217 protein-coding genes, 1 tRNA gene and 13 pseudogenes (1 of these 231 cut by a window edge) are annotated in these 223,629 nt (G+C 70.3%); 114 read left to right on the top strand and 117 right to left on the bottom strand.

Annotated elements, in window-relative coordinates; translation table 11 throughout:
- From V2W30_RS01735 to V2W30_RS01710, 6 genes and pseudogenes are all read left to right on the top strand, one after another.
- Positions 1-21 carry the 3' end of a hypothetical protein gene (locus tag V2W30_RS01735; RefSeq protein WP_338693023.1) on the top strand. Its footprint begins 639 nt before the window's first position, so the window shows 21 of its 660 coding nt (coding positions 640-660); its start codon lies beyond the left edge, outside the window; it ends in the stop codon at positions 19-21.
- A gap of 151 nt (positions 22-172) precedes the next feature.
- Positions 173-727 (top strand): annotated as a pseudogene (locus tag V2W30_RS01730) (hypothetical protein); the annotation flags it as partial.
- Between the two features lie 383 nt (positions 728-1,110).
- Positions 1,111-1,323, top strand: coding sequence for a hypothetical protein (locus tag V2W30_RS01725; RefSeq protein ID WP_338693021.1), 213 nt, complete (start codon positions 1,111-1,113; stop codon positions 1,321-1,323).
- A 124-nt stretch (positions 1,324-1,447) separates the two neighbouring features.
- Complete coding sequence (locus tag V2W30_RS01720; protein ID WP_338693019.1) at positions 1,448-1,573, top strand: hypothetical protein; 126 nt, start codon at positions 1,448-1,450, stop codon at positions 1,571-1,573.
- A gap of 130 nt (positions 1,574-1,703) precedes the next feature.
- Complete coding sequence (locus tag V2W30_RS01715) at positions 1,704-1,913, top strand: hypothetical protein (protein WP_338693017.1); 210 nt, start codon at positions 1,704-1,706, stop codon at positions 1,911-1,913.
- 291 nt (positions 1,914-2,204) lie between these two features.
- A complete protein-coding gene (locus tag V2W30_RS01710) occupies positions 2,205-2,408 on the top strand; it encodes a hypothetical protein (RefSeq protein WP_338693015.1) in 204 nt (67 codons plus the stop codon).
- 98 nt (positions 2,409-2,506) lie between these two features.
- Here V2W30_RS01710 and V2W30_RS01705 read toward each other — a convergent pair whose 3' ends face one another.
- The 6 genes from V2W30_RS01705 to V2W30_RS01680 all read right to left on the bottom strand — a co-directional run bounded on the left by V2W30_RS01705 (position 2,507) and on the right by V2W30_RS01680 (position 6,920).
- Complete coding sequence (locus V2W30_RS01705) at positions 2,507-2,710, bottom strand: hypothetical protein (RefSeq protein ID WP_338693013.1); 204 nt, start codon at positions 2,708-2,710, stop codon at positions 2,507-2,509.
- Between the two features lie 638 nt (positions 2,711-3,348).
- Entirely contained in the window at positions 3,349-4,029 is a 681-nt protein-coding gene (locus V2W30_RS01700; protein WP_338693011.1) for a pentapeptide repeat-containing protein, read from the bottom strand.
- Positions 4,026-4,574 carry an RNA polymerase sigma factor gene (locus V2W30_RS01695; protein ID WP_425244466.1) on the bottom strand — a complete coding sequence of 183 codons (549 nt, stop codon included), beginning with the start codon at positions 4,572-4,574 and terminating at the stop codon, positions 4,026-4,028. The genes V2W30_RS01700 and V2W30_RS01695 overlap by 4 nt, the downstream gene beginning before the upstream one ends.
- On the bottom strand, positions 4,567-4,773 hold the full coding sequence (locus tag V2W30_RS01690) for a hypothetical protein (RefSeq protein WP_338693010.1): 207 nt from the start codon (positions 4,771-4,773) through the stop codon (positions 4,567-4,569). The genes V2W30_RS01695 and V2W30_RS01690 overlap by 8 nt, the downstream gene beginning before the upstream one ends.
- Positions 4,774-4,981: 208 nt before the next feature.
- A complete protein-coding gene (locus tag V2W30_RS01685) occupies positions 4,982-6,145 on the bottom strand; it encodes an XRE family transcriptional regulator (protein ID WP_338693009.1) in 1,164 nt (387 codons plus the stop codon).
- Positions 6,135-6,920 carry a hypothetical protein gene (locus V2W30_RS01680; protein WP_338693008.1) on the bottom strand — a complete coding sequence of 262 codons (786 nt, stop codon included), beginning with the start codon at positions 6,918-6,920 and terminating at the stop codon, positions 6,135-6,137. Before V2W30_RS01680 ends, V2W30_RS01685 begins: the two co-directional genes overlap by 11 nt.
- Before the next feature lie 620 nt (positions 6,921-7,540).
- Here V2W30_RS01680 and V2W30_RS01675 point away from each other — a divergent pair.
- Entirely contained in the window at positions 7,541-8,050 is a 510-nt protein-coding gene (locus tag V2W30_RS01675; protein WP_338693006.1) for a hypothetical protein, read from the top strand.
- Positions 8,051-8,060: 10 nt separating this feature from the next.
- Here the strand turns inward: V2W30_RS01675 and V2W30_RS01670 are convergent.
- The 7 genes from V2W30_RS01670 to V2W30_RS01640 form a co-directional block, all read right to left on the bottom strand.
- Positions 8,061-8,908 (bottom strand): IS5 family transposase gene (locus tag V2W30_RS01670; RefSeq protein WP_338693004.1). Its coding sequence is split into 2 segments (ribosomal slippage): positions 8,061-8,557 and positions 8,557-8,908, totalling 849 coding nucleotides; the frame shifts between segments, so codons are not numbered across the junction.
- Positions 8,909-8,945: 37 nt separating this feature from the next.
- Positions 8,946-9,902 (bottom strand): IS481 family transposase, encoded by a 957-nt coding sequence (locus V2W30_RS01665; RefSeq protein WP_338692774.1) that lies wholly within the window; start codon positions 9,900-9,902, stop codon positions 8,946-8,948.
- Positions 9,903-10,003: 101 nt separating this feature from the next.
- Positions 10,004-11,479 (bottom strand): APC family permease, encoded by a 1,476-nt coding sequence (locus tag V2W30_RS01660; RefSeq protein ID WP_338693002.1) that lies wholly within the window; start codon positions 11,477-11,479, stop codon positions 10,004-10,006.
- 125 nt (positions 11,480-11,604) lie between these two features.
- Positions 11,605-12,960 (bottom strand): aspartate aminotransferase family protein, encoded by a 1,356-nt coding sequence (locus V2W30_RS01655; RefSeq protein ID WP_338693000.1) that lies wholly within the window; start codon positions 12,958-12,960, stop codon positions 11,605-11,607.
- 22 nt (positions 12,961-12,982) lie between these two features.
- A complete protein-coding gene (locus V2W30_RS01650) occupies positions 12,983-14,311 on the bottom strand; it encodes an ArgE/DapE family deacylase (protein WP_338692998.1) in 1,329 nt (442 codons plus the stop codon).
- Positions 14,308-15,783: an aldehyde dehydrogenase gene (locus tag V2W30_RS01645; RefSeq protein WP_338692996.1), complete on the bottom strand. Its 1,476-nt coding sequence runs from the start codon at positions 15,781-15,783 to the stop codon at positions 14,308-14,310. Before V2W30_RS01645 ends, V2W30_RS01650 begins: the two co-directional genes overlap by 4 nt.
- The gene (locus tag V2W30_RS01640; RefSeq protein ID WP_338692994.1) at positions 15,780-17,219 is read right to left on the bottom strand and encodes a cytosine permease; all 1,440 of its coding nucleotides are present in this window, start codon (positions 17,217-17,219) and stop codon (positions 15,780-15,782) included. Before V2W30_RS01640 ends, V2W30_RS01645 begins: the two co-directional genes overlap by 4 nt.
- Positions 17,220-17,350: 131 nt before the next feature.
- Here V2W30_RS01640 and V2W30_RS01635 point away from each other — a divergent pair, with 131 nt between their 5' ends.
- Positions 17,351-17,962 (top strand): TetR/AcrR family transcriptional regulator, encoded by a 612-nt coding sequence (locus V2W30_RS01635; RefSeq protein WP_338692993.1) that lies wholly within the window; start codon positions 17,351-17,353, stop codon positions 17,960-17,962.
- A gap of 6 nt (positions 17,963-17,968) precedes the next feature.
- On the opposite strand, the gene V2W30_RS01630 is transcribed toward V2W30_RS01635, so the two are convergent.
- The 5 genes from V2W30_RS01630 to V2W30_RS01610 all read right to left on the bottom strand — a co-directional run bounded on the left by V2W30_RS01630 (position 17,969) and on the right by V2W30_RS01610 (position 22,634).
- Complete coding sequence (locus V2W30_RS01630) at positions 17,969-18,895, bottom strand: LysR family transcriptional regulator (protein ID WP_338692991.1); 927 nt, start codon at positions 18,893-18,895, stop codon at positions 17,969-17,971.
- A 206-nt stretch (positions 18,896-19,101) separates the two neighbouring features.
- On the bottom strand, positions 19,102-20,244 hold the full coding sequence (locus V2W30_RS01625; protein ID WP_338692989.1) for a M20 family metallopeptidase: 1,143 nt from the start codon (positions 20,242-20,244) through the stop codon (positions 19,102-19,104).
- Entirely contained in the window at positions 20,241-20,918 is a 678-nt protein-coding gene (locus V2W30_RS01620) for a DUF1028 domain-containing protein (protein WP_338692985.1), read from the bottom strand. The genes V2W30_RS01625 and V2W30_RS01620 overlap by 4 nt, the downstream gene beginning before the upstream one ends.
- Entirely contained in the window at positions 20,915-21,361 is a 447-nt protein-coding gene (locus tag V2W30_RS01615; protein WP_338692983.1) for a RidA family protein, read from the bottom strand. Before V2W30_RS01615 ends, V2W30_RS01620 begins: the two co-directional genes overlap by 4 nt.
- A gap of 10 nt (positions 21,362-21,371) precedes the next feature.
- Positions 21,372-22,634, bottom strand: coding sequence for an NAD(P)/FAD-dependent oxidoreductase (locus tag V2W30_RS01610; protein ID WP_338692981.1), 1,263 nt, complete (start codon positions 22,632-22,634; stop codon positions 21,372-21,374).
- A 237-nt stretch (positions 22,635-22,871) separates the two neighbouring features.
- Between V2W30_RS01610 and V2W30_RS01605 the strand changes: the two genes are divergently transcribed.
- From V2W30_RS01605 to V2W30_RS01595, 3 genes are all read left to right on the top strand, one after another.
- Entirely contained in the window at positions 22,872-23,120 is a 249-nt protein-coding gene (locus V2W30_RS01605; RefSeq protein ID WP_338692979.1) for an SCO4226 family nickel-binding protein, read from the top strand.
- Between the two features lie 29 nt (positions 23,121-23,149).
- Positions 23,150-23,923 carry a class I SAM-dependent methyltransferase gene (locus V2W30_RS01600; RefSeq protein WP_338703438.1) on the top strand — a complete coding sequence of 258 codons (774 nt, stop codon included), beginning with the start codon at positions 23,150-23,152 and terminating at the stop codon, positions 23,921-23,923.
- Between the two features lie 122 nt (positions 23,924-24,045).
- Entirely contained in the window at positions 24,046-24,552 is a 507-nt protein-coding gene (locus V2W30_RS01595; protein WP_338692977.1) for a MarR family winged helix-turn-helix transcriptional regulator, read from the top strand.
- A 17-nt stretch (positions 24,553-24,569) separates the two neighbouring features.
- Here V2W30_RS01595 and V2W30_RS01590 read toward each other — a convergent pair whose 3' ends face one another.
- Positions 24,570-25,049: a MarR family winged helix-turn-helix transcriptional regulator gene (locus V2W30_RS01590; RefSeq protein WP_338692975.1), complete on the bottom strand. Its 480-nt coding sequence runs from the start codon at positions 25,047-25,049 to the stop codon at positions 24,570-24,572.
- A 391-nt stretch (positions 25,050-25,440) separates the two neighbouring features.
- Between V2W30_RS01590 and V2W30_RS01585 the strand changes: the two genes are divergently transcribed.
- The 5 genes from V2W30_RS01585 to V2W30_RS01565 all read left to right on the top strand — a co-directional run bounded on the left by V2W30_RS01585 (position 25,441) and on the right by V2W30_RS01565 (position 31,732).
- Entirely contained in the window at positions 25,441-26,613 is a 1,173-nt protein-coding gene (locus V2W30_RS01585) for a PP2C family protein-serine/threonine phosphatase (RefSeq protein ID WP_338692973.1), read from the top strand.
- Between the two features lie 323 nt (positions 26,614-26,936).
- Complete coding sequence (locus tag V2W30_RS01580) at positions 26,937-28,577, top strand: PP2C family protein-serine/threonine phosphatase (RefSeq protein WP_338692971.1); 1,641 nt, start codon at positions 26,937-26,939, stop codon at positions 28,575-28,577.
- Positions 28,574-29,680: a cobalamin B12-binding domain-containing protein gene (locus V2W30_RS01575; protein ID WP_338692969.1), complete on the top strand. Its 1,107-nt coding sequence runs from the start codon at positions 28,574-28,576 to the stop codon at positions 29,678-29,680. The genes V2W30_RS01580 and V2W30_RS01575 overlap by 4 nt, the downstream gene beginning before the upstream one ends.
- Positions 29,677-30,105 carry an STAS domain-containing protein gene (locus V2W30_RS01570; protein WP_338692967.1) on the top strand — a complete coding sequence of 143 codons (429 nt, stop codon included), beginning with the start codon at positions 29,677-29,679 and terminating at the stop codon, positions 30,103-30,105. The genes V2W30_RS01575 and V2W30_RS01570 overlap by 4 nt, the downstream gene beginning before the upstream one ends.
- 346 nt (positions 30,106-30,451) lie before the next feature.
- Positions 30,452-31,732 carry an acyl-CoA dehydrogenase family protein gene (locus tag V2W30_RS01565; RefSeq protein ID WP_338692965.1) on the top strand — a complete coding sequence of 427 codons (1,281 nt, stop codon included), beginning with the start codon at positions 30,452-30,454 and terminating at the stop codon, positions 31,730-31,732.
- Here V2W30_RS01565 and V2W30_RS01560 read toward each other — a convergent pair.
- From V2W30_RS01560 to V2W30_RS01540, 5 genes are read right to left on the bottom strand one after another with little or no spacing between them, the layout of a single operon-like run.
- Positions 31,689-32,258: a GAF domain-containing protein gene (locus V2W30_RS01560; protein WP_338692963.1), complete on the bottom strand. Its 570-nt coding sequence runs from the start codon at positions 32,256-32,258 to the stop codon at positions 31,689-31,691. The genes V2W30_RS01565 and V2W30_RS01560 overlap by 44 nt on opposite strands.
- Positions 32,248-32,871 carry a GTP-binding protein gene (locus V2W30_RS01555; RefSeq protein ID WP_338692961.1) on the bottom strand — a complete coding sequence of 208 codons (624 nt, stop codon included), beginning with the start codon at positions 32,869-32,871 and terminating at the stop codon, positions 32,248-32,250. The genes V2W30_RS01560 and V2W30_RS01555 overlap by 11 nt, the downstream gene beginning before the upstream one ends.
- Entirely contained in the window at positions 32,861-33,256 is a 396-nt protein-coding gene (locus V2W30_RS01550; protein ID WP_338692959.1) for a DUF742 domain-containing protein, read from the bottom strand. The genes V2W30_RS01555 and V2W30_RS01550 overlap by 11 nt, the downstream gene beginning before the upstream one ends.
- A 5-nt stretch (positions 33,257-33,261) precedes the next feature.
- The gene (locus V2W30_RS01545) at positions 33,262-33,675 is read right to left on the bottom strand and encodes a roadblock/LC7 domain-containing protein (RefSeq protein ID WP_338692957.1); all 414 of its coding nucleotides are present in this window, start codon (positions 33,673-33,675) and stop codon (positions 33,262-33,264) included.
- 33 nt (positions 33,676-33,708) lie between these two features.
- Positions 33,709-35,433 (bottom strand): ATP-binding protein, encoded by a 1,725-nt coding sequence (locus tag V2W30_RS01540; RefSeq protein WP_338692956.1) that lies wholly within the window; start codon positions 35,431-35,433, stop codon positions 33,709-33,711.
- A 428-nt stretch (positions 35,434-35,861) separates the two neighbouring features.
- Here V2W30_RS01540 and V2W30_RS01535 point away from each other — a divergent pair, with 428 nt between their 5' ends.
- Complete coding sequence (locus V2W30_RS01535) at positions 35,862-36,986, top strand: aldo/keto reductase (protein ID WP_338692954.1); 1,125 nt, start codon at positions 35,862-35,864, stop codon at positions 36,984-36,986.
- Here V2W30_RS01535 and V2W30_RS01530 read toward each other — a convergent pair.
- From V2W30_RS01530 to V2W30_RS01495, 8 genes are all read right to left on the bottom strand, one after another.
- Positions 36,884-38,431 (bottom strand): hypothetical protein, encoded by a 1,548-nt coding sequence (locus V2W30_RS01530; RefSeq protein ID WP_338692952.1) that lies wholly within the window; start codon positions 38,429-38,431, stop codon positions 36,884-36,886. The genes V2W30_RS01535 and V2W30_RS01530 overlap by 103 nt on opposite strands.
- Positions 38,432-38,696: 265 nt before the next feature.
- On the bottom strand, positions 38,697-39,380 hold the full coding sequence (locus tag V2W30_RS01525; protein WP_338692950.1) for a phosphatidylserine decarboxylase: 684 nt from the start codon (positions 39,378-39,380) through the stop codon (positions 38,697-38,699).
- Positions 39,381-39,557: 177 nt separating this feature from the next.
- Complete coding sequence (locus tag V2W30_RS01520) at positions 39,558-40,424, bottom strand: MurR/RpiR family transcriptional regulator (RefSeq protein WP_338692948.1); 867 nt, start codon at positions 40,422-40,424, stop codon at positions 39,558-39,560.
- Between the two features lie 101 nt (positions 40,425-40,525).
- Entirely contained in the window at positions 40,526-41,887 is a 1,362-nt protein-coding gene (locus V2W30_RS01515; RefSeq protein ID WP_338692946.1) for a cyanophycinase, read from the bottom strand.
- Between the two features lie 117 nt (positions 41,888-42,004).
- Positions 42,005-43,234: a M20/M25/M40 family metallo-hydrolase gene (locus V2W30_RS01510; RefSeq protein WP_338692944.1), complete on the bottom strand. Its 1,230-nt coding sequence runs from the start codon at positions 43,232-43,234 to the stop codon at positions 42,005-42,007.
- Positions 43,231-43,983 carry an amino acid ABC transporter ATP-binding protein gene (locus V2W30_RS01505; RefSeq protein ID WP_338703437.1) on the bottom strand — a complete coding sequence of 251 codons (753 nt, stop codon included), beginning with the start codon at positions 43,981-43,983 and terminating at the stop codon, positions 43,231-43,233. The genes V2W30_RS01510 and V2W30_RS01505 overlap by 4 nt, the downstream gene beginning before the upstream one ends.
- Positions 43,984-44,033: 50 nt before the next feature.
- A complete protein-coding gene (locus tag V2W30_RS01500; RefSeq protein WP_338692942.1) occupies positions 44,034-45,008 on the bottom strand; it encodes an amino acid ABC transporter permease in 975 nt (324 codons plus the stop codon).
- A 2-nt stretch (positions 45,009-45,010) separates the two neighbouring features.
- On the bottom strand, positions 45,011-45,925 hold the full coding sequence (locus tag V2W30_RS01495) for an ABC transporter substrate-binding protein (RefSeq protein ID WP_338692940.1): 915 nt from the start codon (positions 45,923-45,925) through the stop codon (positions 45,011-45,013).
- A gap of 354 nt (positions 45,926-46,279) precedes the next feature.
- On the opposite strand from V2W30_RS01495, the gene V2W30_RS01490 reads away from it, so the two are divergent.
- The gene (locus V2W30_RS01490; protein ID WP_338692938.1) at positions 46,280-47,344 is read left to right on the top strand and encodes a hypothetical protein; all 1,065 of its coding nucleotides are present in this window, start codon (positions 46,280-46,282) and stop codon (positions 47,342-47,344) included.
- Between the two features lie 59 nt (positions 47,345-47,403).
- Here V2W30_RS01490 and V2W30_RS01485 read toward each other — a convergent pair whose 3' ends face one another.
- Positions 47,404-48,573, bottom strand: coding sequence for a DUF3370 family protein (locus tag V2W30_RS01485; RefSeq protein WP_338692936.1), 1,170 nt, complete (start codon positions 48,571-48,573; stop codon positions 47,404-47,406).
- Positions 48,574-48,982: 409 nt separating this feature from the next.
- Between V2W30_RS01485 and V2W30_RS01480 the strand changes: the two genes are divergently transcribed.
- The 16 genes and pseudogenes from V2W30_RS01480 (at position 48,983) to V2W30_RS01405 (ending at position 64,780) form a co-directional block, all read left to right on the top strand.
- On the top strand, positions 48,983-50,296 hold the full coding sequence (locus V2W30_RS01480) for a sugar ABC transporter substrate-binding protein (protein WP_338692934.1): 1,314 nt from the start codon (positions 48,983-48,985) through the stop codon (positions 50,294-50,296).
- An 86-nt stretch (positions 50,297-50,382) separates the two neighbouring features.
- Positions 50,383-51,261 carry a sugar ABC transporter permease gene (locus tag V2W30_RS01475; RefSeq protein ID WP_338692933.1) on the top strand — a complete coding sequence of 293 codons (879 nt, stop codon included), beginning with the start codon at positions 50,383-50,385 and terminating at the stop codon, positions 51,259-51,261.
- A complete protein-coding gene (locus V2W30_RS01470) occupies positions 51,258-52,172 on the top strand; it encodes a carbohydrate ABC transporter permease (RefSeq protein WP_338692932.1) in 915 nt (304 codons plus the stop codon). The genes V2W30_RS01475 and V2W30_RS01470 overlap by 4 nt, the downstream gene beginning before the upstream one ends.
- The gene (locus V2W30_RS01465) at positions 52,169-52,945 is read left to right on the top strand and encodes a GntR family transcriptional regulator (protein ID WP_338692931.1); all 777 of its coding nucleotides are present in this window, start codon (positions 52,169-52,171) and stop codon (positions 52,943-52,945) included. The genes V2W30_RS01470 and V2W30_RS01465 overlap by 4 nt, the downstream gene beginning before the upstream one ends.
- Positions 52,942-53,451, top strand: a pseudogene (locus V2W30_RS01460) (ROK family protein); the annotation flags it as partial. The gene V2W30_RS01465 and the pseudogene V2W30_RS01460, both read left to right, overlap by 4 nt.
- A gap of 52 nt (positions 53,452-53,503) precedes the next feature.
- Positions 53,504-53,914 carry an ROK family protein gene (locus tag V2W30_RS01455; protein ID WP_338703436.1) on the top strand — a complete coding sequence of 137 codons (411 nt, stop codon included), beginning with the start codon at positions 53,504-53,506 and terminating at the stop codon, positions 53,912-53,914.
- Between the two features lie 121 nt (positions 53,915-54,035).
- A complete protein-coding gene (locus tag V2W30_RS01450) occupies positions 54,036-55,628 on the top strand; it encodes a DUF4127 family protein (protein WP_338692930.1) in 1,593 nt (530 codons plus the stop codon).
- Entirely contained in the window at positions 55,625-57,391 is a 1,767-nt protein-coding gene (locus V2W30_RS01445) for an FAD-dependent oxidoreductase (protein ID WP_338692928.1), read from the top strand. Before V2W30_RS01450 ends, V2W30_RS01445 begins: the two co-directional genes overlap by 4 nt.
- Entirely contained in the window at positions 57,388-58,233 is an 846-nt protein-coding gene (locus tag V2W30_RS01440) for an N-acetylmannosamine-6-phosphate 2-epimerase (protein ID WP_338692926.1), read from the top strand. The genes V2W30_RS01445 and V2W30_RS01440 overlap by 4 nt, the downstream gene beginning before the upstream one ends.
- Positions 58,139-60,805, top strand: coding sequence for a hypothetical protein (locus V2W30_RS01435; RefSeq protein WP_338692924.1), 2,667 nt, complete (start codon positions 58,139-58,141; stop codon positions 60,803-60,805). The genes V2W30_RS01440 and V2W30_RS01435 overlap by 95 nt, the downstream gene beginning before the upstream one ends.
- 124 nt (positions 60,806-60,929) lie before the next feature.
- The gene (locus V2W30_RS01430) at positions 60,930-61,124 is read left to right on the top strand and encodes a hypothetical protein (protein WP_338692922.1); all 195 of its coding nucleotides are present in this window, start codon (positions 60,930-60,932) and stop codon (positions 61,122-61,124) included.
- Entirely contained in the window at positions 61,091-61,612 is a 522-nt protein-coding gene (locus V2W30_RS01425; RefSeq protein WP_338692920.1) for a hypothetical protein, read from the top strand. The genes V2W30_RS01430 and V2W30_RS01425 overlap by 34 nt, the downstream gene beginning before the upstream one ends.
- A gap of 151 nt (positions 61,613-61,763) precedes the next feature.
- Complete coding sequence (locus V2W30_RS01420) at positions 61,764-62,654, top strand: alpha/beta fold hydrolase (RefSeq protein ID WP_425244465.1); 891 nt, start codon at positions 61,764-61,766, stop codon at positions 62,652-62,654.
- Between the two features lie 333 nt (positions 62,655-62,987).
- Positions 62,988-63,977, top strand: a complete 990-nt coding sequence (locus V2W30_RS01415) for a sigma-70 family RNA polymerase sigma factor (RefSeq protein WP_338692916.1) — start codon at positions 62,988-62,990, stop codon at positions 63,975-63,977.
- 76 nt (positions 63,978-64,053) lie between these two features.
- Entirely contained in the window at positions 64,054-64,248 is a 195-nt protein-coding gene (locus V2W30_RS01410; RefSeq protein WP_338692915.1) for a hypothetical protein, read from the top strand.
- Positions 64,249-64,342: 94 nt separating this feature from the next.
- Positions 64,343-64,780, top strand: a complete 438-nt coding sequence (locus tag V2W30_RS01405; RefSeq protein ID WP_338692914.1) for a nuclear transport factor 2 family protein — start codon at positions 64,343-64,345, stop codon at positions 64,778-64,780.
- 72 nt (positions 64,781-64,852) lie between these two features.
- Here the strand turns inward: V2W30_RS01405 and V2W30_RS01400 are convergent, their stop codons facing one another.
- Positions 64,853-65,791, bottom strand: a complete 939-nt coding sequence (locus V2W30_RS01400) for an alpha/beta hydrolase (RefSeq protein ID WP_338692913.1) — start codon at positions 65,789-65,791, stop codon at positions 64,853-64,855.
- A 208-nt stretch (positions 65,792-65,999) separates the two neighbouring features.
- On the opposite strand from V2W30_RS01400, the gene V2W30_RS01395 reads away from it, so the two are divergent.
- Entirely contained in the window at positions 66,000-66,548 is a 549-nt protein-coding gene (locus V2W30_RS01395) for a CGNR zinc finger domain-containing protein (protein ID WP_338692912.1), read from the top strand.
- 47 nt (positions 66,549-66,595) lie between these two features.
- Here the strand turns inward: V2W30_RS01395 and V2W30_RS01390 are convergent, their stop codons facing one another.
- Complete coding sequence (locus V2W30_RS01390; RefSeq protein WP_338692910.1) at positions 66,596-67,441, bottom strand: prephenate dehydratase; 846 nt, start codon at positions 67,439-67,441, stop codon at positions 66,596-66,598.
- Between the two features lie 145 nt (positions 67,442-67,586).
- Entirely contained in the window at positions 67,587-68,069 is a 483-nt protein-coding gene (locus V2W30_RS01385; protein ID WP_338692908.1) for an SsgA family sporulation/cell division regulator, read from the bottom strand.
- 323 nt (positions 68,070-68,392) lie between these two features.
- Between V2W30_RS01385 and V2W30_RS01380 the strand changes: the two genes are divergently transcribed.
- Positions 68,393-69,196, top strand: coding sequence for an alpha/beta hydrolase (locus tag V2W30_RS01380; protein ID WP_338692907.1), 804 nt, complete (start codon positions 68,393-68,395; stop codon positions 69,194-69,196).
- 11 nt (positions 69,197-69,207) lie between these two features.
- Here the strand turns inward: V2W30_RS01380 and V2W30_RS01375 are convergent, their stop codons facing one another.
- Together V2W30_RS01375 and V2W30_RS01370 are read right to left on the bottom strand one after the other, a co-directional pair.
- Positions 69,208-71,934 (bottom strand): ATP-binding protein, encoded by a 2,727-nt coding sequence (locus V2W30_RS01375; RefSeq protein ID WP_425244655.1) that lies wholly within the window; start codon positions 71,932-71,934, stop codon positions 69,208-69,210.
- 377 nt (positions 71,935-72,311) lie between these two features.
- Positions 72,312-72,800, bottom strand: coding sequence for a TetR/AcrR family transcriptional regulator (locus tag V2W30_RS01370; RefSeq protein WP_338703435.1), 489 nt, complete (start codon positions 72,798-72,800; stop codon positions 72,312-72,314).
- 324 nt (positions 72,801-73,124) lie between these two features.
- Here V2W30_RS01370 and V2W30_RS01365 point away from each other — a divergent pair, with 324 nt between their 5' ends.
- On the top strand, positions 73,125-74,636 hold the full coding sequence (locus V2W30_RS01365) for an MDR family MFS transporter (RefSeq protein WP_338703434.1): 1,512 nt from the start codon (positions 73,125-73,127) through the stop codon (positions 74,634-74,636).
- Between the two features lie 143 nt (positions 74,637-74,779).
- Positions 74,780-75,640, top strand: a complete 861-nt coding sequence (locus V2W30_RS01360) for a Bax inhibitor-1/YccA family membrane protein (RefSeq protein ID WP_338692902.1) — start codon at positions 74,780-74,782, stop codon at positions 75,638-75,640.
- Positions 75,641-75,733: 93 nt separating this feature from the next.
- Here the strand turns inward: V2W30_RS01360 and V2W30_RS01355 are convergent, their stop codons facing one another.
- The 4 genes from V2W30_RS01355 to V2W30_RS01340 all read right to left on the bottom strand — a co-directional run bounded on the left by V2W30_RS01355 (position 75,734) and on the right by V2W30_RS01340 (position 79,796).
- A complete protein-coding gene (locus tag V2W30_RS01355; protein WP_338692901.1) occupies positions 75,734-76,612 on the bottom strand; it encodes a helix-turn-helix domain-containing protein in 879 nt (292 codons plus the stop codon).
- Between the two features lie 214 nt (positions 76,613-76,826).
- Positions 76,827-77,687, bottom strand: a complete 861-nt coding sequence (locus V2W30_RS01350) for an alpha/beta hydrolase (protein ID WP_338692900.1) — start codon at positions 77,685-77,687, stop codon at positions 76,827-76,829.
- A gap of 216 nt (positions 77,688-77,903) precedes the next feature.
- Positions 77,904-78,662, bottom strand: coding sequence for a creatininase family protein (locus tag V2W30_RS01345; RefSeq protein WP_338692898.1), 759 nt, complete (start codon positions 78,660-78,662; stop codon positions 77,904-77,906).
- 66 nt (positions 78,663-78,728) lie between these two features.
- Positions 78,729-79,796: an alpha/beta hydrolase gene (locus tag V2W30_RS01340; RefSeq protein WP_338692897.1), complete on the bottom strand. Its 1,068-nt coding sequence runs from the start codon at positions 79,794-79,796 to the stop codon at positions 78,729-78,731.
- Positions 79,797-80,094: 298 nt separating this feature from the next.
- Here V2W30_RS01340 and V2W30_RS01335 point away from each other — a divergent pair, with 298 nt between their 5' ends.
- Entirely contained in the window at positions 80,095-81,537 is a 1,443-nt protein-coding gene (locus V2W30_RS01335) for an aldehyde dehydrogenase (protein WP_338692895.1), read from the top strand.
- A gap of 178 nt (positions 81,538-81,715) precedes the next feature.
- Here the strand turns inward: V2W30_RS01335 and V2W30_RS01330 are convergent, their stop codons facing one another.
- On the bottom strand, positions 81,716-82,573 hold the full coding sequence (locus V2W30_RS01330) for an oxidoreductase (RefSeq protein WP_338692893.1): 858 nt from the start codon (positions 82,571-82,573) through the stop codon (positions 81,716-81,718).
- Between the two features lie 98 nt (positions 82,574-82,671).
- Complete coding sequence (locus V2W30_RS01325; RefSeq protein ID WP_338692892.1) at positions 82,672-83,511, bottom strand: oxidoreductase; 840 nt, start codon at positions 83,509-83,511, stop codon at positions 82,672-82,674.
- 305 nt (positions 83,512-83,816) lie between these two features.
- Between V2W30_RS01325 and V2W30_RS01320 the strand changes: the two genes are divergently transcribed.
- Both V2W30_RS01320 and V2W30_RS01315 read left to right on the top strand, forming a co-directional pair.
- Positions 83,817-85,283 carry a catalase gene (locus V2W30_RS01320; protein ID WP_338692890.1) on the top strand — a complete coding sequence of 489 codons (1,467 nt, stop codon included), beginning with the start codon at positions 83,817-83,819 and terminating at the stop codon, positions 85,281-85,283.
- A 248-nt stretch (positions 85,284-85,531) separates the two neighbouring features.
- A complete protein-coding gene (locus V2W30_RS01315; RefSeq protein ID WP_338692889.1) occupies positions 85,532-85,963 on the top strand; it encodes an Ohr family peroxiredoxin in 432 nt (143 codons plus the stop codon).
- A gap of 367 nt (positions 85,964-86,330) precedes the next feature.
- Here V2W30_RS01315 and V2W30_RS01310 read toward each other — a convergent pair whose 3' ends face one another.
- Positions 86,331-86,885 carry a hypothetical protein gene (locus V2W30_RS01310; RefSeq protein WP_338692888.1) on the bottom strand — a complete coding sequence of 185 codons (555 nt, stop codon included), beginning with the start codon at positions 86,883-86,885 and terminating at the stop codon, positions 86,331-86,333.
- Between the two features lie 851 nt (positions 86,886-87,736).
- Here V2W30_RS01310 and V2W30_RS01305 point away from each other — a divergent pair.
- The 4 genes from V2W30_RS01305 to V2W30_RS01290 all read left to right on the top strand — a co-directional run bounded on the left by V2W30_RS01305 (position 87,737) and on the right by V2W30_RS01290 (position 91,663).
- Entirely contained in the window at positions 87,737-88,405 is a 669-nt protein-coding gene (locus V2W30_RS01305) for a molybdopterin-dependent oxidoreductase (protein ID WP_425244654.1), read from the top strand.
- Positions 88,353-89,117: a cytochrome b/b6 domain-containing protein gene (locus tag V2W30_RS01300; RefSeq protein ID WP_425244464.1), complete on the top strand. Its 765-nt coding sequence runs from the start codon at positions 88,353-88,355 to the stop codon at positions 89,115-89,117. Before V2W30_RS01305 ends, V2W30_RS01300 begins: the two co-directional genes overlap by 53 nt.
- A 247-nt stretch (positions 89,118-89,364) precedes the next feature.
- Positions 89,365-90,984 (top strand): tannase/feruloyl esterase family alpha/beta hydrolase, encoded by a 1,620-nt coding sequence (locus tag V2W30_RS01295; RefSeq protein WP_338692884.1) that lies wholly within the window; start codon positions 89,365-89,367, stop codon positions 90,982-90,984.
- 76 nt (positions 90,985-91,060) lie between these two features.
- The gene (locus V2W30_RS01290) at positions 91,061-91,663 is read left to right on the top strand and encodes a DUF308 domain-containing protein (protein ID WP_338692882.1); all 603 of its coding nucleotides are present in this window, start codon (positions 91,061-91,063) and stop codon (positions 91,661-91,663) included.
- Positions 91,664-92,008: 345 nt separating this feature from the next.
- Here the strand turns inward: V2W30_RS01290 and V2W30_RS01285 are convergent, their stop codons facing one another.
- Entirely contained in the window at positions 92,009-92,869 is an 861-nt protein-coding gene (locus V2W30_RS01285) for a Bax inhibitor-1/YccA family protein (RefSeq protein ID WP_338692881.1), read from the bottom strand.
- Between the two features lie 361 nt (positions 92,870-93,230).
- Here V2W30_RS01285 and V2W30_RS01280 point away from each other — a divergent pair, with 361 nt between their 5' ends.
- The 5 genes and pseudogenes from V2W30_RS01280 to V2W30_RS01260 all read left to right on the top strand — a co-directional run bounded on the left by V2W30_RS01280 (position 93,231) and on the right by V2W30_RS01260 (position 98,974).
- Positions 93,231-93,659: a hypothetical protein gene (locus tag V2W30_RS01280; protein ID WP_338692880.1), complete on the top strand. Its 429-nt coding sequence runs from the start codon at positions 93,231-93,233 to the stop codon at positions 93,657-93,659.
- A 123-nt stretch (positions 93,660-93,782) separates the two neighbouring features.
- Entirely contained in the window at positions 93,783-94,601 is an 819-nt protein-coding gene (locus V2W30_RS01275) for an SDR family NAD(P)-dependent oxidoreductase (protein WP_338692878.1), read from the top strand.
- Positions 94,602-94,911: 310 nt separating this feature from the next.
- Positions 94,912-96,645: pseudogene (poxB, locus tag V2W30_RS01270) on the top strand (ubiquinone-dependent pyruvate dehydrogenase).
- Between the two features lie 148 nt (positions 96,646-96,793).
- Positions 96,794-98,407 carry an MDR family MFS transporter gene (locus V2W30_RS01265; protein WP_425244463.1) on the top strand — a complete coding sequence of 538 codons (1,614 nt, stop codon included), beginning with the start codon at positions 96,794-96,796 and terminating at the stop codon, positions 98,405-98,407.
- Between the two features lie 198 nt (positions 98,408-98,605).
- Positions 98,606-98,974, top strand: a complete 369-nt coding sequence (locus V2W30_RS01260) for a response regulator transcription factor (protein WP_338692877.1) — start codon at positions 98,606-98,608, stop codon at positions 98,972-98,974.
- Between the two features lie 45 nt (positions 98,975-99,019).
- Here the strand turns inward: V2W30_RS01260 and V2W30_RS01255 are convergent, their stop codons facing one another.
- Positions 99,020-99,679 (bottom strand): response regulator transcription factor, encoded by a 660-nt coding sequence (locus tag V2W30_RS01255; RefSeq protein ID WP_338692875.1) that lies wholly within the window; start codon positions 99,677-99,679, stop codon positions 99,020-99,022.
- A gap of 547 nt (positions 99,680-100,226) precedes the next feature.
- Here V2W30_RS01255 and V2W30_RS01250 point away from each other — a divergent pair.
- From V2W30_RS01250 to V2W30_RS01240, 3 genes are all read left to right on the top strand, one after another.
- Positions 100,227-100,841, top strand: a complete 615-nt coding sequence (locus V2W30_RS01250; protein ID WP_338692873.1) for a hypothetical protein — start codon at positions 100,227-100,229, stop codon at positions 100,839-100,841.
- A 79-nt stretch (positions 100,842-100,920) separates the two neighbouring features.
- Positions 100,921-101,325 carry an SsgA family sporulation/cell division regulator gene (locus V2W30_RS01245; RefSeq protein WP_338692871.1) on the top strand — a complete coding sequence of 135 codons (405 nt, stop codon included), beginning with the start codon at positions 100,921-100,923 and terminating at the stop codon, positions 101,323-101,325.
- An 83-nt stretch (positions 101,326-101,408) separates the two neighbouring features.
- Positions 101,409-101,681, top strand: coding sequence for a WhiB family transcriptional regulator (locus V2W30_RS01240; RefSeq protein ID WP_338692869.1), 273 nt, complete (start codon positions 101,409-101,411; stop codon positions 101,679-101,681).
- Positions 101,682-101,699: 18 nt separating this feature from the next.
- Here V2W30_RS01240 and V2W30_RS01235 read toward each other — a convergent pair whose 3' ends face one another.
- Complete coding sequence (locus V2W30_RS01235) at positions 101,700-103,109, bottom strand: CHASE3 domain-containing protein (protein WP_338692867.1); 1,410 nt, start codon at positions 103,107-103,109, stop codon at positions 101,700-101,702.
- A 297-nt stretch (positions 103,110-103,406) separates the two neighbouring features.
- Here V2W30_RS01235 and V2W30_RS01230 point away from each other — a divergent pair, with 297 nt between their 5' ends.
- The 5 genes from V2W30_RS01230 to V2W30_RS01210 all read left to right on the top strand — a co-directional run bounded on the left by V2W30_RS01230 (position 103,407) and on the right by V2W30_RS01210 (position 106,996).
- On the top strand, positions 103,407-103,892 hold the full coding sequence (locus tag V2W30_RS01230) for an SsgA family sporulation/cell division regulator (RefSeq protein WP_338692866.1): 486 nt from the start codon (positions 103,407-103,409) through the stop codon (positions 103,890-103,892).
- Positions 103,852-104,829, top strand: a complete 978-nt coding sequence (locus V2W30_RS01225) for an NB-ARC domain-containing protein (protein ID WP_338692865.1) — start codon at positions 103,852-103,854, stop codon at positions 104,827-104,829. Before V2W30_RS01230 ends, V2W30_RS01225 begins: the two co-directional genes overlap by 41 nt.
- Positions 104,830-105,081: 252 nt before the next feature.
- The gene (locus V2W30_RS01220) at positions 105,082-105,282 is read left to right on the top strand and encodes a hypothetical protein (protein ID WP_338692863.1); all 201 of its coding nucleotides are present in this window, start codon (positions 105,082-105,084) and stop codon (positions 105,280-105,282) included.
- Between the two features lie 62 nt (positions 105,283-105,344).
- Positions 105,345-106,271, top strand: a complete 927-nt coding sequence (locus V2W30_RS01215; RefSeq protein WP_338692861.1) for an alpha/beta hydrolase — start codon at positions 105,345-105,347, stop codon at positions 106,269-106,271.
- A 71-nt stretch (positions 106,272-106,342) separates the two neighbouring features.
- Complete coding sequence (locus V2W30_RS01210; protein ID WP_338692859.1) at positions 106,343-106,996, top strand: TetR/AcrR family transcriptional regulator; 654 nt, start codon at positions 106,343-106,345, stop codon at positions 106,994-106,996.
- Here V2W30_RS01210 and V2W30_RS01205 read toward each other — a convergent pair.
- Positions 106,977-107,777 carry an SDR family NAD(P)-dependent oxidoreductase gene (locus V2W30_RS01205; protein ID WP_338692857.1) on the bottom strand — a complete coding sequence of 267 codons (801 nt, stop codon included), beginning with the start codon at positions 107,775-107,777 and terminating at the stop codon, positions 106,977-106,979. The genes V2W30_RS01210 and V2W30_RS01205 overlap by 20 nt on opposite strands.
- Before the next feature lie 415 nt (positions 107,778-108,192).
- Between V2W30_RS01205 and V2W30_RS01200 the strand changes: the two genes are divergently transcribed.
- The 3 genes from V2W30_RS01200 to V2W30_RS01190 all read left to right on the top strand — a co-directional run bounded on the left by V2W30_RS01200 (position 108,193) and on the right by V2W30_RS01190 (position 109,833).
- Complete coding sequence (locus V2W30_RS01200) at positions 108,193-108,804, top strand: class I SAM-dependent methyltransferase (RefSeq protein ID WP_338692856.1); 612 nt, start codon at positions 108,193-108,195, stop codon at positions 108,802-108,804.
- 151 nt (positions 108,805-108,955) lie between these two features.
- On the top strand, positions 108,956-109,597 hold the full coding sequence (locus V2W30_RS01195) for a LysE family translocator (RefSeq protein ID WP_338692855.1): 642 nt from the start codon (positions 108,956-108,958) through the stop codon (positions 109,595-109,597).
- A 14-nt stretch (positions 109,598-109,611) separates the two neighbouring features.
- Complete coding sequence (locus V2W30_RS01190; RefSeq protein WP_338692853.1) at positions 109,612-109,833, top strand: hypothetical protein; 222 nt, start codon at positions 109,612-109,614, stop codon at positions 109,831-109,833.
- Positions 109,834-110,405: 572 nt separating this feature from the next.
- On the opposite strand, the gene V2W30_RS01185 is transcribed toward V2W30_RS01190, so the two are convergent.
- Positions 110,406-110,479, bottom strand: a tRNA-Met gene (locus tag V2W30_RS01185).
- Between the two features lie 164 nt (positions 110,480-110,643).
- Here V2W30_RS01185 and V2W30_RS01180 point away from each other — a divergent pair.
- Positions 110,644-111,531, top strand: a complete 888-nt coding sequence (locus tag V2W30_RS01180) for an SDR family NAD(P)-dependent oxidoreductase (RefSeq protein WP_338692852.1) — start codon at positions 110,644-110,646, stop codon at positions 111,529-111,531.
- 119 nt (positions 111,532-111,650) lie between these two features.
- Positions 111,651-112,580 carry an SDR family NAD(P)-dependent oxidoreductase gene (locus V2W30_RS01175; RefSeq protein WP_338692851.1) on the top strand — a complete coding sequence of 310 codons (930 nt, stop codon included), beginning with the start codon at positions 111,651-111,653 and terminating at the stop codon, positions 112,578-112,580.
- 231 nt (positions 112,581-112,811) lie between these two features.
- On the opposite strand, the gene V2W30_RS01170 is transcribed toward V2W30_RS01175, so the two are convergent.
- Positions 112,812-113,198: a VOC family protein gene (locus tag V2W30_RS01170; RefSeq protein WP_338703430.1), complete on the bottom strand. Its 387-nt coding sequence runs from the start codon at positions 113,196-113,198 to the stop codon at positions 112,812-112,814.
- A gap of 227 nt (positions 113,199-113,425) precedes the next feature.
- Between V2W30_RS01170 and V2W30_RS01165 the strand changes: the two genes are divergently transcribed.
- Positions 113,426-114,322, top strand: coding sequence for a LysR family transcriptional regulator (locus V2W30_RS01165; RefSeq protein WP_338692850.1), 897 nt, complete (start codon positions 113,426-113,428; stop codon positions 114,320-114,322).
- Between the two features lie 420 nt (positions 114,323-114,742).
- Complete coding sequence (locus V2W30_RS01160) at positions 114,743-115,696, top strand: nitroreductase/quinone reductase family protein (RefSeq protein ID WP_338692848.1); 954 nt, start codon at positions 114,743-114,745, stop codon at positions 115,694-115,696.
- Between the two features lie 53 nt (positions 115,697-115,749).
- Here V2W30_RS01160 and V2W30_RS01155 read toward each other — a convergent pair whose 3' ends face one another.
- On the bottom strand, positions 115,750-116,625 hold the full coding sequence (locus V2W30_RS01155) for an NAD(P)H-binding protein (protein WP_338692846.1): 876 nt from the start codon (positions 116,623-116,625) through the stop codon (positions 115,750-115,752).
- Between the two features lie 165 nt (positions 116,626-116,790).
- Between V2W30_RS01155 and V2W30_RS01150 the strand changes: the two genes are divergently transcribed.
- Entirely contained in the window at positions 116,791-117,498 is a 708-nt protein-coding gene (locus V2W30_RS01150; protein ID WP_338692844.1) for a TetR/AcrR family transcriptional regulator, read from the top strand.
- A 151-nt stretch (positions 117,499-117,649) separates the two neighbouring features.
- On the opposite strand, the gene V2W30_RS01145 is transcribed toward V2W30_RS01150, so the two are convergent.
- The 7 genes and pseudogenes from V2W30_RS01145 to V2W30_RS01115 form a co-directional block, all read right to left on the bottom strand.
- Entirely contained in the window at positions 117,650-119,563 is a 1,914-nt protein-coding gene (locus V2W30_RS01145) for a PAS domain S-box protein (protein ID WP_338692843.1), read from the bottom strand.
- A gap of 252 nt (positions 119,564-119,815) precedes the next feature.
- Entirely contained in the window at positions 119,816-120,622 is an 807-nt protein-coding gene (gene ppk2 / locus V2W30_RS01140; RefSeq protein ID WP_338692842.1) for a polyphosphate kinase 2, read from the bottom strand.
- Positions 120,623-120,832: 210 nt separating this feature from the next.
- Positions 120,833-122,929, bottom strand: coding sequence for an ATP-binding protein (locus V2W30_RS01135; RefSeq protein ID WP_338692840.1), 2,097 nt, complete (start codon positions 122,927-122,929; stop codon positions 120,833-120,835).
- 237 nt (positions 122,930-123,166) lie between these two features.
- Positions 123,167-123,523, bottom strand: coding sequence for an STAS domain-containing protein (locus V2W30_RS01130; RefSeq protein ID WP_338692838.1), 357 nt, complete (start codon positions 123,521-123,523; stop codon positions 123,167-123,169).
- Between the two features lie 652 nt (positions 123,524-124,175).
- The gene (locus V2W30_RS01125) at positions 124,176-125,078 is read right to left on the bottom strand and encodes a serine hydrolase (RefSeq protein ID WP_338692836.1); all 903 of its coding nucleotides are present in this window, start codon (positions 125,076-125,078) and stop codon (positions 124,176-124,178) included.
- The gene (locus tag V2W30_RS01120) at positions 125,075-125,791 is read right to left on the bottom strand and encodes a LysR family substrate-binding domain-containing protein (protein ID WP_338692834.1); all 717 of its coding nucleotides are present in this window, start codon (positions 125,789-125,791) and stop codon (positions 125,075-125,077) included. The genes V2W30_RS01125 and V2W30_RS01120 overlap by 4 nt, the downstream gene beginning before the upstream one ends.
- 125 nt (positions 125,792-125,916) lie before the next feature.
- A pseudogene (locus tag V2W30_RS01115) lies at positions 125,917-126,045 on the bottom strand (helix-turn-helix domain-containing protein); the annotation flags it as partial.
- An 86-nt stretch (positions 126,046-126,131) separates the two neighbouring features.
- Between V2W30_RS01115 and V2W30_RS01110 the strand changes: the two are divergent.
- From V2W30_RS01110 to V2W30_RS01090, 5 genes are all read left to right on the top strand, one after another.
- The gene (locus V2W30_RS01110) at positions 126,132-127,709 is read left to right on the top strand and encodes a penicillin-binding transpeptidase domain-containing protein (protein WP_338692832.1); all 1,578 of its coding nucleotides are present in this window, start codon (positions 126,132-126,134) and stop codon (positions 127,707-127,709) included.
- A gap of 520 nt (positions 127,710-128,229) precedes the next feature.
- Positions 128,230-128,436 (top strand): DUF2180 family protein, encoded by a 207-nt coding sequence (locus tag V2W30_RS01105; protein WP_338692830.1) that lies wholly within the window; start codon positions 128,230-128,232, stop codon positions 128,434-128,436.
- Positions 128,437-129,120: 684 nt separating this feature from the next.
- Complete coding sequence (locus tag V2W30_RS01100) at positions 129,121-129,477, top strand: PRC-barrel domain-containing protein (protein ID WP_338692828.1); 357 nt, start codon at positions 129,121-129,123, stop codon at positions 129,475-129,477.
- A gap of 61 nt (positions 129,478-129,538) precedes the next feature.
- Positions 129,539-129,889, top strand: a complete 351-nt coding sequence (locus tag V2W30_RS01095; protein ID WP_338692826.1) for an ANTAR domain-containing protein — start codon at positions 129,539-129,541, stop codon at positions 129,887-129,889.
- Positions 129,890-130,003: 114 nt separating this feature from the next.
- The gene (locus V2W30_RS01090; RefSeq protein ID WP_338692552.1) at positions 130,004-130,405 is read left to right on the top strand and encodes a hypothetical protein; all 402 of its coding nucleotides are present in this window, start codon (positions 130,004-130,006) and stop codon (positions 130,403-130,405) included.
- Positions 130,406-130,422: 17 nt separating this feature from the next.
- Here V2W30_RS01090 and V2W30_RS01085 read toward each other — a convergent pair whose 3' ends face one another.
- Both V2W30_RS01085 and V2W30_RS01080 read right to left on the bottom strand, forming a co-directional pair.
- Positions 130,423-131,544 (bottom strand): IS630 family transposase, encoded by a 1,122-nt coding sequence (locus V2W30_RS01085; protein WP_338692551.1) that lies wholly within the window; start codon positions 131,542-131,544, stop codon positions 130,423-130,425.
- An 83-nt stretch (positions 131,545-131,627) separates the two neighbouring features.
- Positions 131,628-132,584, bottom strand: a complete 957-nt coding sequence (locus V2W30_RS01080) for an IS481 family transposase (RefSeq protein WP_338692824.1) — start codon at positions 132,582-132,584, stop codon at positions 131,628-131,630.
- A gap of 691 nt (positions 132,585-133,275) precedes the next feature.
- On the opposite strand from V2W30_RS01080, the gene V2W30_RS01075 reads away from it, so the two are divergent.
- Entirely contained in the window at positions 133,276-133,761 is a 486-nt protein-coding gene (locus V2W30_RS01075) for a hypothetical protein (protein WP_338692822.1), read from the top strand.
- Here V2W30_RS01075 and V2W30_RS01070 read toward each other — a convergent pair.
- Positions 133,754-134,733, bottom strand: a pseudogene (locus V2W30_RS01070) (IS110 family transposase). The gene V2W30_RS01075 and the pseudogene V2W30_RS01070 sit on opposite strands and share 8 nt — an antisense overlap.
- Before the next feature lie 472 nt (positions 134,734-135,205).
- Here V2W30_RS01070 and V2W30_RS01065 point away from each other — a divergent pair.
- Together V2W30_RS01065 and V2W30_RS41455 are read left to right on the top strand one after the other, a co-directional pair.
- Positions 135,206-135,691: an Asp23/Gls24 family envelope stress response protein gene (locus tag V2W30_RS01065; RefSeq protein ID WP_338692820.1), complete on the top strand. Its 486-nt coding sequence runs from the start codon at positions 135,206-135,208 to the stop codon at positions 135,689-135,691.
- A 65-nt stretch (positions 135,692-135,756) separates the two neighbouring features.
- Positions 135,757-137,351: pseudogene (locus V2W30_RS41455) on the top strand (ISL3 family transposase).
- Here V2W30_RS41455 and V2W30_RS01050 read toward each other — a convergent pair.
- Complete coding sequence (locus V2W30_RS01050; protein ID WP_338692818.1) at positions 137,342-137,710, bottom strand: hypothetical protein; 369 nt, start codon at positions 137,708-137,710, stop codon at positions 137,342-137,344. The pseudogene V2W30_RS41455 and the gene V2W30_RS01050 overlap by 10 nt on opposite strands.
- 75 nt (positions 137,711-137,785) lie before the next feature.
- Positions 137,786-138,064, bottom strand: coding sequence for a hypothetical protein (locus V2W30_RS01045; protein ID WP_338692816.1), 279 nt, complete (start codon positions 138,062-138,064; stop codon positions 137,786-137,788).
- 119 nt (positions 138,065-138,183) lie between these two features.
- On the opposite strand from V2W30_RS01045, the pseudogene V2W30_RS01040 reads away from it, so the two are divergent.
- Positions 138,184-139,121: pseudogene (locus V2W30_RS01040) on the top strand (IS5 family transposase); the annotation flags it as partial.
- Positions 139,122-139,140: 19 nt separating this feature from the next.
- Here V2W30_RS01040 and V2W30_RS01035 read toward each other — a convergent pair.
- Positions 139,141-139,638, bottom strand: a complete 498-nt coding sequence (locus V2W30_RS01035; protein ID WP_338692814.1) for a hypothetical protein — start codon at positions 139,636-139,638, stop codon at positions 139,141-139,143.
- A gap of 240 nt (positions 139,639-139,878) precedes the next feature.
- Positions 139,879-140,307 carry a Dabb family protein gene (locus tag V2W30_RS01030; RefSeq protein WP_338692812.1) on the bottom strand — a complete coding sequence of 143 codons (429 nt, stop codon included), beginning with the start codon at positions 140,305-140,307 and terminating at the stop codon, positions 139,879-139,881.
- Positions 140,308-140,440: 133 nt separating this feature from the next.
- On the opposite strand from V2W30_RS01030, the gene V2W30_RS01025 reads away from it, so the two are divergent.
- Positions 140,441-141,112 carry a TetR/AcrR family transcriptional regulator gene (locus V2W30_RS01025; protein ID WP_338692810.1) on the top strand — a complete coding sequence of 224 codons (672 nt, stop codon included), beginning with the start codon at positions 140,441-140,443 and terminating at the stop codon, positions 141,110-141,112.
- Positions 141,113-141,351: 239 nt separating this feature from the next.
- On the opposite strand, the gene V2W30_RS01020 is transcribed toward V2W30_RS01025, so the two are convergent.
- The 3 genes from V2W30_RS01020 to V2W30_RS01010 form a co-directional block, all read right to left on the bottom strand.
- The gene (locus V2W30_RS01020; protein ID WP_338692808.1) at positions 141,352-141,861 is read right to left on the bottom strand and encodes a hypothetical protein; all 510 of its coding nucleotides are present in this window, start codon (positions 141,859-141,861) and stop codon (positions 141,352-141,354) included.
- Between the two features lie 223 nt (positions 141,862-142,084).
- Complete coding sequence (locus tag V2W30_RS01015; protein ID WP_338692806.1) at positions 142,085-142,441, bottom strand: metalloregulator ArsR/SmtB family transcription factor; 357 nt, start codon at positions 142,439-142,441, stop codon at positions 142,085-142,087.
- 10 nt (positions 142,442-142,451) lie between these two features.
- Positions 142,452-142,886 carry an SRPBCC domain-containing protein gene (locus V2W30_RS01010; RefSeq protein ID WP_338692804.1) on the bottom strand — a complete coding sequence of 145 codons (435 nt, stop codon included), beginning with the start codon at positions 142,884-142,886 and terminating at the stop codon, positions 142,452-142,454.
- A gap of 429 nt (positions 142,887-143,315) precedes the next feature.
- On the opposite strand from V2W30_RS01010, the pseudogene V2W30_RS41450 reads away from it, so the two are divergent.
- Both V2W30_RS41450 and V2W30_RS01005 read left to right on the top strand, forming a co-directional pair.
- Positions 143,316-143,729: pseudogene (locus V2W30_RS41450) on the top strand (hypothetical protein); the annotation flags it as partial.
- Entirely contained in the window at positions 143,726-144,682 is a 957-nt protein-coding gene (locus V2W30_RS01005) for an ankyrin repeat domain-containing protein (RefSeq protein ID WP_338692802.1), read from the top strand. The pseudogene V2W30_RS41450 and the gene V2W30_RS01005, both read left to right, overlap by 4 nt.
- Positions 144,683-144,771: 89 nt before the next feature.
- On the opposite strand, the gene V2W30_RS01000 is transcribed toward V2W30_RS01005, so the two are convergent.
- The 3 genes from V2W30_RS01000 to V2W30_RS00990 form a co-directional block, all read right to left on the bottom strand.
- Positions 144,772-145,116, bottom strand: coding sequence for a hypothetical protein (locus tag V2W30_RS01000; RefSeq protein ID WP_338692800.1), 345 nt, complete (start codon positions 145,114-145,116; stop codon positions 144,772-144,774).
- Positions 145,117-145,340: 224 nt separating this feature from the next.
- Positions 145,341-145,907, bottom strand: a complete 567-nt coding sequence (locus V2W30_RS00995; RefSeq protein WP_338692798.1) for a dihydrofolate reductase family protein — start codon at positions 145,905-145,907, stop codon at positions 145,341-145,343.
- 191 nt (positions 145,908-146,098) lie between these two features.
- On the bottom strand, positions 146,099-146,557 hold the full coding sequence (locus V2W30_RS00990) for a helix-turn-helix domain-containing protein (protein WP_338692796.1): 459 nt from the start codon (positions 146,555-146,557) through the stop codon (positions 146,099-146,101).
- Positions 146,558-146,644: 87 nt separating this feature from the next.
- Here V2W30_RS00990 and V2W30_RS00985 point away from each other — a divergent pair, with 87 nt between their 5' ends.
- Positions 146,645-147,877: an MFS transporter gene (locus tag V2W30_RS00985; protein WP_338692795.1), complete on the top strand. Its 1,233-nt coding sequence runs from the start codon at positions 146,645-146,647 to the stop codon at positions 147,875-147,877.
- 198 nt (positions 147,878-148,075) lie between these two features.
- Here the strand turns inward: V2W30_RS00985 and V2W30_RS00980 are convergent.
- The 3 genes and pseudogenes from V2W30_RS00980 to V2W30_RS00970 all read right to left on the bottom strand — a co-directional run.
- Positions 148,076-148,345, bottom strand: a pseudogene (locus tag V2W30_RS00980) (TetR/AcrR family transcriptional regulator); the annotation flags it as partial.
- Between the two features lie 294 nt (positions 148,346-148,639).
- Positions 148,640-150,193, bottom strand: a complete 1,554-nt coding sequence (locus tag V2W30_RS00975; protein WP_338692794.1) for a sodium:solute symporter family transporter — start codon at positions 150,191-150,193, stop codon at positions 148,640-148,642.
- Positions 150,190-150,411 (bottom strand): hypothetical protein, encoded by a 222-nt coding sequence (locus V2W30_RS00970; protein ID WP_338692792.1) that lies wholly within the window; start codon positions 150,409-150,411, stop codon positions 150,190-150,192. The genes V2W30_RS00975 and V2W30_RS00970 overlap by 4 nt, the downstream gene beginning before the upstream one ends.
- A gap of 488 nt (positions 150,412-150,899) precedes the next feature.
- Between V2W30_RS00970 and V2W30_RS00965 the strand changes: the two genes are divergently transcribed.
- On the top strand, positions 150,900-152,177 hold the full coding sequence (locus V2W30_RS00965; RefSeq protein WP_338692790.1) for a helix-turn-helix domain-containing protein: 1,278 nt from the start codon (positions 150,900-150,902) through the stop codon (positions 152,175-152,177).
- 91 nt (positions 152,178-152,268) lie between these two features.
- Here V2W30_RS00965 and V2W30_RS00960 read toward each other — a convergent pair whose 3' ends face one another.
- The 8 genes and pseudogenes from V2W30_RS00960 to V2W30_RS00925 form a co-directional block, all read right to left on the bottom strand.
- A complete protein-coding gene (locus V2W30_RS00960; RefSeq protein WP_338692789.1) occupies positions 152,269-152,952 on the bottom strand; it encodes a lipase in 684 nt (227 codons plus the stop codon).
- A gap of 324 nt (positions 152,953-153,276) precedes the next feature.
- Complete coding sequence (locus V2W30_RS00955; RefSeq protein ID WP_338692787.1) at positions 153,277-154,533, bottom strand: ABC transporter substrate-binding protein; 1,257 nt, start codon at positions 154,531-154,533, stop codon at positions 153,277-153,279.
- Positions 154,530-155,750 carry a branched-chain amino acid ABC transporter permease gene (locus V2W30_RS00950; RefSeq protein WP_425244462.1) on the bottom strand — a complete coding sequence of 407 codons (1,221 nt, stop codon included), beginning with the start codon at positions 155,748-155,750 and terminating at the stop codon, positions 154,530-154,532. Before V2W30_RS00950 ends, V2W30_RS00955 begins: the two co-directional genes overlap by 4 nt.
- Positions 155,743-156,630 carry a branched-chain amino acid ABC transporter permease gene (locus tag V2W30_RS00945; protein WP_338692785.1) on the bottom strand — a complete coding sequence of 296 codons (888 nt, stop codon included), beginning with the start codon at positions 156,628-156,630 and terminating at the stop codon, positions 155,743-155,745. Before V2W30_RS00945 ends, V2W30_RS00950 begins: the two co-directional genes overlap by 8 nt.
- A complete protein-coding gene (locus tag V2W30_RS00940; protein ID WP_338692784.1) occupies positions 156,627-157,523 on the bottom strand; it encodes an ABC transporter ATP-binding protein in 897 nt (298 codons plus the stop codon). Before V2W30_RS00940 ends, V2W30_RS00945 begins: the two co-directional genes overlap by 4 nt.
- Positions 157,520-158,407 carry an ABC transporter ATP-binding protein gene (locus tag V2W30_RS00935; protein ID WP_338692782.1) on the bottom strand — a complete coding sequence of 296 codons (888 nt, stop codon included), beginning with the start codon at positions 158,405-158,407 and terminating at the stop codon, positions 157,520-157,522. The genes V2W30_RS00940 and V2W30_RS00935 overlap by 4 nt, the downstream gene beginning before the upstream one ends.
- Before the next feature lie 649 nt (positions 158,408-159,056).
- Positions 159,057-159,755 carry an esterase/lipase family protein gene (locus V2W30_RS00930; protein ID WP_338692780.1) on the bottom strand — a complete coding sequence of 233 codons (699 nt, stop codon included), beginning with the start codon at positions 159,753-159,755 and terminating at the stop codon, positions 159,057-159,059.
- A 433-nt stretch (positions 159,756-160,188) separates the two neighbouring features.
- A pseudogene (locus V2W30_RS00925) lies at positions 160,189-160,359 on the bottom strand (IS5/IS1182 family transposase); the annotation flags it as partial.
- Positions 160,360-160,829: 470 nt separating this feature from the next.
- Between V2W30_RS00925 and V2W30_RS00920 the strand changes: the two are divergent.
- The 3 genes and pseudogenes from V2W30_RS00920 to V2W30_RS00910 form a co-directional block, all read left to right on the top strand.
- Positions 160,830-161,549 (top strand): helix-turn-helix transcriptional regulator, encoded by a 720-nt coding sequence (locus tag V2W30_RS00920; RefSeq protein WP_338692778.1) that lies wholly within the window; start codon positions 160,830-160,832, stop codon positions 161,547-161,549.
- Between the two features lie 94 nt (positions 161,550-161,643).
- The gene (locus V2W30_RS00915; RefSeq protein ID WP_338692776.1) at positions 161,644-162,198 is read left to right on the top strand and encodes a dihydrofolate reductase family protein; all 555 of its coding nucleotides are present in this window, start codon (positions 161,644-161,646) and stop codon (positions 162,196-162,198) included.
- A 99-nt stretch (positions 162,199-162,297) separates the two neighbouring features.
- Positions 162,298-162,462, top strand: a pseudogene (locus V2W30_RS00910) (NmrA family transcriptional regulator); the annotation flags it as partial.
- Here the strand turns inward: V2W30_RS00910 and V2W30_RS00905 are convergent.
- From V2W30_RS00905 to V2W30_RS00895, 3 genes are all read right to left on the bottom strand, one after another.
- Positions 162,461-163,417, bottom strand: a complete 957-nt coding sequence (locus V2W30_RS00905; RefSeq protein WP_338692774.1) for an IS481 family transposase — start codon at positions 163,415-163,417, stop codon at positions 162,461-162,463. The pseudogene V2W30_RS00910 and the gene V2W30_RS00905 sit on opposite strands and share 2 nt — an antisense overlap.
- 60 nt (positions 163,418-163,477) lie before the next feature.
- The gene (locus tag V2W30_RS00900) at positions 163,478-164,482 is read right to left on the bottom strand and encodes an MFS transporter (RefSeq protein WP_338692772.1); all 1,005 of its coding nucleotides are present in this window, start codon (positions 164,480-164,482) and stop codon (positions 163,478-163,480) included.
- A gap of 98 nt (positions 164,483-164,580) precedes the next feature.
- Complete coding sequence (locus tag V2W30_RS00895) at positions 164,581-164,730, bottom strand: hypothetical protein (RefSeq protein ID WP_338692770.1); 150 nt, start codon at positions 164,728-164,730, stop codon at positions 164,581-164,583.
- A 201-nt stretch (positions 164,731-164,931) separates the two neighbouring features.
- Between V2W30_RS00895 and V2W30_RS00890 the strand changes: the two genes are divergently transcribed.
- From V2W30_RS00890 to V2W30_RS41445, 6 genes and pseudogenes are all read left to right on the top strand, one after another.
- Positions 164,932-165,255, top strand: coding sequence for a rhodanese-like domain-containing protein (locus V2W30_RS00890; RefSeq protein ID WP_338692768.1), 324 nt, complete (start codon positions 164,932-164,934; stop codon positions 165,253-165,255).
- 153 nt (positions 165,256-165,408) lie between these two features.
- Positions 165,409-166,797 carry an MBL fold metallo-hydrolase gene (locus tag V2W30_RS00885; RefSeq protein WP_338692766.1) on the top strand — a complete coding sequence of 463 codons (1,389 nt, stop codon included), beginning with the start codon at positions 165,409-165,411 and terminating at the stop codon, positions 166,795-166,797.
- A gap of 244 nt (positions 166,798-167,041) precedes the next feature.
- Positions 167,042-167,623, top strand: a complete 582-nt coding sequence (locus V2W30_RS00880) for a rhodanese-like domain-containing protein (RefSeq protein WP_338692764.1) — start codon at positions 167,042-167,044, stop codon at positions 167,621-167,623.
- Complete coding sequence (locus V2W30_RS00875) at positions 167,620-168,513, top strand: sulfite exporter TauE/SafE family protein (protein WP_338692762.1); 894 nt, start codon at positions 167,620-167,622, stop codon at positions 168,511-168,513. Before V2W30_RS00880 ends, V2W30_RS00875 begins: the two co-directional genes overlap by 4 nt.
- A gap of 76 nt (positions 168,514-168,589) precedes the next feature.
- Complete coding sequence (locus V2W30_RS00870) at positions 168,590-168,832, top strand: metal-sensitive transcriptional regulator (protein ID WP_425244653.1); 243 nt, start codon at positions 168,590-168,592, stop codon at positions 168,830-168,832.
- A gap of 217 nt (positions 168,833-169,049) precedes the next feature.
- Positions 169,050-169,217, top strand: a pseudogene (locus V2W30_RS41445) (AbfB domain-containing protein); the annotation flags it as partial.
- A gap of 9 nt (positions 169,218-169,226) precedes the next feature.
- Here the strand turns inward: V2W30_RS41445 and iolD are convergent.
- The 6 genes from iolD to V2W30_RS00840 all read right to left on the bottom strand — a co-directional run bounded on the left by iolD (position 169,227) and on the right by V2W30_RS00840 (position 175,460).
- Positions 169,227-171,170 carry a 3D-(3,5/4)-trihydroxycyclohexane-1,2-dione acylhydrolase (decyclizing) gene (gene iolD / locus V2W30_RS00865; protein WP_338692758.1) on the bottom strand — a complete coding sequence of 648 codons (1,944 nt, stop codon included), beginning with the start codon at positions 171,168-171,170 and terminating at the stop codon, positions 169,227-169,229.
- Complete coding sequence (iolB, locus tag V2W30_RS00860) at positions 171,167-172,084, bottom strand: 5-deoxy-glucuronate isomerase (RefSeq protein WP_338692756.1); 918 nt, start codon at positions 172,082-172,084, stop codon at positions 171,167-171,169. The genes iolD and iolB overlap by 4 nt, the downstream gene beginning before the upstream one ends.
- Positions 172,081-172,962, bottom strand: coding sequence for a Cgl0159 family (beta/alpha)8-fold protein (locus V2W30_RS00855; protein WP_338692754.1), 882 nt, complete (start codon positions 172,960-172,962; stop codon positions 172,081-172,083). Before V2W30_RS00855 ends, iolB begins: the two co-directional genes overlap by 4 nt.
- Positions 172,959-173,933, bottom strand: a complete 975-nt coding sequence (gene iolC / locus V2W30_RS00850) for a 5-dehydro-2-deoxygluconokinase (RefSeq protein ID WP_338692752.1) — start codon at positions 173,931-173,933, stop codon at positions 172,959-172,961. Before iolC ends, V2W30_RS00855 begins: the two co-directional genes overlap by 4 nt.
- 3 nt (positions 173,934-173,936) lie before the next feature.
- Positions 173,937-174,824: a TIM barrel protein gene (locus V2W30_RS00845; protein ID WP_338692750.1), complete on the bottom strand. Its 888-nt coding sequence runs from the start codon at positions 174,822-174,824 to the stop codon at positions 173,937-173,939.
- A 219-nt stretch (positions 174,825-175,043) separates the two neighbouring features.
- Positions 175,044-175,460: an MgtC/SapB family protein gene (locus V2W30_RS00840; RefSeq protein ID WP_338703426.1), complete on the bottom strand. Its 417-nt coding sequence runs from the start codon at positions 175,458-175,460 to the stop codon at positions 175,044-175,046.
- Between the two features lie 59 nt (positions 175,461-175,519).
- Between V2W30_RS00840 and V2W30_RS00835 the strand changes: the two genes are divergently transcribed.
- Entirely contained in the window at positions 175,520-176,071 is a 552-nt protein-coding gene (locus tag V2W30_RS00835) for a hypothetical protein (RefSeq protein ID WP_338692749.1), read from the top strand.
- A gap of 32 nt (positions 176,072-176,103) precedes the next feature.
- Here V2W30_RS00835 and V2W30_RS00830 read toward each other — a convergent pair whose 3' ends face one another.
- Entirely contained in the window at positions 176,104-176,847 is a 744-nt protein-coding gene (locus V2W30_RS00830) for a GntR family transcriptional regulator (protein WP_338692748.1), read from the bottom strand.
- Between the two features lie 126 nt (positions 176,848-176,973).
- Between V2W30_RS00830 and V2W30_RS00825 the strand changes: the two genes are divergently transcribed.
- A complete protein-coding gene (locus V2W30_RS00825) occupies positions 176,974-177,975 on the top strand; it encodes a Gfo/Idh/MocA family protein (RefSeq protein WP_338692747.1) in 1,002 nt (333 codons plus the stop codon).
- A gap of 410 nt (positions 177,976-178,385) precedes the next feature.
- Here the strand turns inward: V2W30_RS00825 and V2W30_RS00820 are convergent, their stop codons facing one another.
- The 4 genes from V2W30_RS00820 to V2W30_RS00805 form a co-directional block, all read right to left on the bottom strand.
- A complete protein-coding gene (locus V2W30_RS00820; RefSeq protein ID WP_338692746.1) occupies positions 178,386-179,120 on the bottom strand; it encodes a D-Ala-D-Ala carboxypeptidase family metallohydrolase in 735 nt (244 codons plus the stop codon).
- A gap of 376 nt (positions 179,121-179,496) precedes the next feature.
- Positions 179,497-180,921 (bottom strand): pyridoxal phosphate-dependent decarboxylase family protein, encoded by a 1,425-nt coding sequence (locus V2W30_RS00815; RefSeq protein WP_338692744.1) that lies wholly within the window; start codon positions 180,919-180,921, stop codon positions 179,497-179,499.
- Between the two features lie 191 nt (positions 180,922-181,112).
- Positions 181,113-181,976 carry a hypothetical protein gene (locus tag V2W30_RS00810; RefSeq protein WP_338692743.1) on the bottom strand — a complete coding sequence of 288 codons (864 nt, stop codon included), beginning with the start codon at positions 181,974-181,976 and terminating at the stop codon, positions 181,113-181,115.
- 171 nt (positions 181,977-182,147) lie between these two features.
- Complete coding sequence (locus V2W30_RS00805; protein ID WP_338692741.1) at positions 182,148-183,026, bottom strand: NAD(P)-dependent oxidoreductase; 879 nt, start codon at positions 183,024-183,026, stop codon at positions 182,148-182,150.
- 139 nt (positions 183,027-183,165) lie between these two features.
- On the opposite strand from V2W30_RS00805, the gene V2W30_RS00800 reads away from it, so the two are divergent.
- Entirely contained in the window at positions 183,166-183,525 is a 360-nt protein-coding gene (locus tag V2W30_RS00800; protein ID WP_338692740.1) for a helix-turn-helix domain-containing protein, read from the top strand.
- A 232-nt stretch (positions 183,526-183,757) separates the two neighbouring features.
- Here the strand turns inward: V2W30_RS00800 and V2W30_RS00795 are convergent, their stop codons facing one another.
- The 3 genes from V2W30_RS00795 to V2W30_RS00785 all read right to left on the bottom strand — a co-directional run bounded on the left by V2W30_RS00795 (position 183,758) and on the right by V2W30_RS00785 (position 185,625).
- Positions 183,758-184,153: an SRPBCC domain-containing protein gene (locus V2W30_RS00795; protein ID WP_338692738.1), complete on the bottom strand. Its 396-nt coding sequence runs from the start codon at positions 184,151-184,153 to the stop codon at positions 183,758-183,760.
- 5 nt (positions 184,154-184,158) lie between these two features.
- Complete coding sequence (locus tag V2W30_RS00790) at positions 184,159-184,761, bottom strand: CGNR zinc finger domain-containing protein (RefSeq protein ID WP_338692737.1); 603 nt, start codon at positions 184,759-184,761, stop codon at positions 184,159-184,161.
- 99 nt (positions 184,762-184,860) lie between these two features.
- The gene (locus V2W30_RS00785; RefSeq protein ID WP_338692736.1) at positions 184,861-185,625 is read right to left on the bottom strand and encodes an AraC family transcriptional regulator; all 765 of its coding nucleotides are present in this window, start codon (positions 185,623-185,625) and stop codon (positions 184,861-184,863) included.
- Between the two features lie 99 nt (positions 185,626-185,724).
- Between V2W30_RS00785 and V2W30_RS00780 the strand changes: the two genes are divergently transcribed.
- From V2W30_RS00780 to V2W30_RS00770, 3 genes are all read left to right on the top strand, one after another.
- Positions 185,725-186,549: a phytanoyl-CoA dioxygenase family protein gene (locus tag V2W30_RS00780; protein WP_338692734.1), complete on the top strand. Its 825-nt coding sequence runs from the start codon at positions 185,725-185,727 to the stop codon at positions 186,547-186,549.
- A gap of 563 nt (positions 186,550-187,112) precedes the next feature.
- Positions 187,113-187,481, top strand: coding sequence for a hypothetical protein (locus V2W30_RS00775; RefSeq protein ID WP_338692732.1), 369 nt, complete (start codon positions 187,113-187,115; stop codon positions 187,479-187,481).
- Between the two features lie 334 nt (positions 187,482-187,815).
- Positions 187,816-189,159 (top strand): serine/threonine-protein kinase, encoded by a 1,344-nt coding sequence (locus tag V2W30_RS00770; RefSeq protein WP_338692730.1) that lies wholly within the window; start codon positions 187,816-187,818, stop codon positions 189,157-189,159.
- Positions 189,160-189,178: 19 nt separating this feature from the next.
- Here the strand turns inward: V2W30_RS00770 and V2W30_RS00765 are convergent, their stop codons facing one another.
- On the bottom strand, positions 189,179-191,158 hold the full coding sequence (locus tag V2W30_RS00765) for a hypothetical protein (RefSeq protein ID WP_338692728.1): 1,980 nt from the start codon (positions 191,156-191,158) through the stop codon (positions 189,179-189,181).
- A gap of 113 nt (positions 191,159-191,271) precedes the next feature.
- A complete protein-coding gene (locus V2W30_RS00760) occupies positions 191,272-193,089 on the bottom strand; it encodes a hypothetical protein (protein WP_338692726.1) in 1,818 nt (605 codons plus the stop codon).
- Between the two features lie 171 nt (positions 193,090-193,260).
- Here V2W30_RS00760 and V2W30_RS00755 point away from each other — a divergent pair, with 171 nt between their 5' ends.
- The 5 genes from V2W30_RS00755 to V2W30_RS00735 all read left to right on the top strand — a co-directional run bounded on the left by V2W30_RS00755 (position 193,261) and on the right by V2W30_RS00735 (position 197,884).
- Positions 193,261-194,499, top strand: coding sequence for an ROK family transcriptional regulator (locus tag V2W30_RS00755; protein ID WP_338692724.1), 1,239 nt, complete (start codon positions 193,261-193,263; stop codon positions 194,497-194,499).
- 66 nt (positions 194,500-194,565) lie between these two features.
- On the top strand, positions 194,566-195,504 hold the full coding sequence (locus V2W30_RS00750) for a GNAT family N-acetyltransferase (RefSeq protein WP_338703425.1): 939 nt from the start codon (positions 194,566-194,568) through the stop codon (positions 195,502-195,504).
- A gap of 81 nt (positions 195,505-195,585) precedes the next feature.
- Positions 195,586-196,017 carry a hypothetical protein gene (locus V2W30_RS00745; protein ID WP_338692722.1) on the top strand — a complete coding sequence of 144 codons (432 nt, stop codon included), beginning with the start codon at positions 195,586-195,588 and terminating at the stop codon, positions 196,015-196,017.
- A 45-nt stretch (positions 196,018-196,062) separates the two neighbouring features.
- Positions 196,063-196,830 carry a transposase gene (locus tag V2W30_RS00740; RefSeq protein ID WP_338692720.1) on the top strand — a complete coding sequence of 256 codons (768 nt, stop codon included), beginning with the start codon at positions 196,063-196,065 and terminating at the stop codon, positions 196,828-196,830.
- A gap of 118 nt (positions 196,831-196,948) precedes the next feature.
- On the top strand, positions 196,949-197,884 hold the full coding sequence (locus V2W30_RS00735) for a transposase family protein (protein ID WP_338692718.1): 936 nt from the start codon (positions 196,949-196,951) through the stop codon (positions 197,882-197,884).
- A 122-nt stretch (positions 197,885-198,006) separates the two neighbouring features.
- Here V2W30_RS00735 and V2W30_RS00730 read toward each other — a convergent pair whose 3' ends face one another.
- From V2W30_RS00730 to V2W30_RS00720, 3 genes are all read right to left on the bottom strand, one after another.
- Positions 198,007-198,606, bottom strand: a complete 600-nt coding sequence (locus V2W30_RS00730) for an SMI1/KNR4 family protein (RefSeq protein WP_338692716.1) — start codon at positions 198,604-198,606, stop codon at positions 198,007-198,009.
- 64 nt (positions 198,607-198,670) lie between these two features.
- Positions 198,671-199,466 (bottom strand): IS5 family transposase gene (locus tag V2W30_RS00725; RefSeq protein ID WP_425244652.1). Its coding sequence is split into 2 segments (ribosomal slippage): positions 198,671-199,132 and positions 199,134-199,466, totalling 795 coding nucleotides; the frame shifts between segments, so codons are not numbered across the junction.
- A 60-nt stretch (positions 199,467-199,526) separates the two neighbouring features.
- Positions 199,527-200,344, bottom strand: a protein-coding gene (locus V2W30_RS00720) for an IS5 family transposase (protein WP_338692714.1) whose coding sequence is annotated in 2 segments (ribosomal slippage) — positions 199,527-200,002 and positions 200,002-200,344 — 819 coding nt in all. Because the reading frame shifts where the segments join, the coding sequence is not laid out codon by codon here.
- 85 nt (positions 200,345-200,429) lie between these two features.
- Here V2W30_RS00720 and V2W30_RS00715 point away from each other — a divergent pair.
- Together V2W30_RS00715 and V2W30_RS00710 are read left to right on the top strand one after the other, a co-directional pair.
- Positions 200,430-200,810 (top strand): hypothetical protein, encoded by a 381-nt coding sequence (locus V2W30_RS00715; protein ID WP_338692712.1) that lies wholly within the window; start codon positions 200,430-200,432, stop codon positions 200,808-200,810.
- 106 nt (positions 200,811-200,916) lie between these two features.
- Positions 200,917-201,734, top strand: a protein-coding gene (locus V2W30_RS00710; protein ID WP_338692710.1) for an IS5 family transposase whose coding sequence is annotated in 2 segments (ribosomal slippage) — positions 200,917-201,259 and positions 201,259-201,734 — 819 coding nt in all. Because the reading frame shifts where the segments join, the coding sequence is not laid out codon by codon here.
- Positions 201,735-202,358: 624 nt separating this feature from the next.
- On the opposite strand, the gene V2W30_RS00705 is transcribed toward V2W30_RS00710, so the two are convergent.
- Positions 202,359-202,964 carry a hypothetical protein gene (locus tag V2W30_RS00705; RefSeq protein WP_338692709.1) on the bottom strand — a complete coding sequence of 202 codons (606 nt, stop codon included), beginning with the start codon at positions 202,962-202,964 and terminating at the stop codon, positions 202,359-202,361.
- A gap of 1,622 nt (positions 202,965-204,586) precedes the next feature.
- Between V2W30_RS00705 and V2W30_RS00700 the strand changes: the two genes are divergently transcribed.
- A complete protein-coding gene (locus tag V2W30_RS00700) occupies positions 204,587-205,618 on the top strand; it encodes a C40 family peptidase (RefSeq protein WP_338692707.1) in 1,032 nt (343 codons plus the stop codon).
- A gap of 410 nt (positions 205,619-206,028) precedes the next feature.
- On the opposite strand, the gene V2W30_RS00695 is transcribed toward V2W30_RS00700, so the two are convergent.
- Positions 206,029-207,093 carry a CU044_5270 family protein gene (locus V2W30_RS00695; RefSeq protein ID WP_338692705.1) on the bottom strand — a complete coding sequence of 355 codons (1,065 nt, stop codon included), beginning with the start codon at positions 207,091-207,093 and terminating at the stop codon, positions 206,029-206,031.
- A complete protein-coding gene (locus V2W30_RS00690; RefSeq protein WP_338692703.1) occupies positions 207,090-207,725 on the bottom strand; it encodes an RNA polymerase sigma factor in 636 nt (211 codons plus the stop codon). Before V2W30_RS00690 ends, V2W30_RS00695 begins: the two co-directional genes overlap by 4 nt.
- Positions 207,726-207,930: 205 nt before the next feature.
- Here V2W30_RS00690 and V2W30_RS00685 point away from each other — a divergent pair.
- A pseudogene (locus tag V2W30_RS00685) lies at positions 207,931-208,156 on the top strand (IS630 family transposase); the annotation flags it as partial.
- A gap of 10 nt (positions 208,157-208,166) precedes the next feature.
- Here the strand turns inward: V2W30_RS00685 and V2W30_RS00680 are convergent.
- Entirely contained in the window at positions 208,167-208,679 is a 513-nt protein-coding gene (locus V2W30_RS00680; RefSeq protein WP_338692701.1) for a DinB family protein, read from the bottom strand.
- Positions 208,680-208,841: 162 nt separating this feature from the next.
- Positions 208,842-209,618 carry an alpha/beta hydrolase gene (locus tag V2W30_RS00675; RefSeq protein WP_338692699.1) on the bottom strand — a complete coding sequence of 259 codons (777 nt, stop codon included), beginning with the start codon at positions 209,616-209,618 and terminating at the stop codon, positions 208,842-208,844.
- Positions 209,619-209,875: 257 nt separating this feature from the next.
- Between V2W30_RS00675 and V2W30_RS00670 the strand changes: the two genes are divergently transcribed.
- Positions 209,876-210,247, top strand: a complete 372-nt coding sequence (locus tag V2W30_RS00670; protein WP_338692697.1) for a hypothetical protein — start codon at positions 209,876-209,878, stop codon at positions 210,245-210,247.
- 182 nt (positions 210,248-210,429) lie between these two features.
- Here V2W30_RS00670 and V2W30_RS00665 read toward each other — a convergent pair whose 3' ends face one another.
- From V2W30_RS00665 to V2W30_RS00655, 3 genes are all read right to left on the bottom strand, one after another.
- Positions 210,430-211,029 (bottom strand): SMI1/KNR4 family protein, encoded by a 600-nt coding sequence (locus tag V2W30_RS00665; RefSeq protein ID WP_338692695.1) that lies wholly within the window; start codon positions 211,027-211,029, stop codon positions 210,430-210,432.
- Positions 211,030-211,102: 73 nt separating this feature from the next.
- Positions 211,103-211,914, bottom strand: a protein-coding gene (locus V2W30_RS00660) for an IS5 family transposase (protein ID WP_425244651.1) whose coding sequence is annotated in 2 segments (ribosomal slippage) — positions 211,103-211,569 and positions 211,569-211,914 — 813 coding nt in all. Because the reading frame shifts where the segments join, the coding sequence is not laid out codon by codon here.
- Positions 211,915-212,344: 430 nt separating this feature from the next.
- Positions 212,345-212,734 carry a hypothetical protein gene (locus V2W30_RS00655; RefSeq protein ID WP_338692693.1) on the bottom strand — a complete coding sequence of 130 codons (390 nt, stop codon included), beginning with the start codon at positions 212,732-212,734 and terminating at the stop codon, positions 212,345-212,347.
- Positions 212,735-212,778: 44 nt separating this feature from the next.
- Here V2W30_RS00655 and V2W30_RS00650 point away from each other — a divergent pair, with 44 nt between their 5' ends.
- From V2W30_RS00650 to V2W30_RS00640, 3 genes are all read left to right on the top strand, one after another.
- Complete coding sequence (locus tag V2W30_RS00650; RefSeq protein WP_338692691.1) at positions 212,779-213,984, top strand: cupin domain-containing protein; 1,206 nt, start codon at positions 212,779-212,781, stop codon at positions 213,982-213,984.
- A gap of 10 nt (positions 213,985-213,994) precedes the next feature.
- Positions 213,995-214,897, top strand: a complete 903-nt coding sequence (locus tag V2W30_RS00645; protein ID WP_338692689.1) for a sucrase ferredoxin — start codon at positions 213,995-213,997, stop codon at positions 214,895-214,897.
- Positions 214,898-215,194: 297 nt separating this feature from the next.
- Complete coding sequence (locus tag V2W30_RS00640; RefSeq protein ID WP_338692687.1) at positions 215,195-215,560, top strand: helix-turn-helix domain-containing protein; 366 nt, start codon at positions 215,195-215,197, stop codon at positions 215,558-215,560.
- Between the two features lie 135 nt (positions 215,561-215,695).
- Here the strand turns inward: V2W30_RS00640 and V2W30_RS00635 are convergent, their stop codons facing one another.
- The gene (locus V2W30_RS00635; protein WP_338692685.1) at positions 215,696-216,370 is read right to left on the bottom strand and encodes a hypothetical protein; all 675 of its coding nucleotides are present in this window, start codon (positions 216,368-216,370) and stop codon (positions 215,696-215,698) included.
- Positions 216,371-216,729: 359 nt separating this feature from the next.
- On the opposite strand from V2W30_RS00635, the gene V2W30_RS00630 reads away from it, so the two are divergent.
- Positions 216,730-217,335, top strand: a complete 606-nt coding sequence (locus V2W30_RS00630; RefSeq protein WP_338692683.1) for a dihydrofolate reductase family protein — start codon at positions 216,730-216,732, stop codon at positions 217,333-217,335.
- A gap of 170 nt (positions 217,336-217,505) precedes the next feature.
- The gene (locus V2W30_RS00625; RefSeq protein ID WP_338692681.1) at positions 217,506-218,129 is read left to right on the top strand and encodes a hypothetical protein; all 624 of its coding nucleotides are present in this window, start codon (positions 217,506-217,508) and stop codon (positions 218,127-218,129) included.
- Between the two features lie 79 nt (positions 218,130-218,208).
- Here V2W30_RS00625 and V2W30_RS00620 read toward each other — a convergent pair whose 3' ends face one another.
- Complete coding sequence (locus V2W30_RS00620; protein WP_338692679.1) at positions 218,209-218,478, bottom strand: GlsB/YeaQ/YmgE family stress response membrane protein; 270 nt, start codon at positions 218,476-218,478, stop codon at positions 218,209-218,211.
- A 309-nt stretch (positions 218,479-218,787) separates the two neighbouring features.
- Here V2W30_RS00620 and V2W30_RS00615 point away from each other — a divergent pair, with 309 nt between their 5' ends.
- The 3 genes from V2W30_RS00615 to V2W30_RS00605 all read left to right on the top strand — a co-directional run bounded on the left by V2W30_RS00615 (position 218,788) and on the right by V2W30_RS00605 (position 221,670).
- Entirely contained in the window at positions 218,788-219,486 is a 699-nt protein-coding gene (locus tag V2W30_RS00615; protein WP_338703422.1) for a L,D-transpeptidase, read from the top strand.
- Positions 219,487-219,688: 202 nt separating this feature from the next.
- Complete coding sequence (locus tag V2W30_RS00610) at positions 219,689-220,390, top strand: YciI family protein (RefSeq protein ID WP_338692678.1); 702 nt, start codon at positions 219,689-219,691, stop codon at positions 220,388-220,390.
- Complete coding sequence (locus tag V2W30_RS00605) at positions 220,387-221,670, top strand: RNA polymerase sigma factor (protein ID WP_338692676.1); 1,284 nt, start codon at positions 220,387-220,389, stop codon at positions 221,668-221,670. Before V2W30_RS00610 ends, V2W30_RS00605 begins: the two co-directional genes overlap by 4 nt.
- Positions 221,671-222,104: 434 nt before the next feature.
- Here V2W30_RS00605 and V2W30_RS00600 read toward each other — a convergent pair whose 3' ends face one another.
- Positions 222,105-222,284 carry a hypothetical protein gene (locus tag V2W30_RS00600; protein WP_338692674.1) on the bottom strand — a complete coding sequence of 60 codons (180 nt, stop codon included), beginning with the start codon at positions 222,282-222,284 and terminating at the stop codon, positions 222,105-222,107.
- Between the two features lie 121 nt (positions 222,285-222,405).
- Between V2W30_RS00600 and V2W30_RS00595 the strand changes: the two genes are divergently transcribed.
- Positions 222,406-223,119, top strand: coding sequence for a hypothetical protein (locus V2W30_RS00595; RefSeq protein ID WP_338692672.1), 714 nt, complete (start codon positions 222,406-222,408; stop codon positions 223,117-223,119).
- A 62-nt stretch (positions 223,120-223,181) separates the two neighbouring features.
- Here the strand turns inward: V2W30_RS00595 and V2W30_RS00590 are convergent, their stop codons facing one another.
- Positions 223,182-223,403: a hypothetical protein gene (locus V2W30_RS00590; RefSeq protein ID WP_338692670.1), complete on the bottom strand. Its 222-nt coding sequence runs from the start codon at positions 223,401-223,403 to the stop codon at positions 223,182-223,184.
- Positions 223,404-223,629: the final 226 nt, after the last annotated feature.

Raw genomic sequence — 223,629 nt, 5'->3', positions numbered from 1 at the left:
AACCGCTCGGCCGGGGACTGACCGACACCGCACTAGTGGACACCCTTGTTGAACGTCTGTCCCGCGGACCTGTTCTCGGAGGCGATCACGGTGCGGTTGGCGGGCTACATCAGCGTGTCGACGGGCGGGCAGCTCGACGAGTTCGGCCTGGAGGACCAGGAGCAGATCGTGCGCCGCTGGGGCGCGCACGAACGGGCACCGGCTCGTGAAGGTGTTCGTCGAGAAGGCCATGCCCGGCACCGTCGGCGGCGACGAGCGCCCGGAGTTGGGCGCCGCGCTCTCCTGGATCGAGGACAAGAAGGTCCACGGCATCGTCGCGCCGAACCTCGACCGGCTCGCCCGCGAGCTCGTCGTGCAGGAGGCGACGCTCACGCAGAGTCGTAGGCCTTACCGCGGCACCACTGGCCTACTCGTACCTCTCCCTGTCCTCGACATCGACATCTTCTTCGGTGAGGAGAAGATCCGGCACCTGGGGAAGGCCGAGGGCGAAATCGCCGACTTCGAGAAGCAGACGAAGCAGCGCAAGAAGTTCTACGCGGGCGTCGAGTTAGGCACGGGCGTCTCGAACAAGATGGACGACATCATCGACAAGGAGAAGTACAAGTTCGCCGCCGAGATCTATCGCCTTCGCGAAGTCCTTGAGAGAGGCATCAGAGCAGGTCAGGCGTGCTCAGTAACAGCATCTGCCGCACGGCGGCGCTTGGTTCTCATCGAGGGCGACACGTAAAAGGCGATGTCGCCTACGTGGGATGCATCACAGCCCAAACTGCCCGGCAGTGGATCAACATCCCCGCTTGCGTCGCCTGGCCGTTGCGCTGACCTGCTAGAACCCCGTCCAAGTGGTCATGGGGCGGAGCACAACAACCACGTTACATAGCCCGCGGAAAAGTGTTCCCCCCGCTCGGGCTTGATCGGCCGTCAGGCAGGCGACCACGGGCCTGAGTGCCCGCTGGTTGTCAACACCTGTCTGTAGCGTTGTGGGCACCGAAACCCCTTCGGCATGACGAAGGGAGACCTCGTTGCGGCACTTGCTTCCTACGGCCGGCTGCGAGGAGGTCTCCCTCTCGTTACGTCGAGGTGGTCCGTCCTGCCGTGAGGAGAACTGACCGCGTGACGTCCATCGACGGTACCCCAGCCGGTACCCCTGACCCCAGCTCGAACCGACTCGCTTGGGCCACCCTCGCGACGGTGCTCGTCTCCATCGTCGCGGTGGTCATCCTGTCGCTGACGCACAACACCGAGGCAGCCGCCACCGTCGGCAGCATCGGCACGGCGATCGCCGTGGGCGGCGGTGTGCAGTTCACCACGCGCCGCCGGCAGTAGAGCGTTGTTGCACGGGGTTCCCAGGCGCTCGTGACGCCCTGCGGGGTTCAACCCGCAGGGCGTTCGGGAACCGATCGGTTGTTGGACACCACGCCGTTCACGTCCCCTTTCGCATTCTTCAGCCATGACCGCGTCGAGCGACGGCGCGCACAATCCCCACGCGAGCGGCAAGTTCGGAGACCGGGGCAAGCGCGGCAAGTGCTTCGCGAAGCGGATGCTCGTGGCCGACGACGTCTTCGACGAAGCCTGAGGCGACGCTCCATGCCGAGTTCGAGGGGCAGACGCATGAGCGCAACGAGATCGGCAGTCTCGTTAAGAGCGGCAAGTCTTCGCGAAGCCCCTGTTCGAGGTGCCGACCAGGCGCGCCGACATCGCTGAACATGCAGTGCATCCGCTACTGGAACTTCGGCTTCATGAAGAAGGTCGAGGAGCTCATCCTGCCGACGGACGGCAAGTTCCATGGCGACAAGAACAATGACGTCCGAGAGTCGGTCAATCTGAACGTCGCCGAGCTGGTGACATATATCACGACGTGGGTGGCGCGCCCCTGGCCGACTCGGCGGCTCAGCTTGCGAGCCGCACGGCACTGAGCTGCGAGAACGCCAGCGGAGGGATCGTGGGCCGGAGCTCAACAACCACGCTACACAACCATCGAAAAAGCGTTCCCCTGCTGGGTCTTGACGGCCCATCTGGAGAGTCCTGGGGGTACCGCCAGCCCCGGTGGTTGTCAGCGTGCTGAGTAGGGTTGTTCCTCGCCGAAACCCCTTCGGCACGACGAAGGGAGACCTCGTCGCGGCTCTTGCTTCCTACGGCCGACCGCGGGGAGGTCTCCCTCTCGTTACGTCGAGGTGGTCCGTCCTGCTCTGAGGAGAACTGACCGCGTGACGTCCGTCGACCGTACCCCAACCGCACCCCCCGAACCCAGCTCTGATCGGCTGGCCTGGGCCATTGTCGCGACCGCGTTCGTTTCCGTCGTGGCCTTGGTCGTACTGGCCCTGACGCACAACTCTGAGGCCGCCCTCGTCGTGGGGACCATCGGAGGTGGCGTCACCACGATGCAGATCAACGCACGCAACCGGCGCTGAACATGGCGGGTGCTCGGCCGCCTGGCCCATCACGGACACCTCGGTGTCCGACCGTGGGATGAGCGCGGCCGAGCCGGCGAGGCGGACCCCAGGGCAGCTCACCCGTCGGGTGTCGCCGCGTACCCGTACTGCCAGATGCTCACCCCCGGTTCACCGGGAATCGGATGCGGCGTGCTCGGTCCCGTGATGTTGTGGCAGGCCGTCAACTCGTGCGCCACGGCCAGCACGTCCTTCGGGGAGGCACCCTCGATCGTGATGCGCACCAGGCCGGGCAGTTTCAGGTAGGCAGGGCGGTCGTCCATGCCGAGGGCGACGTCGCATGCCGCGCCTACGGTACGACTCGCGTGGAGCCGTCACTCCTTCGAGGAGGAGCTGTCCGCTCAGACGGGCGGGAAGCCCATCGACGTGCGCAGCAGGCGCGCGGTCTCCCCGGCGGTCGCCCGGGTCTCCTCCTCTGCGGCCCCGGCCGCCAGCTCCTCCAAGAGGAGGGCGGCCGCCTGCAGGACACCGAGCTGGACCGGGACGGTCTGCAGCGCGGCGAGCGCGACCGCAGCTTGGCCGGCCGCGCAGCGATCTCTCCGTCCCGTACGCGCTGGTCGTGCACCACGACCCCATCACCGACCTCCGGCTGTCCGCGACGGACCTGGGCGTCTATCTGCGCTGTCGGTGGCCGCTGGACGTCTGCGCCCCGTACGGCAGCCTGGACTGGCTGATCAACGAGCTGAAGATGCCGGAGGACGAGACCCGCGAGCGACGCGAGCTCCGGCGTCCACGAGGCTGTCAAGGCGACCATCGACGACCTCACCCCGGCCGAGCGGTGCGCCGTCGCCCGGTTCGCCCGGGCTTGCCGACCGCCGCACAGAGCAGGCGCAGGCCACGGTCGTGGAGGAACAGAAGTGCTACCTCTCCGGTGAGTAGCCCCGGCGCTCGCGGCGTGTGACTACAAAGGCTGCAGCTCCGGCAGGGGTGTCAGATCCCGGGCGTAGTCGGCTCGGACCATGAAAATCCCAAAATCGACTTCTTCAGACCAGATACGGATCGACTGGTAGAAGGGTGGAGGCCAGTCGGTGTCCAGCGACCACCGCACGCCGACCAGGTTTGTGCCAGCAAGGTTCGCCTCAAGCAAGTTCGTGCCGATCAGCGACGCCCCCGTGAGATCGGCCTCGTACAGGTCCGCACGGCGGAGGTCGGCACGCCGCAAGGTAGCGTGCATCAGCCGGGTACGGGAGAGATCGGCCCGTGCCAGGACGGCGTCGGTCAGACGCGTGCCGATGAGCGTGGCCCGGGAGAGATCCGCGTGGGCAAGTACTGCCTGGGTCAGGTCGGCTCCGCCCAGGGATGCCCGGTGGAGGTTGGCGCCCGTGAGGTCGGCCCCTGCGAGGTGGTAACCGGTGAGAAGGGCGTGAGACAGGTCGGCGCTGCGGAGATCAGCGCCGGTGGCGTCAGGATGCCGCTCCTCCCACGTCATGAGCGAGTCCGGACCGACATCGATGGGCGCTGCGTCGTAGACGGCCTGGAGGCCGACCTCCAGGTCGAGTTCAGCTTCCACGGCAGCCAGCAGCGCCTGGTTCGTGGTGTTGAGCAGGTCGTCGAGGGCGGCGTCGTCGTCGAAGTGGTTCATCGTCCGCCTCCGTCAGTCGAGGACAGCAGGATCGTTTTAAGGCGAGCACGGCCGCGGCTCAGGTTCTGTCGCACAGCCTCCGGGGTCATGCCGAGAGCGACGGAGATCTCGGTGGTGGAGAACTCGTCCAGGTGCCAGGCCAGGACTTGGCGCTGCAGCGGGGGCAGGCTGGCTAGAGCCGCGCACACCCTGGCCTCTTGCTCTTTGAGTTCCACCTGCTGCAGCGGGCACGGTCCGCCCGGCAGTTCAGGAATCTCCTGGACTGGTTCCTCACGGTGGCTGTGGCGACGCCAGTAGAGGCGCAGGGACACCTGACGCAGCCATGCAGCCGGGTGCTCGATCGTCTCCCACTTCACAAAGGCCTCGGTGAAGGCTGCCTGGGACGCCTCTGTCGCCTCATGGATGCTGGCTCCTTGTCGCATCAGGTGCCGCACCAGCTTGGCCATGTGCTGGCTGTAAAACTGAGCGAACTCCAGTTGAGTGGCGCGGTGGGGCGCTGAGTCGGAGGGGCGCGTGGGCGCGATCCGAGTTCCGTGGTCAGACATCGTCGTTCCTGTCCGCCGGACCGATTTCGAAGCGCAACTCCTCGCCGTGGCGAAGTTCGGTAACCACACTGCCCGGGGGCAGAGCCCGGACTCGTTCGCTTGTGCCCCGCTGGCGTAACTCGACCAACTGCACCTGGGCGCGGCTGCGGATCCACAGGTAGAGCAGCCGGGTACTCAACAGGACCGCGAAGCTGGCCACTCCAAGGACTGTCTCCGGCAAGTCATCCCCCTAGGACTCGGTCGCCGTGGCACGAGGCTGCACCGCGGTCGTTAGGGAGTGCATCCAGTGCGACCAAACGTGACATCGAAGCGTGAGTGATCCGCGCCTCACTCCCCACCGAGAATCCGGGGCCGCACCCCGAGTTCATGGAGATGGTGCACGCCCGGTTCGCCGCTCTGAGAGCGAGCTAGACCAGGCGTAGCACCGGCCGGCTGTCCGGCAGGCCGAGCAACGTGATGACGCGTTCCTGTGACCAGGCCAGTTCGCGGGCCAACGTTCGGACGCTCAGACCCGTCTCACGCTCCGCCAGGTCAAAAGCCTGCGTCAGCATGCTGGGCTGTTCCCCGGGGAAGCCGGAAACCGCTTCGGGAGCGAACCCGGACTGCCCCTCGAGACCGCGCAGTCGCTGATAGGTCCTGCTCGCCGTGGCATCGGAAAACAGGCCCAGTTCCCGACACCGGTAGACCAGGGAGTGCACGGACACCCCCCAGGACCTTCGCAGTTCGGCCAGCCGTCCCAGGTCCATCCGCCGCGGCAGCAGCGGCAGGATGCTCTCACGCGGGGTGAGGAACTCGGCGGCAAACGCATCCGCCTCCCGTTCCTGCCTGCTGTCCCCCGTGGCGTCCCCGTGCAATACCAGGTGGCCCAACTCGTGCGCCGCCGTGAAGCGGTGCCGGTACACGTCGTCGGCCCGGTTGTGCGTGAGCACGATCAGCGGTCGGGCGGAGCGTGAGGAGAAGGCGTCGACCGTGGCCGCGGCCGGGTCAGCCGAGAGGGGCAGGACCACCACGATGCCGCGGGCTTCCATCCGCCGCACCAGATGGCTGACGGGCCCGTCCCCCAGATCCCAGGCGCGTCGCAGAGCTTGAGCCGCCGACATCGGTTCCGACGGCAGGGCCGTTCCCGGGTGCACCTCGCCACCGGCGAATCCGGGAAGGTCGACCAGCGGCAACTGCACCCGCCGTTCCAGAGCGTGCGTCAACTCCCAGACCTGTTCGGCAAAAGCCAGGGCCCGTTCCCGGTGCGCCTTGGGCGTACTGCGCAGACTGCGGAAGTGGGCCATCGAGGCATCGAGGCGAGCACTGGGGCGGCCCGCGATGAAGAACTCCGCCGGAACGTCGAGCACCTTGGCGAGCAGCGTGACCACGTACGGGCGCGGGCGGGACACTCCCGTCTCGTACTGGCCGACTGCCGCTGGCGTCACGCCCACATGCTCGGCCACGTCCTTCTTCGTCAGCCCAGCCAGGCGCCGAGCCTGGGTGAGCCGCAGCGGGTCGAAGGCCGCCGACACAGCACTGGCCGCGGCTTCACGGTCTTCCAGTCCCGGAAGGACAGGGTGATCAGTTGTCATTGCTCTCGCTTGCCTGACGATCGATAGGGGTGATCTCGACGACTGGAGCATCATTGTGCTGGTCGCCCGCAGCGTCCCTGCGCGGCGCCAGCACGACCGAGGGCTCCGCTTCCTCGTCCCAGCGACGACCGTCCTGACGAGGAACGGAAAGCAGCGGTCCGGCGGGTGCCCTGTCCGGCAGCGGCAGCGGCTCGGGGTCGATCGTCCACTCCAGGGTTCCCGTCTCGTCCGCCAGCGCGGCCACGCCCCAGTACGGCTTGAGCAGGCCGGCCGCGTTGCAGGCGAACGGTACGAGAACCAGACGGGTGTCCGCAGGCAGCGCGGCGAGGCGCGGCCGCAACTCGACGGCGCCGGGGTCGAAGGCGTACTGGCCGAACAGATCGGCCTGCTCCGAAGGCGGGGCGAAGGCGAACAGCTCCCGGATGACGGACCACACGTTCTGGATCCGTGCGCTCCGCACCTGGCTGTCCCTCTTGGAGAAGCAGAAGGGATAGAGCAGCCCGTTACCGACCCGGACCAGGTCGAACTGAAAGCCGTTGGGCTTCACCAGCTCAGCCCCCGGAACATCGCTGAGCGCCTCGCTGACCCGCTCGAACGCCCCGCGGTACCGGGCGACCCCGTGGACCTGTGTGGAGGACACCCTGGCGTCCTGCTGCGAGGCGCGGGCGTTGTCCTGCATCTCGTTCAGGGCCCTGCCGATCTTCACGCGGACCGTCAGGGCGATGTCCTCGCCACCGAACAACTCGCTGGCCCAAGCAGACACATCAGCGTTCATCGCCGACCCTTCAGGTCACAGCTTCACCAGGAAGCGCAATACCGATGCCAGTACTTTATTTGATCACAAGTAACTTGCGCAGGCGCTTTCGTGAAGAACCGTCACGCCCGCCACCCGGGCGTGCAGACCTGTGGTCGGGCGGCGTGGTACCCGGGGGCTTCGCCGCCCCCGGGACCCCGCTGCCCCCGTCACTCCCCGAATCCGCATCGTCGTGGCGCAGATCCCTGCGCGCCGTGAAGCACCGGGGCGTGGTGGGGGCTGCCCGTCGGCGGGCGGTGGCTGGGGAGACCGTTCTCGGGGCGCGGTGCGGCCGATACGGTGAGGTGGACACGGCACACGCGATGCCGGGCATCGGGTGAGGTGCCCGAAGGGTGCCTGATGCGCGGCAAGTTGTTCCGGCTGTTGGTAGTGATCGCCATCGGCGTGATGATCGGCGTGGCCAACCCGCCCAAGTAGCGGACTGTCGTAGCCGTACGAGCAGACCCCCGGCACAGGCCGCGCGGGTAAAGCCCGCGCCAGTCCGCCGTCGCTACCAGGCCCAGGACTAGGGCGTTTCTTTCGGATCATCCGAAAATGCCTTTGTGGTCGTTTGAGCAGGCCTTACCCTTGCCGCCGTGCCAATGACTGATGGCGACATGGCTGTCGCGCTCAAGCCCGCCGGGTTTCGCTTCGTTCAACGGGTCTACGGGGAGATCCGAACGCCTGAGCTGCCGCCCGGCTACAGCCCGGCGAGCGCACGCCCCGAGCACGGACGGTTCGACTCTCGCCCGGATGAGGTGGCGGATGTGGACGAGCCTGGCCTGGCGGACAAGGTCAATGCGAGCTGGTATCGCATGGCGGTGGACCATGGCTTGTTCAGCGAGGAACGAGAGTTCTTGCTCGCAGTCGACTTCGCGCTTCCTGAGGACGAGGACGTCGAGGGGGAGTATCGAGGCTGGGCTCGCGTCCGTCTTCTCGACGAATGGGACGTGGTGCGCAGTGAGGTCGCTCAGTTCCGCAGTTCGATGGGAGATCTGCTGACGGAGCGGTTCGTCCCGGAGTTCACGGTCGTCTCGCTCGACGGCCAGGTGTTGATGAACACCACTGTCTGGGGCAAGGGCACCGTAAGCACAATCGCCATCCGGCCGTGATGCTCCGGCGTTATCGTGCCGACCAGATAAAGATGCCTGCGATGTGGAGTCCGGCGAGGTAGATGGTGGCGTTCTTGTCATAGCGGGTGGCAAGCCCGCGCCATTGCTTGAGCCTGTTAATGCACCGCTCGACCGTGTTCCGCTGCTTGTAGGCCTCGCGGTCGAAGGCCGGCGGTCGGCCGCCCCAGCTGCCGCGCCGCTTGCGATTCGCGGCCTGGTCGGAGGGCTGGGGGATCACCGCCCGGATCCCGCGCTCGCGCAGACGGGTCCGGATCGCGCGGGACGAGTACGCCTTATCGGCCAGGACCATATCCGGTGTTGTCCGGGGTCGACCGATCGGCCGCGGCACTCGCAATCGGGCCATAACCGCGGGAAATGCGGGCGCGTCCCCGGCCTGCCCGGGCGTGAGGACGAACGCCAGCGGCCTGCATCGGCTGTCCGCGGCGAGGTGGATCTTCGTGGTCAGCCCGCCGCGGGACCGTCCGAGGGCATGATGGTCCGGCTCGCCGGCCGTAGCAGCCCCTTTTGACGGGCCCCGGCGGCGTGCTGATGAGCCCGGACGATCGTGGAGTCGACCGCGACGACCCAGTCGAGGTCGCCCTCGGCGTCGGCTTGGGCGAGCAGGGCGGTGAATACCTTCTCCCAGGTGCCGTCGGCGACCCATCTCCGCAGCCGGTTGTGGGCACCCTTCCACGAGCCGAAGCGATCGGGCAGGTCCATCCACGGAGTGCCAGTGCGGTACTTGAACTCAATCGCGTCGAACACCTGTCGATGATCACGCCATCGCCCACCCCGCTGAGGTGTCCGGTCCGGCAGCAACGGCTCGATCCTCGCCCACTGAGCGTCAGCCAACGGCACACATCAACCAACGATTAGATGATCCGAAAGAAACGCCCTAGCTGTATTGACCCGCAGGGTTGTTGACGCGGGTGATGGGTGGCTGGCCGCCGAGTGCGGTGTGGCTGCGGTGGTGGTTGTAGGTGTGCAGGAAGTCTGCCAGGGCCGCGGTGCGTTCGTCGTTGGTGGTGTAGAGCCGCTGGTAGGCCCATTCCTCGAGCAGGGTGCGGTTGAAGCGTTCGACCTTGCCGTTGGTCTGGGGCCGGTAGGCGCGGGTGAGCTTGCCACTCGCGCCGAGTTCGGCCAGGACGTTCTTCCAGGCCAGGCCCTTGCGGTAGGCCCAGGCGTTGTCCGTCAGCACGCGTTCGATGCGGGTGATGCCCATCTCGGCGAAGAACGCGGCCGCGCGGGTGAGGAAGGCCGCGCAGGTCGCGGCCTTCTCGTCCGGGTGGATCTCGCTGTAGGCGAGGCGGGAGTGGTCGTCGACGGCCGAGTGGATGTAGTCGTAACCCATGTTGTTGCGGGTGACGCGGCCGGCCTGGCGGCCCAGGGCCTTGTGGCCGCCGCCGTCGGGAATCCGGCCGAGTTTCTTCACGTCGATGTGGATCAGTTCGCCGGGCCGGTCGCGTTCGTAACGGCGGATCACGGTGCCGGTCGGCCGGTCGATCCAGGACAGCCGGTTCAGCCGGTGGCGGGTCAGAACGCGGTGCACGGTCGAGGCGGGCAGTCCCAGGATCGGGCCGATCCGGGCCGGCCCGAGCTTGCGGTCGGTCCGCAGCCGGCAGACGTCGGCCTCGATGCTCGCCGGGGTCCGATGCGGTGTCGTCAAAGGCCTGCTGGAGCGGTCGGCCAGGCCCGCCCCGCCCTCGGCTCGCCACCGCCGGAGCCATTTATGGGCGGTCGCCCGCGAGATGCCCATCTCGGCGGCGACATGGGCGACGGGACGGCCGGACGCGACACGTTCGACCAGCAGGCGCCTGCCGTGCACGGTCAGCCGGGCATTACGGTGGGACACGAAGACCTCCGTGTGGTGCAGTCCTAGACAGCTCCACCACATCGGAGGTCTTCGCCATGATCAAGCCCGACGACTGTCAACAACGCTCGTGATCAATACACCTAGCGGGCGCGTTCGCGGCGGGCGACCGCCAGGCCCGCGGCGCCGACGAGCAGCAGCACGACGACCGTGCCCAGCGTGAACGCCTCGAACGCGGCACGGGAGACCCCCCACACCTCGTGGAAGTCGTAGTCGAGGCCGACCACGCTCTCCAGGACGCCGGGGAAGAGCGCCGACCAGGAGCCGATCAGGATCCAGGCGTAGACCAGGCCCGCGCAGATCAGGAACCCCGGGTTGCCGAACGGGACCCGGAAGGGACGTACGGCGTCGGGGCGGCGGAGCCGGAGCAGCACCAGGGCCGGGACGACCACCAGGTACGACAGCAGCAGCGTGGTGACGGCCACGGTGAGCACGACCGCGAAGACGGCGGCGGCGTCGCCGTCGGCGAGTCGCATGGCGGCCAGCATGAACACGGTGGCGACGGCCCCCGAGAGCAGGTTCGTGCGCACGGGCGTGCCGAGCCGGGGATGGAAGACGCCGAGGGAACGGGAGAAGAAGCCCCCGTCGGCCGCGGCCATCGCCTGCATGCGGTCGCTGACGATCATCCAGGCGCTGCCCTGGGTGAGGAGCGCGAAGACGAACATGACCGCGGTGAGGGTGAGCAGCGGTCCTGCCGCGCCGCCGTACACGGAGAAGACGAGCCGGGCGCCCTCCATGAACCCGCCGATGCCGGTGACCTTCCCGGCGGGCGCGACGGCCAGGAGCGCGAGGACGGGCAGCAGGTAGCAGCAGGCGGCGACGGCCGCGGAACGCCCCAGCGCCGCGGGCACATCGCGCTGCGGGTTGTGCATCTCCTCACCGGCCGCGTTCGGCGCCTCGAAGCCGACGTACGCGAACAGCAGGATGGGGACGAGGCCGAGGAAGCCGGCCGTGGTCGGGGTGAACCGGGCGTCGGTGAGCCCCTGGAACCCGTGCTCGACGCCGTAGAGCACGGCGGTGGCGGTGAACAGCACCAGGCAGAGGACCTTCACCAGGGCGCCCGCGGTGGTGATCCACTTGCCGCGCCGCAGGGAGACGACGGCGGTGAGGATGGCGGCCCAGACGAAGAGCAGCTTGAACGTGTAGTCGGCGAACGTCCCTGAGCCCAGGTGGAAGACGAATCCGTCCCATGTCTCCGCGGCGAGGAAGACCAGCGAACCGCCCAGCCAGATCGGGTTGGTCACCCAGTAGAAGAGCGTGGTCAGAACGGCCGCGGGCCGGCCGAGCGCGAGTTTGACCCACACATAGGGGCCGCCCTCCTGCGGGAACGCGGCGCCGGTCTCGGCGAACAGCAGGGCGTAGGGGATGAGGAAGAACAGCGCGATGACCGCGGTCCAGGTGGCGGCCTCGCCGCCGCCGGTGGCGATCTGGCCGACGGTGTCGAAGGAGATCACCGCCGCGATGGCCATCGCGGTGATGTCGAACCGCTTGAGGCTGCGTTGCAGACCGGCGGTGGGTGGCGACGTGGGAGGGGCGGAGGAGGTCATGTCGGAGGACACGGGCAGTTCCTAGGACGGGAGGCGGGGACTGCGGGGGAGCGCGTGCGGGCGCGGTGACGGGTGGGGGCCGTGTCGGGGGAGCGGCCGGGGAGACCGACGGGGGTCGGCCTCCCCGGCGGAGGGCGTCAGGCGGAACGGATCTCGCCGGTGGGCGTGGTGCGTTCCAGGACACTGTGCAGGGCGGAGGCCGCTTCCTTCGCCTCGGCCTCGGTCATGATCAGGGGCGGGGAGAGGACCAGGCTGTGGGCGGAGTCGCGGACGATGACGCCGGTCTCGCGGCGGATGACATCGTGCGGCATCCGGTCCGGGTCCAGGGGCAGCGGGGCGCGGGTGGCGCGGTCGGCGACCAGTTCGACGGCGAGCATCATGCCGACCGAGCGGATCTCACCGACGATCGGCAGGTCACCCAGCCGGCTCTGGAGCTCCGCGTGCAGGAACGCGCCGAGACCGGTGGCGCGGGCGAGCAGCCCCTCCTTCTCGATGAGATCGAGGTTGGCGAGGGCGACGGCCGTGGCGACCGGGTGGCCGTTGTACGTGTAGCCCATGGGGAAGCCGTGGTCGCGCAGGAGCACCTCGGTGACGTGGTCCGCGACCATCAGGGCGCCGAGCGGTACGTACCCGGAGGTGATGCCCTTGGCGGTGACGATGATGTCGGGGGTGACACCGAAGTACTGCGCGGCGAACCACTCGCCCACGCGTCCGTACGCGGTGACGACCTCGTCGAAGATCAGCAGGATGCCGTGCCGGTCGAGGACCTCGCGCACCCGGGGCCAGTAGTCGGCCGGCGGGACGAGCATGCCGCCGACGCCCATGATGGGCTCGCCGATCATCGCCGCGATGTTGCCGGCGCCGATCTCGGCGATGCGCTCCTCCAGCTCCCGGATCAGGAAGTCGGTGGGGTCCTCTCCCGCGTACAGCTCGGTCCGGTACGGCCACGGCGGGGTGAGGTGCGAGACGTGCGGCATCATCGGGGCGAAGCCCTCGTGGTACACCGGGAATCCGGTGGCCGAGCCGCCCCCGTAACCGATGCCGTGATACGCCTTGTCGCGGGCCAGGATCCAGGTGCGGTCGGTGTCGCCGCGCCGGTGGTGGTAGTAGCGGGCCATCTTGATCGCGGCCTCGTTGCCCTCCGAGCCGCCGGACGTGAAGTACACGTGGTTCAGCGGGTCCGGGGCCAGCGAGGCGAGGCGCGTGGCGAGCTCGATCGCCCGGTCGTTGGAGAACTCCCAGAAGCTGGTGAAGTACTCCAGCTTCTTCATCTGCTCGTGGGCGACGTCGGCCAACTCGGTCCGGCCGTGGCCCACTTGGGCGAGCCAGAGGCCGCCGGTGGCGTCGAGGTAGCTCCGGCCCTCGGAGTCGCTCAGCCGACAGCCGGACCCGGCCGTCATGATCACCCGCTCCTCGGTGGTGCCGGGGAGATAGGGGTGGATGATGTGGGCGCGGTCGGCCGCCAGGAGGCTCTGGTGGTCCTGGTCGTTCATGGGGGATGTCCTTCCGTACGGGTCAGGCTGCGGGTGCCGTGAGGTCGAGTGCGGCCAGCGCCAGGGCCTTCGCCGTGGCCAGCAGGTCGTCGACCTCGATGTACTCGTCGATGGTGTGGAGGGTCGGGGAGCCGTCGGGCCTGGTCGCGGTCGGGCCGAGGCAGACGGCGGGGGTGTCGGCGAGCCGGGTGAGGGTGGCCGCGTCGGTCCAGGACGGCTCGCCGAGGACGCGCGGCGCCCGGCCGAGGGCGACGGCCGCGCTCTCAAGTGCCGTCACGACGGGGTGGGTTCGGTGCACTTCGGCGGGTGGCAGTTCGGTGTCCCAGGTGAAGCGGGGCGGGTGCGCCGCGAGCCAGCCGTCGGCGGCGCAGGCGTCCTGCACGGCCGCCTCGATCTCGGCCCGCACCGAGCTCGCCCAGCCGCCGCCGTCGGCCTGCACCGGGAGATAGGTGATGTCCAGGCACACCTCGCACGACGCCGGATACGTCACCCACCACTCGCCGCCCTTGATGGTGGTGGGCACGATCGACGGCGGCGGGAGCAGGGGATGGGTGTGCGCCGGATCGTCGGCCCAGCGCTCGCGCAGCGCCTGGAGCGCGGCGAGCGCGGGCAGGGTCTTCTCGATGGCGTTGACCGCGCCGCCCGAGCGCCAGTCGCCGGGCGGGTGCTCGGCGTGCCCGGGACGCCCCTCGACGCTCAACGTGCCGCCCAGGATGCCGCGTTGGGCGGTGACGACGTTCAGGTCGGTGGGCTCGGGGACGATCGCCGCGTCCGCCTTCACCCCGTACGCGAGGGAGGCGAGGGTGCCGGCGCCGTTCCACTCCTCGTCGGTGACGGTGTTGACCAGCAGGTCGCCGGGGAGCCGGATGCCGAGGGCCGCGAGGGTCTCGGCGGCGATCACCATGGCGGCGATGCCGCCCTTCATGTCACAGGTGCCGCGGCCGTACAGGCGCCCGTCGCGGACCTCGGCGCGGAACGGGTCGCTGCTCCACGCCTGGCGGGGTTCCGCCGAGACGACGTCGATGTGGCCGTTGAAGAGGAGGGAGCGGCCGCCGCCCGTGCCGGGGAACCGGGCGATGAGCTGAGGGCGCCCGTCGAAGCCGAGGCCCGGCGGGGTCTGCGGGGAGTGCGGCAGGTCGGACGGTCGCGGGGTGACGACGTCGACCGTGGCGCCCGCCGCGCGCAGCCGGGCGGCGAGGTGGTCCTGGAGGTCGTGCTCGGCGCGGTGCCGCTCGTCGGCGGAGCCCCGCACGGTGGTGTCGAAGGCGACGAGTTCGGCCGTGAGCGCCACCAGATCGTCGCGGCGGCGGTCGAGTTCGGCCAGGAGCCGCTGAGTGTCGTGCCCGCTCATCCGTAGCTCACCCACGTCGTCTTCAGGCCCGTGTACTTGTCGAAGGAGTGCAGCGAGAGGTCGCGGCCGTAGCCGGACTGCTTGAACCCGCCGAAGGGGGTCGCCGGGGACAGCGCGTCGACGGTGTTGACCGAGACCGTGCCCGCGCGGAGGGCTTCGGCGGTGCGGTGGGCGCGGGCCAGGTCGCGGGTCCAGACGGAGGCCGCGAGCCCGTACGGGGAGTCGTCGGCCAGCCGGACCGCCTCGGCCTCGGTGTCGAAGGCGTGCACGGTGAGGACCGGTCCGAAGAGTTCCTCGCGGGCCAGCGGGGCGTCGGGGGCGAGTCCGGTGACGATCGTCGGGTGGACGTAGGCGCCGTGGCGGTCCGGGCGCGTGCCGCCGCACACCACGGTGCCGCCGGACTCGGCGACTGCCTTGAGCACCCGGACGGCCTGCGCCTCGTCGACGAGCGGGCCCAATGTCGTGGCGGGGTCGAGGGGGTCGCCGGGCGCGAACGACGCGGTGTGTTCGGCGACGCGCGCCGTGAACTCCTCGGCCACCGAACGCTCCACGAGCAGCCGGGTGTTGGCGGAGCAGACCTGCCCGGAGTTGTAGGCGAACCCCGCGGCGGCGCGGGCGGCCGCCGTCTCCAGGTCGGCATCGGCGAACACGAGGTTCGGGCTCTTGCCGCCGGCCTCCGGCCACACCTGCTTGAGGTTCGACTCGGCGGCGTAGGCGAGGAAGCGGCGGGCCGTCGCCGTGGAGCCGGTGAAGGCGAGGGTGTCCACGTCGTGGTGGCGGCCGAGCGCCTGGCCCGCGCGCTCGCCGAGGCCGGGCACGACGTTGAGCACGCCGGCCGGGAGCCCCGCCTCCGCCGCCAGCTCCGCCAGCCGCAGCGCGGACAGCGGGGACTGCTCGGCGGGCTTGAGGACGACGCTGTTGCCCGCCGCGAGTGCGGGAGCCAGCTTCCAGCTCGCCATGTCCAGCGGGAAGTTCCACGGGACGACCGCGCCGACGACGCCGAGCGGCACGCGTCGTACGAGAGCCAGGTTGCCGGGCGGCGCCGGTGCCACCTCGTCGTAGAGCTTGTCGGCGGCCTCGGCGTACCAGGCGAAGACTCCGGCCGCGCCGGGTACGTCGGTGCCGTAGGACTCGGCGATCGGCTTGCCCATGTCGAGCGTGTCCAGGAGGGCCAGTTCGCGGCCGTTCTCCTCGATCAGCGCGGCGAGCCGCAGCAGTACGCGCTTGCGGACCGCGGCGTCCGCCCGTGACCAGTCACCGGCCTCGAAGCTGCGGCGCGCCGCGCGCACGGCGTCGTCGACGTCCGGGGTGTCGCAGGAGGCGACCTCCGCGACGGTGCGTCCGGTGGCCGGGTCGACGGTGGCGAAGGTCTCGCCGGAGCGCGCGTCACGCCAGTCGCCGTCGATGAACGCCCGGGTGCGCGGCGTGAGGTGACGGGCGAGCGTCGCCCAGTCCTGGTGCGTGTGGGTCATGCTGCGGGCACTCCTGTGATCGGTGCGGGCGCGGGGGTGTCGCGGTGCGTGCTGCGGGCCGCGAGCAGCCAGTAGAGGGGGACGGTGACGACCAGGCCCGCGATCCAGCCGAGGTCGGTGTCACCGAGGGCGTGGGCCAGCGGGCCCGTGTAGAGGGACTGCGCCATGAACGGGATCTCGGCGAGGATGCCGATCGCGTAGACGGCGAGGGCCGTGACGTTCCAGCGGCCGTAGACGCCGCCGTCGCGGGCGAAGAAGGACGGTACGTCGTACGCGCCGTGCCGGATCAGATAGAAGTCGACCAGGTTGATCGCCGTCCAGGGGATCAGGACGTACTGCAGGACGTAGATCAGGTTCAGGTAGTTCGTCATGAAGCTGTCGGCGAGTGCCAGGGCGAGCGCGACCGAGAGGGCGGTCAGGGCCGCACCGATCACCGCGCGCCCGGTGGCGCGGGGCAGCCAGCGGTGCGCGAAGGTCTGCACCGCGGTGACGGCGCAGAGCACCGCCCCGTACAGGTTCATGGAATTGGTCAGCATGGTGACCAACGCGAAGCTCCACAGCGTGAGTTGACCGAGCGTGGAGCCCAGGAGGTGGTGGAGGGCGGCGATCGGGTCGCCGTCGCCCGCGATGCCGATCGCCGCGCCGACCACCATCGGCAGCACGCTGCCGAGGACGCAGCCCGCGTACGTGCACCACAGGGTGGAGCGGACGCCGGCCCGATGGGCGGGCATGTAGCGGGAGTAGTCGGAGACGTAGGGCGCGTAGGCGATCTGCCAGAGCGCGCCGACGGACACCATCCCGAGGAACCCGGCGACGCTGAAGCCGCCGGAGGTCAGGAAGTCCGAGGGCAGGCCGCCCGCGAACAGGTAGACGGCGCCGACGACCTGGATCGCGCCGAACGCCCAGGTGGTCCAGGCGCCGATGCGGTGCATCAGGCGGTAGCCGACGACCGCGACCGCGAGGCTGACCACCGCGCACAGCAGCACGCCGGTGCCCTCGCCGAGCGGGGTGACCTGCCCGAGCGACTGCGCCCCCACGACCAGGTTCGACGCGAAGAAGCCCTGGTACATGACGATCACGACGAGCACCACGGCGAGAGCGCCGACGCTGCCGAACTGGCCGCGGCTCTGGATCATCTGGGGCACCCCGAGCTGCGGCCCCTGCGCCGAGTGCAGCGCCATGAGGAAGCCGCCGCCGAGATGCCCGACGAGCAGGGCGGCCAGGCTCCAGTAGAAGGAGAGCCCGAAGGCGGTGGGCGCCAGGGCGCCGGTGACGACGGTGAGCGGGCCCAGGTTGGCGCTGAACCAGATGGTGAACAGGTCGCGGGTGCGGCCGTGGCGCTCGTCCTCGGGAACCACGTCGATGGTGCGGCGTTCGATGCGCTCGGGGCCCGGGGTGAGGTCATCGCCGGGCGGTCGAGCTGGCTGACTGTCCATGTCGTCTCCGTGAGGCGATCCGGTGGAACCAGTTCTTTGAGCCTGGATTCAAACAATGCGTGAGGAACACGTCAATGGGTTGGCCAGGATCTGCTTGCTTTATCTGAACGGCGTAACAGAGAATTAACCGCATGGGAAAACCGGGGAGACCGAAGAACCAGACCGCACGGCGCGAGGCGCTCGTGGACGCGGCGGGGCGGGCCATCACGGAGCGGGGCCTGGAAGGCCTGCGCATCAAGGACATCGCCGCGGAGGCCGGCATGTCCGCCGGGTCGGTCCTCTACTACTACCCGGAGCTGGACGACCTGGTCCTCGAGGTGCACCGGGGCGCCGTCGCACGCTTCCTGACGGCCCGGCACGCGGTCACCGACGATGTGGCCGACCCGGTGGCGCGGCTGCGCGCGCTGATCGCCTCGGGACTGCCGTCCGCTCCTGACGACGCCACGCACGGACTGCTGTACGAACTGCACGGCCGCGCCGACCGCAGCGCCGGGCACGCCGAACTGATGGCGTCACTGTTCGCCAGCGAGGTCGGCCTGTACACCACCGTGCTCGAAGTCGGCGCCGCGACCGGCGCGTTCACCCTGACGGCATCCGTGCACGATCTGGCCAGCAACCTGGTCGCTCTGGAGGACGGCTACGGCCTGCACATCGTCAGCCGCAACGCCGCCCTGACCCGGACCGAGGCCCAGCGCCTCATCCGCGGCCACGCGCGGGCGGTGACGGGATGCGCCGAGCTGTAGCGGCTCTCAGGCCCGGTCCGGGCGGGGCGCGATGTCGCGCAGGACGTCCATCACGGCGCGGGCGCGCGCGGTCTGCGTCACGTCGGCCACCGAGGCGATCTTGACCTCCAGCGGGGGGCCGCCGTCGCGGAGCGCGAGTTCGGCGACCTCGCCGCCGCCGTACGTCTGGCTGGTCGCCGGACGCTGGTTGAGGACGGAGTAGCCGAGCCCCCGGGCGACCAGCGAGCGCACGGTCTCGTAGCTCCGGGTGCGGTAGCGGACGTCGGGGGCGGTGCCGGTGGCGGCGACCAGCGCGTGGAAGTAGTCGCGGCTGTGCGGGAGATCGAGCAGTACGAGGGGGTCCGCGGACAGCTCGGCGAGCGCGACACTGCCCTGCCCGGCCAGCGGATGACCGGCGGCGACGATGACGTACGCCGGCGCGCGGGCGATCGTCTCGCCGCGCAGCTCGGGCTCGGACGACAGGCCGAGTCCGTAGGTGAGGGCGAAGTCCACCCGCCCCGCGGCCAGGGCGTGCACGAGCTGGTCCGTCTCCGCCTCCACCACGTCGATCTCGATGCCCGGATGGCGCCGGGTGCACTCGCTGAACAGCGGCGGCAGGTAGTACGGGGCGAGCGTCACGAAGCAGCCCACGGTCACAGGACCGGAGAGCTGTTCGCCGTCCCCGCGGGCCTCCCGCTCCACCTCACGGGCCCGCGCGAGGAGTTCGCGCGCCTGCGCCCGCAGCCGTTCCCCCGCGGGGGTCAGGGTCAGCCCCTTCCCCCGGCGCCGGATGAACAGCTGGACCCGTAGCTCACGCTCCAGGTTGTAGACGGCCGTGGACACGGCGGACTGCGCGATGTGGAGTTCCGCCGACGCCTCCGTCATGGAGCCGCGCTCGGCGGCGACCAGGAAATAGCGCAGCTGGACAAGGGTGAAACCCAGCGGAGACGTCATGCGAGACCTTCGTGCCCGGTGATCCGTGTCCGCCCGACCTTACGTGTCGGCGAACAGCGCCGCCGTGAGGGTGTGCGCGACCGACAGCCCGCTCTGCCGGGTCCGTGGAGGGAGGGCCGCCGCGGACCCCGCCGCGGACGTGCCGGGGGTCGCCGCCAGGACCGCACCGCGCAGCGGTCCCGCGCCCCACGTCCCGTCTGGCCTCGTCAGCGGTGGGCATCGTCGCCTCCGCTCCGGTCCACGCCCGTCCACGCGAGCGCCGTGGCCCCGTCGAGCAGCGCGCGCTCGGCCGTCCCGCCCACGCAGTACGCGGCGAACTCCCGCTGGTGGTTGGTGGCGGGCAGGGAACCGATGCCGATGTAGGGGTGGATGGCGGGCACCACCTGGGAGACGTTGCCCATGTCGGTGGAGGCGCGGTTCATCCGGGCGGCCTGCCCCGGCGGCGCGAACTCCCGTCCGAGGGACAGGGCGTTGGCGCGGTAGTGGCCGAGCGCCGTCTCGTCGTTGCGGAACTCCGCGTACGGCCGGCTCTCCGGCTCGATGCGCAGGTCGCAGCCGGTGGCGAGGGCGCCCGCCTCGAAGGCGCGCACGACGCGCGGTTCCAGTTCGGCGAGTTCCGCGAGGGTCTCGGCCCGCACGTACCAGCGTCCGGTCGACCGCTCCGGGACGGCGTTCGGCGCGTCGCCCGCGTGGGTCACGATGCCGTGCACGCGCGCGGAGGAGGGCAGGTGCTGGCGCAGCAGACCGATGGCGACCTGTGCGACGGTGAACGCGTCGGCCGCGTTGACACCGGCCTCCGGATAGGCGGCGGCGTGCGCCGACCTGCCCGTGTACGAGACCTTGGAGTGACTGACCGCGAACGGGCGGGCCTCGGCGACGTCGACCGGCGCCGGATGCACCATCATCGCGAGATCGACCCCGGCGAAGGCCCCCCGCTCCAGCATCTCGATCTTCCCGCCGCCGCCCTCCTCGGCCGGGGTGCCGTAGACCTCCACGGTGAGCCCGGCGTCGTCGGCCACGGCGGCCAGGCCGAGAGCGGCACCGACCGAGCTCGCGGCGATGAGATTGTGCCCGCACGCGTGGCCCAGGCCGGGCAGCGCGTCGTACTCCGCGCACAGCGCGATCCGCACGGGCCCGCTGCCGAACCGGGCGACGAAGGCGGTGTCCAGGCCCAGGTAGGCGGAGGTGACGTCGAATCCGGCCCGGTCGAGCAGGTCGGGCACGGCGGCCGCAGCCCGGTGCTCCTCCCAGGCGGTCTCCGGATCGGCGTGCAGTCGCCGCGACAGCCCGACGAGTTCCTCGGCATGCCGGTCGACCGCGTTGCGGGCGGCTTGCTTCAGCGCGCTCATCGCGGATCTCCCGGCACGCCGTACGAGGGGGAGTCCGCGGGGTCGAGTCCGCGCCGTACGTAGTCGTCGCGCTGCGGCAGCCATACGTCGAGGAGGTCGCCGAGCCGGTCGACCGGGTCGTCGGCCCAGTCCACCCGCAGGTCGCTCACCCGCCAGCCCACGTCCGCGACGACCGCCAGCCCGGCCGAGCGCACCGGCCCCTCCTCGCCGCCCGCCGCGACGGCCGCCTTCAAGGCGGTCAGCAGCCGCTCCTCCAACTCCCCGGTGGCGGCGGTGTACGCGTCCACGAGCACACCGGGGATGTGCGGTCCCGACAGCATGTTCCCGGCCGCGACCGCACCGTCCGCGGTCGCCGACGCGTGCGTGCCCAGAGTCTGCGCGCCACTGAAGGCGAACCCGGGACCGGAGCGGCCCAGGACCGTCAACTGCCGGTAGGCGATGGACTGTTCGCTGCGTGCCGCGCCGGTGACGTCGGCCAGGGCGCGCGCCGCGTCACCGTGCCCGGCGAGCGCGTCGAGCAGGTCGGTGCCGAGCGTGGGGTCGGTGATGTTCTGCGAGGTGGCCGCGCCGACGCCGGGCCGCAGATGAACGACCCGCGCGGCGACGGCGGGACTGGACGAGACGGCCGCGACGCCGAACCGCTCACCGTCGCGGACCACCAGGGAGAACGTCACGCGCGCTCCTCCCTCGGGATCACCGCGACCGCGTCGATCTCGCACAGCCACTCCGGACGCGCGAGGGCCGACACCACCAGGCCGGTGGAGATGGGGTGGACGCCCTTGGTCCAGCGGCCCACCGTGCGGTAGACCGCCTCGCGGTAGCGCGGGTCGATCAGATAGATGGTCAGTTTGACCAGATGCTCCATGCGGCTGCCCGCCTCTTCGAGCAGCACCTTGATGTTCGCCATGGCCCGCTCGGCCTGCGCCTCGGCGTCGCCGACGCCCACCGACTCGCTGGTGTCGAGGTCCTGGCCGATCTGGCCGCGGACGTACACGGTGTCGCCCGCCACGACGGCCTGGCAGAGGTCGTTGTCGAGGCGCTGCTCGGGATAGGTGTCACGCGTGTTGAACGGGCGGATCCGGGTGTGGCCGCCGGCCACGATCGGGGCGTTCGCCATGGTCTGCTCCTCAGTCCTGGTTCGGGGCAAGGGGGTGGTTGAGGTATCCGAGCCGGGTCGTGATGTGGTCCGCGACGTACCGGGCGTCGTGCCAGACGCCCCAGATGAAGCTCGATCCGCGCCGGGACAGCCACGGCAGGCCGAGGAAGTAGACGCCCGGTTCGCGGGAGATGCCGCGCCGGTGGTCGGGGCGGCCGTGCTCGTCGAAGGCGTCCACGTCGAGCCATCCGTAGTCGGCGGCGAAGCCCGTCGCCCAGACGATGGAGGTGATGTCGGCCCCGGCGAGGTCGAGGGCGAGGCGGGGCTCGCTCACGCAGCGCGGGTCGGGGCCCAGGACGTGGGCCTGCGGCTCCTCGGGAAGATCGAGACCGTTGCGCTCGACGTAGGCGTCGGCGGCGCGCAGCAGGCCGAGATACTTCTCGTCGCCGAGCGCGATGTTGGCGGCGAGGTCCGGTGCGAAGCGCAGCACTCCGTCCTCGTACGACGTGGTCATGCCGACGAGTTCGACACCGGTCGCGGCCAGCGAGCGGAAGTCGACGGTGTGTCCGCCGCGCGCGCCGGAGACCGCGATGGTGACGTGTTCGGCGCCCTGCGGCGGCGTCTGCGCGTCCCACAGCCCGAGCACACCGAGCCACCAGCAGAAGTCCCGGCCGCGGTACTGGCGCGGCGGCCGGTCGTGCGGTCCGACCGAGAGCACGACCCGACGCCCGGACCGCCGCAGCTCGTCGGCTATCTGCACACCCGACGACCCGGCCCCGACCACCAGCACAGCCCCTTCGGGGAGTTGTCGGGGATTGCGGTACCCGCTGGAGTGGAGCTGTACGGGGCCGGCGTCCCGCGGCACGACGGGCGGGATCACGGGCCGCTGGAACGGGCCGGTCGCGGCCACGACGAAGCGGGCGTCCACGGACCCCTGCGACGTCTCGACGCGGAATCCGGGACGGCCGGTGTGCCGCCGTACCGAGGTCACCTCGACACCGCAGCGGACCGGGGCGCCTATCTTCTCGGCGTAGGCGACGAAGTAGTCGGCGACCTGTTCCTTCGAGGCGAAGCCGTCGGGGGCGACGGCCGTGAACTCCATCCCCGGGAACCGGTCGTGCCAGGCGGGCCCGTTCGCGACCAGGGAGTCCCACCGCTCCGAACGCCATCGTTCGGCGACGCGGTCCCGCTCCAGGACGAGGTGCGGGACGCCGTGGGCTCCCAGGTGCTCGCTCATCGCCACGCCGGCCTGGCCCGCGCCGACGATCACCACTTCGGTCTCTTCACTGGACATATGAGCCTCCCCTCAGGCGGTGCGCCGTCCCGCTGCGCGTCGACCTGGCCACCGCTGACGCCATCCTGGAGCGGCCCGTACATCCTGTCGAACAGATGTTTTCGTTAGGGGCTATCGCATTTTCAGATCCACTCCTGTAGCTGTGACGGCGGCCCAGGAGGAGGATGGGAAGGAGGAGTCGGCTGGTGGGAACACCGGTTCCCGGCGCCGGGTCCGCGTGGAAGGAGGTGCGACGCCATGTCGCAGTTCATGGACGTCCACCACGGAATGAAGGGCCTCACGGCCGACGACCTGATGAAGGCGCATCAGGCGGATCTCGCGATCGAGAAGGAGGAAGGCGTCCACTTCGAGAGGGCCTGGGCGGACCCGAAGTCGGGCACCGTCTACTGCCTGTCCGAAGCACCCTCGGCGGAAGCGGTCCAGCGCATCCACGAGCGGGCCGGCCACAAGGCCGACGAAATCCACCCCGTCCCCCTGACGGCGTGAACGACGCCGACCGCCGCTGGACGCGCTCGATGCCGGAGGCCTACGAGCGGTATCTGGTGCCGGTGTTCTTCCGCCCCTTCGCCGCCGATCTCGCCGCCAGAGCGGCAGCGCTGCGGCCCCGTACCGTCCTGGAACTCGCCGCCGGAACCGGGGCCCTGACCTCCGCCCTGCTCGCCGAGACGGACACCGTCTCGATCGTGGCGACCGACCTCAACGCCGCGATGGTCGCCTGCGGGTCGGCCAGGGAACCACGCGCGCACTGGCAGCAGGCCGATGCCCAGGACCTGCCCTTCGAGGACGCCGCCTTCGACCTCGTCCTGTGCCAGTTCGGCGTGATGTTCTTCCCCGACAGACCCGCCGCCTACGCACAGGTGCGCCGGGTCCTCGCCCCGCACGGACGCTTCCTGTTCAGCAGTTGGGGGCCCCTCGCCTCGCACGGATTCGGCGCGGAGTTCCAGGCGGCCCTGGAGCACGCCCTCCCCGAAGGAGCACCGTCCTTCCTGCCGGAGGTGCCGCACGGGTACAGCGACCCGGCCGTCGTCGAGGCGGACCTCGCCGCCGCGGGCCTCGCCCTCGACCGGGCCGAGCAGGTGACCCTGGAGGGGGTCGCGGAATCGGCCGCGTCCGTCGCCACCGGGTTCCTCACCGGCACACCCGTGACCGCGGCGGTCGCGGCCCGGGACGACGCCGGGGAGGTGCGCGACGCCGTCATCCAGGAGATGACGAACCGTCTCGGCACAGGACCCGTGCGGGCGCCGATGACGGCGACGGTCTACACGGCGCGACCCGTGGCCGATGAGTGAGGGTGGTGCGACCAACCGCGCACGACGGGTCCCGGGGCCTGTTCGTGGCACGGCTCGCCTGTAGGCTCGGTGCGGTCGACGTCGTTCTGCTGTGCCTCGCTTGCTGACGGGAGGGTGCTGGGATGCCCAGAGGTCTGCCCTTCCGCACCCCTGAGCACGTCGCCCAGGTGGCGGGCCATGTGTCGGAGCTGCTCGACGTGTTGTGGTGCCGCGGCCAGGAAGCGACGCTGTCGGGCCCCCTGCCGCCGTCGCAGTTCAGGGCGCTGGCGGTCATCGAGGAACAGCGCAGGGTGAATCAGCGGACCTTGGGCGAGGCGCTCGGGTCCCGGCCGTCCTCGGTGAGTCGCCTGTGCGACCGTCTCGAAGCCGCGGGCCTGGTGGAGCGCCTGGCCAGCCCCACGAGCCGGCGCGAGGTCGACCTGCGGCTGAGCCGACGCGGTGAGGCCGTCCTCGACGACTTCCGAGCGTCCCGCGCACGCGAGATCGTGACGGTGCTGCGGACCATGTCCCCGGATCAACTGCGCACGCTGGCCGAGGGGTTGGAGCAGTTCGAGCACGCGGCCGCGGCGCACATCGGGCTGAGCGAGGAGCAGATCGAGTCGGTGGGTCCCGCGGAGGCCACCGCCTGACCGGGGTGTGACGACGTTCAGGGACACCCGTCGTCGTCGTGGTGCCGGCAGGGCCCGCTCGCCTCGCCGAAGGCCCGCAACCCCGTCAGCAGATCCTGGCGCGCGGCGTCCGGCATGCGGCTCAGGACCGCGCCGAAGAGTTCGTCGCGCCGGACACCGACGGTGTCGAGCACGTCGTGCCCCTGCGTGGTCAGGGTCAGCCCTATCTCGCGCCGGCCGGCGGGAGCCGGACCGCGGCGCAGCAGGCCCGCCGCTTCGAGGCGGTCGCAGAGCCGGCTGGCGGCGGGCGGTGCGGCGCCGACCGCCTCGGCCAGGGCACGCAGGTTGATGTGCGGCTCGGCCCGTGCGGCGAGCAGGGCCTGGAGCTGAAGTTCGGACACCTTCGGCGACGTGGACCGGGCGGCGCGGGCCCACAGCGCTGCCATGGTCTCGACCGCTTCGGCGGCCTCCGCCGTCCATCCGGTGCCGGGGTCGTCCGACGGAGCTGCGCAGTTCATGCGGCCGTCACCTTCCATGAACAGTGCTGCGTCTCTCGCGGGCCGGGACTGCGGCACCCCTGTGCCGTGTGCCCGTTGTGTCGAAGGTAACCCCGGGTCCGACGGGGAGTGCGGTCGCGCCGCAGATCGGTCCGGGCTTGCTCGCGGGCCGAGCCCTGGCATGGGTGACCACGGGATAGAATCGTGCTTTAGGTTGCCTCATGGCAACAGTTTTGGTGCTGTGACGTTCCCGCTCGGCTCGTAGGCGCGAGACAGGGATCGTGGTCGAGGTCAGTCCCGCGAGGAACCCGCACCGCCAGGAGCGTTCTCCCGGGCAGGTGTGTGATGCGGCGGCGCCAGAGCCCGTTCTCTGTCCCGCCCGGCAGCCGGCCGTTCATCGAAGAAGGCTGCTGTGTCGAATTTCCTGGCTGCGGAACGCGCTGTCCGCACCGCCGCTCCCTTCGATCTCCTGGAGGCCGTGCGGGCGGCGCTGACCGAGCACTACGGGGCGCTGGACGTCGAACTGCTGATGGTCGACTACGGCCTCACGGTCCTGCAGCCGGTGACGGAGCTGCCGTACACCGCCGAGCCCGTGTCCGTCCACGCCAGTCCCGCGGGCCGCGCTCTGGCCAGCCAGGATCCGCACAGCCGTGCGGTGGCGGACGAGGGGGCCGTCGATCTGTTCCTGCCGGTGACCGTGCGCGGCGACCGGCTCGGCATCCTTCGCGTGCGCATCCCGGAGGAGAGATCCACGCCGCGGCAGGTGGAGGAGCTCGCCGCGCTCGCGGAGATCCTCGGTCACGAGATCGTCGTGGCGGACCGCGACACGGACGTGTACCTCCAGGCCCGACGGGCCGGCCGTCTCACCCTGGCCGCCGAGATGCAGTGGCAGCTGCTTCCCGGGCGGGCCTACACCCGTACCGAATACGCGATCGGGGCGCAGCTGGAGCCCGCGTACGCGATCCACGGCGACAACTTCGACTGGGCCGCGACCAGCGAGACGCTCACGCTCACCGTCACGAACGGCATGGGCGAGGGGATCGCGGCGTCGCTGCTGACCAACCTGGCCGTCAACGCCCTGCGGAACGCCCGGCGGGCCGGCATCGACATCGCCGACCAGGCGGCCCTGGCCGACCAGGCGCTGTACGCGCAGCACCGGGGAGACGCGTACGTCTCCACCCTGCTGCTCTCCTTCGAGCTGGCGACGGGGCGCGTGCGGGTGGTGGACGCGGGTTCGCCCCAGCTGTGGCGTCAGCGGGGCAAGGTGGTGGAGCAGATTCCCTTCGAGGCCCAGCTGCCCCTCGGAATGTTCGAGGAGACGGACTACGTCGCGCAGGAGTTCGATGTGGAGCCGGGTGACCGGTTGTTGTTCGTCAGTGACGGCGTGTACGACGCGCTCTCCGAGTCGGGGGAGGCGTACGGCGAGCGCGCACTCGCGCGCGCGGTGCAGGCCGCGCGCCTGCTGCCCGCCTCCGCGGTGCCGCGTGCGATCCTTCAGGAGCTGGCGAGCTACCTGAAGGCCGACGCGGCCGACGACGCCCTCGTGGTGTGCCTGGACTGGTTCGGCCGGCAGGACGCCTCCTGAGCTCGGACGGGCCGTCCCCCTTGTGAGTGATCCCATCCCCCTGCGGGTGATTCAGGGGCCCTTTCGGGTGTCGATGTACCGACAGGGGGGACTCGTCACCCGGTGCAGCCATGCCCGGCGTGATCGCCGGTGAGCTGGGTGGTTGCCGGGACGGTTCCCGGCGTGCAACTGTTGCCCTATGGAAACTATTTTGATCCGCGTCGTCCTCGGAGCAGGACAAATCCGTTGAGCCCGGCGCGGGTTGTGGTCCCGAGTCTCCCAGCGAAGGGTGGTGGGGGCCCGCATATCGCGGGTCCCGCGTGATGGTCTCCTCCACGGAGCCGATGAGTACCCAAGACGCGGCAACGGCCGTCGCGCCGGACGCGTCCTACCCGATGGTCCGGGTGGACCCGCAGGGGCGCGTCCTTTCCTGCAACGAACAGGCGTCGACGCTCCTCGCCGGCGCGCGGACCGGTGCACTGCTCGCCGACACCGTGCCCGCCTGGCTGGCCGACGCGCACGCGGACGTGGTCCGCGACAAGAACGCCGCGGCGCCACCGATGGCGGCGCGCGGCCACGTCGGTGAGCGCACCGTGGCCGCCTTCCCCAGCCGGGCCCTGGACGGCACGGTGTCCTGGTGGCTGGTCGACGACAGTGATCTCCAGGCCACCCGCGCCCAGTTGCAGAGCGAGCGGGATCGCTCGCGTGTCCTCCAGGAGGTGTCCGGCGAACTCCTCGCGTCACTCAACGTGGACCGGTGCATGGAGGTGACCGCTTCGATGGCGGCCGAGCATCTGGCCGACGCCGCCGTCATCGTCGGCGTCGGCAGCGGCCGGACCCATCCGGTGACCTGGGCCTGCACCGGCGGTCCCGTGCGGCAGGCCCGCATCGCCGTGAACACCGAGGAACTGCCCGGACTGCCCGAGGCGTTGCTCGGATTCCCTCCCGTCCCCTCGCGTTGGATCGACCCGGCGCTGACACCGGCGTGGGCCATTCCGGAGGACTTCGCCCGCGACGCCTCCGAGATCGGCTCCGTCGTGGTGGTCCCGCTTCCCGGCCACGGCCTGCCCGCGGGCGCCATCGTGATGATGCGGCGCAGCCGGGAAGCCGCGTTCACGGAAGCCGAAGAGGCCTTCGCCCGGCTGTTCGCCGCCCGAGCGGGCGCGGCACTGTCGGCCGCCCGGATATTCGCCGAGCAGACGCACATCACGGGCGTCCTGATGAAGGAACTGCTGCCGCCGACACTGAAGCGGATCCAGGGAATCGACTTCTCCGGCCGCTACCGGCCCTCGGCCGCCCATGAACGGGTGGGCGGCGACTTCTACGACGTCTACCCCGCCGACGGCGAGGACGGCGAGACCTTCGCCGTCCTCGGCGACGTGTGCGGAAAGGGCCTGGAGGCCGCGGTCCTGACGGGAAAGATCCGCAACACCGTGCAGGCGCTGCTGCCGTTCGCCTCCGACCACGCGCGCGTCGTGACCCTGCTCAACAGCGCGCTGCTGACCTCGCACCACACCCGCTTCGCGACGATGGTGCTCGCCTCCGCGGTACGCGAACAGGGCCGGGTGCGCCTGCGGGTCACCAGCGCCGGCCACCCGCCGCCGCTCATCGTCCGTACCGACGGCCGCGTCGAGGAGGCCAAGACCCGCGGCACGCTCATCGGCGCGCTGCCCGAGGTGAACGCGACCACGGCGACGGTCCTCCTGGAACCCGGTGAGACCTGCCTGATGTACTCCGACGGCATCACCGAGGCGCACGGCGGCCCGCTGGGTGACCGCATGTTCGACGAGTCCCGGTTGCGTGCCGCCCTGTCCGAGTGCGCCGGACTGCCCGCCGAGGCGGTCACGGAGCGCGTGCACATGGTGGCGTCCCAGTGGGTGGGGGACGGCCCGCACGACGACATGGCGCTGCTCGCCATCAGCGCACCACGTTCCACGCATCTCACCGCGGTGGACGGACATACTCGGGGCAGGTTCACGGCATGACGACAGACGGGACGCGCACCCAGGACGAGACGCTGAACTTCGGCGTCCTGCGCGAGCAGTTGTGGAGAGCGGCGCTCGACTGCGACGACACGCACGCCACGGCACTGGTGCGGTTCGCCGTGGAAGAGGGCGAACCCGGGCAGGTGCAGGAGCGGGCCGAGCGGGTGCTGCTCGAACTGATCGCTCCGGTCCAGGCACGCGTCGGGGACCAGTGGGCGGCGAACGCGATCTCCGTGGCGCAGGAGCACGCGGCGACCGCGATCAACGAGCGCTGCGTCTCCGCCGTCGCCGACATCGCCGCCCGCGCCCGGTCCGGCCCGTCCCGCGGCCGGCTGACGGTGGCCTGCGTGGACGGGGAGTGGCACGCCCTGCCGGCTCGGCTGCTCGCCGAGACCCTGCGGCTGCGCGGCTGGAGCGTCGCCTACCTCGGAGCGCAGGTCCCCACCGAGCACCTCGTCGCGCACCTGCACCAGCGTGCCGCCGACGCCGTCCTGCTCTCCTCCTCCGTCCCGGCGCATCTGCCCACGGCGCACACCGCGATCAGCGCCTGCCAGGCCGCCGGGATCCCGGTCATGGCCGGTGGCGCCGCCTTCGGCCCGCAGGGCCGCTACGCCCGCAGGATGCAGGCCACCTGGGCACCCGACGCCCGCGCCGCGCACGAGCTGCTCGTCGAGGGGCTGCGACGCCCCTCCGTCGAGGCGGCCCGGCTGCCCGACCTCGACCTGCCGCACCTCAGCGACCAGGAGTACACCGTCGTCCGGCAGACGAAGCGGCAACTGATCAAGCAGACCCTCGTGGACGTCGAGATCGCGTTCCCACCGCTGCGCAGCTACAGCGAGTTCCAGCTGGAGCGCACGATCGAGGACATCGACCACATCGTCACGTACCTCGCCACCGCGTTGTACGTCGACGACGCCGACCTGTTCACCACGTTCCTCGTGTGGGCCGCCGGCATTCTCAGCAGCCGCGGTGTCCCCGTGGCGAGCCTGCTGCCCGTGCTGGACTCCCTGCGGCAGCAGCTGAAGGACTTCCCGCGCGCCACCGGTATCCTCGCCGAGGCCCGCAAAGCCCTCACCGTTCCCCGACCCGGACAGCCCGCATGAGTGTCTACGCCGCCCTGAACATCACCACCGCCGGAGCGAGCGACGGTGTGCTGACCGTCCGCATCGCCGGGGCCCTCGACTACGACACCAGCACCCACCTGACCGACTACGTCGGGCGAGCCCTGGACGAGCATCACGAGGTGCGTGTGCTCCGCCTGGACTGCGCCGGCCTGGAGTGCATCGACTCCATGGGGCTGTCCGTCCTCCTCGGACTGCGCCGTCGGCTGGACCTGGCCGGGGGCGGCCTGCGCCTGGTCGGGCGCCCGCTGCGTCTGGACCGCATGCTCACCGTCACCGGGACGTTCGAGCACCTGGTCGGCGACGCGGAGTCGAGCGTGCCCGAGGAGGCTTCCGCCGGTGACGCCGAGGCCTCTCATGACGGCAACGCCCACGCCGTGACGGACGGGTCTTCGCAGCCCAGGTAGGGCCTCCGCGCGCGAATGCGGTAGCGCACCCGCGGCCCGCTCCCCGGATACGCGACGGCTCTCGCGGTCGCCGAACGGGTCCTCGCGCCGGGACGGCCGGCCCTCCGCCTCTCGAGTCCGGACCACCGGTCCGGGGCGGTCCCCGCGGGCGAGTGACCCTCGAATGAGCCCGATGTGAGGGTGCGGGCCGCGCTGATGATCATCCACTGTGGTCAGGTCCCGGGTGCCGCGTGAACTGGTGGTGGCCGGGTGGCCTGTGCTCTTGTTCCGGGCAGTGCCGCCTGGATCCGGATGCACCCCGCCCCGCCGGCCGCGGGCCGGGGTGCCGTCATGCGGAGGATTGTTGATGGAGGGGTACGGCTATTTCACCGACGCCCGGCTCGAAGAGCTGCGCCGGGAGGTGCGCGCGTTCGCCGAGGCGGAGGTGGCTCCTCAGGTCGCGGGGATGGAGGCCTCGCGGGCGGTCGAGGAGAAGCTCGCCAGGGAGATCGCCCGGCGCGGCTGGATCGGCGTCACCATCGGGCGTGAGTTCGGCGGGATGGGTCTGGGCCACCGGGCGAAGACGATCATCGTGGAGGAACTGGCACGGGTCAGCGGAGCGATGGGCGCGATGGCACAGGCGTCCCAGCTCGGCGTGGCGAAGATCCTGCACTTCGGCGACGACGAGCAGAAGCGGCACTGGCTTCCGGCCGTCGCGGCCGGGGACTGCCTGCCCACGATCGCGGTGACCGAGCCCCAGTCCGGCGGCCATGTCCTCGGCATGGAGTCGACGGCCCGGCGCGAGGGCGACAGCTACGTCCTCAACGGCAGCAAGGTCTTCGTCGGCAACAGCCACGTCGGCGACGTCCACGGTGTGGTCGTCCGGACGGGGGAGGGTTCGCGAGGTCTGTCGGCGTTCCTGGTGGAGGCGGACCGGCCCGGCTTCTCGCTCGCCCCGCACACCCCGGCGATGGGACTGCACGGCTTCTCCTTCGGGGAGCTGAGGTTCGACGAGTGCCGGATACCGGTCGCGAACCGGCTCGGCAAGGAGGGGCAGGGGCTCGAAGTCGCTTACTCCTCCAGTGTGTTGTACGGACGGGCCAACCTGACGGCGGTGTCGCTCGGCATCCACCAGGCGGTCGTCGAGGAGACCTGTGCGTACGCCGCCGCCCAGACCCGGTACGGCAAACCGCTCGCCGAACAGCCTGTCGTGGCGCAGAAGTTGGGGCAGATGCAGTCCCGCCTCATGACCGCCCGCACCCTCGCCTACCACGCCGTGCACCTGCTCGACCTCGGCCTGCCCTGCGACGCCGAACTGATGAACGCCAAGGTCGTCAACGTCGAGTCGGCGATGGACTCGGCGCGCACCGCGATGGAGGTGCACGCGGCCACCGGTCTGTCGGCCGAGCGCGGCCTGGAGCGGATGTACCGCGACGCCGCCCACATCTACGCACCGGCCGGCACCTCGGACGTGCAGTGGCACCGGCTCGCGCAGATCGCCGTGGGCTCGGCGCGCGGCGAGCAGTGGTCCGTCCGGCTGGCCGCCGCACTGCGTCAGACGGCGGCCGTCACGGTCATGTCGGGAGCCACGAGGTCCCGGGCGGCTACGGGAGGGGCTCGCCCGCTCGCTGGTAGATCTGGTTCATGACCTGATCGCGGAACTGCTTGATCATCTCCAGGGCGTCGCGGGAGGTGTCGAGGGTCCGCGGGTCGGGCCCGACCGCGCAGACGGTGCCGAGCACCGTACCCGTGTGGTGGTCGATGAGCGGGGCGCCGTAGTAGACACGGATGCCGAGCTCGTCGACCACCGGGTTCGAGGAGAACCGGGGCGCGGAGTACACGTCGTGCAGCACGAGGGGCTTGCGCCGCTCCAGGACGGCGGGGCAGTAGCCGTGCTCGCGCGACATGGTGCGCCCGACGGGGGCGGCGGCCTCGGCCTGCGGGTCGTTCGGCGCGTCGGGGGTGTGCAGACCGACGAAGTACTGCTGGTCGGTGATCAGGTTCACCATGGCGTACGGGGTTCCCGCGGCCTGGGCGAGACGGCGGGCCGCCTCGTCGAACTGCGCGTCGGTGCCGTGCAGATCGAGACCCAGCTCGGCCAACCGCTGCTCGCGGCGCGCGAGTTCGGTGTCCTGGGCGGGCAGGTGGAACCCGGAGGCGGAGTCAAAGGGCATGAGTGTGAGCGGTCCGTTCGGAGTCGGTGGTCCGGGTCAGCGCCAGGTGCAGGGCGTGCTCGGTCAGCGTGATCAGGGTGCGCCGGGCGGACGCCGTGTCGCGGGCGTCGAACTGCACGACGGGGATGTGCGGGTGCAGCCGGGCCGCGCCCCGGATCTCGTCGTCGGTGTAGCGGTGGGTGCGGTCGAACCGGTTGACCGCGACGATGTACGGCAGCCCGCGGTCGTCGCAGTACTCGACGGCCGGGAAGCAGGCGTCGAGGCGACGTGTGTCGGCGAGGACGACGGCGCCGATCGCGCCGAGCGCCAGGTTGTCCCACATGAACCAGAACCGGTCCTGGCCGGGTGTGCCGAACAGCAGCAGTTGCAGATGCCGGCCGGGCAGGGTGATCCGGCCGAAGTCCATGGCGACCGTGGTCGTCGTCTTGTCCTCGGTGCCGGTGAGCACGTCCACGGGACGGCTCGCTTCGGTGAGCGCCGCCTCCGTGGTGAGCGGCTCGATCTCACTGGCGGCCGCGACCATGGTCGTCTTGCCGACACCGAAACCGCCCGCGATGAGGATCTTCAGCGGCTCGGGCTCGTGGTCCGCCCCGGGGGCGGGGTCACAGGGCACGGAGTCCTTCAAGGACGGCCTCCAGGGTGTGCGGGTTGCTCGCCTGCCCGGCCTTCGCCGGTGGTACGGGGACCAGGGCACGGGAGTCGATGAGGTCGGAAAGGATCACTTGCAGGACCGGCACCGGAAGACGCAGCCGGGCGGCGAGTTCGGCCACCGACAGCGCCTGCGGACGGCACAGCCGCAGGACTTCGGCGCCCTCAGGTCCCGGCTCCGCCGGTGTCCCGGCCAGCCGGGCGCGGGCGGCGGTGCGCAGCAGCACGGCCAGGTCCAGGGGGCGGGCGGCCCGGGTGCGGCCGCCGGTGACCGCGTACATGCGCAAGGTGGCGGCCTCCTGGGAGACCCAGGGCTGCGCGTCGGAGGGACGAGGATCGTGAGGGTGCATGGACGTCACAGGGCGGGCGTCCGGGCCGGGGTCCCGAGGTGGCCGTGGACGCTGCGCACCAGGAGACCGATCTCGTAGCCGATGATCCCGGGGTCGGCGTTCTTCGTGGTCAGCACGCCGAGTACGCCGTTCTCCCCGGCCTTGGCGACGAACAGGAGACCGCCCGCGCACTGCACGACGATCTGCTCGACGTCACCCACGCCGGCCTGGACGCTCGCGGCGAGGCCGCCGCCCATCGAGCACAGACCGGTGACGATGGCGCTGAGCCGCTCGGCGGGGACGCCGTCCAGGGCGTGCCGATGGCGCAGGACGCCGTCGCTGGTGGCCAGGATCGCGCCGGTGGTGCCGGGCACCCGGGCGGCGAAGTCGGCGAGGAGCCAGTCGAGGTCCTGGGTCTGGGCGGGGGCGGGGTGGGACATCAGGACTCCTGGGAGGTGGGGGACGCGGGGGCGTCAGGGGCGGCCGGCGGCAGTGCGTGTCCGCCGGTGACCGGGGCGGGCTCGGTGGCCTGCTGGTAGCCCTGGCTGTAGCGCTGCCACAGATCGGTGACGGGACCGGCGGCAGGCGCCTCGCCATCGGTCGGTGCGGACTGCGGCTGCTCCGGGGCCGGGGCGCGCAGCTCGGGGGCCAAGTAGCTGCCGTGGGCGGCGCGTTGGGCGAGCGGGGGCGCTCGTCCGAGGCGGCGGCGGGGGCGTCGCGGCGGGCGTGGGGAAGGGTGCGGCCGGAGCGGGCTGCTGGACGGCGTGGGCGGGCGCCGGTTGGGGGCGGCCGGTGCGCTGCGGGAGCTCCTGGCGGGGGCGCGGGACCGGTGCGCGCACGGCGGCCGGGGCCTGCGCGTGCGACGGGGCGGCGGCCGGGGCCGGGCCCCAGCCGGTCGTCACGGCGGAGGAGCGCACCGGATCCGACGCCGCCGGGGCCACGGCGGCCACCGCGGGCGCCGGCCGGGACGCGACGGCCGGTGCCGGTGCCGGTGCCGGTGCTTGTGCTTGTGTCGGTTCCGGCGCGGTCTGCTCCCGGTGGAGGATCGCGTGCGGGAAGAGCACGACGGCCTGCGTGCCGCCGTACACGTTCGACTGCAACCGCACGCTCAGCCCACGGCGACGGGCGATGCGGGCGGCGACCAGCAGTCCCGTCCGTCCGTCGCGCAACTGCTGGTTGACGTCGACGTGTTCGGGTTCGGCCAGCAGCCGGTTGAGCTGCGCGGCCTGGTCGCCGGTGAGCCCGAGGCCGCGGTCGTCGATCTCGACGACGATCCCGGCCGCCACGGCCTGCGGCCGGATGGAGACCTGGGTGCTCGGCGGGGAGAAGCGGGTGGCGTTCTCGGCGAGCTCGGCGACGAGGTGGATCGCCTCGGCCGCGGCATGACCGACCACCAGGTAGCCGGCGGGCGGGCGGATGACGCGCACGCGGGCGAAATGCTCGGTCTCGGCGACGGCCTGGCGCAGCAACGTGGCCAGCGGCACGGGGGAGTTGATGTGACGCGGGACGGCGCCGCCGAGGATGGCGATGTTCTCCACCGCCCGGTGCACGCGGGTGATGAGGTGGTCGATCTGGAAGAGCGCGTCGAGGAGTTCGGGGTCCTCCACCTCGCGCTCCACGCCGTCGAGGCGCTCCAGGCTGCGGGTGACCAGGGCCTGGAGTTTGCGGGCGATGCTGACGAACGCGTCGACCTGCTGCCGGGTGCCCGCGGCGATCACGGCCGCGTGCCCGGCGTACAGGGTCTGCTGCACGGCGCGGCCCAGCTGCTCAAGGGGTTCGGGGCCGGTCGGAACGACGGCCGGGGGAGCGGCCTGCGTGACCTGCTCGTCGCGGCGGACCCGCTCGGCCAGGGCGGCTATCTCGCCTATGCCCTCCTCCAGGCGTGCGGCCAACTGCCGTATGACGGCGTCCTGTTGGCCCTTCTCCCGGCTCTGCCGCGCGAGGGCCTCGGCCGCGGCGCGCCGGGCGCCGACCCAGCCGCCGGTCAGGGCCGCGGTGCAGCCGACGGCCGCGCAGATGCCCGCGCCGAGCACGCCCGCGGGCGACCAGCCGGCCAGGGCGACACCGTAGCCGGAGGCCGCGACCACCGTGGCCGTGGCCGCCGGAACCAGACCGACGCGCGCCCCGGGGCCGGTCGGCTCGGGCCGGTGGGTGCCCGGCGGCGGAGCGGCGGGCGGGCCGGGGTCGTGATCACGCATGGTGGGGGTCCTCGCAGACGTCGGACACGAGAAGGCGGGGCGGCATCGGCGGTGAGGCGCGCGGTCCGTACGGCCGCACGGCTCCCACATGTGCCTGCCGTGCACCGGGAACAGCAGCAACCTTGCTGGGTGCCGGGTCGATGATCCAACCTGAGCGGGGCCCGTTTCGGGCTCATTCGCCGAGCGCCGGAACTGGCTCCAACTGAGCCCCGGCAGGCCCGTGTTGAGCGGGACCTGGGATGTTTCGCGCGGCGCGGGGGAGATGAGCCGGATCTGAGCCGCGTCGCGGGATGCGGCACGCCGGACGGCGGGTCACTGTGGAGGACCCCCGCTCCTGCCGCCCGCCCCCTGATCAACGGGCCGACGGGCCGACACCGCAAGGACGGTGCCGCACCAGTCCGACCGAAAGAGAGACCCGGGTGACCTCCATGCTGTCCGCACGCCTCCTCTACGAGGGCCGTGGCGTGCACCCCGTCGGACTGTCCTGCTGGCCGCCGTCGTTCGCGCCGCACGCGGCCGCAGCAGGCGAGGAGGGAGCCTCGGCGGAAGGCGTCCAAGCGGCCGGGGCCCATGGACATGCGGGCGGGGCGCATGGGCATGGGGGCGACGACGCGGGGCGGTGGCTGGACGCCGTGCGCAGCGCCCTCAAGCACGGCACGAACCTCATCGCGGTCGCCGACATCTGCGGGCTCGGCCGCACCGAGCGGCTCCTGAGCAGCCTGTGGAGCGAGGTGCCGCGGGAGACCGTCCGGATCGCGTGCGCGGCCGGCCACTTCCGCGGCACGGCCCCGCACCCGTACGCCGCTCCGCACCTGCACCACCAGTTCAAGCAGACCCTGGACAACCTCGCCACGGACTATCTGGATCTCTACGTCCTCGACCGCCCGGACTTCGGCCCCGACGGGCGTCATCTGGCCGACGCCGTACGCCCGTTGAGTGCCTGGCGCGACAGCGGTGTCGTCCGCTCCGTGGGCCTGCGGGTCCCGGGCGCGACCGCCTCCGCCGACACCCGGCGCGCTTTCGGCCGGGCCGTGCGGGCCCTGGCCCCCGATGTCCTCGTGGTCACGTACAACGCCCTGACCGGGCCGGTCCGCATCGACGGCGCCGACGTCTTCGACTACGCCGCCGAACGGGGCCTGAGGGTGCTGATCACCTCGCCGCTGGCCCACGGCCTGCTCGCGGCGCCGCCCTCCGCCCCGCCCTCCCCCGCTTGCGCCGGGCACCCCTGGTTCCACCCCGGCGTCCGGCGCATCGTGCGCGACGGATTGCGGCCGCTGCGCGAGCGCTTCGGTGACGAGGCGCTGCCCGGCCTCGCCCTGCGGCACTGCCTCGACCGCGCCCCGCACGCCGTCGTACTGCCCGGCTTCAGCCACCCCGACCAGATCGCGCTCCACCACACCGGCCTCGACGTGCCGTTCGGCGCACACGACCAGGAGCTCGTCGACGACACCTACGCCCGGCTGCGCTCCCGCCTGTCCCGCACCATGGGCTCCTCGGCGTCCGTGGCGTCCGACGGATCGGGAGCGAGGGAGCCGACGAATTCCAGTGCCTGATGAACGGCCGCCACCGAGAGACGGTGACTGCGCGGACGCAGCAGCCCGGACAGACCGTAGGCCGCCAGATCACGGCACCGGCCGGTGAGCCAGGCCCAGTCCAGTTCGAGATAGTCCGCCAGCGCCGTCAGCCGCTCCCGCGCGGAGCCGGCCGAACTGAGGGCGGCGTCGCGGGCCCGTTGCAGAACGTCGGCGTAGGCGTGGAGGTCGCCGCGCGTCTCCAGGGTGTCGGTGTGCCACAGGTCGTCCTCGCCCTGCCAGTCGGCGACGACGACCCGCTCCCCGGGCTGGAGGGCGAACGCGCTCGTACCGGCATAGCCGGGATCGGCGCACACCCAGGTCGGCACGGAGTGGGCCTCGGTGAGGGCGACCATGAGGAGCATGAGGATGCGCTCGTGCGGCTCCGCCTCCTTCACGGCCGTCTCGGAGAGCCCCACCACCCGCTGAGGTCCCGTCGGCCCTGCCTGGAAGCGCTCGCTCAGCGCGGCGAAGTACTCGGGCCAGCACGCGAAGAACAGCCAGCCCGCCGCGTGTTCGGCCCCGCCCACCGGCGTCCAGAACAGCGGCGCCCGTGCCGCCGGACGCAATTGCCCGAGGATGTGGCGGCCGCAGTGGTGCATGCCGAGCCACGCGGCGCCGACCCGGCTCAGCGCGGGCGCGGCGCTGCGGCCGAGCGCGGACCGCGGCAGCAGCGGGAACGCGCCGAAGGTCTCCTGCTCGTTCGCTATCAGATGGTCGTCGTCCTGGAGACTTCCGTCGAGATTGCACAGGGCCCACAACAGGGCGAACGTCAACGGGTCCAGCCGGTACGCGGACGGGACCGGCAGCCGGTCCACGGTCACGTCCAACTGCCTCCGCGCCTCCGCCGCGTCCAGGGCGTACACGCCGTCCTCGGGGGGACCGGGCACGGCGAGTACGAGCGCGCGCCGCCGGGGGTGGATGAAGGCGCGCAGGTGCGGCAGATCGTCGCGGCCGACGAGCAACGCGTCGCGCTGGCACACCGCGTCGTAGAACTGCACGCTCACCGCGGCGCTGTCGAACAGGTGCCGTCCGCCGAAGTGCCATACGCCGCCGCGGCCCGCGATCGGACCGGCGGGCCACAGGGTGGCACCGGTGAACGCCTCGTTCACCGCACGGGCGCTCTCGCGTCCCGCGTCCGCCGAGAAACGGGGGAGCACCACCCGGTGCGGAGCGGGCTGCATCAGGGTGGCGACGGGCTCGCCCAGCCAGTACTCCAGGACCACCGCGTTGTCCCCGCGCGGCACCACCTCACCGGCGAGCCAGCGCTTCAACGACGCCTTCGAGGACGTCACCGTGGCGAGGCTCGGGCGCCCCAGTTCCTGAGCGGCCCGCTCCGCGGCCATCCCGTACGCCACGTCGAACGCCGCGAACGACTCGTGCCCCTGATCCTCCAGTAACGCCCGGAGCAGAGTTCGTTCGGCCACAGATCCCTCCCCTTGTCAGGCGTGTTCGCGCGCGTCGCCGTCGGCCTTGGCCCAGGGCCCGCACCCCGCGATCGGCGGGAGACAGGACGGCTCGCTGGAGACCGACGAAGATCACTCGGAAGGGATTATGCCTAAGGGTGTGCGATGTCAGGACAGCCGTCCAGGAAACCTCCGCGCCCTCGCCGGACGGAACCGCGACGTCACGCGGTCGGGCCGAGGATGCCAGTAGTCGAAAGTTCACCTGACGGAAACAGGGGAACTCCGCTCAAGGGGTCTCGGTCGACGAGGGCCTGGTGGAGCCGGTCGCGCCCTGCGAGCGGTCGAGGCGTGTCACGCCCGCGACGGTCTTCTGTCCCACCTCGACGTCGGCCTCGACACCCTCGGGGAGGTAGAGGTCGACGCGCGAGCCGAACCGGATCAGACCGATGCGCTCACCCTGCTCGACCTTCGCGCCCTGGGAGAGGTAGGGCACGATGCGGCGGGCGACCGTACCCGCGATCTGGATCATCTCGATGTCGCCGAGCTCGGTGTCGAAGTGCCACACCACGCGCTCGTTGTCCTCGCTCTCCTTGTTGAACGCGGGGACGAAGCCGCCCGGGACATGCTCGACCGAGGTCACCGTGCCGTCCAGCGGCTCACGATTGACATGGACGTTCAGCGCGCTCATGAAGATGGCGACGCGGGTGCGACCGTCCTTCCAGGGCATGACGCTCTGGACGACGCCGTCGGCGGGGGAGATGACACCGCCCCGAACGATCTCGCGCTCGGGGTCGCGGAAGAACCACAGCATGCCGGCCGCGAGAGCGGTGACCGGCACGGCCGCGACCCTGGCCGCCTTCGAACGGCGGGAGCCGGCCAGGCTGACGGCCGCCGCGGCGACGGTCGGCGCGAGCCAGGGCGAGGATCCACGGGCGAGACGGGCGGAAGAGGACGGGGGCGACAAGGGCATGGGCACTCCAGACAACAGTTCTATGAACGCCTTCCATGCTGTCAGGCACGACCGGCCCGGCGGTGCCACCACAGAGGGAGAAGGCGGCGAGCGTGACGGATGATCCACAGGCTCCGGGTCATCCGAGAAGCTGATGAGGGCGTACACCAGCCGCGGTACGGCTGACGTGACGGTCCCTCACACCAGACCGGTGGCCCGCGCCAGGCGTTCGCCCTCGCGCAGGCGCGCGTGCGCGGCCTCGCCGAGCGCTTCCACGAGACCTGCGACGACGGTCTCGATGACGGCCATCGTCGGGACGAGACTGTCGTAGGGCGAGGGGGCCGCCACCTGGGTGGCGAAGACGACCTCGGCGTGGGCGGAGGCGGGGGAGAGCCACGTGTCCGTGAACAGCACGGTACGGCCGCCGCGTTCGTGGAGGAGCTCCGCGAGCCCCTTCTTGTCGGGCTCGTAGCGGCGGTAGTCGAAGACGACGAGGACGTCGCGCCGCCCCCAGCCGGTCAGCGCGGCGGTCCGCTCCACCGGACGCTCGGGCAGGACGGTGACTCCGTCCCTCAACTGCATGAGATGGAGCGCCAGATACTGGGCGAGATGGTGGGTGAACCGGCCGCCGGTGAGGGTGACCCTGCGCTTCGGGTCGCCGAGGAGTTCGACGGCCCGGTCGAGGTCGTGCGGGGGAAGCTCGTCGAAGGTCTGGGTGAGTGCCGTGGTGAAGACCCGACGCCCCTGGCTGAGGAGGCTCTCGTCGGCGGTCGCCCGGCCGCCCGCCCGGTCCGTCGACTCGTACAGGGACAGCGGAGAGGCGCTGCGCGCCTCCAGTTCGGCGCGCAGCCCGGCCTGGAAGTCCGGGAAGCCGCGGTAGCCGAAGCGGCCCACGAACCGCAGGACCGTGGGCGCGCTCACGTTGGCGCGCTCGGCCAGCGCGGCGACCGTCTCGAAACCGGCGGCGGGATAGTCGGCCAGGAGCACCCTGCCGACCCGGCGCTCCGCCGGGCTGAGATCACCCAACTGCTGGCGGATGCGGTCGGCGAGGGTGCCCTGGGCCATGGAGCTGGTCCTTTACGAGGAGAGAGGTGGAGCGGGACGACGGCATGCCGACCTTAGCGCCGGCGGCCGGCGCCGTCAGTCGGTGCCGGCGGTCGGTACCGTCAGCCGGCGTCGATGTCGAGGCGCAGGCCCAGGAGGGTCTCCGCCGTCGTCCCGTCGGCGGACAGGGCGCGGAAGCGGCGCGGCTCGGAGAGCGTCACGGTGAAGCGCGGACCGCTCTCGTACGTCGTCGCGGTCGCCGTGCGCTGGGTCGACGCCGCCAGGGCGCGCGCGGTGCCGCGCAGGCTGTAGGGCGTCCCCCGAGAGTTGTGGGGGGAGTAGAAGACGTCGGTGTTGGCGGGCACCGGCACCGTCGGCGAGGGAGCCAGTGGTTCCTTGCCCGGTGTCGTCACCTCTCCCGTGCGCGGGGTGTAGGTGTCGCCGGTGGTCAGGTAGTCGTAGCGGGCGCCGTGCAGGTGCCAGCCGGCCGGGCCCACCCCCGCGTGCGCGCCGGACAGGCGCAGCAGGCCGACGCCCTGGGTGCCGAGGACCGTGAGGTGTTCCCGGCGGCTGCCGGGGGCGTCGACGATCAGCGCGGTGTTCTCGTCCAGCGCGTACACGGTGTGGTGGCCCGTGTCGGCCGCCAGCCGCAGCGAGCGTCCCTCGCGTCCGTTGGTGCCCGTGTGGGTGTCGAGCAGACCGGAGCGCAGAAAGCCGAAGCCGCCCCCTGGCAGATAGCCGAGGACGGACGGATCCTCGAAGTAGCCGGGCCTGCTGCCGTCGCGCAGCGCGGGGTAGGAGTCGCCGCCGGTCAGCATGTCGGGGCCGGACGCGATCTGCGCGCCCGCGCTGGAACCGGCGACCACGGCACCGGCGGCCAGCTTGGCGCGGATCGCGGCGAGCACCTTGGAGTCGGTGTGCCGTTCGCCGTGCAGAAGGCTGGTCACGTACCGGTACTGGTCCCCGCCGCCGAAGAAGAAGCCGGACATGGAGTTGATCCGCGCGACGACCTCGTCGGAGTCGGCGTTGGCGAGATGGTCCAGGTCGACGGGGATCCACTCGGCGTCGTCGGCGCCGTACCGGCGGAACAGGTCGGCGTAATAGGCGCCGTTGCACTCGGAGTTGCTGCAACGCTCGGGGTCGTCGGCGTCCGGGTCCTGGGCGGCCGGGATCGACGCGGCGGTGAGGATGCCGATGCGGGCCCGGCCCGGACCACCGGCCCGGCGCACGATCTCCCCGTACACCTGGGCGTTGTCGTCCTTGAGCCCGCCGCCGACCAGGACGAGCGAGCCGCGGTCGCGGTGTGCGGACGGGGTGTCGGCCGGGGCCGGGGACGCCGCGAGGACGGCGAGAGCGGCCGCGAGACAGGCCGCGCCGAGCGCGCGGCGATGCGTCGGGAACGCAGACGTGCGGAACGTGCGTCGATGCGTCGGAGAGGCATGCGCGCCGATCGCGCCTCGGTGCGTCGGAGACGTACGCGTCATCGGGTTCGGCCTTTCGGGTCGGGAGTCAGGTATGAGGTCGGGGCGCGACCCGAGGTGTGCCGGGTCGTCGTGTGCGGCGGCCCTCGGGTCGCGCCCCGCACCGCAGGTGACGGTGTGTCAGAACGCGAGGTGGTCGCCGCGGGCATCCCCGAGTTCGGCGATGAGCGCGGCCAGCAGGGCGATGCGCCCCGGGACCGAGGAGAGGTCCAGCCATTCGTCGGGGCCGTGGTCACCGCCGCCGATCGGGCCGAGCCCGTCGAGCACCGGGGTGCCGGTTCCGGCGATGAGGTTGGCGTCGCCGACGCCGCCGGTGGCCGCCGCGCCGCCGCGGACGCCGAGCGCGGCACCGATGCGCAGGGCCGTCTCCGCCAGCCGGCGGTTCGCGGGCGTCTCCTCCATCGGGGGGCACAGATCGGTGACCTCGACCCGCGCGTGCGTACCGGGAACCGTCGTGCGGCGGGCCGCGGCTTCGACCGCCGCGCAGCACGACCGGAGATGACGGGCGGTCGTCGCACGGATCTCGACGTGCAGCTCGGCGTCTGCGGGCACGATGTTCGGGCGTGAACCGGCGTGCACCACACCGACGTTGACGCTCGCCCCGGGCAGCGTCCCGTTCAGTTCCTGGAGCGCCACGACGAGGTGGGCGGCGGCCAGGGCGGCATGGGCGCCGCGCTCGGGTTCGATGCCGGCGTGGGCCGCCTTGCCGGTCACCGAGATCCGCAGGTCGGCGACGCCCTTGCGGGCCACCACCAGATCTCCGTTCTCCCGTGCGCACTCCAGGGCGAGGGCGTGGTCCGCCTCGCGGGCCGCCGCCTCGGTCACGGCCCGGCTGACCGGGGAGCCGATCTCCTCGTCGGGGGTGGCGAGGAAGACCAGTTCGGCGTACCGGTCGAAGCCGAGTTCGTCGAGCGCGGCGACGGCGTGCAGACCGGCGAGGAGACCGCCCTTGTCGTCGCTGACACCGGGACCGTGGGCCAGGCCGTCGGCGGTGGTGAACGGGCGGGCCAGGGCCGTGCCGTCGTCGAACACCGTGTCCATGTGGGCGGCCAGCAGGACGCACCGCCCGCCGTCGGCCCGCGCCAGGGCGCCGCGACGGCGCGCCAGGACGACGTCACCCGCCGGCTGCCCGGTGGGCAGCCGCAGACCCGACCGGCGTTCCACGGTGAAGCCGAGACCGTGCAGCCGTGCCGCCACCTCGTCCGCCACGCGGTTGACGCCGGCCGCGCTGTAGGAACCGGAGTCGATGGACACGAGCCGTTCCAGCTCCGCGAGATAGCGGGGGAGTGCGGCTCGGGTGAGAGCGAGAAGACGGTCCGTCGTGGCGCGGCCCGTGACGGGGGCGCTCACAGGACCTTCGACAGGAACGCGCGCGTGCGGTCCTGCCGCGGGTCGGTGAGGACGTCCTGCGGGGCACCCGCCTCGACCACGACTCCCTCGTCCATGAAGACGGCGGTGTCCGCGACCTCGCGGGCGAAGCCGATCTCGTGGGTGACCACGACCATCGTCATGCCGTCGTCGGCGAGCGAGCGCATCACGTCGAGCACGTCCCCGACCAGCTCCGGGTCGAGCGCGGACGTCGGCTCGTCGAACAGCATCAGACGCGGCTTCATGGCGAGCGCCCGCGCGATCGCGACGCGCTGCTGCTGCCCGCCGGACAACTGCGCGGGATGGTGCCCGGCCCGGTCGGCGAGCCCCACCCGGTCGAGCAGTTCCCTCGCCTCCTCGCTCACCTCCGCCCGGCGGCGCCGGGCCACGCGCAGCGGCGCCTCGATGACGTTCTCCAGCGCGGTGAGGTGCGGGAAGAGGTTGAAGCGCTGGAAGACCATGCCGATGGAGCGGCGGTGCTCGGCGACCTCCCGCTCCCGCAGCTCGTACAGGCGGCCGCCGTGCTCGCGGTAGCCGACGGGGACACCGTCGACGGTGAGCCTGCCGCCGTCGATCTTCTCCAGGTGGTTGATGCAGCGCAGGAACGTCGACTTGCCCGAACCGGACGGGCCCAGCAGACAACAGACCTGACCGGTACGGACCGTCAGATCGATCCCTTTGAGCACGTCGAGGCGGCCGAAGCTCTTGCGTACGCCCTCCGCGCGCACCATCACGTCACTGCGGGGCGGCGCGGGCACCGGCGGGGAGTGGGGGGCGGTCGTCATGCGGGGTCCTTCGTGAGGGGGGCCGGGTCCTCGGCGCCGGTGGGACGGGGTGCGCGGCCGCTGAGGAGACGGGCGAACGGCGAGACGCGGCCGGTGGAGTGCCCGCGCCCGAAGCGTCGTTCCAGCCAGGCCTGCGGCAGGCTCAGCAGACTGACCAGCGCGAGGTACCAGATGCTGGCCACGACGAGCATCGGGATGACCTGGTAGTTCTGGGCGTACACGTCCTGGATGTTGGACATCAGGTCGTGCGCGGCGATGACCGAGACGAGCGCGGTCATCTTGAGCATGTTGATGGTCTCGTTGCCCATCGGCGGAATGATGACGCGCATGGCCTGCGGCAGCACGATCCGGCGCATCGTCAGCACGGGCCGCATGCCCAGGGAATGGGCGGCCTCCGTCTGGCCCGGGTCGACGGACTGGATGCCGGCGCGCACGATCTCGCTCGTGTACGCCGCCTCGTTGAGGCCGAGGGCCAGCAGCGCGGCGACGGCCGGGGTGAGCAGGGAGTTGGTGTCCGCGCTGAAGAAGGTGACCTCGGTGAACGGGATACCGATGAGCACCTTCTTGTACAGGGCTGCCGCGTAGCCCCAGAAGATGATCTGTACGAGCAGGGGCGTGCCCCGGAACACCCAGACGAACAGGGACGACAGCCCGTACAGGACGGGGTTCGTCGACAGCCTCATCACGGCCAGCAGGGTGCCGAGCACGAGGCCGAGCGCCATGGCCGCCGCGGTCAGCCACAGCGTGGTGAACAGTCCGTCGAAGATGAGGCCGGCGAACAGGTACCGGCCGATGACGTCCCAGTGCAGGTTGGCGTTGCCGGCCAGCGAGCCGATGAGTCCGGCGACCGCCGCGAGCGCGGCGACGGCGGCGACCCAGCGGCCCCAGCGTCGCACGGGGACGATCCGCAGCTCGTCGGGCGGAGGAGTGTCGGAACGGGTGGTTCCGGCGGGAACGGAGGCGGTGGTCATGCTCAGTCCACCGCCGCGTTCTTCGTGGCGGCCTTCAGCGCGATGGACGCGACGCCGTACTTGCCGTAGATCTTCGCCACCGTCCCGTCGTCGATGAGGGACTGCAACGCCTTCTGGACGGCATCGGTGAGGGCGGGCAGCTTCTTCGTCACGGCGATGCCGTTCGGGGAGGCGTTGTAGCCGCCGGGCGCCTTCGGGTCCTCGACCAGATCGAACGCCTTGCCGCCGTCGGCCGTCTTCGCGGTCCAGCCGGCGGCCGGCTTGGTCAGGACGTCGGCGACCACCTTCCCCGAGCGCAGGGCCAGTTGGGCGTCGGAGTCCTTGGGGAAGGTCTGGATGCGGATCTTGCCGCCCCCGCTCTTCGCGCACTCCTTCTGGTGTGCGGTGAGCAGCTTGAGCTGGTTCGTCGCCGCCTGCACGGCGACCGGGCGGCCGCACAGGTCGTCGAGGTCGGTGATCTTCTGGGGGTTGCCCTCGGCGACGAGGACGCCGGACCCGGACTGCGAGTAGTCGACGAAGTCGACGACCTGCTGGCGCTCCTTGTTGTCGGTGATCGCCGACATGGCCGCATCGAACTTGCCCGCCTGGATCGCGGGCACGATGCCGTCGAACTTCTGCGGGGTGAAGGCGAACTTCACCCCGAGCCGGGCGCCGAGCGCCTGCCCCAGGTCGTAGTCGAGCCCGGTCAGTTGCGACTCGCCTTCCTTGACGAACATCTCGAACGGCGCGTAGGGCACGTCCGTCGCCACGCGCACGGTGCCGGCCTTCTTGATGGCCTCCGGAAGCGAGTCGTGCAGACGGGCGTCCCGCTTCACGGTGACACCGGCGATCTTGGCGGAGGCCGGCGCCTCGGCGGCGACGGAATCTGAGTCGCTGTCACACGCGGAGACGGTGCCCACGAGCAGTGCCGCTGACACGGCGGCGAGAGCGAGACGGCGAGACGCGGAGGGTGGGTTCACAGGGCAGTCCTTCGGCAGGGCAGCAGTGGTGAGGTGTTCGAGCTGCGAAATTACATCTGTACCTGTGCTGTGGATAGATGTATCGCTCGTTACGTTCACGTAACGAGACTCCGAGGTGGCCGAATGAGGACCCAATTTCCGCAATGTCTAGGCGAAGACGCCCTCACGCCCGTAGCTGGCGACCGACAGGTCATGCGATCTCTCGCGTTACATATGGCGCTGCATCAAGGCTGGCTGTATGTTCCGGAATCGCCTCGCGGCGTGACCGACGTACCGGCGTCGAGCCGCGAGACCGCAACGGAAGGAGACCTCGTGCGACCTCTGTCCGTCACCCCCCGCGGCCGTCTGGCGCGTCGGGCCCTGATCACCGTCACTCTTGCTCTGACCTGCGCCGGACTCCTCGCGACGCCCGCCGACGCGCGGGCCTCGCGTGTACGCCTGGGCAGTTCGGCCGACGTCGGCCGTGCCTCGTGGGGCGGTCCGGCCTACACCATGAACGGCGACGGCGCGGTCGTCCCCGCGTCGATGCGGCGGGCGGTCGACGCCATCCGCGGCGGCAGCGGCAGCATCGATGTCGTCGTCCTCGCCGGATCGGCCCCCAGCTCGGGCAGCGCCACTCCCGAATGCGATGTGGTCATGGGGGTGGGAGGCGTCAACTCCTGTACGACCTGGACCCTCACCAGAGCGTCGGACGGCAATGACCCGCAGGTGAACCAGGACATCCGCAATGCCGAGTTCGTGTACTTCGCGGGTGGCGACCAGTGCCGCTACACCGCGTGGAAGGGCACCGGGCTCCAGGCGTCCGTCCAGTCCGTCGTCGCCAAAGGAGGAGGTGTCGGCGGTGGCAGCGCCGGCACGCACATCAACAGCTCCGTCGTGTACGACGCCTGCGTGGGCAGCGTCACCAGCGGGGAGGCGCTGGCCGATCCCTACGACTCGTACGTCACCCTCACCACCGGAATGTTCTCCTGGCCCCACTACGGCGACACGGTCAACGACTCCCACTTCGTGGCCCGCGACCGGATGGGACGCCTGATGGCGTTCACCGCCCGCGCGGTGCAGGACGGCCTGACCACGCAGGGTCGGGCCTGGGGCGTCGGGATCGACGAAGGAGGCGGTTCCCTGTACGTCGACGCGCAGGGAAGGGGCACCCTCTTCGGGGCCGACGCCTATGTCGTTCTGGCCGACCACCGGCCCGAGAAGGCGGTCGCCGGGCAGCCGTTGACCTATCAGAGGTTCAAGATCTGGCATCTGAGGCCGGGGGCGACGTTCGACTTCGCGCAGCGGCCGGACTGCGGCTACTACCTGCGCAGCGTCGTCGCCGGGCGGGCGGACACGGGGCTCTACGACGGAACCCCGGCCGCGCCCTGCGCGTGAACCCGCGCCCGGGGTGGCACGCCGGCCCGCCGCCGCGTCACCCCGGGCGCAGGCCCGTTCTAGATGCTCTCCAGCAGGAGTTGGGAACCGGCGCTGATCAGCCCCGGCACGAGGAAGCGCAGCCGGACCCGGCGCAGGGTCTGCGGCTCGACCGTCAGCGTGGCGAGGGTGTCGCGCGGCACCGTGGGCCGGACGTAGACGGTCCTGATGGTCTCCGGCGCGTCGTCGACGGACAGGCCCAGGGCGCCGTTCCAGGTGTTTCCGGGTACGTCCACGGGGCCGGTGATGTTGGACCCGAAGGTGAGCCGCACGGTGCGCGGCAGGGTGCTCCGGTTGCGCAGCTTCAGCCCGATGTCGTACCACGAGCCGTAGTTGCCCCAGCTGCGCTGGGAGGAGTCGGCCAGGGCCGCGGTGGCCGGAGCCGTCTGGTCGAGGGATGCGACCTGTCGTCCCGTCACGTTCACGGCGAGCCCCAGGTGGGCGCCCGGGGCGGGGACGTCGACCAGCGAGGTGCCGGCGTTCCAGTAGGAGGACGCGTAGACGCCGGACATGCGGCCGTAGGTGGTCGGCGTCTGCGGCTTGGTGTTGCCGGGCGCGCCGGCCGCGTCGTCCAGGGCGTAACGGATCGCCGTGTCGGTGCTGCCGTCCAGGGTGACCACGGTGTACGTGTGCACCCCCGAGCTCGCGGTGACCTCGAACAGCCCGTCCATGATGCTGCCGTTCATGGGCACGCATGCCGCCTCGACGAAGGCGCCCGGAGCAAGGTCCCCGGGGGCGAGCCACTGGCGTGTGTCGCCGCTGAGCCAGTCGTGCGAGGTGGCGTAGCAGGGGCCGGTGCCGGCTCGGCTCGCCGGGTCCTGGACCAGCGGCTTGTCCTTGTTGGTCCAGATCGCTCCGCGTGCGCCGACCCGGGCGACGGCTGTCCCGGAATTGGCGATCAGCACGTGCAGGTACGCGTTCTGGCCCGTGCTGTTCTGGTGGTACAGGTACAGCGGAAAAGTGCCGGACAGGGCGTGGTCGCTGCCGCCCCGGGTGGTCGTGGTGCGGGCGTGCTGGGTGAGCCAGCCGGGGCCCGTGATGGTCTCCGGGTTGTTGGAGACCACGATCTCCGGACCCGTGTACGCGCCCGGCAGCGGGTGCAGCAGCTCGCGCACGACGATCGGGCCCGGAGCCGTCGGGGTGCCGAGCGTCCAGGCGTCCTCCGCGAATCGGGCAGTGGTCCGAGCCACCGGAACTCTCTGAAGTGACTGGTCCGTACGTATTTCAGGCAGGTGGGTGGCTGCGGAAGCGGTTGACGTGCCGACCGCCACTCCGGCCGCTGCGAGGGGAAGCGCCTTGAGGAGCGTGCGGCGGGCGGGCGAAGTCGCCATGGGGGAGGGGTCCTTCCGTAGAGGTGACAGGCGGTATCAACGCATGCGGAGGCGCTTGCCACAAGAGGTACGGCGCGGATTCCCGCTGTCGGCGACATGGGATGGCCGGCGGCGGCAGAGGAGAACAGGAGGTTGAGGGGTTGACGAACGGACAGTCCGTCAGCACACTCAACTCGGCAAGTGGTACGGACCACTTTCTCTCTCTAGTGCTGCACAACCCTGGATCTCCCTGGGCGTTGAACCCGCCCAGACTCTCCCTAGGAGCCCCATGCCCTCCTTCAGAGGTCTTCGCCTCGTCGCGGCCGTCGCTGTCGTCGGTTCGCTCACCACCGCCTGCGGCCTCGGTGGCTCGTCCGATGAGACCGGCGGCTCGTCCGCCTCCGGCAAGGGGCCCCTCAAGGGCACCGTGACCTTCGAGACCCTTCAGTTGAAGCCGACCTTCACGAAGTACGTCGAGGGCGTCATCGGCGACTTCGAGAAGAAGAACCCGGGCGTCAAGGTCAAATGGATCGACATCCCCTTCCAGGGAGCGCAGGAGAAGCTGACCGCGGACGCGGGCGCGGGCACCCTGCCGGACGTCGTCAACCTCAACCCGCAGTTCGCCCAACCCCTGGAGAACAAGGGCCTGTTCGTCGACATGGACAGCGCGGCCGCGAAGATCAAGGGCGACTACGTCCCCGGAGCCTGGAAGGCGTTCACCGTCCCGGGCCGCCCCGGCTCGTACGGCATTCCCTGGTACCTCACCTCCGAGGTCACCATGTACAACAAGGGCCTGTTCAAGAAGGCCGGGCTGGACACGGCCAAGCCGCCGACCACCTTCGACGACCTGCTCGCCGACGGGAAGGCGCTCTCCGAGGCGGGCAAGGGCTCCTTCTACGGCATCCACCCCGCCCTGGAGAACCGCTTCATCACCGACCTGGCGAAGCAGGGCGTGCCGCTCCTTGACGCCGACGGCAAGAAGTGGACCTTCAACACGCCGGAAGCGGCCGCCTACTTGGCGAAGCTCGTCAAGGCATACAAGGGCGGTGTCTACCCCAAGGACTCGCTGACACAGGACCACAGCAAGGAGACAGAGGCCTACCAGGCGGGCAACATCGGCCTGTTCCCCTCCGGCCCCAACTTCCTGACGATCATCAAGCAGAACGCGCCCAAGATCGCCGAGGCGACCGGGGTCGGCCCGCAGATCACCGGCCCCGAGGGCATCACCAACATGTCGGTGATGGGCCTGCTGGTCCCCAAGGCGAGCAAGAACCAGCGCGCCGCCCTCGCCTTCGCGAGCTACATGGCCAACAGCAAGAACCAGCTCGCCTTCAGCAAGATCGTCACCGTTCTGCCCAGCGTCAGCAAGGCCCTCGAGAACCCCTACTTCACCGCCGAGGGTGACGGATCCGTCGACGCCCAGGCCCGCAGGATCTCCGCGGAACAGATCGCCAAGGCGCAGAGCCTGGTCCCGGTCCAGTACGACGACCGCGTCAAGCAGGCCGTCCTCGCCAAGATTCAACTCGCCCTCCAGGGCAAGCTCGGCCCCAAGAAGGCACTCGACGAGGCGGTCGCGGCCGCCGACGCCGTCACCGCCCACTGACCGGCGACGCACCGTCGCCTCCCGGTGGCCGGCGCGACACCCCCGCGCGCCGGCCACCCCTTCGCACCACACCCGAGGAGGAACCTGTGACCGGCCGACGCTGGTACGTCCCCTGGCTGTTCCTGGCCCCGGCGCTCGCCGTCGCGATCACCTTCTTCATCGTCCCGTTCGGCAACACCGCCGTGCTCTCCCTCACCGACGCGAGCACACTCGGTGGCGGCCACTTCACCGGCCTCGACAACTTCCGAAGGCTGGCGCACGACGACCAGTTCTGGCTGTCGCTGCGCAACACCGCGCTCTATCTCGTCATCGTCGTCCCGCTCGTGGTCACCCTGCCGCTGCTCGTCGCGCTGCTCGTGCAGCGGCGCATCGCCGGCATCGGCTTCTTCCGCGCCGTCTACTACTCGCCCGTGGTCGCCTCCATGGTCGTCGCCGGACTCATCTGGTCCTGGCTGCTGTCCAGCGACGGCATGGTCAACTCCCTGCTCCGGGGACTGCACGTCGTCACGGAGCCGATCCCCTTCCTCACCGACGCGCATTGGCTGCTGGCCGGCGCGATGGCCATGACCGTGTGGAAGGGACTGGGCTACTACATGGTCATCTACCTCGCCGCCCTGGCCAATGTGCCGAGGTCCTTGCTGGAAGCGGCCGAGGTCGACGGCGCCGGCGCCGTTCGCAGGTTCTGGCACGTCACCGTTCCTCTGCTGCGGCCCACCATGATTCTCGTCGCCACACTCGCCGCCATCGCCTGCGCCAAGGTGTTCGCCGAGGTCTACACCCTCAGCGGCGGCAGCGCCGGGCCCGGCGGAGAGGCCCGCACCCTCGTCTACACGATCCGCGAGACCGGCCTGGGCCTCGGCGGCGAGGCGGGCTACGCGTCGGCGATGAGCCTCGCCCTGTTCGTCGCCACGCTCGGCCTGTCGGTCCTGGTCACACGGCTCAACTCCCGGGAGGAGCAGGCATGAACGCCACCACCGCCGCACCCGCGCGCCCCGCCGAAACCGGCGCGCCGACCGCACCGCGGCCGGTTCCGGCCCGCCCCCGCCGTTCGCGGCGCGCCCTTGCCGCTCTCGTCGTGCGCTACGTCCTGCTCGTCGCCGTCCTGCTCGTCACGGTCGGCCCCTTCCTGTGGCAGCTGTCCACCTCCCTCAAGGGAACGGGCGAGAGGGTCTTCGGCTACCCGCCGCAACTGCTGCCCCGCCACCCCACGTTGAGCCACTACGCCGACGTCGTCGACACGATCCCCGTCTTCAGGTACGGGCTCAACTCCCTGCTCGTCGCCACCGGCAGCGCCCTGTCCAACTGCCTGCTCGGCTCACTCGCGGGCTACGCGCTGGCGCGCATGAAGTTCCGCGGGCGCGCCCTCGCCGTCGGCATCTTCCTCGCCACCATGATCATCCCCTTCGAGTCCATCATGGTCTCGGAATTCCTGATGATGCGCTCCCTGCACCTCAACAACACCCTGCTCGGTGTCGCGCTGCCCACCGCCGTGACCGGTCTGTCCGTCCTGCTCTTCCGCAACGCGTTCCGCAGCCTGCCGCGCGAGGTGGAGGAGGCCGCTGTCCTCGACGGCGCGGGCGAGTGGCAGCGCTTCGTCCGGATCGCCCTGCCCTCCGTGCGCGGCACGGTGTCCGTCGTCGCCATCTTCAGTTTCGTCTTCTCCTGGGACGACTTCCTGTGGCCACTGATCGTGCTCTCCGATCCCGCCCACTGCACACTGACCGTCGGGATCCAGTACCTGTCGGGCACGTTCACCAATGATCAGCGCGTCATCGCGGCTGGCACCATGATTGCCGTGGTGCCGTTGCTGGTTCTCTTCTTCTGCCTGCAACGGTTCTTCTTCCGGGGCGTAGGCGAAGGGGCGGTCAAGGGATGACGACGACTCAGGAAGACGGCGCGGGCGCGCGTCCGGACGCCAAGGACGACACGCCAGGGGCGCAGGAGCGCAAGCACGAGACGCTCTACGCCGACCTGCTCGCGCTGATCGACGAGGGGCTCGACCCCCACAGCCCGCTGCCCAGCGAGCGCGAACTGATGCAACGGCACAGCGTCAGCCGCATGACCGTGCGCCGGGCCATGGAACGCCTGGTCCAGGAAGGGCGCGTCTACCGCGTCCAGGGAGCCGGCACGTTCGTCGCCGACCCCTCCACCATCAGCAAATCCCTGCGCCTGACCTCCTTCTCCGAGGACATCCGCGGGCGCCGCATGGTCCCCGGCAGCCGGCTCCTGCTGCTGGAGCGGACCCCGGCCGACCTCGCCTGCGCACGTGACCTGTTCGTCGCGCCCGGCACCCCCGTCGTCCACGTGGAACGGCTCCGCCTGGCCGACGACGAGCCCATGTGCCTGGAGAACGCCTGGCTGCCCGAGGAGGTCGTCCCCGGCCTCGCCGACAGCGGCGAACTCCATTCGCTGTACGACTGGCTCGACCGGTCGGGGGCCGCGCCCGAGCAGGCCGACCAGACCATCCGGGCGACCGTCGTCGACCCCCGGCAGGCCGAACTGCTCGGCGTTCCACCGCAGTTCCCGGCGCTCCAGGTGGAGCGCGTGACCCGCGACGTACGCGGCCGCGCCGTCGAGCGCGCCGTCAGCCTCTACCGCGCCGACCGCTACGACTACCGACTGACCATCACCAGGGAGCCACGACCGTGACCACCGTCCCTTCCACGCAACAGGAGGGCCCGGCGCTTCTCGGGGTGGACATAGGCGGCACGAAGTCGGCGGCCGTGCTCTTCGACGCGTCGTACCGGCCGCTCGCCCGGGCCACCGCCCCCACACCGGCCGGCGACGGCGCCGACGCCGTCCTCGACAACGCCCTCGCCCTGGCCGAGCGGATGATGGAGGCGGCCCGCGAACGCGCCCTGACGGTCGAGCACGTGGGGATCGGCACCGCCGGAGTGGTCGCCCCCGACGGCCGGCACATCGCGTCCGCCACCGACGCGCTGCCCGGCTGGAGCGGCACCCCCGTCGCCGACCTCGCGGAGCAGCGCCTGCGGCGACCCGTCCGCGTCCTGGGCGACGTCCAGGCCTTCCTGGTCGGCGAGTCGGCCGCCGGAGCGGCACGGGACGCGCGCCACGCGGTCGGGGTCATGGCCGGCACCGGCATCGGCGGCGCCGTCGCCGTGGGCGGGCACGTCCTCGTCGGACGTCGCGGCGCCGCCGGAAGCATCGGGCACATCCCCGTGGCCGCAGCCAGGGGACTGACCTGCCCTGCGGGGCACAGGGACACGTCGAGGCCGCGGCGTCGGGACCCGCGCTGGCCGCACGGTTCCCGGCCCGCGATCTGCGGGCCGTCGCCGCCGCCGCGCACACCGGCGACGGGCGGGCGCGCGCCCTGCTCGCCGAGGAGGCGCCGCCCTCGGCGAGGCACTGGCCGGAGTCGTCTCCGCCCTCGACCCCGACGTCGTGGTCGTCGCCGGCGGTGTCCTGGACTCCGGACCCTGGTATCTGGATGCGCTGCGCGCGGAACTGTCAGCGCACACCCTGCCGCTGCTGCGTGAGGTCCCGGTTCGCCCCGCGGTGCTCGGCGCCGACGCGGTCGCACTCGGCGTCGCGGTCCACGCCCTGCGGCGGCCTGTTCCGCCCCCCGTTCCCGGAGACGTCACGCCTGCTCACGCGTAGCCGGGGCCGGACAACCGCCCTGCGTGAGGCCCTCGGTCGCGTACTCCGTGGCACCCCCTTGTCCGACGCCACCGGCCCGAGCCGCCGGCATCGCCCGAACCCCCTCAGAGGAACCTCGTACATGAGCAGGAAACCCACGCGCTCCACGCCGGTGATCGCGCTGCTGCCCCTCGACGAACGGCCCGCCTGCGCCGCGCTGCCGGTCCAGGTCGCGGCCGTCGCCGGGGTCGACGTACGGACCCCGCCCCCGGCCTCGATGCCCGCGCTGCGCACAGCCGGGGACGCCGACGGCCTCGGCGACTGGCTGGAACGGGCCTCGTCCGACGCCGACGCCGCCGTGGTCAGTCTGGAGACGCTCGGACACGGCGGGCTGATCGCCTCCCGTACCGACGGGATCGACGCCGCCCGCGCGCTGCACCGCTGGAGCCCGGTGCGCCGCATCGCCGCGCACGGGGTGCCCGTGCACGCCGTCACGCTGGTCACCCGCACCCCGGACTCCGCCGACGCCATGGAGGAGCCGGACTACTGGGATCCGCACGGCCCTGGTCTGCACCGGCTCTCCGCCGCCCTGCACCGCGCACAGGAAAGCGCCCAGACGTGTCCGGTCGAGCGGGCCGACGCCCGCGCCGGCGTGCCCGACGCGGTCCGCGCGGACTTCCTCGGACGCCGGCTGCGCAACCACACGCTCAACCTCGCCGCTCTCGGCCTCGCCGCGGAAGGCGTCCTCGACACCCTCGTGATCGGCGCCGACGACACCGCCCCGTGGGGACTGGCCACCGCCGAACTGACCGAACTGCGCCGCTGGAGCGAGCGGTTGGAGATGGCCGGCCGGGTCTCGGTGCGCCCCGGCGCAGACGAGGCCACCACCACGCTCGTCGCCCGCACGCTGGGCCGGCTGCTCGGCGGCGGCCCGGTCTCCGTGCGCGTGGAAGCCGTCGACCCCGAGGGCCTCGCCCGCGTCGCACCGTACGAGAACCTGCCCCTGGGCGTCACCGTCGACGGGCAGATCGCCGCCTGCGGCGCCCGCGTCACGGACAGCACCGGTGCCGACCTACGGCTGCTGGTGCACACTCCGGACGGTGCGGGCGACTGGGCCGTGGCGCCACCCGCGCACCGCGCCCCGGACGCCGTCGCCCGCGCCCGCACGGTCGCCGAGCGGGCCGTGGAGCTCCTCGACACCGGGCACGCCGTCGCCGTCGCCGACTGCGCGCAGCCCAACGGCGCCGACCCGCTTCTGGCCGAGGCACTCGTCGACGTGGGTGCCGCCCACCGGCTGACCGCCTACGCGGGCTGGAACACCGCGGGCAACACCGTCGGGACGGCGCTCGCCCATGGGACGACGGCGGTCATGGCCCGCCGGGCCGGCACGTTCGACGAAGCCGCGCACCGGGCGCTCCTCGCGCACCGGTTCACCGAGGACTGGGGATACATGACGCGGGTGCGCGCATCGGCCCGCGCCTGCCTGAACAGCGTCCTGGGCCGTCACGACCACGTGCCCGACGGACATCCGGTCCTCGACGCGATCGCCGAGCAGCTCGGCGAACACCTCGCGTCCCTGCCCGAGTTCGGCCTGGCCGTCGACCCCGCGAGCGTCCGGCTTCCGTGGCGGCGCACGTTCGAGGTCGACTTCCGTCTCACCCCCGCCGCGGTCTCCGCGGCGCACCGGGACGTTCGCGACACGCACCGCACCGGTGAATCCAAGGAGCAGCGATGACCCCGCCCCCCGCCCGTCTCGAAGCCGACGTCGTCGTCGCCGGATCCGGGCTCGGCGCCGTCGCCGCGGCGTTGGCCGCCGCCCGGACGGGCCGCACGGTCGTGCTGGCGTCCCCCAAGCGGCGCCTCGGTGGCCAGGCCACCACGCAACTGGTTCCCGCCCTGGACGAGCACCCCCACGTCGAGACCGGGGGCGTCTCCCGCTCCTACCGGACCTTCCGCACCCTGATCCGAGCACGCTACGGCGGCGTCGCCAACCCGGGCGGTGGCTGGGTGAGCCGCCTGTGCTTCGAACCCGCGGCCGCCGAGGAGGCGCTGGAGGAGATGCTCGCGCCCCACATCGCGGGAAACCGCCTGACGGTGCTGCGTGCCGTCACCCCCGTCGCGGTGCACCAGGACGGCGACAGGATCACCGCGCTCGACCTGCGGGCAGCGGACGGCCGCGCCATCACCGTCGCCGGACGCGTGTTCTGCGACGCCACCGAGGCCGGTGACCTGTTGCCGTTGACCGGCACCCCCTGGGTCTGCGGCTCCGAAGGGCGTGACGCGTTCGGCGAGTCCCTCGCCCTGCCCGGCGCCGAACAGCCCCAAGCCGTCCAGTCGTGCACCGTCGGCTTCGTCGTGGAACGCCTGGCGGACGGCGAGGAACCGCCGCCCGTCGGCCCGGCACCCGAGGGGTACGAACACTGGCGCGACACCCAGCCGTTCACCCTCGACATCGCGGGCTGGGACGACCGCGCCCACCGCTACCGCGTGTTCCGCGAGGGCCCCGACGGGCACCTCCCGTTCTGGACGTACCGCCGGCTCCGGGACGCCGACACGCTGGGCGGCCGGGACGCCGCGCTCATCAACTGGGCGGGCAACGACTACGCCGGCGTCTCCTCTCTCGCAGCTCCGGCACACGTGTACGCCGAGGCCAAGCGGCTCTCCGCGGCGTTCCTGCACTGGCTGCGCACCGAGTGCCCGCGCGACGACGGCGGCACCGGACACCCGGAGTTCGTCCTCGCCCCGCATGTGACCGGCACCGACGACGGGTACGCAGAAGAGCCTTATCTACGGGAGTCGCGCAGGCTCCGCACGGCGCGGCCGATACGTCAGCAGGACCTCGAAGCCGTGCCCGGCCGTGCCCGCGCCCGGACCTTCCACGACTCCGGCGGTCTGGCCCTCTACCACATGGACCTGCACAGTCGCGTGGGGCATCCGCGCAGCGCCTACGCACCCACCGCCCCCTTCCAGGTGCCGCTGTCCAGCCTCGTCGCCCCCCGACCGGGCAACCTCCTGGCCGCCGCCAAGAACCTCGCGGCCACCCAGGTCGCGGCCTCCGCCTACCGCGTCCACCACGGCGAATGGGCGGTGGGCGAAGCGGCGGGAGCCCTCGCGGCCCAGGTTTGCGCCCGCGCCACCGACCCCGCCACGATCACCGGCGACCGCACCGAACTCACCCTGATGCAAATGCAGTTGACGCGCTTCGGGGTACCCATCGCCTGGACCCTCGACGTGCCCGACGACCACGTCCACTTCGTGCCGGTCCAACTGCTCGCGGCCGCGGGCGCCCTCGACGGAGACCGGTCCGGCGACCTCGACGTGCACCCCGACCTGCCCGCCACCCCCGAGTCGGTACGCCCCCTGCGCGCCGCGGCCGAACACCTGGCCGGCGTCCGGCTTCCCGACCCGCCCTCCGGAGCGACCTGGGCGCAGGCCGCGGCAGCTCTGTGGGCGGGCGTCGTCCCCACCCTGCCGGGCACGCCGGGGGTGCCCGCATGACCGACGAAAGGCATTCCGTGCGCTCCGTACCGGCACCGACCGTGACCCCCTCCCGCCTCGCCCTGCTCAAAGGCGGACTCATCGTCTCCTGCCAGGCGCTTCCGGGGGAGGCCCTCCACGGCCCCGACATCATGGCGAGGCTGGCCCGGGCCGCCGTGGAGGGCGGCGCGGTCGGCGTACGGGTGAACACACCCGCCGACGTGGCCGCGGTGCGGGCCGCCGTGGACGTGCCTGTCATCGGCCTGTGGAAGGACGGCGACAGCGGCGTCTACATCACACCGACCCTCGAACACGCCCGCCGCGTCGCCGCGAGCGGCGCCGACATCGTCGCCCTGGACGCGACCGACCGGCCACGCTCCGACGGGCGCACCCTGGCCGGGACGATCCGTACGCTGCGCGCCGAAGGCGTCATGGTCCTCGCCGACGTCGCCACCCTCGACCAGGGCCTGGCCGCCCAGCAGGCGGGCGCCGACGCCGTCGCCACCACCCTGTCCGGCTACACCGGCGACGCGCCCGCCGGTCCCGGCCCCGACTTCGGCCTGCTGTCCGCACTCGTCGCCGCCCTGACCGTGCCCGTGGTCGCCGAAGGCCGGATCAGCACCCCCAAGCAGGCCGCCCACGCGCTCGCCCTCGGGGCGCACACCGTCGTCGTCGGCGGAGCCATCACCCGCCCCGCCAGCATCACCTCCCGCTTCGTAGCCGCCCTGTCGCCGACCCGGCGCTCCCGCCCCTTGAGGAGGACCCGGCATGACCGTCCCCGTCCCCACCCCCGCGGATGTCGCCGAGACACCCGCCGACGCCGGTGTCTGCCACGTGGTCACCCACGTCCACTGGGACCGTGAGTGGTATCGCCCCTTCGAGGCTTTCCGTGCCCGCCTCGTCGAACTCGCCGCACGCGTCTGCGACGAACTCGACGACGGCCGCATGACGACGTTCCACCTCGACGGGCAGACCATCGTGCTCAGCGACGTGGCCGCCCTGCGCCCCGACCTCGCGGCGCGCCTGCGGGCCCACGCCGCCGCCGGACGGCTCACCGTCGGTCCCTGGCACGTCCTCGCCGACAACCAACTGGTCTCGGGCGAGAACCTGATCCGCAACCTGCTCACCGCCCGGCGCACCGCCCCCGGCGCCCTGGCGCGTGTCGGCTACTCGCCCGACGCCTTCGGCCACCCCGCGGACCTGCCCCGCCTCCTGAACGAGTTCGGCATGGACACCGCCCTGGTGTGGCGCGGCGCCCCCGACGGCATGGCCCGCTTCCGGTGGCGTTCACCCGACGGCAGCGAGGTCTTCGCCGTCAACCAGGGCTACCACGGCGCCGAAGTGCTGTGGGGCGACGACACCGACGCCGCTGCCTCGCGGCTCGCCGACTTCCTCGACACGGAACGCAAGCGGTCGCCCGCAGGCCCATGGCTCCTCATGAACGGCGGTGACCACCTCGCCCCCACCGATCCCACGCACCGCCTCGACGCCATCGCCGCCACCGGCTCCATGCGCGGGACCGCACTCCGGCACAGCGGTCTGGAGGAATTCTTCACGGAGGCACGGATCGCCGCCGACACGGCGCTCCTGCCGCTCATCGAGGGCGAACTGCGCCGCCCCGCGGGGTACTTGACCTTCATCCTGCCCGGCACGCTGTCTGCCCGGACGGACCTCAAGCGGGCCAACGCGGCCGCGCAGAACCTGCTGGAACGATGGGCCGAACCACTGCTCGCCCTGCACGCCCCGGACGACGCCACACTCCGCGCCGACCTCGACCACGCCTGGGAACTCCTCCTGCGCAACGCGCCGCACGACAGCATCTGCGGATGCAGCGTCGACGAGGTGCACCGCGAGAACGCCGTCCGCTTCGAACGTGTCACGCAGCTCGGCGAGCACATCGTGCTGCGCGCACTAGGGCGCGCGGGCATCGACGTACGCGTCCATGGAGACCCGGCCGAGGACCGGACGGATCTGGTCGTCCTCAACCCGCACCCCGATGCTGCCCACGACGTCGTCGAGACGGAACTGCTCACGGCTCCGGGACGGCACCCCGTGCAGGTGTGCACCGCCGACGGGGAACCGGTCCCGTTCGAGACGGAACCGCTCGGCGAGGAAACGGCGTTCGAGGCCGACCTGGACCTGCTGCCCGACTCCCGGGTGTCGCTGCGCCACGCACTGCGCCTGCGCACACCGCTGATCCCCGGCTTCGGCCGCTGTGTTCTCACCGTGCGGCTCGGTGACGCCCCTGCCGTGTCCGCCCGATTGGCCGATACGGGGGACGAGGGCATCGCCGCGCCCGACGGGGGTCTGCTGACCGTGGCCGACGACGCCTCGCTGAACTGGCTCCGCGCCGACGGAAGTTCCCTGACCGGCGTCGGCCTGCTCACCGACGGCGGCGACGCCGGAGACACGTACAACTACGACCCGCCCGTGCATGACACGACCGTCCGGCCCCGTCTGACCGGCGTCCGCGCCAAGGCGTCGGCGGTGCGCGAGGTCCTGGAGATCGAGGCCGTCCTCGACGTTCCCGCGGCGCTCGCCCCGGACCGCACGCGACGCGCGCAGGACCTCGTGGCCGTGCCGGTGCGCGCCACCGTGTCCCGCTGGCACGGCGACCCGCTGCTGCGCTGGGACATCGCGATCGACAACCGCGCCCGGGACCACCGGCTCCGGCTGCATCTGCCGACCGACCGGGGCGCGGACACCTGGACGGGAGACGGCCACTGGTCCTTGATCGAGCGTCCGGTCGCCCCCGATCTGGGCCCCCTGCCGCAGGACCGCGGCCACGAGGCGGTCTGCGGGTCGGCCCCCGTCCAGAGCCTCGGCGCGGTGGGCCACGGCGCGCACCGCACGGCGCTGTTCGCGCCGGGGCTGCCGGAGATGCGGGCCCTCGCGGGCTCGGAGACCGCCGGTGGCGGCGAGCAGGAGATCGTCGTCACGCTGCTGCGCGCGGTGGGCTGGCTCTCCCGCTTCGACCTGCGCAGTCGCACCACCGGCGCGGGGCCGATGCTCGCCACCCACGACGCCCAGCTGCCCGGCGCCCAACACTTCCGGCTGGCCGCCGCGTTCGGGCCCGCCGTGGCCGACGACGCCGACCTGTCGCGCCGCGCGGCCGCCTACCGTACGCCGATGCGTGCCTGGCAGCTCCGGCCGGACACGCGGACCGCTGCCGCGGAGGGCGCGGTCCGAGTCGAAGGTGCCCTGCTGAGCGCACTCAAGCTCGCGGACGACGGTTCGTGCCTGGTCCTGCGCCTGTCGAACCCGACGTCGACTCCCGCACAGGCCGTGGTCACTGCCCCGCGGGGCAGTCGCCTCGTACTGTCCCGCATGGACGAGAGCCCGACCGGCTCCCCGACGGAAGTGGTCGGCGACGCGGGCCACACGTGGCGTCTCGCCCCGTTCGCGACGCTGACCCTGCGGATCGAGAACGGGTGATGCTTTCGAGGACCCGCTCCCCCCACATCTCAGGGCCAGGCTGCGGCAGTGCACGCGCGCCGGCAAGAGCGCCTATCAGGAACCTGTCACTGCTACGTCAGTGATCTGTACGGTTCCCAGCGGTGTGCCGGGAGGCCTGGTCGGCGGTCTTGTCGGCACGCCGGACAGCGAGATCGTGTCCGTGACGGTGGATCTGGCCCTGTTCGCCGTGCTGTTCACCGACGGCATGCAGGTGGCGTTCCCGGGACTGCGCGCCCACTGGAAGAATCCGGCCTGCCCCTGGGCATGCCGCTGGCCTTCGTCGGCAGGGCGCTGGTGACGCATGAGGAGGTCCCACCGAAACTGGGCCAGTTGATGAACGTGGAGCGCGGGATCAACGACGGCCTCGCCCTGCCCGTCGCCCTCATCCGCATCGCGGGGGCCGCCCCCACCGCCGGGTATGCCGAGTCCGGCATCGCGATCGGACCGATGGGCCTCGTCTCGGTCGTCTCCGGACTTCTCGTCCTCCAGGCCGGCATTCCGCAGGGAGAGCACTGCGTCACCCGCTCCGCGACACTGTCCGCCTGTGTCGTCGTCCGGCATCGAGAGGACGGCGAAGACTGCCGGTCCACGGCAAGGTGCCGGACGTCGAAGCACGTCAATATGGCCCAGCAGGAACGGGGGCCGAGCCCTGGTGCCGGCCTTCGGAAGGTAGGGCCGGTGCTCGGGCGAGGATCGATCGCCGCCCCTGGAACCTGGAGTCGTCTTGGGCTTCGGGATGACCGTCCTCGCCGAGGTATGCGTACGACCGCGCTGAGGCGATGGTGAACCGTGTGCTCAGCACCCGAACCCGGGCGCGGTGGGCCTTGCCGGGGCGGGGCGTGCGTCCGCCCTGGACCAGGGCGCCCTGGCCCAGGGCGCGCTGTCGGGATCGGCGCAGGACGGGTCGGCTTCGCGGCCGCGGCGAGGGCTCGGTCCCGTGCGTCACGTGCGTACCGAACTCCTGGACATCGCCTACCACGACGTGGGCCCCGCGGGAGGTGTGCCGGTGATCCTCCCGCACGGTTGGCCCTTCAGCCCCGCGGGCTCCTACGGGGAAGTGGCACCGGCACTCGCCGCGCGGGGCTACCGCTGCTACATCCCCTACCTGCGCGGCCATGGGGAGACCGGCTTCCTTCGCGACGACACCTTCCGATCCGGCGAACAGGCCGCACTGGGGGCGGACCTCATCGACTTCATGGACGCCCTGCACGTCCGCCGAGCGCTGTACGCCGGATACGACTGGGGCGGCCGGGCAGCCGACGTGGCGGCCGCGCTCTGGCCCGAGCGCTGCACGGGCCTGGTGTCCGTGAACGGCTACCTCATCCAGAACCTCGCGATCGCCGACGAGCCACTGGCGCCGTCCGTGGAGTCCGGCTACTGGTACTTCTTCTACTTCCTCACGGAGCGGGGGAGGAAAGGGCTGGCGCGGAACAGGGAGGCCCTCGCCCGTGTCGTCTGGCAGCGCAACTCGCCCGAATGGCGCTTCACCGAGGCGGAGTTCGCGCAGGCCGCGCAGCTGTGGACCAATCCTGACTACGTCGACGTCGTGATCCATGGCTACCGCCATCGACTGGGCGCCGCCGCCGGGGATCCGCGCTACGCGGAACTGGAGCGGCGACTGCTGGACCAGCCGAAGATCGCCGCTCCCACCGTCACGCTGGACGGCAAGGCCGATGGCGTCACGCCCTGGACCGACGGCAGTGGCTACGCGCCGCACTTCTCCGGTCCCTGGGCGCATTACGTGGTCCCGGGCGCCGGTCACAACCTTCCGCAGGAGAACCCCGAGGCGTTCATTTCCGCGGTCCAAGAGGTGCATGCGATGCGTTGATCTTCTCGATCAGCCGTCGGTCGTCGGTCGTCGGCCGTCATCCGCTGGCCGGTAAGAGCCTCGGGCCGTCGCGGTGTCACCTCGCGACGGCCCTGTCGCATCCGGTCGGCGCTGCCACGCCCCCCACCTGGCGCGAAGTGATGGGACTTGCCCCTCGGGTGTGTCACCTGTCAGAGTGGTTATGTGGGCGGTGTGGGGTACCGGACCGGTTCGCCCATGCGACGTTCCTCGGCCGACGGTCCTCGGCCGACCGAACACGGCCGACCGAACACGATCGACGATCCGCGCCATGCGCCCACGTGTGTTGTGCGGGATCGCACGGAAGGGCAGTCCATGAGCATCACGGTGACGGGCATCGAACGCGCCGAGGACGAAGTGCTGACACTGGCGGCCCAGGGAGGTGATGTAAGCGCCCTCGCGCAGTTGTTGGAGCGCCACCGCCCCGGAATGCGGGCCGTCGCAGTCAGCGTGCTGGGGCCCGGACCCGACGCGGACGACGTGATGCAGGAAGCCGCGCTGGTAGCGCTGCGCCGCATTGGAGACGTGCGGAATCCGGCGGCTGTGGGGCCGTGGCTGCGGATGGTCGTGCGCAACACCGGCCGGGCCGTACTGCGCGACGCACGGCGGATCGAGCCGGTCCCGGATGTGCCGATACCGTCCTCCTCGGTCACACCCGAGCAGATACTCGACCGGCATGTCATGCGGGACTGGATCTGGGAAGCCGTGGAGGGGCTGTCCCCGACGCTGCGACTACCGTTCGTCCTGCGCTACTTCTCCCTGCGTCTCACCTCCTACCAGCAGATCGCCCGCGCCTGCGGGATTCCTGTCGGTACGGTCCGCAGCCGGCTCAGCCAGGCGCGGGCGAGACTCGCCCGGACGCTGGAAGCCACGGCTGAGGACGGCCACGCGGAAACCCGCACGCGGACCCGAGCGGCCTGGGCGGAGGCGCGGGCGACGTTGGCCGCCGCGGAGCGGGGGGAGTTCGCGAAGGTGGTCGCCGACCGTTACGCGCGGGACGTGTCGCTCTATGCGGGGGCCGAGATGCTCGGCGGGACGGAGCTGCTGCTCGCGGGCATGGAAAGTGACCTGTCGGCCGGGGTCCGCCAACGCCCCGTCCATGTGGTCGCGGGGCGCTCTCTCGTGGTGTGGGAGATGGACCTCGTCAATCCGCCCGACGCGCCGGACCACTGCCCGCCCGGCGTCGCCTGGATCATGGCATTCGACCAGGGCCGGATCGACCGCCTGACGCTGTGGCACACCCCGCGCCCGCGCGCCGGTGTCCAGAGTGCCACCGCGCCACACATTGGTTCGTCACCGTCTTGACGGGTTACGTCTGCGGGAGGAGACTTGAGGGAGTCCGGGGGTCAAGCGGACGCAATCCACGAAGTGGAGGACGGTCATGGACAAGGAAGCCGCCATCGACACCGCCGCGGCGGCGCGGCACGCACGCTTCGGAGCGCTCCCCGAGCGCATCCGCATCGAGGACACGACCCAGAGCGTGGACACCGGGTCGGCCGCCAGGGGCAACAGCACCTACAACCCCGAGGGGCAGTGGCAGTACTACTCCTGCCTGGCCCTCGACCTCGGCCTGTAGAGCGGGCCCCGGCAGAGCCCCGTCAATTCTCCTCCAGGTGAGGTGAGTTGACGGCTACGGAACCCGGCCGCCGCTCACATGTATTCTCGGATTCGTGAGTGCCGTCGCGGATACCACCGCCATCGCGAACCTGATCGCCACGTACGCCGAACTGGTCGACTCCGGGGATCTGGCCGGGGCCGGCGCACTGTTCTCCGACGCCGTGTTCATCGGCAGTTCCGGACCGATCCAGGGCAGGGGCGGGGGTGTGGAGAGGATGCTCCGGGACAGCGTGATCCTCTACGAGGACGGCACACCCCGTACCCACCACGTCACGACCAACCTCGCGGTCGACGTCGACGAGCGGGCGGCAACGGCCACCGCCCGTTCCTACGTCACGGTGTTCCAGGCGGTGCCCGGGTTCCCGTTGCAGCCCGTGGCCGCTGGACGCTACCGGGACCGTTTCGCGTGCCGGGACGGAGCATGGCGATTCACGGAGCGCCGGGTCTCCATCCATCTGGTGGGCGACGTGAGCCGCCACCTGCGTACCTGAGGCGGCTCCGCTCCGTCGCGTGGCCCGCACCCCGTACAGGGTGCGGGCCACATCGATGCCGGGCGCCGATGCCTACGCGCCGGCCCCCGTCTCGGAAACGAAGTCGAACACGGCCCGGTCGAACCGCTCCGGTTCCTCCAGGTGCCCGAAGTGGCCACTGTGCTCCAGGACCACCAGTCGCGCGTCCGGGATCAGGTCGTGCAACTCCTCGCTCCAGCGCACCCCGCAGATCACGTCATGCCGACCCACGACGACCAGCGCCGGTATGCCGAGCGCCTTGAGCGCCGTACGGTCGTCGACCGTGTCGGGGGAGAGGTTCTCGTCCAGGCCGGAGATGAACACCGCCCGCACCGCGTCACGGAAAGGCGCCCAGCGCTCCTCGTCGCCCCAGTAGTCGGCGAAGTAGGAAGGCAGGACGCCACGCGCCACCGCCGTCGTCTCCTCGTCGCTGGACAGGTCCGACATGGCGCCGAACGCGGCGAGCACCTCGGCGAGACCGGGGTGGTTCGCGTGCTCGGCGGCGAACTTCTCCACCAGGCGCCCGGCCTCCGCGCCGTGCTCGAGGCCGGTGACCGGGGCGCCTTCGTACAGCACGACACCGGCGAGCCGTTCGGCCCGGTGCACGGCGTGGTGCGCGGCCACGAAAGCGCCGTGCGAGTGGCCAAGCAGATACACCTTGGGCACGCCCAGCCGATTGATCAGATGCTCCAGGAAGCGGCTGTACCGGTCCCGCGTGTAGCCGTGCGGGTGGGAGGGCAACCGGCTCGCGGCGCCGGTCCCGATCGGTTCCACGTAGACCATGGTCAGGTGCTCTTCGAGGAGCGGCATACGCAGGTAGTCCCAGAGAATGCCGGGCCCACCGGGGTGGGCCACGCACACCGGGCCGGTGCCGTGGACGTGGTAGCGCTGGGTGACGCCGCCGATGGTGAGGGAATGCGTGCCGGGGGACAAGGGGCCCGGCAGCGCGCGGGAACTCGGCGATGCCTCGGGGGTGTTCGCGGTGACGCTCATGGTGGCTCCGTTCGCGGCGGAAGGCAGTGGATGACACCGACACGATGCTGCGGCGGCACCGAAGTTCGACCCCCGCGCTGTGATCCACGCCACGTCCGGGGGTGAGCCACCGCCGATGCCCCGTCCGGTGGGCGGCGGCCGCCGGTCGGGCGGTCGTCGAGTCGACCCGAACGTTGCACTTTCGTTAGTCACCCGTCAGTATGGTTACGTGAATCATGCCTTTCCCTGTGGGACGCTCCCGCTCGACTTCGTCGGCACCCTGCGCGCGCGACGCAACGAGGAGCCGACCGAGAAGCTGGCCACGCCCGCACTGCTCGACGACTGGTTCGTCGAGTCCAAGATGCTCGACACACCACCCGAGGCCGACGAGGTCGATGTAGAGACCGCGATCGACCTGCGCGAGGCGATCTACTCGTTGGTGGCGGCCCGGCTCGCCGGTGAGCCGCTCCCCGCGGCCGACGTCGCCGAGGTCAACCGGTGCGCCGCCGGTCTGCCGGTGAAGGTGCAGCTCACCCCCGACGGCGTGCGCCACACCGGATCCGTCGCCCAGGGGCTCGCGACCCTCGCTCGCGCGACGGTCGAGATCCTCGGCGGTGACGAGGGCGCCCTGCTCCGTGAGTGCGCACGCCCGGAGTGCACCCAGGTCTACCTCGACCGCTCGCGCGGCCACCGGCGTGAGTGGTGCGCCATGCGGACCTGCGGAAACCGCGTCAAGGCCGCCGCCTACCGGGCACGTAAGAGCACCACCGCGGTCTGACGGCGAGCGTTCGGACGGGCCACCGACCGCATGGGCCCCGCCACCCGCTACAGGACCCGCTCGCGCAGCCGGTGCGGGTGCGCCGGGTAGACGCCGAGGACGCGGACCTCCGAGGAGAAGAAGCGCAGCTCCTGAAGGGCCAGCGCGACCCGGGTGTCGTCGGGATGCCCCTCGATCTCGATGTAGAAGCAGCTGGGGTTGAAGCCCGCACCCATCTGATAGCTCTCGATCTTCGTCAGGTTCACGGTGTTGCTGGCGAAGCCGCCCAGCGCCTTGTAGAGGGCGCTGGGAATGTTGCGTACGGCGAAGAACAGGCTCGTCATCGTCGGCTCGTCCGTGAGCGGGGCGAAGTCGGCGTCGCGGGACAGGACGACGAAGCGTGTCGTGTTGTCCGGGTCGTCCTCGACACCTGCCCGCAGCACCTCCAGGCCGTAGTGCCGGGCCGCGGCGGGCGGGGCCAGGGCCGCGTGCCGCGGGCTGCCCAGCTCCGCCACCTCGCGGGCGGCCCCCGCCGTGTCATCGCTGATCAGCGTGCGCCAGCCGCCCTCGCGCAGCACCTTGCGACACTGCCCGAGCGCGTGCACATGGGAGCGGACCTGTTCCACCTGGTCGAGCGACGCCCCGGGGACACCGACGAGGTCGAAGTGGATCGCGAGGAAGTACTCGCCGACGACGAACAGGCCCGATTCCGGCAGCAGATGGTGTACGTCCGCCACGCGCCCGGCGGCGGAGTTGTCGACCGGGATCACCGCCACATCGGCGCTGCCGAGCGTCACCGCGTCCAGGGCCTGCTCGAAGCTCGTGAAGGGCAGCTCGGCGCATCCGGGGAACAGCGTCTGGGCGGCCGTCGCGGAATTGGAGGCGTATTCACCCTGGTAAGCCACGCTCGTCACGGCAGATAACTTTCGGTCGGAGAGCCGGCGCCTTCGGCCGGCAGCGGATCAACCGTAGACCGAGGACGCCGGAACACCGCGGAGCTGTCCACGTGGAGAGACTCCGGGGCGCGGAGTGCGCCGGGTCGGTGGCGGCTGCGGGGTGTCAGTCCGACTGGGCCGCGGGGTCCTGGAGCAGGTCCGCCGTCGCGACGTCCCAGTCGATCTCGGCGAGTTCCCGACCGGCGGGAACGAGGTCGTAGGTGTGTCGCAGCCACGCCGCCAGCGGCGGCACGGGCAGCTCGAACAGCGCCGCCATGTCCCCGGAGGTCAATCGCAGCCGGGCCGTGGCCACGGCCCGCGCCGGATACGCCGGCCACATCTGCACGTCACCGAGACCGCTCACCGAGTACAACCCCTGCTGGAGCAGATCGCGGCCGATCCGCCACAGCACGCGGGCGCCGCCCGCGATGACGAACTCCACGCGGACTACCAGCGGCGACCCGGGATCGAACCGGAACTCCGCCCTGATGGCCTGCCGGGCCGAGACGCCGAGCAGGCGCTCGATGTCCAGGTCCAGGACCAGCTCGGGACCGCTGCCGTACGACGCCGTCCGGGAAGTCTGGACACCGGGATGGTTGCCGCTCATGACGGAGGACCCTTCTCTGGGGCGGAAGCTGACCCGAGTCACTCTCGTCCCCGCGGGACCGACGTACATCAGTAACTTGACCGTCGAACTCCACGGGCTGCGACGCGGACCGCGGGCGTCGACGCCCGAGAAGAGAGACCCTGTCCCTCTTCGTCCACCCGGCGCGAGAGCCCGATCGTCGACACGTCGTCGCACGCCACGGCCTCGGGGCGCCGACATTAAGTCATTCGACTGTCGCCCCTGATCCGCGCCTGAACGATCCTGAAACCATCGCCCGCGCCGCCGGAGCCTCATGAAGGTCGTCATGCTCGGAGGAGCCAACCGTGAACCGTACGCCCGTCGTCTTCATCCATGGCGAGTGGCTGCACGCCCTCTCCTGGGAGTCATGGGCCGAGCGCTTCGCCGGCCGGGGATTCCTCCCCCTCACCCCCGGGTGGCCGGGGGAGGCGGCCACCGCCCGGGAGACGCGCAGGTCGCCCGAGCCCTTCCACGGCATCGGCCTCGACGTGTTGACGGACCACTACGCGGCGATCGTGCGCTCCCTCGACCGGGCTCCGGTCATCGTCGGACACTCGGTCGGCGGGCTCATCGCCCAGCACCTCATCGGTGTCAACATCGGGCGGGCCGCGGTGGCCATCGCGGCCGCCCCCATCAACGACATCCCGCTGCCCGCCGCCCGGCCCGGACTGTGGACCCCGGACCGGGACGGCGACGGACCACTGGTGCCGCTGTCCCCGGAACAGTTCCGGAAGGTCTTCGCGAACACCCTCGACACGGCGGAGGCCGAGCGGCTCCACGAACGCTACGTGGTGCCCGCCCCGCGCCGGCTCCTCGCCGACCTCGGCTGCGCGGGGGCGGCGCGCAGCCCGTACGCCGTCGCGGACATCGGCAACACCGACAGGGGGCCGCTGCTGCTGATCTCCGGTCAGGAGGACCTGCTCGTGCCCGACTCCGTCACCCGGGCCGCGTACAAGGCCTACGGCGACTCCACGGCGGCGACCGACCTCAAGCAGTTCGCCGACCGCGCCCACTCCCTCGTCATGGACAACGGCTGGCGCTACGTCGCCGACCATGTGCTCCGCTGGCTCGACGACATGGGCATCCATCCGTATCCGGGGGAGGGGTGAACGCGGCGCGGTCACACGTGCTGGTCACCGGGAACCTTCGCCAGGGCGTCGCGCAGCGCGGCGCGCGCGGTGATGCCGAGTTTCGGGAAGACCCGGTACAGGTGTGAGCTGACCGTGCGAGGCGAGAGATGCATTCGCTGGCCGATCTCCTTGTTGGTCAGCCCGCTCGCCGCGAGCTCCGCGATCCGGCGCTCCTGCCAGGTCAGGGCCGCGAGATGAGCCGAGGGCGCGAGGGCGGACGCACCGGTCGCCCGGAGTTCGGCGCGAGCTCGCTCGGTCCACGAGGGTGCGCCGAGTCGCTCGAAGGTCTCCGCGGCGAGGGTGAGGGGGAGCCGTGCGGCTTTCCGCCCCTGGGTGTGGCGGAGCCGGATGCCGTGAGAGAGGTGGATGCGGGCGAGTTCGAAGGGGTGGTTCGCGCTGTGCGGGTGGGTCTCGGCCTTGCGGTACAAGGTCTCGGCCTCGCCGGGGTCGGTGGCGGTCATGGCGAGAGCCCCGTACGTGACGAGGGCGAGCCGAGGGGAGATTCCGGGGAGGTCGGCCCGCTGGGCGGCGAGGGCGTGGGTGCGGGCCTGCTCGGCGCGACCGGTGTGCAGGGCGGCTTCGACGAGATCGAGGAGGGTGCGGGAGGCCTGGTGCGCGTAGGGGCGGAAGACTCCGGGCGGTGTGATGCCGATGGCGTGGAGATACGCGGCTTCGTAGTCGCCCTCGGCGAGGGCGGTGGTGGTGCCGATCGCGTCGGTGATCTGGGTGAGGAAGCCGACGCCGCGGGGCCGGGCCCAGGTGTCGACCAGGGACTGGAGTTCCCGGGCCCGCTCGATATCGCCTTGCAGCGCCGCGACCTGCCCGAGGTAGGCGTGGGTGTGATACGTGAACAGATCGTGCTGGTGGGCCGTCGTCAGCTCCAGGCAGCGCTGCCCGGTGCGCCCTGCCTCGTCCCACTCACCGACCGCGATCTGGTCGAGCATGATCAGGTGCAGCATGGTCATGACGTCGGCCAGGGCCCCCGTCTCCACCTCGCGGTCCACCGTGCGCTGAAGGTGAGGCCGGTACTGGCTGAGGGTGTCCACGTGGTACGCGGCGACTCCCAGCCTGGTGACACCCCACGGTTCCAGGTCCGCGAGGCCGACGAAGGCACGCTCCACCCGCTCGTCCACCCCGGCTCCCCGGCGTACGACATCGCCCCAGGCGTCCTCGAAGATCCGCGAGTGCGAGGGCACCAAGTCGCCGAGCCCGCCGAGGAGTTCATGGGTACGTTCCCACGCGGTCTCGTCACTCGCGTACTGACTGATCGCCAGCAACAGGTCGACGAGGCGCGTGAGGATCTCGTCCCGTTCGTTCACCCCCGCGTCGCGCATGCTCTCGATCGCGGCGAAGACCTGCCGGTGCGAGGACCGAACATCGCCGTCCTCGAAGAGCGCGACATAGCCCGAAGTGACCACCGAACTCGGCGAATCGCCGATGCCGGACCCGGAGCGGATCAGCTGCCGGGCCTGGTCCAACTGGCCGGAGTGGCCGGCGATGTACGCCGCGCTGCCCAGCCGCCTGGATCGTTCCTCGTGGCTCTCGCTCAGCTCCGCGGCCCGTGTCAGCCACGCCACGGCGGACAGTGCGCCGCCCTGCACCGTGGCGGATTCCGCGGCCGCCTCCAGGACGGCCGCGACCTCCTCGTCGGGGTCGATCGTCGAGGCCGCCAGGTGTGTCGCACGGCGTTCCAGATCGTCACGGTGCACCTGCGCGAGCATGGCGTGCGCGGCGCGGCGTTCGTTGGGCGTCGCCGTCTGGACGACGGTCGAACGCACCAGGGGGTGCCGGAAGATGAAGTCCCCGGTGAGCGGATCGATGTCCAGCAGACCGCAGTCCGCCGCCTCGTCGGCCCCGGTCATCCGGTAGCGCGTGCCCCGCGGGCTGCCGGCCGTCGCACCGGCACCGTCCAGCGCGCCGCGCAGCAACTCCGCGCGCACGCCGTCGCCGAGGGCCTCGATCCGGGCGCCGTACACCTGTTGCAGGCGGACCGGGAGCGGGATGCCGGTGTACCCGAGCCGCTCCCCGGAGGCGCGTCCCGCTCGCCGGACGTAGGGCGGCAGTTCGAGCAGCGCCAGGGCGTTGCCCTGCGCCTCGTCCAGCACCAGGCGCCGGGTTCGCGGATCGAGTCCCGGGTGCCGGGTGTCCAGGAGCTGCTCGGAGGCCTTCTCCGACAGTGTGGTGACGGGAAGCTCCGGCAGTGCGGCGGTGTCGAAGCCCGAGGGCAGGTCGGAGCGGAGTACGACGACGAGCTTGACGGAGCTGCCGGTCAGGCGGCGCCCCACGAACCCGCACACCCCGATGCTGGAGGCGTCCATCCACTGGCCGTCGTCGAGCACGAGCAGCAAGGGCTCCTGCGACGCCGCCAGGGAGAGCAGGTCGAGCACGGCGATGCCGAGTGTCATGACCGAGGGAGGTGTCTCCTGGCTCCGGCCGAACACGACGTCGAACACCTTGCGGTGGGTGTCGTCCAGCTGGTCGATGGAGGACAGTAGCGGATACAGGAACTGATGCAGACCGGCGAACGGCAGCTCCGACTCCGCCTCGACGCCGGCCGCCCGGATGGTCCGGTACCCGTGTCGCGACGCGACGTCGGCCACATGTTCCAGTAGTGCGCTCTTACCCACACCTGTGTCGCCGCGCAGCACGAGGGACCGGCCCCCGGGGTCGGCCACGAACGCCGACAACACCTCCTGCTCGCTCTCGCGGCCGACCATTGTCGCTACGACCGACTCCACGATCCCCCACTCCCTTCACCGCTGAACCAGCCCCCGCGCAGGCGCCATCGCATCCTTACGGACGGGTCGCACCCAGGCATCGAAGCGAGGATACGTCGTCGTCCCTCGTCCTTCTCGCCGGAATGGCCCCCACCGCTGCGAGCAAGTGTGCCGCCGCGCCGAAACATGCCCGGCCCGTCCCACCTCGAGCAGGCTCAAGCAGCCCTGACCAGGGTCAGGCAGCAGAGTAAGGGCCGCCGGACACTTCGTCACGTCGGATGGCTGAAAGGTTTGTTGCCGGGTTGCTCACTCACATGTGCTGACCGCCCCGGCAGGTGGCTGCATGTGAGTCGTAGGCCGTCCGTGTTCGAGGTGTGTCAGGGTGCTCCGAGGCCGTGCAGCAGGGTGTCGACGACGATGTCCGCCGCCTGCGCCGGGCTCAGCTCGGGCCGCTCCCGGGACACGAGGTGCATCAGCTGAGGGAGCAGGGCGCTCGCCCAGCCGTCCGGCAGGCCGGGCCGGAGCAGTCCCTCGTCCGTGGCACGGGCCAGGAAGGTGTCGACCTCGGCGATGCAGGCGTCGCGGCGGGCGCGGAAGCCGTCGTCGGTCAGCATGTGCGTGAGGTCGACGGGCCAGGTGCGGTTGACGGTGATGATGTTCTCGACGTAGCGGTGCAGGGCTACGGCGACGGGTGCTTCGCGCAGCCGCGCGTCCTCGATGGAGCGTTCGATGGCTTCGAGTCGGGATGTGTAGATGGCGGCGAGGAGTTCGTCGCGGGAGGCGAAGCGCCGGTAGACGGTGCGCCGGTCCACACCCGCCTCGGTGGCGATGCTCGCGATGCTGGCGCCCGGGTCGGTGGCGAGCATGCGCGCGCCGGTGGTCAGTACTGCTTCCAGATTGCGTGCTGCGTCGGCTCTCACCGCACCGAGTCTAGTGGCGATATGTGAAACCTGAGACCTCTAGCGCCTCTCCGGAGTAGACCCATCCACAGTAACTGCTACATTAATGTGGCAGATGTGAGGTCTAGTGCCAGCTCAATGGGCCTCATCGTGGGGGTGCGGTCGGCACGCCGCCCAGGTGCACCACTTCCGGAAAGGCAATTCCCGATGTCGAAGGCGCAGCAGACCGCGGCGCAGCAGTCCGCGGCACAGCAGTCCGCGACTCCCGCGGCAGGCGGCGCGGCCGCGGCCATGAGCGCGCTGATCCTCGCGGTCCTCCTGGCCGCACTGGACCAGACGATCGTCTCCACCGCACTGCCCCGGATGGCGCAGGACCTGAACGGGTTCGACGACATCGCCTGGGTCAGCGCCGCATACCTCCTCGCCTCCACGGCGGTGACGCCGCTGTGGGGCAAGCTCGGCGACATGTTCGGCCGTAAGCGGCTCTACCTGGCGTCCACCTCGGTCTTCCTGATCGCATCCGTGGCATGCGGTCTGGCGCAGAACCTGCCTGAGCTGATCGGCGCCCGCGTACTCCAGGGCGTGGGCGGCGGCGGCATGATCGTGCTGACGTTCGCCCTCGTCGGCGACATCGTCGCCCCGAGCGAACGCGGCCGCTACCAGGGCATGTTCGGCTCGGTCTACGGCGTGGCCAGCATCGTCGGCCCGCTGCTGGGCGGCATCTTCACCGATCGGTTGTCCTGGCGCTGGGCCTTCCTGATCAATCTGCCCGTCGGCGTCGTCGCCGTGGCCATCGCCGCCCGTGCGCTGCCCACCACGACCCGTGGCGCCAAGGCCCGCATCGACTACCTCGGCGCCACCGTTCTGGCCGCCATCGCCACCGGGCTGGTCCTGATCACGTCCTTCGGCGAGCGCTGGGGCTGGGGCTCACCGGGCATCGTCGGCCTGATCGCCGCCACAGTCGTCCTCGGCGCGCTCCTGGTGCCGGTCGAGCGCCGCGCCGCCGCCCCGGTGCTGCCGCCGGCCATGCTCGGTTCCAGGATCGTGGTCTTCTCCTCGCTGATCGGCTTCTTCGCCAACGCCGCCATGTTCGCCGTTCTCGTCTATCTGCCGACCTGTCTCCAGATAGTCCACGGTGTCTCGGCGACACTCTCCGGCGTCTACCTGCTCCCGTTGGTCGCCGGTCTCGTCGTCAGCCAGTTTCTGGCCGGACGCTGGGCCGCGCACGTGGAGCGGCTGCGGGTGATCCTGCTCGCCGGGCTCACCGCCAACCTCACCGGGCTGCTCCTGCTGAGCACCATCGGCGCCACCACCGGCACCCTGGTGCTGAGCGTCTACTTCCTCGTCACCGGCGTCGGTATCGGCATGGTCCCCATGGTTGTACTGACCACGGTCCAGAACAGCGTGCCCGCCACCGATCTGGGCGCCGCCAGCGCCGTCGTCACCTTCTCCCGCTCCATCGGCGCGGCCTTCGGAGTCGCCGTCTTCGGCACCCTGCTCAACACTGGCTTCGCCGACCGCACCCGGAGTCTGCCGACCGACGGAGGCTTCGACGCCGCCCGCCCCGACACCATCGGCCACCTGCCCGCCGCCGCGCGCGACACCGCACGGGACGCCTTCGCTCACGCGACAGCCACGGGTTACCTCTGGATCGCCCCCGCCCTCGCCGTCGGCATCGTGCTCGCCCTCTTCCTCAAGCCGGCCCGAAAGACCGACGGCGGGACCGCACCTGAGGAACCTCAGCTCGTCGCACGAGACGACCGACACCTCGGCCGACGCGCTGTGACTCGCACCGTCAAGTGACTGATGCGCCGCGTTCGTCCGGCCCGTCAGGCTGAGCACGGCCGAGATCTTCGAGCCGACACCTTCGAGTCCGCACCGTCCAGTCGACGGTTTCGAGCGGGAGAAGAGGACCTGGCGTGACACCGGTCGAACGGCAGCCTTCGATGACCAGCAGCAACCCCGTACTCGCCCGACCGCAGTTCGCTCGGCGCGGTGGGCCGAAGACGGCGGCCAGGGACCCCCGGTCGGGGATGGCCGTCGCGCCGGGCCGGACCACGGCAGTCCCTGGCCCGATCCGCGATGACGATCTCGCACCCCTGCCCCTCCCCGTCGCCGACCTGATGACGATGGACTCCGTCGTCGCCCGTGCCGCACTGGGGCTCGCGTCGAGCACCCTCGCTGCCGTGGTGTCGTGGACCCTGCTGGAGCACGTTCCGATCGGTACGGCCGCGGCCTACGGCATCACCACCGGTACCGGGCTGGCAGGCACCGCACTCGTCTGGATACAGCGCCGCAGGAATCTTCTCTCGCCGGCCATGACCCTGACGTTCGCCGTGGTCCAGGGTGTGTTCCTCGCGGCGCTTTCGGCGTCCGTCTCGCGCCACCTCGCACCAGGTGTCCTCGTGCAGTTGGTGCTGGGGACGATGGCCGGTTGTGCCGGGGTCCTCGCCGCTCGGGCCCTCCACTGGATGCGGGCAGGTCGCCGCTTCGTGCCGCTCGCCGGAGCCGGGCTCCTCGGACTGGGGTTCCTCGCCCTCGCCGACGTGGTCCTGTTTCCCCTCCTGTACGCCGACGGGCTCGGCCTGAGCACCCCTGGTCTCGGAGTCTGCGCGGGCCTCGTGGGCGTCGCCCTGGCGGCGTCCTTCCTGTCCCTGCACCTCGGGAAGGTCGTGGACGGCATCACGTGCGGTGCGCCCGGAAACCTGTCCTGGACAGCCGCGTTCGGGCTCACTTTGACCCTGACCTGGTTGTACGTGGAGACGATCAGGCTGTTCACGCTCTACCCGTCGGATGAGCTCTACTGACGGCCCGCCGCCACGCGAAAGGACCGGCCCCCGGGGAAGGGGCCGGTCCTTTCGTACATCCAGCAGATACTTCAGGGGGACGGGCGGGCGGCGTCAGGGGGTCCGGGTTCCGGCCGTTTCCGCGCTCGCCTGGTTCGCGTTCCAGGCGGTGAGGATGCGCAGGGCATCGTGGGAAGGGCTGCCGGCCTCGGCGGTCAGCACCATCAGACGTTGACCGGAGCCGTCGGATCCGGACCACGTGTCGCAGTCCAGGGTGAGGTCGCCGACCAGAGGGTGGCGGTAGTGCTTGGTGCCGGACGTCGCGCTGTTCACGCGGTGCTCGGCCCACCACCTGCCGAAGTCGCTGTCCCGCAGGGTCAAGTCGCCGACCAGCCGTGCGAGTTCGGGGTCGTCGGGATCGGTGCCGGCCTCCATCCGTACCGCGGCGACCGCGTCGCGGGCGTCGTGTTCCCACTCCCGGTGCAGGGCCCTGATCGCGGGGTGGCTGAACATCAGGCGCAGGTAGTTGCGGTGGGCCACCGGGATCGCGGCGAAGTCGGTGTAGAGCGCGACGGCGGAGACGTTCCACGCCAGGACGTCCAGGCGCCTGCCGAGGACGAGAGCGGGCGTCTGCGTGAGCTGGGCCAGCAGGCGCCGCAGGGCGGGCCGTACCTCCTGGACGGGAGGGCGTGTGCGGCGCGGCCGGTCGTCCGTGCGCCCCGCCACTTCGTAGAGGTAGCGCTCCTGGTCCTCGTCGAGGCGCAGGGCGCGCGACAGAGTGTCGAGGACGGACGCGGAAGCGCGGACGCGGCCCTGTTCGAGCCGGGTGTAGTAGTCCACGCTGATCGCGGCGAGCCGGGCGACCTCCTCGCGTCGCAGCCCGGCGACCCGGCGGGAGTCCGTCTCGGGCAGGCCGCACTCGCTCGGGCACAGCTCGGCCCGGCGGGCCTTGAGGAACTCCCCGAGCCTGCGGGCGCTGGTGTGCGTGTTCATGCGGTCGTTCTCCCGTCTGCCGTGATCCGCGCGCCTGTGCCGGCGCCGGGTGATCGGGACGCGTGCACCCGGCGTGTGTGACGGGTGATCGTCGTTCGCGCGTCCCGCGTGTGTGTCCGGTGATCGTCGTTCGTGCGTCCGGCGCCGTGTCCGGGTGATGTCCTCGACGCGGCCCGGGGCGGCGGGACCGTACGTCCCGCCGCCCTCGGAGGCGTCAGTGGACGGTGGCGCGGGCGGCCCGCTCGATCACGTCCGTCACCAGGCGGGGGTGGGAGACGGCGACCGAGTGGGACGCGGCGACCTCGGTGGTGTGCGCGTGGGCGCGCTCGGTCATGAAGCGCTGCACCGCGACGGGGATGTTGAGATCGTCGGTGGTGACGACGGCCCAACTGGGCTTGGCCTTCCAGGCCGCCGTGGTGGCCTTCTCCTCCAGAGCGGCCTGGGCGATGGGCCGCTGCCCCGCGGCCATCAGGGCGGCCTGCTTCGTGGACACGTCGGCGGCGAACTGGTGGCGGAACTTGTCCTGCTGGATGTAGAGGTCGGTAGTGGTGGACCCGTCTGCCTGCTGGTAGGTGACCGGGTCGAGGGCGTCGGGGAGCGTGGAGCCCGGGTACTTGCCGGTGAGTTCCAGGGCGCTCTCGCCGGGGGCGGGCAGGAAGGCCGCGACGTACACCAGGGCCTTGACCTCGGGGTCGCCGGTGGCGGCCTCGCTGATCACGTTGCCGCCGTAGGAGTGGCCCACGAGGATCTTCGGGCCCTTGACGTGGTCGAGGACCGTGCGCAGGGCGGCCGCGTCGGAGGCAGGGCCGCGCAGCGGGTTGGCCGCGGCGACGACCGGGTAGCCGTCGGCGCGCAGATCGGCGATGACACCGTTCCAGCTGGAGGCGTCGGCGAAGGCGCCGTGCTCCAGAACGACGGTCGGCTTGGCGTGCCGGTCGGCGTCGGTGGCCTTGACGGCCCCGGTCGCGCCGTTGGCGGTGCCGCTGAGGGCGATCGCGCCGAACACGAGCCCCGCCGCGGCCACCGCGACCGCGCCGGTGGTCAGCGGCTTGCGGCCGCCCTTGTTGCTCATCATGGGAAATCCTTTCAGACACTTCGGAATGGGGGTGGAGGGCCAGGTCGACGACGACCGACCATCACCCCTCTAGATGGTGATGCAATGTGCCATGCCTATGGTCACTGGTCAAGACGGTGACTTGGCGCGGGGGCTCGGGCGACGTAGGAACCGGTCCCTACCGGTCGGGAGCGCCGTCGCGCGGCGCGACGGCGCCCGTGGCGGCGCGAAGGGGCGCTACTTCGCCCAGGGGTCGCGCACGATGATGTCCGCCAGCGCCGCGGCGCAGCCGGCCAGTATCCGTTCGCCCTTCTCCGCGGTCGCCACCCGAGCGTCGCCCGCGACCCCGGTCCGCGTGATCCGGTCGAAGGGCACGGCCATGAACAACGGTTCGGTGGACTCCGCCGGCAGGGTGATCCGTGGCCCGTGCGCCTCCGCCAGGTGCTCGTCGCGGATCAGGTCGGGGTGGGCCGCCATCATCATCGACGTCTCGCCCTCGCACGCGTGCATGAGACCGCTCTGGCTCTCCAGGGTGTCCCGCACGACCTCCCGTCCGGCGCCGAAGTAGCTGGCGAAGGCGATCGGCGTGGACAACTCCACGGTCAGCTCGGTCGTGAGCGCGTTGAGGGCGGTCATGTTCCCGCCGTGCCCGTTGGCGATCAGGATGCGGGAGAAACCGACCCGGACCACGGACCGGCAGAGGTCACGCAGCAACGCGTGCAGCGTCGGCAGGCTGAGCGTGAGGGTGCCGCCGAAGGGCATGTGGTGCTCCGACAGCCCTGTGGGGATCGACGGAGTGACCACCACGTCGGTGTGCTCGGCTGCGAGTGTCGCCGCTCGATGACAGACCTCCGTGGCGAGGAAGTCGTCGACGCCGGTGGGGAGATGGGGCCCGTGCTGCTCGGTGGCCCCGATGGGTACGAGCACCACCGCGTCCTGCGCCGCGAGGGCACGCAGCTCGGCGGCGGTCAGTCGGTTCCACTGGACTTCGCTCATCTAGGACTCCTCCTGGACGGGGCCGACACGGTGTGCGGCACCGGGCCGGAGGCGGGTGAGGGGATCTCAGAGGTGGTCGGCGTCGACGACGGCCTGGGCGAAGACGGTGGGCGCCTCCTGCGGCAGGTTGTGTCCGATGTCCGCGATCGTGCGGTGCAGGTACGGGCCGGTGAAGTGGCCGCGGTAGGCGGAACCGTCGCCCGGCGCCGTGAAGGGGTCGAGGGCCGCGTCGAGGGTGACGGTCGGCACCTGGATGGGAGGCTGGGCCGCGAGCAGCTTCTCGTAGCGGTCGTAGCGGCGCTCACCCTCGATGAGGCCGATCCGCCAGCGGTAGTTGTAGAGCACGATGGCGGCGTAGTCGGGGTTCTTGAAGGCCTCGGCGGTACGGTCGAAGACGGCGTCCGAGAAGCTCCAGTTCGGGGAGACCAGCGTCCATACGTATCGGCACAGCGCGATGCGCTCCTTCTCGTCCTCCATCGCCTTCTTGCCGCGCTCGCTGGCGAAGTACCACTGGTACCACCAGTTGTGCTCGACGGCCGGGAGGGCGGGTTCGAGCTGCGCCTTGACGTTGGTGATCAGGTAACCGCCGGTGGAGACCATGGACTTGACGCGCTCCGGCCACAGGGCGGCGATGATGTCCGCGGTACGCGAGCCCCAGTCGAAGCCGGCGAGGGTGGCCTTCGGAATCTTGAGCGCGTCCATGAACGCGATGATGTCCAGGGCGATGGCCGACTGCTCGGCCGTGCGCGGGGTCCGGCTGGACAGGAAACGTGTGCTGCCGTGACCGCGCAGGTAGGGGACGAGGACGCGATAGCCCTGGTCGGCGAGGAGCGGGGCGACGTCGACGTAGCTGTGGATGTCGTACGGCCAGCCGTGCAGCAGGAGGACGACCGGGCCGTGGGCCGGTCCGAGCTCCGCGTAACTGACCTCCAGGACACCCGCCTTGACGTGCTTGAGCGTCGTGAACTCGGTGTGCGTGCCCGGTGCGATGGTGGGCACCGTGGGGGCGGTGGAGCCGTCGGGGCCGTACGAGGCGCTCGAGGCGGACGCGTTGCCCTGGAGGCCGGCCAGCGATACGGCGGCCGCGCCGGTACCCAGTCCGACCGCCTTGGTGAAGGTGCGCCTGTCGATCATGTCGAAGCCTCTCGTGTGTGAACGTCGCCCGGAACGGGCTGGCGACACACACTCTCGCCCGCCGCGAAGGCCCATGCATCCGTCAGATGACGGTCGGGCGGGAGTGCGACACCGGGCAGTCATTCGACTGAGGGAGAAACGTGTCTCCACGGACCGGCACACCCATCGAGAGATGCTGTGAGGGGGAGCATCACTCACTCATCGCCCCTGGTGTGTGCAATGTGCTGCCACAAGTGCTACATTTAAGTGACAGTTAAGAAGGGCGCCCAACCGGCCAGCACGGGAAGAGAGAGCGCACATGATCACCTACGACCGGCTTTTCATCGGCGGATCCTGGGTCGAGCCGAGCGACACCGAACTGCTCGACATCGTCTCGCCGCACGACCAGTCCCTGATCGGACGTGTGGCCCAGGCGCGGCCGGCGGACATCGACCGGGCTGTGGCCGCGGCCCGAGCGTCGTTCGACGGGGGTGAGTGGCGGCTGACCCCTCCGGCGGAGCGGATCGCGCTGTTGCGCAGGTTCAACGCGCTGCGCGAGGAGAACGCCGAGAAGGCCGCCCACCTGATCTCCCTGGAGAGCGGCTCCGCGGGCTGGTTCACCCGGGCCGGGCAGCCCGGCCTGACCCGCCAGGCGAACGCCTACCTGAAGGCGGCCGAGGAGTTTGCCTGGGAGGAGACCCTCGCCCCCTCGGACCCGTCGTCCCCGGCACGCAGCGTCGTGCGCCGCGAAGCCGTCGGCGTCGTGGCCGCCGTGATCCCGTGGAACTCACCCTTCTCCTCGGCCACCTCCAAGATCATCCCCGCGTTGCTCGCGGGCAACTCCGTGGTCCTCAAGGTGTCTCCGGAGAACTCGCTGAGCATGGGCTTCCTCGCCGAGCTGCTCCAGCGGGTGGGCCTGCCCGAGGGAGTCGTCAGCGTGCTGCCCGCGGACCGGGAGACCAGCGAGCACCTGGTGTCGCACCCGGACGTCGACAAGATCGCCTTCACCGGCTCGACCCGCGCAGGGCGCCGCATCGCCTCGATCGCGGGCGAACAGCTCAAGCGGGTCAGCCTGGAACTGGGCGGCAAGTCGGCGGCCGTCATCCTGCCCGACGCCGACATCGAGAAGGCCGTCGCGGGCCTGAAGTTCGGCTCCCTGCTCAACAACGGCGAGTCGTGCATCGCCCAGACCCGCATCCTGGCCCCGCGCGAGACGTACGAAGAAGTCGTGACCGCCCTCAAGGACCTGGTCGGATCACTGAAGGTCGGCGACCCCGACGACCCCGACACCTTCATCGGCCCGATGATCCGCCCCGACCAGCAGAAGCGGGTCCGCGACTACATCCAGCTCGGTATCGAGGAAGGCGCCCGCCTCGTCGTCGGCGGTCCGCAGATCCCCGAGGGCCTGGAGCGGGGCAACTACGTGACCCCCACCGTCTTCGCCGACGTCGACAACTCCATGCGGATCGCGCAGGAGGAGATCTTCGGCCCGGTCCTCGTCGTCATCGCCTACGACGACGAGGACGACGCCGTCCGTATCGCCAACGACTCCGAGTACGGCCTGTCCGGCGGCGTCTGGTCCCGCGACGAGGAGCACGCCCTCGCCGTCGCCCGCCGCATCCGTACCGGCACCGTCACGGTCAACGGCGCCTCCGTCGCCTTCGACGGCCCGTTCGGCGGCTTCAAGTCCAGCGGCATCGGTCGCGAGTACGGCGCGGTCGGCCTCGGCACCTACACCGAGTACAAGACCGTCACCGTCTGAACCGGTGAGCGCGGCAGAGTGCGGGTGACCGGGGCTGGCAGGGGTGTCGTTCCGGAAAGCGGACGGGCGGCCCCCGTCATGGAGGCCGCCCGTCTGTCGTACGAGTGGAGCTACGGCTCAGAGCTACGGCTCGGAGCTACGGCTCGGAGCTACGAGTCAGGTCTGTTCAGGCTGCGGGTCAGAGCACCGCGTTGTCGGCGGCGCCCGGGAAGTCGGTGCTGAAGGCCAGCTCCCGGCCGGCCTCGAACTCGGCCCGCAACTGGTCGAGCTTGACGCCGATACGCCGCTGGGCGTCGCTGCCCAGCACGACCCAGTGTGCGGGCTTCGGAGCGGTCACCGCCCGAAGGATCGCCTCGGCTGCCCGCTCCGGGTCGCCCGGGAACATCTCCGGCGTCAGGCTGCCCATCATCGTGCGGAACGCGCCGGCCGTGGCCGCGTAGTCCGCGATGGCCTCGCCGGAGACCTTCGTCCGGTTCTCGATGCCGGTGCGGAAGGAACCGGGCTGGATGATCATCGCGTGCAGGCCGATCGGTTCGATCTCCTGCCACAGGGCCTCGGTGAAGCCCTCCAGCGCGAACTTGCTGGCCGAGTAGTAGCCGTTCGCGGGCAGGCTCGCCAGGCCGTCCATCGAGGAGACGTTGACGACGGTGCCGGTGCGCCGCGCGCGCATCCCGGGCAGCACGGCCCGGGTGAGGGCGACCGCGCCGAAGAAGTTGACCTCGAACAGCCCGCGGTAGTCGCTCTCCTCCTGTTCCTCAAGGGCGCCCACGAAGTCGATGGCGGCGTTGTTGACGAGGACGTCGATGCCGCCGAAACGTTCCTCGGCGGCGCGCACGCCCGCCAGCCGGTCCCCGGCGTCGGTGACGTCGAGCTTCACCGCGAGCGCGGTCTGCGGGTATCGCGCGGCCAGTTCGGCGGTGGCCTGGGTCGAGCTGGCGGTCGCCACCACCTGGTCGCCCTGAGCCAGGACGTGCTCGGCGAGGGCCTTGCCGAGTCCGCTGGAAGCGCCGGTGATGAGCCAGGTCCTACGAGACATGGAGTGATCTCCTTCGAACGATGAGAGGTGGGACGTAGGGGAGCAGGGAAGGGCGGAGGGGATGAGGGGAGGGAATGGGGTAGTGGTGGGTGTGACCCTCACTCGCCGGCCGGGAAGTCCGCGGCGCCGCTGGCCGCGGCCCACTTCCGCGTCTCCGCGGCGCGCGCCTCGCCGGCCTCCAGCGCCATGGACACGGCCTGGGCGCCGAGGAGGAGGCGGCGCGGCGGGTCGTCGTCGCGTACGACGTCGATGAGCACCCGGGCCGCGCGGACCGGGTCCCCGGGCTGCGTGCCGTTGTTCTCCGCCCGGTACTTGTTCATGGCGCCGACGGTCTCCTCGTAGTCGGCGCCCACCGTGTGGAGCTCCATCGACGCGCCCTGCCAGTCGGTCCGGAACGCGCCGGGCTCGACGATGACGACGTTCACACCGAACGGGGCGACCTCGCTGGCCAGGACCTCGGAGAAGCCCTCCACCGCGAACTTGGCGCTCTGGTAGGCGCCCATGCCCGGAGTGCCGCCGACCCGTCCGCCGAGCGACGAGAACTGTACGAACGTCCCGGCGCGCCGCCCGCGCAGTACGGGGAGTGCGGCTCGGGTGACGTTCACGACCCCGAAGAAGTTCGCCTCGAACTGGGCGCGGAAGTCGTCCTCCGTCATCTCCTCGATGGGGCCGCTGTTGGCGTAGCCGGCGTTGTTCACGACCACATCCAGCCGGCCGAAGGCAGCGAGGCCCGCCTGTACCGCGTCGCGTGCGGCGGCCGGGTCGGTGACGTCCAGAGCCGTCACGCACACCCGGTCGCCGTGGCGAGCGACCAGATCCGCCAGCTGCTCCGGCCGACGGGCCGTCGCCACGAGCTGGTCACCGGCCGCCAGTACCGCTTCCGCCAAGGCGCGCCCGAAACCTCGGGAAGCGCCGGTGATCAACCATGTCGTAGCCATGAGACTGCCTTTCGTGTCTGTTGCCGTAGGGGAGGGGGAGCCGGTGCGGCTGCTCCCACTCTGCTTCCGGCGTCGGCATCGGTCCTCCGTCGATTGGCTGCGAGCGGCCGGCGCCGGCCGGGCGCGAGGCCGAGGCAGGTAAGTCATTGAACTGATGTCGGTATGCCGCATGACTGCACATGTGTGTCCAGGCTCGCCTTCGCGGCACACCCTGGCGTAGACATGTTCCAACCGAGGCGCACACAGCGGCAGTTGCCGTGCCGGCCAAGGTGACAGTCACTGGGGTACTCATCGAGGAGCGAGCCATGCCCGACGACAATCAGGAACCGTTGACGACGGCGGCCGGTGCGCCGATCCCCGACAACCAGAATTCCCTCACGGCCGGCCCGCGCGGTCCGATCCTCCTCCAGGACGTGTGGCTCCTGGAGAAGCTGGCCCACTTCGACCGTGAGGTCATCCCGGAGCGCCGGATGCACGCCAAGGGATCGGGCGCGTTCGGCACGTTCACGGTGACGCGGGACATCACGCGGTACACGAGCGCGGACCTCTTCTCCGAAGTCGGCAAGAGGACAGACCTGTTCGCCCGGTTCTCGACCGTCGCCGGTGAGCGGGGAGCGGCCGACGCGGAGCGGGACATCCGCGGTTTCGCCCTGAAGTTCTACACCGACGAAGGCAACTGGGATCTGGTCGGCAACAACACCCCGGTGTTCTTCTTCCGCGACCCGCTGAAGTTCCCCGACCTGAACCACGCGGTCAAGCGCGACCCGCGCACCAACCTCCGCGACGCCGAGAACAACTGGGACTTCTGGACGAGCCTCCCCGAGGCCCTGCACCAGGTCACCATCGTGATGTCCGAGCGCGGCATCCCCGCCTCGTACCGGCACATGCACGGCTTCGGCTCGCACACCTACAGCCTGGTCAACGCCGACGGTGAGCGGTTCTGGGTTAAGTTCCACCACCGCACCCGGCAGGGCATCAGGAACCTCACCGACGCCGAGGCAGAAACCCTCATCGGCAACGACCGCGAGTCCCATCAGCGCGACCTCTTCGACGCGATCGAACGCGGTGACTTCCCGAAGTGGAAACTCTTCATCCAGGTCATGCCGGAAGCCGACGCGGCGAACTACCGCTTCCACCCCTTCGACCTCACCAAAGTCTGGTCGAAGAAGGACTATCCGTTGATCGAGGTCGGCGAGTGGGAGCTCGATCGCAACCCCGACAACTACTTCGCGGACGTCGAGCAGGTCGCTTTCACCCCGGCGAACGTCGTCCCGGGCATCGGCTTCTCCCCGGACCGTATGCTCCAGGGCCGCCTCTTCGCCTACGGCGACGCCCAGCGCTACCGCCTCGGCGTGAACCACCACCAGATCCCGGTCAACGCCGCGAAGAACCCGGTGAACTCGTACCACCGCGACGGCGCCATGCGCGTCGACCGCAACCAGGGATCGACCCCGGGCGTCGAGCCCAACTCGTACGGGCGCTGGCGGGAACAGCCCGCGTATCGCGAGCCCGGCCGGCCCGTGGGCGCCGTCGCCGACCACTTCGACCACCGAGCGGACGACGACAACTACTTCGAGCAGCCCGGCGACCTCTTCCGTCTGATGAGTCCTGAGCAGCGGCAGGCCCTCTTCGACAACACGGCACGCGCGATCGACGGCGCGTCGCAGCGGACCGTCGAACGGCACATCGCCCACTGCGCGCAGGCCGACCCGGCCTACGGAGAAGGCGTTCGCAAGGCCATCGAGGCCCTGGCGGCAGCCACCCGCCTCTGATCCCGGGCCTGGCCCCGAGAGGCCGCACAGCCCGAAGCGCACGAAGTGGCCGTCCCAAAGTAACCGCCTTGACAGGTGATGCACGGCGTTGCCATGATTGAGTCACCACTTCAACCGGTGACGTGCAAGGCGTTCGATGTAGTCACGGACATCGTTCGATCCAGACCCATCAGACCCATCAGACCCATCAGGCCCGTCAAGCCCGTCAGATTCACGGAACCCGCCAGACCTAAGGGAGAGCAGTAGCCATGGCAGTCACGTACACCGCCGTTGTCGACGTCGACGGAGAAGGCCGGAACGGCGGACATGTCCGCTCCTCCGACAGCCTGCTGGAGACGAGTCTCGCCGTCCCCAAGCAGCTCGGTGGCGCGGGTGGCGCGACCAACCCCGAACAACTCCTCGCCGCCGGCTGGGCCGGCTGCTTCCTCGGTGCCCTGCGCCGCGCGGCCGCTTCCCGCAAGATACGACTGACCAGCACCACCATCACCGCCGAGATCACTCTCACCCACGGGGACGACGGTGAGTTCTCCCTCTCCGCGGTTCTCCGCCCCGTCCTCGGCGGCGTCGACCGGGCCACGGCACAGGAGCTCGCCCTGGCCGCGCACGAGATCTGCCCGTACTCCAAGGCCTTGCGCGGCAACATCCCCATCGTCATCGACGCCGACGCGGCTGCTTCCTGATCCACCCCTGGACCGGCGGGTCCCGTGTCTTACCCCCCAACCCCCTCGCGGGGCCCGCCACCCTTCTTCATTTCCACCCATTCCGCAGACCGATGAGCGAGGGCAGGACATGGCATCTCAGGCGCACGCATACGGACGGACCGTCAGACACGGTCGTCACACGGCGAAGGGCGCGGCGAAGCAGACGGTGAAAGGCGCGGCGAAGGGTGCCACCGCGGAGTCTCTGCCCCAGCGTGAGGCGACGCCCGAAGGGCATGCCCGGCCGACGGACGTACAGGTGTGGAACTGGGCGGAGAGCGCGGTGCTGTTCGGATACGGCCCGACGGCCTCACCGTTCCTCTGAGATTTCCCGGGGGTCTTCGCCGTCCTACTTGACCAGCGTGTACATCACGGAGCGCTGCTGCTTGTGCCGCTGGACACGCCCCTTGGCGACGAGCGACTCAAGGGTGTTCCGTACGACCTGCGGTGTGGGATTGCGGTCAGGGTGCTTCTTCAGGAGTTCGTCCCGCAGTTCCTTCGCCAGGCGGGGCTCCTCGTACTTCCCGAGCAGCTTCATGAGCAGGTCGCCGAGCAGGGCCTGACGCGGCTTCCCCTCCGCGGCCGCCTTTGCCGGTGTACCCGCCGACGCGGTCTTCGCCGACGAGGTGCGTCGCGAAGTGTCCCCGGCCGGGGTCTGCTTCGTCCTCGACTTCGGCTTCGCCGCGACCTGCTCGTCCTGCGATTGCTCGGGCAGGCGGGACGCGTCGGTGAAGCCTTCGTACCGCTCGGCGAGACTGATGATGTCGCGCAGGAGTGCCTCCTCCTGCTTCAACATCGAGATCCTCTCCTTCAGCTCCTGCTGGAGGCGGCGGTTCTCTTCCAGGTCCGATGCGGCTTGCTCGACGTACCGCGACCGGAGCGCGGCGGCTGACTGACTGGTCACAACCGGTTCACTCCCTCGAAATGGCTGACGTTGCGCATGGTACCCATGTCAAGGATGCCGCGCAGATAAGTGTCGACGCCGGATAGTTCGTCTGGCATGTTCGCCCCTCACGATAGGGGCTGATGTGCCAGAGCACGCAGGAAAGGTTGACACTTCCTCAACCTTCCGAGGTCCGGCGACGTGGCGCGTCGGCGAGTGAGCGTGTCACCGGGCCCTGACCCGGCACGCACATCGTGTACATCACGCACGGCGCACCCGGCGTCCATGACCTCACGGACATGTGTCGGATCGCGTCGGCCGCGGAGAAACATACATGGATTCAGCGGGCGAACATGTCGTTCGGACATGCTTGCGTACGGTGACGGAGAGACGCGCACCATGACGGATCAGCGGCCCACCCTGGTTCTCGTTCCGGGAGCCTGGCATCTGCCGTCCCCCTGTGACCTGATGCGCGGGGAGCCGGCGGCCTTTGTGCTTGCCGGACGTCGACGAGTCCATGGACACCCTGCTCGGCGTTCCGGAACCCGAGACTGTGAAGGGCATGTTCCCGATCGGATCCGACCCGCGCGCACAGCTCTCCGCGGACGTTCCGTCGTATCGCCACGGGGCACTCCCCGTGCCTGTCCCCCCGCGGAACTGGCCGCTCTCCTCGACGAGATCGTCCGCGCCTGACGCCTCCTGCCGAACCGTGAACATCACCGTTCCGGACGGTGAAGTCACCACCTTGGGCGCGCACTTCACCGTGCTCGTCCGCGCACGAGACCGTCACCACCTCATAGGAAAGGAGTACTGACATGTCGGAAACACCGAAGCGGAAGGCCGCCGAAGGCGCACCGGTGGGACGGCGCGCGATGCTGGGCGTGCTCGCCGCCGGGGTCGCGGGGCTAGCCGCCGCACCCTATCTCCAGCGCGGTTGGGAGGGGTTCCTCGGAGCCGCCTCGCAGGTGGACCCCACCGGCGCGACCGGACTGCTGCCCAATCCCGGCGGCTTCCGGTACTACAGCATCGTCGGCTCGGTACCGCACAAGGATGAGACGAACTACCGACTCCGGGTCACGGGATTGGTGGACAAGCCCAGGAGCTACACCCTCGGCCAGCTGCGCGCGATGCCGCAGACCCGGGTCGTCCACGACGTCGTCTGTACCGATGGATGGCGCGTGGAGAAGACACCGTTCGACGGTGTGAGGCTGGCGGACATCCTCGACGACGCCGGGGTGCGTTCCCCGGGCGCTGCGATCCGCTTCACCTGCTTCGACGGCGCCTACAGCGAGAGCCTCACCCTGGAACAGGCCCGTCGCTCCGACGTCCTGGTCGCGCTGAACATGCAGGACAAGCCGATCACCCACGAACACGGCGGCCCCGTCCGCCTCTACGTGGCCCCCATGTACTTCTACAAGTCGGCCAAGTGGCTGTCCGGCATTTCGGTCACCGACACGGTCGTACCCGGCTACTGGGAGGAGCGCGGTTATGCGGTCGACGGCTGGCTCGAAGGCGCCGACCGGCACAGCGATGCGGCCTGAACCGTCCGGTACGGAGACGCGGCCTGAACCGTCTGGCACGGAGACGCGGCCCGAACCGTCCGGTACGGCGATGCGGTCTGAATCGTCCGGAAGGGTAAGGCGGTTCAGTGTCGCCGAGCGCTGGATCCACCGGACCACCGGCTGGCTGATGCTGGTGTGCCTGGCCACCGCCGCCTGTCTGTACCTCGGGCCGCTGGCCCAACTCGTCGGACGGCGGCACTTGATGGTGACCCTCCACGAGTGGTCCGGCATCTGTCTGCCTCTGCCCTTTCTGCTGGGACTCTCCTCCCGCGCCTTCCGAGCGGATCTCCGCCGGATCAACCGTTTCGCCGTGTACGACCACCAGTGGCTGCGTGCCGTACGGGACCGCCGAACCTCCCCCGAGGCACGGCCGGCAGGCAAGTTCAACGCGGGACAGAAGCTCTACGCGGGCTGGATCGCGGGCGCCGTGCTCGTGATGATGTTCACCGGACTGCTGATGTGGTTCATGGGGCTGGTGCCCTTCATCTCCCGCACCAGCGCGATCTTCGTCCACGACCTGCTGGCCTGGGCGATCACCTTCGTCCTGCTCGGACACATCCGTAAGGCCCGGCAGGACCCGGAGGCGCTGCTCGGGATGCGTACCGGGTATGTCAGCCGAACGTGGGCGCAGCGGCACCACGCGAGGTGGGTGCGGGAGGAGCACACGTCATCGTCCACGACCGTCGAATGACCTAGGCGCCAAATGCCCTACCTGGAGCGTCAATTGACTGTGGTCGCGCTCCGGCCGCACGGGCAGAGTGATGCCCGGCGGAGGCATCTGCCCCGCCGAAGCGCCTGATGCCCGCCCAGACTGTTCCATCACCTCTTTGAACAGTGGCGCGATCCGTATCGATGCCACGCATGCCGGCCGGCATGCGCATGGGGTGCCGCTCTTGCGCACACCTGACTCTCGGACCTGACTCTTGGATGGGAAAGCAATGAAGAAGACTCTGACGGTACTCGCGGCCGGAGTGCCGCTGGTCGCGGCAGCGGTGTATCTGCCGACCGCCTCGGCGGAGGAGACCCGGAACACGGCTACCGCCACCGCCTGCGCGGCGCCGTCCGTGAAGGCCCCGGCCGGCACCGAGGTGGAGTCCGTGACCGCGGTCCGCCAGGACGGCGGCACCATCCACGGCACCGGCATCCTCGGCGGCGACGTCTCCGGCGTCCCGGCGTTCTGCCAGGTGACGGTCACGCTCACCCACCCGGGCGAGGCGGACCACGCCAAGGTGCAGACCTGGCTTCCCTCAGTGAACTGGAACGGCCGGTTCCAGGCGATCGGCGGCAGCGCCTTCAGCGCCGGGGACAACGGTGTAGGCCTCGGCGCCGCGGTCAAGAACGGCTACGCGGTGACCACCACCGACGCCGGCGTCGGTGACGTACTGGACACCAGCTGGGTCCTCGACGGCAAGGGCCACGTCAACGCCACACTGTTGAAGAACTTCGCCTCCCGGTCCCAGCACGAGGCCGCGGCCGTCGGCAAGGCGGTCGTGAACGGCGTGTACGGCGAGCGCGCCGCCTACTCCTACTTCACCGGCTGCTCGACCGGCGGACGCCAGGGATACATGGAGGCCCAGGCGTACCCCGACGACTACGACGGCATCCTTGCGGACGCTCCCGCCATCAACTGGGACGAGTACGAGGTCGCCACGCTGTGGCCGCAGGTGGTCCTGAACGACGAGAAGACCTATCCGACCGACTGTGAACTGGACGCGTTCACGGACGCCGCCGTCAAGGCCTGCGACACGCTCGACGGCGTCCGTGACGGCCTGGTCAACGACGCCTCCCGCTGTGACTTCGACCCGCGCCGGCTGATCGGCACCAAGGTCGACTGCAAGGGCGAGGAACTGACCATCACGGCGGCCGACGCGGCCGTGGTCCGCAAGATCTGGGACGGCCCGCGCACCACCTCGGGCCGGAAGCTGTGGGCCGGCGTCCCGATCGGGGCCGACCTGAAGGGTCTGGCGCACTCCGCGCCGGACGCCGACGGGACCGTCAAGGGCCAGCCCTTCCCGGTTCCCGCGCTGTGGGTCCAGCTCTTCCTGAAGAAGGACCCGAACTTCGACCTTTCGAAGATCACCTACAGCGAGTTCACGCAGCTGTTCAAGCAGTCCCAGGCCGAGTACGACAAGGTCATCGGCACCGACGACCCGGACCTGACGGCCTTCCGCAAGTCCGGCGGCAAGCTGATCACCTGGCAGGGCGACACCGACGAGTACATCCCCGCCCAAGGCACCGTTCGCTACCACCAGCAGGTCGAGCGCGCGATGGGCGGCTCCCAGCGCGTCGACGACTTCTACCGGCTCTTCCTCGCCCCGAACACCAGCCACTGCGGCCTCAACGGCCAGGACGGTTCCACCGACGGCCTCGCCGCGCTGACCGCCTGGGTCGAACACGGCAAGGCACCCAGGACCCTCCCCGCCACGCTGATCAACACCAAGGGAGAGACGGTCTCCCACGACCTGTGCGCCTACCCCGCGGTGTCGCACTACAAGGGCCAGGGCGACCCGGCCCTGGCCGCCAGCTTCCGCTGTGTCTTTCCGTCCTCGCCGCGCTGAACTCTCCCCGCACTGATTCCTCCCCGCACCGACCGGGTGGGCGACGACCCACTGACCCGAGAAGGACCGAACCGACATGAGCACCCAGACAGCGGCCACGACCGTGTCCGCGACCACGCAAGCGGCCACGGACGAACGTTCCTCGCTGCTGAAGCTGTACGTGAGCCGCGGCATCCTCGCCGTGGTGTGGGCCCTGGTCTTCGCCGGAGCCCATGAAGACGTCGACGCGCCGGCCATCGCGCTGCTGGTCGCCTACCCGCTGATCGACGTGGTGTCCTCGCTGCTCGACCACCGCGCCACTCCCCGCGGTTCCGAGCGCCGGGTGACCGCGTTCAACGGGGTGCTCAGCGCGCTGGCCGCCGTGGCGATCGGCATCGCGGGCGTCGGCGGCGAGGCGCCGGTGCTCCATGTGTTCGGCGCCTGGGCCGTGGTCTCCGGTCTGGCCCAGATCGTCGTCGGACTGCGGCGGCGCGGCCCCGAGTTCGGCGGGCAGTGGCCGACGCTGATCTCGGGCGGGCTGTCCTTCCTCGTCGGCATCACCTACAACATCCAGGCCGCGGGCGACCACCCGTCGCTCGACGTGCTCTCGGTGTACGCCATCGGCGGCGGGGTGTGGTTCATCCTCCAGGCCCTGCTCCTGGGACGGAGGTCCCGCCGGCTGCGAGCGCGGACCGCCTGACGGCCGTACCCCTCCCGAAACGCTCCGGCCCGCGCCGTCCAAGCGCGGGCCGGAGCGTTGTGCGTCGGGGTGCCGGCTTGTGCAGGACTCGGCTCGTGAGTCATGACCCGTACGAAGACGAAGTCCTCCACGGCGCCGGACGTCAGCCTGGACTGCCCGCCCAACAGGCTTGACCGGCCGGGGTGTTGCTGCGCGCTTGCATGCGGGTGCCGGGGTACGGCCTTCGGTCGAGGACCTGGGTACGTGTCGGATCCGCCGCACGAGCGGCCGGTCCACCCCCACACGGACATGCCGCAGGGCACGCGCATCGCGCGTGCCCCTGCGGCGACGGAACGTGCGGGGACGTCAGTTGTCGCTGTTGAAGATGGTCAGTACGCGCAGCACCTCGAGGTAGATCCACACCAGCGTCGTGGTGATACCGAAGGCCGCGAGCCACGCCTCCTCGCGCGGGGCGCCGAAGGCGACCGCGTCCTCGACCTGCCGGAAATCCATGGCGAGGAAGGCCGCGCCGAGCAGAACGCCGACGACACCGAAGGCGATGCCGAGACCGCCGCTCCGGAAGCCCAGGCCCTCACCCGCGCCGAAGAGAGCGAAGAGGGAGTCGGCGACGAGCAGGAGCAGGAAGCCGGTCGCGGCGGCCGTCACGAACCCGGCGAACCGCCGGTCGACCCGTATCCAGCGCCGCCGGTACGCGAGGAGCACACCGGCGGAGACGGCGAAGGTCCCCAGCACCGCCTGACCGACCACGCCCGGTGAGAGATACGTCGACACCGTGCTGGAGAGCACCCCGAGGAACACGCCCTCGAACGCCGCGTATCCGAGGATCAGAGCCGGGGACGGCGTCCGTTTGAACACCTGGACCATCGACAGGCCGAAAGCGATGAACGCCGCGCCCACGGCGAGCCCGTACGACATGCCGAGGTCTGCCTCGTCGACCGGCAGCAACAGCCAGGACAGTACGGCCGTGAGGGTCACGGTGCCCAGCGTCATTCCGGTGCGCACGACGACGTCGTCCATGGTGACGGCGTTCGAGCGCAGGGGAGCGGCGGAGGGGAGGCCGACGCCGTGCGCGTAGGGATCGCTCAGGTGGTCGTCCACCCGAGCGCCCCCGCCATAGGTCCCCACCGGCTGCTTCCTGTGGCTGTCGGCCCGGCCCGCGCCGTCGGTCGCGCCCCAGTGGGAAAAGATCGGGTTGCTGGACTTCATGTTTGTCGTTCTCCTCGTCCGCCGCGTGTGTACGGCTCGCGGCAAGTGGTGAGTACTGGTAGCGAGTGAGTCACCACTTTAACAGGTGACGTTGGGAAGGTGGCAGGTCGGTCGGAGTGGTTTTGCGTCGACGGGAGTTGACGTTGTGTCGCCCATCGCTCGCCGCGCATGCGGGTGCAGTCAAACGACTGATTCGGTGGCCCGTCGGCAACTTCGAGAATGCAGGCGCGGGCGACTCTCCGAAAGGGGAGGCGCCTGTCAAGTAACCATCTTGACGGGTGATGTTAGATCGTGTGACGCTGAAGTCACCGTTCAGACTGGTTATGTCTTAAAGCAACTAAGTCCTCAGTGAGGGAATGTCATGACTGTTGTCCGCTTTCAGCTCCGCTCCCAGCTCGACCCCAAGGGCGTCCTGGGGGTGCTGACCGATTTCGGCCCCTCCCGCGCGGAGGCGTGGCCGACCATCGACGCCGACCACTTCGAGGTCCACGACGTGGGTGACACCTGGGCCGAAGTCACCGAGGGGACCGCCGCGGCCTGGGAGCGGGCGCGCTACGAGTGGGAGCCGGCCGGTGACAAGGTCACCATCACCACGCTGGACTCCAAGCTCTTCGGGGCCGGTGGCGGCTGGGTGTTCACGATGACCCCGGAGGGTGCCGGTACCCGCGTCGACGTCGAACTGACGCGTCGACCCGCCACGTTCAAGGGCAAGGTGCTCGCCTCGCTGCTGCCGCTGGTCGCCCCGAAGTCCCTGCGCAAGTCGTTCTCGGGGCCGTTGCGGGCCGAGTGAACCAGCCGTCCGCCCCCCTGCCAGTGCGCCCCGCCGAACCGGCCTCCGCACAGAACAAGCATCCACGCAGAGCCGGCATCCACACGGAAGCGGGCTCGATCCAGAAGGAACTGAGGAATCGTCATGAGTAAGACCTGGCTGATCACCGGAAGCTCCCGCGGACTCGGCCGCGCCATCGCCGAGGCCGTCCTGGAGACGGGTGACAACGTGGTCGCCACCGCGCGCCGCACCGAGACCCTGAACGACCTCGCCGAGCAGTACGGGGACCGGGCCCGCCTGATCACTCTGGACGTGACCGACGCCGAGGCGGCGCAGCGAGCTGTGCGGGCCGCCGTGGACGCCTTCGGCAGCCTGGACGTGGTCGTCAACAACGCCGGCTACGCCGACATGGCCGCCATCGAGGACATGTCCGACCAGGCCTTCCGCGACCAGATCGAAGCGAACCTCTTCGGGGTCGTCAACGTGTCCCGGGCGGCCCTCCCCGTCCTGCGCGAGCAGGGCCACGGGCACATCGTGCAGGTCTCCTCCGTCGGCGGACGCGTCGGCGTCCCGGGCCTGGGTGCCTACCAGGCGGCCAAGTGGGCCGTCGGCGGCTTCTCCGAGGTCCTGGCCCAGGAAGTGGCACCCCTCGGCATCAAGGTCACCGTCCTCGAACCGGGCGGCATGCGCACCGAATGGGCGGGCTCCTCCATGGCCACCCCGCCGGTCAGCGCCCCCTACGAGGCCGTTGTCGGCGGCGCCGTCGGAAACATCCGCGGCGCACACGGCCGACAGCCCGGCGACCCTGCCCGTATCGCCCGGGTCCTGATCGACATCACCGAGGCCGAGCGGCCGCCGCTGCGCCTGCTCCTGGGCAAGGACGCCGTCGCCGCCGCCGCGACCGTGGCCGAGCGGATCGCCGCCCAGGACGCCGAGTGGCGTGCCGTCAGCGAATCCGTATGACACCCACAGCGCGGCGCCGCACACATGTCCGGCCCGCGCTGTCCGACGGAAGCGCCGGGCACGCCGTCCACGCCGGGCACGCCGGGAGCGACGGTAACGCCGGAAGCACCGGAAACACCGGGAACGACGGGACCCGAAAGACACCACCGGTACCCGACTCGCAGTCATTCGACGGATGTGTGCGCGATGTCGGCCCGACAAGACTGGGCAGGCGCTCGTCGAACCGGACGAGCCCCCGCGCCGCCGGCCCCCGCCCGCGTGCTTCTCCCGACGGGCCGGCCGCGCCCACGACTGACGAAAGGCCCTCCGCATGCCCACCTTCGCCGCACACGTCATCGCCTCGCTCAAGGCCTCCGGGGTCCGCCGTCTGTACGGCCTGCCCGGTGACTCGCTCAACGGGCTGACGGACGCCATCCGCCGGGACGACGCCGTCGACTGGGTTCACGTACGGCACGAGGAGAGCGCCGCCCTCGCGGCGGCGGCCGAGGCCGGGCTGACCGGAGAACTCGCCGTCTGCGTCGGCAGCTGCGGCCCCGGCAACCTGCACCTGATCAACGGGCTTTTCGACGCCCAGCGCAGCCGGGTACCGGTGCTCGCCATCGCCGCCCAGATCCCGGGCGCCGAGATAGGCACCGGCTACTTCCAGGAGACGCGCCCCCAGGAACTGTTCGCCGGGTGCAGCGTCTACGCGGAGACCGTCACCAGCCCCGAACAGGGGCCGCGCATCCTGGAAATGGCGATGCGGGCGGCCGTGGAGCGCAGGGGAGTGGCCGTCGTCGTGGTGCCCGGCGAGATCTTCCTCGGCAGGACCACCCGCGATCCGGCCCCCACCGTGGTGCGCCCGGCCCGTACCGTCGTCCGCCCGGACGACGCGTCCCTGCGCGAGGCCGCCGCACTCCTGAACGGCGCGCGGCGGGTGACGATCCTGGCGGGCGCCGGCGCGGCCGGAGCCCACGACGACCTGGTCCGGCTCGCCGAGACGCTCAAAGCGCCTGTCGTGCACGCCCTGCGCGGCAAGGAGTACGTCGAGTACGACAACCCGTAGGACGTCGGGATGACCGGCCTGCTCGGCTTCGCCTCCGGCTACAAGGCGATCGAGGAGGCCGACACCCTCCTGATGCTGGGCACCGACTTCCCCTACCGGCAGTTCTATCCGCAGGACGCGAAGGTCATCCAGCTCGACCTGCGCGGCGAGCAGATCGGCCGCCGGACCCACGTCGACCTGCCCCTGGTCGGCTCTGTCCGCGACACCCTGCCCGCACTGCTGCCGCTGCTGGCCGTCAAGAGCGAACGGCGACACCTGGACGACGCCCTCGCCCACTACGCCCGAACCCGCAGGTCGCTGGACTCCCTCGCGGTGAACGACCGCGAACGCACCCCGATCCACCCGCAGTTCGTGGCGCACACCATCGACCGGCTCGCCGACGCGAACGCCGTCTTCACCGTGGACGTCGGCTCCCCGGTGGTGTGGGCGGCCCGCTACCTCACGTTCAACGGACAGCGACGACTGATCGGCTCGTTCAACCACGGCACGATGGCCAACGCGCTGCCGCACGCCGTGGGCGCCCAGGCGGCACACCCCGGCCGCCAGGTCGTCTCGCTGTCGGGCGACGGCGGTCTCACGATGCTGCTCGGCGAACTGTTCACGCTGCGGCAGAACCGCCTGCCCGCCAAGATCGTGGTCTTCAACAACGGCTCCCTGAACTTCGTCGAACTGGAGATGAAGGCCGCCGGCATCGTCAACTACGCCACCGAGCTGGACAATCCGCAGCTCGCCGAGGTCGCCGCCGCGATCGGCCTGTGGTCGCGCCGCGTCGAGAAGCCCGGCGACCTGGAAGACGCGCTGAAGGGCGCCTTCGCCCATGACGGCCCGGCCCTGGTCGAAGTCATGACGGCACGTCAGGAACTGTCCGTGCCACCCGCGATCACGGTGGAGCAGGCCAAGGGCTTCACCCTCTACGCGATCCGCACCGTCCTGTCCGGCCGCGGCGAGGAACTGCTGGACCTCGTCACCACCAACGTGTCCCGCCGCATCCTGCGCTGACTCCGGCCGACGGAGCGCCGCGATCATTCCCCGTACCCCTACCCGTACCTCTGCCCGTACCCGTACTCGTACTCGTACTCGTACTCGTACTCGTACGAGGGTCCCTACCTCGCACACCCACCGCTACCAGGTAAGGAACGACACACCCATGACCACCACCCCGGATACAGGTGTGCGGGCGCACACCGACCATGAGGGAGGGGCCGCCCACGCGCCGATGACACACGCTCAGATCATGCGCGCTCTGTCGGGGCTGCTGCTCGGCCTGTTCTGCGCGATCCTCTCCTCGACCGTCGTCACCAACGCGCTGCCCCGGATCATCAGCGACCTCGGTGGCGGGCAGAGCGCCTACACCTGGGTCGTCACCGCATCGCTGCTGGCGGTCACCGCCTCGACCCCCTTGTGGGGCAAGCTCGCCGACCAGTTCAGCAAGAAGATCCTGGTCCAGTCGTCGCTGGTCATCTACGTCATCGGCTCCCTGGTGGCCGGGCTCGCGCAGAACCCCGCCACGCTGATCGGCGCCCGCGTCATCCAGGGGCTCGGTGGCGGCGGTCTCTCCGCGCTGGCACAGGTCGTGCTCGCCGCGATGATCTCCCCGCGGGAGCGCGGCCGTTACTCCGGATACCTGGGTGCCACCTTCGCCGTCGCCACCGTCGGCGGCCCGCTGCTCGGGGGCGTCATCACGGACACGTCCTGGCTCGGCTGGCGCTGGTGCCTGTTCGTCGGCGTCCCGTTCGCGGTCGTCGCCCTGGCCGTGCTCCAGCGGACGCTCGACCTGCCGGTGCTCAAGCGCCAGGTCAAGGTCGACTGGGCGGGCGCCTTCTTCGTCACCGCGGCCGTGTGCGTCCTGTTGGTCTGGGTCACCTTCGCCGACGACAGGTACGACTGGCTGTCGTGGCAGACGTACACGCTCGTCGGCGCGTCGATCGCTTTGACCCTGACGTTCCTGTTCGTCGAGACGAGGGCGAGCGAGCCGATCATTCCGTTGCGGCTGTTCCGCAACCCCACCATCGCGCTCGCCTCCGTGGCCTCCCTGTTCGTCGGCACCGTGCTCTTCGCGGGCACGGTCTTCTTCAGCCAGTACTTCCAGTTGGCGCGCGGCGAGTCGCCGACCATGTCCGGCGTCATGACGATCCCGTTCATCGCGGGCCTGTTCGTCTCCTCGACGGTCTCCGGACGCGTCATCACCCGCACCGGCAGGTGGAAGGGCTGGCTGCTGGCGGGCGGTGTCCTGCTGACGGCGGGGCTGGCCCTGCTCGGCATGCTCCGCCACGACACGCCGTACCTGTACACGGCGTTCTGCATGGCGTTGATGGGCCTCGGCGTCGGGATGACGCTCCAGAACCTCGTGCTGTGCACGCAGAACCAGGTGTCGTCGAGCGACCTCGGGGCCGCGTCCTCCACGGTGACCTTCTTCCGCTCCCTCGGTGGCGCGGTGGGTGTCTCGGTGCTCGGCTCGATCCTCAGCACCCGGATCGGTCACTACGCCCGCGAGACCCTCACCCGGCTCGGCCCGGAGGACCGGGCATCGGCGGCGCAAGCCTCCGGTGGAGGACGGCTCCCCGACCTTGCCGTGCTCCCCGCACCCGTCCGCACATGGCTGGAGGGCGCCTACGGCCACGCCATCGGCGACATCTTCATGTATGTCGCCCCGATCGCCCTGCTCGCCCTCCTTGTCACCCTGTTCATCAAGGAGGTTCCGCTGCGCGCGTCCAGCGGTCTGGCCCAGGCCGCGGAGGAGGCACCGGACCGTACGACCTGATCGACGACACCGACGGGCCGGCCGCCTTCCCGGGCACGGGCCCCACGTCCTCACACGAACCGCGACGCGGTTCGTGTGAGGACGTGGGGCCCGTGCTTTCGCCACGTCAGCGCGGGGGAGCGGCCTTGGGTGAGTGATACACAAACCGTAGGGCTCCCCCTATGGCCCACCCGCCGGACCGTTGGGCATGCTGAGAGCATGTGCATCAACATCGTCGTCGTCGACGACGACCCCGGGTTCCGCCGCATGGCCTCGACGCTGCTGGCGGCACGGGGCCTGCGGGTCGTGGCGGAATCCCGGGACGGCGCCTCGGCCCTGGCCGCGGTGCGGGCACACCGCCCCGACGGACTGCTGCTCGATCTCCACCTGCCGGACACGGACGGACTGACCGTCGCCCGTCAGGTCACCGAGTTGCACGACCCGCCGCGGATCGTGCTGACCTCCACCGACAAGTCCCTCTGGTCGCACGAGGAACTGGAGAAGGCGGGCATCAAGTCCTTCGTGGCCAAGGACAAACTGTTCGACGCGGACCTGCGCGCCCTGTTCACCGCCGCCCCGCCCGGCTGACGGCCCGGCGGCCGCCGCCCTTCGGCGATCGCGCGCGGCGACGTACTACTGCTCGAGGTAGCGCAGCACCGCCAGCACCCGGCGATGCTGTCCCGTGGCCGTCTGGCTGAGCCCCAGCTTCAGGAAGATGCCGGTCACATGCCGCTCGACGGCGGCGACGCTCACGAACTGCTTCTCGGAAATGCCCTTGTTCGAATGGCCCTCGGCCATCAGGGCGAGGACCTCCCGCTCCTTGGGAGTCAGGGCCGCCAGCGGGTCCTCGGGACGCTTGCGGCCCAACAGCGCCGCGATCACGTCCGGATCGAGGGCCGAGTCACGGGCCACGACCCGTTCGACGGCGTCGATGAGGATCTGCGGACTCGCTACCTTCTCCTTCAGGAGATAGCCGACACCACTCGGATCGTCCCCCACCAGATCGAGCGCGTACGACGCGTCGAGGTACTGGGAGAGGACGATGACGGCGGTCTCCGGTCGCGTCGCACGGATCTTCTGTCCGGCGCGCAGGCCGTCGTCCTCCAGGTCCGGCGGCATCCGGATGTCGGTGATCACCACGTCCGGCCGGTGCTTCTCGGCGGCGTCGATCAGGTCCGTCGCGTTGTCCACCGCCGCGACCACATCGATGCCGGCCCGGCGCAGAATGGATGCGATTCCTTCGCGCACGATCGGCTGGTCCTCGCCGAGCACCGCCCGCAGTGGTTGGCTCATGGCGGCATCCTAACGTGCGGCTGTGCCACATACATATGACGTACGTGTGATCTGGCGCGCTCAGAACATCGGGCGTCCACCAGCCCTATCCGGAGGTAACCGCTCCGCACTCCGGGCCTGATCGCGGTCGCCCCCGACGGAACCCAACTCGGCGACCAGAGCGACCCATTGCGCGCGATCGTCCCGGGAATCCGTAGCGCCGCAGACGCTCCTGTTCCGTCGGTGACACATATGCGGGGAGCAGCCCTCGCACGATGGTCGGTCGCGCGGTACCCGCCCCCGACCCGCCATGGGGCAGGCCCTACAACCGCACGGGGGAGGCCCCAGGAAGGGCGAGGGAGCACACGACAGACCCGGATCCGCGCCGCTTACAGACTGGACGCATGGAATCCGGGACGTCTCCCGGCCCACCGCGAGCCCTACTTCCGCACAGCCCTCGGACCGCACTTCGGATCGTACGAGCGCAGGAGCCGATCCACCGCGTCGGCAGCATCGAGAACGTGTCGCGGCACACCTCACACCAGTAGACGACGAACGGGCACAGGCCATGACACAGCTGCACATCCCGAGGGGCGAGATCCGCCGACTCGCGAGCCACTCCCGCCCGCGGACGGCCGCCGGACCGGGCGGCTCCCTGACCCGAACGACGATGCTCGCCGGCTCACTGGCGTCCGCGCTCGTGGGAGTCGCGATGATCGTCGTGCCCGTACGGACGGTGGCCGTGGCCGGAATGCTCCTCGGGGCGAACCTGGCCGTACAGGGAGTGCTCCAACTGCTCGCGGTGCGCGGCTCGGGAGCGTCACCGACGGTCCGTCGGCTGCTGTCGGCCGGGGGACTCGCAGTGCTTCTGCTGGGCGTGGCCCTCTTCCACGGCAGGGCGGACACGATGTTCCTGCTCGGCGTGTGGACCGGCTGCGGCTGGCTGCTGAGGGGGCTCACCATGGCCGTCTCCGTCACGTCGTCCTCGGTGAGCCATGTCTTCGTCCACGACGACCTGCTGAACGCGGTGATCGTCTCGGCGGGTCTGTTCATGACGGCCTTCCCGTTCGCGTCGCTGGGGCAACTGGCCCATGTCGGCGGCCTCGTACTCGTGGCCACCGCGGTGGTGGAGGCGTTCGCCGCCGCGCGCCGCCATCCCGGAACCCTCCGCGCCATCGACTGACGCGACAGGACCGCTGACACATCTCAACTCCCGATCCGAGGCCGGTCGACCGGCCCGACCTACCTTCCTGGAGGCAACCATGAAGAAGTGCCGGCTCTCCCTGCACATCACGCACTGGGTGTTCGCGGACGTCGCCCTGACGCGTACCTGCGAGCTGTCCTACGACGGCACCGACCCGCTCGCCATCACCATGACCTTCGACACCTGCCGCGAGCGGCCGGTCCGCTGGATCCTCTCCAGAGAACTGCTGGCCGAGGGACTCGTCGATCCCGTGGGCGAGGGCGACGTGCGGATCTGGCCGGTCCACGACCGGGACGGCGGACTCACCTCGTTCCGCGTCCGCCTCGGGAACACCCGCACCGCGCTCATGGAGTTCGACGCGGAGCCGGTCGTGAACTGGCTCGCCAGGACCTACCGGATGGTGCCGCGCGGTACCGAGCTGAACGGCGTCGACTGGGACGAACTGGTCCAGCCGGTCGATTGAGGAACGTCGATCGCGACGACGGAAGACCAAGGCAGCGCGAGGCAGAAGCAGGCAGAAGGCCTGGAGGAAGAGGGAAGAACACCATGCAAAGAGATCTGCGCCCCCTGCTCAGCGACTGGGAGTGGCAGCAGCGTGCGGCCTGCCGCGGAATGAACAGCGCCACCTTCTTCTCACCGCCCGGAGAGCGCGGCCGGGACCGCCGCGAGAGGGAAGAAGGCGCCCGGCGCGTCTGCGGACGCTGCCAGGTCGCCGACATCTGCGCCGGCACGGCACTGGCCCGTGGCGAGAACTACGGCGTGTGGGGAGGGCTGTCGGACGACGAGCGCCGCGCCGTCACACGTCAGGTACGCCGGTGACCCACCCGTAGCGGAAGGTCAGGCCGCGGGCACCGGTTCCGCCGGGATCTGGATCAGGATGGTGGTGCCGTCGCCGGGCGGTGAGTTGATGGCCAGCTTGCCGTCGAAGGCCGCCACCCGGTCCGCGAGCCCGGTCATCCCGCTGCCCGCGGTGTCCCTGCCCACACCCCCGACACCGTCGTCGGTGACCTCGATCCGCAACATGTCACCGAATTCGAGGGAGACGTCGATCCGGGACGCCTGCGCGTGTTTCACCGCGTTCGTCACGGCCTCGGCCACGACGAAGTACGCGTTCGATTCGACGGTGGAGGAGATCCGCCGCTCGTCCCTGCTTTCGACGACCACGGGCACGGGGCAGCGGGCCGCCAGGTCCTTCACGGCTGCCACCAGGCCTTTTACCGTCAGCACCAGCGGGTAGATGCCGGACGCCAGCTCGCGCAGCTCGTTGATCGCCGTCTGCGCGTTGTCGGCGGACTGGTCCAGGAGATCGATCGCGGCCGTCTCCGTGTCGGGGATCAGCTCCCGCGCCAGCCTGAGCCCGATCATCAGGCTGACCAGCCGCTGCTGCGCTCCGTCGTGCAGGTCCCGTGCGGTACGCCGGTGCACCGCCTCGGTGCTCTCCATGATGCGCCGCCGCGTGTCCTGCAACGACGCCGCCATCGTGTTGAACGAGGTGCCCAGCGCCCCGATCTCCGCCACCCTGCTCGGCGCGACCCGTACGCTGAGGTCACCGCCCGCGAGCTCCTGCGCCGCGGCCGCCGCCCCGCGCACCGGCCGTACGACGGCCCGGTGTTGCAGGACCGTGAAGACGGCCACGAGCGCGGTCGACGCCGCGAGGCCCACCGCCGCCGCGAGCACCGCCTGGTGGCTGTTGGCCCCGGCGGCATCCGTGAGCTCCGCGAGCTGCGCGCGCTCGTCCACCATGTACGCGCGGAAGTCGGCCCGCAGCGCGTCGACACGTTCCTTGCCGTCCGTGGCCACCTTCAGACCGGACGCGGCCGGGTCGCCCCGCCGGACCATCGCCACCACGGGGACCGAATAGTCGTTCAGGAACGATGAGACACCCCGGGCGATCCGCACAGCGGTACGCCGCTGTTCCGGGGAGGTGGCGCTGTCGGTGAACCGCAGGGACTCGGCCGCGAGAGCGTCCCGCGCCTCCTGCCACGGTTCGAGGAACTCCTCCCGCTCGGTGATCACGAAGCCGCGCTGCCCCGTCTCCAGATCGAGGAGCAGTTGCTGCATGCTGCCCGCCTCCACCAGCGCGGTCCGCGAGGCCCGCCTGGCCGAGATGGAACTGTTGGCGTCGGAGATCGCCCACAGCAGGACGGCGAAGGCGACACCTATGAGCAGGGCGAGCAGACCGCTGGCCGCGACCGTGAGGCGCGTCAGTCCCAGCCGCCGGCCGCCGTGTTCCTGTCGTGCGTGCATGCTCCGCCTACCGCTGGAAGGGATGAACACGTAAGAGTGTGCAATGTGTTCACGGCGAGCAGAAGGGCTACCGGGGAAGAGGTGTGGACCCGGAGTCGCACCATCACCTTTGTGACAGTTCGGGAGCCGGACATCCCCCTGTCACGGGCACATGTCAGTCGCGGACTCGCGCTTGTCCCTACGAAGGTGGGGGCCGGACGCCGACTGTCGGTCTGGCGGCGCCATCCGGCCGTCCCGGACACGTAGGGCGGACCCTACATCCCGCCGAGGGACACCCGACGCAGAGCGAGGGAGCACGTGACAGACCCCGGCGCCGCCGGCTTCGAGACTGGTCGAGCCCGAACCGGCCGGACCGTCGAGGAGACGATGATGCGGAACTGCCAGCTCGACCTCCCTCTCACGCTCACCCGCTGGGTGACGTCGGATCACCAGGTCGCGGTGGACAGCGTGTTCACGTACGACCCGTGTGACCCGCTCGTGGTCACCGTGGCGTTCCAGGCCGCTGACGAGTGGCCCGTGCGCTGGGCCGTCGCACGCGATCTCATCGCCGACGGACTGGCCACCCGCAGCGGCGAGGGCGACGTGGCGCTCTGGCCGTTGTACGACCTGGGAAGTGACCCGGTGTCCGTCTGTCTGCGGGTCTCCAACCCCGGCGGCACCGCGTTGTTCGAGATCCCGTACGAGCCGATCGCGGCATGGCTGGACGAGACGTACGGCCTGGTCGCGCGGGGAGGGGAACTCGATGGTGTGGAGTGGGACGACCTGCTGCAACCGGCGGATTGAGGCGGTCCCGGTGCGGGCCGCCACCCGCCGCACACCACAAGCCGTGGTGCCCCGCCAACTGCCGCCCGACCTCGCCCTGTTCCGAGGATGCGAGGCGGCGCTGTCGACCGTCCACGACGTCACCGACCACGTCACCGGCCGGGGCGGACACGTCGTCATCTCCGCGATCGGCGGCATGGCCGGTGTGGGCAAGACGACGCTCGCCGTGCACTGGGCCCACCAGGTCGCGGAACGCGTCCCGGACGGCCAGCTGTATGTGAACCTGCGCGGGTTCGAGGTCTCGGAGCACCCCCTCGACCCCGGCGAAGCGCTCGGCGGTTTCCTGCGGGCGCTCGGCGTTCCCAGCGGCGACATCCCTTCCGGCGTCGAGAAGCGCAGCGCCCTGTTCAGAGAGCAGACCGCGTCCCGGCGACTGATCGCCGTACTGGACAACGCCCATGACACGGAACAGGTCAGACCGCCGCTGCCGACCTCGTCGGAATGCCTGACCATCGTCACCTCCCGCAATCAGCTGTCCGGCCTGGTGGCGGTCGAGGGCGCCGCCGCGATCAATCTGGACGTGTGGAGACAGGACGAGGCACTCGCGGCCCTCACGGCCAGGATCGGGGAGGAACGCCGCCGCGCCGAACCCGATGCCGCCACCGAACTCGTCGAACTGTGTGGCTGTCTGCCGCTCGCGGTCGCCGTCGTCGGCGCCCAGCTCAGCGCCGAACCCAGGATGCCGCTGCGTCTGGCGGCGCGTGAAATGCGGCGGACACAGCCGCGGTTGGACGCCCTGGCCACCGACGACCGCCGGGCGGATGTCCGCGCCGTCTTCTCCTGGTCGTACCGGGCGCTCACCGACGAGACGGCCCGCTTCTTCCGGCACGTGTGTCTGCACCCCGGACCGGCCGTGTCCGCCGAGGCCGCCGCCTCGCTCGCCGGGGAGGAGTTGTGACGACGGCCCGACGCCACCTGCGCGCCCTGACCGCGGCCCGCCTGCTCTCCCGCGACGCCGACGGCCGCTACCTCCTGCACGACCTGGTGCAGGTCTACGGCAGCGAACCGGCCGAACCAGGAGAAGGACGACCGGGTCGGTGCGCAGGCGCGACTCCTCGACTACCTGCGCCACAACTCACACACGGCCAACCGGCATGTGTCGCAACTTGACCCCGAGCCGCAGGAGCAGCCACTCGACGGCGTCGTGCACATGGCGCTCGCCGACCGCGACGAGGCGCTGGACTGGTTCCGCCAGGAGGATTCGGCCGTCGGCCCCGCCGTGCAGTCCCTGGAGGATCCGCGGTTGCTGCGGCCGCGCGGCCGCTTCCAGCGCCGTACGCCCTGGGGGGAAGGTTCTTTCCCAGGCAGAAACCTGTCTCTTCTCACCTCGCTGATCTGGGGTGATCGTTGAAATGTCACCAGGGCAGGGGCCGTCGGTCGCCCCGCCGTCACCCCACCACCGAGGAGCCTTCCATGGCCAAGAGCGACGTCACCTTCGAGAGCGCCGGCATCCGGATCGCCGCGCACCTGTACACCCCCGACACCCCGGCCGAGGGACCGCGCCCGGCCCTGGTGGTCGGACATCCCGGCACGAGCGTGAAGGAGCAGACCTCCGGCACGTACGCGCGACTGATGGCGGAACGCGGCTATGTCACCCTCGCCTTCGACGCCGCCCACCAGGGCGAGTCGGGCGGGCTGCCGCGCGGCCTGGAGGATCCGGCGCAGCGGGTGGAGGACTTCAAGGCCGCCGTCTCCTACCTGACCACCCGCGACGACGTCGACAGCGAGCGCATCGGCCTGCTGGGTGTCTGCGCGTCGGGCGGCTACTCGCTGTCCGCCGCCGGGGGAGACCACCGGGTCAGGGCGGTGGCCACGGTCAGCGGGGTGGACGTCGCCCGCCAGTTCCGACTGGGAGCGGACGGCACCCAGGACCCCGCCGTCTTCCGGACCCTGCTCGCCGCGGCGGCGAACGCGCGCACGGTGGCGGCCCGCGGGGAGGACCCCGGTGTGATGACGATGTTCCCCGAGACCGCCGAACAGGCAGGCGCGCTCGGCGGGGAGCACGGCATCGAGGGGCTCGAGTACTACTGCACGCCGCGCGGAGAGCACGAACGCTCGGCGAAGTTCCTCGCCTGGCAGAGCGTCGACAAGCTGGCCTCCTTCGACGCCTTTCACGCCGTCCCGCTGATCGGCCCCCGCCCCCTGCTCCAGATCGTCGGTACCCGCGCCGTCACGTCATGGATGGCCGTCGACGTCCACCAGCGCGCCACAGGCCCCAAGGAACTCCACTGGATCGAGGGCGCCAGCCACGTCGACCTCTACGACAAGAAGGAAGCCGTCGACCCCGCCGTCGACAAGCTCACCGACTTCTTCGACTCCGCTCTCTCCGACGGAAGCTGAGACAGCGCCCCGGCCGGCCCTCGGCGTGCGCGTGACGGTGTGACCTCGGGCCGGCACATATGCTCCTGTGCATGAATGCAGTGCAGCCTCCTGCCCGTAAGCGTGACGGTGCCGCGACGCGCGAGGCGATCCTCGCCGCGGCGGTGGTGGAGTTCACGGAGCACGGTTACGCGCGGGCCGGGGTCCGGCAGATCGCGGAGCGGGCCGGTGTGACGGCGATGATGATCAACCGCTACTTCGGGTCGAAGGAGAACCTGTTCGCCCAGGCGGTGGACCGCGCGTTCGCACCACCGACGGTGATCGGCGACGAGAGCCGGGATCTGTCGCGGGCGATCGCGCACACGCTCGCCGACCGCACCGCGCCCGGTGCCGAGACCCTCAACCCGTTCCTCTTGCTGCTGCGCTCGGCGCAGGATCCCGAGGCGACGGAAGCCCTTCGCCGCGGCATCGAGACACATGTGGGCGCGCGTCTGGCGGGGTTGCTGGACGGACCCGACGCCAAGGTGCGGGCCCAGCTAGGGCTCGCCCTGGTCTCGGGGACATGGCTGCTGCGCACCGTCGTGGGTACGTCCGCGCTCGCCGAGGCCGACGACGAACGCCTCGCGGATCTTCTGACGGCGATGCTCGCCCCCCTCACCGGGGAGGCCGACGCCGGGACCGGGGACAGCCCCGGCCCCGAGGACGCGCCCGGACAGACGGCGCACCTCAGAAGGCCGACCGGATGAGTCCACCGTCGACGCGGAGGGTGGCGCCGCTGACGTACTGGGCGTAGTCGCTGCACAGGTACGCCACCGCTGCTGCGATCTCGTCCGGCTCGCCGAAGCGCTCCTGGTCATTGGTGATGAGCGCCTCGACGGCGTTGGGCCGGATCTCCTCCCACGTGTCGCCCCACCCACGGGCGGGACCGATCTGCGTGACGAGTTCCTTGGTGGCCTCGACGAGGATGGCTCCGGGCGAGACCACGTTGGACGTGACGCCGGTGCCCTTCAGATCGCGGGCCAGCGACACGGCGAGGTTGTGCCGGGCCGCCAGGGTGGCGTTGTACTGCGGGTGGGTGTTCATCGGCTGCGAGGCGAGGCCGCCGCCGATCGTGACGACCCGACCCCAGCCGCGCTCCCGCATCGCCGGGACCAAGTGCTGGATCATCCGCACACCTGAGACCACATTGACGTTGTAGGTGTCACGCCACTCGTCGGGGGTCGCTTCCGCCCACGACAGATGCCGGTAGAAACCGGCGTTGTTGACGAGGATGTCGACGGGACCGTCCGCGGTGGCGGCGCGGGCGACCTCGGCCGCCGCCTCGTCGTCGGCCAGATCGCCCAGCACCGTGGTGGCGCTCCCGCCGGCCTCGTGGATCTCCCGCGCGACCTGCTCCGCGCGCTCCTTGTCCCTCCCGTGGACCACGACCGCGGCCTCCTCGGCCGCCAGCAGCTTCGCCGTGGCCGCACCGAGCCCGAAACTCGACCCCGTGACGAGAGCGCGCTTACCGGTCAGATTCAGGTTCATTCTGTGTGCCTTTCCTGGGCTCCCCGCGCCGTGACGACCGGGGGAAGTGTGCCTCTTCACCTAAGTATACGACTGTAGACGTCTTGATGCGATGCGATGCGAGCGGCGGGTGCTGGTTCGCACGCGTCGCGACCTGCGGACGGCGTCACCTGTCGGTGCAGCACTGCCGGGCGGGATACCGGGATCTTCGGGGCGCGGGCCCTGGCGTCGGCCCTTTCCGGGCACACCTGGGTTGCCCTGGATCCACTCGGCGCGAGCGGCTGTACGCACACACGTGTTAGCGTCTTAGTGTGTTGTCGGGCCTGGATTAGCCATATGTGTCTCAGGGGTGGCGGGCGGAGCGACTCTTGTCACCGCCGTGCAGCCCTTCCCCTCCTCGCGAGCGACAAAGGACCGGCGACCTATAGTCGATCTCATGAGTCGTTGGCAGGAACTGACCGGTGGAACGTCCGGGAGCGAGTACGCCGCACGCTTCGAGGCGCTGGTCCGCAGTGGCAAGGACGTGCACGGAGAGGCGTCGTTCTGTGCGGCCCTGGTGCCCACCGGCGCCCGGGTGCTGGACGCCGGATGCGGGACCGGGCGGGTCATGATCCGGCTCGCGGAGCTCGGGTACGACTGCGTGGGCATCGACCTCGACGCCTCGATGCTGGACGTGGCACGGGCGCAGGCACCGCAGCTGGCCTGGTTCCGGACGGACCTCGCCGACTTCGACCCGGGCAGGCTCGGCATCGCGGCGGACTTTGACCTCGTGGTCGCCGCAGGCAACGTCTTCCCGCTGCTCGCCCCCGGGACGGAGGCCACGGTGGTCGAGCGTCTCGCTGCCGTCCTGGCGCCCGGCGGCCTGCTCGTCGCGGGCTTCGGATTGGACTCCGCCCACCTGCCGGTGCCGCCCACCATCACGCTCCCTGAATACGACACGTACTGCGCCGAGGCCGGACTCACCCTCGTGGACCGCTTCGCCACCTGGGACGCGGCCCCGTACGACGGCGGCGGCTACGCCGTCAGCGTGCACCGGACCGGCTCCTGACCGCGGTGGTCGCGGAACCACGTGGTCGGCGCCCCCACTCGTGAGGGCGCGTATCGCAAGCAGACCTCGGCGGTTCGAGCGGGAACTTCCCGCGGCCTAGGTCGAAAGTCGCTCTGGTGCGTGGGGAGACGCGTGAGGAAAGATCCCGCGCATGGTTGACCCTCACCGGCTCCTCGCCTTCTGCGCCATGTCCCTTCTCCTGTCTGCCATCCCGGGACCGAGCGTCCTGTTCGTCATCGGCAGGGCTCTGGCCCACGGGCGCCGGACGGCGATGGCCTCCGTACTCGGCAACGCGCTCGGCGGGTATGCGCTGGTCATCGCAGTCGCCCTGGGCGTCGGCACCCTGGTCGAGACCTCGGCCGTCATCTTCCACGCGATCAAGCTCGCCGGAGCCGCCTACCTCATCCACCTCGGCGTGAAGGCGCTCCGAGCGAGCTGGAGCAACCGAGCGCGAGCGGCGCGTTTCACCCCGGCGCCGACCAGCGGAACGAGCTCGATATGGGCGGGCTTCGTGGTCGGAGTGACGAACCCGAAGAGTGTCATCTTCCTGACCGCGATGCTGCCCCAGTTCGTCGACCGGACGGCCGGTCACGTCATCGTCCAGATGCTGCTGCTCGGATTGGCCGGCGCGCTGTTGGCCCTGGTCTCCGATGGGCTGTGGGGCCTGACGGCTTCTGCCGCACGTACCTGGTTCGGCCGCTCCCCGAGGCGCATGTCGCTGGTCGGTGGCACCGGCGGGTTGGCCATGATCGGGCTCGGCGCAGCCGTGGCCGTCACCGGCCGCGCTGACTAGCGGCAGGAGGCAGGATGCCTTCGGAGCGATTCCACCTGATCGGTGGCGCCGCTCTTCCGGGGGCGGACCGCTGGGCTCCGCAGAACGTCCGTGGGCTCCCGATCGCTCTTCCAGAAGGCGTCGAGCCCGCGCTCGTCGATGAACTGCCGTTCCACTTCGTGGAGGGGGCACACCCCCTGCACGTGGTTCACATCGTGACCCTGATGTCCGGGAACGCCCAGGTCGATGCCGGGTAGTCGGCTTGGTCGAGAACCGTGGGCGCGAACACGCGGAATGCCGTCATCTCTGATTCAGGCACGATGCGTTCGCCGAAGTCGATGGACCCGACGCCAACGAAGAGGCACAGAGTCGGCATCGGGCACGCGAACTCGGTCCTCACGTGCAGGGTTCTTCGTGGGACGCGGAGGTCGGTGAGGGGGTGCTCCGCGCGTTCCGCCAACGCTGTACGCGAAGGACGAGGTAGTACGCGAGAGCGAGGGTGAAGATCAGCGAAACGCTGAAACGGGCGGCGGTCCACAGAGGGCCAGTGGGATTCCAGAACGTGGCAGCGGCATTCATGACAAGGGCGACTGAGAACGAGGCTCCCAACCACTTGGCCGCGATCGCCAATTGAGGAGAGGTTCGCGCTCTCTTCACTGGGTCGTCGGTCGATGCGTCCGCCTTCTTCATGCGGCACGGCCCCTTTCGCATCCAGTGGCCTTGCGGCCGGGCCAGCGTTGTCGCAGTCGGCCCTGCCCGCCGTTCTCGAACGATGCGAGTACCCATGATTCAGGGCCCCGATCCTATGGATCGGGGCCCTGAATCGCAGTAGCGGGGACAGGATTTGAACCTGCGACCTCTGGGTTATGAGCCCAGCGAGCTACCGAGCTGCTCCACCCCGCGTCGGTGAACGCCACTCTATGCCATCACGCGCCCCACACCTCACCACGTCTGCCCGGGCGATCCAGGCGGGGCGGTGACGCATAGGTACAGCCATGACGATTACGCATGCTGGATGTGCCGAACTTTCGTTGGACGCATGATGCTCGGGTTCCTAGCGTTGAGGCATGACCACTTCACGTATCGCCCTCGTCACGGGCGCCAATCAAGGACTCGGCCGCGCTTTCGTCGAAGGGCTGGCAGCGCGCATGGCCCCGCAGGACCTGGTCCTGCTCACCGGCCGCAACGAGCAGCGGGTGGCGGACGCCACTCAGGAGATCGTCCGGCTGCCCGACACCCGTGCCCGTGTCGAGGGCCAGGTGCTGGACGTCACGGGCACCGAGGCCGTCGCCCGCCTTGCCGAGGAGCTGCGGGCCCGGCACGGCGGCGTCGACGTCGTCATCTCCAACGCCGTCGCGCGGGTGCTGCCCGAGGAGTCACAGGCCGCGCGGGCCGATGAGTTCATCGACGTGTCCAACACCGCCACCCACGCCGTCCTGCGTTCCTTCGGCCCGGTGCTGCGTCCGGGTGGCCGGCTGCTCGTGGTGGCCAGCAGTCTGGGCACGCTCGGCCACCTCGACGCCCGGCTGCACCATCTGTTCGACGACGCGAGCCTGGACCAGGTCGAGTACGCCGTGGAGTCGTGGCGCAGTGCCATCCATCACGGCACGGCCGCGGAGGCGGGCTGGCCGCTGTGGCTGAACGTGCCCTCGAAGGTGGCACAGGTCGCCGCCGTACGTGCCGTCGCCGCCGCGCGCCGCACCCAGGATCTCGCCGATGGCACGCTGCTCGCCTCGGTGTGCCCCGGCATGGTCGACACCGCGACCTCGCGGCCGTGGTTCAGCGACTACAGCCAGGCCCAGACGCCCGCCCAGGCCGCCGCGGCCGTCCTCGACCTGGTCTTCGCCGAGCACGTGGACCCTTCGCTCTACGGCGAGTTGATCCGCTTCGGCAAGGCCCTGCCCTGGCACGACGGCGAACCGCTGACCGAACAGGACGGCATGCTCGTCCCCTGACCGTGGCGGTCGCAGCGGCCGCCGCACGCGTGGCGGCCGCTCGCCGTCCGATGCGCCTCGCAGTGCCTCGCAGTGCCTCGTGGCGCATCAAGTCCATTCCTTCTCAGAGGAGTTCATTCATGACCGCCCTCACCACCCCGTTCGGTTTCGCCAGTACCGCCGACGACGTCGTGTCAGGGATCGATCTCTCCGGCCGCCGCGCCGTGGTCACCGGCGCCTCCTCCGGAATCGGGGCGGAGACGGCCCGCGCCCTGGCGGCCACCGGTGCCGCCGTCACCCTCGCCGTACGGGACGTGGCGGCCGGCGAGCGCGTGGCCAAGGACATCACCGGGTCGACCGGCAACCAGAACGTGCGGGCCGTGCACCTCGACCTGACCGAGCCGGCGTCCATCACGGCCTTCACCGCCGCATGGCAGGGCCCGCTGCACGTCCTGGTGAACAACGCGGGCGTCATGGCCTGCCCCGAGCGGTACACCGAACAGGGCTGGGAGTGGCAGTTCGCCACGAACCACCTGGGTCATTTCGCCCTCGCCACCGGCCTGCACCGCGCGCTGGCCGCCGACGGCGACGCCCGTGTCGTGGTGGTGAGTTCGACCGGTCACCAGCAGTCGCCCATCGTGTGGGACGACGTCAACTTCGCCTTCCGACCCTATGACCCGTGGCTCGCGTACGGCCAGTCCAAGACGGCGAACGTCCTGTTCGCGGTGGAGGCGACCCGTCGCTGGGCCGACGACAACATCACCGCCAACGCCCTGATGCCGGGCGCCATCCACACCAATCTGCAACGGCACACCGGCGGCCGGGGCAGTGGCCGTGTTCCCGCCGAACTGATCAAGACCGTGGAACAAGGGGCCGCCACGTCGGTGCTCCTGGCGACCTCGCCGCTGCTCGAAGGTGTCGGTGGTCGCTACTTCGTCGACTGCAACGAGACCGAGGTCGTCGATCGGCGCTCCGGCACCCTGCACGGCGTCGCGCGCTACGCCGTCGACCCGGCGGGTGCACGCCGCCTGTGGGACCTGTCGCGGGATCTCCTCGCCGACGCCGCGTGACCGGAACACGCCTCGGCCGGACGAGAGCGCACCCGTCGAAGCATCCCACCCGACTGCCCACCCCCGAACCCGGTCCGGGAGAGATCCGCGTGGGCATCGCGGCGGCCGGGGTGAACTTCATGGACACCGGATCCCGCCGATTCGGCGCGGCCACCGGTCAAATCCCCTTCGTCATCGGCGTGGAGGGCGCCGGCCGCCCTTCCGGTGCCAGGCCCCGCGATCCGAGCGGGGTCAGGCCGAGGCGTCCTGCGGGTACCAGCGGAGTTCCACGGTGTTGCGGTCCGGGTCCTGGACGTAGACCGACGTGGCCGTGCCCCGCGCGCCGAAGCGGTCGACAGGGCCTTCGAGGACGGTGAAGGTGCCCGACGCAATGACCTTCTCCCAGTCCAGGGGTTCGACGGTGAGGCAGATGTGATCGACGTTGGACTCGCCCCGGGGGCCGTTGACCAGGTCGATGATGGTCTCGGCGGTGACGCGCACCGAGGGGAACGGGACCTTGCCGGCCCGCCATTCGTCGACGCGTACGGGCTCCAGGCCGAGGAGTCCGGCGTAGAAGTCCAGGGAACGCTCGACATCCGCGACGTTGAGGACCAGATGGTCGAAAGCCTTCACGCGCAGCGACGGCGACCCGGATCGGTCGCCGGAGCTCCCCGCGGCGCGGCCGTGCTCCCGCAGGGTCGCGTCGGGCCGGTTCGGGCTGGTGGGGTCCGAGATGTTCATGTGGCTTCCTTCGTTCCTGATCGTGCGGTCCGGGTGGTCGCTGTTCACGATCCGCCAGGGGGAGTCCGTCATCAAGGCAGGATCGCCATACGATCGTTGAGCCGGATTCAACGAGCGGGGCGGACATGCTGGAACGAGTGGAGATCGAGACCTTCCTGACGCTGGCCGAGGAACTGCACTTCGGCCGTACCGCGGAGCGCCTGGGTGTCACGACCGGGAGGGTCAGCCAGGTGATCCGGAAGCTGGAGCGGGGGATCGGCGGCCTGCTCTTCGAGCGGACCAGCAGAACGGTGCGGCTCACGGACATCGGACGGCGGTTGGCCGACGACCTGACCCCCTTGGTCGCCGGAATGGAACAGGCCGTCAGGAGGGCCGCCGAGGCGAGCCGCGGTGTGACGGGGGAGCTGCGGGTCGCCTTCCTCGGCGAGTGGACGGCGCCCGCACTCCTGAAGATCGTGGGCCTGTTCAGCGAACGCCACCCCGATTGCCGGGTCGACGTACGGGAGGTTCACCTGTCCAACTCCCGCGCGAGTCTCCTCGACGGCTCGGTCGACGTCCTCATCGCCTCGTACCCCTTCGACGGCATGGCCCGCGGGCCGGTCCTGCTGACGGAGAAGCGAGTGCTCGCCGTCGCGGCCGGGCATCCGCTCGCCGACCAGGAATCGGTGTCGCTCGAAGTGCTTGCGGAGCACCCCGTGGTGCAGTACCCGGACGTGACCTCGGCGGGGTTCAAGCGGGACCGCACACCGGACCACACCCCTTCGGGCAGGCCGGTTCCCAAGGGGCCCGTCGGAGGGTCGTTCTCCGAGATGCTCACGCTGGTCGCGATGGGCAAGGGCGTCCTGCCGGTCGGAGAACATTCCCGGCGCTACTACCCGCGACCGGACGTGGCCTACGTGCCTCTGCGTGACGCCCGGCCGATCGAGCGGGGACCGGTCTGGCTGGAAGGAAACACCACGGAGCGCGTCCGCGAGTTCGTACGAGCGGCGGCGGATTCGGCCCGCAACGCGCCGATCGCGTGAGCGTGCCGGCGGAATGCGCGGAGACGTCCGGACGAGCCCGGATGCCGTCGCCGACGAACACACGTATGCGGCCTGTGCCCGCCTTGCTCATCGGCTGATCTCCCGCTGACTCGTCGACATCGGGGCCAACTCGCTTGGCCGGCGGCCCGGTTGCCCCGGGATTGCCCCTCGTCAAGGCGACGTTGCTCGATCACGGGGGACGGTGTTACGTTCTCCCCGAGCCCCGTATGGGCCTACGCATGGAGGTAGCGGCTACTCAGCCATTACAGAGATCGGCACGGCCGTCTCGCGCAGCTTGTCAGTCCCTTTCCTGGGACTACTGCGCCCATTTTCACTGCGTAGGTGTGCGGGGTATTTCTGTGTGTCGATTTCCGGTGGCGTGGCCCTCCTCCGCGGTCAACCGACTCGGAAAGGCAGTTCATGAGCAAGGAGCAGGGCGAGACCTGGGAAGCACAGGCCGACACCTGGGCGGGGATTGACGTCCATGACTTCCAGCGTCAGGTCATCGCGGAGTTTCGAGCCGGCGGCGGCAGGATGAGTGGCATGTTCGAGGGCTGGACCCTGACCGTGCTGACGACCGTCGGAGCCAGGACCGGCCTGCGCCGGGAGACCATCCTGGGCTACCTGGAACTTGACGGGAAGGGGCTCGTCGTCGCCTCGTCGAACGGCGCCGACCGACATCCCGCATGGTTCCACAACATCCGCAAGAACCCGCTCGTGACGGTGGAGACGGGCACCGACACCTATCAGGCGATCGCCTCCATCCCGTCGAGCCACGAGCGTGACAAGCTCTTCGCCCGCGTGATCGCCGAGGCGCCGGGGTATGCCGACCACCAGGCCAGGACGACCCGGGTGATCCCGGTCGTGGTGCTGAACCGGATCGGTCCCCGGCCCGGCGAGGAACGGGTCAAGGGCATGGGCGACTGGATCGTCGAGGTGCACGACTGGCTGCGAGGCGAACTCGACACGCTCCGAACCCGGGTGGACAGGATGATCGAGGCAGACACCGACGCGATCGAGCGCACGCCGCCGGACCTCGCCCAGCAGATGCGCGCCCACTGCCTCAGCTTCTGCGGAGCACTGAGCAGACACCACGGCGGCGAGGACAGGGCGCTGTTCCCGCAGTTGGCCGAGGAGTTCCCCGCGCTCGCCCCCGCACTGGAGCAGCTTGCTGAGGAGCACAAGGCGGTGGCCCAGGTGCAGGAGAAGATCCAGCACCTCGTCGACGGCTTCGTGCCCGGCGAAAGCGACGCGGTGCGGCTGCGCGCCGACCTGGAGCGGCTGGCGAACCAGCTGGAGACCCACTTCAGGTACGAGGAGGAGACGATCGTGACGGCGCTCAACGCCACGGCCCCGGCTCCGGACTTCGACTGAGCATCGGCGCAGACGTCCGGGGGAGTGGCACCCGGTGCTCGCGCCGGGGTCGTTCAGGCCGGCACTGAGGGCTTGAGGACCTCCTGGCACCACTGGTGGAAATCGGTCGGGGCGGGCGTCGCCAGGGCCTGCTGCTCGGCGTCGTAGATGCCGTCGTTCTGGGCGGTGGCCATGTCTATCAGGCCCTGCGCCCAGGCGTCGCTCGATCCGTACCGCAGCATCGTCTCCTTGTACGCCTGCTCGTCGACCTGCTGGAACCGCACCGGGCGGTCCAGTGTCTCGGTGAGGATCTGCGCCATGGCGTCGGGGGAGAGGGTGTCGCCGATCACCGGGACGGTGCTCTGCCCGCTCCAAGCGGTGTCGAGCAGCAGGTCCGTGGCGGCTGCGGCGATGTCGCGGGTGGCGACGGTCGCCAGCGGCCGATCGGCGGTGTTCGCCAGGAAGAACATTCCCTGCGTCCTGATCGCTTCGACCTGGTGGAGGAGGTTCTCCATGAAGAACGGCATGGCCAGGGCCCGGTAATCGACCCCCGTGCTCTCGATCATCGCGTCCATGGCGAAGGCAGGGGACAGCAGTCCGGCGTGCTTGCCGTAGGAGCGGCCGAGGCTGGTGACGCCGACGACCCGCTCGACGCCCCGGGCCTTGAGGGCGTCGGTGGCAGGACGGGTGAAGTCGAGGTAGTGGTCATGGATGTCCGCGGCGCCGGGGTTCGGGGGCACCAGCCACAGGAGGCTGTCGGCGCCGTCGAGTGCTCGATCGAGGACCGCGGGGTCGCTGTGCGAGCCCTCCACGATCTCGGCGCGGGCACGGGTCCGCTCGGTCAACCGGGACGGAGTGCGGGCGATCACCCGGACCGGACGGTCACTGTCGAGCAGCGAGCGGAGTACCTGGCGGCCGATCTGGCCGGTGGGGGCGGTAATGACGATCACGGGAGTCTCCAGTGAGTAGGGGGTACGGGCGTACGGGGCACGGGGGCGCGGGGGTATGGGGTACGGCACGGTGAGCCGGGCCCAACCGGCGTTTCCATCGTTAACGAAAACACGCTAACGCTGATTGTGCAAGTCGATAACGTCGGCCTGTTATCGTTGTTAACCATGGAGAGTGATCGCTCCGCCTCCGCGGAGAACAACCGTGTTCGCATCGTCGCCGCCGCGGCCCGCCTCCTGGCGGACGGCGGACGTGAGGCGGTGTCCACGCGCGCGGTGAGCAGTGCCGCGGGCGTCCAGGCGCCGACCATCTACCGGCTCTTCGGCGACAAGCAGGGGCTGCTCGACGCGGTCGCCGCCGACGGCTTCGAGCGTCATCTGAGCCGGAAGGCCGACCTCGCCCCCACCGATGATCCGGTCGAGGACCTACGCGTCGGCTGGGACCTGAACGTGCAGTTCGGTCTCGACAACCCGGCCCTCTACACCCTCATGTACGCCGACCCCCGCCCCGGCGCCGAGTCCTCGGCGGCTCTGGCCGCACGGGAGGTCCTCGGCGCGCACATCCACCGGATCGCCGAGGCGGGTCGCCTGCGGATCGACGAGCCTCGTGCCGCGCAACTGGTCCACGCCGCCGGCGGTGGCACCACCCTCGCGCTCATCTCCGCCCCCGAGGAGCGCCGGGATCTCACCGTGTCCCACCTCGCCCGGGAGGCGGTCATCGCGGCGATCACCACCGACGCCCCCAGCGCGCACGCCCCTGGCCCTGCCGGTGCGGCGGTCGCCCTCCGCGCGCTTCTTCCCGGGAGCGCGGCCCTGACGCCGGGTGAGTCCGCCCTGCTCGCCGAATTGCTCGACCGCATCGCCGGGGCGGGGTAGTCGCTGCTCCGCGACCCGCCGTAGGCATGGATCGGCCACCCGCTCCGCGGCCCTCCCGCAGCACCGACGTCCGGCACTGAGGGCCTTCAGCAGGAACGCCGGCGAGATCAGCGACCGGTCAGCCGAGCGGGCACCCGCAGGCGCGCGTCGTTCACGGGTCCACCGCGGTCGAGGTGACCAGGGCCAGCGAGAACCACACGGCCTTGCCGTCCTGGGTGGGCAAAGTTCCCCAGGACGTGGCCAGTTGGTCCAGCAATGCCAGACCGCGGCCCGACTCCTCGTCGAGGCGCGCGGTTCTGGCCTGGGGGAGGATGGGGCTGCCGTCGCTGACCTCGATGTTGAGTTCGTCCTTCGTGCGGCGCAGACGCAGGCGCAGCGGATCGCAGGCATGGCGTACGGAGTTGGACAGGAGCTCCGAGGTTAGCAGGCAGGCGGTGTCGCTGATGTCCTCGCAGTCCCAGTCCCGCAGTGTCCGGCGCAGGAACCGGCGTCCCTCTCCCACGCTGATCGGCTCGGCCGGCAGCACCGCGGAGACAGCGGTCAGTGGCGCGGGAGGGATGCGGGCGAGGAGCAGGGTCACGTCATCGGTGTAGTCCTGCGGGTCGGGCAGGAGCGCGGAGAGGACGGAGTTGGCGGCCTGCTCCAGGCAGGCGGAGTCCGCGACGGCCTTCTCCAGAGACACGGCCAGCGCGTCGATCTGCTCCTCGATGTCGCTCGTCGGAGTCTCCACCAGACCGTCGGTGTACAGGGCCAGCACCGAGGAGGGCGGCACGGTCAGTCTGGTCTCCTGGTGGGGCACCTCGCCCACCCCGAGGGGCACACTGACAGGAACGGGAAGCATGCGGACCTGTCCCGTGGGCTCCACGAGCAGCACCGGCAGGTGGCCGGCCGAGCACACCGTCAGCGCACTCTCGTCAGGGTCCAGGATGAGGTAGCAGCACGTGACGAGTTGGTCGGGCAGTTCGCTGACGACCGCGTCGAGCGCGCGCATCAGCTGCCAGGGAGGCATTCCCGTCTTGGCCAACGCGTGCGAGGCCGAACGCAGTTGGCCCATCACCGCGGCGGCCTCCAGGCCACGCCCCATGACGTCGCCGATCAGTACGCCCACCCGGCCGCCGCCCAGGGAGATCATGTCGAACCAGTCGCCGCCCACCCCCGGCCCCTGCCGGGCGGGGAAGTAGCGGCTGGAGGTGTCGATGCCCGAGAGAGGAACGGGCGACCCCATCAGGCTGCGTTGCAGGGTCAGCGCGACATGGCGTTGCTGCTCGTAGAGCTCGGCGAGTTGCGCCTCCGCCTCCTTGCGCTTGGTCACGTCGCGGATCGCGGCGGACACCAACGTGCCTTCGGGGGTCTCCAGAGGACTGAGGCTGATCTCGACGGGGAACTCGGCACCGTTCTTGCGCAGGCCGTGCAGATCCAGCCCGGCCCCCATGGGGCGCACGCGGCGGTTGTCGACGTAGCCGTGACGGTGGGCGGGGTGGAAATGGTGGAACCGCTGCGGCACCAGTACTTCCACCTGTCGGCCCAGGAGCTCTTCGCGCCGATAGCCGAACAGGGCCTCCGTCTGCGCGTTGACCAACTGGATGGTGCCCGCGTCGTCGACGATGACGATGGCGTCCGGGGCGGCTTCCAGGAGCGCGCGGAAGCGCGCGTCGGCGGCCTTGCGCTCGCTGACGTCGCGGACGGCGGCGGAGATCAGAAGTCCGTCGGGCGTCTGGAGCGGACTGATGCTGATCTCGACGGGGAACTCGGCACCGTCCCGGCGCAGTCCGTACAGTTCCAGATTGGCGCCCATCGGGCGGACCTGCTGGTTCCCGCTGTAGCCCTCCCGGTGGGTCGGGTGCTGGGCGCGGAATCGCTGCGGGACGAGCATCTCGATGGGCTGGCCGAGCAGTTCGTGGCGCGGATAACCGAACAGCGTCTCCGTCTGCGCGTTCACCAGGCGGATGACGCCGGCATCGTCGACGATCACCATCGCGTCGGGAGCGGCCTCCAGCAGCGCGCGGAACGGTTCCTCCGCTGCGGGAATGAGGGGCGATCGTGCGTGGTGCCTGTTGCGTTCCATGGCGCATTTCAGCACCGCTTGGACCGGACGTGGGCCTTTTGTCGATAAGAGCTCGGTGGCGGCGCTTACTTGCTCACTTTCCGGACGCAACCGTGTCGCGAACCCATCGAGCATCTGTGACAGCAGGGGTTGTAGGGGTTCCCTGTCGGGCTTGGCGGTGGTCACGCAAGGTCCCGCATCATGTCGGTCAGGTATCGGCGGCAATCTCTCGCGGTGTGGGCACCATCTGAGCGGTTCCTTCTGCCGTACCTTCTACCGCTCGGAGCGTAGGTCCGCCGCGTGATCGGGTACGTACGTCTGGAGATCGCGCGGTGGGCGACGGTAGCCGGAAGCGGGTGGCCGCGTCGGCAGGTCGAGGTCGGGCGGTGGGACGTCCCGGTACGGAACCGTCGACAGGAGGTGCGCGATCATGTTGAGGCGTGCGCTGCGCTTGTCGTCGCTCTCGACGATGTACCAGGGCGCCTCCGTGATGTCCGTGTGCACGAGCATCTCGTCCTTCGCGCGCGAGTACGCCTCCCAGCGGGTGATCGATTCCACGTCCAGAGGCGACAACTTCCAGCGTCGGGTGGGGTCTTCGAGACGGCGTCGGAAACGCTGTTCCTGCACGGCGTCGCTCACCGAGAACCAGTACTTGCGCAGCAGCACCCCGTCCTCCACCAGCAGCCGCTCGAAGATCGGGCACTGGTGGAGGAAGCGCCGGTGCTCGGCAGGCGTGCAGAAACCCATCACGTGCTCCACGCCCGCCCTGTTGTACCAACTCCGGTCGAACAGGACGATCTCGCCCGCCGTGGGGAGGTGATTCACGTACCGCTGGAAGTACCACTGCGTACGCTCGCGCTCCGTGGGCGCCGGTAGCGCGACGATCCGCGCGACCCGGGGATTGAGATGCTCGGCGACCCGTTTGATCGTGCCGCCCTTGCCCGCCGCGTCCCGCCCCTCGAAGACGACGACCAGCCGGGCGGCCTCGGCACGCACCCACTCCTGGAGTTTCACCAGTTCCGTCTGCAGCCGGTACAACTCCTGCTCGTACGCAGCCTTGTTCACCGCTCCACCCCGCATTCCTTAGCCCAACACCTCATACGTACAGCGACGTTACGGAGAAGGACATGACCGGGGTCAAGCGTCCGGGAAGCCATCGGCTTTCGGCAGTGACCTCTTGGCCTCCTTGCCGTAGGCCCGAAGACGTACGGCCCAGGGGGCCGGGTTGCCCTAGGCGGGAGTACTGAGCAACCGGGGTCGTCCTCGGGCAGGTGTGGCGGGGGCGCGGGATCAGGTGTCGTGCAGGGCGTACACGAGACCGTCGTCGAGACTGTCCTCCAGGCCCTTGCGGAAGGCCGTCTCGTACGCGGTGTCGCCGGCGGTCTCGCGTGCCCGGCGTTCGCAGTCCTGGCGGGCGGCGATGAGTTCGGGGACGCCCAGTTGGTCACGGCCGATGGCGTTCCAGGTCTGCTGGCCGATGCCGAGGAGGCGGGCCGCCCGTCGGCCCTGGCCGGTGGCGGCCGTGATGGATGCCAGCAGGTCGATGGAGGTGCCGATGCCGATGCTGTCGCGGAGGAGGGACTTGGCTTCCAGTGAGGCGCGGCCGTACGCGGCCGCCTCGTCCAGTCGGCCCAGACCGAGGGCCGCCAGTCCGCCCACGTAGTCGGCGAAGGCCCGGGCCCACCGGTCGCCGCAGTCGAGGCACTGCGTGCGCATGGCATCGGCCGCGGCGACGGCCTGGGCGAACTCGCCCAGGTTGGTGTGGGCGAACACGCGGATCGTCCACACCAGGAAGCGTGCTCCGCTGTAGGCCGCGCCATGGTCGCGGGTGTACGGCGCGGCGTCGAAAACCGCGGCGGCCCGTGCGGGCTGTCCGCTCAGCCCCAGGAATCCGCCGTCGAGATGGGCGGCGGCCACCAGCATGGCCGGGTCGGCGGCCGCCTCGGCGGCGGGACGGAGCTCCCGCGCCATCACCGCGACGGTGTCGAGGTCTCCCTGACCCAGGGCGATCGCGCCGCAGGCCCACACCGCCTTGCTACGAGCCGCGCTCGGCGCCGGAGACCGCCGCAGAGCGCGTTCGAGGTAGTGGCGGCCTTCGTGCTGGAGACCGCAGGCCAGCCAGCGGAACCACAGAGCTCCGGCCAGCTCCAGGGCGGCGCCTCCGTCGTTCCCCTCGCCGAGGCAGAAGTCCAGCGCGGCGCGGTAGTTGGCGTGGTCGGCGTCGGTCCGCTCGTGCCAGGCGATCTGCTCGGGGCTCATCCAGGCGACATCCGCGCGCACGGCCAGGGCCCGGTAGTGGAGGCCATGGCGACGGCGCAGTTCCTCCTCCTCTCCCAGGTGGCGCAGCCAGTCGGCACCGAACTCGCGCAGCGTGTCCAGCATTCGGTAACGGTCCCCGCCGGCCGTGGGCTGCCAGGTCACGATCGACTTGTCCACCAGCTCGGCCAGCAGGCCGGGCAGAAGCGGACCGGGCAGATGACGGTCGGCGCACACCGCGCGGACGGCCTCGGTGTCGAAGGTTCCGGCGAACACCGAAAGGCGGGCCCACAGCAGTCGCTCGGCCGGACGGCACAGCTGGTGGCTCCAGCCGATCGTGGTCCGCAGGGCCTGGTGCCAGGGCGGCTCGATCCCGCGCACCAGCGCGTCGCTCTCGCCCAGGATCGCGAACCGGTCATCGAGGCGGTCGATCAGTTCCCTGACGGACATGTCCCCCAGGCGCGCCGCGGCCAGCTCGATGGCCAGGGGAAGGCCCTCCAACCGCCGGGCCAGCGCCGCCAGTTCCCCCCGCCCCGCTTCGTCGAGGGCGAGGCCCGGGACGCTGCGGTCGGCGCGCTCGGCCAGCAGCACCACCGCATCGGCCCGCGCCGCGGCAGGGTCGTCAGGTCGAGGGACGGACAGCGGCTCGATGGTCCGCACCGCCTCACCGGGAACGTTCAGGGTGCGGCGGCTCGTAGCCAGAACCCGCAGCCCCGGCGCCGCCCGCAACAAGGCCTCGACAGTGGGCCCGCCCGTGTCGGTCAGGTGCTCGCAGGTGTCCAGGATCAGCAGCAGCTCCCGGCCGGACAGGTAGTCGGCCAGGACGTCGAGCATCGGGCGGGTGGACTGGTCGGCCAGCGGCAACTGCTCGGCGATGGCATACGGCAGTGCGTCGCCCTCGCGCAGCGGCGACAGCTCCACCAGCCACACGCCGTCCCGGAACACCGGCCGCAGACGGTCCGCGGCTTCCAGCGCGAGGCGCGTCTTGCCCACTCCACCGACCCCCGTGAGGGTCATCAGACGCTCCGGCCCCGCGCACCACCGCAGCACCTCCGCCAGTTCCGTACGGCGGCCCACCATGCGTGTCGTCATCTCCGGCAGATTGCCCACCAGCCGCTGCTCGCCGCCCACGATCGCTCCCCCCGCTGCTGCCGACACATCACCGTGCAGGTCGGGCCCGCAGTCTGCCGCTTCTCCGCCCCACCCGATGTCCACTGGAGAGAAAGTGACCCGGAACGTGGGAAGCGGACCGAGACAGTGGGGGAAGTGGGCGGATCCAGGCATCCCGTGCACGCCGACCGACCATTGACGTACATCTCAACACCTGCCCCCGCTCCCGGAGTTGTGAGGGCCGCGCGGTCCGGCGCGTCAGCGTTCGCCGGGGGAGGGTGGGTCGGACCTGCCCAGGTGAGGCAGGAGCACGCTGGTCACGCCGGACAGGTCGAGGATCCGGCGGACAGGGCCGCTGACGGCGAGCACACGGATGCTGCCGCCCGCGGCCGCTGCCCTGCGCTGGAGACGCAGGAGCAGGTTGACGCCGGTGGAGTCGGCGAAGCCCACCTCGGCGAGGTCCAGTTCGCAAGGGCGCTCTCGTAACGGATCCAGAGCCTGTTCGAGATGAGGTGCGGTGGCGAGGTCGAGCTCGCCGCGGACACGGACCAGTACAGCTCCGTCGACATCGACGATCCGGATGAGGAACGGAGTCGGTGAGGATGGTGTGGTCACGCGATGGGTCCCAACGTGCCTGCCCGGTATGCGTGTTGAGGCTCCATGTCAGCACCGGGGCGTGGCTGCTGGAACCTGGTTCGGCGAGCACCTCCACGGTGGTGTGCCTGTTGAGCCCGCAACCGTGCCCCGGGCAGTTGCAGGTGTCCAACTGTGTGTCCCGGGGCGGGTGTTGTGCCCATGTTGGCATATGACATGCCGTTTCGGTTGAAGGAGGAGGGTACCCGTCCTTCCGCCTCCCAGTCCCCGGGCGTGCCGCCTTTTCAGGCGGCCGGAGTCATGTCGCCGATTGCACGACTCCGGCTTTCCGGCCGCAGCGCATGTTCTGGGGGCACTCCCGCGTCCTCAGGCGCCGCGGCCGGAGCGGCGAGGGCGCGCGAACAGGCCGCGCTCCCTCGATGGAGCGGCCCCGCCGACGTTCGGGACACCCCGATTTCCGGCGGGGCCCTCACGCGCGCTCCCCGGTCGCCCTGGCTCGCTGAAGTCCCCGTCGGCATCAGCCCGTTGTGGACCGTTCAGAGGCTCCGATGCCTGTCGGGACGGCAACTGCGACAACGATCCGCGGGAGCGGGAGCGGGAGCGGCAGTGGGTGTGGGAGCGGCACTGCGCGTGGGAACGGGAGTGGGCCTGACGGAAGCGGCGGGAACGATGCTCACACCCGGTTGCCGCGGGGAGCGCGCAGGGCTTCGACGGCGAGGCGGGCCGCCGTGCCGATGGCCGCGTCCGCCGCCGGCTGGTTCACGGCCGTACGGGCAGCGCGGGTGAAGACCGCGACGGCGTAGCGGCCACCGTCCGGATACTCGACGACCCCCACCTCATGACGGAGCGTCGGAAGCGTGCCGGTCTTGCCCGCCACCCGTACGTCGTCGAAGGGAAACCCGGACGCCAGGCGATGCGGCCAGACCTGGAGGCCGAGCATGGAACGCAGCTCTTCCGCGCGGTCCGGCGAGCACGCCTCGTCGTGCCACACCGCGGCCAGCAGTTCGGTCATCTCTCGTGGCGTGCTGCGGTTGGTACGCGCGGGGTCGAGCACCCGCAGACGGGCGAGAAGGCCGGGGTCCACCAACAGACGGGCCTGGTCGCCGTCGCAGTCCTCGTCGATCGCGGTGAGCAGGTCGCGCGTGGTGTGGAGGGCCACCGTGCGGCGCAGGCCCAGGTCGGCCATCTCCTGGTTCACGGCAGCGAGGCCGATGCGGGCGTAGAGCACGTCGGCGGCGGTGTTGTCGCTGACCGTCAACGCGAGGGCGAGCAGGTCACGTACGGACATGCGCGCCGGGTCGCGCATCATGGCCAGGCCCGTGCCGCCGGGGGTGCGGCCCTGAGCAGGGACGTCGACCGGTTCGGTCGGGTCCAGCCGGCCGGCATCGGCGAGCCGCTGGAGGGCGACCGCCAGGCACAGCTTGTGCGTACTGGCGGTGCTGACCGGGGTGTCGGAGCCGAGCTCCACCTCGCCGTCGCCGTCCAGGTCGCGCGCGTGCAGGTGTCCGGTGACACCGGCATCCGTGAAGACCGCGCGCAGCCGGGCGCGCACCGCACCCGTCGTCCTTGCGCTCATACGGTGAACCCCACCCTGGGGACCGGCACCCCGGCGCGCCGCGCCAACACCGTCTGTGCCACCGGGACCATACCTCCGTACTCGGTCAACGCCTGCTCCACCACCGTTGCGAACAACCGCACCGCCGGATCGTCCTGGCGGCTGCGCAGCCAGGCCGCCGAGACACGCTCCAGCAGGGGCGCCCCCGCCAGCTCCCGCCACACCGCCCCGGCGGGCACCTCCCAGTCATGAGGGGCGAACGCGACAGCCGTGCCGGAGAGAACCATGCCGACGACGAACGCCGGGTCCCGGCCGGCGATCACCGTACCGGGCTCGAAGCCGTGTCTGCGGCAGGTGGCCAGGATCTCGTCATGCAGCGCCGGACCGGAGCGGCGAGGAAAGAGCACCAGGTCACGCCCGGCGAGCTCGGCCAGAGACAGCGGGGTGGCCGCGCCCGGCGGATGCGTGCCGTCGTCCGGGACGACCGCGCCCAGCGGACGGCACAGCACCTCTCCCAGGCCGAGTCCGGCGAGGTCCACGGGGTGGCGCAGCACTCCGGCGTCCAGGGTCCCGGCCGCCAGTTCGCCCAACTGCGCCTCGGCCCCCATCTCCCGCAGTTCGAGGCGGACCCCGGGAGAGCCCTCCCGGAACCTGCCGACCAGCGCCGCGACCACCGCGCTGCCCAGCTCCGGCGGCACGGCCGCCCGCAACAGGCCGGCCGCGCCGCTGCGCACCCGGGCCGCCGCCCCTCCAGCGCGTCGGCGCACTCCAGCAGAGGCCGGGCCTCGGCGAGCAGCAGTCGGCCGCCCTCCGTCAGGTCCGCCCCGCGGCTCGTGCGGTCGAAGAGGCGGATCCCGAACTCCTGCTCAAGCCGCTGGATGCGCTGCGACAGCGACGGCTGTGCCATCCCCAGCCGCGCCGCGGCCCGCCCGAAATGGCGTTCCTCGGCCACCGCCACGAAGTAGCGCACATGCTTGATGAGGTCCATTAGCAGGCATCATAGGCATACGGCTATGAAATTTGACGGGATAGGACTGTTGGACACCGTCGTGATCCGCCTGGTGTGATCCGGACATGTCGCATCCCAGACGCGCCGCACGCCGGCGCCGCCCCCTCCTGCTCCTCGTCACCGTCCTCGTCCTGGTCGCGGGTGCGGGCACGGCCGCCTGGCGGCTCCTGAGCCCGAGCGGTACGGACGACGACCGGGCCGTCGCCGTCGACGCCTTCCTCGACGCATGGGAGAGCGGCGACGCCGAGGCGGCCGGTCGGGCCACCGATCACCCGGCCGACGCCACCGCCCGTATCGCCGCACTCGCCAAGGACCTGCCCGGCACACGCTTCGAACTCCACCGCGGCGCGCTCGACGGCGACGCCTACGACCTCCGGGTCACGCTGCGCCTCAAGGGAGGCGACCGTTTCACATACACCTCCTCCGCTCCCTTCACCCGGGCCGGCGACCGCTGGCAGGTGAGATGGAGCCCGGCCGTCATCCATCCCCGGCTCACGGACGGCAGCAAGCTGGCGGTGGCGGACGGCACGCGTCGCGCCAAGATCCTCGCTGCCGACGGCACGTCGCTCGGCGGGCTCGCCCCCGCCCTGGTCGGCACGCCCGGCTCCAGTGGCCTCCAGTACCGCTACGACCGGCAGCTGGCCGGCCGGTCCTCCGACAGCGTGGCGATCGTGGGCACCAGCACCGGTCGCACGCTGGCCACCTTGCACACCCCGAGCGGAACCGGCGGCCGTGCCGTGCGCACCACCCTCGACATACCGACCCAGAAGGCCGCCGAAGAGGCACTGCGCGACCTGTCGAAGAACGCGGCGATCGTCGCGATCCGGCCGAGCACCGGAGAGATCCTGGCCGCCGCGGACAACCCGCCCAGCGGTGAGAACCGCTCGCTGCGCGGCCGCTACCCGCCCGGCTCCGACTTCAAGGTGGTCACCGCGGCGGCGCTGATCAGCGGGGGAATGAGCACCAGCACGCCCACGCCCTGCCCGAAGTACGTGAACGTCAACGGACAGAGCTTCGAGAACCAGGACCTGTTCGAACTGCCCGCGGGCGCCACCTTCGCCGACGACTTCGCCCACTCCTGCAACACCGGAATCATCGCCCAGCGGAACCGGCTGACCCCGAGCACGCTGACCGAGACCGCGAAGGCGTTCGGTATCGGGCCGACCTGGGACGTCGGAGCCGTGACGTTCGACGGTTCGGTGCCGGTGGCGAACAGCGCCAACGACCAGGCTGCGGCGATGATCGGGCAGGGCCGCGTGCAGGCCAGCCCGCTGGTGATGGCGTCGGTGGCGGCCACGGTCAAGGACGGCACGTTCCGGCAGCCGGTGCTCGTCCCCGCCGCCGTCAAGAAGCGCGCCCAGGCACCCGCGAAACTCGCCCCCGCGGTCGCCGGGCAACTGCGCACGCTGATGCGGGCCGTGGTGACGGAAGGTTCGGGCAAGGCGCTGCGCGGGATGACGGGCGAGCCCGGCGCGAAGACCGGCACGGCCGAGTACGGCACCGACACCCCACCGCGCACCCACGCCTGGTTCATCGGCTACCGCGGTGACCTCGCGTTCGCGGTACTGATCGAGGACGGCGGCTCCGGCGGCAAGGACGCGGGACCGGTGGCAGCGGCGTTCCTCGACGGGATCAAGGGGTAGCGACGGTGATGCCTCGTCGACCCGTGCGCGGATCGCGAGGGGCCGCCCGAACCACGGCGGGCGTGTCGGACCTGACCGTCCGACTGTCAGGGACGCCCGTACAGGTGCCGGACGGCCTCCCCCTCGCCCTGGGTCGTCCGGCCCGACAACGCTGTGCAGGACGTAGGCCCAGGGATACCGTGGAAGGCGCCGTCCCGTTCCTCTGCCGTACGGGATCGACCACCATGTCGCACCGGAACTCTCCGCACACCCGTTACAGGGCCGCAGCGTTCTCCGTACAGCGTGCCCTCGGCGAGCCGATGCGTCCTGCGGGACAAGTCAACTGGTCCCGCCCCCTCTCGCCACCAACTCCACGCCCTGACAGCCCTCATGGACGTACCGCTCCTTGCCGGCAGTACTCCCGCCGGCCCGGCTCGGCACGCAGCGGCCCGCAGGTCGCTGAGGCGCCCTGCCACGAGGGTGGGCCTTACCGCATCGCACCTCGCCGCATCCGCCACCGACACGGAAAGCAGAAGCAAGCATGAACTGCTACGACTGTCACCAACTCGGGAAGACGACCCCGGCCATCGCCTCCTGCCGCAATTGCGGTGCCGCACTCTGCCCGGATCACATCAAGGTCACCGCCCAGGACATCCACCGGCATGAAGGCATGGGCCTGTCCACCCTCGACCAACCGGCCCGCCGCCTCACCTGCTCCACGTGCCACGAAGCGGAGCACCAGCTCTGATCGGCTCTCGAACCGCCGTCGAGTACCCAGGACGACGCCGCCAGTGCGCATGACGCCTCCAGGTCGGCCGGTCGACCTGAACCTTCCGGTGGTGCCACGGACTCGGGCCGCGCAGCGCATTCCCTGACCAGATGTCAAGTGGTCAACCGCGCCGAATCGGTACGTGGCGACGCCGGGAGGTATCCGGAACCTTTGGGCAGGACTACGCTGCTGAGTGAAGCCCCAATCCCCGGCATCAGCGATGAGTCATTTTCCGCTCCAGGGAGGCTTCCCGTGTTGGTTCTGCTCCTCATCCTCTTGGTGGTTCTGTTCGGGCTCGGGTTCCTCAGTCCCCTGTGGTGGGCGGCCGCGGCCCTGCTGGTTTTCGGGCTCGTCCATTACGGCCGCGGAGGCACCGGCAGGTGGGGTCGGCGAAGCGGCTCCGACTACGAGGAATACCGGGACGAGCGGGATCGTGAGGCCCGCTGGGACCGCCGCTACCGGCGCCAGAACCGAGGGCGCCGACTCCGCCAGGACCGACGGGACCACGAAGACCACAGGTGACCCGAGGACCGCCTGCCCCGGCATGCCGGACGGCAGCGTCAGGGGCACCGAATTCCGTGCCGAGCCCTACGGCGATCCCAGGGCGCCGACCGGCGACGAGTGATCCGCCGACCACACAGCCCCTACGGGGAGGGAGCCATCGTGATTCACGCAGCCGATGTCCGGGAATGGCGCGACCTCGCAGTCGTCGACTCCGCGGCGCACAAACTCGGTGTCCTCGAAGCGGTCTATGTGGACACCACCACCGACGAACCGACCATGGCCACCGTACGCACCGGACTGCCCACCCGGCGTCGCCTGCTCTTCGTCCCTCTCGGCGACGCGACAGCGGGCCCTGGCTACCTCAAGGTTGCCTATGCCAAAGCGCTGGTGAAGACGGCCCCCTCGATCGGTGTCGACGACGTCCTGCCCGCAGAGGGCGAGGAAGCGATCTTCAAGCACTACGGGTTGCCCTACGAGCTCGGCACGGCGGGGGAACGGCAACTCGCCCGCCGATAGGGCCTGTGGCCCGCCGGGGCCTGAGCCACGGTTGTCGTCTCTGCGTTGTGAGGTATGCACCATGCACGAATCGGCCACGGCCCACGAGGGGCCGCTGCTGTTCACGGTTGCGGCACGAGAGGCGGCCCTCATCGCCGAGATCCACGAACTCCGCGTGGAGAACGAGCAGTTGAACAGGGCGATGGTGAGCCGCGCGATGATCGACCAGGCGCGCGGCATGATCATGGTCCTGGCGCACTGCTCCAGTGAGCGGGCCTGGGGCCTGCTGGTGGACATCTCGCAGCATCGCAACGTCAAGCTCCGCGACGTGGCCGCGGCCCTGGTGGCCACGGGACGGGACTGTCCGCGTCCGACTCTCGAACAGATATGCGGCGAGCTGCGGCGCGCGCTGGAACGCTTCGACAGCCGCTAGTGCCCTGACCGGGAAGGTTCGCCGGGTTGAGCGGGCGGTGGATGGCGTGATGGCTTCCGATGAGGGAGATCTGCCTCATAGGATCTTGAGCCCAGGCTCGGATGTCGGAGGGCGATGATGGAACTACCGCGGATACGCCTCGGCAGCGACGACGTGTGGGTGGAACTGGCTCGGACCGATGGCGACACCTGGCAGGTCACTGCCGATTGGTGCTCGTGGCTGACGGCTGACTTCACCGCGGATGTCAGCGCTGCGGAGGTCATGGACTTCGCGGCCCGCGTGCTCTCTCACCTGCGCGCGCCGTCGGGTGGACGCTTTTCGGTGGCGGTGACTCCGGGCCGGAGCAATCCGATGACGTTGAAGGCGGAGCCCGTCGGGGACGGTTTCGCCTTTTTCGTGCGTCTGACTCCCAACGGCGACGACGGCGTGTGTCATTTGCAGATGGAGATCGATCCGATCGCCACGTTGGAACTTCGTGAAGCATTCGATGCGCTGCACGCGGCGCTGGTTGTCTGACCCGCCGGAACATCTGGTCAGGCCGCCATCGTGAGCGGGCGTCCGCCCCATCGGATGCCCTTCTCGCTGCGGATGCGGGCGCGTTCCCTGCGTTCGGCGGCCAGGACGTCACGATGGCGGGCGTTGACGTTGCGCCAGCGCAGGTAGGCGTGCAGAGCCTTGGTCTGCACGATGTGGTTGGGGTGGTGGGAGTTGGCGATGGTGAACTGTCTCAGCGGTCCGAAGTGGGCCTCTATGGGGTTTGCCCACGAGGCGTAGGTCGGGGTGAAGCACAGCTCGACCTTGTTCTTCTTCGCCCAGCGGCGGATGTCGGCGCCCTTGTGGGCAGACAGGTTGTCCAGGATCACGTAGATCGGTGCGCCGTCGGGGCGGGCGGCACGGATCGACTTCAGCGCGGCCAGCGTGTTCGCGGCGCCCTTCTTGCACCGGTTGACGCCCCACAGGCGGTCGTCCCCAACCGAGTAGCAGCCATGGAAATAGCGCACCCCGTGGGTGCGGTGATATGTGGCGGGCAGTCGGCCGGGGCGCTTTCGTTCGGCCCAGCACGAGCCGGCGGTGGGCCGGATCCCGAGCGGGCCGAACTCGTCGAAGGCGAAAACCCGGTCGGAGAAGCGGTGAAGGACCTCTTCGATCCGGTCCAGCTTCGCCTCGCGGTCCGGGTCCGGCGACTCCTTCCATGTCTTGGTGCGCTGGAAGGTAACGCCGCGGCGGGCGAGCAGGCCACGTAACGCCTCGCGGCCGATGCGGATCACCCGGCCGTGAACTTTCCGCAGGTAGGCGACGAGCTTGCGCAGCGACCAGCGGGTGAAGGGCTGGCCGAGCTTGGTGGGGCGGGTGATGGCCGTCTGGATGACGAAGTCCTCGTCATCACGATCGAGCAGGCGGGGACGGCCTCCCGCCCACCGAGGGTCCAGGCAGGCCAGGCCGATCTCGTTGAACCGGTGGATCACATCGCGCACGGTGTCCTCGTCGGCCTGCACCAGCTTCGCGATCACCGGTGCCCGGTTCCCGCCGGCCGAGGCCAGCAGCATCATCGCCCGCCGGTACCGCACCGAACTGGTGCTGCCCCGGCGCACGATCTGCTGCAGCTTCTGCCCTTCCTGGTCAGTCAGTCTGCGCACCCGAACAGGCTCAGCCACCGCACCCCCAACGGTCGGATCGGACGTCACCGCACATCCAACCGCCACCACCAACAACCCGGCGAACCTTCCCGGTCAGGGCACTAGCTGTATTGACCCGCAGGGTTGTTGACGCGGGTGATGGGTGGCTGGCCGCCGAGTGCGGTGTGGCTGCGGTGGTGGTTGTAGGTGTGCAGGAAGTCTGCCAGGGCCGCGGTGCGTTCGTCGTTTGAGGTGTAGAGCCGCAGGTAGGCCCATTCCTCGAGCAGGGTGCGGTTGAAGCGTTCGACCTTGCCGTTGGTCTGGGGCCGGTAGGCGCGGGTGAGCTTGCCACTCGCGCCGAGTTCGGCCAGGACGTTCTTCCAGGCCAGGCCCTTGCGGTAGGCCCAGGCGTTGTCCGTCAGCACGCGTTCGATGCGGGTGATGCCCATCTCGGCGAAGAACGCGGCGGCCCGGGTGAGGAAGGCCGCGCAGGTCGCGACCTTCTCGTCCGGGTGGATCTCGCTGTAGGCGAGGCGGGAGTGGTCGTCGACGGCCGAGTGGATGTAGTCGTAACCCATGTTGTTGCGGGTGACGCGGCCGGCCTGGCGGCCCAGGGCCTTGTGGCCGCCGCCGTCGGGAATCCGGCCGAGTTTCTTCACGTCGATGTGGATCAGTTCGCCGGGCCGGTCGCGTTCGTAACGGCGGATCACGGTGCCGGTCGGCCGGTCCATCCAGGACAGCCGGTTCAGCCGGTGGCGGGTCAGAACGCGGTGCACGGTCGAGGCGGGCAGTCCCAGGATCGGGCCGATCCGGGCCGGCCCGAGCTTGCGGTCGGTCCGCAGCCGGCAGACGTCGGCCTCGATACTCGCCGGGGTCCGGTGCGGTGTCGTCAAAGGCCTGCTGGAGCGGTCGGCCAGGCCCGCCCCGCCCTCGGCTCGCCACCGCCGGAGCCATTTATGGGCGGTCGCCCGCGAGATGCCCATCTCGGCGGCGACATGGGCGACGGGACGGCCGGACGCGGCACGTTCGACCAGCAGGCGCCTGCCGTGCACGGTCAGCCGGGCATTACGGTGGGACACGAAGACCTCCGTGTGGTGCAGTCCTAGACACCTCCACCACATCGGAGGTCTTCGCCATGTTCAAGACCCGCCAGTGTCAACAACGCTCGTGATCAATACAGCTAGCGGCGGCCGAGGGCGGCACCAGTAGCTGTTGTCCCAACTTGCCGGTGCCTTCGTCCGGGCCGGCCTCGAACGCTCGAACCGAGTAGCCCGCGCCGCGGCTCGCAAACCCGGCAGCTCCATGGTTGTTCCTCCTGCCTTCCTTCTGGCCGGGCCTCCGGACGAGATCGGCGCGGTCCGACGGCGACGGTGGGACATTTCGCGAGGGACTCCGCTCCCGGTGCCGTCACCGGCGAACCGGCCACCGTCCGCGGCCTCCCTCGACGGCACGGGTCCGGCCGTCACAGCATCCCGCCCGGCAGGGTCGGCGAGAGTCGACGTGATGCCTTGCCGCACGTCGTGGGGAAGGCGCCAGGGCACTGGAAAGAAGATCCATGAGGTGATCCGGTCCATCCGGCTCACCCGGTCCATCCGGTCCATCCGGTCCTGGAACGTCCGAGACTCCCGTGAGCTGGAATGCGCAACCGGTCAGCTCGATCATCCGCGTCCCTGGCGGCACCGTCTCCAGGTTCCTCCGGGGGGCCCCTATGACTTTGGTCAAGGGAAACGGGGGGTGCGTCGAGTCGGTGAGCCGGGGCAGCATGGCGGGGTGGCTGATCTGCTGTGGGATGACGTGAAGTGCTTCTTCGACCCGGACTTGATGGGGTCGCTGCCGGACGTGCGTGTCCCGGATGCCTCGGTGGAGGACTGGCAGACGGTCCTTGATCTTGTCGCAGAGAAGGGCTGGAAGCGCCAGTACTCCGAGGGAGAGACGGTGCTTCCAGTGCCCCGGGCGGAGGCCGTGCTGTCCCGCCCGGCGGATGCCGAGTGCCCGGACCTGCATGTCTGGCCGACTGCCGACGTGTTGGCGATCTTCCGCTTCCATGCTGCCGATGAAGTCGACTTCGACGTCGACCTGCGGGAGTTGCAGGGCCAGGAGCGACTGGATGTGTTCTGCGACTTCCTCCGGGAGATCGGTCGGCGGCTGGGTAAGCCCGTGCTGATGGACCCGGAGGGCGACGATGGCCATCCGGTGATCGGCTTCGACGTCGAGGCCGATCGAATCGTCCTCCTCGCAGACCCGCAGGTCAGGTGACTGCGGCCGACGGCTGCGGTTCATAGAAGGTTCCGTCGCGGAGCATCGCGAACAGGACGTCGGCCCTGCGGCGGGCGAGGCAGAGCAGGGCCTGGGTGTGGTGCTTGCCCTGGGCGATCTTCTTGTCGTAGTAGGCCCGCGATGCCGGGTCACCCAGAGCGGCGAACGCGGAGAGGAAGAAGGCCCGCTTGAGCTGCTTGTTTCCCCTCCGGGAGGGCTGTTCACCGCGGATCGACGACCCGGAACTGCGGGTCGCGGGGCGAGTCCGGCGTATGCGGCGAGGTGGCCGGCGGTCGGGAAGGTGCTGCCGTCGCCGACCTCGATCAGGATGCGGGCTCCGGTCCTGACGCCGATGCCCGGCATGGACGTCAGGACCTTCGAATGAGGGTGGTCCTCCAGCAGTTCCTCGATCCGCCCGGCCAGCAGCTTGCGCTGATCGAGCACGGCGGCGAGCGATCCGGCCAGACTCGGGACGATCAACGCGGCCGCTTCGGTCCCCGGAACGGTGACGGCCTGCTCGTCCAGCGCGGCGAAGATCTCCTCGACCAGCCGCTCGGCCATCCTCGGCGCCTTCGGCCGCAGCAGCGTGACCAGCCGCCGACGGCCCGCCTTGCGTATCTGTGCTGGTGAGCCGAACCGCTCCAGCAAGGCCAGGACGGCAGGGTGCTGCAACCGCGGTCCCAGCACCCGTTCCAGAGACGGATGGATCTGGGTCAGCAGGCCGTGCAGCCGGTTGGCGACGCGGGTGGCCTCACCGGCCAGGTCGTCGTCGAACCCGACGATCATCTCCAGCTCGGCGATCGTCTCGTCCTCGCCATTCTTCCCGGCCGGGGTGACGGCGGTGGCGTGGTGTTCGCCCTTGCCGACGTCCAGGCCGAGGAAGACGTCGATGTCGCCGGTGTCGATCACGTGCAGGCCCCTCCACTCACGCTTTCGTCCGGCCTTGCCTCGGCACCGAGCTGCCACATCCACGTTACGGAGAGCTCTTCCGGCTCGGGTGAAGCCGGTGCTCAAGCCCCTCATCAGCGGTCCGTCGATGCCTCCGGACCCGGTGACACCACCCCCCCCCGGATCATGAACAACAAGGGGGGGGAAGTCATGCCGGACCCGAAGGCCGGAGGCCCCATTGCGGAGCCACGGAAAAGGTAACGGGGGGCACCGGGCGATCGGACGAAGAAGGTCCGCTCCCCGCAGCCATCCGCGCTGAGCGACGGCGGCCCCGCCGATGACCAGGACGTCCGTACTCTCGGACCGGTCCCCATCCTGCGCCGCACGTCGGCCGAGGCTCCGCCCGTTCCCAAGTGCTGGACGGCGAGCGGGATTTGGCGGTACCTGTGTGCATGCTCGCTGTGCTACACGGTACTTGGAGACCGGTACAGCATGCGGCGACCGCAGGTCGCTCGGGGGCCGAGAGTCCGTGAAATTCCAAGAAGGTGGCGTCGACGTGACAGAGCCGAGCAGCCAGACACAGTACAACGCCCAACCCGACGAGCCCCGCACCGCCGTCGGCACGACGCTGCACGCCGGGGCCAGGGGCCCGGCGGCGACCCGCGGCAGGACGACGATCGCGGACGGAGTCGTGGAGAAGATCGCGGGGATCGCGGCAAGCGAAGTGCCCGGAATCCACGCACTGGGCGGCGGGTTCAGCCGCACCATGGGTGCGATGCGGGAACGGGTCCCCGGGGGACGCTCCAGCGCGGGGCGCGGCGTCAAGGTCGAGGTCGGCGAGAAGCAGACCGCCATCGACCTGGAGATCGTCGTGGAGTACGGCGTGAGCATCACCGACGTCGCCGCGGATGTGCGCGAGAACGTGATCGCGGCGGTGGAACGCATGACAGGCCTCGAAGTCGTCGAAGTGAACATCTCCGTCAACGACGTGCACCTGCCCGAGGAGGACACGAAACGGTCGGGCGAGGGACGGCTGCAATAGCGCTCCGGGGCGGCCGGGAGTTCCTGAAGCCTGTCGCGCAAAGCGTTGATCGACAGTTCTGCGCCGTGAACAACGTGCAGCCGCAGCTGGAAGAGCTGCTGTTCGGTTCGGTGGAGAACATGTCGGTGGAGTCGGTCGACGTAGTTGACGCTGTCGTAAGAGTGGAGGCCCAGTCCACGGCCAGGCGGGCAGCCTGTTCGGGCTGCGGGTGCTGGTCGAGTCGAATACACGGCTCCTACCCGCGGTTTCCCCGTGATCTACCCACGTCAGGCAAGCTTGTCGTCCTGTCGTTGCGGGTGCGTCGGTTCCTCTGCGTGGAGGGCTCCTGCCCGCGCAAGACGTTTGCCGAGCAGGTGCCCGAACTCACCCGTCGGTTCGGGCGTCGGACTGAACGGTTGCGATCGACGCTCGTATCCGTCGGTCTCGCGCTCGCGGGACGGGCTGGCGCCCGAATGTCCGACGCCTTCGGCGTACGGGTCAGCCGGAACACGTTGCTGAGGCTGATCACCTCGCTGCCGGATCCGCCCACCGCCACGCCGCGCGTGCTGGGCGTCGACGAATACGCTCAGCGCAGGGGCCGGATCTACGGAACTGTTCTCGTCGACGTCGAGACACGCCGTCCGGTGGACCTCCTTCCGGACCGGGAAGCAGACACCCTCGCGGCCTGGCTGTCCGAACGACCCGAAATCGAGATCATCTGCCGGGACCGGGCCCTCTTCTACGCGGAGGGCGCTACCCGCGGCGCTCCTCAAGCCGTGCAGGTCGCCGACCGATGGCATCTCTGGCACAACCTCGGGGAAACCGCCGAGAAGTGCGTCTACCGGCAACGTGCCTGCCTGCGACCTGCACCCGAATCACCGGTGGTGGCAGACCAGGTGTCGGAGTCGCCCGCGTCCTCGCCGTGGCCAACGGGCCACCGGTTCGCCGAACGCACTCGCGCTAAGCACTCCGCCATCCACGCGCTGCTGGCCGCCGGTCACAGCAAGCGGGCCATCGCCCGGCAGCTCGGCATGGGCCTCAACACCGTCCTCCGCTTCTCCCGCGCCACCGAGCCGGAGCAACTGTTCACCGGACAGTGGCAAAGCCGCCTCACCGAGCTCGACGCCTACAAGCCCTACCTCGACCAGCGATGGCAGGAAGGCTGCACCAACGCCTGGAAATTGTGGGAAGAGATCAAGGCACAGGGCTACCCGGACGGCTACGGCAACGTCCGCGCCTACGTCAGACGGAACCTACGTGGCAAGCCCCAGCCGGTCGGCCCCGGACGCCATCCACCCGCGCCGTCACCCGCTGGATCCTCACCCGCCCCGACGCCCTGGCCGAGAGCGACCGGCTCCAGCTCAAGGCCGTACTGGCCGGCTGCCCCGAACTGGACGCACTCACCGAGCATGTGCGCTCCTTCGCCCACACGCTCACCCAGCTGCAGGGCCACCAACTGCCGGCATGGATCGAAGCGGCAACCTCCACCGACCTGCCCAGCCTCCAGCGATTCGCCCGGCACCTGGAAGGCGACCTCGACGCCGTCATCGCCGGACTCTCGCAGCCGTGGAACTCCGGAGTCGTCGAAGGCCATGTCAACCGGATCAAGATGCTGAAGCGTCAGATGTTCGGCCGAGCCGGCTTCGAACTCCTCCGCAAGCGCGTCCTGCTCTATTCCTGAGTTTGCCGTTTACCATTCGGCTCCGGCGAAGGCGGTTCGTCATCGGCGGCGAGGGTGACTTGGGCAGTCGATGACCAAGGCTCCCGGGGCGGATCCCAGCTCACCTCGACGTCGGTGTCGTGGAAGTCGCGCGTGAGTTCCGTCACCATCACCGCCGTTGCGGCCCGCGCGTCCTGCGGGTCGGTGTTGATCGGCACGTCCAGCCGACCGCAGAGATTTCCGCTTTCGGTGAGGACGCTGGTGCGCCAGCCCTCCGGCGTCGCAATCAGGAAGATCCCCTTCGGAATGCCCCAGGCGGGCCGCTTCTTCTTCTCCTTCTTGCGTCTCACCATGCCGCTATCCAACATCGTCGAGTTCATGGTGATGAGTCTGGGTGGAGGATCACCCGCCACCGCACGGTTTGGTGCTTGCCTTGCACAGCAGGCTGAGATCCTTCAGGGCAGATCGTCGATGAGCCCGAAGCCCTCCGGAAACTCCTCCAGGAATTCACGGCGAGCGGGGTTGGTCTCGGCAGCTGCCATCTCCCCGAGCAGGGCGATCAGCTCCTGCTGCTGATCACTCGGCAGCGTGCTGACCACGTGGGCAACGCCCTCCATGACCTTGACCGCGTCGTCCTGATCCATCTGCTCGTCTTCGCTGCCGTCGATGAACCACAGGGCATCGACCAAAGCCTCGGCCAAGGCACGAGTCAGGGACGGATACGAGGACGTCACAACGGTCTCCCAGCGGATCAACAGCAGAGTCCGGCCATCCCACCACACACCACTGACATCACTATCCGTGAGGCTCCACAAGAATTGGACCAGAACCCATTCTCGTGAACAAAGCCAACGGTCCGTCCCCCGAGCGGCTGCGTGAGCAGTTCGAGGGGGTGATCTGGCGGTTCCGTACCAGTAGTCAGTGGCGGGAGATGCCAGGTGAGTTCGGCCCGTGGCCGACGGTCTACGGCCGCTTCCGGGTCTGGAGGGACGCCGGCGTCTTCACCGCACTGCTGGAAGGCGTGATCTCTGAAGCCGCCCGCCAGGGGAAGGCTGACTTGTCCCTGGTCGGCGTGGACTCCACCACCGCCCGCGCTCACCACGACGCTGCCGGGATATGCATCGGCAGGGAGGTCATGGACGCTCTCGAGGAAGCCGCCGCCGAGCAGGAGCGGGCCCGGCAAAAGGGGGCGGCCCGCCGGAACAGAACGGGCAGGACAGCGGTGCCGGCCCCGAGCGGGAAGAGCAGCGGCGCATCAGGCGGCGGTGCAGACTCCGCCTGAAGGAAGCCCTGCTTGGCAGGTCCCGTGGCGGGCTGACGAGCAAGGTTCATCTCGCCGCGGACCGCAAGTGCCGTCCGTTGTCGTTCGTCCTGACCGCGGGGCAGGCCGCCGACAGCCCGCAGTTCGTCCCCGTGCTGCAGCAGAAGGTCCGGGTCCGTCTACCGGTCGGCCGTCCCCGGACCCGGCCTGGGGCTGTCGCCGCGGACAAGGCCTACTCATCCCGCGCCAACCGCGCCTACCTGCGCAAACGCAACATCAAGGCAGTCATCCCGGAGAAGAAGGACCAGGCCGCCAACAGGAAGAAGAAGGGCAGCCGGGGTAGCCGGCCCACATGCCACGATGCCGATCTCTACAAGGAACGGAACACCGTCGAGCGCCTGATCAACAAGCTGAAAGCCTGGCGGGGCATCGCGACTCGATACGACAAGATGCCCGAAAGCTACCTCGCCGGCCTCCACCTCCGCGCCTCGATGATCTGGATCAACGACCTCCTGAAGACAACCACCTGATCACGACGTCACACAGGCCCTAGTCGGGGATTCCTGGCATGCCCCAATGGGCGGCTCTGTCGCCGACTTTGGCTTTCGGGCATGTGTGGCGCCATGTCGTGAGGGCCGGGGGGCGGCCCGGGCGTCCGAAGAGGAGCTGTCTGCCGTGCAGGCTCAGGCGGAGTTTCGCCAGGTCCAGGACGTTGTCGTGGATGAGGAGGACACGGGCTACGTGGTGGGGGTCGTGTTCGGTGATCCGCCCGCCGACGCGGCGGAGGCGGAGTCTGGCAGGGCCGTCGGCTTCGCCCGGGACAACGCGCGCCTCGACCAGACGCCGTCGGTCCCACGCCCAGTACGCGATCTCCCCGAGCAGGTAGAGGACACCTGCGTAGAGGACCCATGTGGCGTTCGAGTCCGTCCACAGCAGCAGGCCGAGGAAGCCGAGGCAGCCGGCCGTCACCCCGATGCGCCGGAGCCGCGGAACCATCTGCATGCTCTTGTCGTCCGCGTCCCAGAGCAGGTCTTCGCCGGCAGCCATGCCGCCATCATGGGCCCTGCCCGTCATCGTGGATACCCCGCCGCAGCGAGCAGGAACGGGCGAACCGGCCGCTGACGGGCGGTCCTCCGCGATTGCTTCCCTGCCGAGTTCCTCGAAGGGGACTCCCCGGCTCTCCGCCCGGCAGCCGATTGATCACGACATCACACGGGCTCTTAGGGCCCGTCCGGCGGATCAGGTCGCGTCGGACCCGCGCCTGCGACCCGATCCGCCGGACACGACTCAGCTCGCCCGTCGGGCGGTGCCGTCGCCGAATGCCCCCTTCGCACCCGGGATCGCGTTCAGCAGGCGGCCCCACTCCGGGTACATCTCGACCTTGTGGGTGTGCAGGGCGAGGATCCTGGCGTCCAGATCCGGGTCGGGATCGTCCGAGAAGCGGAACGCGGCGAGCTGCTGAAGGTGCGGGATGATCAGCCAGTCCCCTTCGATGTGCGCCGGTTCGTGCAGGTAGCGCTCCAGAGCGGCCAGGTTCGGGACGCCCGCGCAGTACACGTGCGTGAAGCCTTCGGCGGGGTCGCCGAAGTACCGGCCGACGGTCGCGAACGCGACCGGCTCCGTGCTCGCCGTCCGACGCATCGCGGCGAGCACCGCCTCCTTGTCCGCTTCCGACGTGCCGTCCTTGAAGCTGAATCGCAGGGTGTTCACGATCATGTGGCGCTCCTTTCGGATCTCCTCAATCTGAACTCACTGGTTCAAGTTAATGGTCCGACTGGTCGGATAACACGGGTTCCGGAAAATGAACCAGCGGGTTCAACTCGGCCCGGGGCGGCGGTAGTCTGCCGCCGTGACGCCAGTGACCACGGCCGCCGCCGGACGCCCCGCCCCTCGGGGGCGCATCGACAAGCGGCAGGCCATCCTCGACGCCGCCTTCGACGTGTTCGCGCGGCGCGGATACGCGCAGGCATGTGTGCGGGAGATCGCCGACGAGGCCGGCGTCGCCAAGCCGACCGTCTACAACCATCTCGGAGACAAGGAGAATCTGTTCCGGCACGCGATGGCGGCCGCGGCCGACCTGGTCATGGCGGAGAACCTCGCTGTCGTCGAGCGGCTGCGCGAGCCGGGCGACGATCTGCGGGCCCGGCTGGAGGACACCGCGTACCGGCTGCTGAAGGTGTGCTGCGGTGAACGGGCCGGTGCGCTGCGGGCGCTGACGTATGCCCAGCTCGCAGCGTTCCCCGACCTGGCGGAGGTCGTGCAGGCGCGTACGGCGGGGCGGCTCGGCGAGGCGCTGGCCGACCGGTTCGCACGCCTGGCACTCGCCGGATGGCTGCGCACCGAGGATCCCGCGCGTGCGGCCGAGCAGTTCCTCGCCCTGCTCACCGGCCCCATGGAGGCCCGCTCGCGGCTCGGCACACGGGTGGTGGGGGTCGCCGAGACGCGGGAGATCGCGTGGTCGGCGGTGGACACGTTCTTGCGGGCCTACGGCAGCGAAGGTGTCCAGTCGGTATCCGGCTGATCATGTGACTGCCTGATCGCCGACTCGTTGTGCCTGGCGTGGGGCGGGGTGAGGTGACGAATGCCGAGTGGGTCGGGCTGGAGCCCATGCCGTCCGGCTCTCACCCCGGTGCCTGGCAGGGGAGGGACAGCCGTTGCAGGTCCTTCGCCATTTGCTCGGGCGCCATGGTGTCGGTGACGGAGAGGCCGTTCGAGGCGAACCTGCCAGCGTAGGCGGTGGCCCACTGGGGGACCGGCGGGTCAAGGCGTGGTCTGCTTCGCGGCGTCTTCCGGCAGTAGGGCCAGGAGTTGCCGCGTGTGACCGGGAAGCTCGGCGTCTGCGAGCCCGGCGATCAGGTCCGCCAGGCGTACGGGCTGATCGACCAGTACCTTTCCGTTGGACAGGAGCAGGGTGGGTACCAGGGTGTTGCGCTCGGTCTCGCTGAGCATCGGGCCGGCGAGTGCGCACAAGGCGTCTGCCTGGACTCGGATGCGGTTGCGCAGCCCCACGTTGCCGCCGGCGAGCGTGATGACGCGGTCGAGGGTCCAGGTGTCCTGCGCCGTGCGGTTGTCGTACGTCGTGGTCGCTCCGGTGGCGGCGGCGCAGACGGCGCTGATGGTGGCCGCGTCGATGAGGGCGACGTGCGCCAGGATCTGGTCGGCGTCCCATGCGCCGTCCGGCGGAGCGGGTCGGGTGTCGTCGCATGCGGCCACGGTGGCCGCGGCGTCCAGCAGTGCTCGATAGGCGTCCTGGAGCGTGATGGTGTCCATCGTGGTCTTCCCTCCACGGGTGTGGGCGGAGTGGGTGCGGGGGAGGGGTCGGTGCGGGGCGTCATGCGGACGCGGGCGCGCCTTGGAGGGCACTGGGGAGGGTGGATCGCTTGAGGCGTGGCCGCGAGCCGCTTCCGGCCTCGTCCTGGCGCGACACCTTCTGGTCGTTCGCGGCCACGCCTCAAGGGTGTCGTGTCCAGACCGAGCCGGCAGGCCCGCGCGGTCACTGCTGGTGCGCTTCCCCCTCGGCCGCCTCCGCGATGCGTTTGATCCTCGCCAGGCGGCGATCCCAGTCGGATGCGAGCGAGGCCATCCAGTGGGCCGTGGCGTCGAGCGCCTCGGGGCGTACGGTGAAGCGCACCTCGCGTCCGACCTTCACGCTGCCGACCAGTCCGGCCGCATCGAGAACTGCCAGGTGCTTGACCACCGCCTGACGCGAGATGGGAAGGCCGCCGGCGAGCGTGGTCGCGGTGGCCTGGCCCTGCGACGAGAGCAGGTCCAGCATCTGACGACGAGTCGGATCGGCGAGGGCGGTCAGGACGCTGTCGACGACGTCGCCGTCGGGGGAAGGGAGATCCACCACGGTGGGGTCACGCGGCCCGTGCGGCGAGAGTGTCGAGGCACTGCTCCCATCCGCCGGTGTGGTCCTTGATGACGTTGCGGCGGTTGTCCTCGGATGTCGGCAGGGCGTCGAATCCGCTCTCCACGACGCGCAGCCGGGTGCCCTCGCCCTCGGGGGTCAGGGTGAACTCCACGAGCGTCGAGTTGTCCTCGCGCAGCTCTTCGCCGGGGAACGCGCTCACCCACCGGTACGCCAGGTAGTTCGGCGGGTCGGTCTTCTCCACGCGGATCGGGAAGGCGCCGTGTTCGGAATGCCGGGCGATCAGGGACTGGCCTTCCGTGGCTTGTGTGCCGCGCACGCTCTCGTCGTCGGTCGCCCAGAACCCGGGCTCGGCCACGAGCGGCCAGACCTTCTCCGGTGCTGCCGCGATGACGATTTCGCGCTCGATGCGGGTGTTGGTCATGGCGTACTCCCTCGCTGTCCTCTGCCTCAATTGGATGTGCAACTTCATGGTTGCACAACAGCACGTCATGCGCAACCGCCGGGTTGCGTGTCGCTGGATCTCGCGCCTCGGAGCTCGTGACAGGACCACGAGTGTGAGCCTTCATGGGCGGCCGCTTCGGGTATCCGTACCGACGCACTGACGCCCCGTTGACGGAGCGGAGCGGTCGGACCAGTCCTGGTCGGCCCGGGACCGTCGAGAGGGCGACAGCCACGGCGGATCGTGGAAACGTCTACGTCGACATGGTCGGCGACCTGTCCCACCCGGGGCACGTCGCGCTGTTCAGAGCCGCGCGTGCCTTCGGGGAGAGGCTGAGCGTCGGGGTGCTGTCGGACGAGGTCGCCGCCAGGTACAAGCGCAGACCCATCGGGACGCCGGCCGGAGCGGGTCGCCGCGATCGAGGCGTGCCGGTACGTCGATGTGGTTCTCCGAGACGCGCCTTATCGCCTCTCGAACCAGTTCCGTCCTCGGCACGGCATCGACGTGGTCGTGCATGGGGACGACTTCTCGGTGGACGCGATCCTCGGTGGGCGCGATCAAGGACGTGTTCGGCCCAGTGGCCGACGCCGGGAAGCTGCGCCTGGTGAGGTACACGGCCGGTGTCGCCACGACCGAACTCGTCCGACGGTTTCGTGCGGCGGATCCGTCGTGAGGAGGTCAGGCACAGGGGGCGCCGGCGATGACCTCGCGCGGATCGCGCGGGAGATCCTCCCGGCACGGCGGGTATGTCAGAGGTGCGTGCCACCGTGTGGTCGTGCGGGCTCCCGCGGAGCCATCCGGATCGGTGCTGGAGGAGCAGAGTGACGGCAGAGGCTGAAGGTTGGGTTGGCATCGGCTGGGACTGGGCCGACGTCCAGGACGTCCGCCGACGCCTCGATCGGGGTGCCGACCCGGAGGCATGGAGTGGGGGACGGCCTCTCCATCGGGCCGCGGCGTCCGGCTCTCCGGAGGTTGTCGCGGAGCTGGCTCGGCGAGTTGCGGACGTGGACGCCCTGGAGAACGGAGTGACGGCGCTGTGGGAGGCCGTCGTGTCCCGGAAGCCCGACAACGCACGGGCTCTGGTCGCCGCCGGGGCCGACCCCTGGCGGGAGTCGATCGGTGGCTGGTCGCCAGGTCGGCTCAGCCTGGCCGGGCCGAAACCAGGCTTGTTCAGCGTTCCTTCCGGTCAGCGGCTGAGCGGTACGGAGCGCGCGGCAGCCGAGGAGGCCGTGCGGCTCGTCGGAGCACTCGGCGACATCTATGCCGAGGGCACGGGGCTGGCCTGCGTCACTGGGATCGACGCGGCCGAAGCGGTGCGCCGCTTGGAGGCGACGCCCACGTCGGACGAAGACATTCATGAGTTGCTGGAGGACCCGTACGCGTACGACGTGGACGAAGCGCTCCAGGTCGTCGGAGTGACGTCCGTGGCGGGTGGCTGCGTCGTGAGCCAGCCTTGGGGATACGCGCCACGGATGCCGGGCGTCCTCACCCGGCTGTCCGTCGGGACCGTCTGCTACGGCCTGTACGCCAACCCCAAGAGCGGTGATCAAGGCAGCATTTCCCGTGATGGTTCCGTCTCCGCCTGGGACTTGCACCCGGGTGGTGAGCCGCAGGAGGGAAACACCTCCGAGGAAGTCCTGGCCGCCTACCTCTACTACTGCAACGCGGTGGCCTACTCGTGCGCCTTCGCCGGCCTGCGCCTGGTCGATGCGCGCGCGATCGTCGGGCGTCCCGATCTTTGGGTGCGACTGCCAGAGCGCGACCATTGGAGACTTTGAGACTTTGAGACTCTGGGACTCTGAGGCGCTGAACGGGCCGGTGCGAGCGGCAACCTTCGCCTGCGAGTCTCGCGCCGCCTGTATCCCCGCTACCAGTCGCGTCGGTCGTACCTTGCCTTGGCTGCCCGTCGGCAGACAGCGCTTCCGACCGCCACGCAGAAACTGATCAGTGTGGCCGTGCCCCATCGCGCGTCGGTCATGACGCAGCCATAGGCCGCGATGCACGTGGACAGGGTCATGAAGAACGTGATCGTGCAGATCATCCGCAGCGGGACCAGGTACCACATCGGCTTGACTTCGCCCGCGGACATGGCTCGCCGAGTATGACCGGCGCGTTCTTCGGGCTCCACGTCAGTGGCCATGTCTCGGACGATGGCGGCGAACCGCCGATCGATGTCCGCGTCCGAGGAATCCGGCTTACCGTCCTCACCCACGATGAACCCCGTCTCGCCGGCCGGCGTCGAAGCTTCCGATCCTCCCGTCGCCGGGTTGTCTCGTCAATGTCCTTCGCCGGAGGGGTGGTTGGACGACCCGGCGGTCGAACCGCCTCCGGCCGCCTCCGCGCCCACGTCCTGTCGCGGGCGCGGAGGCAGGGCCGTAGGTGGTACGGATCCCGCTCGCTCGTTGACGCGTATCCGCCGGTGCGTGGTGTTGCTGCTCAGCGCCTCGTCTCGTACCTGGTCAGGACCACGCCGCCGGGAAACGTCCGTGTCTCCACCAGGTTCAGGTTCACCCAGCTGTCCAGCGTGGCGAAGAACGGTGTGCCGCCGCCCACCAGGACCGGATGCGTGGCGATCTCGTACGCGTCGATCAGTCCGGCGCGCAGGGCCGCCCCGGCGAGGGTCGCGCCGCCGATGCTCATGGGGCCGCCGTCCTCGGCCTTGAGCCGGGTGATCTCGGCGATCGCGTCACCGTTGACCAGGCGGGTGTTCCAGTCGACCTTGTCGATCGTCGAGGAGAACACCACCTTCGGCGTGTCGCGCCAGGTCCGCGCGAACTCGATCTGCGCAGGAGTGGCGCCCGGCTGTTGGTCGCCGGTCGGCCAGTAGGAGCTCATCGTCTCCCACAACTTGCGCCCGTACAGGGACAGGCTGCTCGCCTGCTCGTGGTCGAGCCACCACTGGAACAGCTCGTCGCTCGGCGGCCCGCCCCAACTGATGTCGTCCCCGGCCGCGGCGATGTAGCCGTCCAGGGACAGGTTCATGCCGTAGATCAATTTCCGCATGGCCCAGCCTTCCGCTCATGGGTGTCCGTCGTGCGGACCGGCGCGACGCGGGAAACTCATCCATGTGCGGTCAGGGAGCGCCGGTAGTCCTCGTGCTCGGAGTTCAGGGTCGTGCCCTCGGTCGACGCGGACAAGTCGGCTGATCTGGACCTCGACCGCGTCAGCTCTGAAGGCACCCGAAGGCGGTCCGCCTACCGGGCCTTCTCGACGCGGGTGGTCTCGCTGTCCAGGGGAGTGCCGTCGGCGCCGGTCGGGACGATGTCCGGTACGGGAGTGCCGTGTTCATCGACCAGCGTGGAGTGGGCTTCGCCGGGGGCGAAGGCGTGGCGTTGCCCCCACTGCCGCAGGGTGACGACGACGGGGAAGAGGTCGCGGCCGGCGTCGGTGAGCACATACTCCTGGCGGCGGCCCGACGGCGCGGTGCGCTGGGCGAGAAGCCCGTACGAGATGAGCTTGCGCAGACGCTCGGTGAGGATGTTGCGGGCGATCCCGGTGCGCCGCTGGAACTCGGTGAACGACCGCGCCCCGTCCATCGCGTCGCGGATGACCAGAAGGCTCCACCGGTCGCCGACGAGGTCGACCGTGCGGGCGACAGGGCAGTCCGGGTCGGTCCAGTCCGGCTGCGAGGCGCGCGTGGTGGTGCGCGGCATGACACCTCCCAATGAGTTGCGAATTGAAACCAGCATGCCCTAACGTCGAAACGGTTGCAATTCGCTACTGATTGGGGTTGGGGCGCGATGGACGTATGGCGGCGACTGCTGCTCGCGGCGGTGTGCGGCCTTGCCGTGGCCGGCATCTATGCCGCGCAGCCGGTACTGGAGCCGATGGGACGGGATCTCGGTGTGTCGACAGCGCACACGGGGTGGATCGTGGCGATCGGTCAGTTCGGCTACCTGGCAGGGCTGGTACTGCTCGTGCCGCTCGGCGATGTCGTTGCCCGCAGGCGCCGGCTCATCGCCGCGCACCTGGCCGTCACCGCGGCGGGCATGACGCTCACGGCCGCGGCGTCAGCCGCGTGGATGGCGTTCGCGGGGCTCGCGACAGCCGGGATGTTCGCGGTCGTCGTACAGACCACGGTCGCGTACGCCGCATCCGTCTCGCCGCCTGCCGAACGCGGGCGGAACATCGGCTTCGTGACCTCAGGTGTGGTCGTCGGCATCCTGGGCGCGCGCGTCGTCACCGGCGCACTTGCCCATGTGTGGGGCTGGCGGAGCGTCTACGTCGTACTGGCGGAGCTCTCGCTCGGGCTCGCGGCTCTCGTTCTCGCCGCCCTGCCGTCGGAGGAACGTCCCGGCCGGCCTGCGGGGTACCGGCAGGCCGTCGCTTCCCTCGGCCAGCTCTTCGGCCAGCGCCTGTTGCTGACGCGGGGACTCATCGCGTTCTTCTTGTTCGCCTCCTTCGGAACGCTGTGGAGCGGCCTGTCCCTGCCGCTCACGAGCGCGCCGTGGTACCTGAGCGAAAGTCAGGTCGGACTGTTCGGCATCGCGGGGCTCGCAGGCGCCCTCGGCGCCGCACGCGCGGGACGGTGGGCGGATGCGGGACGGACGACTCAGGTCGCCGGTCTCGCGCTTGTCCTGCTCGTCCTCTCGTGGGCGGCGATCGCGCAACTCCCCTCGGCGCTGGGGTTTCTCATCGTCGGCATCGTGGCCCTCGACTTCGCGGTCCAGGCCGTCCACGTCAGCAACCAGCACCTGCTCACCACCGCGCATCCGGAACGCACCAGCAGCGTCATCGGCGCCTACATGGTCTTCTACTCGCTGGGCTCCGCCCTTGGGGCCACCGCGACCACGGCCATCTTCGCTGTCCACGGCTGGGCGGGTTCCAGTCTCCTCGGGGCGGGATTCGCGGTCTGTGCACTGGCCGTCTGGGCGATGGGCGGGAGGTTTCCCCGCGACGGCGCGTACGTCCGTCGGCTCGGGGCTCAGCGAGCACGAGTGAGCCGTGAGGGGGCGGGGCACGTCGGGCGGTGACCGACGGTCGCGAAGCCCTGGCCGGCGAGGGCGCCCTGCGTGAGGGTCTGCCGCGTCCCGCGGTTGATGGTTGTAGGTGGGACCCGCGGCGCGGTGTGGCGAGCGCGTTCACCGGGCCTGATGGCCGCGGGCTTACGTGGTCAGGTGCGGGCCGGTTTCGCGGAGGAGGTGGACTCCCAGGCGGCCTCGATGATGCGCCAGATCGGGGATGAGCGGTTCGTGAGGCGCCCGGTCGGTGACTGCCCGTGTGAGGCGTTGCTCGAAGTCCTCGTCCTGCTCGAACACCAAGGCCTCTTTGGAGGCGAAGTGGGAGAAGAGCGTGGTGACGGCCACGTCGGCCTCGGCTGCCACGTCGCGGATGCCTACCGCGTCATACCCACGCTCCAGGAAGAGCCGCAGGGCGGTGTCGGCGATCTTCTGGCGGGTCATGGCCTTTTTGCGCTCACGGCGTCCGCTCGGCACGGTCATGGACTCACGCTCTTCCGACGGTCGACCGCGAGGGATGAGCCGAAGGCCGCGAGGCCATCGGGCACGCCCGCGACGACGCCGGCCTCACCGGCACGCTGTGCGTCGCCGGCCACGGCACCTGGCTCTGCCTCACACCGTGACGGCCTCTCACCCGCCGCAGTTCCCCGTGCCTCTCGTACGCATCGATCGTGAGCCGCTTGCGGCAGAGCCCTCGGCAAGCGGCTCGTGTACAAGTCGGCTGCCTTTCCAGCGGTGCGGGTCCTCGACCTACGGCAGGGGCCCCGCACCCTCCCCCTACGTGTGCCGGAGTCGATGCGTCGGATGGCGGTCCGGGCGGCTGAGGAGGGAGCCGAGCCAGCCCAGGGCGAAGCCGACCGGCACGGTGATCACGCCGGGCGCCGTCAACGCCGTGAGGTGGAAGTCCAGTTGAGGGAAGACGGCGGTCGGGGCGCCCGAGACCATCGGGGACACGGCGGTCAGGCCGAGGCTCAGCAGGGTGGACCCGTACAGGCACCACAAGGCTCCCCGGGCCGTGAAGCGCGGCCACAGCAGGGAGTAGACAAGGACCGGTGCGAGGGCTGAGGCTGCCAGGGTCGCCGCCACGGTGGACAGCACCAACAGCGGCCACTCGCCCGCTAGTACGGCGAGAATCATGGCGACCGCACCGATGACCGGAGCCGTCCAGCGGGCCAGAGCGGAGACCGCTCCAGGACGTACGTCACCGTCGTGCAGGGCATGGGCGTACAGGTCGTGGGCGACCGTGCGCGCACCGGCCAGGACGACATCCGCCACCGTCGCCAGCGCGGCCAGGAAGACGGCGCAGGCCACCGCCGACAGGAGCAGGCCACCCCCGTCCAGCGCGGCGGCGAGCGACAGGGCCGCGCCGGCCGTGGGATCGGCGCCCGCGAGGCCGGCCCCGCCGACCACCGCGGCGGCGCCGAAGCCGACCACCGCCAACAGCGCCGAGATCACCAGCATCTGGCCGACCGCCCAGCGCATCGCCGGCCGGGTCTCCTGCGCACGCCGCACGCCCAGGACACGCATCGTGACCTGGGGCAGACAGGCGATGCCGAGCGGAAGCGCGAGCGCGGTGCCGAGCTGGTTCAGGACACCGACGGCGTCGGAGCCGTACTGCACACCGGAGCCGAGCAGCGCCTCCCCGAATCCGCTCCTGTCCACAGCGGCCGCCAGCAGCCGGTCCGGGTCCCACGAGAACCGGCGCAGGACGACGAGGGCCAGGGCCGCGTACACGAGCAGCAGGACGACGACCTTCACGATCTGCACCAGCGCGGTGCCGCGCAGACCGCCCGTCACGGCGAGCGACACCATGAGGACCCCGACGATCACGACGCACGCCGTCCTGGCGCCGGGGCCCGACAAGCCGAGGACACGCGCGGTCATCGCTCCGACCGCGGACAGTTGGAGGACCAGGAAGCACAGGCACACCAGGAGCGTCACCAGGGCGAGGCCGACCCGGACCGAAGGGCCGGGCAGCCGGTGCGCCACCGCGTCGCCGATCGTCCGCCGACCGGCCCGGCGCAGCGGCTCGGCGAGCACCATGGCCAGCAGGACCATGCTCAGCACCATGCCCAGGAGCAGCATCATGCCGTCGTGCCCGGTGACCGCCACCATCCCCGTGATCGCCATCAGGCTGACCGAGGACATGCCCGTACCGCTGATCGCGAGGCCCTGCTGCCACGGCTTCAGCCCGCTGCGCGCCGCGTCGCCCTCGGGGCCGTCGCCACCGTCCTCGGAGCCCGAGTTGGTCACCACACAGAGCAGGCCGCAGAGGGCCATGAAGACGAGGACCCCGACCACCGTGCTCGCCTGCGAGTCACCCACGCTCATGACCACAGCTCCTGACTGCCCGTCACATCGAGGCGTTCGGTGTCCGGGGACCCGAGGCGATCCTCGTGGTGCCCCGAGCGGACCGACGCGACGAGCATGGCCGCCACCAGCGCGGCCATCAGGCACAGGCCGGTGCTCAGATGACCCACGACCCGCGTCCTCATCAGGCCGGGGAAGAAGGCCGAGATCACGACGTACGCGAGGTAGCCCGTCACCACACCCCAGGCGTGGCGGTGCTGCGGGCGCGGACGGCCGGTTCGTAGGGGGCGGTGCGGCGAATTCACGAAGGCTCCACGGAAGTTCGTCAGGGGCCGGGCACGGACGTGGCCCGGAAGGTCAGGAAAGGGGGCGGCCGCGGCGACACGCTGTGCGGTGTCTCCGTCGCGCGGACGATGTGGGGGCCGCCCCGCCCGCCCTGGTCAAGGTGCGTGGTCACCGGCGACCAGGGCAGCATGGCGGCGGCCCCGCGGCACGTCCAGCGCGCGGACGCCGTCCGGCACGCGCCGGGTCCATCGAGTGTCGGGACACAGATTTCCGGCGCGTGGACTGTGCGGGCTCACACCCGGCCCGGGTAGTTCCCGCGCTGCCTGCCCGAAGGCTTCTCCACCGGGGCGGTCCGGCCCGTGATCAGCCCTGGTCTTTGTCCGTGCCATGCCCAACAATGCCAGCACCTGAGAGCCGGCAGCCGTGAGCAGTGGAGGGGACCTTGGAGGCATCGCGATACGGAACGATCGGCGCCGCCCCCGCCAGACCCGCGTCGCCCGCCGACGGCGCCCGGCCGCCCGTGCCGGAGTCGGCCGTCAGCGACCCGCCCCAGGTCGACGCCGTGCTCCAGCGAGCCGCCACCGCCCTGCTGGGCCGGCTCTCCACTCTCGTCGACCGGTCCCTGGCACGGCTGCGGGCCGAGATCGTCCATTACTCGAGTCCGCTGCTCGCCCCACCGGAGGTCGCCCACTCGACGCACGTGGCACTGGAGGTCGCCGTCGGTTCACTCGCCCACCCCGAGCGGTTCGCCGAATCCGGCGAACGGGCCTGGGCGGTGGGACGCAAGAGGGCGGCCCAGGGCATTCCCCTCCTCGCGGTCACGCAGGCGTACCGGATCGGCGCCTCGGTGATCTGGGACGGCCTCGTCGAGGCCGTCATGGAGGAAAGCCCGGAGGACGCGCAACTGCTCGTGTACGCGGCGAACGACTTCTGGCGCTGGGTCGAACGGGACATGAACCTCCTCAAGGAGGCGCACCGGGAACGCACGGTCGGGCTCACCCGCGACGACGCGCGCAAACTGCTGCCCGCTCTGAAGGCGCTGCTCCGCGGTCACAGCGACCCGGTGGACCTGTCGGGTGCCGCGGTCATCCTGGAACTGCCGCTCGTCGGCCGGTACGCCGTCGTCCGGCTCGGCGGAGCGGCGGCGGAACGGCCCGCCGAGGCCCCCGTCCGGCAGGAGGTCGGCGGCCTCCAGCTCAACTGGTGCCCCTACGCCGACGGACAGGTGGTGGTCGCGCTGCTGCGGGACCGGCCGGTGGAACAGCTGCGCGAAGCCGTGCCCGTGGGGGCCGGTGTCCGGGGCGGCCTGAGCCCGGTCGTGGACGGTCTGGCCGGGCTGCGCCGGGCCCGCGAACTCGCGGAACTCGCCCTCGGCACCTGCACGCGGGACGGCGAACTGGCCGCCCTGGAGGACCGCATGTCCGCCGGATTCGTCCTGTCGCGGCCCGACCTCGCGGGGGAGCTCATCACCCGCACCCTCGGCGAGGTGATGGCCTTGGAGGCGACGGACCGGCGGATTCTGATGGAGACCCTGGAGGTGTGGTTGGACTGCCAGGGGTCCGCCGGGCAGGCAGGCACCCTGCTGTACTGCCATCGCAACACCGTGCTGAACCGGCTGCGCCGGCTGGAGCGGCTCACCGGGCGCCGCCTGGACCACCCCCGGGACCTCATCGACCTGGCGCTGGCCCTCGACGCGTACCGACTCAACGGCGCCGCCTGACGAGGCAGCGGGGCGCCACCGCGCCGGTGAGCATGCCGGGCACCGTCACCGTGAGGGTGCCCGGCGCCGTGGGGGCGCCGGGCACCAGGGGTCACGCGACCGCGTTCTGGGCCCGGTCGAAGTTGGGCGGCCATGAAGCCATCGCCACGTGGCCGACGCAGCCCGCCCAGATGGTGCGCGCGCCGTCCAGCATCGCGCTCACGTCCGGGTTGATGAGCTCGTCGCAGCTGGACCACACGGCGGTGTACGTCGTCGGCCCCGGCGTCTCGTCACCGGAGTTCAGGGCCCGCATGAACGGGCTGTACACGGCGAGGTCCTGGCACGCCGGCTGGATGGCGCAGCCCTCCACCCCCAGGCCACCGTGGTTGGCGCCGGCGATCGAGACGAAGTCGTCGACGTACTGCGTGCCCCCGAGGAACTTCAGGTACCAGCGGACCACCGGCGCACCCATGGAGTGGGTGACGATGTCGACCTTGGCCGCGCCGGTCCTCGCCCGCAGCACGGCGACCTCGTCGACGACCTCGGCCGCGCTCTCCTCCAGGCTCTGCCAGGTGTTGTAGTTCATCATCTGCAGCGAGCCGGGGTCCCAGCCCTCCCGCTCGAAGTCGGCGATCATGTCGGTCCAGGTGAGAGGCCCGTCGAGGTAGATACCGTGGACGAACAGCACGGGGTCGTGGGCGGCGGCCTGCGCGGGCGCGGCCGGCAGGAACAGGGCGGCCAGGGTGCAGACGACCGTCAGGACGGCTGCTGTGACCGAGGTGAGGATTCTTCGCATGGGGCGGCTCTCCTCAGGTGAGGAAGGGGGAGGGGCACAGGGCGGTGAGCGGGCCACTGCCCGGTGCGCGGCACGCCGGGATCCCCGTCCGTCGGGTCGGGGCGCGGTGCCGTGGCTGGAGGCTAGGAGCGCCGGAGCCGCTCCCACCAGGGCTCGGACACCGGTCGGCGGCGGTCCGGACGAAGCGTGTTCGCGGGCACACCCCCGCCGCCGACCGCACTGTCGCCCCGCCCCTTGACGACACGAGAACGGCCCCGCGCGGCGTCGAGCCGTGCGGGGCCGTCGGCCTCGGTGCGCGTGTCTGAGAGCGGGGAGAGTTCCGGATCAGTCGCGCGCGGCCAGGTACTCGGCGACGGCCGGGACCTCGGTGGCGTCCTGGACGGTCTTCAGACCGCCCGGCACGCCTGCCGCGGGCCGCAGGACGTAGCTCTTGCGGCTGGGCGACTTCGCCGGGTCGGAGAAGTCCAGCACGCTGCCCATGCCCTTGTCGAAGCGCTTGAGGGTGCGCAGACCGGCCGTGATGCCCGCCCGGCTGAGGTCCTTGGCCTCGCAGGCGGCCTTGAGCGCCTCGACGAGCACCGCGCCGTTGGTCGTGCCGACCTGGACGCCGACGTTCAGCTCCTCCTTCGGGTACTTCGCCCGGTAGTCCTTGACGAGCTTCTTCACCCCGGGCAGGTCACTGCTGAGCGCGGGCACGCCGCCCGTGACGTAGAGCATCTTCTCCAGGGCGGGCTTCGCCGGGGTGGCGAGCAACTGGGGTACGTAGGCGGCGGCGTGCGCCAGGACCGGCACCTTCAGCCCGGTCGCGGCGGCCACACCGACCAGCGAGGCGGTCTGGCCGGGGGTGCCGGCGAAGACGATCGCCTTGACCTTCGCGGCGCCGAGCGCGGTCACCTGCGCGGTCATGTCGGTCTCGGTGGGCTTGACGGTCCGTACGACGAGGTCGAGGCCGGCCTTCTTCGCCGCGAACCGCACGCCCTCGGCCGCGTTCTCGCCGTACTCGCCCGGCTGGTGCACCAGGCCGATCTCGTCACCGGACTTGAGCCCCTGCGTCCGCACCAGCCAGTCGACGCCGTTGATCATGTCGAGGTCGTAGGTCGTGCTCATCACCTGGATGTGCTGGTGCCCGAGGCTGGAGGCCGCGTTGCCGCCGACCATGGTCACGAGGCCGTCGCGCTCGATGGAGTCGAGCAGCGCCGCCGTCTGGGCGGAGCCCAGCAGCGAGCCCAGCGCCGCGACCTGCGGCTGGACCTCGGCGTAGGCGGCGACCGCCTTCTGCACGTCGAAACCGTGGTCGCGGACGACGAGCTTCAGCTTGCGGCCGCACACCCCGCCCGCCGCGTTGACCTGGTCGACGTAGAGCTGCGTCGCCTGGAGGGAGGGCTTGCCGAGGGGCGCCGCCGGGCCCGTGAGGTCGGTGATGATGCCGACTCTGATGGCGTCGGCGGTCACGCCGGGTCCCGTCTTGACGCCACCGGCGTTCGTGCCGTCCGCGGAGGAGCCGGTCTTGCCGCTGCAACCGGCCAGTGTCAGGACGAGCGAGACGGCTACGGCGGCGGTTCCGAGGTGCGTGCGGTTCATGAGGTGGGCTCCTTGAGGGTGGTCCCGCCGGCGGTCTTCGCGGCGGGGGACTGGGGGAGGACGCTCGCCCGGAGACTCCGGAGGGCCCTCGGCAGGGAGGGGCGGGACAGGGAGGCCAGCCCGCCGGGGAAGAACAGCAAGGTGAGGACGAGGGCGGCGCCGTACAGGTAGCGGGCCGCGTCCACCGATCCCAGACCCGGCTCCGTGGACCCCGGCGCGACCACGAGCGGCAGGGCGTCCGCGTAATGGGTGAGCAACTGCGGCAGCACGGTGACGAACACCGCGCCCGCGGCCGCACCGGCGACCGAGCCGAGACCACCGATCACGAGCATCGCCAGGAAGTCCATGGAGAGGGAGAGTCCGAAGGTGTCCGGCACGATGCGCTGGTACGCCAGGGCCAGCAGGGCCCCGCCCGCACCGGCGTACATGGAGGAGACGGTGAACGCCGCGGCGCGGAAGCGGCTGGCCGGCACACCCATCACGGCCGCGGCGACCTCGCTGTCACGCAGCGCGCCCATCGCCCGGCCGGGCCGGCCGAGCAGCAGGTTCCGCGCCGCCAGGTAGGCGGCGACCACCAGCACCAGACCGAAGTACCAGAGCCGTTCCAGTCCGCCGAACGGGACGCCGAACACGCTGAAGCCGTCGGCGGTGTCCGCCAGCGAGAGTCCGAAGAACTCCATCGGCGGCACCGAACGTCCGTTGAAGCCACCGGTGACCGGGGTGGCGTTCACCAGCACGTGCTGTCCGACGAAGACCAGGGCCAGCGTCGCCACGCCCAAGTACATGCTGCGCAGCCTTCCCGAGAGGGGGCTGAAGACCGCCCCCGCGGCCCCCGCGAGCAGGACCGCGGCCAGGAAGGCGAGTGACGGTGGCAGGGACAGACCGGTGAGGTCGTGGCCGTCGCCGGTGTGCGGGGCGTCCGCGCACCACGTGTATCCGTACGCGCCCACCGCCAGGAAGAAGGCGTGGCCGAGGGAGAGTTGGCCCGCCGTACCGGACAGCAGGCTCAGGCCCAGCGCCGCGATCACCGCCGCCATCGCGAACAGACCGGTCTGCAGCCAGAACGCGTCGAGGTAGAACGGCGGGACCAGCAGCAGGACCAGCCCCACGGCCGCCACGGGTCTGCCGGGGGCGGACCGCAGGCGGGCCAGGACGCCCGCGGGCCGCTCCGCGGACAGGGAGGCGAGGGCGGGAGTGGAGGACTGTGGGTCAGACACGTGTGCGCTCCTTGGATCCGAGCAGGCCCTGCGGTCTGGCCATCAGGACCAGGACCATCACCAGGTACGGGACGATGTCGCCGAGGCCGCCGCCCAGCAGGTCGAGGTGCTGCTGGTAGCCGACCGCCGCGGCCTCGGCCATGCCCACGACCAGGCTGCCGAGCAGCGCGCCGCCGACGGACCCGAGCCCGCCGAGGACGGCGGCCGGGAACGCGGCGAGCGCGATGTGGCCCGTGGTCCGGTCGAGGCCGGGGGTGGGGAAGGCGGTCAGGAACACGGCGGCGACCGTGGCCATCAGCCCCGCCAGGGCCCACGCGCTCAGCCGGAGCCGGCCCCCACGTACGCCCATCAGCGCCGCCGCCTCCTCGTCGAGGGACATCGCACGCATCGCGAGACCCCAGCGGGACCAGCGGAAGGCGGCGACGAAGACGCCGACCAGCAGGAGGGCCACCACGAGGCAGGCGATCCGGCTCTGAGGCACGGTGATGCCGCCGAAGGAGACCACCGCCGCGCCCCAGGGATCGCCGGAGCGCAGGACGTCGCCGCCGATGCGTCGGGCGAGTTCGGTCAGCAGCAGGATGTCCACGCCGATGGTGAGGATCGTCGGCACGGCCGGCCCCGACCGGCGCATCCGACGCAGGAGCAGCGCCTCCAGCATCGCGGCCGCTCCGGTGCCGGCCGCGGCGACGGCCACCGCGGCGACGAACCCGAGGGACGCGTGCAGCACCGTCACCAGATAGCCCCCGAGCAACAGCAGGGAGCCGTGGGCGAAGTTCACAACGTGCGAGGCCTTGTGCACGAGGTTGAAGCCGAGGGCGATCAGCGCGTACACGGACCCCAGGGCCAGTCCGTCGAAGCCGGTCTGCAGCAGGGTGTTCACGGGGTCTCCTCCGAGGCCGGTTCGGCGGCTGTTCCGTCGTCGGCGCTGTCACCGGCGGTGCCGAGATAGGCCCGCACGACGGCCGGGTCGCGTTGCACCCGCTCCGGGGCGCCGCCGCCTATCCGGCGCCCGAAATCCAGCACGGTCACCTCGTCGGCGAGCCGCATGACCATCCCCATGTCGTGCTCGACGATCAGGATCGAGATGCCGAGGGCGTCCCTGATGTCGGTGATGGTCCGTGCCATGCCGACGCGCTCGGCGGTGTTCATCCCCGCCACCGGCTCGTCGAGCAGCAGAAGCCTCGGCTCCATGCACAGGGCGCGTGCCAGTTCGACGCGCTTGCGATCGCCGTACGAGAGCAGGGCGACCGGTGTGTCGAGGGAGGCGCCGAGTCCTACGAACGTCCCGATCTCCCGCACCCGTTCGAGGTGCCGTCGCTGCTCGCGGACGGCGCCGGGCAGACGCAGGGCCGTCGCGGCGAAGCCCGCCCGGGTGAGGGTGTGCCGGCTCAGCATCAGGTTGTCGGTGACCGTGCCTGCGGTGAGAACGATGTTCTGGAAGGTCCGTGCCACGCCGAGGGCGGCGATGCGGTGCGGCGCGAGCGCGGTCAGCTCGGCCTCACCGAACCGCACGCTGCCCTCGCTCACCCCGTAGATGCCGGACAGCACGTTGAACGTGGTGGACTTGCCCGCGCCGTTGGGGCCGATGAGGGCGTGGACGGAGCCGGGCGCGACGGTGAAGCCGACGCCGTCGAGCGCGGTGAGACCGGCGAACCGTACGGTGACGTCTTCGACGATCAGGGCGGGAACGTCCGGCGTCGTCGGCCTGGTGACCGGCGCGCGCCCGGCGGAGCGGGACGGGAGCCGGAAGGGGAGGGAAGAGAGGCGGCTCATCCGACCCACCTGCTCAGCGTCCGGGGCCCCGCGGTGACCAGCCCTGCCGCCGCCTCCGGTCCGCCGCCACCCTCCCCGTCGCTGTCTCTGCTACCGCGTCCGTCGCTGTCCTGGTCCCGGCGCTCACCTAGGTAGAGCCGCCGGACCTCGTCCGAGCGGGACAGCTCCTCGGACGTGCCGGACAGTCCGACCCGGCCGACCTCCAGGACGTACGCCTCGTCGGCGAGTTGGAGCGCGAGCGCGGCGTTCTGCTCCACGAGCAGGACACCCACGCCCTGCTCGTGGATCCGCCGCACGATGCCCGCGATCTGCTCGACCATCTGCGGGGCGAGCCCGAGCGACGGCTCGTCCAGGAGCAGCATCCGGGGACGCGACATCAGGGCCCGGCCGAGCGCCAGCATCTGCTGCTCGCCGCCGGAGAGCAGCCCGGCCGCTTGCCGTCTGCGCTCGGCCAGGACGGGGAAGAGGGAGTGGACCTGCTCCAGGGACTCGCGGTACGCGCCCCGGCCGTGCCGGCCCGGTCCCAACTGCCCGGCGCGCAGGTTCTCCTCCACCGACAGCGCGGTGAAGACGCGCCGCCCCTCGGGTACGTGGACGATGCCCGCGGCGACGACGTCGGCCGCCGACCGGCCGGTCGACGGCACGCCGTCGAAGGCGACCGTGCCGCGTCGGACGGAGCCGCCGTGGAGCGACAGCGTGCCGGATATCGCCCGCAGCAGCGTCGACTTGCCCGCGCCGTTGGCCCCCAGCAGGGCGACGACGGCGCCGTCGGGGACGCGCAGGGAGACGCCGTCCAGAGCGAGTACGGAGCCCCCGTACACCACGGTGAGGTCGTCGACCTCCAGCGCGGCCGGGGGAGGGATGGGCGGTGGTGAGGCGTTCATGAGCGCACGCTTTCGACGAGGGGCAGGACCCCGGATCGGGGAGGCAAGGGCGTTTCCGGCGGTGGACCGGCGCGCCGCGGTGACGCGGTGAGGGAGGGCGAGGGGGAGGCATGGAAGCCGTACCGGTTCCGTACGACGTCAGGGACATGTCGGCCGGACGCCGTCGGGTGGGCCACCGGCTGGGAGCCGGTCGGTGGCTGGATTATGGAGATCGCCGTTGCCCGTAGTCCACGGGTGACCAGCGGGTATGTGGGCGCCGGCCATGAACGTGTGCGCCCGCACAGGAATCCGCCGGGCTTCCGTTGTGGGGGCACACGACAAGGCGACCGGGCGGGCGCGGCGGACCGTCCGGGGGAGTGGCACGGAGCGCGAGACCGGAGGCCGACGGAGCAGAGGCGGCGGCTCGGCCGCGGCGGAAGTCGGCCCTGAGCCGGCACAGGGCCGTGCACACGTGGATGGCTCCGCGAAGACACGAACGGCCGCCCCTCTCCGCTATCGACACGGAGCCGGCGGCAGCCGGGGGCGACGGGAACCTTCGATCCGGAGGGCGCCATCGGCCTGCGCGGCTTCGGCTACCAGTACGCCGTGGAGGCAACGCCTGAGGCCCCGGTCACCGACCGGTGACCGGGGCCTCGGACATCAGCGGCCGTCAGGCGACGGCGTTCTCGGTTCGGACGAAGTTCTGCGGCCAGTTCACCATCGTGACGTGGCCGAGGCAGCCGGCCCAGATGTTGTCGGCACCGTCGAGGAGCGCGGTCGAGTCGGGGTTGAGGAACTCGTCGCAGCTGGACCAGAGGGCGGTGTAGGTCGTCGGACCGGGGGTCTCGTCCCCGGAGTTGAGCGCTTGCAGGAACGGGCTGTACATGAGCATGTCCTGGCAGGACGGCTGGACGGGAGCGCAGAACTCCGTGCCGATCCCGCCGTGGTTGCCGCCGGCGATCGAGACGAAGTCGTCGACGTACTGGGTACCGCCGAGGAACTTCAGGTACCAGCGCACCATGGGCGCACCCATGGAGTGCGCGACGATGTCCACCTTCGCCGCGCCCGTTCGGGCACGCAGCGCGGCGACCTCGTCGACGACCTCGGCGGCGCTGTCCTCAAGGCTCTGGGCGGTGTTGTAGTTCATCATCTGGAGCGAGGCGGGATCCCAGCCCTCCCGCTCGAAGTCGGCGATCATGTCGGTCCACGTGGTGGGTCCGTCGGTCCAGACGCCGTGCACGAACAGCACGGGGTCGTGGGCGGCGGCCTGAGCGGGCGCGGCGGGCAGCGCGACGGCGGCGGCGAGTGTGCAGACGGCCATCACGACGACGGCGCGGACTCTCCGGGCTCTGGCGAGAAAACTTCCCATGGGGCGGCTCTTTCTCAGTGCGATGGGGGAGGGGCGGGGAGACGCCCCGCCCGTGTGCGCTTCGAGACAATGCACTGATCAGAAGTGCCGATCCAGGGGGCGGCCGAGGGCACGTCCCCTCCCCGCGCAGGTGTGTGGCCGGGCACAGCCCAACTCCTCACAGCTGTGTGACCCGGCCTATTGCGAGGTGCCGTATGGCGTGGAACGCGCCGACGCTTCGTGCGCCGACGCCGATGCCGCCGATGCAGGACGCTCGGCGTTCAGGTAGGAGGGTGCTCCGGCAGTTCCGACAGCAGCGCAATGGCGGTGAACTCAGCTTCTGTGAGCCGTAGTTCGTCTCTCTCCAGAGCGCCTCCCCGTAGTTCTGGCTGAGGCGTTTCCGCGCTATCGACACTTGCCGCTCGGGAGCGGAAACGGCGCGGTGGCCGACCTATCAGGACAGGTTGAGATCGTGCAGCCGGGCGACGCCGCGCGTGGCGTGGTGGACGCCGTCACCTTTGAGACGGCAGTCGCGGAGGACCTTCCCGGTCTTCCTGCGGGCGAGGGTGTGCTCGACGCGGGCGCGGCCCTGCTTGTGGGAACGGTTGTGTTGTCGTTTCCGATCCGTGGTCGTCGCGGGCGCACACTCGTTGGTGGTCGTCGCAGGCGTAGCGAAGGGGAGGGCTTCTCGATCCCAATGGCACTCAGCGGCAGTACAGTTGGGGCACTGAAGGAGCAGAGGAGCCCGGTGGGTACAAGAGGCGGCGACGTTGATGGTCACGGCTCACGGGCCGCGACCATCAGGTGGATCCAGAGTGGGCTGTTCGGAGTCGTTGTTCTGTTGGTCGGATTCCGTGTCTGGGAGCGGCACCACGGCGGCGCGTCCAGCTCGATCGTGTTCGGGCTGATGGGCGTGGCGGCTCTGTCCATCGGTGCGCTGGAACACCATCGGGCGAACGCTGCCGGACGACCCCGCTGACTCGCCTCCCCATTGGCTGAGGGCGCCGGTCCGGGCCCCGGTCCGCGTCGGCCGGACTGTCATGGCGGCGTGGCACACTGGCGGCTCAGACAGCGGTGAACGGGGGGGGGATCCGGTTGGGTCTGGAGATCGAGAGCAGACCTTCGGAGCTGCCGTACATCGAGCGGGTCTGGCGCAGCCGTAGCGATGGGGTCAGCCGGATGACATCGATCGCGGCATCGCACTGGGAGCTCGTCTTCTGGGAGCACGAGGGCAGGGTTCAGGCGATCGTGCTGGGTCCGGAACCCAGCGCGTGTCCGGCTGACGTCCCCGAGGGCGCCACGTTCTTCGGTATCAGCTTTGCGCTGGGCACCTCGATGCCGCACATACCGATCAGCCGGCTCGTGGGCAGTAGCGCGGAGATACCCGATGTGACGCGGCGCTCCGTCTGGCTGAAGGGCTCTGCCTGGCACCTGCCCGATTACGACAATGCGGAGGCGTTCGTACGGCGCATGGTGCGTGAGGGCATCGTGGACCGCGATCCGATCGTGCTCGCCGTGCTCGCCGGCGCCGCCCCCGATGTGTCCGGGCGCACCCTCCAGCGCCGCTTTGTCGCGGCGACGGGCCTCACTCAAGGCGCCATCCGGCAGATCCACCGCGCCCGTGAGGCGGCGGTACTGATCCAGGAGGGGACGCCGGCTCAGGACGTCGTGCACCGACTGGGCTACTTCGACCAGCCGCATCTGGCGCGGTCCTTGACCCGGTACATCGGCCGGACCGCCACTCGGCTGAGCCGCCCGGACATGGCCGAGCCCCTGTCGCTTCTGTACAAGCCCTCGTCCTTGATGCCCGCATAGGTTTCCTGACGTGGCCGACGGGGTCGGCTCGCCCGGTCGCAGGGCCGTCCGGGCGTAACCGGGCAGGTGGCCCGGAACTCATCACGGAGGAATCATGCGCAAGGTCGTTTCGAGTCCGTTCATCTCGCTCGACGGTGTCGTCCAGTCCCCGAACGAGTGGCAGTTCGCCTTCGACGAGGAGATGGGAGCGGCGCTGGGGAAGGCGCTGGAGACCGCGGACACGATTCTGATGGGCCGGGTGACCTTCACCGAGTGGGCCGGGTACTGGCCGACGGTGACCAGCGGCGAGGACGCCGGTTTCGCCAAGTGGATCAACGATTCGCCCAAGTACGTCGTCTCCTCGACGCTGGACAGCGTCGAGGACTGGGCCAACAGCACGCTCGTCGACGGCGATCTGACGGCCGCGATCGAGAAGCTCAAGGCGGGCGAGGGCAAGGACATCACCGTCGCGGGCAGCCCGACGCTGGTGCGTTCCCTGCTGGAACTGGATCTGCTGGACGAGCTGGTGCTGCTGATCCACCCGGTGGTGGCCGGTGAGGGCCGAAAGAAGCTGTTCGAGGACGACGCCGCTCTGAAGAAGCTGGAGCTGGTGAGCGCAGAGCCCACCAGTAGCGGCGTGATCATCGCGACCTACCGCCCGGTGCGCTGAGCGCGGGTCCAAGGCGGTGGCAGAGGGGCCACCTGTTCCTAGGAGGCGCGCGGTGGTACGCCCTCAACGACGGCGAGCCCGCCCAGGGCGTCCGGACCGCGACAGGTCGTCGCCGCGCCCTTCGGCGACGTCGGAGTGCCGATCATCGACCCGGCGGACATCGCTGAGGTCGCGGCCGCCTGCCTGCTGGATGACCGGCACGCCGGCGGCATCTACGAGCTGACCGGTCCGGAAGTGATCACTCCGCGTCAGCAGGCGGCGGCTAGCTGTATTGACCCGCAGGGTTGTTGACGCGGGTGATGGGTGGCTGGCCGCCGAGTGCGGTGTGGCTGCGGTGGTGGTTGTAGGTGTGCAGGAAGTCTGCCAGGGCCGCGGTGCGTTCGTCGTTGGTGGTGTAGAGCCGCTGGTAGGCCCATTCCTCGAGCAGGGTGCGGTTGAAGCGTTCGACCTTGCCGTTGGTCTGGGGCCGGTAGGCGCGGGTGAGCTTGCCACTCGCGCCGAGTTCGGCCAGGACGTTCTTCCAGGCCAGGCCCTTGCGGTAGGCCCAGGCGTTGTCCGTCAGCACGCGTTCGATGCGGGTGATGCCCATCTCGGCGAAGAACGCGGCCGCGCGGGTGAGGAAGGCCGCGCAGGTCGCGGCCTTCTCGTCCGGGTGGATCTCGCTGTAGGCGAGGCGGGAGTGGTCGTCGACGGCCGAGTGGATGTAGTCGTAACCCATGTTGTTGCGGGTGACGCGGCCGGCCTGGCGGCCCAGGGCCTTGTGGCCGCCGCCGTCGGGAATCCGGCCGAGTTTCTTCACGTCGATGTGGATCAGTTCGCCGGGCCGGTCGCGTTCGTAACGGCGGATCACGGTGCCGGTCGGCCGGTCGATCCAGGACAGCCGGTTCAGCCGGTGGCGGGTCAGAACGCGGTGCACGGTCGAGGCGGGCAGTCCCAGGATCGGGCCGATCCGGGCCGGCCCGAGCTTGCGGTCGGTCCGCAGCCGGCAGACGTCGGCCTCGATGCTCGCCGGGGTCCGATGCGGTGTCGTCAAAGGCCTGCTGGAGCGGTCGGCCAGGCCCGCCCCGCCCTCGGCTCGCCACCGCCGGAGCCATTTATGGGCGGTCGCCCGCGAGATGCCCATCTCGGCGGCGACATGGGCGACGGGACGGCCGGACGCGACACGTTCGACCAGCAGGCGCCTGCCGTGCACGGTCAGCCGGGCATTACGGTGGGACACGAAGACCTCCGTGTGGTGCAGTCCTAGACAGCTCCACCACACCGGAGGTCTTCGCCATGATCAAGACCCGCCAGTGTCAACAACGCTCGTGATCAATACAGCTAGCACGGTGACGTCCAGGCCCAGCGCGTCGGCGAGGACGCCCGCCAGGAGGGCGCCGGCGGCGTATCCGATGTCGCGCCAGAACCGGTACGTGCCGAGGGAGTTGGCGCGCCATGCGGGGTGGGCGTGGTCGGAGACCGAGGCGATCAGCGCCGGGTAGACCAGTGCGGTGCCAAGCCCCAGGCCGACGGCGGAGAGGACTCCGGCGAGCAGCGGGCGGTCGAGGAGCGCGAGGGCGAGCAGCAACGCGGCGGCCTGGACAAGCATGCCCGTCACGACGAGCGGTGTGCGGCCGATCCGGTCGGCCAGGTGCCCGGCCGGAATCTGGCCGACGCCCCACAGCAGCGGATAGACCCCTTTGATCAGGCCGATCGCGGCGATGCCGAGGCCGTGGTCGGCGAAGAGGAGCGGGAACACGCCCCAGGTCAGACCGTCGTTGAGGTTGTTCACCAGGCCCGCCTGGCTCGCGCCGCGCAGGGACCGGTCCCGCCACGACGTACGGCCGAACGTCTCGCGGAAGGAGGGCCTGACCGTGAGGTTGCCGTCACCTGCCGCGGGTGCGGGGCGGCGGGCGAGTTCGAGGGCCAGGTGGGCGGCGGTGTCCTTGACCAGGAGCGACAGGCCGAACCCGGCGGCGAGGAAGACCGCTCCGATCAGCTCGGGCGCGGGGCGCAGCCCGTAGTGGGTGGCGAGGTAGCCGGTGAGCAGGGCCGTGGCACCGACCGACACGTACCCGGCGGCTTCGTTGAGGCCGGTGGCGAGCCCCCGGCGGTCCGGTCCCACGAGGTCGATCTTCATGTTGACGGTCATCGACCAGGTCAGTCCCTGATTGACGCCGAGCAGGACGTTCGCGGCCACGATCCACCACCACGACGGGGCCCAGGCGAGGATGAACGGCACGGGTGTGCCGATCAGCCAGCCGGTCAGCAGGAGCTGCCGACGCCGGAAGCGCGCGGTGAGCACTCCGGCGGCGAGGTTCGTGAAGGCCTTGGCGAGTCCGAAGGCGACGATGAACGAGAAGACGGCCAGGTTTCCGGCGAGCCCGAAGACCTCGGTGCCGATCAGGGGACCGTTGTCCGTTCCAGGCCGACGAGCGCGCCGACCGCCGCCGTCACGGCGACGAGCAGCGCGAACTGGGCCCGGTTCTCCCGGAGCCCCAGCCGCACGGCGTCCGGGACGGGCCGCCGCGTTGCCAGGGTGCCCTGCGTCATCTCGTCACCCTCCTCTTCGTAGACGTATCTGTTTCCGTATTCGCAGATCACCGTACCCCTAGGGGTATTGGTTTTCGGGTCGCCCGCGTGGGTCGCCCCTGTGACGTGGGATACCCAGGGGGGTATTTGACTTCGCTTCTCGGCCCTGCCTACAGTCGATCCCGTAAGTACCCCGGGGGGTATATGAAAGGGTGATCTTCCATGCGTGAAGTGGATCTGGACGTCCTCGCGTCAGAGCTGGCGCAGGGCGCCTTCGCCATCGACGTGCGAGAGCCGGACGAATACGCGGCGGGCCACGTGCCGGGCGTCCGCACCGCGCCCCTCTCCGAGCTGGGCGCCCACCTCGCCGCTCTGCCCGCCGACCGGCCCGTCTACGTCATCTGCGCGAGCGGCAACCGCAGCGCCTGGGCCGCCGAGCAGCTGGAGGGCGCCGGATTCCACGCGATCTCGGTCGCGGGCGGCACCTCCGGATGGATCCGCGCCGGCCGCCCGGTCGTGCGCGGCACGGCCGCCCGGCCCGCCTGAACACCCGGTCGTCCGCCTGAACGTCTGATCCGCCCGAACGTCCGCCCTGTCCGAATGGGCGGCCGGTCCGTGGGCGGTGCGCCGCCCTCGCCGGGCTGCTTCCTGCTGCGCAGGGCTCCGCTCTGCGCGTGCTTTCCCTCGAAAGGTTCCACCGTGTTTTTCGCTCAGTACTACCTCGACTGCCTCTCCCAGGCCTCGTACATGATCGCTGACGAGAAGACCGGCCAGGCGGTCGTCGTAGACCCGCGCCGGGACGTCTCCGAGTACCTCGCCGACGCACAGGCCCACGGCTTCACCGTCGTCGGCGTCATCAACACCCACTTCCACGCGGACTTCGTCGCCGGGCACCTGGAGATGGCCGACGAGACGGGTGCCTGGATCGGCTACGGCTCGCGTGCGGAGACCGAGTACCCGATCCGCCACCTCGCCGAGGGTGAGCGGATCGACCTGGGCGAGGTGGTCCTGGAGGTCATGGAGACCCCCGGCCACACCCCGGAGTCGATCAGCGTCCTGGTGTACGAGCACGCCGATGACACCGTGCCGTACGGCGTCCTGACCGGCGATGCCCTCTTCATCGGCGACGTCGGCCGCCCCGACCTGCTCGCCTCGGTGGGCGCCACCGCCGAGGAACTGGGCGGAATGCTCCACGACAGCGTGCAGAACAAGCTGATGGGGCTGCCGGACGCGGTCCGCGTCTTCCCCGCCCACGGTGCGGGCTCGGCCTGCGGCAAGAACCTCTCCACGGAGAAGTCCTCCACCATCGGCGAGCAGCGCGCCACCAACTACGCCTGCGCACCCATGAGTCGGGAGGAATTCATCGCCCTGGTCACGGCCGGCCAGTCCGCCGCCCCGGGCTACTTCGCCTACGACGCAGACCTCAACCGCAAGGACCGCCCCCGGTACGACGGGACCTCGGCCTCCCGGCCTCTGTCCCAGGAGGAGTTCGCCGCGTTGCGCGCCGCCGGAGCGACGGTGGTCGACGCGCGCGACCCGCAGGAGTTCGCGGCAGGGCACCTGGCCCGCGCGGTGAACATCCCCGCCGACGGGCGCTTCGCCGAACAGGCCGGTACGGTCCTGGACCCGGCGGACGAACTGGTCGTCATGGCCCCGCAGAACCGGGAGGAGGAGATCGTCACCCGCCTCGCCCGCATCGGTTTCGACCACGTCGTGGGCTACGTCCGCAACCCCGAGGACGCCCTGCGGGTGATGGCCGACGAGGTCGCCCCGGCCAGCCGCCTCACCGCCGCGCACCTGAAGACCGCCCTGGCCGGGGAGAACCCGCCGGTCGTGGTGGACGTCCGCACCTGCGGAGAGCGCGAGGCCAACGGCTTCATCCCTGAGGCCCTGCACATCCCGCTCAGCGAACTGCCCACCCGCACCGACGAGTTGCCTGTCGGTCGGCCCCTTGTCCTGCACTGCGCGGGCGGCCACCGCTCCTCCATCGCCGCCAGCCTCCTGCGCCACCGCGGCTTCAACGACGTCTCCGACATCCTCGGCGGCTGGGCCGCCTGGGCCCTCGCGGCCGAGACCGCCCGGCTCTGACACCCCGCACCACCGGGCGGGCGTGAGTCCGCGAACCTTCCCGTCGCGCCTCACCGGCCGGTGGGGGAGCCGGGACTGTTCCGCCCCCGCTCCTCTCCTCCCGCGGGCCGGGGGCGCCGCGCCCCGGCCCACGACGCCCCACCCGCGCCCTCCCTCTCGGGCTCCCTCTCGGGCGGATTCCCGAGGTCCTTCACACCCTTCCCTATACCCCACCGGGTATCACTCTTCCTGTCCGGAGCCACCCATGAGCGCCCAGCGCACCGTCCAGTCCCTCACCCCTGCCTCCCTGCACGCCCTCACGGAGAAGGGCCGCGCCCCACGTCTGCTCGACGTGCGTACCCCCGGCGAGTTCCGCACCGTCCACATCCCCGGCTCGTACAACGTGCCGCTGCACACCCTGCGCGAGCACCGCGCCGAACTCCTCGGCCACCTCGACGAGGACGTCGTGCTCGTCTGCCGCTCCGGTCAGCGCGCCCGCGAGGCGGAGCAGGCCCTCGCCCAGGCCGGACTGCCGAACCTGCGCGTCCTGGAGGGCGGCATGAACGCCTGGGAGGCTTCGGGGGCCCCGGTGCAGCGGGGCCCCGAACGCTGGGACATGGAGCGCCAGGTCCGCCTGGTCGCCGGTTCCCTCGTCCTGGTCACCGGCCTCGTCGGCCTCGCCGTGCCGGGCGTCCACCTCGTCGGCACCGCGATCGGCGCGGGCCTGACCTACGCCGCGCTGAGCAACTCCTGTGCCATGGGCGTCCTGCTCGCCAAGCTCCCCTACAACCGGGGCCCTCGCATCGACATCCGCACCGTCATCGCCGAACTGCGGAGCGCGTCATGACCGCCCTGATCGTCGCGGTCTCCCTGCTCATCGGTGTCAGCCTCGGCATCCTCGGCGGCGGCGGGTCCATCCTGACCGTCCCGATCCTGGTCTACCTCGTCGGGCAGGACACCAAGGAGGCCATCGCGACCTCGCTGTTCGTCGTCGGTGTCACCAGTCTCGCCGCGCTGCTCCCGCACGCCCGCGCCCACCGTGTCCGCTGGCGGACCGGCCTGCTCTTCGGCGCCTTCAGCATGGCCGGCGCCTACGGTGGCGGGCGGCTCGCCGACTACATCCCCGGCGCCGTCCTGCTCGTCGCCTTCGCGCTGATGATGCTCGCCACCGCCGCGGCGATGCTGCGCAAACCGCGCGACGGAGCGCGGAAGGTCCGCATCGCCCACCGCGACCTGCCGCTGAAACACATCGCCGTCGAAGGTCTCGTCGTCGGCGCCGTCACCGGCCTGGTCGGCTCCGGCGGCGGATTCCTCGTCGTCCCCGCCCTCGCGATCCTCGGCGGACTGCCGATGGGCATCGCCGTCGGCACCTCCCTCCTCGTCATCGCGATGAAGTCCTTCGCCGGACTCGCCGGACACCTCTCCGGCGTGACGATCGACTGGGGCGTGGCCCTGACCGTGACCGTGGCAGCGGTGGCCGGCAGTCTGATCGGCGCCCGCCTCGCCGGACGGATACCGCAGGAGGCGCTGCGCAAGGCCTTCGGCTGGTTCGTCGTCGGCATGGGTGTTTTCGTCCTCGCGCAGCAGGTCGGCCCCGTCCTGTGGACCCACCCCGTCACCTGGGCGGTGCTCGGCGCCGCGACCGGCGCTGCGGTCGCCGCCCGGTTCTGGAGGCGGTCGAGGGCGACACGCCCACAGCCGGTGCCGCACATCCGCCCGGATGTGGCCTCGAAATAGCGTGGGGACACATGTCCCAAGGTGTGCTCAGTGGGGGGGGAGGAGGAGAATTCCCGTGCAGGTGAGCGAAGAATCGATGAAGCCCGTCCTGGACCGTCTCAAGCGAGCGCAGGGGCAACTGGCCGCGGTGATCGCCATGATCGAGTACGGCAGGGAGTGCGAGGACGTCGTCACCCAGCTCGCGGCTGTCTCCAAGGCCCTGGACCGGGCCGGGTTCAAGATCGTGGCGAGCGGCATGCGCCAGTGCCTCGTCGACGGTTCCGAGAACCCGTCCATGACGCAGGAGGACCTGGAGAAGCTCTTCCTCACCCTCGCCTGACCCTTTGCTCCCGCCCGGGCGGACGAACCTGACCCTTCGCTCCTGCCCGGGCGGACGAAGGGGCCCGAGGGGCAAGGTGGTTTCGAACAGCCGCCGCAAGCCAGGTCCCGAGCCCGCCTGCCGCACCGTAGGGGAGTCTGCGCGAGCTCGGCTGTATGCCGTCCACCTCATCGTGCTCCGGGCTGGGAATGCGGCGTGATGGCGTGATCCTGGTGCCGGGAGAGCCGGTCGCGCCCCCCTCCGTTCCGCCAACTACCCCGGCGACCTCGTCCGGCACCACGACTACGGCGCCTGCATCGCCGCGGACGGCGGCTCGAACAGCTGGGACAGCGACACCTCCTTTGCCGACGACACGAGTGGAGTCGTGACCGCTCCCCGGGCCTGACGTCCGACCTCAGGCGGGCCCGGTCTCCGACGGTGCGAGGAGCGGGAGTTGGGCCTGCTTCTGCGCGGCGTAGACCGTGCGGGCGGCCCGTGTCGAGTCGAGCGCGGAGACCTCGCTCACGGGCACGTCCCACCAACTGTCGCTGTCCGGTGCGGAGATCGAGGGGTCGGTCTCCACGTGGATCACGACGGGGCCGCCGTCGTCCGGCCACGCCTTGGCCTCGGCGATGGCCTTCTCCAGCGCGCCGCGCGAGCGCACCTCGATGACGTGCGCCCCCAGACTGCGGGCGTTGGCGGCCAGGTCGGTGGGCAGCCGCGGCCCGTCGAGACGACCGTCGGCGGAGCGGTACCGGTAGCGGGTGCCGAAGCGCTGGGAGCCGACCGACTCCGACAGCGAACCGATCGAGTGGAAGCCGTGGTTCTGGACCAGCACCACGATGACCTTGACGCGCTCCTGGACCGCCGTGGCCAGCTCGGTCGGCATCATCAGGTACCCGCCGTCGCCGACCATGGCGAACACGTCCCGCGTGTCGTCGGCGAACCGGACACCCAGCGCGGCCGGGATCTCGTAGCCCATGCAGGAGTACCCGTACTCGACGTGGTACGCCTTGCGGTCGCGTACGCGCCACAGCTTGTGCAGGTCGCCGGGCATGGACCCGGCCGCGCACAGGACGACGTCACGGGGATCGGCGAGCTCGTTGACGCAGCCGAGCACGGTGCCCTGGGTGAGGACGCCGTCGGCCAGGCCGTCCGTGACCGACGCCGGCGGCCGGTACGCGGCCTCCACCTGCCGGTCCCATCGCTGCCACAGCTCGGCCTGCCGCCGCTCGTACGCCGCCGGTACGCGGTGGCCGTCGAGCGCGGCGGTCAGCGCGGTCAGCGCCTCACGGGCGTCGGCCACGACCGAGAGGCCCGCGTGCTTGCCCGCGTCGAACCCGGCGATGTTGATGTTGACGAAGCGGACTCCCGCCTGCTGGAAGGCGGTGCGGGACGCGGTGGTGAAGTCGCTCCAGCGCGTCCCGATGCCGACGATCACGTCGGCGTCCCGGGCGAGGGCGTTGGCCGCGGTCGTACCGGTCGATCCGACGCCGCCCATCGCCTGCGGATGCCCGTGCGGCAGCGCGCCCTTGCCGGCCTGTGTCTCGCCGACCGGGATGCCGGTGGCCTCCGCGAACGCGGACAGGGCCGCCTCCGCGCCGGAATAGTGCACACCGCCGCCCGCCACGATCAGCGGGCGCCGCGCCGCGCGCAGCACCTCGGCCGCGGCGGTGATCCGGGCCGCCTCCGCCGGCGGTCGCGCGATGTGCCAGGTCCGTGAGGCGAACAGCTCGACGGGCCAGTCGTACGCCTCGGCCTGCACGTCCTGCGGCAGCGCGATCGTGACGGCCCCGGTCTCGGCCGGGTCGGTGAGCACCCGCATGGCGCCCAGCAGCGCGGACGGCAACTGCTCGGGGCGCATGACCCGGTCAAAGAACCGGGACAGCGGCCGGAAGGCGTCGTTGACGGTGATGTCCGCGGCGCCGGGCTGCTCCAGCTCCTGGAGGACGGGGGCGCTGGGGCGGGTGGCGAAGGTGTCCGCGGGCAGCAGCAGCACCGGGATCCGGTTGATCGTCGCGAGCGCCGCGCCGGTCAGCATGTTCGTGGAGCCGGGGCCGATGGAGGCGGTGCAGGCCCAGGTCTCCAACCGGTCCTGGTGGCGCGCGTAGGCGACCGCCGTGTGCACCATGGCCTGTTCGTTGCGGGCCAGCACGTAGGGGAGAGCGCCCTCCTCCCCCTCCTGCTGGAACAGGGCCTGCCCGAGGCCCGCCACGTTCCCGTGGCCGAAGATGCCGAGGACGCCCGCGAACAGCGGCCGCGACTGCCCGTCGCGCTCGGTGTGCTGGGCGGCGAGGAACCTCACGGTGGCCTGCGCCACGGTCAGTCGTACCGTCGTCGCGCTCCGCGGCGTGCTCATCCGACACCTCCGGGTGTGTCCAGTCGTGCGTCGAAGGGCAGGTCGGGCCAGGTGTCGCGGACCCACGCGTGCGCCGGGTCGTCGCAGATCAGCCAGGCGCGCTCGGGCCCAGGGCCGGCCATCACGTTGAGGTAGTAGAGGTCGGCGTTGGGTGCGGCCATGGCGGGACCGTGCCAGCCGTGCGGCACCAGCACCACGTCTCCGGTGCGTACTTCGGCGAGTACGTCGATCGGGCGGTCACGGTCCGAGGCGTAGACGCGCTGATAGCCGACGGGGTCGCTGCCGCGCGTGTCCGTCGGCTGCGTCTCGAAGTAGTAGATCTCCTCCAGGGCGGTCTCCTCGCCCGGCCGTTCGACGTCGTGCTTGTGCGGCGGCCATGAACTCCAGTTGCCGGCCGGGGTGATGACCTCGCACGCGATGAGCGAAGCGGCGTCGAGCACGTCGGGCGTGCCGAAGTTGCGCACCTGGCGCGAACAGATCCCGGCGCCGCGCGACTCCACCGGCACGTCGGCGGCGGCCACGTGCCGGAACACATGCCCGCCCCCGTCCGGCGCGACCAGCGCCCCCGCGACCGCGACACGCGCCGGTCCGGTCTCCGCACGCAACGTCAGACGCCAGCCGGCGGGCACGTACGCCGTGTCGGTCGGCCCGCTGAACACACCGTCCCGCCCGGCCAGTCGGGCCTCGTGCGTCTTCCCGTCGGGCGCCACGGCCGCGACCCGTACGCCACCGGAGAGCGGCACGACGACGTGCTCCCAGCCCGCCACCTCCAGCGACCGGGTGTCACCGGGGTCCAGGACCGCGACGCGCAGACTCGTGTACCGCCAGTCCGGCGGGGAGGCGGCGACGGCGACCTCCCAGCCGGCGTCGGTGGCGCTGCCGAGAGGCCGTACCCATCGTGCGTTGTCGTTCATCGGCTGCTCCCATGGACGAGGTCGGCCGCGATGTCCACGGCCGCGGCGACGTCGTCGCCCGGCGGGTAGAGGAGAGTGCGCCCGACCACCAGGCCGCGCACCGCGGGAAGCGCCATGGCCGCGTCCCAGGAGGCGTACGTGTCGTGGGGGTCGCCCGGCGGGTCGCCGCCGAGCAGCAGCGTCGGCATCGTGGTGGCGTCCAGGACGCGTGCGAGTTCGTCGACGACGGGCAGCTTGAGCCAGGTGTAGGCGCTGGTGGCGCCGAGTCCGCTCGCGATGTGGATCGACTTGATGACGCTGTCGGGATCGAGGAGATTGCGGACGCGGCCCTCGTGACGGACGGTCAGGAACGGCTCGATCATGGCCATCAGGCTGTGCTCGGCGAGGCTGGTGACCGCCGCGGCCGTCGATGCGAGAGTGCGCAGGCTGCCGGGGTCGTCGAGGCAGATCCGGGTCAGCGTCTTGCCGCCGTCGAGGCCCTGGGCGGCGATGGCCTCGGCGGTGTAGGCGGTGAACCGGTCGTCGAGTTCGAAGACGGAGCCGTGCAGTCCGCCGCGGTTCATCGACCCGATGACGATCCGGTCGTCGAGCGCACCCATGAGGGCGAGGTCGTCGAGCAGGTCCGGAGTGCCGAGCACGCCGTCGACGCCGGGACGGGACAAGGCGGTCGCCAGGCGGTCGAGGAGGCCGGTGCGGCTGGCCATGGCCGCGTTGTCGTCGCGGACGGCCAGGGCGCCGCGGGCCGGGTGGTCGGCGGCGACGATCAGTAGGCGGCCGTCGTCGCGGTGTACGGGGCGGCGGGCGCGCTTGTGCCAGGCGCGCCCGATGAGCTCGGGCTCGCGGGCCCGGATCTCGGTGAGTCGTGCGGCGTCGATCATGTGGTTCCCACGGTCTGGACCGGCGGCGGGGAGGCGAGGGCCGCCTCCACCTCGGACGTGGTCGGCATGGCGGTGGAGCAGGCGAGCCGGGCCGCGACGAGGGCGCCCGCGACATTGGCGAACTCGATCGTCCGGCGCAGGTCCCAGCCGCTGAGCAGCCCGTGGACGAGGGCGCCGCCGAACGCGTCGCCGGCCCCGAGTCCGTTGACGACCTCGACCGGGAACGGCGGGACCTCCACCCGCTCGTCCCGGGTGGCGGCGAGGACGCCCTTGGGTCCTTGCTTGACGACGGCGAGTTCGAGGCCGCGTTCCAGCAGCGCGTCGGCCGCCCGTCCGGGCTCCGTCTCGCCGACGGCGACTTCGCACTCCTCGCGGTTTCCGACGGCGACGGTGACATGGCCGAGCGCGCGCTCCACCTGCCGCCCGGCCTCCTCGGGGCCGTCCCAGAACATGGGCCGGTAGTCCAGGTCGAGGACGGTGTGGGGTCGGCGCTCGCGGGCCTGCCAGGCGGCGAAGTGCGCGGAGCGGCTCGGTTCGGCCGACAGGCCGGTCACCGTCGCCCAGAAGACCGCGGCGTCCCGGATGTCGTCGAGCGGCAGCTCGGCGGGCTCGATCATGAGGTCGGGCGCCCCGCCGTGCCGGTAGAAGTAGAGCGGGAAGTCGTCGGGCGGGAACACCTCGCAGAAGGTCACCGGCGTCGGCGGTCCGCCCGGCGCGGTGAGCGGCGTGATGTGCGCGGGGTCCACTCCGAGCCGTGCGGCCTCCTGCCGCACGTAGCGCCCGAAGGGGTCCTGCCCGACCCGGGAGATGAGCGCGGTACGGCGCCCGTGGCGGGCGGCCGCGACGGCGACGTTCGTCGCGCTCCCGCCGAGGAACTTCTCGAACGTATGCACCTGTTCGAGGCCGACGCCGTGGTCGAGCGGGTAGATATCGACGCCGGTCCGTCCGATGGTGACGAGGTCGTGGGCCATGACTCAGCCCTTCCCCGCGAGAGACAGGAGATGGGCCACGGAGACACGCACGTCCTCCACGGGGCCGGCACCGGCGGCCGGGTCGGACGAGAGGATGGTGTCCTGTTCCAGGACGTACCAGCCGTCGTACCCGGCGCCTTCGAGGATGCGGACGATCGCGGCGATGTCGATGTCCCCGGCGCCGAGCGGCACGTACATCCCGTCGGCGACCGCTTCGGTGTACGTCGTCCGCCCGGCCCGCACCCGCTCGCACAGGTCCAGGCGTACGTCCTTGAGGTGGACGTGGGCGATGCGCTCGGGGTGTTCGGCCGCGAGGGCGACGGGGTCCCCGCCGCCGATGAGCAGGTGCCCGGTGTCGAGGCACAGGCCGACGCCGGAGCCGTCGAGCACCCGGCGGGTCTCCTCGCCGGACTCGATCATCGTTCCGACGTGCGGGTGGAGGGTCGCGACGAGCCCGGCGTCGGCGGCGACGGCCGAGATCCGGTCGAGGTTGGCCAGGAGCGACTTCCAGCCCTCGGTGTCCAGCGCGGGGCGCTCGTCGTATCCGTCGATCCCGGTGGCGGCGGCGATGACGACCGTGCCGGCGTCCGCCGCGATGAGCCCGGCGATGGCCACCTCGACCTGGGGGAGCGGGTCGTGGCCCGGGTCGTGCAGGACGGCCGGGACGAACTGGCCGACGGCCTTGAGACCGTACGAGGCGAGGGTGGCGGCCTTGTCGGCGGGCGCGTCGGGGAGGAATCCCTCGGGCCCGAACTCCGTGGCGCTCAGGCCGACGTCACGCATCTGACGCAGCACCAGATCCGGGGCGAGCTGGTGTCCCCAGCCCGGAACCTCGCAGACCCCCCAGGAGATCGGCGCTCCGGCGATGCGCTGTGCGAGGGGTGTGGTCACCGGCTTCCTCCCTCGGTGGCGTGGACGGCGCGGACGGTGTGGGCCAACCTGATCGGCATTCCGAACCCCTTCTCCGGATCGTGTGGCGCGTCGGGCCGGTGGTGTCCCGCTCGCATGACGTGAGCCTGCCTTCCGTCATGATTGCCTGTCAACCTATTGTCCTTACATATTGACTCACGCGTGTCTCTTGTCGTCACGTGTCCGCCCGGGCGGCACCGCTCAATCCCTTTCGTCCTCCAGCAGGGTCACCTCCGTGATGCCGTCCCGGTCCGAGAGACGGGGCACGAGTTCGTCCTGCACGCCCTTCCCCGACAGCACCAGCATCACACCGACCTGCGGCGTGGAGGCCCCCTCCGGCAGCGTTTCGGCCGAGCGCAGCCCGGACACGTGGAAACCCGCGCCGGTGCACTCCTGGACGATCTCGCGCAGCAGCCCGCGCCCGTCGCGATAACTCACCCGCAGCAGCAACGAATCCGTCGGCGACCGGGGCAACCGCCGCGCGAGCACAGGAAAGAGGAACGCGACCACCAGATACGCGGCCGTCGCGGCGCCGGCCAGCACCAGCAGCCCGGCGCCCGCCGCCGCGCCGATGGACGCCGCGAGCCACACGCTCGCCGCGGTCGTCAGACCCCGCACCGCGTCGCGGCGCGTGCACCGCGGCCCGCGACCGCCTGGGTCGTCCCAGGGGCGTACGTGTGTCACCGCCGGCCCCCGGCACCGGCCGCGACGGCCAGCTCACCGGCCTGCCGCGCGGACAGACGGTGAAGTGCCGGGGCGGCGTGGCCCACGCACCGGTCGGTGGCCCGCGAGTCGGGTGCGTCACTGCGGTCACGCCCACCACCCCGATCGACCGTGAGGACCTCTACCGGTTCTCCCGCTCGGTCGACGACGTCCTGGACAACCTGCGTGACCTGGTGCGGGAGACCGACCTCCTGGGCATGCCCGGCGACCCGGCCGACCTGCCCGCGCTCGACGCCGTGCGCGAAGGACTCACGGCTCTGCGGGAGGCGGCCTCGCACCTGGTCGACGATCCGCGCCGGGTGCAGCGGCACGCGATGGCGGCCCGTAAGGCGGCGGGGCGGGTGCGCCGGGAGTACCAGGAGGCCGTCGCCGCCCTGTTCCGCGAGGAGTTGAGCTCCACGATGCTGCGCCGACGCGAACTGCTGCGCCGGCTCGACGTGATCGGGCTGAGGCTGAACGCGGCCGCGGCCGACCTCTCCGACGCGCTGCTGAAGCGGGGCTACTGATGGCGCGGGTACTGATCAGGCGATGTACGGGGTCAGCGGGCCGCGATCGACATCTCGAAGGAGTAGCGCGACGCCCGGTAGACGTGCGCCCCGTACTCGATCGGCTTCCCCGTGTCGTCGTACGCGGTCCGGGTCATGGTCAGCAGCGTGGCGCCGCGCGTCTCGTCGAGGAGCTTCGCCTCGGCCGCCGTCGCCCGGCGGGCACCGATCGTCTGCTCCGCCGTGTGCAGGTCCACACCGGACTGGCGCAGCAACTGGTACAGGCCCGCCTCGGCCAGGGCGTCGGCGCTCAAGTCGACCAGGCCGAGCGGCAGATGGTTGCGCAGGAGCGCGATGGGCTGATGGTCGGCGAACCGGAGCCGCTCGATGGACAGCACGTCGGTTCCCTCGTCGACCCGCAGCGCCGCGGCCGTCGCGGTGTCGGCGGGACAGGTGCCGACCGACAGGACCTTCGTCCGCGGATGCCGGTCGTCGCGCTCCAGGTCGTCGTACAGGCTGGAGAACTCGACCTGGCGCCGGATGCGGTTGGTGACGACCTGGGTGCCCACCCCGCGCTTGCGGGCGAGGAGTCCCTTGTCGACGAGGTGCTGCATGGCCTGGCGCATCGTCGGGCGGGAGAGCCCGAACTGGTCGGCCAGGGAGATCTCGTTGGTCAGCCGGGTGCCGGGCGGCAGCACACCGGTCTCGATGAGCTGCTGCAACTGCTGGGCGAACTGGAAGTACAGCGGGACCGGACTGGCCCGATCGATCGTGATCAGTTTCGTGAACGACTCCACGTGACCCTCCTGGGCGCTGCTGCGAACACGGACAGTATGCCGCATTCCCACTAAGCTCTGTACGTCCTTGCGTCCGTACGTCTTTATGTAATAACAAATCGAGGATCTCTACGGAAGGTGTTGCCCATGCGTATCGGACTCATCGGCACAGGACGCATCGGCGCGGTCCACGCCGCGACCCTCGCGGCGCTCCCGGCGGTCGACCACATCGTGGTGCACGACGCCGAGGAACGCTCCGCCCGCGCCGTCGCCGACCGCGTCGGGGGAGAGGTCGCGGGCGACCTCGACGCACTGTTCGGCGCGGGACTCGACGGGGTCGTCATCGCCGCGCCCACGTTCGCTCACGCGGAGCTGATCGTCGCGGCGCAGCGGGCCGGACTGCCGACCTTCTGCGAGAAGCCGGTCGCCGGCACGCTGCGGGAGACGGACGCGGTCCTCGCCGCCCTCGCCGGTTCGGGGGCGCCGCTGCACATAGGTTTTCAGCGGCGCTTCGACGCCGGGTACCGGGAGTTGCGCGAGGCCGTCGCGTCCGGACGCCTCGGGTGGACGCACACTCTGCGTGCGTGCACGGCCGACCCGACGCCGCCGCCGGCCGGCTACCTCCCGGGCTCCGGGGGAATCTTCCGGGACTGCTCGGTGCACGACTACGACAGCGCCCGCTGGGTGACGGGTCGCGAGATCGTCTCGGTCTACGCGACCGGAGCCAACCGCGGGGAGGAGTTCTTCGGCGCCGCCGGTGATGTCGACACCGCTGTCAGCGTCCTCACGCTGGACGACGGCACGCTGGCCACGTGCACCGCGACCCGCTACAACGGAGCCGGGTACGACGTCCGCCTCGAAGTCTGCGGCTCCAAGGGCTCACTCGTCGCGGGCCTGACCGACCAGACCCCGCTGGCCTCAGCGGACGGAGCGAAGTGGCCCGCCGGCACACCGCACCCGGGCTTCATGGAACGCTTCCGGGACGCCTACCGGGCCGAACTCACCGCGTTCACCGAGGTCGTGGCCGGACTCCGGCCGAGCCCCTGCACCGGCGAGGACGCCCGCGCGGCCCTCGCGATCGCGGAAGCGGCCACCGTGTCGCGGCGGGAGGGGAGGCCGGTCCCGGTGCCCGGTCCGCGCGCGACGTGACATGACGCGCCGTCCGATCCTGTTCCGCCGGTGGCAGCGGAACGGCACCTGACAGCGGATCCCACCTGGCGGCAGTCCTTACGCGGTCCTCGGCCGACGCGACGGACGGGATCGCGGGGATCCGAGCATCGCGGGGACCCGAGCATCGATGCCTCGCCGGCCTGCGCGGAACAAGCTCCGCGCAGGCCGGCGAGGAGAGAACCTCGATGCGGGTGACGGGAATGCTCCACGACAGTACCGACGGTTGTGACATACCCGGTCTACCGGCGCGGCGGCGGCCGCCAGGCGGCGCCGAGTGGAGAGTCTCGGCGGTCGCGTCGCTGCCGGGCTGACGTGGAACCCATCACCGCCGCACAGGCCCCCACTTGGTTGGCGCGGCGGTCGGCAGCGCGTCCGGTACGGGTGCGGGCTCAGATGCCGCAGGACGAGGCCGACCAGTAGCGCGAGCTCTGGCTGCCGAGGTGCGCGTGGTCGCTGTGGCCGGGATAGCCCGGACCGAGGATCTCGTTGAAGCCGTGGTTGCGGGCCTGCTTGACGATCTCACAGAACGACGGGGTGCCCACGAGGTCGATCCCGCGGCCGTAGAGGTGGTTGCTGTTGGAGGCCCCGCCGACCGCGTTGTTGCAGGAGTAGGAGCGGAAGCCGCTGCTGGTGGTGAGAGCCCGGTCGCCGAGGGCGTGCCGCAGTGCCTCCAGCTTCCACATCTGTTGCAGGGCGTTGGCCTTCGCCGCTGCGGCGGACACGGCGCCGCCGGACCAGTCGGAGTTGCAGCGGTTCATCTCGCCGTACGTGAAGTGGATCGGTGTGCAGTCGCCGTCCTGAAGCGCGTAGATCTTGCTGAAGGTCTGAGAGCCCGCGATGCCGTCGGCGGACAGCCCGTACGCCTGCTGGAAGCGGGTGACCGCGGCCTTGGTGCCCGCACCGAACTCCCCGTCGATGGCGAGCACTCCGCCGTACCCCGGGTATCCGGCGACCCGGATCTGCAACTGGCGTACGTCCTCGCCGCTGGCGCCCTGGCTAAGGGTCCGGTTCCAGGTGTAACAGGTGTCGGCATGGGCGGTTCCGGTGGTCACCGCCGCCCCGAGCGTCGTTAATGATGCGAGCATGACAAGCGTGAGCAAGGCGCGTACATGACGTCTGAGCACGATGCCTCCTGGCAGGGAAAGGAATGGGACACCGACAGTGTCGGACCAGCGCTACGCGCGTCAATAGGGCCTCCCAGGAAGCGCTGTCGAGCTGGGGGCGTCCTCGACGCAGACCTTGTCGTAGGCGGAGCAGTACGTGCCGCCGCTGATCTTGCAGTCGTCGCTCGACGCGGGGGCCTCGGTCCTGCCGCGTGTGGGCGGGAAGCTCGACCTGCACACCGCGCCGCTGCTCGATGAGGCCCTGGCCCGGCTGCACACCAGGCCAGGACCCGCCGCCCACCGGTTCCGGCACCGGGTCCTCATGACGCCGCCGAACGCCCGTCGGGAGCCTCAGGCGTTCCCGCATGCCTGGCAGGCCGCGCGTCGCGGGGACGCACTACTCGGCGTCGGCGGCGTGGAGGACTTCGCGGATCAGCAGGTCGAGGTCGTCGGCGGTGGTGCGGTAGTTGCACAGAGCGGCGCGCAGGACGATGCGACCGTGGACGGCGACGGTGGCGAGGTAGGCGTGGCCGGCGTCCTGGACTCGGCGGGCGACGCGAGTGTGCAGGGCGTCCGCATCGCCCCCGTCCGGGTCGGTGAGCCGGAAGCAGACGACGGGCCACGGGCCGCCGGCCACCATGTGCAACCGGGGTTCGGCGGTGATCCGCTCGCGCAACTGGTCGGCGAGGGTCAGGTAGTGCTCGATCAGACGGGTGACCCCGTCGCGGCCCAGGTGGTGCAGGGTGGCCCACAGTCCGAGGGCGCGGGTGCCGGGGCGGGTCAGCTCGATCGTGGCATGGGACAGCCACGGCAAAGCATCCGGTTCACCGGCGCTCAGGTAGGAAGCCTGGTGGGCGAAGGCGGTGTGCAGGTGCTCGGGATCCGGTACGAGCAACGCCCCACAACCCACCGGCACGCTCAGGGTCTTGTGCGGGTCCACGGTCAGGGAGTCGACACCGTCGACTCCCGCGTAGCGGGGTGCCAGGGCCGGCACGCCGGCGCCGAGTCCGCCCCAGGCCCCGTCGGCGTGGTGCCACATTCCCACGCTCCGGCACAGTTCCGTGACCGGTTCCAGCGGGTCGACGGCACCAGTGGCGGTGGTTCCCAACGTGGTGACGGCGCAAAAGGGCAGCAGGCCCGCGTCCTGGTCGGCGGTGACCGCGGCGCGCAACGCGGCGGGGTCCAGTCGGTCGTGCGCGTCGGTGGCGACGGGGCGAAGCCGGTGGGCGGGCAGGCCGATGCAGGCGGCCGCCTTGGCGACGGACATGTGCGCCTGGGCGCTGGGGTAGAGGGTGAGGCGAGCGTGATCGCGGTCGAAGGCGGGGCCGTCGCCCGAGCCTCGTCGGGTGAGGAACCAGGTGCGGGCCGTGGCCAGGGCGAGCAGGTTGGCCATGGAGCCGCCGCTGGTCAACACTCCGCCCGTACCGTCGGGCAGACCCGCCAGGTCGGCAAGCATGCGTACGGTGCCCCGTTCGAGATCCATCAGGGCGTTCTCGCCCATTCCGCAGGTCGCGTTGATGGCGCAGGCCAGCAGTTCGGCGACAATCCCGGCCGGTGCGGGCGGTGAGTTGACCCAGGCGAAGAACGCGGGGTGCCCGTTCCCGGTCGGGTACGGCGCGATCTCGTCGCGCACGAAGTCCAGCACCCCGCCGAGCTCTCCGCCCCGTAGCTGAAGCCGTCCCTCGCGCAACGAGGACCGTACGTGCGAGGGCAGCGGACGACCCACCGGCCGCTGCGGCAGTTCACTCAGGTACTGGGCGGCCCACTCGGCCGCCGCTACGAGTTCGTCCCGCAGCACCTTCGAGTGGACCGCCGGCGGCATCGGGGGCGCGCAGGGTGCGCCGAACGGAGACGGAGCAGGGGCGTGCGGACGGTGGGTCATGGTGGTGCGCGGAGCCTTTCGTCGATACAAGGCCCCTGGTCAGCGAAGCAGGAGCCGTGATCGTAACGATCCGCCTGACCGGCCGTCACGTGTACCGGCGCAACTCTCCCGGAGGCGGTGACCGGCCGTGGTCAGGACGGGCCGTAGCCCGGGTAACCGTTCACGAAGGCCTCGTAGAGCAGGTAGGCGGTTCCGGCCTCGACGACGAGGCCGAAGAGGACGAGGAACACGGTCACGGCAACAGAGCCGGTCTTCTGGCCGCGTGACTCCGGGACCCGCACGATGTGCGGCTTGTCCGGGTGGTAGGCGGCCTCGACGGTCGCACCGCCGCCGCGGTGGTGCAGGGTCCGGCTCTCCCCGTGCAGGTCCGTGTAGACGTACGTGCCGAATCCGCCGCCCATGATGCGCGAGTGTCCGACCAGCCGGGCCTGGACCGTGATGCCGTTGCGCGGCAGGTACCACTGGAGGTACAGGTCCTCCACGCCGATCCACGCGTAGGCCAGGCTTGCCGCTCCGACCGGCCCGACGAGCAGGGTCAGGAGCGCGACGATCCACTGGCCGTGGATGCCGACGGCGAGCGCCAGGGCGAAGAAGACGGACCCGGCCGAGGCCATCCCGATCCGCGTCCTGCGACGGCTTCTGCGTCTTCGTTGTTCGTCCGGCGTCTCGGTCAGGGGTCGCACGACGACCAGCGCCGAGCCGTCGACCGGCTCGGCCCCGGCCGTGCGCTCGGGCAGGGCCGCGGTGACCGCGTCGGCGAAGAGCGCCGCGGCCGCCTCGCTCACGTCGTCCAACGTGTGCACCCCGGGTGCAGCCCCCGTGCGTGCGGTGAGTTCGACGGCGACCGTGCGTCCCTCGGCGTGGATCCGTGCGACGGCCGGGAGCGGGATCCGTACCTCCTCGTCGGGGAGCCGCAGGACGAGCGCCCCGTCCTCGTAACGGAGCGTGGCTCCACGGGAGTTGTGGAGAACGGGTATGGGTGAGGTGAACGACATGTGCGTGATGGTAGAGGCGCGCGCTCGGAGGAGCGCAGCAGGGTGGGGGGCCGGCGGGTTGTCGTGGGCCTGACTCGATCACTCGCGCCGGCCCGGGGTGCTCGCAGTTGTAGAGCCACGCCGGCGCAAGCCTCAACAGCGTTGCAGGAAGGGGAGTTCAACAACGATCGATCAATTGCCGGGGTGCTTCAGGCTCTCGATGATGCGGGCGAATCCCTCCGTCCCGTGGCCGGCGTCCACCTGCTGCTGAATGAGGCGCTGGACCATGGCGATCGGTTCGGGGCTCACTCCCTGGTCGGCGATCGCCTCGATGAAGAGGCCGAGGTGGGAGAACGTCAGGCTCTGCTGCCCCGGGACGGTGTAGTCACCGCCGTCGATGACCTCGGCGTATCCGGCGAGTTCGCCGGTCATCGCGGTCAGCCACGGGGCGGCCATCGCCGCGAAGCGGCTCGCCGGAATGCCCGCCGGTGCCAGCATGGCCGCGCCCTGCATGAACCCTGCGAACATCACGTACATCGCCGACAGCAACGCGAAGTCGTAGAGCGAGGCAAGACCCGCGTCCTCGTCGACGTAGGTGCTGGTCGCCCAGTGTTCGAACAGTGACGCGTGGTGACGGAACACCTTCTGCGAACCGCTGTACAGGATCGAGGCCCCCGGCTGTCCGATCATGGACGGGACCGCCATGATGCCCCCGTCCAGGTAGGCGATCTGCGCCTCGGCCGCCCACAGTGCCGACCGCCGTGCCTGTTCGGGCGTGGTCGTGGTGAGGTTGACGAGCGTGCGCCCTGCCAGGTCGTCCACGAGCGGGTCGAGTACCTCGTGCACCGAGTCGTGGTCGAAGAGGCAGACGACGACCAGCGGACTCGCCCGGACCGCCTCCGCGGCATGGGCGGCCTCTCTCGCTCCCTGTGCGACGAGCGCCTGTGCCCTGCCTGCCGAACGGTTCCAGACCGTGGTCCGCACCCCGGCCTTCACCAGGGTCTCGGCGAGCGCGCTGCCCATCGCGCCGAGTCCGAGGACGGTCACGTCGGTGGCGTGGATCTCGTGCATGTCACTGCTCCCTCAGGTGGTGCGGAAGGTGGTGTTGATGCCTCAATCCTCCTCAGCGCCAGTAGAGTTGACCAGTACGGACTAATTAGTGCAGTACTCACCGGAAGGTAAGTACCTCCCGGGCCGAATGGAGGCACTCATGGCAACAGCACGACGAGGTCCCTACTTCTGCGGGCTCGACGCGGCCATGGACGTCGTCGCCGGGAAGTGGAAGTCCCTGATCATCTGGGAACTGCACGAGCACGGCACGCGCCGGTTCGCGGAGCTGCGGCGCGGACTTCCGGGCGTCAGCGAGAAGATGCTCGTACAGCACCTGCGGGAGATGGAGGAGGACGGCCTCGTGCACCGGGAGGTGTACCCCGTGGTGCCGCCGAAGGTCGAGTACTCCCTCACGGAGCACGGCGCCACCCTCAACACGGCCCTGGAGTCCCTGGTCGAGTGGGGGCAGGAGCGTATCCGGCGCATCGGCGCGGAGAAGGTCCCCGTCGACGCCGCGTGAGCACCGGGCCGTCCGCGGTTCTACGACAGCCGACGCCGCGCGCACATCCTGTTCCCGCGGCTCCATGGCCTGTTGGCGTGCGGTGGCCGCCAGGGGCGCCGAACGGGTCGGCCGTGCCGACGAGTTCAGCGCCCCGGCCGTACAACGGTGGCCGATCCGCGCGCGGTCGTGCCTCGCCAGGGATCTCCGGCCTGGAACCAGAACGTGATGGCGATGCTGAAGCGATCGGCGGTTACCGCCGTTCGAGGGCGGTGGCGACCTGGTCCATGACGTGCTGCCAGTGCGTCCGCTGCCGTTCGCGCTCCTCAGCGCCGGCCAGGTGTTCCTGGTGGAAGCGGAGCATCGTGCGGGCTCCGTCGGCCGCGGGTGCGAGGGCGACCTGGAGCGTGGTGGTGCCGTGGGTGACGCGGATGCGGTCAGCGCGGCGGTAGCCGCGCACCTCGCCCGTCACTCCTTCGTCCGTCCGGTAGGCGGCGCCCCGTTCCGGGGTGAGGACCGCGCCGGGGCCGAGCCAGAGGCTGATGCCTTCGGGGCTGCTGATGAAGTCCCAGACGACGGCTGCGGGATGCGGCAGGGTGCGGGACACGCCGATCTGCCAACCGGCGTCCTGGGTGAGTCCTGTGGGCATGACGGTCATCCTTCCTCGGAGTGGCGGGCGCGCAGCGCCCTGACTTTGTGGCGGTTGCCGCAGTGCTCCATGGAGCACCAGCGGCGGCGACCGGGGCGTGACGTGTCGACGTAGATGAGGTGGCAGTCCTCCGCCGCGCAGGTGCGGATGCGGTGCGCGAACGGGCCGGTCAGCAGTTCGACGGCGTCCCGGGCGACGGTGGCCGCCAGGTGAGTGCCGGTGAGGCCTGCGGCCCAGCGCCGCTTTCCGTCCGGGGCGATGGCGGGGGCCATGGCCGCACGGGCGGCCGTCTCATTGATGACGTCCAGATCGCGGGGCGGGTGTGGCTCGCCGCGCGTGTGGGCGATGACCACGCGGAACAGGGCGTCGCGCAGGGTCCGCAGGGCGGCCACGTCCGCCGCGCGGACGTCCAGTACGGGCGTCGGGGTGAGGCGCGACCGGTCTGCCCAGGCGGCCAGGTCGGCGGGTTCGTGCAGGACCTCGTACCGGCTGTAGGGGCCGGGACCGCCGGTGGTCAGCAGCTCCAGGCACAGCGCACCGGGGTCGAACCGGTAGGCGACGCCGGTGCGGGAGTGCAGCGTCAGCCCTGTGGTGGGCGAGGATTCCATGTAACCAATATAACTGGTTACAGGGCGTGGGGCAGGGAATCGGCCGAAGACGAGCGCACGCCCGCCGGGTCGTGGGCGGGCCGAGGGGGGATTGCGGCGTCACCCGCGCTGTTGCTGGATGCGGAAGGCAGAGGGGGTGATGCCGGTGCGGCGGGTGAACTGGCGGGTGAAGTAGCCGGCGTCGTTGAACCCGGTCCGACGGGACACCGCCGCCACGGTCAGGTCCGTCTCCGCGAGCAGTTCCTTGGCCCGGTTGATGCGCAGCCGCTGGACGTACTCCTTCGGTCCGTGTCCTGTCTGCTCCCGGACGACGTCCCGCAACCGCTCCGGGCTCAGGCCGAGTTCGTCCGAGGTGGCCGCGAGGGGGAGCGCGCTGTTGCGGTCCAGCGCGGCCAGGACCGGGTGCGTGGACCGGGGGCGGCCCACCGCGGTGATCAGTTCGTGGAGGGCCGCGGCGGACGCGGTCTCGGGGTCGGGGCGGTCCAGGGCTCGGCGTAGCCGGGTGAACCGCAGGGCGGCCGATGCCGGGTCGGTGAGGGGGAGCACCCCGGAGGGGAGATAGCCGAGTTCGGCGTACGCGCGGGCGGCCGGGCCGTCGTACAGCACCCATTGCTCGCTCCAGCCGTGCCGGTCAGGGCCGTAGGTGTGCGGGGCGCCCGCCGGTAGGTGGAACAGTGCCGGCGGAGTGACCGCGTGGTCGTTGCAGCGGCCGCGGCCCGCGGTCACCACCACCATGGCGTGCGTCGACAGCACCCGCTCTCGTACCGTCCCGACGTGTCCGCTCTGCCCGCCCGCTCCCAGGCACACCAGACCGAGCCCCCAGTGCGCGGCGGCGGGGGTGAGATAGCGCGACCAGCCCTGCATGCGGTCACTGTAAGCGGCACGGATCGCACCCGAAGAGTCCCCCTGCCGGGCCGCTTTCGTTCATGGCTTCGCCGGCAGGGCGCGTCGAGGATGGTGCCCATGCTGACGTCCAACGGCTACTCACTCGACACCGCGCCCGCCAGGATGGGCGCTCTCACACCGGTGCCCGACGAAGAACGGCATGACCGCGACGCCCTGTGGGCGCGCCTGCGCCGTGACGGCTACCTCTATCTCCAAGGCGCCCTGCCCCCAGACCGTGTGACCGCCTTCCGCCGCCACTATTTCCAGGCCATGGCCACAACCGGGCTGCGTGAACGCGGCCGAGGGCACCCGGACCCGGCGGCCGTGCGCCGAGTGCTGTTCGAGCAGGTGGTGCCGGGTCCCGTCTACGACGCGTTCTGCACCCAACCCGCGATCCGCGACTGGTACGCCTGGTTCCTGGACGCGCCGGTGTTCCTGCACCGGCGAAAGATCATCCGGCATCAGCGGGCGGGCGACACGGGCATCGGATTCGCCACCCAGGCGCACTACGACCTGGTGTACCTCCGGGAGGGCACCGACCGGGTGCTCAGTTCCTGGATCCCGCTGGGCGATTGCCCCGCCGCACGAGGCGGCCTTGTCTACCTGGAGGGCAGCCATCAGCGGGTGCGGGCCGAGGAACAGGACGGCCGCCTGCGCAGGCCCGCCGCGTCCATCACGGCCGATCTCCCGGCACTGGCCGACAAGTTCGCGTCCCGCTGGTTGGTCGCCGACTACGCGGCAGGCGACATGGTGGTCCACTCCCCGTACATGGTCCACGCATCCCTCGACAACGCCGACCCCGACGAAGTGGCCCGGCTGTCCACCGACATCCGGTACCAGCGCGCCGACGACCCCATCGACTGGCGCTGGCAGGAGCATTGGCACGACCGCGACGGCCTGTGAGTTGCGGGGAGCCGACGATTTCGCGCCGTGGATGGATCTCGGGGCGGCCGTCGTGATGTCATCACCGGCTGTCCCCTGGACGCCCTCGGCCGGGGCCCTATGGGGACTGTCCAGGACGTCGGAGGCTGGACACCGCCGCTGTTGAAGTACGGAGGCATGGACAGAGGGCCGGCGGTCAACGAGGCTTCTGCCTGACCCAGCTCTGTCGTGCTGGCGGAAGAGGATCTGGCCCAAGGAGCCAAGGAGCCAAGGAGCCAAGGAGCCAAGGGGCCAAGGAGCCAAGGAGCCAAGGGTCCAAGGGCCCAAGGGGCCACGGGTTCAAGAGCCCCTAGGCTCGCGGGGGATCCTGTAGGGGGATAGATGGGGGAGCCGCGTTGAGGGACATCGGCGTGAGAGGCCGTCGGGCCAGAGCGGTGCGAGGGCTGCCGGGCGTCGGCGCGATGGTGGTCCTCGCACTGCTGAGCGCGGGGTGCAGTCCGCCGGAACTGACGCTGGTGGCCATCGGTAGGGGCCCCGACGGGGACGTGCGGGCTCTGCTGCGTCCCTGCTCACAGGGCACACACATGGAGGAGATCAGCATCCGGCACGTCGACGGTGACACCGACCGTGTGGATGCCGAAGCGCTGGATGACTGGTCGGCCCGGCCGCCCCAGTCGGTCACAGGAGAACAGGAGATCAGCGTCTACCACCCACCGAAGTCCTGGCACGTCAAGGTACGTCCGGCCAGGAAGCTGTCGGCGGACGGGTTCTACGCCGTGGAGTTCGTGGTCGGAAGATGGTCGCCGGAAGAGCGTGCGACCGTGGTGAAGTACCGCGGCGTCAACCGTTTCGAGGCCACGGACATCGACACGCTGGAGCCTGGGCAGTGGTGGGCTGATGACAGGACCATGAGCCGCGCCCAGTTCGACAAACATGCGAACGACGCCTGCTGATGGTCCAGGTGTGGACCGTTGCCCTGACGCCTGGGTCCAGCTTGTCGTCGGTGACACTGCTCGACGCCGAGGAGGTCTTCCGCGTACCGGAGGAAGGCCCCACCTTCTGCCTCCGCTAGCTAGCGCATCGGCGACACCGACCTCGGTCTGGTGACCAAGACGGACCGTGGGACGCCCGTAAGAGAACGATGTCGCCTTGGCGTGGCCTGTGCGGGTCGGGGTACGCGAAGTGCACTGCCGCGCTTGGAGGAGGCTGTTGATGCTGATAGGACCTGGCGGCAGGGACACCGCCGCGCTCGCACAGGAGCCTTCACCGGGCGACGGCCGGTACCGGATGCAGTACCGGCTGGGGGCGGGAGGAACAGCGGACGTTTTCGCCGCCGTCGATACGGTTCTGGGGCGTGAAGTGGCGGTGAAAGTCTTCCGCCCTACGGCGGACTCGATCTCCGCGGACCGATTCTGTGACGAGGCGCTGACGCTGGCCCGTCTCTCCCACCCAGCGCTCGTCACTGTCTACGACGTCGGCCGAGACGGCGACAGCGCCTACATGGTCACCGAGTTGGTGCGCGGAACGACGTTGCGCGACCGTCTCACCGAGGGCCCGTTGCCCTTCGCGCAGACCGTACGGCTGGCGACGGTTCTGACCTCGGCCCTCGACCATGTGCACGGCTGCGGCATCATCCACCGTGACATCAAGCCGTCCAACATCCTCCTCGACGAACTGGGTGCACCGCGCCTGGCGGACTTCGGGCTCTCTCGCTCCGTCGATGACCACACCCACAGTGAACCGGGCACCCTGGTCGGCTCCCTCGCCTACATGGCCCCCGAGCAACTGCTGGGGCGCGGTGCGAGCAAGGCCAGCGACATCTACGCCTTGGGCCTGGTTCTCCTTGAGGCTTTCACCGGCGAGACGCCCCACCACGCGACACCCCTCGAAGCGGGCATCAGCCACCTGATGGAAGCCCCTCGGATCCCCGAACAGGTCCCCACCGGTCTGGCTCGCCTGCTGTCCTCCGTCACCGCACAGGATCCGCGAGATCGCCCCGACACCGCCCGCCTGCTGCGCCTGCTCGCGGAGGTCGCGTCCGCTCCAGCCCCTGCCGCGCAACCCGTGATCCCTGTGTCGCGAACGCGCACGACCACGGTCACGCACCGCACCTCCGTCCCTCGGCCGACCGACCTCGCACCTGCGCCGGCAGAAGCCGCAGCGGCACCAGCGCACCCTGCGGAACCAACATCCGTCACCCTCGCCGAGCGAGCTCGCCGAGCATGGCTCCCACCGGTGACCGTCGCCGTGGCGGGGGCGCTGACACTCGTGATCACCGGTGCCGTCCTGAACGACGTCGCACCTCCTCCCGCCGCCGACGCGGCAGGCCGCCCTCACCCTTCGTCCTCCGCGCCCGCGAAGACGACCGGCTCGCAGCAACCGGACGAGGCGGACAGCACTTCAAGGATCACGCCGCCCCATGACCCGAGCTACGACACCGTGCGCCCTGCCGCCGATACGGCGAGTGTGCGAGTCAGCGGCAGCGCAGGGCCGGACGGCACCAGGGCACTCCCGCACCGACCGGCTCCTGGGCCGGTCCAGCAGGGAAGGAAGAAGCAGAAGCAGAAGGACGAGAAGCACCTCAAGACCGAGGCTTCGGACCGACGATCTCAACGATCAGCGACACGATGACAGGCGTCGTGGTCGGGGATCACCGGTCCGGGCGAGGTGAATGATCCGATTCACCCTCCGGCGGCAGGTTCAAGAGGAGCCAGCCCCGATGAGGCAGTGTCGCTTCGACAGTGGGTACGGGCATCGGTTCCGCCAGCGGGGACAGCAACTGGGCTTCGGCTGGGGATCGGCCCGGTACGGAGATACGAGGGGTGGCCGGGTCCGCGCTGCCGTTCGCTATGGCCAGGTGGCGGCCGGTCGGGGTGCGCAGGAGGTGGGGGATCAGATGGGGGCCGCCGCTGATCAGCGGCAACGCAGGTCGGGAGCCTTCCAGAGCGCGGATCGTGGTGTGCAGGAGACGTCGACCCTCGTCGTCGTACGGGAGCTGGTCGGGGCGGGTCGCGGCCAGCACGGCCACGCGGCCGCCGAGCCGGTTGGTGTACAGGCTGCGGCCCACGCCCCAGGCGCGGCCGGCCGGTGTGCGGACGGTGGTCAGGAGTTCCGTGCCGGGGTGCGGTCGCAGGCGCGCCAGGGCGGGTTGGGTATTGACGCTGAGCAGCAGGTCTTCGTCCTGCGTCGTTTCGTACGCGTAGGAGCCCTGCTCGCGGTCGACGCGTTCGGCGACCGTGACACCGATCAGTTCCGCGAAGCCGCGTTCGGCGAGGATATGGGCCGCGATGCCGTCCAGGAGCAGGCCGCCGCTCAGCAGGTGGCGCAGGTCGTCGTCGCTCACGGCGTACGCGGTCGGCCCGAACAGGACGCGTACCGGGGCGTCTTCGGCGGTGACCGGGACGCCGTTGCGGAGGAGGAAGTCGGCGCAGGGGGTCGTTTCGACGGCCAGGTCGCCGAGGTGGCCGGGGCGGTGCGTGCGGGCGTGGGCCGCCGCGTCGGGGCGTACGACGAGAGACACTCCTGCCGTGCCGAGCGCGTCCGCCGTGCGGGCGGCGACGAGATCGAGGGCGGGGCGCGAGCGGCGCAGCAGCTCGGCGATGCGCGGGTGACGGCCGGCCCGGCCCGTGTGGGTGGGATGTAGATTGAGCAACAGGGCGTCGGCGCCGGAGAGTTGGGCGGCGACCAGCTCGGACCACGTCTGGGTGTCGGACTTGGACCAGGCGGTGTGCGGCCAGTTCTCGATCTCGGGTTCGCTGCGCACATGGGCCGGACGCAACGCCCGCTGCTCCTCCAACAACCAGACGCTGCCGCTCAGGGTGCGGCCCGGCGTGTCACTGTACGGCGCGAAGTGCGGCCGCTGCACCGCCTCGCCGCCGATCGCCAGGGCGTCGAAGAGGCCGGCCCAGTCGCGCCCCTCCACGCCGTGCGCACCCGGAACGGAACTCATCAGACCCACCCGCGAACGCCCCTCCGTACACGTGTCCACGCACTCGGCGACCAGGGCCGCGACCTCCAACTGCGCCTCGCGCCATACCTGTTGCAGCAGCGCCCGCCAGGGATGCGGAGTCCCGGGCGCGGTCACGGCCGCCACCAGCCGCTCGCGCGTGACCTGTTCTCCGGCGACCCACGCGAACCGCTCCAGCATCAACGGCTCGAAGCCGCCGCCCCAGGTGAGCGGCGCGTGGTTGTGGTAGCGGAAGTCGTCCTCCAGCCACAGCACACGGAAGCCCAGTCGGGCGAACCGGCCGTAATGGGCGGCGAGCCAGGAGCGCCAGACGGGGCAGGCGAAGGATGCCTGGGCGGTGGCGACCGTCCCGTCCGGTCCCACCATGGGCGCGAAGCCGTGCCGGTCCCGGCGCCCGCGATCGGCGTGCCCCGTCGTGACCCACGGGTTGAGGCTCACACCGATCCCGGCGTCCCGCAGGACGGCGGACGTCCGGGACACGGTCTCGTACAGGACTTCCTCCTCGACGGCCGTGGGGTGACCGGCGTGGAACTCCTCCGCGGCCAGCAGCAGCACCGCCTCCTCGACCCCCGACTCCCGGCAGAAGGCGGCGAGTTCGACCGCGTGCCGCTCGGCATCGGGCCCGGGGGCGACCTGGAAACGCAGGTGGTAGCGGGCGGGCACGATGGTTCTCCTTGCGGGCAGTGCCAGGGGCCGAATCCGGCCGGGTGAGCTGGACGGGGAAGGGAGGGGAGGGAGCGGGCCGAGTGCCGGTCGCGCCGTGGTCGGCCGGGAGATCAGCGGGCGGTCAGGCGCAAGGTCTGCTCGTCCGCCGTACGGCCCGCGCCGACGCCACTGTCGCTCGGCGCGGTCCACGCGCGGGCCGGTGTCGTCTCCGCCGCCCTCGTGCGGTCCGACGAAAGGCCGAGGGACAGGCCGCTGTAGCGGTTGACCAGGCGGACCGTGCCGTTCGGCTCGCCGTCGGCGCCGCGGCCGGGGATCACCCACCACTGCTGTCCCACCGCCGGACCGGATCCCGGTGCCGCCGTCACCGTCGGCCTGGCGGACCAGGCGCGTCCCGCGTTCCGGGTCGAGTCGACGCCCAGGAGGCGGTGCGTGGTCGCGTTGGAGACGGCGTACGCGCCGTCGCCGGTCGGTGTGAACACCCAACGACCCCGTACGGTCAGGCCGTTCGCCTCCACCGACGTGGTGGTGTTGCCCTCCGCCTGCGTGAGGTACCGGCCCGTCCCGCTCGCGATGGCGTACGTGCCGCCCGCCTTGACCGGTGCCGCAGGCCGCGCGGTGTCGATCGTGGCGTCGTAGTACTCCCCGTCCCTGCCGCCCGAGCACTGGAACGAGCAGTAGTTGCGGAACGTCCTGCCGACGATCTGAGAGCTGGTCCTGTTCACCGGATCGAGGAACCAGCGGTACCAGGAGCCGGTGAGGTAGTCCCCGGAGTCGCCGAGCAGCCGCCACTTCTGTGTGGCGAGGTTGTCGGTGGCGTAGAACCGCTGGGGTTCGGTGCTGTCCTGGTGGATGGCCTCGGGTGTGCCGATGTAGAGGCCGAGGTAGGCGTTCCATGCGATGTTCATCGTCAACAGGTCCGCCTTGGCGGGGAGTTCACCCGCGTCCTGCTGCTCCTTGACCGACCCCTTCGTCGCCGGGTCGTAGTCGTGCTCGACCGGCGTGTACCCGGTGTCGTCGGCCGAGTCGACCGGGAGCATGTTGCTCTCCTTGCCGCCGATGCCGGGCTGCGACCATGCGCCGTCGTACCACTTCTTCCACGAACTCGGCGCCATCTTGGCCGACAGGGGAGCACGGGCGACGTGCGCCAGACTGGCGTCGGTCCAGCCGCCGGGGGAGCCGGGTTTCGGGATGGCCCGCGCGTTGTAGTAGACGTAGAAGTAGCCGGACGCGGTGTCCACGAACAGGCGCGGGTCGCCGTCGCCGTAGTAGTACGTCTCGTTCGGGAACGCGGTCGCGTCACCGCGTTTCGTGCTGTACGGCGAGGTCAGGACGTGGTCCTTGATGTCCCAGGTCCTGCCGTGGTCCTTGGAGACGGCGTAGTCGATCGCGTCGTAGTGCAGGCCGTCACCGAAAGGGCTCGGCGTGAACTCGTTGTGCACGAGCCCGTACCAATTGCCCGAGTCCGGATCGACCCAGACGCCCATGAGGTCGCAGAAGTTCTTCTGCGCGTACGAGGATCCGGCGGGCGGGAACGTGGCCTCGCGGCCGGTGGGGGAGTTGTTGCAGCGCCAGGTCGTGTCGTCGTTGCGGTCAGCCGGATTGGCCGGGTTCACCGCGGTGTCGAGCTTCGTGTCCGGCTGCGCCGCGTCGAAGTCCCTGCCCGTCCAGAACTTCCATTCGCGCGGATCGTCCTTGCCGTACAGGGCGTGCGCGGACTGGTAATGGAAGGAGCCGTCCTTGTCGAGGATCGGGGCGGCGGGGGAGTCGTCGGGGTTGGTCCACGGACCCTTCTGCCCGACCGTGACCGTGTGGTCCGCCTCGCTCGCGGCGTGCGCGGGCGAGGCCAGGGAGGTGCCGAGCAGTGCGGTGACCGCGGCCGCGCACGCGGCGGCGACTCTGGTGCGGGCGTGGGAACGGGCTGGGGACACAGGGGCTCCTCTGGATCACAGCAGCGCGGCGATGAATTAGTTCGACTACGATCCGAACTAATGTCGCGGCTGTCAAGACTCGTCGCGGCCTCAACTGCCCCACGGGGATGCGGCTTTGCGATGATGTGACCGTGCCGGGCGCCCCCGGCGGCCGGGAAGGACGAGGGACAAGTGAAGGCTGAACCGCGCGCGAGCGACCTGTCCGGGCCGTCGCGGGCCCGCGACCGCGGCTCCATCCGGCGTGCCAACCTCGCGCTCGTGCTGCGCATGCTGCGCGACGAGGGCCCGCTGTCCCGAGCCCGGATCGCGACCGGCACCGGCCTGCCCAAGCCGACCGTGACCAGCCTCGTCGCCGAACTCGTCGGGCTCGGCCTCGCAGGGGAGGGGCCGACCCGGCGTGAGGGCGCGGTCGGCCGGCCCGGCACGCTGGTGCGGATCGACGGGCGACACATCTGCGGCATCGGCGTCGAGATCAGCACCAGTTACGTCCACGTCCTCGCGCTCACACTCGGCGGTGAGGTGGCGTTCGAGCACCGCACGGCCGTCGCGGTCGGCGACGCGGGGGCCGACGCCGTGCTCGACCTCACGGCCCGCGCGATCGCGCGGTGCACGGCCGCGCTCGGCCGGGCCGGCGCCCGCGCGGTCGGCCTGACCGTCGCCGTGCCCGGCGTCGTCGACACCCGGGCCGGCGCCGTCCGTTACGCACCCGCCCTGGGCTGGCGCGACGTGGCCGTCACCGCGGGGCTCCTCGACCGGCTCGGGGCCGCCGCGCTGCCGCTCACCGTGGAGAACGACGCGAAACTCGGCGCCGTAGCCGAGCATGCGCACGGGCGGATCCCCGACATGGTGTGCATCACCGGAGAACGGGGCATCGGCGCGGGCATCATCAGCGGCGGGCGACTGCTGCGCGGCTCCGCCGGCTTCGCAGGCGAGGTCGGGCACATGCCGCTCGACCCGGAGCGCCGGCCGTGCGTGTGCGGGCGCGCCGGGTGCTGGGAGACGATGGTGGGCCTCGACGCGATTCTGCGGCTCGCCGCCGACGCGGACGACGAAGTGCACGATCAGGGCGTCGCATTGGAGCGCCGGCTCGCCGTGCTGCACGACCGGGCCGACGCGGGTGACGTACGGACCCGTGAGGCGCTGGAGCGTGTCGCCGACGCGCTCGGCCTGGGCATCGCGCTGCTCGCCGACGTCCTCAACCCGGGGCGCGTCGTACTCGGCGGCTACTTCACCCACATCGGCGACCTCATCCTCGACCGGGTCCGCGAGGTCGTCGCCGAGCGTGTCATGGCGCCCGACGGGGGCGGCTGCGAGGTGGCCCTGTCGCGTCTCGGGTTCACGGCGGCGGCGCGGGGCGGTGCGCATCTGGCCCTCGGCGCGGTGTACCAGGACCCGGGAGCGGTGGGCTGAGGCAGAGCCGGAGAGTGCGGCGGAACCCACCGCGACGTACACGATCATGCTCGCTCTCCGAGCCCCCTGCTGTCCGTCCCCGGGGCCGCCGCGAGGAGCGTCGACAAGGGCGACGATGGTCAGGAACGGGGCAGTTCTACACGTTTCTATACGTCCGGCGAGTACGTAGCCCAGCGCATCGAGACACCGACCTACGATCCTCACGGCGTCGTTCTCGCCCTGGACAGCGGTTCACGGGTCGGCAGGGCAACCACGTCGCTCCACCCTGAAGGACACGCGTTCAGCGAGATGACCGGGCTGCCGGCCGGCCACCGGGGAAGAGGAATCTCGCCAGCCATGAAGCTCCTGGCCATCGGCTTCGCGCGTTCTCACGGCGCGCCTTGGCTGCGGACCTTCCACCACCCCGACAACGCAGCGGCCATCGGCATGAACCGACGGCTCGGTTTCGTCGACGACCAAGGGCTGTCCCGCTTTCCTATAGAGAGCCCTATTGGGCAGCTTGGTAGGATTCATGCGTTGGGTGGCTGGCGGATCTGCGGGCCCTTGGACTCCAGGGAGGGCCAAATGGCAGTGAAATTCGCGTACCAAAATGTGGGTATGCCGGATCTGAACCGCCGTGGCCTCCGTCCTGAAACGGCACCTCTCGGGGTTCTGCTCGTGGACATCGAAGCCGACTTGGTCATCCGGGATGGCAGCCAGGTGGTGATGGCGGAGGGGCTGTTTCCGGTGGCTGAACTGGCGCGCGCCCTAGTGGGTTGGCTGGGCCAGCTGGACGGCGACCGCGATGACTTCGAGTTCGACTCGATGTCTTACGCCGACGTGGGCGAGGTGCGGATCGTGGGGTCTGTCGAGGGATGGCGGGTCGGCTCTGTCTCTGAGCCGGGCTCGTGGACTTCGCCAGTTGGCTGGGATGTGCTCGTGTCGGAGATCGCGCAGTTCGTGACGGCAGTCCGCGAGGACGTGGTGGCGCTTGGCGTCGAGCCCGGCCTGATCCCCGATCTTTGACGCAAGCCCGGTAGTGCTCCGGCTAGGGCTGTCCCGTTTAAGTGTGTGAGCTGGGACGTTGGCTGACAGTACGGTCGCTGGGTGGAGTCCGAGAAGGTGAACCAGTGTCCGTTGAACGGGTCCGGCGCACGCCCTGAGATCCTGGTCGGGCGCCGACTGGGGGAGGTCTTCGCCGCCTGGCATCGGAGCGGGGACGAGGAGGCGGAAGATCCACTGGATGTGTGGCTGATCGACGGCCAAGGCAGTTCCCTACACGTCACATCCGGCTCGGACTGGTGCCTGATCGTGGAGTCCTCGCGCCCGCACGAGGGCTACGAGGTGGACAGCTGGGGACGCATCGAGGTAGCTCCGGTCGGTGATCGGACGCCGTTCGCCGCCCACCTCGGAGAAGACGTCCTGGCGGTGAAGGAAGAGTTCGAGCCCAAGTGCGGCCGCATCGCATTCGATGTGACCTTTGCCTCGGGCCGAGTTCGTTGCGACAGCTGGGCTGGAGACCTCCGCCTTTCCACGTGAGGTTTCGCGTGCAGTCTCACGTGGTCACGATGTGATGATCTTGCTGTGGCTGGTGTGATCACGACGTCCGAGCCGTCCTGGATAACCCCCTTCACCGGGCCGAGCCCGCGCTGTTTCGGCAGGTTGGTGACTGCACTGCGGCGTGAGGGTGCAGAAGCGGTACGGCGGGGTCGGCCGTGGGGCCTGACGCTGGAAAACCGGGTACTGCTCGAAACGGCTTACTGGCGCACGAACCTGACGATGCGCCAACTCGCTCCGCTGCTCGGCGTCTCGAAATCTGCGGCAGACCGGATCATCGGCCATCTCGGCCCGCTTCTCGCGCTTCAGCCCAGGCAGCGTTTCACGAAGGGCACCGCCCTCATCGTGGACGGCGCTCTGGTACCCACCCGCGACCACGCGATCGCCGAACAGTCCAAGAATTACCGGTACTCCACCAACCACCAAGTCGTCATCGACGCCGACCCCCGCCAGATCGTCGTGGTCGGCCAGCCCTTGCCGGGCAACCGCAACGACTGCAGAGCCTGGGAAGAATCGGGAGCGAAGGCCGCCGTCGGCAAGACCGTGACGATCGCCGACGGCGGTTACCCAGGAACGGGACTCGTGATGCCGCACCGCCGCCGGGCCGGCGAGGAACTCCCCGACTGGAAACAGGAACACAATCGCTCCCACAAGCAGGTGCGTGCCCGCATCGAGCACACTTTTGCCCGCATGAAGACCTGGAAGATCCTCCGGGACTGTCGCCTCAAGGGCGACGGCGTCCACCATGCCATGCTCGGCCTCGCCCGCCTGCACAACCTCAACCTCGCCAGATAGGTCGGCCGTGACACCGCGACCGGCCCATACTCACCTGAAGATCATTGCGGGACAAGCCCTACGAGCTCGTGCACGGTAGGCGGTGAGACGTCGAGCCTGGATGGTTGATCATGGTCGGGTGGTGGGGAACTCGACGCGCGCGGTGATCATCGGCAATCGGCGGATCACGGGGCTGACTGCCGGAGTGATTGCTGAACTCGTCGAGGAGATCGGACCGTTGTGGCATGAGCGTCATCAGGCGAGGCTTGCCGCTCGCCCGCGGCAGAGGGCTGTGGGCGCAGGCGCGAAGTACCGGCTGGTGTTCGTCGACCGGCTGCTGGCCACGCTGGTCCATCTTCGTCACGGGGTCACCCATGATGTGCTGGCCTGCTGGTTCGGAGCGGACCGTTCCACCGTCACCCGGGCCATCGGTGAGGTGCGGCCCCTGCTCGCCGAGCGGGGCTGCACCGTCAGCCCCGACGTGCGGCTGCGGTCTCTCGCTGAGGTTGTCGACCATCTCGGCGCGAGCGGGGCGACCGGCATCGTCGACGGCACCGAGATCCGGGTCCGCCGGCCCGCTGCCGGACGCAAGGACCGCGACAAGTTCATCTCCGGCAAGAACAAGCAGAACGCCGTCAAGTCCATGGTGGTCACGGACGGCGAAGGCCGCGTGCTGTGGTGCAGCCCGGCCCGTCCCGCAAGCTGCGCGGACATCACCCATGCCCGCCAGTTAGGGCTGGTCAACCTCTTGGCCGACGGGCCTGCAGTCGAGATCCTGGCTGATGGCGGCTACCAGGGACTGGGCGCCCAGACCGGTGGTCGGGTGGTGACACCACCGCACCGCAAGTTCAAGAAGAACGCCCCGGACTGGTACGAAGAGATGCACGAGCGCCAGCGCAAGGCGCACTCATCACGACGTATCCGTGTCGAGCACGGCATCGCCCATCTGAAGAACTGGCGGGCCCTGGCCCGCCACCTCGGCCGCCGCGAGCACATGAGCGACACCGTCCAAGCCATCGCCGGCCTGCTGTCCCACCAGCAGACCGCGGACCTGAACCCGACATGGCAGATGTGAAGCTGGGTCGCACCGAAGTTCGCGACGTCTCACCGCCTACCGTGCACGAGCTCGCTAGAGGTCGTCTCATTTGGTTCTCCAGGCAGTTGGGAGGGCGCCTGCGGCTGTCGTGGCGTGCGGGGTCACATACCGCGGTCAGGCCCTCTCCATGGCTCCGGCCGTTCGTCAGCGGTCATCGGAAGTCGGCACAGCTGTACCGGGCCGGGGTAGAAGGCGGAGGTGTTGGGGCCGGCCATGTCTTCGCCGATGAGGTACCGGTAGAGCCATTCGGCGAAGCTCATGTCGAACCGTGCCCAGCCGCCCTCGCCGTCCTCGATCAGAATCCAGGGCGCTGTGTCGTCCGCGGCTACAAGGAACAGGGTCTCGCCGCGGTCGGTGCTGGCGATCGGCCACAGTCCGTTCCGCGTACCGAAGCTCAACTCTGAGAGTCCGAAGAGCAGGCGGGGGTCCTCGTCCGGGTCGAGCTTGTCCCAGGAGACTTCGGACCAGGCGCGGACCGTCCCGCGTATCCAGTCACCCAGGTTCCAGTGTTCGGTTGCGGGGTGGTGCAGGTACAGGTGGCCGTTGAGCTGGATGGGAGCGTATGCGTCTACGAGGGTCTGGTAGTCGGTCGGCAGCCGGATGTCGAGTTCGGTGTGGAGCCGGTCCCAGGCGGCGGGGTCGGCGTAGCGGTTCTCGGCCGGGCCGAGCATCGCGATGGCGGCGGCCAGGTAGTCGGTCATGGCGTTCCTCGCTGGCTTGTGTCGTCTTTGCGACAGGATCATTCCAGCTCGGAGGTCTCGCCGGTCAGGCTGTCAGCCTGCGGTAGCAGATCAGGGCGGCTGCGATGCCGGCGAACGCCAGGAAGTGTTCGGCCTTGCGCTCGTAGCGGCGGTGCAGACGGCGGCATCCGGACAGCCACGCCACCGTGCGCTCCACGGTCCAACGGTGACGGCCAAGGCGCTGGGAGGATTCGATGCCCCGGCGCGCGATGCGCGGTGTGATGCTGCGGGAGCGGAGCCCCGTGCGCAGCCAGTCGAAGTCGTAGCCCTTGTCACCGTGCAGCTTGGCCGGTCGACGGCGGCGCGGCCCGCGGCGGGAGCGGATGGGTGGGATGCCCCGCACCATAGGCTCCAGACCCTGACTGTCGTGGGTGTTGGCAGCCGAGATCCCAATGGAGAGGGGCAGACCGGTCCGCTCCGTGATCAGGTGGATCTTCGATGCCTTCTTGCCGCGATCTACGGGATTCGGGCCCGTCAGGTCCCCCTTTGAGGGCTCGCATGTTCACCGAGTCGATCGCGCACCGCGACCAGTCCAGTCCGCCGCGTGCGCCGAGCTCGTCCAGGACCAGGCGGTGGAGCTTGCCCCATACGCGGGCCTGGCTCCACTCGGTGAAGTGGCGGTGCGCGGTCGGCCCGGACGGGCCGAAGCCCGGCGGAAGTTGTCGCCACGTGCAGCCGGTCGTTGCCACGAACACGATGGCAGCCAGCACCTGCCGGTCCCCATACCGGCGCCTTCCCCCACCCTGCGGCCGCACCGGCGCCGCCGGAACCACCCGCTGGAACAACTCCCACAACCCGTCTGGAACCAGACGCTCCACCATCGCTGTCACGGCATTCAGCCTAGTGAACAAGCCAGTTGAGACGATCTCTTAGACGGTGTTTCACGTGGCGATCTTGGCGAGCTTCTTGTAGCAGGTCATGACCGCGGCGAGGCCGAGGAAGGCGAGGAAGTGGCTGCCCTTTCGTTCGTAGCGAGTGGTCAGGCGGCGGTATCCGAAGAGCCAGGAGATCGATCTCTCGATCTTCCACCGGTGCCTTCCGAGGCGCTCGGAGGACTCCACGCCCGGCCGGGCGATCCGTGGAGTGACGTGGCGTTCGCGCAGCCACGCCAGGTTGCCGGCCGAGTGGTACGCCTTGTTGGCACGAACCTTGTCGGGACGTCGCCGACGAGGGCCGCGGCGCGAGCGGACGGCTGGGATCCCAAGGGCGAGCGGGCGAAGCGCTTGCACATCGTTGACGTTCGCGGCGGACACCCCGATAACTACAGGCAGCCCCTGCGCGTCGGTCAGAACGTGAAGTTTGCTGCCCGCTTTGCCTCGGTCGACCGGATTCGGCCCTGTCAGGGGACCCCCCTTTTCGCGCGCACCGAGGCAGCATCGACGAACACGGAACTCCAGTCGAGTCCGCCACGTGCTCCGATCTCGTCCAGAACCACGCGGTGCAGCTGACGCCACACTCCGGATGCGGTCCAGACAGAGAACCTCCGGTGAGCCGTCGCCGGCGACACTCCGAACGTCAGTGGCAGGTACCGCCACGCGCACCCGCTGGTCAGCACGTACACGACGGCCGGGAACACGGCACGCTGGTTGATCGGCGCGGTGCCACCGCCCTGCGGGTGCGGGCGGAAAGACGGCAGTACCGGCTCGACCATGGCCCATAGATCATCCGGCACGAGCCGCTGCGACAGATCCCCACCCATGAACGATCATGATGCCGCTGGCGGCCACCCCGGCGACGACCGGTGGAGCGTTGGGCTGGTTACACCGGCCCCTCAGAATGGGCGCATGGCTCCTCTTTCCATTGACCCGCGTTCGTTGAACGCCGACGAGCGCGCAGTACTTGAGCACATTCTGGCCGCGGAGTTCGCCGGCGCATCACAACTGCGGAGTCAACTGGACCGCACTGAGGTGACCGCTGTCTGGGGGCCCGACTCCGTGAGTGTCGATCTGCAGGTTCGGGAACCCTGCGAACATGCGGCGCTGCCGACAGAGCTCGTGCCCGTCGACGCGCACGTGCATGACCCGTCCGGCGCCTACGTCGGCGAGATCCTCGTATGGACGGACCGCGGAGCCACGCTCGCAGCCCTGGAGTTCGCCTGGGTCACCGACGAGATGCCCACGTCTCTCCCGGCCGTCGTGGACGGCCGACTCAGCTGGCTGTCCTGACGGCTGTACCCGCCCTCAGCACCTACGGCCCCGCAGCGGGCGAAATCGCCACGTGAGACACGGTCTTAGACCGTGTCCTACGTGGTGAGGCGTCGTTAACCTCGGTATGGGGCGGGGTACGTGGAGTTGGATTGTTCCAGACGGGCTGTGGGAGATCGCGAAGCCGCTGATCCCGCCCTCGAGGGTGCGGCCGCAAGGCGGCGGAACGCAGGACACGCCTGATGAGACGCTGTTCGCGGCCATCATCTACGTCTTGGTCAGCGGCTGCGCCTGGCGCCAACTGCCGCCCTGCTTCGGGATATCGAAGTCGACCGCTCACCGCCGGTTCCTGATCTGGTCGAGAGCCGGTGTCTGGGGCCGCCTGCACGAAGCAGTGCTACACCGCCTCGACGGCGCCGGCCTCATCGACGTCACCCGCGTCGTCCTCGACACCGCCCATGTCAGGGCTAAAAAGGGGGCGAACACACAGGTCCGAGCCCTGTGGACCGGGGCAAGCCGGGTTCCAAGATGCACGTCCTGTCGGACGCGAACGGACTGCCCCTCCTCGTCGGCATCTCGGCCGGCAACACCCACGACAGCGAAGGTCTCAAGCCGATGATCGAGGGTCACCAAACGAGACACGACCCCCACCGCGGCCGACACTTCAAGCCTCAACGCCTGCACGCCGACAAAGCCTACGACCGCGCCGACCTGCGGAAATGGTTACGCGGCAAACGCATCGGAGTACGGATCGCGCGCAAAGGCATCGAGTCCAGCGAACGATTAGGGCGACGCCGCTGGGTCATCGAGCGGACCATGTCCTGGCTGTCCGGCTACCGACGTCTCAGCCCTCGCTACGAACGCAATCCCCGCAACTACCTGGCCTTTCTCGGGCTTGCTGCAGCCATCTGTTGCTACAAGCGTCTCATTCGACTCACCACGTAGGACTCGGTCTAAGGGCAGCGTCGAGAGGGCGAGATGCGGAACTCTGTCCTCTGGCTGATCACGCCCGTATGCTGTCGCCTGTTGCGACGCATCCTTGATCACCCTAACGGGAATCGGTTCTGCGGGGGAAGAGCTGGCCGGGACGGTCACCCTGTCCTGCTGCATTTGCCGCGGTCAACTCAAGGAACCTCAAATGCGAACATAGATCTTTCCGGCAACGAAAGCGCGAAGATACGGAGGCAGTCATGGAGAATAAGAGGATTCGCCCGAGTGGGTTGCCCACGATCTCGCTAAACGGGGTGCAGCACTCTGGACGGTCAGGAGTATCTCCGCTCATCGAAGAAGTGACCGAGGGAGTGCGCTCCGGGAGGTTCAAACGGGGTGAGATTCTCCCTCAGCTGTCAGAGCTGGCACGCCTTTATCAAACAACAGAAGAGGAGGCGCAGCACGGAATCTCGGAACTCCGAGCGGCTGGCCTGGTCCAATATCATGACGAATATCTGGACACTCATTTCGTGTTCGCTTCGGAGTGAGTAAGACTGATGTCCCACTTGACGGGTAGAGCGGGTAGGGGCAGGCGATGCGCATCGCCTGCCCCTGACTTGCCTCTCGGCGGGCGGTGCCCTACCTGCGGCAGGCCGTGAAGCTGCTGATTTTGTTGTCGTGGAACGAGTCCAACTGCGAGATCTTGGTGTACGGGGGAACCCTGAGCGCGTTGCCCGTGAACCAGTCGTGGTAGGCCGTCAGGTTCATTCCCCAGAAGTCGATGTTCTTCGTCGTGTTGATGATGCCCGTCGTCCGGTTGTCGAATCCGTAATCCGCCATCTTGATGCCGCTTGAGCAGTGTGCGTGGTTCCACTGGACTCGGCGGCCTTCGAATCCGGCGAACTGGTAGAAGCAGTACCACCGGTTGTCGTTAGCGCCAGCTGGGCACCCGTTCCAGCCTGCAGCCTCCGCCTGGACCTCTGAGACCTCGGCTGCGGATACGCCGTCAAGCAGGAGAGCATCCTCGGATGCTGTAGGAGCCGCCACCTGGCCGGGAAGGGGCAGTGTCACGACTACCTCGCCGCCGTTCCACGCGATTTCGTTCGCACTGATCTGCTCTCCACCACTGGCCGTCTCGGCGAGAGTCGCGTCAATGTCAGCTTGGAGTATTTGACGCTCGTCGATTGTCAGGCTCTCGACTTCGACGCGGCTGTCGTCAGAGGAGACAGCGGGCAGTGTCGGCACAACTTCGGCACTGGCCGCTGGCGCCCCCGACAAAGGCAGAGCGACCAGAACTACTCCAGTGGCGAAAGATGCCGACCACAAGCGGATAGATCTACCCACGATTTGATTCCCTTTCGGTCGTTGACAGGGGAACCTTACGAGTGTGCGGGTGTTTTTGGAGTCGCTTTGGAGATTGTTTGAAAAGTGAGAGAAGGACTTCCGACGGAAGCGAGAATTCCGTCGCCTGAAACAACCCTTTTCCTTAACTTTATGGTGATTCAGTGCTGCCTCCTACCGGCTGAGGTGTCGCCCTTAGAGCCCGTAACAAGACCTCCGAGGGAACACCTTCTGGTGCCGTCAACTCTCAGCCCTGTCGGTACCGAGGACCGTTCTCACGGCAGGAGGGTGCGCTGGTTCACGGCAGGCATGGCCGGTTGCGGCAGCTTTCCATCTTGTGCGCGAGGTGGGTTCAGTGCTCGGCTGAAGTTCTTCATCCGCAGCGGGGCGAGGGACACCCCATGGCGCGAGATGAACGGAGTGACGGTGAGCGCAGGTTCCGGGTTCCAGGGCAGACGCCGAGCGCGGCGATGTGGAGCAGGAGCAGTTCTGCTGCTGGCCTGGGGGGGGGGTGACGGCGTGTGACAGCAGCACGGCTGATGGCCCCGGTTCTTCATCATCCTCGGCGCAAGGAGCCGGTGTGAGGGAGGCGGTCACGGCTCCTCCCCGCAGTGTGCACGGCGCCCCCTGTGTGCAAGTCGATGACAATGCACGTTCTGCAGACTCACCACGTAGGACACGGTCTTAGCCAAGAGTTGTTGGTTTCATCCGTCGAATGACCGGCGCAGCGAGTTCGGGGACTTGGCTGCTTTATGGCGGCATAGGAGAACGACCCCTCGCGTCGCCATCTATTGGAAGGCGTTCGTGAAGGGTTCGGCCTGGTTGCGGAAGACGCTTGACCTTTCCCCTATTCGTAGAACAGAACCCGTTTGCGGGCGAGTTCACATCTTGTACGCCCCAAGATCTGTCGTTTGAGCGCCTTGATTCGATTGACCGGCTGAGGCCGGGCAGGTCGGCGGCGGCTCGGGCGGATGCGATCTACTCCGGCAGTCGCTCGTGCGGTGTCTCGGTGACCATGCGGGCGAAGGAACACAGATGCTCGGCGACCGGCCAGTCCAGGGCAGTTGACCAGGACGAAGGCCCGGCCGAGCGCCTCGCGATCACAGTCGACAGCGGTCGTCCACACCTGCCGGTCGAATGCCCCGTCGACCGGCAGGGCCGGACCGGCTTCGTTCGGTTCCATGCTGTGTACGTGTCCGCCACCGGGCCGAAGGTTCCCGCCGGGCCAACTTTGTTGTGAGGAACTTTCACCGAGGGCTGGGCGGCCGGGCTGCCGCCCACGTGTGCAATTCTGTGCGCACCGGATGTGACGTCGAGCAAGTGGACGTAACCGCTCATGAGTTGTGCAGGAGAAAGTCAGATGCGGGCAAGATTTTTCACGTGAGACTTTGAAACTGTCATGGGAAGGTCACTAAGGTCTGGCCTCAATCCTCCGTCCGGTTGATCACTCACACGAGGCGAGTGACGACGGAGGCATACCGCCCCCTGGACATTTCGTGGGCGGCAGGAAGAAGGAGCCCGCCTTCGTGTCATCCCATCGACGGCCCAAGCGGCCGAGCCGCACCCGCGTGACCGTGCTCACCACGACAGCGGTCGCTGCCGTGGCCCTGACGTCGCACGCCGCCGACGCGGCCCCCAAGCCCACGAAGACCGAGGTCAAGACCAAAGTCGACAAACTCTACGAAGAGGCCGAGCGGGCCACCAACCACTACGACGCGGCCAAGGAGAAGCAGCAGAAGCTGGAGAAGGAGATCGGCCTGCTCCAGGACAAGGTCGCTCGCGAGCAGCAAGAGCTCAATCAACTGCGCACGGGCCTCGGCATGATGGCCAGTCATCAGTACCGCTCAGGCGGCATCGATCCCGGAGTTCAGCTCTTCCTGTCCGCCGACCCGGACGACTACCTCGACAAGGCATCCACCCTCGAAGCGCTCTCCGCCCAGCAGTTGGCGTCGCTCCACAGCGTCCAGACCAAGCAACGCGAGCTGGCTCAGGAGCGCGCGAAGGCGGCGGAGAAGCTCACGGATCTCACCGACACCCGCACCGAACTCGGCAAGAAGAAGGTGGAGATCCAGGACAAACTCAAAAGAGCGCAGAAGCTGCTCAACACCCTGACCGTCACCGAGCGACAGCAGTTGGCTGACACGGAGCAGCGTGCCAGCCGGTCCTCCGCCGGCCGAGTCGACCTCGGTAATGAGGCGGCCGCGTCCAAGTTCGGCGCCGACGCCCTGCACGCGGCCGCCACCCAGATCGGCAAGCCGTACCTCCGCGGTGGCACGGGGCCCAACTCCTACGACTGCTCGGGCCTCACGCAATGGGCCTACGCGCAGGCCGGGCTCCAGATATCGCGGGTCACATACACGCAGGTCAACGAGGGCCCCCGGGTGGGAATGAGCGCTCTCAAGCCCGGTGACCTGGTCTTCTTCAACAACACGGAGCATGTCGGCCTCTACGCGGGGGCCGGCCAGGTGCTGCACGCGCCGTACCCGGGTGCCTCGGTGCGCTACGAGTCGATGAGCACGATCGGCAGCTTCCAGTTCGGCGTCCGCGTCACCGGCTGATCACGTCCGCACCCGCCCCACCACCCCACGCTCAGGACGGCGCCCCGTACCGGCCTGGACTACGGAACTCGCCCTCGGAGGCTCTTCTCCTCGGCCTTGCTCCGAGGCGGGTTCCGTTGGCGCTTCCTGCGAGAGGCCTCGCCCGTAGCCCTCTCCGCGCAACGCCGCGAGCATCGGCAACGCACGCGGACACCCAGTACTGGCACGTGACGACCGAGCCGGACGACGGCGTGAGCCTGCTGAACGAGCCGGGCGGGCGCGCGGCGGCGATCTGGACCGGCACTGCCACGGCCGGCCAGAAGACCGGCCGCCGGGAACTCGGCCTGAGGCCGCTCGCCGCGCCGGAGGACAAGGCGGCGACTGTCGCCACCCCGCACCCCGGACCCAGCGCGGTGCGGGACTGCGGCGTCTCAGCTGTCCCGCACCGCGCTGGGCTCCTGCCCGGCTTTGTCGACGATCGCCTGGTCCAGGATGGCGTTGGCGGACATGAGCGTGCCCTTCTTCCCGTACGTGGTGTCCTTGACGAGATAGCTGCGGGAGCCGAGGAACGTGAGGTCGTGCCGCTCGAAGGCCCACTCGGTGCGCGTGTGGAACCGGGTGTCCTCCCGTGCGATGCCGATGCCGTGCCGGCCGATGGCGTCCTGGGCGGCGGGCGCCCTGGTGACGCCAGGGATCTTCGCGGCGGCACGGTAGAGGGCCGCGGCGGTCCTGGGGGGTGTCACCCCGCCGAGGAGGCTCCCGATCGTGTTGAACACCGCCTGGTGGCGCTCCTCGCGTTCGGTCTCGGGTGTCTTCGCGTACAGGTGGTCCAGCAGTTTGTCGGGGTCGGTGGGCAGGGACGCCAGCCAGTGGTAGGTGGCACGGCCGAAGCCCTCCGGCGTGCCCTTGGTGTCACCGAGCGCGGCATTGAGCGGGAAGGTCTCGCCGTCCTCCTTCGCGAGCCCGAGCTTCCGCAGCGGGCCGGGCTCCTGGGCGAGCCACGTCTCGGAGTCCTTCAACGGCTCGACCACCGCCTTGCCGCTGGTCAGGTCGGCGCCTTGGACCTTCGCCCGGGTGTAGGCGAACTGGTCATCGCGCACGGTGAGTTCCGCGTTCTTCCCGGCGGCGTCGGAGATCTGGTCGAGGAGGGCGACCGCGGGCTGTGCGTCCCGGCCCGCCGTGGTGGCCGTGCGTGTGTCGCCGTCCGAGGCGATCACGATGCCGGTGGTGAGGATGCCGGCGAGGGCCAGCGCCGTCACCGGCACGAGGACCGCGGGGCGCAGCAGGCGCCGGGCGGAGAACGCGGGGCGGCCGGGGCCGTGGGCACGGTCGCGGTCACGGTCGATGTGCTGCATCAGCTGTTCCTTGTGGTGGAGGTGCTGCGCGTGCGGGAGAGGGGCACGGCCCGGGGCCGGCAGCAGCCGGGCAAGCGCCGTCACATCGGCATCGGAGGCCGCGTTCGTGTTCGCGTCCGGTCGTACGTTCTTGTTCTTCACGCCGTCTCCTCCCGCACGGGCAGGGCCGCGAGTGCGGCCTCACCCTTCATCTCTCCGCGAGCGGTACGCGGTTCCGGATTCGCCTTGGCCTCGTCAGCGAGCCGGGCGAGCTTGGCGCGGGCCCGGGACAGCCGGGAGCGCACCGTGCCGACGGGGATGCCGAGCGCCTCGGCGGTCTGCCGGTAGTCGAGGCCCGACCACACGCACAGCGTGAGCACTTCCCGCTCGGGGCGCCGCAGCCGGTCGAGCGCTTCCTGGACGGCGGCCAGGCGACGGGCGTCGTCGACGCGGCCCGCGACTTCGGGGGCGAAGTCCGCGACCACGGGCGACTGCCGCTGCCGCGCCAGGAACGCCAGGCGGCGCCGCAGACCGCGGCGGGCGTTCTCCGCCTTGTGGGTGGCGATGCCGAGAAGCCAGGGCCGCAGCGATCCCCCGTCCTCGTGCAGCCGCTCCCGTACCCGCCAAGCGGTCAGGAACGTCTCCGACATGATGTCCTCGGCGCTCGTCGGGTCGCCGGTGAGCCACAAAGCATGCTGGTGCACGGCGCCGGCCCACCGTTCGTACAACTCGGCGAACGCGTCGCGCTCACCGGCCCGTACGCGTCTGCGCAGATCGTTTTCTGAGTCCCTCACACTGTCTACCTCTCCGCCGCCCCGGCGGAGTTCCTGTGACCTGCGCCATGCCGTCGTCCGGCTCGCACCCGCGTCGTACCGGCCCGGAGGGCAAGGCTAGTGCCGCATCAGACAACGTTCGCCCTGGTGTGATGACGTGCTGTCCCGGTGCTGCGGCGGGAGGCGTGCGACCGTCACTCTGTTCGGGTGGCAGAGCGAGTTCGTGTACGCGAGATCGACCAATGTCGAGATCACCTGCAACCCCACCAACAGTTCCTGGCTCGACCGGACAGAAGTTCAGTTCACCGCCCTGCGCTACTTCACCCTCGACGGCACCGATCACGCCGACCACAAGGATCAGGGCAGCATGATCCGCCGCTACAGCATGTGGCGAAAACCGCCACGCCGACGACCGGCGCCTACGCGCCGTCGTCGGCAGGGCCAACGTTGCTGGATCCGCCGCTACACGCCGGTGGTGCCATCGATGCGTTCCCGGACCAGGTCGGCGTGGCCATTGTGGCGGGCGTACTCCTCGATCATGTGCACGTATATCCAGCGGAGGTTGACGTCCTGGCCCATGAAGCGACCCGTATCGGACAGAGCACGGTCGGCGCAGTGCTCGCGGGCCCGGGCAATCTCTGCGTGCCAGGTGGCGAGGGCATCACCCAGGGTGGCGCCCTCCGCCAGTTCGAACCCGCCGTCGGGGGCATCCGGGTCGGCCTGCGGGTCGTGGATGGGCGGGGCCTGATCCCCGGCGAGCACGCGACGGAACCAATTCCGCTCCACCTCGGCCATGTGCTGAACGAGGCCGGTCAACGTGAAGCCGGAGGGAGGCACGGAAGCGACGGCGGCCTGCTCATCGTCCACGCCCTCGCACTTCATGGCGAGCGTGACGCGATGAAAGTCGAGCCAGCTTTCGAGCGTGGTGCGTTCGTCGGCGTTCAGAGGCGGCATGGGGCGTTCGAGGGCGCTCATCGGTCGATTATCGCCAACGGCCGAAGCCCCCAGCGGGCAGGGCCTTTCAGCAGGGCGAACGTGGTCTGATGCGGCACTAGTTGGACCCGTTCCGGCGGCCGTTGGCCCTCCCCTTGATGCCGATGGCGGCGGGACGCATGTGGTGAGGCTGCTGGGTCAGGCTCAGTGTGGCCCTGAGAGAAAGGCGGCGACCGCCTCTGCGAAGCGGTCTGGCACATCGTGGTGCACGACGTGACCGGCCGGCAGCTCGACGCGGCGGACGCCGTCGGCCCGTCGGGTCACCATGTCTTCGGCGTGAGCGGCGGTCAACTCGTCGCTACGGGTGCCATGAACGAGCAGCGTCGGGCACATGACGGATGTCCAGTCGTCCCAGTGATCACCGTTGAGTGCCTTTTGGGATGCCACGGTGTCCGCGATGTCGAAGGAGAATCCCCAGCCCCGATCTGTCTGGCGGAAGGCACACTCCAGGTAGGGCGCCGACACACCCAGCGCTGATGTGAGGGCTTCCCGGGACGGGGCGACGCCAGGCAGGCGGTTGGTGAACGACCAGTCGCAGTCCACCACCGCACCGATGTCCTCGACGATCAGCGCACTGACCTTGTCCGGATGGCGGGCCGCGAACTGGTAGGCGTTCACCCCGCCCAGCGAATGGCCCAGCACGGCCACCGGGCCGATGTCCAGATGCTCGTCCAGGTGCTGGTGGAAGGCCAACAGATCGGCTATGTAACCGTCCCGTTCGTAGTGGTCGGCGCGATCGGACTCCCCGTGCCCACGTTGATCGAGGGCGATCACTCGCCACTGCGGAGCCACCGCCGCAGCCAACGAGGCGAACGCCGCCGCTTCGTTGTAGTGCCCGTGCAGAGCCAGAAGAGGCTTTCCGGGACCCCCGAAGTCCAGATACGACAGTCGCCGAGCACCCACCATGAAGAATCTACGCATGGTGCGGATGGTAGGAGATGGCACTGACACCTCCCAGGTGAACCGGCGCCCGTCGCAGTCCCGTCGGGCCGGATGCCCGCACTGGACACGGATCACCGTACGGGCGATCACGAGTGCTGCCAGGTAGCCGACCGGTATGACGGCCCCGTGGAACGAACGCGATCATGGGGCGAGTACGACCGGACCGCAGAGACCGCAGAGACCGCAGAGACCGCAGAGACCGCAGAGACCGCAGAGACCGCAGAACAGGGAATCCCATGACGTTGCATGAAGGCCAGCGGGTCAAGCTGGCCGCTGATCTCCGCCTGACCGACCAGATCGAGGTGGGCGATACGGCCATCGGCATCCTCTCCCTCGCCGCCGACAGCGAGGGAACAGTGGAAGAGGTCGCCGAGCAGATCCGTGACGACGCCGACGTCCTCGAGTACGAGCGGCTCAAGGCGCTGCTCGATTCCTACGGTGATGGAATGCCCCCGGAAAGCAGGAAGCAGCTGGAGCAGAAGGTCGGCGCACTGCGGCCCGCGTGGGTCGCGTTCCAGGAGCAGGGACCACTGGTGAGGGTGCGGGTCCGCTTCGACAACGGGCTTGTCCTGAGCGCGTCACCGCAGGACCTTTACGTCCCTGTGTGACAGCGGTGGAGAGGACATGAGCCGGCGCCGGGCGGCAGGCTGCGTTGACGGGCAGCATCGGGCCCGTTCCCGTGCTGATCCAGGCGATGCCGGTCCTGGATTCTGCCCGGCGGATCATGCGATCGCCTCGCGTCTAAGAAGTGATCTCATTAGGTTGCCGCTGTAAAGAGAGCGGTGGCCTCTCACATGCCGCGGTCTGGGCCGTACCAAGGTTCGGGGCGTTCGTCAGTGGACATCGGAAGGTGCCGCAACTGCACGGGGCCGGGGTAAAAGGCTGCGCTGTTAGGCCCGCTCATGTCTTCGCCGATGAGGTAGCGGTAGAGCCATTCCGCGAAGCTCATGTGGTGCTCTGCCCAGGTTTCGTCATAGTTCACCAGAAGCCGCGGAGCCTCAGGGGCAGCGAGCAGGAAGATGGTCTCGCCTCGGTCGGTGCTCGCGATGGGCCACAGCCCGTTGCGGGTGCCAAAGCTCAGCTCGTCGAGTCCGAAGAGCTGGCGGGGGTCCTCATCCGCGTCGAGATCGAGGTCGTCCCACGGCGCCTCGGACCACGCCTCGACTTTGTTGTGGATGTCCTGGCCCAGGTTCCATCGCTCGGTCGCCGGGTGGGAAAGGTACAGATGACCGTTGATCTGAATGGGGGCGAAGGCGTCCACGAGCGCCCGGTAGTCGGGCGGAAGCTCTGTGTCGAGTTCTGCGTGGAGACGGTCCCAGGCAGCCGGGTCCGCGTAGCGGTTCTGGGCCGGGCCGAGCATCTCCATCACGGCAGCCAGATAGTCAGTCATGAGTTCCTCGACAGTGTGTACGCGGTGCGGTCAACTGAGTTGGGCCGCGCCATATAGGGCCGTACATTATGGATCACATCGAGTTGAGGACCTTCGCAAGTCTGCGGTAGCAGATCAGAGCGGCGGCGATGCCGGTGAAGGCGAGGAAGTGTCCGGCCTTGCGTTCGTACCGACGGTGCACGCGGCGGCATCCGGCAAGCCAAGCGACCGTCCGCTCCACGGTCCAGCGATGACGGCCCAGGCGCTGTGAGGACTCGACGCCCTTGCGCGCGATGCGCGGGGTGATGTTCCGCGAGCGCAGCCACCAGCGCAGGTGGTCGTAGTCATACCCCTTGTCGCCATGGAGCTTGGCAGGCTTTCGCCGCCGCGGTCCACGGCGTGAGCGAACGGGCGTGATGCCGCGCACGAGGGGCTCAAGTCCCTGGCTGTCGTGGGTGTTTGCGGTGGAGATCCCGATTGAGAGGGCCAGATCGGATCGCTCGGTGATCAAGTGGATCTTTGACCCCTTCTTGCCGCGATCTACGGGATTCGGACCCGTCAGGTCCCCCCTCTCGTTGCCCGCATGTTCACCGAGTCGATCGCGCACCGGGACCAGTCCAACGCTCCACGTGCGCCGAGTTCGTCCAGCACCAGGCGGTAGAGCTTGCCCCATACCCGAGCCCGGCTCCACTCAGTGAAACGACGGTGTGCGGTTGGCCCGGACGGGCCGAAGCCTGGCGGCAGCTGCCGCCAGGTACACCCAGTCGTGGCCACGAACACGATCGCCGCCAGCACTTCTCGATGACCATACCGACGTCGGCCACCACCCTGCGGACGCACCGGCGCAGCCGGGACCACCCGCTGGAACAACTCCCACAACCCGTCCGGCACCAGACGCCCCACCATCGCCATTACGGCCGCCAGCTTAGTGATCAAGTCAGTTGAGACGATCTCTAAGAGGCACGGTCGTCTTGGCGCCCACGGACTCGTCGTCCGAAAGCCGATCGTGTTTGTCGCTGGTCATCCGGATGCCGCTGCTCGGAGCCGACGGCCCCGCAAGTAGCCGGACCGGGTGCGGCCGATAGGGCGCACGACTTCCGCGACAATCGGCGGCGTGAGCCGGGCCTCGCCGAAGGAGACGGGCGCCGCGGACGTGTGCGCGGACACGGCCGAACTGCTCGTGGAGCCCCACGGCAACCCGTACCGCATACGCCGAGGGTTCCCAGAGCGTCGGGTCGAAGGCGGACCCAGGACCGTACAGACCTCTGGAGTTGCTGGAGAGATCCGCGTGGGTGAGTTTGGTGAGGAAGCGGGGACACGGGGGTACACGGAGAGATCACCCGGTCCCGGCCGTCCATTCCCAGGAGGAGACATGACCAACCCCGAGCAGGACCCGAACCAGCAGGAAGGCCCCGCCGACGGCGGTGCCGCCGGGACGCCGGGCGTGCACGATGGTGGTGCTGACGGTGGGGCGGAAGGTCCGGCTGACGGCGGTGCGGCCGGGACGCCGGGTGTGCACGATGGTGGTGCTGACGGTGGGGCTGAAGGTCCGGCTGACGGCGGTGCGGCCGGGACGCCGGGTGTGCACGATGGTGGTGCTGACGGTGGGGCTGAAGGTCCGGCTGACGGCGGTGCGGCCGGGACGCCGGGTGTGCACGATGGCGGTGCCGACGGTGGCGCTGAAGGTCCCGCGGACGGTGGCGCCACAGGAACCCCGGGCGTGCACGACGGGGGAGCCGACGGCGCGGCCGACGAGTCGGGCAGCGGCGTTTGAGCATCTCGCCCCTCGAACTCCGGGACGTCGACGCCCAGCAGGGCGGCGGCGTCCTGGACGCGCGTCTGACGCACCGGGACCGCGAGGAGTTCGCCCAGGATTTCTGGGGGCGCGCCCCACTCCTCACCCGCGGTGCCGACGACTTCAGTGACGTGTTCTCCGCGGGCGCCGTCGACGAACTGATCTCCCGGCGCGGGCTGCGCACCCCCTTCCTCCGGATGGCCAAGGACGGCGCCACGCTCCCGGAGGCGTCGTTCACCTCGTCGGCGGGCGTCGGCGCCTCGATCACGGACCAGGTCGACGACACCGCCGTGTGGCGCGGCTTCGCCGACGGAGCCACCCTCGTCCTCCAGGCGCTGCACCGCACCTGGGAACCCGTGGCGGACCTCGTCACCCGGCTCGGCACGGAGCTGGGGCACCCGGTGCAGGCCAACGCGTACGTCACCCCGCCGCAGAACCGCGGGTTCGACCACCACTACGACGTGCACGACGTGTTCGTCGTGCAGATCGAGGGCACCAAACGCTGGATCATCCACGAGCCGGTGCACCCGGACCCGCTGCGCGACCAGCCCTGGACCGATCGCCGCTCCGACGTCGAGCAGGCCGCGCGGGGCGAGGCTCATCTCGACACCGTCCTCGCGCCGGGTGACGTCCTGTACCTGCCGCGCGGCTGGCTGCACGCCGCCCAGGCGCAGGGCGCCGTCTCGATCCACCTGACGCTCGGCGTCCACACCTGGACCCGCCACGCCCTGGCCGAGCAGCTCACCCGGTCGGCGCTGGCAGCGCTGCGGGACGACCCGCGGATGCGCGGCTCCCTGCCCCTGGGCACCGAAGGACCGGCCGATGAGCTGGCCCTGGTACGCGAACGCCTCCTGGCGGCGCTGGCCGAGACGGACCCCGCCCCGCTGTTCCACCGCATGCGGCGCGGCCAGGCCCGCCCCGCGCCGCTGGGGCCGCTGGCCCAGCTCCAGGCGGTCGCCGGCCTGGCCCCTGACACCCGGCTGCGACTGCGGGATGCGCTGGAGGCACGGCTGGAAGGCGCCCGACTGCACACGCGCGTGGGCTGGCTCGACTTCCCGGAGCAGGATCTGGCAGCGGTGCGATGCCTGTTGGACGGCGACGTCCACACGGCCGGAGACCTCGGCCTGGAACGGGCCGAGCGGCTCCTGCGCGCGGGCGTCCTGGTGCCCGCAGGGCCGTGATGTGGCCGCGATGAACGCGGCGGCCCGGTTCTTCTGCGCAGACGCCGCCCGCCTCCGGGGCGACTCCCTTGCGGGCACGGCCCCCTACGGCTCGACGTGGGTCCTCATCGAGTACCGAGGGGGCTGGCCGCCCAACGGGTTCGACGGCCTGCCCCTCGAACCCGTCACCAAGCAGCGGGTGTTTGCCGCCGCTCACGCTGTGCGGGCCCGGATCCTGCTCATCCGGCGCCACGGGCGCCGCGGACCCGCGGGGCCACCCCGCTGGGCGGTCCTGCGCTACGGGAACGACGGCGCTCACCGCCAGACCTGGGGCACCTGGCGGCGGGACGAGGATCTCGCGGATATCGCCGACGCCCTGGACACCCCCGGCGACCTGGGGGCCCCGCCCGTCGTCCTGGTCTGCGCCCACGGCATGCACGACGTGTGCTGCGCCGTGCGGGGCCGGCCCGTCGGACGTGCCCTGAGCGAGCGCTGGCCCGACCTGGTGTGGGAGTGCACGCATGTCGGGGGCGACAGGTTCGCCGCCAACGTCGTCGTCGCCCCCGACGGCGTCTACTACGGCAATCTCGACGCCGCGTCGGCCGTCACCGCAGTGGAGCAGCACCTCGCCGACCGAGTGCACGCCGACCACCTGCGCGGGTTCACGAACCTCCTCCCCGCTCAACAGGTGGCGGTGGCAGCCCTCCTGAGCCGCTACGGCCCGGCGGGGCGCCACCACTACGCGATCGAGGAGACCTCGCGCGACGGCGACCGCTGGTTCGTACGTGTCACGAGCCGCTCGCTCCGCTCCCCGGTGTACGACGTCGACGTGCGCTCCCACCGGGCTCCGCCGCGACAGTTGACCTGCGGCGGTCTGTCCGTGAGTTCCGCCGTCGCCTACGAGCCCCTGTCGATCGTCGTCGGCGGGGCTTGATTCGAACGCCGCGCTACCCGTCCCCGATGCGGGCCCGTGCTGTGGTCGGCAGTCTGCCGGTCACGCTGGCGAGTGTCGTGCCGACGACGCTGCCGCCGATCGTCGCCGGGTGCTGATCGCGGCGGATCCGGTGGACGGCGATCCCGAAAGCGCGACCGGAGCGATCGCTCCGGCGACCGTCACGGCGGGCTGATGGAGGACTTTCGGAGGAGGATCGCGGATCCGGGAGGAGCCACGTCCACGGCGGTATACCTTCTATATCCGTATCCGTATCCGCAACGCTACTGGGAGCCATGCATGGGCAAGGCATACAACGTCATGGCCGCGACCTGCCCCAGCCGCACCGTCCTGCACAGGATCGGGGCGCGCTGGACGGTGTTCGTCGTCAACGCGCTCGACGACGGGCCGATGCGCTTCACCGAACTCAAGGCGCACATCCGGGGCATCACGCCCAAGGCCCTCACGGAGACGCTGCGGGCGATGGAGTACGACGGCCTGATCTCGCGCACGCAGATCGCCGCGCATCCCCCGCACGTCGAGTACGCCCTCACCGACCTCGGCCGCTCCCTGCTGGTGCCGCTGCGTGCCGTGCGGGCGTGGGCCGAGCGTCACGTCCCCGACATCGAACGCGCCCACGCACGAGTCGACTCGACGCAGAGGTGAGAGCGGATCACGCTCCAGGACAAGCCGGTACCAGGTACGGGTACGCGCGTCAGCTGAAGGGGCAGCGCGGTCTGAAAGCCCGTCCCGCTCGTCGGGCCCGCGCCGCGGGAGCCTCCTGACCTCCGTCGCGGCCGGTCAACCCGGCCGATCGAGCCGGTCGAAGGGCACACCGGCCGCCCACCGCCGCAGCCGCTGCCCGTCGACGAGTCGTACGTCGTCCTGCCGGGAGGCCCACATGACATCGGAAGGGCTGAACGCGTCCTGGCTGACGAAGAGTTGCAGGAACCGGTCGGCGCCGTGCCGCCCCGACTCCCGTATCCGCTCGGCCCCGCTCACGTTCTCCTGGGGCGGGGTCTCCACCGTGGGCCGGACCGCGACGTCGAGTTCGCGGCCCAGACGGTCGCGCGCATAGAGCCGCATGCGGTCGCCGTCGCTCAGATCCGTGACCTGCCAGCCGTCGCGGCGCAGCATCCGTTCGACGGCGCGGGCCAGACCGCGCTGGTCGAGCCGGCGCAACTCGGCCGGGCTGTACCGGCCTCGGACCCGGTGCGCGACGAGCCGCCGCCCGAACCAGCCGGCGCCACCGAGTAGTCCCAGCAGCAGCACGCCCACGATCAGACCACTCGCCCCGTACTCACGCGTGAGCAGCGCGAGAACGAGCACCGCACCGAGCACCGCGAGCCCGAGCGCCGCGAAGGCGGGCAGCACTTCGCGGAGTTCGGGGCCGTAGCGCCCCTGAGCACGTAGCTCGGAGGCGACGCGCGCACGCTGCTCCCGAGAAGAACTGGCGCGCCCGTGAAGTCTTCGCATCCACGACGGCATCGCGGGCCGCCGCACTTTCCCTACCCGGGCCAACTCCCCACCCCCGTCGGCTGTCCCGAAGGAAGAGATACCCCGTGTCGCGAGGGGCGCGCCAGGACGCGTGGAGGAGTTGCCCGCGTCGCGCTGCCGCTCTGCTGCTGGATCTGGCACCACAAAGGTATGCCCTGAATGCGACTGATAAGACCTTTTGCGGCTGATGGAGTGTCAGATCCTCGTCTGCCCGGTGCAGAGAGATCCTCTCTCTCCCACCGCTTTCTGGGGTCTGAGCGGGGCCGTCACCCACAGCCTCACGGACCGATGACTTTGTGGTGGCGCTGTGGTCTACCTGTCGACGAAGGGAGCGCATCATGCGCAAGATTGTTGTCTGCACGTTTCTGACGCTCGACGGTGTGCTGCAGGCGCCGGGTGGCCCGGACGAGGACGCGGAAAGCGGCTTCGAACACGGCGGCTGGCAGAAGAACGCGTCCGACGACGAGGTCGGCGAGGCCATCGCGGGCTGGTACCAGCACTCCGACGCGATGCTGCTCGGTCGCAAGACGTACGAGATCTTCGCGTCGTACTGGCCGACCGCCGATCCCGCCAACCCGTTCACGGAGCGGATGAACAGCACCCCCAAATACGTGGCGTCCCGGACCCTGACGTCCCTGGAGTGGCAGAACTCCACGCTGCTGGACGGCGACGTGGTGCAGGCCGTGCGCACGCTGAAGGAATCCGACGGCGGCGACATCAACGTCGTGGGCAGTGGCGATCTCGCCCAGACCCTCATGCGCCACGACCTCGTCGACGAGTACCGGCTGACCATCCACCCCGTGATCATCGGCACGGGAAAGAGGCTGTTCGCCGACGGAGCGATCCCCACGAGGCTGGAGCCGGTCAGCGTCTCCACGACGAAGGGCGGCACCGTCCTCGCCGTCTACCGCCCCAACGGCAAGCCCGCCTACGACAGCTACTAGCCCGCGACGGAGGCGGGCCACGGGTCGCCGCCGCGTCGCGTCAGGCGGTGACAGAGTCGTGACACAAGCAGGGGCAACGGCTGCGGCGCGTGACGGGTCGTACAGGACAGACAGAGCAAGTTGAACCGGCGTATGTCATGACATGGCCGATCAAGTAGGGGGATACGACGATGGTGAACACGGGCATCCGCACCCACACCCGCAGAGCCGCATGGGCACTGACCGCGGTCGTGGCCGCGACGGCGGCCGTAGCGACGACGGCGACGGCCGCCGTCGCCTCCGGCACGCCGAGGTTCCTGTCCGCGTCCCAGCTGCCGCCGCACGCGTCGTCGCCGTGGTACGCGGGGCCGGTCACGGCCGGACAGCCTGACCCGCTGCCGATGTGCGTGGGCGAAGCCCTGCCGTCGATCTCCCTGCACCGCGCTTACTCCACCGACCTCGATGCCACCGCTCTCCAGGTGACGGTCGTCGAGCGCAGTGCGCAGCGCGCCAAGGACTTCGCGGCGTTGCTGCGCAAGGACCTCGCCGGGTGTGCCGCCTCCGTGGAGAAGCAGGACCCGGAGGTGAGCGCCACGCAGAAGTACTACGGCCGACTTCCGGTGGAGGAAGGCGCCTACGTCTATGGCGTACACACCACGACCACGTGGGGCGCGTCCGACATCAATCTGTTCTCGGTGGGGCGCGACGGCAACATCGTGACGGTGGTCCGCTGGGGTCAGATGGGCTCCTACCGCGACGCTCCGGTGGCCGGCTTCAAGCGGACGACGGTGACGGCGGTCAACAAGCTGCGCTGACCCGCGTACGCGTCAACGGCTCCGCCCTCACGAGAGGGCGGAGCCGTTGCGTGCGGGTGCCGCCCTGGGGCGGCGACGTTCAGGCGTGGCGGCGGTTGCCGGTGATCACGCGGTAGAGGATCAGGAGGATGAGGGAGCCGACGACGGCGGCTATCCAGGTGGAGAGGTCGAAGAAGCCGTCGATCGAGTCGACTCCGAAGATGACCTTTCCGAGCCAGCCGCCCAGGAGGCCGCCGGCGACGCCGATGAGCAGGGTGATGATGATGCCGCCCGGGTCCTTGCCCGGCAGCAGCATCTTGGCGATGATCCCAGCCAGCAGCCCGATGATGATCCACGCGATGATTCCCACGTTGCGCCTCCAACCAGCAGAAATAAGTACTGCATAAGCGTGTGATCGTCTGAGGCGTTTTCAAACACATGAAATCCGCACGACCGTTGCCGGACGGTCACAACGGGCGGTGAGCAGCAGGCGACGAACCGTGGCCCGCTCACACCGAGACTCCGTCGGCCAGTCACCTTCGACGCTTATGTCACCGTTCGGTACCAAGCCCCACGGCGGTACAACGTGGCAAGTCGACGGCGGGTCTAGCTGGTCAGGAACGTGGTCGGCCGATCGCGTGGTTCGACACCGGGGAGAGGAACAGTCATGGGGGACACCATGGGAGACAAGCGGAGACGTGCCGTGGCCGCGGTCGGGATCACCGCGCTCGCCGCGCCGCTACTCGTGGCGCTCGGAACCGCTCCGGCCGTGGCGGCCAGCGGTTGCAGCACACAGACCGGGCCGTACCAGAAGCAGGTGGAGACGTTCCTCGGCCGCCCGGTCGACGGCAAGCAGTCCGCCGCCGACTGCAAGGTCATCAAGGCGTTCCAGGGCAAGCACGGGATCACGCCGACGAGCGGCTACGCCGGCCCCGTCACCTGGGGTGTGATGGACCTGATGAACAAGCAGAAAGCGGTCGGCACCAACCCCAACAAGAGCGGCAAGTGCCCCGTCAACAAGGGGCGCATAGCCTGCGTCGACCTCACGCTCCAGCTCAGTTGGATCCAGGACGGGAAAGACCTGGTCTACGGGCCGGTCCCCGTCCGCACCGGGCGCAACGGGTACGAGACGCGCACCGGTCTGAAGAAGATCTACTGGCGCCACATCGACCACGTGTCGAGCATCTACCACGTCGCCATGCCGTACAGCCAGTTCTTCGACGGCGGTCAGGCCTTCCACTCGGTCGGCGTGAGCATGTGGAACCCGCCCGGATCGCACGGCTGCGTCAACATGACGTCAGCCACGGCCAAGAAGTACTGGGCTCTCCTGCACAACGGGGACGACGTCTTCGTCTACGGCCGCAAGCCCGGCACCTGACCGACCGCTCGGCGGCAATCCCGTCGACGTCATCGTCCCGCACGACCATGGGCGCGCCGCCGTCTGTCCGGACAGCCCGGACAGACGGCGGCGCGCCCACGGCGTCGGTCTCCGTGAAACTCATACTTCTTTTCCTGGCCTCGTTGTCGGATTCCGCGAACGCTCTTCGTCGTTGAGGTAAAACGCTCGAGAGGAGAACGCCATGAAGTACGTGCTGTTCGTCGCGACCGACCCGGCGGGGGAGCCGACCGACGAGGCCCCCGAGGCGTGGGTGAAGAAGTGGAACGACCGAGGCGTCCGGATCGAGGGAATGCCGCTCAAGCCGGTCGGCGAGGCGCGGACGGTTCGCGTCCGTGACGACCACGTGCTGGTCACCGACGGCCCGTTCGCGGAGACGGCCGAGTGGATCGCGGGGTACGACCTCATCGAGGCCGCCGATCTCGACGAGGCGATCGAAGTGGCCGCCGCGCACCCGATGGCAACGGGTGGACGCATGGAGATCCGACCGGTCGAGGCGTTGGACCTGGGAGCGGGAACCGAGAACGTTCCGCACGAGGGCGACATGCCGGCTTCCCGGTTCCTCGGCATCCTGCGGACGGAGCCGAGCGCGCCGCCCTTCACCCCGGCCCGCGAAGCCGTGGCCGCGTGGGTCCGTGAGGGCCTGGCCACCGGCCGCTATCTGGGCGGCGAGCACCTGCGTCCCGTCGAGGACGCCACCCTCGTGCGCCGCAGGGGAGAAGAGCTGCTGATCACCGACGGCGCGTACACGGACGGACCCGGGTCGGTGTCCGGCATCGTGTTCATCGACGGCGCGTGGCAGGAGGCGATCGACTACCTCTCCCGCTGTCCCATGGCACGGTCCGGGAGCGTCGAACTGCGCGAGTTCCGGACGGACTTCTCGTGACGCACGGTCCGGCGCAGGTACGGGCGGCGCTCGCGGAGGCGCACCGCGCCGAGTGGGGCGTCGTCTTCGGCACGATCGTGCGCCTGACCGGTGACTGGGAACTGGCCGAGGACTGCGCGCAGGAAGCGTTCACCCGCGCTCTGCCGGCCTGGGAACGCGAGGGAGTGCCGCGCAGACCGGGAGCGTGGCTGGTGACCGCCGCCAGACACCGCGCCGTGGACGTGCTGCGGCGCCGGACGACCGAGCGCGCCAAGCTCGCCGAGGTCGCCGCACTGCGGGCCGACCACGAACCGCAGCCCGTGGAGGACGAGAGGCTGCGGCTGATCTTCACCTGCTGCCACCCGGCGCTCCCTCTCGAATCCCGCGTGGCGCTGACACTGCGCGCGGTCGGCGGCCTCACCACGCGCGAGATCGCCCGCGCCTTCCTGACCGGCGAGGACACCGTGTCGCAACGGATCCTTCGGGCGAAACGCAAGATCGCGGCGGCCGCCATTCCCTACCGCGTGCCCCTGCCCGGGGCACGCGCCGAACGGCTGCACGGCGTGCTCGCCGTCATCTACCTGATCTTCAACGAGGGTTACGCGCCCAGCGAGGGCAGCACGACACGTGACGCCCTCGCCGAGGAGGCCATCCGACTCGCCCGGCTCGTCACCGCCGAGGCACCGGGCGAACCCGAGGCGCGGGGGCTGCTCGCGTTGCTGCTCCTCCAGCACTCCCGGCGCGCGGCCAGGATCGGCGCCGACGGCGAGCTCGTCACGCTGGAACACCAGGACCGCACGCGATGGGACCACGCGCTCGTCACCGAGGGAGTCGACCTGGCCCGGCGGGCGGCGACGGCGGGCGGCCCCTACGCACTCCAAGCGGCCGTCGCCGCGCAGCACGCGCTCGCCCCGACCGCCGCCCTGACGGACTGGAGGACGATCGTGGAGCTCTACGACCGCCTCCTCGCCCTGCGGAGCAACCCCGTTGTCGCGCTCAACCGCGCCGTCGCCGTCGGCATGCGCGACGGCCCGCAGGCACAGCTTGACGCCGTGGACGAGCTCGGCGCCCCCCGGCAACTGGCCGGGAACCACGCCGTACCGGCGGTCCGCGCGGACGCGCTGCGGCGACTCGGCCGCCTCACCGAGGCGGCACAGTCCTATCGGGCGGCGCAGGCGATCGCCCCCAACGGTGCGATCGCCCGCGAGTACGCGCGACAGCTCGCCGCACTGGGAGAGCCCGGTTCGACCGACGCGCGGCCCGCCGGTCGTACGGCCGACCACACGCAGTCCGACGCTTAGCCGTGCCGCTCGCGGAGCACGTCCGTCGAGCGGGGAAAGCGGTCTCCGGTCGGTGCGTGCACGCCCGAGGTCAGCCGATCGACTCCTTCAGCCGTGCCACGTTGGCCGCCACGTCACCTCGCGTGAGGCCGCTTCGGCGCAGTCTCCGTCTCCTCCCTCACCTTCCTCGTCACGCAGGAGCAGCTGGCGGCGTTCGCGCCCGCGGTCATGCAGGCCGCGCAGGACGTCTCCCGCAGGCTGTGACGGCGCCGAACCTCCGGTGTGTTCGTGGCCCGCCGCGTGACGTGCAGGGCCGTGCCGCACGGTGCGTACACAGACCACGCGCGCCCATCCGCGGACCCGGCGCCCGCGAACGGGCGGCGCCGGTTGTCTGCGCATGGGCGCGCGTGGTGCTGAAACGGGAGCGGGGACCGAACCGGCGGCCCCGTGCGGGGTCAACGCCGACGCGAGGACCGACTCTGGGCCCAGCCCCCGGCTCCCGCCAGATGGAGTGCCAGAACGGTGAGACCGAGGAGCATCAGGTTCACGGAGGAGAAGACGTCGTTGGTCGAGATGTCGGCGGCGTTGATCAGGAAGGCGATGAAGAACAGCACGGCTGCGGCTATGGCGAACATGGGAACTCCCGTTCGTTGTCGTGTCGTTGAGGCCCGTATGCCCGCGTTCCCGTTCCGTACCGCATCGGGTTCGCCGTCGAAGCGGCGGAGCGACTCGGGACAGTGCGGCATGATGACGCTCATGCGCACTGGGGCGGGTCGGGAGCGGTTACGAGGGTGGCTTCGGCGCCGACGCGAGCGGTCGACGGCCGCGGCCGTCGAGGACGCGATCCCCGGCGGCATCGCCCAGGCCACGGTCCTTGTGTCGGACGCGATCCACCGCGGCAAGGGGCCACGTGACACGCCGTCGCCCGTGCCCCGGACCCGGGTCGGTGGGGACGGCGTGCACGGCGGGCGACTGCACCGGTTGAAGATGCCGTCGTACCGCCCGGCCGTCCTTTTCTTCTCGACCGCCGCGACCGCCCAGCTGAACGTACGCTTCGAGAACCGCAGGAAGGAGCGGTCCTCCCGTATGTATCGGCTGTCCGGCGACGGCGCCCCGTTCACCGCCCGCATACCCCTGCCGGGAGCGATCAAGACGGTCGACTTCCGCGTGTTCGCGATCGGCGCGCGGGCGGCGTGGACGGCGACCGCGGTCCCGCTGCGAGAGATCCCCCGCTTCCACCACGAGTGCAACGGGACCGGATCGGACGTCGTGCATTACCGCGGCGGACCGGGCCCGGGCGTCCTGCACTACGCGGGGCCCAGCCAGATCCAGTTGGAGGCGCTGGACGACCACCTCGCCTACCGGCTGACGGTGACCGAGGGGCGCGCGGGGGAGCGGACGTTCCAGTGGCCCGGCCGCGGCTACTACCAAGTGCGCTCGGCCGGAGCGTGGAGCCTGACCGCCCTGTGACGCGGGGGAGTGGCGGGTGGAGTGGGCCGAGGTCCAGGTGCAGGCCCTCATCTCGCAGCCCGTCAGGAGGTGTTGTCGTCCGCGCGTTCGGCGGCAGGCGTGCGACGGATCTGCCACGCGGCGAAAGCGGCACCGAGGAGTCCGCCCGCGACCGCTGCCAAGGTCCCGCCCAGCCCGCCGCCCGCGAGCACCGCGCCGATCAGTCCGGCGAGCAGGGCGCCGATGAGCACGTACATGAGGACGATGAAGAACACGGCGAGATGCCGGTCCCGGAACGGTGCCATGCCCCCGTTCACCGGCTCGCTCCCCCTACGGCCGTGCGCGGTGCGGTGCCGACACACGTGCCTTGCGCGGCACACGTCGCAGGACGGGGGTGGCGGCGTCGGTGCATGGGTTCCTCGATTCGTCGGGGGCGGCGAGTCCTTTCTCTCGTGTGTCCCGTTGCCGCCGTCGCAATCGAGGTGGACCGGGCTCCCGGCCGGGTTGCCCCCCCCCTGGACGGGCGGGTGG

The sequence above is a fragment of the Streptomyces sp. Q6 genome, from assembly GCF_036967205.1.
Lineage (GTDB): Bacteria > Actinomycetota > Actinomycetes > Streptomycetales > Streptomycetaceae > Streptomyces > Streptomyces citrinus.
The sequence above is the reverse complement of the archived record's forward strand: the minus strand, read 5'-3'. Positions and strand labels throughout refer to the sequence as shown.

What these genes read in the sequence shown, in the direction of transcription:
- V2W30_RS01375 (WP_425244655.1), bottom strand. Translation starts at nt 71,934, where the DNA reads ATGGTCGGCCGCGAGAGCGAGCAGGAGGTGTTGTCGGCGTTCGTGGCC.
- V2W30_RS01480 (WP_338692934.1), top strand. Translation starts at nt 48,983, where the DNA reads ATGCCCTCCTTCAGAGGTCTTCGCCTCGTCGCGGCCGTCGCTGTCGTC.
- V2W30_RS00960 (WP_338692789.1), bottom strand. Translation starts at nt 152,952, where the DNA reads ATGCGAAGAATCCTCACCTCGGTCACAGCAGCCGTCCTGACGGTCGTC.
- V2W30_RS01500 (WP_338692942.1), bottom strand. Translation starts at nt 45,008, where the DNA reads ATGACCACCGCCTCCGTTCCCGCCGGAACCACCCGTTCCGACACTCCT.
- V2W30_RS00815 (WP_338692744.1), bottom strand. Translation starts at nt 180,921, where the DNA reads ATGCCGCCGGCGGTCCACTCGAAGGTGCTGCGGGACGAACTCGTAGCG.
- V2W30_RS01655 (WP_338693000.1), bottom strand. Translation starts at nt 12,960, where the DNA reads ATGAACGACCAGGACCACCAGAGCCTCCTGGCGGCCGACCGCGCCCAC.
- V2W30_RS01550 (WP_338692959.1), bottom strand. Translation starts at nt 33,256, where the DNA reads ATGCACCCTCACGATCCTCGTCCCTCCGACGCGCAGCCCTGGGTCTCC.
- V2W30_RS00645 (WP_338692689.1), top strand. Translation starts at nt 213,995, where the DNA reads ATGAACGCGGCGGCCCGGTTCTTCTGCGCAGACGCCGCCCGCCTCCGG.
- V2W30_RS01175 (WP_338692851.1), top strand. Translation starts at nt 111,651, where the DNA reads ATGACCGCCCTCACCACCCCGTTCGGTTTCGCCAGTACCGCCGACGAC.
- V2W30_RS00995 (WP_338692798.1), bottom strand. Translation starts at nt 145,907, where the DNA reads ATGCGGAAATTGATCTACGGCATGAACCTGTCCCTGGACGGCTACATC.
- V2W30_RS01695 (WP_425244466.1), bottom strand. Translation starts at nt 4,574, where the DNA reads ATGTCTGACCACGGAACTCGGATCGCGCCCACGCGCCCCTCCGACTCA.
- V2W30_RS01595 (WP_338692977.1), top strand. Translation starts at nt 24,046, where the DNA reads ATGCCCAGAGGTCTGCCCTTCCGCACCCCTGAGCACGTCGCCCAGGTG.
- V2W30_RS01685 (WP_338693009.1), bottom strand. Translation starts at nt 6,145, where the DNA reads ATGACAACTGATCACCCTGTCCTTCCGGGACTGGAAGACCGTGAAGCC.
- V2W30_RS01600 (WP_338703438.1), top strand. Translation starts at nt 23,150, where the DNA reads ATGCCGGAGGCCTACGAGCGGTATCTGGTGCCGGTGTTCTTCCGCCCC.
- V2W30_RS01325 (WP_338692892.1), bottom strand. Translation starts at nt 83,511, where the DNA reads ATGGCTACGACATGGTTGATCACCGGCGCTTCCCGAGGTTTCGGGCGC.
- V2W30_RS00775 (WP_338692732.1), top strand. Translation starts at nt 187,113, where the DNA reads ATGGAGGAGATCAGCATCCGGCACGTCGACGGTGACACCGACCGTGTG.
- V2W30_RS00610 (WP_338692678.1), top strand. Translation starts at nt 219,689, where the DNA reads ATGAAGTACGTGCTGTTCGTCGCGACCGACCCGGCGGGGGAGCCGACC.
- V2W30_RS01640 (WP_338692994.1), bottom strand. Translation starts at nt 17,219, where the DNA reads ATGGACAGTCAGCCAGCTCGACCGCCCGGCGATGACCTCACCCCGGGC.
- V2W30_RS01520 (WP_338692948.1), bottom strand. Translation starts at nt 40,424, where the DNA reads ATGGCCCAGGGCACCCTCGCCGACCGCATCCGCCAGCAGTTGGGTGAT.
- V2W30_RS01715 (WP_338693017.1), top strand. Translation starts at nt 1,704, where the DNA reads ATGCAGTGCATCCGCTACTGGAACTTCGGCTTCATGAAGAAGGTCGAG.
- V2W30_RS00800 (WP_338692740.1), top strand. Translation starts at nt 183,166, where the DNA reads ATGGCAACAGCACGACGAGGTCCCTACTTCTGCGGGCTCGACGCGGCC.
- iolB (WP_338692756.1), bottom strand. Translation starts at nt 172,084, where the DNA reads ATGAACGACAACGCACGATGGGTACGGCCTCTCGGCAGCGCCACCGAC.
- V2W30_RS01345 (WP_338692898.1), bottom strand. Translation starts at nt 78,662, where the DNA reads ATGAGCGAAGTCCAGTGGAACCGACTGACCGCCGCCGAGCTGCGTGCC.
- V2W30_RS01275 (WP_338692878.1), top strand. Translation starts at nt 93,783, where the DNA reads ATGAGTAAGACCTGGCTGATCACCGGAAGCTCCCGCGGACTCGGCCGC.
- V2W30_RS00590 (WP_338692670.1), bottom strand. Translation starts at nt 223,403, where the DNA reads ATGGCACCGTTCCGGGACCGGCATCTCGCCGTGTTCTTCATCGTCCTC.
- V2W30_RS01445 (WP_338692928.1), top strand. Translation starts at nt 55,625, where the DNA reads ATGACCCCGCCCCCCGCCCGTCTCGAAGCCGACGTCGTCGTCGCCGGA.
- V2W30_RS00640 (WP_338692687.1), top strand. Translation starts at nt 215,195, where the DNA reads ATGGGCAAGGCATACAACGTCATGGCCGCGACCTGCCCCAGCCGCACC.
- V2W30_RS01680 (WP_338693008.1), bottom strand. Translation starts at nt 6,920, where the DNA reads ATGAACGCTGATGTGTCTGCTTGGGCCAGCGAGTTGTTCGGTGGCGAG.
- V2W30_RS01165 (WP_338692850.1), top strand. Translation starts at nt 113,426, where the DNA reads ATGCTGGAACGAGTGGAGATCGAGACCTTCCTGACGCTGGCCGAGGAA.
- V2W30_RS01190 (WP_338692853.1), top strand. Translation starts at nt 109,612, where the DNA reads ATGCCTTCGGAGCGATTCCACCTGATCGGTGGCGCCGCTCTTCCGGGG.
- V2W30_RS01225 (WP_338692865.1), top strand. Translation starts at nt 103,852, where the DNA reads ATGGTGTGGAGTGGGACGACCTGCTGCAACCGGCGGATTGAGGCGGTC.
- V2W30_RS00595 (WP_338692672.1), top strand. Translation starts at nt 222,406, where the DNA reads ATGCGCACTGGGGCGGGTCGGGAGCGGTTACGAGGGTGGCTTCGGCGC.
- V2W30_RS01410 (WP_338692915.1), top strand. Translation starts at nt 64,054, where the DNA reads ATGGACAAGGAAGCCGCCATCGACACCGCCGCGGCGGCGCGGCACGCA.
- V2W30_RS01525 (WP_338692950.1), bottom strand. Translation starts at nt 39,380, where the DNA reads ATGCCCTTGTCGCCCCCGTCCTCTTCCGCCCGTCTCGCCCGTGGATCC.
- V2W30_RS00810 (WP_338692743.1), bottom strand. Translation starts at nt 181,976, where the DNA reads ATGTCGTTCACCTCACCCATACCCGTTCTCCACAACTCCCGTGGAGCC.
- V2W30_RS00990 (WP_338692796.1), bottom strand. Translation starts at nt 146,557, where the DNA reads ATGCCGCGCACCACCACGCGCGCCTCGCAGCCGGACTGGACCGACCCG.
- V2W30_RS01645 (WP_338692996.1), bottom strand. Translation starts at nt 15,783, where the DNA reads ATGACCCACACGCACCAGGACTGGGCGACGCTCGCCCGTCACCTCACG.
- V2W30_RS01630 (WP_338692991.1), bottom strand. Translation starts at nt 18,895, where the DNA reads ATGACGTCTCCGCTGGGTTTCACCCTTGTCCAGCTGCGCTATTTCCTG.
- V2W30_RS01250 (WP_338692873.1), top strand. Translation starts at nt 100,227, where the DNA reads ATGACACAGCTGCACATCCCGAGGGGCGAGATCCGCCGACTCGCGAGC.
- V2W30_RS01195 (WP_338692855.1), top strand. Translation starts at nt 108,956, where the DNA reads ATGGTTGACCCTCACCGGCTCCTCGCCTTCTGCGCCATGTCCCTTCTC.
- V2W30_RS01360 (WP_338692902.1), top strand. Translation starts at nt 74,780, where the DNA reads ATGACCAGCAGCAACCCCGTACTCGCCCGACCGCAGTTCGCTCGGCGC.
- V2W30_RS00795 (WP_338692738.1), bottom strand. Translation starts at nt 184,153, where the DNA reads ATGCCCACAGGACTCACCCAGGACGCCGGTTGGCAGATCGGCGTGTCC.
- V2W30_RS01365 (WP_338703434.1), top strand. Translation starts at nt 73,125, where the DNA reads ATGAGCGCGCTGATCCTCGCGGTCCTCCTGGCCGCACTGGACCAGACG.
- V2W30_RS01305 (WP_425244654.1), top strand. Translation starts at nt 87,737, where the DNA reads ATGCTGGGCGTGCTCGCCGCCGGGGTCGCGGGGCTAGCCGCCGCACCC.
- V2W30_RS00665 (WP_338692695.1), bottom strand. Translation starts at nt 211,029, where the DNA reads ATGACTGACTATCTGGCTGCCGTGATGGAGATGCTCGGCCCGGCCCAG.
- V2W30_RS01150 (WP_338692844.1), top strand. Translation starts at nt 116,791, where the DNA reads ATGGAGAGTGATCGCTCCGCCTCCGCGGAGAACAACCGTGTTCGCATC.
- V2W30_RS01215 (WP_338692861.1), top strand. Translation starts at nt 105,345, where the DNA reads ATGGCCAAGAGCGACGTCACCTTCGAGAGCGCCGGCATCCGGATCGCC.
- V2W30_RS01535 (WP_338692954.1), top strand. Translation starts at nt 35,862, where the DNA reads ATGCTGTCCGCACGCCTCCTCTACGAGGGCCGTGGCGTGCACCCCGTC.
- V2W30_RS01330 (WP_338692893.1), bottom strand. Translation starts at nt 82,573, where the DNA reads ATGTCTCGTAGGACCTGGCTCATCACCGGCGCTTCCAGCGGACTCGGC.
- V2W30_RS00985 (WP_338692795.1), top strand. Translation starts at nt 146,645, where the DNA reads ATGGACGTATGGCGGCGACTGCTGCTCGCGGCGGTGTGCGGCCTTGCC.
- V2W30_RS00955 (WP_338692787.1), bottom strand. Translation starts at nt 154,533, where the DNA reads ATGAACCGCACGCACCTCGGAACCGCCGCCGTAGCCGTCTCGCTCGTC.
- V2W30_RS01125 (WP_338692836.1), bottom strand. Translation starts at nt 125,078, where the DNA reads ATGAGCGCAAGGACGACGGGTGCGGTGCGCGCCCGGCTGCGCGCGGTC.
- V2W30_RS01030 (WP_338692812.1), bottom strand. Translation starts at nt 140,307, where the DNA reads ATGATCGTGAACACCCTGCGATTCAGCTTCAAGGACGGCACGTCGGAA.
- V2W30_RS00975 (WP_338692794.1), bottom strand. Translation starts at nt 150,193, where the DNA reads ATGAGCGTGGGTGACTCGCAGGCGAGCACGGTGGTCGGGGTCCTCGTC.
- V2W30_RS01145 (WP_338692843.1), bottom strand. Translation starts at nt 119,563, where the DNA reads ATGGAACGCAACAGGCACCACGCACGATCGCCCCTCATTCCCGCAGCG.
- iolC (WP_338692752.1), bottom strand. Translation starts at nt 173,933, where the DNA reads ATGGCCCACGACCTCGTCACCATCGGACGGACCGGCGTCGATATCTAC.
- V2W30_RS01260 (WP_338692877.1), top strand. Translation starts at nt 98,606, where the DNA reads ATGTGCATCAACATCGTCGTCGTCGACGACGACCCCGGGTTCCGCCGC.
- V2W30_RS00785 (WP_338692736.1), bottom strand. Translation starts at nt 185,625, where the DNA reads ATGCAGGGCTGGTCGCGCTATCTCACCCCCGCCGCCGCGCACTGGGGG.
- V2W30_RS01210 (WP_338692859.1), top strand. Translation starts at nt 106,343, where the DNA reads ATGAATGCAGTGCAGCCTCCTGCCCGTAAGCGTGACGGTGCCGCGACG.
- V2W30_RS00630 (WP_338692683.1), top strand. Translation starts at nt 216,730, where the DNA reads ATGCGCAAGATTGTTGTCTGCACGTTTCTGACGCTCGACGGTGTGCTG.
- V2W30_RS00875 (WP_338692762.1), top strand. Translation starts at nt 167,620, where the DNA reads ATGACCGCCCTGATCGTCGCGGTCTCCCTGCTCATCGGTGTCAGCCTC.
- V2W30_RS01235 (WP_338692867.1), bottom strand. Translation starts at nt 103,109, where the DNA reads ATGCACGCACGACAGGAACACGGCGGCCGGCGGCTGGGACTGACGCGC.
- V2W30_RS01470 (WP_338692932.1), top strand. Translation starts at nt 51,258, where the DNA reads ATGAACGCCACCACCGCCGCACCCGCGCGCCCCGCCGAAACCGGCGCG.
- V2W30_RS01370 (WP_338703435.1), bottom strand. Translation starts at nt 72,800, where the DNA reads ATGCTCGCCACCGACCCGGGCGCCAGCATCGCGAGCATCGCCACCGAG.
- V2W30_RS01605 (WP_338692979.1), top strand. Translation starts at nt 22,872, where the DNA reads ATGTCGCAGTTCATGGACGTCCACCACGGAATGAAGGGCCTCACGGCC.
- ppk2 (WP_338692842.1), bottom strand. Translation starts at nt 120,622, where the DNA reads ATGCGGGGTGGAGCGGTGAACAAGGCTGCGTACGAGCAGGAGTTGTAC.
- V2W30_RS01705 (WP_338693013.1), bottom strand. Translation starts at nt 2,710, where the DNA reads ATGGACGACCGCCCTGCCTACCTGAAACTGCCCGGCCTGGTGCGCATC.
- V2W30_RS01540 (WP_338692956.1), bottom strand. Translation starts at nt 35,433, where the DNA reads ATGCGTGATCACGACCCCGGCCCGCCCGCCGCTCCGCCGCCGGGCACC.
- V2W30_RS01400 (WP_338692913.1), bottom strand. Translation starts at nt 65,791, where the DNA reads ATGAGCGTCACCGCGAACACCCCCGAGGCATCGCCGAGTTCCCGCGCG.
- V2W30_RS00935 (WP_338692782.1), bottom strand. Translation starts at nt 158,407, where the DNA reads ATGAACGCCTCACCACCGCCCATCCCTCCCCCGGCCGCGCTGGAGGTC.
- V2W30_RS01700 (WP_338693011.1), bottom strand. Translation starts at nt 4,029, where the DNA reads ATGAACCACTTCGACGACGACGCCGCCCTCGACGACCTGCTCAACACC.
- V2W30_RS00940 (WP_338692784.1), bottom strand. Translation starts at nt 157,523, where the DNA reads ATGAGCCGCCTCTCTTCCCTCCCCTTCCGGCTCCCGTCCCGCTCCGCC.
- V2W30_RS01385 (WP_338692908.1), bottom strand. Translation starts at nt 68,069, where the DNA reads ATGAGCGGCAACCATCCCGGTGTCCAGACTTCCCGGACGGCGTCGTAC.
- V2W30_RS01720 (WP_338693019.1), top strand. Translation starts at nt 1,448, where the DNA reads ATGACCGCGTCGAGCGACGGCGCGCACAATCCCCACGCGAGCGGCAAG.
- V2W30_RS00930 (WP_338692780.1), bottom strand. Translation starts at nt 159,755, where the DNA reads ATGGGAAGTTTTCTCGCCAGAGCCCGGAGAGTCCGCGCCGTCGTCGTG.
- V2W30_RS00615 (WP_338703422.1), top strand. Translation starts at nt 218,788, where the DNA reads ATGGGAGACAAGCGGAGACGTGCCGTGGCCGCGGTCGGGATCACCGCG.
- V2W30_RS01340 (WP_338692897.1), bottom strand. Translation starts at nt 79,796, where the DNA reads ATGATCGACAGGCGCACCTTCACCAAGGCGGTCGGACTGGGTACCGGC.
- V2W30_RS00635 (WP_338692685.1), bottom strand. Translation starts at nt 216,370, where the DNA reads ATGCGAAGACTTCACGGGCGCGCCAGTTCTTCTCGGGAGCAGCGTGCG.
- V2W30_RS01440 (WP_338692926.1), top strand. Translation starts at nt 57,388, where the DNA reads ATGACCGACGAAAGGCATTCCGTGCGCTCCGTACCGGCACCGACCGTG.
- V2W30_RS01295 (WP_338692884.1), top strand. Translation starts at nt 89,365, where the DNA reads ATGAAGAAGACTCTGACGGTACTCGCGGCCGGAGTGCCGCTGGTCGCG.
- V2W30_RS01200 (WP_338692856.1), top strand. Translation starts at nt 108,193, where the DNA reads ATGAGTCGTTGGCAGGAACTGACCGGTGGAACGTCCGGGAGCGAGTAC.
- V2W30_RS00880 (WP_338692764.1), top strand. Translation starts at nt 167,042, where the DNA reads ATGAGCGCCCAGCGCACCGTCCAGTCCCTCACCCCTGCCTCCCTGCAC.
- V2W30_RS01545 (WP_338692957.1), bottom strand. Translation starts at nt 33,675, where the DNA reads ATGTCCCACCCCGCCCCCGCCCAGACCCAGGACCTCGACTGGCTCCTC.
- V2W30_RS01265 (WP_425244463.1), top strand. Translation starts at nt 96,794, where the DNA reads ATGACCACCACCCCGGATACAGGTGTGCGGGCGCACACCGACCATGAG.
- V2W30_RS01280 (WP_338692880.1), top strand. Translation starts at nt 93,231, where the DNA reads ATGACTGTTGTCCGCTTTCAGCTCCGCTCCCAGCTCGACCCCAAGGGC.
- V2W30_RS01240 (WP_338692869.1), top strand. Translation starts at nt 101,409, where the DNA reads ATGCAAAGAGATCTGCGCCCCCTGCTCAGCGACTGGGAGTGGCAGCAG.
- V2W30_RS01415 (WP_338692916.1), top strand. Translation starts at nt 62,988, where the DNA reads ATGAGCATCACGGTGACGGGCATCGAACGCGCCGAGGACGAAGTGCTG.
- V2W30_RS01610 (WP_338692981.1), bottom strand. Translation starts at nt 22,634, where the DNA reads ATGTCCAGTGAAGAGACCGAAGTGGTGATCGTCGGCGCGGGCCAGGCC.
- V2W30_RS00915 (WP_338692776.1), top strand. Translation starts at nt 161,644, where the DNA reads ATGCGCAAGGTCGTTTCGAGTCCGTTCATCTCGCTCGACGGTGTCGTC.
- V2W30_RS00675 (WP_338692699.1), bottom strand. Translation starts at nt 209,618, where the DNA reads ATGCGTAGATTCTTCATGGTGGGTGCTCGGCGACTGTCGTATCTGGAC.
- V2W30_RS00670 (WP_338692697.1), top strand. Translation starts at nt 209,876, where the DNA reads ATGACGTTGCATGAAGGCCAGCGGGTCAAGCTGGCCGCTGATCTCCGC.
- V2W30_RS00770 (WP_338692730.1), top strand. Translation starts at nt 187,816, where the DNA reads ATGCAGTACCGGCTGGGGGCGGGAGGAACAGCGGACGTTTTCGCCGCC.
- V2W30_RS01010 (WP_338692804.1), bottom strand. Translation starts at nt 142,886, where the DNA reads ATGACCAACACCCGCATCGAGCGCGAAATCGTCATCGCGGCAGCACCG.
- V2W30_RS01625 (WP_338692989.1), bottom strand. Translation starts at nt 20,244, where the DNA reads ATGAGCGCGCTGAAGCAAGCCGCCCGCAACGCGGTCGACCGGCATGCC.
- V2W30_RS01160 (WP_338692848.1), top strand. Translation starts at nt 114,743, where the DNA reads ATGAGCAAGGAGCAGGGCGAGACCTGGGAAGCACAGGCCGACACCTGG.
- V2W30_RS00680 (WP_338692701.1), bottom strand. Translation starts at nt 208,679, where the DNA reads ATGAGCGCCCTCGAACGCCCCATGCCGCCTCTGAACGCCGACGAACGC.
- V2W30_RS01560 (WP_338692963.1), bottom strand. Translation starts at nt 32,258, where the DNA reads ATGCCCTTTGACTCCGCCTCCGGGTTCCACCTGCCCGCCCAGGACACC.
- V2W30_RS01565 (WP_338692965.1), top strand. Translation starts at nt 30,452, where the DNA reads ATGGAGGGGTACGGCTATTTCACCGACGCCCGGCTCGAAGAGCTGCGC.
- V2W30_RS01580 (WP_338692971.1), top strand. Translation starts at nt 26,937, where the DNA reads ATGAGTACCCAAGACGCGGCAACGGCCGTCGCGCCGGACGCGTCCTAC.
- V2W30_RS00870 (WP_425244653.1), top strand. Translation starts at nt 168,590, where the DNA reads ATGAAGCCCGTCCTGGACCGTCTCAAGCGAGCGCAGGGGCAACTGGCC.
- V2W30_RS00805 (WP_338692741.1), bottom strand. Translation starts at nt 183,026, where the DNA reads ATGCACGAGATCCACGCCACCGACGTGACCGTCCTCGGACTCGGCGCG.
- V2W30_RS01315 (WP_338692889.1), top strand. Translation starts at nt 85,532, where the DNA reads ATGGCAGTCACGTACACCGCCGTTGTCGACGTCGACGGAGAAGGCCGG.
- V2W30_RS00780 (WP_338692734.1), top strand. Translation starts at nt 185,725, where the DNA reads ATGCTGACGTCCAACGGCTACTCACTCGACACCGCGCCCGCCAGGATG.
- V2W30_RS01245 (WP_338692871.1), top strand. Translation starts at nt 100,921, where the DNA reads ATGAAGAAGTGCCGGCTCTCCCTGCACATCACGCACTGGGTGTTCGCG.
- V2W30_RS01635 (WP_338692993.1), top strand. Translation starts at nt 17,351, where the DNA reads ATGGGAAAACCGGGGAGACCGAAGAACCAGACCGCACGGCGCGAGGCG.
- V2W30_RS01650 (WP_338692998.1), bottom strand. Translation starts at nt 14,311, where the DNA reads ATGAGCGGGCACGACACTCAGCGGCTCCTGGCCGAACTCGACCGCCGC.
- V2W30_RS01335 (WP_338692895.1), top strand. Translation starts at nt 80,095, where the DNA reads ATGATCACCTACGACCGGCTTTTCATCGGCGGATCCTGGGTCGAGCCG.
- V2W30_RS01615 (WP_338692983.1), bottom strand. Translation starts at nt 21,361, where the DNA reads ATGGCGAACGCCCCGATCGTGGCCGGCGGCCACACCCGGATCCGCCCG.
- V2W30_RS01105 (WP_338692830.1), top strand. Translation starts at nt 128,230, where the DNA reads ATGAACTGCTACGACTGTCACCAACTCGGGAAGACGACCCCGGCCATC.
- V2W30_RS00790 (WP_338692737.1), bottom strand. Translation starts at nt 184,761, where the DNA reads ATGGAATCCTCGCCCACCACAGGGCTGACGCTGCACTCCCGCACCGGC.
- V2W30_RS01350 (WP_338692900.1), bottom strand. Translation starts at nt 77,687, where the DNA reads ATGATGAGCAACAAGGGCGGCCGCAAGCCGCTGACCACCGGCGCGGTC.
- iolD (WP_338692758.1), bottom strand. Translation starts at nt 171,170, where the DNA reads ATGAGCACGCCGCGGAGCGCGACGACGGTACGACTGACCGTGGCGCAG.
- V2W30_RS00895 (WP_338692770.1), bottom strand. Translation starts at nt 164,730, where the DNA reads ATGACGCAGGGCACCCTGGCAACGCGGCGGCCCGTCCCGGACGCCGTG.
- V2W30_RS01590 (WP_338692975.1), bottom strand. Translation starts at nt 25,049, where the DNA reads ATGAACTGCGCAGCTCCGTCGGACGACCCCGGCACCGGATGGACGGCG.
- V2W30_RS01355 (WP_338692901.1), bottom strand. Translation starts at nt 76,612, where the DNA reads ATGAACACGCACACCAGCGCCCGCAGGCTCGGGGAGTTCCTCAAGGCC.
- V2W30_RS01320 (WP_338692890.1), top strand. Translation starts at nt 83,817, where the DNA reads ATGCCCGACGACAATCAGGAACCGTTGACGACGGCGGCCGGTGCGCCG.
- V2W30_RS01515 (WP_338692946.1), bottom strand. Translation starts at nt 41,887, where the DNA reads ATGACGCGTACGTCTCCGACGCACCGAGGCGCGATCGGCGCGCATGCC.
- V2W30_RS01675 (WP_338693006.1), top strand. Translation starts at nt 7,541, where the DNA reads ATGACTGATGGCGACATGGCTGTCGCGCTCAAGCCCGCCGGGTTTCGC.
- V2W30_RS00855 (WP_338692754.1), bottom strand. Translation starts at nt 172,962, where the DNA reads ATGATCGACGCCGCACGACTCACCGAGATCCGGGCCCGCGAGCCCGAG.
- V2W30_RS01180 (WP_338692852.1), top strand. Translation starts at nt 110,644, where the DNA reads ATGACCACTTCACGTATCGCCCTCGTCACGGGCGCCAATCAAGGACTC.
- V2W30_RS00730 (WP_338692716.1), bottom strand. Translation starts at nt 198,606, where the DNA reads ATGACCGACTACCTGGCCGCCGCCATCGCGATGCTCGGCCCGGCCGAG.
- V2W30_RS01450 (WP_338692930.1), top strand. Translation starts at nt 54,036, where the DNA reads ATGAGCAGGAAACCCACGCGCTCCACGCCGGTGATCGCGCTGCTGCCC.
- V2W30_RS01255 (WP_338692875.1), bottom strand. Translation starts at nt 99,679, where the DNA reads ATGAGCCAACCACTGCGGGCGGTGCTCGGCGAGGACCAGCCGATCGTG.
- V2W30_RS01110 (WP_338692832.1), top strand. Translation starts at nt 126,132, where the DNA reads ATGTCGCATCCCAGACGCGCCGCACGCCGGCGCCGCCCCCTCCTGCTC.
- V2W30_RS01205 (WP_338692857.1), bottom strand. Translation starts at nt 107,777, where the DNA reads ATGAACCTGAATCTGACCGGTAAGCGCGCTCTCGTCACGGGGTCGAGT.
- V2W30_RS01575 (WP_338692969.1), top strand. Translation starts at nt 28,574, where the DNA reads ATGACGACAGACGGGACGCGCACCCAGGACGAGACGCTGAACTTCGGC.
- V2W30_RS01300 (WP_425244464.1), top strand. Translation starts at nt 88,353, where the DNA reads ATGCGGTCGACGGCTGGCTCGAAGGCGCCGACCGGCACAGCGATGCGG.
- V2W30_RS01425 (WP_338692920.1), top strand. Translation starts at nt 61,091, where the DNA reads ATGCCGCTGGCCTTCGTCGGCAGGGCGCTGGTGACGCATGAGGAGGTC.
- V2W30_RS01020 (WP_338692808.1), bottom strand. Translation starts at nt 141,861, where the DNA reads ATGGACACCATCACGCTCCAGGACGCCTATCGAGCACTGCTGGACGCC.
- V2W30_RS01050 (WP_338692818.1), bottom strand. Translation starts at nt 137,710, where the DNA reads ATGAACTCGACGATGTTGGATAGCGGCATGGTGAGACGCAAGAAGGAG.
- V2W30_RS01035 (WP_338692814.1), bottom strand. Translation starts at nt 139,638, where the DNA reads ATGGCTGCCGGCGAAGACCTGCTCTGGGACGCGGACGACAAGAGCATG.
- V2W30_RS00825 (WP_338692747.1), top strand. Translation starts at nt 176,974, where the DNA reads ATGCGTATCGGACTCATCGGCACAGGACGCATCGGCGCGGTCCACGCC.
- V2W30_RS00715 (WP_338692712.1), top strand. Translation starts at nt 200,430, where the DNA reads ATGGCTCCTCTTTCCATTGACCCGCGTTCGTTGAACGCCGACGAGCGC.
- V2W30_RS00625 (WP_338692681.1), top strand. Translation starts at nt 217,506, where the DNA reads ATGGTGAACACGGGCATCCGCACCCACACCCGCAGAGCCGCATGGGCA.
- V2W30_RS01090 (WP_338692552.1), top strand. Translation starts at nt 130,004, where the DNA reads ATGATGGAACTACCGCGGATACGCCTCGGCAGCGACGACGTGTGGGTG.
- V2W30_RS01285 (WP_338692881.1), bottom strand. Translation starts at nt 92,869, where the DNA reads ATGAAGTCCAGCAACCCGATCTTTTCCCACTGGGGCGCGACCGACGGC.
- V2W30_RS01570 (WP_338692967.1), top strand. Translation starts at nt 29,677, where the DNA reads ATGAGTGTCTACGCCGCCCTGAACATCACCACCGCCGGAGCGAGCGAC.
- V2W30_RS01505 (WP_338703437.1), bottom strand. Translation starts at nt 43,983, where the DNA reads ATGGTGCGCGCGGAGGGCGTACGCAAGAGCTTCGGCCGCCTCGACGTG.
- V2W30_RS01465 (WP_338692931.1), top strand. Translation starts at nt 52,169, where the DNA reads ATGACGACGACTCAGGAAGACGGCGCGGGCGCGCGTCCGGACGCCAAG.
- V2W30_RS00600 (WP_338692674.1), bottom strand. Translation starts at nt 222,284, where the DNA reads ATGTTCGCCATAGCCGCAGCCGTGCTGTTCTTCATCGCCTTCCTGATC.
- V2W30_RS01220 (WP_338692863.1), top strand. Translation starts at nt 105,082, where the DNA reads ATGGCGCTCGCCGACCGCGACGAGGCGCTGGACTGGTTCCGCCAGGAG.
- V2W30_RS01435 (WP_338692924.1), top strand. Translation starts at nt 58,139, where the DNA reads ATGACCGTCCCCGTCCCCACCCCCGCGGATGTCGCCGAGACACCCGCC.
- V2W30_RS00890 (WP_338692768.1), top strand. Translation starts at nt 164,932, where the DNA reads ATGCGTGAAGTGGATCTGGACGTCCTCGCGTCAGAGCTGGCGCAGGGC.
- V2W30_RS01290 (WP_338692882.1), top strand. Translation starts at nt 91,061, where the DNA reads ATGAGCACCCAGACAGCGGCCACGACCGTGTCCGCGACCACGCAAGCG.
- V2W30_RS01095 (WP_338692826.1), top strand. Translation starts at nt 129,539, where the DNA reads ATGCACGAATCGGCCACGGCCCACGAGGGGCCGCTGCTGTTCACGGTT.